Here is a 178,638-nt window from a genome sequence, read left to right on the forward strand (position 1 = left end):
ACGCTCACCACTGTCACATAATAAAGTCACAATAGATCCGGTTTCACCACGTTGTTTCATTTCTGCCGCTAATTGCAATACGCCATATAGGTTAGTACCCGTTGATGCGCCTGCTTTACGACCAATAATTTTTTCTAGCCAGTGTATAGTTGCGACACTCGCTGCATCAGGAATTTTACGCATTTCACTAATTACATTAGGAATAAAGCTTGGCTCTACTCGTGGTCGGCCAATACCTTCAATACGGCTACCACTGTCTAAGGTAATGTTGGCATCTCGTTCCATAAAGTAGTCATAGAACACCGAGTTTTCAGGATCAACGACACATAATTGAGTTGGATGCATTTGGTAACGAATATAACGACCAATAGTGGCTGATGTACCGCCTGTACCAGGGCTCATTACAATCCATGTCGGGATTGGAAAGCGCTCAAATTTCATTTGATTGAAAATGCTATTAGCGATGTTGTTATTACCACGCCAGTCAGTAGCACGCTCAGCATAGGTAAATTGATCCATGTAATGACCATTTAACTCTTTAGCTAAACGACGTGACTCATCATAAATAGCAGCAGATGAATCAACAAAGTGAGCTTTACCGCCGTAGAATTCAATTTGCTCAATTTTTTTACGCGCTGTCTTACGTGGTACGACAGCAATAAATGGTAGTCCAAGTAAACGTGCAAAGTAGGCTTCTGAGACCGCAGTACTACCTGATGATGACTCAATAACGGTAGTATCTTGGTTAATCCAGCCATTACACAAGGCATATAAAAATAATGAGCGAGCTAAACGATGTTTAAGACTTCCCGTTGGGTGAGTACTTTCATCTTTTAGATAAAGATCGATACCTTCAAGGCTAGGAATATCTAGTTTAATAAGGTGCGTATCGGCAGAACGTTGATAGTCTGCTTCAATAGCCTTTATTGCTTTACTGATCCAAGCGTTTTGTTCTGGTACGGTATTTACAGTCATATTCATAGTATTACCTCTTTGCTTTATTCGAATCCATCGAGCGTTTACTTAATCAACTCCATTGAAGCAACTTGGGTATATAGTAAACAATCCTGTTGGGAAAATCTTTGCTTTGTTTGCTTGTTATTGCGGGATATATAGAAAATATTGCTACTTTTGTGTTTTTTATTGAAATCGAATGCTAATTTATATGCAAAATATAGAACTTGATTTTAATTGTTTTTGTTTTGTATTCGCAAATGTTACCATTTTATTACTGAAAGTGAAGCTTGTTTATTGTTAATTTACTTAAATAAAGCGGCAGTGAGCGTCATTATGAGTGATTTTTTTTGCCTCTTAGTTGAATAAGGGGTATTTTTTAGTAAGTATTTACCCTTTTATCGTAATTGGTGGAATTAATGGCAGTTTTAGATAGTGTTGATAGAACGTTATTACGTTTGTTGCAAGATGATGCGACCATGCCGCTGGCTGAGCTTGCAGAAGCCGTAAATTTAACAACCACCCCATGTTGGAAACGACTAAAGCGGCTTGAAGAAGATGGTATTTTACGTCAACGAGTGGCGTTACTTGATCCGGTGAAGTTAGGAATAGCATTTACTGCTTTCGTGCAAATAAAAACCAGTAATCATTCACAAGATTGGTTTAATAATTTTGTATCGACTGTCACTGAGTTTCCAGAAGTGATGGAGTTTTATCGTATGGCAGGAGAATATGACTATATGATGAAAGTTCAAGTGGCTGATATGCAAGCTTTTGATAATCTTTATAAAAAACTAGTGGCTTCTGTTTCTGACCTAACCAATGTGACCTCTACTTTTGCAATGGAACCACTAAAATACACCACAGCACTACCTGTTTAAGTTATAGATAAAAAATAACCCCGAGTCATTATAGTCGTGGCTCGGGGTTATTTTTTGGTAGCTTATCGGGTATGAATTAGCGTTGGCGAATTAATCCTTCCTGAACGGCTGATGCGACTAAGTGACCTTGCTGATTATAGATTTCACCACGAACAATTCCGCGCGAACCACTGGCTGATGGGCTATCAATCACATACAGTAACCACTCATCAACCTTAAACGGACGATGGAACCACATTGAATGATCAATAGTCGCAACCTGCATATTAGGACTAAATAATGTTACTCCGTGTGGATGCAATGAGGTGGTTAAAAATCCCCAATCAGAAGCATAAGCCAACATATATTGGTGAATACTTAATTCATTCGGCATTGCGCCGTTAGTTTTGATCCACAAATATTGCTTTGGATCTTCAATGGTTGGTTTTAGGGGATTAATGACCGTTACAGGGCGTACTTCAATCGGGCGTTTGTGACCAAAGGTTTCAACAATCTTGGGTGGTAAATATTGTGCAACCGATTCAACTAATTCACTTTCAGAAGCTAAGCCTTCAGGACCGGCCACGTTTGGCATCGTGGATTGATGTTCAAATCCTTGTTCATCTGCTTGATAAGAAGCTGTTAAGTAAAAAATAGGGCGGCCATTTTGAATTGCTTTTACGCGACGAGTGCTAAAACTTCTACCATCGCGTAGGGTTTCTACATCATAAACAATCGGTTTTTCAGGGTTACCTGGTAAAAGAAAGTAGCTATGGAAAGAGTGCAGATGACGATCCGAATCTACCGTTTGCTGTGCCGCAGATAACGATTGACCAATAACTTGGCCGCCATATACCTGTGGCAAACCTAAATTTTCACTTTGGCCTCGAAAGAGTTCACGTTCAATTTGCTCTAATTGCAGCAGAGTGAGTAGTTCATCTAATTGTTTGCTCATGGTATATCCTGAAAAATAAAAACTAGAGGAATGGTAAGCTTATTTGAGGTTTGTGCCAATATGCCTACGAGTGCCCTTGCCAACGATAATAGCGTAGTGATACCCGTCCAGAGTCAGAGACATCGACCTTTTCTGCCCGTAATGCGGTGACTTGTCTTAATAGAGCATCTCCTTTTAACGATATACGTCCTTGACTATTAATTACCCGATGCCAAGGTATTGTTGAACCTTCAGGCAAGGTTGCCATTAAGCGTCCGACATGGCGTGCGTAACCGGGATAACCTGCAAATTTAGCAATGTCGCCATAGGTAGAAACCTGTCCAAATGGAATTTGGTAGACTTGGCTATAGATTTGATTGGAAAAGTCGTCCATATTTATAAGTAGCCGTTAAATAATATGCTTAGTAAATAATAACGGCTCTATATTTTTAAACAACAGGATAACGCAAGGAGGTGTTGCCATGTTGTATGCTGCTTCATTGGTTACCGTTACCTTAATCTTAACGGTATTAGGTGTAAGTGCTCTCGGTCCTACTGCGGGAGAGCTACCTATATTAGTACTTGCTATTCCTGCACTGTGGTTATTACCACAAAGTGGTGTCGCAGGTTGGCTACTGCTATGTGGTTTAGGCGCTTACGGTGCCATGCTACCTGATCAACCTCTCGCGCTATCAATCAGTTTATTCATGATGTTACCGATTCTGATGATTTGTACATCGGCAAAAGGGTGTTGGCAGCTTGGAGCCTTGATGGTTTCGATAGTGTTATCAATGAACGTTGGTCTGATGGCATTACAAGGCGAGGGTAAGCTTGAAGGTAGTATTAGTGCGACCTTGATCCAAATTGTGGCTATTGGCGTGATCTGGTATGCCGCTCGTTGTTGGCGTCCAATTGCTGGCAATACATGGTGGCCATTGTTTGCCGTGTTTCCGTTATGGATTGGCGGCATGGAATCAGCAGCACTGGTTGGTTTATGTGTTACGGGCTTAATTGCTGCCCTACAAAGCCTCGTTAAAATGAAACATCGAGATTGGATCCCCCGTTTAGCTTGTGTGTTACCTGCGATTGGATTTACGACTTTAGTGGTATTGCCACAGTTCAGTGTTGCTAACCCGATTTTAGTCTCATGGTTATTAGTGCTCGGTGGTGGATTATTGGGAGAGTCGTTACTTGATGATCCAGAAGAGGAAGATGAATAACTACTAATTAGTGAGCAATAGGTTGACTTTATTACTATTTTGTTTGTATTTGCATAAATAATCAGCAGTCAAACGAAAGGGCAGGATAACGGCTTGCATTGTTGGCGTGGTTAATAGATAATCTTCCTCGTTCTCGAAAGAGACAAAGAATCTATGGAGGCCCCCATTGGTCCTCCCGCAACACTAACCTGTGAACTCGGCCAGGCCCGGAAGGGAGCAACCGCAGCAGGCGTCGTGTGTGCCGGGATGTGGCTGGTGGGGGCTTCCACCCATCTAGCGTTTAGAAAACCTTATTTCCTATCAAATTGCTATCTCTTAATTTACTCTCTACAGTGTAGTTTAATATTACTGTTTTATCGTGTTTACTTTATATTTATCAATAATAGTTTCGTTATTATTAACATCATGATTTTAATAATATATCTTATGCGTATTAAAGTATTACTAGTGTGGTTAGGTAATGTATTTAAATAATCAAACGTTAATAAGTAAGATATAAAGGACTGATATATGGCACAGAATACTGAGTTAATGAATAAAGTGAATACTGTCTTGTTATTACATTCTGAATGCTTCACTCATTGGGAACGTGATTATTTAAGTAACCTTAATCAAACGCTTATTAATCATGGGCAATTATCAGAAAAGCAATTAGGATTGTTTGAGAAAATATTGGCGCGCAGGAAAGTTGCAAGTTCGTAAGCAGATATTTATGTCGCAGTGACGGTAAATGTTAAGTAAGAAATAATCCAATAACGATTTTATCAAAGCTTCTAATAGACTAAATTTATTAGAAGCTTTGCTAACATAGTCTAACGTTATTCGTTAACTATTTGCTGCGATTTTTTTAGTGATTTTTGCTAATTTCTTAGCCTTTTTCTCTTTTGTCGTTAAAGATGGTTTTTTATTACCTTTCTTAGTATCTAGCGACTTACTCATAACACGAACCTCTTTTTTTTTGAGATTGGTCATACTGGCCAACGACAGATTAAATAGCGATATTGATTTAATATTGCTTCTCTCTAATATGCGCTTACCACCTAAAAAATCAATGACATTTATGAAAACAAAAAACTTATTTTTATTCTTTTACAAAAAAATTATGATGGAATTATTCAATGACGAATTGTAATTTTATTGGAAGATAATCAAGTGATTGAAGATAATGTCGACATATTTACTAAATGTTTTCTTTATTTTAAATATTTCACGGTAAGTTTTATAAAAATATGTTACAATAGCGTGAAATCTTTTTATGTCTGAAATGAAGTAGATCTAATCTGTAAATATTATTTATTACTGTTGGTCTAATTTATACGGCGGTACAAGATACATTTAGATATAAGTTATTGAATATTAATATATAAGCCTCAATGATTTTCTCTCCAATATGAATCATATCTTACTGTAAACGTACGTTGTCTGATATCTAGTTGTTTTATTGTATTTATATTTAATTTCAACGAGTTAGTTATCTGTCAGCATAAACCATATTTAAAATTAATAAGGTAAACCATGACAAAACTTACAGCGAAAGAATCTAACACTAAACCTAAGAAAAAAAAGCCATTAACAGTGAATCAACGTACTGTCAGTATTCGCGAACGCATAGAGAATATTAAAGCGCAGCAAGCATGGGATAAGGAATGGGAGTATGATGAATAAAATTAACATTATCCTATTGTTACATGCTCTATAGTCAGGAATAAGTGCCGAAGAGTGAACTCACTAGCAGCGTGCACTTGAGCCAACTAAGTTGCTTTAGGGGCTCTCTAGTTTTTTTGTGCGTCATTTAATTATAATGAAATGTTAAGTATAAACTGTTGCTTACATTGCCAGATTGGTCTTACGCTTTAATTTCGTAAGTTAGTTTGTACTCTTTTCATTTACATTACACCGTCAAATAAGTTGAGACCTCAATTAAATTACCGTCGGGATCACGAAAATAGAGCGACGTGATTTTTCCTATTGCGCCAGTGCGTCCAACTGGACCTTCAATAATCTTTACCCCTTGTTGTTCAAGATGTTGCCTGACCTCATCCAAACTGGTATCAGTGATAAAACATAAATCAGCACTTCCAACTTGCACCGTATTTGCTTTAGGCTCAAATTCTTCGCCATGTTGGTGGAGATTAAATTTTTGATTGCCAAAGGTTAATGCTATTCGGTTATCACCAAAGGTAACTAATTGCATTCCAAGCACGGATTGATAAAATTGAGCACTAATATCGATGTTAGTAACCGTTAATACTAAATGATCAAGATGACTAATATTCATTGAGTTACTCCAGCTATTAATATTGCAATAAGAAAGCCAACCTAAAATAAGTTGGCAGTCTATTTATATTATTAGAATAAGCTCACCCTAAAAGCGAATGTTTTAAACGCGATTATTAGTGGCTAGCTAACAGTTTTTGATTGAGGTTTGGATCGTCATGGACAGCGAATTTATTAATCATATTGGCAGTTGCTTCATTCATGCCAATAAGTTCAGTGGTTGCGCCTTGTGATCTTAATTTAATAATAACTTTATCTAACGCTGTTATTGCGGTGAGATCCCAAAAATGCGCCAGTGTTAAATCAATTTTGACACACTCAGCAACATTATTAAGATCAAATAATGAAGAAAATTGATCAGCAGATGCAAAAAATAGTTGGCCACGAACCGTGTAAATTTGCTCATTTACAAGGGTTGATTTTACGACAACGCATTGGCTAACTTGATGCGCAAAGAATAATGCTGATAGTAATACGCCAATGAAAACACCAAGAGCCAAATTATGTGTTATTACAACCACAGCAACCGTTGCTAACATAACGATGTTACTTGAGAGTGGGTGATGTTTGATGTTTTTAATGGAGTCCCATGAAAAGGTACTAATTGATACCATTATCATCACTGCAACTAAAGCGGCCATAGGGATGAGTTTTAGAATATCACTTAAAAATAAAATCATTATTAATAAGGCAATACCCGAAAATAAGGTCGATAAACGGCTTCTTCCTCCTGATTTAATATTAATCATTGATTGTCCGATCATCGCACAGCCAGCCATACCCCCTAATAAACCAGTACCAATATTGGCGATCCCCTGTCCTTTACATTCTTGATTCTTATTACTTGTTGTTGAAGTTAAGTCATCAATAATAGTGGCAGTCATCATCGATTCAAGTAAACCTACAGCAGCGAGTGCTAAAGAATAAGGCAATATTATTTGTAAGGTCTGAAACGTAAGAGGAACATTGGGTAATAAAAAGATCGGTAGCATATCGGGTAATTGACCCATGTCACCAACGGTTCGCACATCTAATCCAAGTAATGCCGCTACGATAGTTAAACTGATAATACACACTAAAGGTGAAGGGATCAGTTTGCCAATAATCGGTATAAGTGGGAAGAGGTACACAATGGCTAAGCCACTGGCTGTTAATAGATAAACAGACCAAGTTGCATCAGTTAATTCTGGAAGTTGAGCCATAAAGATCAGTATTGCTAAAGCGTTAACAAATCCAGTAATAACAGGCTTGGAGACAAAACGCATTAAATTACCGAGTTTTAAATACCCAGCGATAATTTGTATTACACCAGTAAGGATAGTGACAGCCATTAAATATTGTAGGCCATGTTCTTTTACTAAGGTGACCATAAGTAAGGCCATTGCCCCTGTTGCTGCTGAAACCATGCCAGATCTCGCTCCAACAATAGCAATGATAACGGTCATAGAAAAAGAAGCATATAAACCAACTTTAGGATCGACTCCTGCGATAATAGAAAAGGCGATAGCTTCTGGTATGAGCGCTAATGCTACTACTATTCCTGCCAGAAGGTCTTTTTTTATATTATATAACCAGTTGTTTTTTATGTAATTTAGCATTTATTCTCTATATTTTAGACGTGTAAAAGTCACGGAAAAAGTCCGTAAACATTTAGATATGGGAAGTTTTAGCTATGATAGGCATAGCAGAGTGACAGCAAGAGAGCTGCATGTTTGGAATAATGAGCAGGCGCTCATTAGAGAGGTTAAGGCGGCGTAATCTTCAAGTTTTAACTACTTTTATTTGGGAGTATGAGTATAAAATCATACTGTGAGTTTTAGACGTTGATGATGCTAACATATAAATAAATAGATAACAAAATAGTTAGTAGTCTAAACGAAATGATTGTATTTATTTTTTAGCTTGCTTATTTGGTATGTTGTCATTATTTTTGTTGTTGTATAAGAATTATTTTTAGTCATTAGCTAAGCGAGTATTTGTTGCTTTTAGCTATTGGCTTACATCTACTTTGATGGATCTCTATAAATGAATACAACTATTCAAGCTATGTTTGGTCATCGCTCGATCCGTAAATTTACTGACGATACTATTTCTGACGAGCAATTAAATACGATTATTGCGGCAGGTATTGCGGCATCTAGTTCTAGTATGATCCAAGCCACATCGATTATTCGTATTACTGATCCTGAAAAACGAGCAGCATTAGCACACCTTGCAGGCGATCAACCCTATGTCGCTCAAGCTGCAGAGTTTTTGGTATTTTGCATTGATTATCAACGTCATTATTCTATTAGTTCTGAGATTAAACCTGAATATACTGAGTTAGCTTTAATTGGTGCGATTGATAGTGGCATTATGGCGCAGAACTGTTTATTAGCCGCTGAATCAATGGGGTTAGGTGGGGTTTATATTGGTGGGTTGCGTAATAATCCGCATGAGGTTGACGCATTACTCAAGCTACCGCCGTATAGCGCGATATTATTTGGAATGTGTTTGGGTGTACCAGCGCAAGATCCACAATCAAAACCACGTTTACCGATGGCGCTGATTTTACATGAGAATGAATATCAGCCTTTAAGTCAGCCATTGTTAGCTGAATATGATCAACAAACAGTGGAATATTATCAGCAGCGTTCAAGCCATAATAAACAGCAAGATTGGTCGAGTGCGGTGACGAAAACGTTGTCTAAAGAGTCTCGACCATTTATCGCGGAGTATTTTCATAGTAAAGGGCTAATGGAAAAATAAGCCTCGTTTATCATGCATGAAGTCGGTGACGATCAATAGAACAGGGTGGCTGATTTTTTATAATCGCCACCCTGTGTCGATGATGATTACATATAAATAAACTGACGATATAGCTTATCAAGCTGGGCTCTTATTTGTTGTATTTTAGCGTCATCGTTATTATCACAAGCGGTTAATAATCCTTTTTCAGTGGTGGTGATCTGCTGGCACAAATCAGCAATATTTTCACAAAATTCAGCAGAGTGTATACCGTCATCCGTGGTTGTTATAGCACTACGCTGCGATGATGTTGGCGTAATATGATGAGCTTGATTATAGATCTGTTGGCGTTCACGACGTTGCTGTGATTCATCGATCGCGTTTTTCATCGCTGGAGTTATTTTATCGGCATATAAAATCGCCTTACCATTGGCATTACGGGCTGCACGACCAATGATTTGAATTAAAGCTTGGGTAGAACGTAAGAATCCAGCATGATCGGCATCAAGGATAGCAACCAATGATGCTTCGGGAATATCCAACCCTTCGCGTAGTAAGTTAATGCCGATTAACACATCAAATTCACCTTGGCGTAAGGCGTCGATGATCTCTACCCGTTGTTGGGTTTTCACTTCTGCATGAATATAGCTGACCTTAATGCCTTGTTGCTGCATTAATTCGTATAAAGACTCCGCACTTTTTTTGGTTAGTGTGGTGACTAATACTCGCTCATTTTTTATTACTCGTTGTGCTATTTGCTCGAGTAAGTCATCAATTTGAGTGGCGAGTGGCCGCACTTCAACGATTGGATCAAGTAAACCTGTTGGGCGAATAATTTGTTCTACAATATGGTTTTTAGATTGGTTTAGCTCATATTCCCCCGGTGTTGCTGAGACAAAAATAGTTTGTGGTTTTAACTGCTCAAACTCCTTAAATGTCAGTGGACGATTATTTTTAGCCGAAGGCAATCGAAAACCATAATCAATTAAGGTTTCTTTGCGACTTTGATCACTTCGCTGCATTGCCGATATTTGTGGCACCATCACGTGAGATTCATCAATAAACAATAAGCCGTCTTTGGGTAAATAATCTAATAAGGTGATAGGTGGTAATGCGGCATCACGCTCATTGATATAACTGGCGTAATTTTCCAGCCCTGAACAGTAACCCAGTTGTTGCATCATTTCGATATCATGCATGGTGCGTTCATATAATCGTGCCGCTTCAATAATACGATTATCCTGATTAAGTTCAGCAACGCGTAGCGCTAAGTCTTGCTGAATCTTAACGCACGCCTTGGTGAGTTTTTCTTTTGAGGCAGCATATAAAGTTTTTGGGGAAACAAAGTAGTGTTCAATATCACCCAAAACGTTACCTGTTAATGGATCTAACCATTGTAGGGTTTCAACTTCATCATCAAATAATACCGCTCGCACAGCTTTTGATTCAGAATCCGCAGGGTAAATATCGAACACATCACCATGAACACGAAAAGTTGCGCGCTCAATAGTGCGCTCACAACGATTATATTGGAGCGCTGTTAATCGTTGGATAAAATCTTCACGGGTTATTTTTGCGCCGATAAAAAGCGGAATCTGAACGGCACGATATTGGTCGGGATCGCCTAAGCCATAAATAGCAGAAACAGAAGCGACCACAATTACATCTTTGCGTTCTATTAATGATTTGGTGGTGGATAACCGTAATCGCTCAAGTTGCTCATTAATTGCTGAGTCTTTACGAATAAAGCGATCACTACCAGGAATATAAACTTCAGGTTGGTAGTAATCATAATAAGAAACAAAGTATTCGACTGCATTTTCAGGAAAGAAGCGTTTCATTTCGCTATAAAGCTGTGCGGCGAGGGTTTTGTTATGTGCCAGAATTAAAGTTGGACGTTGTAAGCGGTGGATCATATTCGCCATGGTAAAGGTTTTTCCCGAACCTGTTACTCCTTTTAGCGTCTGATGAGTTACCCCTTGTTCAACACCATCAATAAGTTTAGCTAACGCTTCTGGTTGATCGCCTGATGGCGGGTAATTGGAATGTAGAATAAACACATTATGGGGCATAGTAAGTCGCCTATTTTAAATATTTGTTGTAAGTATATACTCCCAACATACGCTTATTTGAACGGGATCTCGAACTCAAAAATCGACCATATTGATTAAAAGACGTTAGATTCACTAATGTTAGCATTCTTTGTGGCTGGCTTTTGTTATTGGTCGATAATTGGAGTAGGTAATAAGTAAACCTGCGATCACAATAAATAACCCGCCGCCAAGGGTGTGATAGGTGGGTAATTCATCAAACAACCAATATCCAAAGATGCAAGAAAATACAATTTGAAAGTAAAAGAATGGCGCGACATGGGATGCTTCCGCGATATTCATGGCTTTAATTAAACACAGTTGCGACACAATCGTGACGATAGGGATAGTGATAAAGTAGGGTAATGCTTCCAGGGTTGGGGTTTTCCACATCTGGGGTTGGACTAAGAGTAACAAGCTTGAAATTGAGCCTAGAATAAAGAACGAGTTAATTAATACAGACAGTAGCGAGATTTTTGAATCAATGGTTTTAGTAATAAGATTATAACCGGAATTAGCTATCGCAATCAGTAATGGCAATAAATATATCCATTGTAAGCCACTAATATTAGTTGGATTAATTACAATTACCACACCAGCGAAACCTAATAATGTTGCAATGATTTTTATTGGTGTCAGCGTTTCTTTAAAAAATAATGTACCACCTAGCATATAGGCAATACTGCCCATTTGAACAATGATAATATACATTTCAAGTGGTATATATTTTAAAGCGATCACTGAGGTAATAGCACAAACTAAAAATAAACCAGCCCGTAAGATTAATTTACCATTAGTGGCAAAAATGGCGGTTTTGGTTTGCTTAGGCATGAAAATAAGCATGCATAAAAAAGGGATCGCAAACCTAAAAAACACCATTTGAATTGGATGATAGCCGTGTTGTATCAGATATTTATCAGCACTGTCTTTAAGAGTTAATGACAAGGTTGCGACGATAATTAACATCGCACCGAGCATATTATGGTTTTTTGTCTGCATGGTATTTTTATCGTTTTGTTAATTGGTAATCACTAAAAATTGGATAAATCCTCATTAGAATAAAGTGTCTATTTTTAATCTACCATGATTTTAAGCAAAATATTTTGTTGCCTGTAAAAGTAATAGCCAACCGATAAAGGTTGGCTATTAGAATGAAAGACGATCAGTTAAAGCAGGTTAAATATAATCGCTGAAATGGCAATTAAACCAATCACAGTCACAAAAATATTGCTTATTTTACCGCGGTACTTTTTTAGTGATTCAATATTTCTAATTGCATACATTGGCATGATAAACAAAATCATAGCAATTACCGGACCTGAAAAGGTTTCCATAATGCTGAGTACACTAGGGTTAATGACTGCGGCATACCATACTGATATAAATAATATTGCGATGGTAAGTTTGTTGGCGAGTTTAGGAGTGATATTGGTGTGTTTAGTGATAATGCCGTTTAGACTTTCACGACCACCGAGAAAGTGACCAAAAAAAGAGGAGGTGATGGCAATACACGCAATAAAAGGGCCTAGTGATTCAATAACGCTGCTATTCATCTCATTGGCAAGGTACGACAAAATTGAAATGTTTTGCACTTTTGCTTCAGCTAATTGAGCAGGAGAAAGACTCAGTACACAGGAAAATACAAACAACAATACGAAGGTGATAAGCATCATCGAAGTGTGTTTTAAAATGTAATCAACCTTAGTGCTAGCCTGAGCGCCATAATGACGTTTTTGGGCGACAGAAAAACTGGAAATAGCAGCAGTGTGACTAAATGCAAAAATAGTGGTTGGAATCGCAAGCCAAAGGGTTTTACCAAAATCGGAGGCGGTAGGTACTGTTGAAAAATCAGGCATTTGCCAGTGTGGGATCAGATAAATTGACAGTCCAAATAAAATAAACACTAACGGATAAACAATAATCTCAAACGCACGTAAAACCACTTTTTCATTAGTTAGCATAACGCCGATCATTAAGGTGACTAATACTCCTGAAAGTAATATTCGCGGTGGAGGGGACATCTGTAGCTGGTGGACTATAAAGCTTTCAACAGTATTGGTTAAGCCGACGCCATAAATCATCAAAATGGGGAAAATAGACAGAAAATATAATACTGAGATCATCAATCCAAATTTGTGGCCGAAGTGTTCTTCAACAACATCGGTAAATTCAGCTTGAGGTTGTTGAGAAGATAAAATAAACCGCGCTAATCCTCGATGAGCAAGAAATGTCATCGGGCCGGCTAATAACGCCATGATGATTAATGGCCATAAACCGCTGACGCCAATATTAATCGGTAAAAATAAGATCCCCGCCCCGACGGCGGTACCGAACAGGCTAATGATCCATGTTTTATCGTGTTTAGTTAGATTTTGCTTATTGTGATTAGAAAGTGTTTTTGCATTAGGGTAAGGCATATAACTGACCTTTATATTAGTATTTTATTATAGGTATGTTGGTACTGATGTTCACGTGAGCGTAGTTATCGGTGTGATGTTGAGATTAGAGAAATAAAAAAGCTTCTATTTTGCAATAGAAGCTTTATCGAGCAGTTATAAATCAGGCGAGAACGCTTTCTGCTGAGACATAAGGTAAATCAAGGGCTTGAGCTACGCTTTGACAGGTAATATGGCCGCGATAAACATTTAGGCCATTGAGTAGATGATGATTGTGTTGTAGCGCTTTTTGATAGCCATTATTTGCAAGTTCAACAATGTAAGGCAAAGTTGCGTTATTAAGTGCAACTGTTGAAGTACGTGCAACCGCACCTGGCATATTAGCAACGCAATAATGCACGACATCATCAACAATATAAGTAGGATCATCATGAGTAGTTGCATGTGATGTCGCAACACAACCGCCTTGGTCTATCGCAACATCAACAATGGCTGCACCAGGTTTCATTTTTTTGATCATTTCTGCAGTAACCAGTTTAGGTGCAGCAGCGCCGACGACAAGTACTCCGCCAATGACTAAATCAGCCTCTAAGACATGACGTTCAATGGCATCATTAGTTGAATAAACGGTTTTTAGTTTGCCATTAAATTGCACATCAAGTTGGCGTAAGACATCAATATTACGATCTAAAATCACTACATCGGCTTGTAACCCTAGTGCCATTTGAGCAGCGTTGTTACCAACAACCCCACCGCCAATGATGACTACTTTTGCGGGTTCGACCCCAGGAACGCCACCTAATAACATGCCGCGTCCACCACGTGATTTTTCAAGTGCAAATGCACCCGCTTGAATCGACATTCGCCCTGCAACTTCAGACATCGGTGCTAATAGAGGTAAGCGACCGTGTTTATCCGTTACCGTTTCATAAGCAATACAAATAGCTTTACTGCGAATAAGATCTTCTGTTTGTGCAGGATCTGGTGCGAGGTGTAGGTAAGTAAATAGGATTTGTCCTTCACGTAGCATAGCGCGTTCAATAGCTTGTGGCTCTTTGACTTTGACAATCATTTCAGCTTCAGCAAATACATCAGCTGCAGTTAATAATATTTGCGCACCAGCATCAATGTAGTCTTGATCACTAAAGCCTATTCCTGATCCCGCTTGGGTTTCGATATACACACGATGGCCATGAGAAACAACTTCTTTTACTGCCGCAGGTACCATGCCAACACGGTATTCATGGGTTTTAATTTCTTTAGGTACACCTAGGATCATAATATTAAACCTTCACTTTTGTGTTATTGGGATGTGCTTATTTGTTATTGGAATGTTTATAGGTTAGGTTATAATCGGTAGGATGTGTGACTGTTTTAATTGTTAAATTTAATTTTAATAGCTACTTTGTTTTGAAAATGTAGTGTTTTAGCCTGAATATGATCGATATCACAGTTTAAATTGTTGTTTTTTGTTCAGGTTTTATTGGTTGTAATAACGTCATTGATTGGGACTAAATAGTTGTAGAGTCAGACATGTATTATCCTTGATTAGAAGGAGTATAGTTTGAGACTTAAACGATGCTTGTGGCATTTTGAAAATAGGCAAATGCTTATAGATTACGCTAAAAAATCTATTTTAAAGATGGTAATTAATTTGGAAAGTACACGAAATTTTAGCTGTATTTAAGAGTGGTTAAACGATGAATAACAATAATAAAACGGTGGTTGCACAACAAGTCATTGAAGATATTTGTGAGTGGGCAATTATGCATGGTGTCGCTTTTCGCCAAGCGGATAATACTGCGAGACATTGCCCATTTAGCATTGCACCAATGACGATTGAACGTGAGGTTTATGACCATTTACGTCGAGTTGTTCCTGTACTGACTAAATTGATAACGAATGTCTCTGAAGATTATGATTTTTTACAAGCTTCATTAGCGGATATGGCAAAGGCCGATCCCTTTTTTGGACGTTTGATGTCATTGCATTATCAGATTCATGGTGATGTGAATCATCGCTATAACCCTGCTCGTCAGCCGCTATTATTGATGCGAACTGATTTTATGGATGATCGTCAATATGGTGCAAAAGTTATTGAGTTTAATGGTATTGCTGCAGGTATGGCACCGTTTGGTCAGCGTGCAACTGAATTGCATCACTTTATACAACACCAATGGCCCGAGATTTATCAGGCATGCTTAGAAGATACATCGGCAATTCCTGCTGATAATCAAGGCTTAGCTCAACTAGCACATGCTATTACAACGGCAGCTCACAGTATAAAAGCAGATTTTAATGATCAAGGCGCGGCTGTTTTTTTGATGGTGGTACAGAAAAATGAAGATAATGTTTATGATCAGCATCTTTTAGAAGCGGCATTACAACAGCAAGGGTTACGTACAGTAAGGCGTACTTTTGAACAATTAAGTGCTCAATTGTCAACAGGGGCTGGTCAGCGTTTAATGCTTGAAGGTGTCGGGGCGGTCGATGTTGTATACCTACGTGCTGGTTATCAATATTGTGATTATTGTGCGCCGGAGCTGAATGAAGCTGTTTGCTGTTACACCCTAAGTCAGATGCGCGTTTTTATTGAGCAGCATCATGTCGCTTTAAATGCCACTATCGGCCAACAACTCGCAACCAGTAAAACGATGCAAATGTTATTAACTATGATGCCAGCTCAAGATTATATCCGTTGGGGATTGACGCTTGCAGAAGCGGAGTTAGTAAAAAGTGTGTTAGCTGAAATGAAACCTATTACTGCGGCAACGATTGATTGGTTTAATACTCAGGCAACTAAAACGGAGTGGGTACTCAAAAATCAGGGTGAGGGTGGTGGTCATTGTGTGTTTGGCAATGATATTAGCGATACGCTAGCAAAATTGACCGTGGCTGAGTATGACGCATGGGCATTAATGCAACGTTTATATCCCCATGAACGTGAAGTGCCAACCATTGCCATTCGGGATGCGAAAATGACAGTCGTTGAGGATTTAGTCAGTGAAATAGGCTTGTTTAGTGCGTATTTTAATGGCAAGCCTGTGACTGAGTTAGGTGGTTATGCCGGATATTTAATACGTAGTAAGCCGGCAAGTGAAAATGAAGGTGGGATTCACAGCGGTAAAGGAATTTTGGACTCGTTAGTACTGATTGATTAACACTTTTGCCTGAAATATGTATAAATACAGGGATTAAAAATAAAATTGACGTAAAAACTATTGAGTTATTATCGCTAATGGGCATATTAGATGGCTATTAGCGACATTTAGCCCTTGGAGTGCACCACAGTGCTTAACCGAACCACCGTTATTTCTACATTTTTGCTTTCATTATCTTTAATTGCTCCCACTGCATTTGCTGGTACGACTCAGCACAATAGTTATCAAGCATTCCCTGATCAAAATGAAATAGTGACTAAAACTGATTTTGGTAATCAAACTTATGTTTTCCATTTCACTGATAATGGTCAAAATTTATCACGTATTGATTTTCTAGATCATATGGAAACTCAAGCAACAGCATGTCGAAATTGGTTATATGTACCAGCATTTAGTAATCTTAATGTTGCTGACGAAATCGTGTTACGCGTGAGTACTAATTATGATCCTACTACCCATAATTGTACTGCACATGCTTATGCAGGTAATAACGCAGGTAATATGGACAGGGTATTAACGTTCTTTCAAAAGAAAGAATATGTCGATATTGCGGGATTTAATTTATCAGCCCATGGTTTTACTGCAGCAGTCGAGAAACTATAACGCTTATTATGATAGGTTAATCAAGTTAGCTACTGATAATCTAATATCATGAGGTTTAGATTCATGCGCTGAAGGCTTTATCCATAGTTTTTTAAAATTACACCAGCCGATAGAATTAATATCAACACCTTGAATACTATCAGGAACAGTAAGGCGTAATTCCTCATGGTTGATAATGGCCATCAGGTGTTGATCATTTAACCATGTGAGCAATATGTTTAATTGGTATTGTTGCTGATTGTGCTCCGCTGCTGTGAGTTGATTTAGATACGATTGAAATTGTTGAAATTGCTTCAAACTTAGATGCTGTTCCCAAAATGGATATAATTTCAAAAAACTAATAAGCCCTGTTATACGATTAGGCTCATTACGAATACCACAAATCGCGATATCCTGACGATCAATATAATGGCCAAATTTCACTTCTTGTGATTGATTATTACAGGCCTGCTCTAATAGTGCGGCATAGTGGCGACTATCATTATTGTTCTCATGGCTAATATTTATTAGGGGAGGAAGATTGATAGTAATAGGTTGTTGATTAAATAATGTCATTAATTGCTGTTTAACTGTGGCTGTTTGAAGTTGAGGCTTATTTAATAGCAATACAAAGCAACCAACACTGTCGTTAGTTACTTGGTAGCAATTAGATTGATGGTTAAGAAAGAAAAAGTTTTCAGCACAGCGTTTGTTTTTAGCCCATTGATGGTGAATCCAAAATTCAATGTTTTCTACTAATGCATTGTCTTGATTATAGTTAGCAAAGCGTTTGAGTCGAACTAATTTATTGGAATTGACACCTAGCATAAAAGGACCTGAGCCAATGGCTTTAAAGTCAGTCTTGCTACTAAAAATTAAACGCTTCGGCATTATGGCTGTTTCTGGTCGACACAGTAACCATGCAAAATTTATATCAGGTTCTTTTAATTCAATGGTTACCATACCATTATGACAAGACTCAACACGTGCAATATTGCTATATAAACCTTGCCAATGAGAGCTGCGTTGTAATCCATGAAAATTGGCCACTACATCAGCGGCAGTTAAGCGCGATAGGTCATGAAATACTGTTTCAGCACGTAAATAAAAAGTCCATATGCGTTTATCATCACTGACTTCCCAACTATGGGCAAGATTACCATTTAGTCGACCATGATTATTGGCTAGCAGAGTTTGATAAATTTCACTTATAAGGTGTCGCTCAGTTCTTTCTGTTGCTTGATGTGGATGTAGCCATTCAATACTTCGGTGAAAAGGAACTAAAATGGTATCTTCTGTGGTGGTTACCGTTTGTGATAAATATTGCCATAATCCAGATGCAGTATCGCGACCATTAAAGCCGATGAGTTTATAAACAAGATCAATGTTATTGGTTGTCGTTGCTTTATCTACTTCTTGATAGCAAGCATCAATAGGCTCAATAAGGCAATTAATCTCACCACGATTTCCTCTTCCTGAGATTGGGTGCCATGTTAGCCAGCCCTTAGTTGTCATTTGTTTTAGTAGTGTACGGGTGTGACGTTCACTACAATTAAAATAGCTCGCAATATCAGTAATCGTTTTTTTTGACGTTCCTGGCCCCAGATTTTTAAATAAATTTTCATAGAGCTCTAGCTTGCGTTTATTAATCATTATTATTGATATTGAATCCGTTGTTATTTTGTGAATAAACTGTTTTAAGGATATCAGAGGAGGTGGGCTTGCTAAACTTATCTGTATCAAATACCTCATTGAGTCTTTGTAAGCGTTGTTCTGGCGTTATATAGAGTACACGAGCTAACAGAGTGGTGGGCTCACTTCCTGTTGCAGATGATATTAATTTTTTGATGTCATTATAAAAAGTCATAAGTTGTACCTTCTGAGTTGATAGATACAGAATATGACTTATATCAAAATCAAAAACGGAACAAAGATAGTGACTGTTCCGCTTTTATTATTATGAGCGTCTTATAGGCATATTTTTTTATAATATAACTAAGTGTTAGTTCCATTTTATAATAATGAAACCAAATGCGTAATTTTGTAATTGTGCTGAGGTTTGATGTTATGATGCGACACAGCCATTCCATTAAATCATAACATCAGGGGTTACCTTTGCTTGGTATTCTTATTACTCAATTCGTTGTTCTTTGGGCTGTTATTGATCCTATCGGTTCAGTGCCTGTTTATTTATCGCAGACACAGCATTTAACGGCGAAACAACAACGTAAAGTGGCATTAAAAGCGGTAGCGATAGCGACAGGAGTACTACTCTTTTTTCTTGTTGCTGGGCAATTATTGCTTGAAGCTATGCAGATCCCTTTACCTGCCTTTCAAGCTGCGGGTGGTTTAGTGTTATTGCTGTTTGCATTAACGATGATTTTTGGTGAAAGTAAGCCAGAACAAGAACAAAAGTTATCAGAAGAAGTGAGCCATTCTGATTTAGCTGAACTGGCGGTTTACCCACTGGCGATTCCGTCAATTGCTTCTCCTGGTGCGATGATGGCAATTGTCATGTTAACTGATAATCATCGTTATTCAGTGGTCGATCAGGTCATAACTGCTGGAGTGATGGTCATTGTATTAGCCGTAACGTTATTGTTACTGCTTAGTGCCAATACTATTCAAAAATGGATTGGTAATATTGGTGCCGCTATTATTAGTCGTGTGATGGGATTAATTTTAGCTGCTGTAGCAGTGAATAATTTATTACAGGGAATTAAGGACTTTTATATTTAACCGAAGGCTATTGTTTATTAAGTGATTATTTTGACGATCATTTTGTGACATGCCAGTATCATAATAGGTACTGGCATTCATGTATTATTATAATGCGCGTGAGTGTTGCTGATGAGTAAGGATAGCGTAAATGATGAAGCTAATAATAGATAGGCTAGCCATTATTAAATAGCCACTGCTTACACCGAATAGTTTAACGCTGATACCAGCCATCAAATAAGTAATTAACCACCAAAAATGGGTTAATGAAAAGTGGGCAGCAAAATAAGGCCCAGTATCTTCATTATTGGTATCACAAGCCTTAGTAATAATCAGCCCTGCTGAAGTTTGAATAAATGACATTCCAGCTCCCATAGCAAAACAGACACAGCTAAAACCTATCCAACCTGGGGTTAATGCTCCCATAAAAAAAGACCCACAAATAATGGTTAATCCCAACCAGTGAAAATGTTGTGGTGTATATTTATCAAGTAATTTAGGTAAACGTAAAGCAACAAGCATCGAACCTAAGCCAACCACCATTAGTGCCAATGCGGTTTGGGTTTGGTTACCTTGTAAAATGTCATGTACATAAACGACGGTGTTTACGAGCACCATTGCAGATGCACTGGCAGCGGCTAAATAAGCAAACCATAATGCCTTAAGCGTTGGTTTACCTAAGTAGTTGGTGATGCCTTGAGTTAAGCTGTTTAAGCTAATCTTTGTTGGTGGTGCAGGTGCACGTGCACGTTTAGGTAAACTACAGCATAAAATGAGTCCAGCAGAAATAATAAAGGTTGCAGCATCAAGAGTGAATAATAGTTTAAATTGAATAATCGTAAGCAGTAGTGCAACTAATATTGGGCTGATAATTTGTTCTAAATCATAAGCCATTCGACTTAGTGATAATGCAGTTGCGTATTGGTGTTTATTGGGTAGTACCGTGGGTAACGTTGATTGAAAAAGTGGTGAAAATCCAGCAGAACAGGCATTGATCGCGAACATTAAGCCATAAACTTGCCAAACCTGAGTCACAAACGGCAAGCATAGAAACATCAGTGCGCGAGCGATATCTAATATAATGAGTGTTTTTTGTTTCGGTAAGCGGTGGGCTATTGCTCCAAATACAGGAGCAAGGCCAATATAAGCCACCATTTTAATTGCAAAGGCGATACTTAGTACCATACCTGCACTGTCACCCGCTAAATTATAGGCAAGTAAGGCCAGGCAGACTGAGCTAACGCCGGTACCAATAAGAGAAATAATTTGTGCAGCAAGTAGGCGTAAATAATTTCGATTATGCCACATTGAGTCATTGTTCGTTATAGCCGTCATTTACCAAGTCCAATCAATTAAACCAAATCATATCCCGTTACTGAGCAGTGTTTGCTTATGATGTTAATTGCCACTGAGATGGCATAAAGAGTATTGGGAAGAGCAGTCAGTATATTTGTTTTACAGTTATCATTTAAATCGAACGTTTTTATAATTACTATTAGTGAGTTCGATAACTATTGTGTGACTGGAGTGAAGGTGAAAGAGATAAATTGGCGTGGGGTAGATTTAAATCTATTATTGACGTTTGATGCGTTATACCGTTTGGAAAGTGTGTCAGCGGCTTCTAAACATCTTCATCTTGGGCAGCCTGCAACGAGTTATAATTTGAAACGGTTGCGTGAGTTATTACAGGATCCACTGTTTGAACGTGTTGGCAATAAAATGCTACCTACAACGAGAGCTCAAGAAGTTGCACCTAAAGTGGCAATGATTCTCGCTATTTTCAGTCAAGATATCCTCCCGTCAGTCGTGTTTGAGCCGCAATGCTATGCAGGGAAATTTATTATTGGGGTTAGTGATTATGCGGAGCAAATATTTGGCCCTGATTTATTTGATACGTTGCAGCAACTTGCGCCACACTGCAAAGTTATTTTTAAACCTGTTGATAGTGAGAATTGTGTCGATTTATTAACTGCGCACAATACTGATGTGTGCATTGGGGTATTTAATGAGTTACCTGATCATGTGTTAACAACGTTTTTGTACCGCGAAAAACATTTGTGTACTTTTGATAATCGTGTAATGCAGACTCAAGTCCCGATTGATTTAGCAACGTATTTAAACACTCCTCAAATGATTGTGACTGCTAATGAATGTCTAACAACTCAAGTTGATAAAACCTTGGCGAATCTAGGTGTAAAACGCAATGTAGTATTAGGAACAACCCGTTTTTTAACGGTCAGACGAATGTTATTAGGCCGTAAAATGGTGGCGGTAATGGCGGAAATGGTTGGGCGTTCAGATCTGATTGATGACAACTTAACGTTATGTGTGCCTCCGATTGATATTCCTGATTTTGATATTGAAATGGTGACTTTAAAACGCGATAGTCACCATCCCCGTATTATTTGGTTATCCGAATTAATAAAGCACTTAATTCAAGCTAAAGTGAATACTTTACGAGATATTAATTAAATAAGAATGTTTAATTGCTTATTATATAAGTTTAATCTTTAATTAATTGCTGTGATTATTATTTACAGTTGCCAGTAAAACCATTTTTAATACGGTTTTGCTGCAGTTTGTGACCTGATTTAATAAGTTCGCTTTTGATATAAGCAAGCGTTTTTTTCGGGGTCTGGACTTGTAATTGTTTTGCGATAGCATTAACTTTTGATGTGTTACCTGATGCTGCATAATTTTCACCAAGCGCAAGCAGTGCCACTGAATTGCGCATGTTATGTTCATTTTTTGCTATATTTTCTAATGTATTAAGACCAGACATATCACAAACATCTAGTTTCTCAGATGCTTGGATTAAGTCTTCTCCTAAAACCATATTACCCGCGGCTTCTTTTATTGAGTTACACCCTGTAAGTACTGCACTTGATAATAGTAGTGTAATTAGAATCGACTTTTTCATCATAAATCCTTTAATTGTAGGTAATAATAAAATCTATAACGACACAATTAATATGACGTAATAAATAATATATATTTAAATTAGTTATTCACTGAATATCTGAATAGGAGGTAGATGCTAAAGATTATTTATATTACACGCAAATATATACAGGGTTATATTTTTATTGGCTGTAAATTATTATTTACATAAATGAGAATTATTATTGTTTGTGTTCGAATGTGAAATTATATTATATTGACGCAATATTCATGTTTACTTTTATGTTACATTTTAATTGTCGTTAAATATTATTTGGTTAAATCTTATCAGCTTCATTTTTATCTTCAAAAAAGTATTATTTAGCCTTTAAATGTAAAATATTTTATTGTAACGATGAAGGTTTTTAATTAATGCGTGGTTTGGTTGAAAAATGGCCGTCTTGTTGTTGGTTTTTTGTACTTAAAATAAGATGATATAAATTAACGCCCTTATAGATAGGGCATTATGTTGATGCTATGGCCGTTAATTCGCGTCGGTTAAGTTGAGTAAACTTTCTAACTCACACCAACATCCACCACACCCCGTCCCTGCTGTTGTTATACGACTTAAGGTAGACACATCTTGTACTTTTTTATTAGTAATAGTGTCAATAAGTTGTTGTTTGGTTATTTGTTTGCAAGCACAAACTATGTCTGTGTCGGTAAGATTATCTTCGCCATTGAGAAACTGATGTAATTTTAGTTCGTTACACTCATAGCCAATAATATTAGACGACGAGGTGAGATAGTGGCTATTACTATAAGGACGAATGAGCAGTGAACTAATACAACGATTATTTTCGATCACGATTGCTCGACGGCTATTGTGGGTGATAGCACGTAAGTGGTGTTGGGCTGGATGCATAAAATAAGTCATTAATATTTGCTCTAGGGCACTTGGCGTAAGGTTTGAGCTGAGACAATATTGATAACCCGCTTTAACCTTTTTACATACCCAATAGAGTGCTGTTGGTGATGGTAAGTCAGCTAATGTCACGGCTTCTGTCGTCGTTAAAATAGCATCAGTGGTGTAGGTGAGTGGTGTTAGTTGAACCGCTGTTGCTTTAAATTGCGGCTGGCCAGAAATAGGATCGCATTGTTCGTCGATGAGGGCGCAGACACTACCTGATGATGACGTTTGTTGGGTCCAATGAATGGCAATAAAAACCTGCCTAGGTTTAACTTCAGTACTAATACGTACGCGAAAAATAGCTTTGCTGTATTGACTCGTTACTGTGACTAATTGATTATTACTGAGCTTATAGTGGTCAGCATCTGTTGGATGGACAGATATCAGCGGTTCTTGAATATGGCCGGCAAGAGAAGCCGAAAGCCCTGTACGAGTCATCGTGTGCCATTGGTCTCGAATTCTGCCTGTATTAAGTAATAGCGGGTAGGCTGTTGAATGATGAGTGATGGGAGGGCGATAAGGCGTTGCAATAAAGCAAGCTTTACCATCTTGGGTAGGAAAAATGCCATCACTAAATAACCGCTGCTGGTTAATACCATCATCATTAATTGGCCATTGCTGCGGTAACAAATTATCGTAATCGTGGGCTGTTAGGTGGCTAAGTCCACTGAGATTAAGTAGCCGTGGCGTTTGGTGAGGGTGATTATTTGTTGCCGTTAAAGCGACGTGCTCTGCAAATATTTGTGCTTCATTGGTGTAATTAAAACTATCACCAAATCCCATTCTTTGAGCCACCTGAGTGATTATCCACCAATCAGGTTTAGCTTCACCTTGAGTCGGCAATAAGCGTCGCTGACGGGAAATATAGCGTTCAGAATTAGTGACGGTACCTGATTTTTCACTCCAACCTTGAGCTGGAAGCTTAATCGTAGCGTGACGCAAAGTATCATTATTGTTGACGCAATCAGAGACAATTACACAAGGACATTGGGCTAATGCTCGATTAATTTTATTGCTGTTAGGTAAAGTTGCTGCTGGATTAGTAGCGATGATCCATACCGCTTTTATTGTGCCATTTGCAATAGCATCAAACATATCAACGGCTTTAAGACCGGGCTTAGTGGCCAAGTTATTAGTTTGCCAAAAGTCACTCAATAGCTGCCAATGATCTTGGCGTTCAAAACTAAGGTGTGCCGCTAATGTTGTCGCTAAACCGCCGACTTCACGTCCCCCCATAGCGTTAGGCTGACCTGTGATTGAAAAAGGAGTTGCTCCCAGTTTACCTATTCGTCCCGTTGCTAAATGACAATTGATGATAGCATTGACTTTATCTGTGCCTGATATTGACTGATTAACCCCTTGAGAATATACCGTTACGGTTCGAGGGTGGTTGGCGAAGAGTTGATAGAAAGTGCGTAGTTTTTCTGTATTGATCCCCGTTAATTGACTGACGTTTTCATCGTTACTCAAGGTCGCTGCCGTTGTTAATGCTGCTTCAATGTTATTGGTGTGCGCATTGATATATTCTTGATCAATATAGTTATTGTTATTTAAATAATTTAATAAGCCATTAAATAGTGCTATATCGCTACCAGGAGTAATCGCAAGGTGTAAATCCGCAATGTCACAACTTGCAGTATGGCGAGGATCAATCACCACAATTTTAGTGTTGTGCTGTTGTTGTGCTAGTTTAAGTCGCTGAAAAAGAATGGGGTGGCACCAAGCAAGGTTAGATCCAGTTAAAATTACCACGTCTGCCGCTTCTAAATCATCATAACAGCCGGCGACACAATCTTCCCCAAACGCACGTTGATGTCCAGCCACTGCTGATGACATACATAAGCGCGAATTTGTATCAATATTAGCGGTGCCAATAAAGCCTTTAGCCAGTTTATTAACGACGTAATAGTCTTCTGTGAGTAATTGCCCTGAAACATAAAACGCAACGGCACTAGGACCATAGCGATTAATAATAGATTGTAGCTGGGTAACCGTCTCATCCAATGCTTCATTCCAGCTAACGGGTTTATTTAATATTTGTGGTATTAGCATGCGGTTATCATTAGTAAGTGTCTCTGTTAAAGTTAATGCTTTAGCGCATAACTTACCTTTATTAGCTGGATGTTGTTCGTCACCTTTTATGTCAAGTTGACCTTGGTTATTTATTCGTGATTTTATTCCACAGCCTACACCACAATAAGCACAGGTTGATTTTACCCATGAGCTTTTATTATTCATTGATGATGGCTCCTTTATTTATTTAGATAAAACAAATAGTGCAGTTAATTAAAGGCAATATATGTACCAATAGTTTTTAAGTTATTGTTTGTTGTCTTTTGTAAATATTTAACTTGTTGATTTTATTGTTTATTTAAATATTCGTGTCGGTGGTTGTATTATTATCGTTTTTGTCAGCTTTTAATTTTTAATCATTTTGGTGCAATGCATTGTTAATAATGCACCATAATGGTGTTTGTTATTTTTATAGTGTGTTTTGTTTTTAGTGAATAAGTTTATCTTTATTTTTTAATTCAGCGTGTTGGCAGTGTTATTTATTATTTGTCTCGTGGTGGCATTAAGCTTGCTGTATAGATAAATAAGCAAAATAAAATAGGCGAAGTGAGTAAGCTTTCGTTAAAAATAATAAGAGGTGAACTGTGAAGCCATTGAAGCCGCAACAATATTCGCTAGTTACTAATGACGCTAAGATTCAATGGTGTCAGGTGACACAATCGATTGATGATCAACGTCAACGGGGAATAGTTACCTTAGTGGGGGCAGGTCCTGGTGATCCGGAGCTATTAACACTAAAGGCATTAAAAACTCTCGAAAATGCGGATGTAGTGGTTTATGACCGTTTAGTGAGTGCTGCAGTTATGGCGCTTATTCCATCTCATAGTCAAACTATTTATGTGGGTAAAGCCAAAGGCCAACACAGCATAACCCAATTAGGGATCAATCAGTTATTGGTACGGTTAGCCCAACAAGGGAAGCAAGTGTGTCGTTTAAAAGGCGGAGATGTATTTGTGTTTGGTCGTGGTGGCGAGGAAATACAATATTTACGCCAACATAGTATCGAGGTTGACGTTGTACCAGGTATTACTGCTGCAGGGGGGTGTAGCGCGTATGCGGGGATTCCACTAACCCATCGCGGGGTATCTCAAGGCTGCACATTAGTTACTGTACACACTGAAAGAGATCTTGAGGTTCAATGGCAAGCTTTAGCCAAGCTTAACCATACATTAGTGTTTTATATGGGATTATCTAAAGTTGAACTTATCTGCCGCCAACTCGTAAATGCGGGGTTAGTCGCAGCGACACCTGCAGCGATAATCGAAAAAGGGTGTACTGATGAACAGCGAGTGATTAAGGCCACCTTAGCAACGTTAGCTGAGCAAGTTAATCGTCATCAGATTGGCTCACCTGCATTGATTATTATTGGTGAAGTGGTGAGTTTGAGTGACAGCTTAGCATGGCATCAGCCCAGAATGGATGCACTTATGTTGATGAATAAGCCTCAGAAGTTGGCATAGAGAAGGAGATCATCATGGATAGAAAACGGATTGTTATTGTTGGTAATGGCATGGTTGGCCATCATTTTATTGAGCAGGTATTGGCATCTGATGGTGCTGATGGCATAGATTTAGTCACGTTTTCAGAAGAAGATCGTTTAGCTTATGATCGCGTCCAGCTCAGTCATTATTTTAATGATAAAACAGCGGCAGACTTAGCCTTAGCACATGAGGCAGATTATCAACAAGCAGGAGTCAGTTATCATATTAACCAACAGGTGACGGCGATTGATCGTGAACATAAATATATTATCACTGAGCAAGGAAAAAAGATTACTTATGATCAGTTGATATTAGCCACCGGATCATACCCTTTTGTCCCCCCGATTGCCGGTAATGATGCTGAACATTGTCATGTGTATCGTACTATTAATGATTTAAAAGCGATTGCAGCATCAGGTAAACAAAGTCGAGTAGGAGTAGTGATTGGTGGTGGCTTACTTGGACTTGAAGCTGCAAATGCACTGCAAAATATGGCACTGGAAACTCATGTGGTTGAGTTTGCGCCACAGTTAATGGCAGTACAGCTGGATGAAGGTGGTGGGGCGTTATTACGTCAAAAAATAGAAGCATTAGGCGTTAATGTTCATACTAGTAAAGCAACTGAGAAAATTGTTACTGGTGATCAATGCCGTTATAAGCTTATTTTTGCTGATGGTACTGAGTTAGATACCGATATGGTGGTGTTTTCTGCGGGCATTCGTCCTCAAGATGCACTGGCTAAACAGGCAGGATTAACCATAGGTGAGCGCGGCGGGATAGTGATTAATGATCAATGTCAGACCAGTGATGCTGATATTTATGCTATTGGTGAGTGTGCGTTATGGAATAACCGTATTTTTGGTTTAGTTGCACCAGGTTATAAAATGGCACGCGTTGCTGCTTCGACTGTGTGTGGTATTGATGCTGCATTTACCGGTGCTGACATGAGTACCAAATTGAAATTATTAGGCGTCGATGTTGCGAGTATTGGTGAAGTACATAATATTGATGCTTCTCAGGTATTTACCTTGTCAAATGATATTGAGCAGAGTTATCAACGGATTATTGCCTCAGAACAAGGGGATAAATTACTAGGGGCAGTATTAGTGGGTAATGTTGAGCAGTATTCTCAGCTATTGCAATTGACATTGAATCAATCGCCGTTACCGACGCCACCGTCATTATTATTAATGCCAGAGGCGTTAGCAGCGACCACACAAATGACAGCTGTTGATGATGTGGTTGGCGATAAGGCACCAGTATGTTCATGCTTTGATGTTAATAAAGGTCAGATTTGTCAGGCGGTTGCTGATGGTTGTGTCGATATGGCTCAACTTAAAACCATGACTAAAGCGAGTACTGGGTGTGGTGGATGTGCCAGCTTCGCTAAACAAATACTGGAAACTGAGTTAGCGGCGTTAGGGCATCAAGTTAATCACCATTTATGTGAGCATTTTAGTTATAGTCGTCAGCAATTGGCCGATATCATTCGAGTTAAAAAGATCAAAACGTTTAGCGCCTTATTAACTGAATATGGCTCAGGGTTAGGCTGTGATATCTGTAAACCTGCTATCAGTTCAATTCTCGCCTCATTTTGGAATGATTATATTCTTGAACCACAACATGTCGGTCTGCAAGATACCAATGATATTTACCTTGGTAATATGCAAAAAGACGGTACTTATTCTGTTGTACCTCGTATTCCTGCTGGTGAAATTACCCCCGAAAAACTGATTATCTTAGGACAAGTTGCCCAACAATTTAAACTCTATACCAAAATAACCGGCGGACAACGGATTGATTTATTTGGAGCACAGTTACACCAATTACCTCAAATTTGGCGGTTACTTGTTGATGCAGGGTTTGAAACTGGACACGCTTATGGCAAATCGGTGCGAACAGTAAAATCGTGTGTAGGATCAACTTGGTGCCGTTATGGTATGGCCGATAGCATGGCGTTTGCGATTGATCTTGAAAATCGTTACAAAGGCTTACGATCCCCGCATAAGCTTAAGTTTGCCGTTTCTGGTTGTACTCGTGAATGTGCAGAAGCTCAATCAAAAGATATTGGCGTGATTGCCACTGAAAAAGGCTGGAATTTATATGTGGCTGGTAATGGCGGTATGCGTCCCCGTCATGGTGATCTATTTGCATCGGATCTCGATAACGACACTTTGATCAGTTATATCGATCGCATATTAATGTTTTATATCCGCACTGCCGATAGGCTGCAACGAACCTCAGTATGGCTAGAAAACCTTGAGGGTGGAATTGATTATTTACGCCAGGTCGTCATTGATGATGCGTTAGATATTAACGTTGAACTTGAGCAAGAAATGGCATCTAGTTTAAGTAATTACCAATGTGAATGGAAAACTACGCTTGAGTCACCGCAAGAGCTACGTCGGTTTCAGCATTTTATTAATAGTCGTCAACCTGATTTGGGCTTGGCTTATCATACTGTTCGTCAGCAGCGTACCCCCATGACTTGGCCTAAAAGCGGTGAGCCTATTACGATCGTTAATATTACTGAATAAGGATAAATGATGATTAATCAATGGATTACTGTATGTGATGAAAACGATTTATATCTTGATGCTGGGGTGTGTGCGTTAGTCAATGGTCACCAGATAGCACTCTTTTGGTGTGGTCATAATAATACTCTGTATGCGATTAATAATTATGACCCGGTTGGTAAAGCGAATGTGCTTTCAAGGGGTATTCTTGGCTCACTAAACGGCACAGTTGTCGTGGCTTCGCCGTTATATAAACAACATTTTTGCCTTGAAAGTGGTCAATGTTTAGAGCTCGCTGAAACCTTAGTACCTACATACCCAGTGCGACGTTATAACGGTAGTGTTCAGGTGCAATTGATCGTTTCTTTACTCGGTAAATAGGGAACAGTGATGTCAAATTATATTAAGTTTAATTTGTTCTCTTTTCGCGGCAAGATGAAAATACTCCATATAAGTTGGTTGGCATTTTTTATTACCTTTATGGTGTGGTTCAATTTCGCACCGCTGCTGCAAGCGGTAAAAACCTCTTTAGGATTAACCACAGAACAAATAAAAACCTTATTAATATTAAATGTAGCGTTAACTATTCCTGCGCGGGTTGTAGTTGGTATGCTCACAGATAGATATGGGCCTCGAATAGTGTATAGCTTGCTATTAGTACTATGCGCGATTCCTTGCTTTGTATTTGCGTTTTCAACCACCTTTATGCAAGCCGCTATAGCGCGTTTTGCACTTGGCTTTATTGGGGCTGGATTTGTTATCGGTATTCGATTGGTGTCGGAGTGGTTTCCACATCATGAATTAGGGACTGCGGAAGGTATTTATGGTGGTTGGGGTAATTTTGGCTCTGCGGCGGCGGCGTTTACATTACCAACATTAGCATTATGGTTTGGTGGTGATGAGGGTTGGCGTTATGCCATGGCTGTTACGGGTGGCTTAAGCGTTATATTTGGCGTGATATTTTATTTCACAGTAACAGATACTCCTAAAGGTGCAACGTATTATAAATCAAAACATATTGGTGCAATGGAGGTGACATCTCGAGGAGATTTATGGTTATTAATTATTATGAAAATCCCGATGTATGCCGCGATGGCGTTATTGGTGTGGAAGCTGTCATTACCTGCGATTGGTATGTTAAGGGCTGATATTAGCAATGGTATTTATATCGGCTTAGTTGGATTTTATTTATTTGATATTAAACAACTGTGGCAGGCTAATCGAAAGATATTAATTAAGCCAGTACCAACCATACACCGCTACTCTTTTCGACAAGTTGCGGTGCTGAATGTGTTGTATTTTACGACCTTTGGTTCTGAGTTAGCGGTGGTCTCCATGTTACCGTTATTTTTTGCAGATATATTTACTTTAACACCAGTTATGGCTGGAGTGGTTGCGTCTTCTTATGCGTTTATGAATTTGGTTTCTCGTCCTGGTGGTGGTTGGTTGTCAGATAGATTTGGCCGTAAATCAACCTTGCTTATTTTAACCGCTGGTTTGGCAATAGGCTATTTGATAATGGCAAATATTAGTGCCAGTTGGCCATTATGGGTCGCAGTAGCAGCAGCAATGATTTGTTCTTTTTTTGTTCAGTCCGGTGAAGGTGCTGTGTTTGCAGTAGTGCCATTGATTAAACGGCGTATGACAGGTCAAATCGCAGGGATGACAGGTGCTTATGGCAATGTTGGTGCTGTGTGTTATTTGACTATTTTATCATTGGTTGAATACAGTACCTTTTTTGTCATTATTGCGTTGACAGCCATATTAGGTTTTGTGGCGTTATTGGCATTGAAAGAGCCCTCGGGGAAAATGGCAGAGATTAATGATGATGGTAGTGTGACTTTAATTGATGTGGGTTAATGGTGCCGTTGAATAAGGAATAGTGCGATGGGATCAAATCTGGCAGTGTGTTGTGGCGGTTATTCTGATGCTGGAACAAAGCCGCAGAATCAGGATGCTTTCGCGGTGTTATCGCCTTCAAAAACGGTTGAGTTACAACATAAAGGGGTCGTCGCTTGTATTGCCGATGGGGTTAGTTGTAGTCATCGTAGTTATATTGCCAGTCAATTAAGTGTTACTCACTTTATTGAAGACTATTTAGCTACCGCGACCACACTATCAGTAAAAGATGCTGCTTCTTCAGTATTAAATACACTTAACTTATGGTTGTTTCATCATGATCAACAAGCAGGCTTACCACAAGATGCAGCTGTGACTTCATTTTCAGTGGTGATTATTAAATCTAATACTGCTCATATATTTCATATTGGAGATTGTCGCGTTTATTTATGGCGTGATAATGATTGTCGTTGTTTAACCCAAGATCATCGCCGTAATCATCATGATGGTCAACATTACCTTACTCGCGCACTTGGTATGGACTCACACTTGCAAGTGGATTATCAGGCAGTAGCATTAAATGTGAATGATAAAGTAGTAATGACCACTGACGGCGTTCATGATAGCTGTGATGTTCCACAATCTCTTGATAAGATGTTCCATTCTGCTAAAACACTTTCATCTACTCCAGCTACTTCATCGTTATTTACTCAACAACGGCGACGGTGTTTAGAGCAACAAGCACATCAGTTAGTGACGAATGCACAGCAACAAGGATCACAAGATAATGCCAGTTGTGTGATCTTAGATATTGTAGCATTACCGATGTTAGCCCTTGATGAAGTACTCGCCGAATATGTCAATAAAACCATTCCAGTGGCACTTAATGTGGGGCAACGGATTGATCAATTTGTTATTTGTCGAGTACTTGATGCTGGATGTCGAAGTCATATTTATTTAGCACAGTCAGATGACGATAACGGTTATTATGTGTTAAAAATGCCATCACCTAATATGGTTGATGACAGTGAATATCTACATTGTTTTGTGCGTGAAGGTTGGCTTGGGCAGCAATGCCAACATGTTGGTGTAATGAAAATATTTAACCATAATGCACAGTCAGTGTTTCTTTACCATGTGTGTGAGTTTGTTGAAGGTTTAACCCTGCGGCAATGGATGATAGATAACCCCCTGCCATCATTGACGACAGTAAGAGTGATTGTTGCTGAAATTGTGACAGTTATACGTACTTTGCAACGACAGGGTATTTATCACGCCGATATAAAACCCGATAACATTATGTTGCGTCCTGATTTAAGTGTGACCTTGATTGATTTTGGTAGCGCGTGGATCAATGGCTATCAAGAATTAGTTTCAACACTTACCGGTTATCATCCACATGGAGATTTAAATTATTTAGCGCCAGAATGTCATGCTGGTGGAAAACCATCATTGCTAAGTGAGCAATTTTCGTTAGGTATTGTTATCTATGAAATGCTTACTGGTTCATTACCATACCAACGCTTGACGCCACATTCTGTTGCACCTGTAGCAATGAAAATGGATTACACTGCGATAAGGCGCTACCGACAAGATTTACCGATATGGTTAGAGTCTACTCTTAAGAAAAGCTGTCATCCTTATGCCCAGTATCGCTATCAAGCACTCTCTGAGTTAGTGATGGCATTAAGTACCCCCGCCTCGTTATCCACCATGTTGCAGCAACCGTTAATTGAACGAAATCCGTTATTATTGTGGCAATGTATTAGCACAATATTATTGGTGATTGTGTTGCTACAAGGCTTTTGGTCATCATAAGTGTAAAGCAGCGTAAAGTTGAGTTGTGATGGTGTATTCAAAAAAATAGCTTTGCTAAACTACTATTCCTTTAAGGTATGTAGTGCTGGTTTATCCTAGCGCATGTTGTTGAATGTTCTAGGAAGTAGATCATGATAAAACGAACATTGGTTTCAATGCTGATTATTACCACGTTAGCATTTGTGGTTGTGGGCTGCGATAGCGATTCAAATGCTTCTCCCAATACGGCAAGTGCACCCGCGACGCAAGTTGAAACCCAAACCATCAAATCACGGACATTGATCAAGCAAGTTATGGGCTATGGGGTAGTTAATAGCGCTAATGTCGTGACCCTGAAAAGTTTACAAACTAATAAAATAACCGCAATTTTATTTAGTGATGGTCAAACTGTAGTGAAAGGACAACTGTTAGTTCAGTTAGATCCTCGAGTGGCTGCTGCTAAGGTAGCTCATGATCAGGCATTATTAGCGACGGCTAAATTAGCTTGGCAACGACAGGCGCAATTGAGCGCTAAAGGCGTTGTTTCCCGTAGCGCTTATGATGACAGTGAAAGTAGCTATAAGCAGGCATTAGCCTTGTTAACCCAAGATAAAACCTTGTTATCTGAATTAGCCATTAAAGCACCGTTTAATGGCGTGATTAGCCAAACGGATTATCATGTTGGTGATGTGGTGACGGTTGGTAATAGCATTGCTACCTTATATACCCCACACCAACTAACGGTTGAATATCAATTATCCGCACTACAACGACAAGACTATAAAATTGGTCAGCAGGTTGTTGTGAGTTCAGAACTGGTGCCATCAATTCAGGCTATAGGCACAGTGAGTTATATTGCACCGAATACCGCTACTGGGTTAGTGACGTTGAAAGCACAGTTACCGCCAGATACCCCATTTTCTCCAGGGCAAAACATTAAAGTTGTGCAACAAACACAATTATTACCTCATCAAGTAACGATTCCTACATCCGCTTTAATGACCAATATCCAAGGCGCACAAGCGTTCGTGGTCGTTAATAATAAAGCGCGTTTACGTGACGTTAAAGTCGGGGGGTATTACGATGGTTATGTACAAATTGCTTCTGGGTTAGTGGCAGGAGAACAATTAGTTGTTAATGGTCAAAACTATTTACGTACTGATCAAAAGGTCACAATTGTTAACCCTAAACAGCCTCAAGTAAAAGCGCAATCGCAAGCAGGTAAAGCATGAAGTTAACTGAACTTTGCGTACGCCGTCCGGTGCTATGTACCGTATTGTGGTTAATTCCAGTATTTATTGGATTGCTGTTTTGTCAAAAATTACCGTGGCGTTATACCCCTCAAATTAGCCAATCTAAAATTCAAGTATCAGTACATGATAGTGCGCTTGCTGCACAAAACATGATGACTGAAGTGTTGATTCCAATTCAAAATGCGATTGCTGGTACCGAAGGGATCAGCCACTTATCAGCGACTGCGCGTCAAGGTCGTGGCAGTATAATTATTGATATTGCTGCCAGTATTGATGAAAGTGAAATCGATACTTTGGTGAGTGAGATCCATAATGATATCGGTAATATAGAAAGTAAGTTACCCGATGATATTTCTCCGCGTGTTTCCAAATCAGATGATCAGGGTATGCCTGCAATGCTGATTAGTTTAACGCCAGGACCGCATCAAGCTGAATATGAATTTCATCAATATGGTATCGATACACTGTTACCTCAGTTAGAACAATTACCTGCCGCTGGGGCCGTCAGTGTTGCTCCTAGTTCTGGGCAATCCGTTTTAATCACTTTAAACCCAGATAAAGTGCAATATTACGGTTTGACGTTAAATAATGTCATTAATAAGATCGCTGATGTTGATAGTATCACTGCGCTAAGTGGTCAAACATCTGGTTCTCAAAGTCAATATCAATTGGTATCGACTGGGGCGATTTCAAATTTAAATGATATTAAAAATACTATTGTTGCGATGTATAACCAGCAACCCGTTCGGTTGTCACAGGTAGCAACGGTTGTCATTGGTACTCCAAGCAGTCAGCTTGAGATAAAGCCACTGGTTGATTTTTCAAACCAAAGTGCGATGTTGTTTGTGCTTAATCCCCAGTATACCGCGACCGCAAATCCATTAGTGTTATCGCAGCAAGTTCATCAGTTACTTAATTCAACAACCTTGCCAAGTGGTATGAAAGCCACGGTATTATTGGATAAATCGACTTTTATTATTACGTCACTCAATGACGTCTACTTTGCGATTGGTCTCGCGGTATTGTTAGTCGCTGGGGTTATCTGGCTATTTTTAGGTAATCTACGGATAGCGTTGATCCCGATTGTAACCATTCCAGTGTGTTTATCATGTTCGTTTATTATTCTCAAGCTGGCGGGGTTTAGTATTAACTCATTAACCTTATTGGCAATGTTATTGGCGGTAGGGTTAGTGGTTGATGATGCGATTGTGGTGGTTGAAAATGTTCATCGTCAGTTGCGGCATCATTCTTCAGTACGTAAAGCCACCGTTATTGCTTGTCGCCAAATTGGGTTTGCGATTATTGCTACTACGCTAACATTAGCAGCGGTTTATATTCCAGTAGGATTAGTTGATGGCATTACGGGACAGCTGTTTCAACAGTTTGCATTTACCTTAGCGGGTACGGTGGTTATTTCAGGAATCGTGGCATTAACGTTATCGCCAATGATGTGCAGTAAAATGATGAATCATCAACCGGCAGGTCGGTTTGAAGTGTGGATTAATGAGCAGTTAACTCGGCTGGCAATGGTTTATCAACGAGTGTTAGCTGCGACAATTGATTACCGCAAAACGACCTTAGTGGTGATGGTGGTTATTTTAGCCAGTAGCTATTGGCCATTTATGCAGACACCATCAGAAATGTTACCAGCTGAAGATTCGGGTCAAATATTTTTGTTTCAACCTTTAGTTGGCAGCAATGATGATGCGAGCGAACAAAAAATGATTGATAACATGAATCAACAATTACGCCAGATCCCTGATATTGCGCATGTGGCAATTTTAACCAGCAGTGACTTTATTCGTGGTTTTGTCACTTTAAAGCCTTGGGATCAACGCAAGTTATCGGCGTTAAAAATCAGTGAAATGATCAATGCTCGCTTAAAAGTGGGGGGCAATATGGTATTTACTGGCGTGATCCCTGCGATTGACACTGGCGGTGGTCGACGAGGCAATAGTAATGGTATTGACATAAATGTTAGTAGTAGTGCTGATGAGCAAACACTGGCAAAAGAAATGACAGAAGTTACTCATAAAATTCAGCAGTCGCCATTATTTGATCATGCAAGAAGTGCACTAAAATTCGATCAGAATCAATTTAGTATTAATATTAATCGTGTATTAGCGTCGCAATATGGTGTGTCGCTGCATAATATTCAGCAAGTGCTTAAGTTAGCAATGAGTGGTAAGTCATTCAGTAACGACATGAGTTACCAAGGTACAAATTATCCACTCCATTTGCAATTAGACTCAGCTTACACTTTAACGCCAGATGCGATAAAACAGCTTATGATCAGTAATAATAAAGGTATATTAGTGCCATTATCTGAACTTATTAGCATTAAAAATCAACTGGGTCCACGTTCTCTTGAGCAGTATGATCGTGCGACATCGGCTTCGTTATCAATTCGATTAGCCGATGGTGTCAGTATTGGACAGGGCATAAAGGCATTAAATCAATTGTTACCAAATGTATTACCCGCGAATGCGCGTTATAGCTATGTCGATAGCGCTAAGCAATATTTAGATGCTAACCAACAAATGTTATTCGTGTTTGTGGCGGCATTGGTATTTATTTATATGGTGTTGAGTGCGCAATTTGAGAGTGTGGTTGATGCATTAGTGGTAATGCTGTCATTACCAATTACGTTATCTGTAGCATTGTGGGCGTTATATTTTAGTGACTATAGTTTAAATGTGTATTCACAAATAGGGTTAGTCACGCTGATTGGTTTGATTTGTAAACATGGCATATTAATTACTGAATTTGCTAATGAATTACAGACGCAAGGCTTATCACCCCGTGAGGCTATTCTAGAAGCGACAAAAACCCGCTTAAGGCCAATATTAATGACATCACTGACCATGATTTTAGGAACCTTACCTTTACTATGTGAGGCTGGTCCTGGTGCAAATGCGATGGGATCGTTAGGGATAATTATTATTGCTGGAATGGCGTTAGGTATTGTTGATCCTTTATTTGTGGTGCCAAGTGTGTATTTGATGGTGCAAAAGTTAAAACGAACTAAAGCGCCGATTTCAACGCCAACCGTTTAAGTATACTTATACGCTAATGGTACTTGTTGCCATTAGCGTATTTTTATCGAGTTGCAATAAATTCAAAGCTGTATTGTTTAAGTGTGAAATAATTAATGGTGTACTCAAATAAACAACCGTCCGCTAATTCACCAGTAGATATTGCCTTAAGTAAGGGGGTTGTTGGCGTAACATTAAGCAGTTTAGCGAGTTCTCTATCAGGCATTTCTGGCATAATTGATTGATAACTATTAGCAATTTTGTAGCCTTTAGACTCAATATAGGCATATTTTGAAGCCATCATCACTTGCAAGGTAAGATCAGGAAAGAGGGCGACTGGCATATAAGTTCGCTCCATCATTTCAGGCTCCCCATCAATATTACGGATACGTACAATATGATAAACTCGTTCATTAGCTGTGAGCTTTAATTTTTCTGCAACAATCGAGTCTGGTTCTAATATTTCAAATGTAAGAACATCAGAAGATGGGGTTTTACCCTGTGCATTAAGTTCCTGATAAAAACCACGTAATGCAATTGCATTATGTGTTGCTTTACATGGATTTTTTACAAATGTTCCACGTCCCTTAATACGTGTTACTACCCCTTGTTCAACAAGTAGTGCTAATGTTTTACGCACAGTGACGCGGCTGACACCATAACTATGTTGTAATTCTAGTTCAGTTGGTAGCATATCCCCCTCAGTATAAATTTGAGATTGAATTTTCTCAAATAGATCATCAAATATGCGTAAATATATTGGTTTCAAAACGTATTCTCTCTAATCACAGTAGCCTTAGTATACCTAAATCTTGATATCTTCGTCCTAAAAGTTCTTTGAGATAGACATTATTGCCATTATTAAATGATACATATTGAATACATTTGACCGTGTGCGTGTTGTGTTCTATATGATGCCTGTGTTGATGCAGGTTTTTATTTGTTTGTATCTTTTAAATCAAAGTCTTGTTGTTTATTTTATGTTATTTTTGAGTGGGTTTCCTATTATTGAAGCCTATATTTATAGTGATGGCGATCATATAAATCACAATTGAAGTTTTAAATGTATCCTATATGTTTTATTGTGTTGGCTCTTTCTAATACATATATAGAACATTAAGGATGACGTATGGAACGTAAAAATCTTACAATCGTTGGTGGTGGCTCGACTTACACTTTAGGCATTTTGATGAGTTTGATTGAAGAAAAGGTTACTTTTCCGCTCAAGTCTATTCGTTTTTATGACATTGATAGTGAGCGTCAGCGGTTTAATGCCGAAGCGGCAAAAATACTGCTACAAGAGCTATACCCTGAAGTAGAAGAAGTGATTTATACCACCAATAAGGAAGTGGCTTTTACTGGAGCGGATGTGTTGTTTTTACAAATTCGAACTGGTGGTTTAGAGATGCGCGAAAAAGATGAACAAATTGCGCTTTCTCACGGCTGTGTTGGTCAAGAAACCTGTGGTGCTGGTGGTATGGCTTATGGACTACGTTCTATTGGCGATATGATTACATTGGTTAAAGATATTCGCCAGTACGCACCAGAAGCTTGGATTTTAAATTATACGAATCCAGCCGCTATTGTGGCAGAAGCAACAACCAGAGTGTTCCCTGATGATAAAAAGCTAATTAACATGTGTGATATGCCTTGTATTATCATGGAAAGTTATGCCGATATGCTAGGTTGTGAGTTATGGGATCTTGTACCTGAGTATTTTGGTCTTAACCACTATGGTTGGTTTACACGCATTTTACATCGTAATGGCGAAGATCTTACTCAAAAGATAAAAGACTGTATTATTAACCAAGGTTTTTCGGCAACGTCGAACTTTATTGCCAATGAGCCATCATGGCAAGAAACCTTTAAAAATATGCAAACCATGCTAAAAGATAACCCTGAATTCTTACCTAATACTTATTTGCAATATTACTTATATCCTCAGAAAATGGTGGCAAAAGAAGATATAAATAATACTCGTGCGCGTCAGGTTATTGATGGTAGAGAAAAAGAAATGTATACCATCTGTAAAGATATTATTGATAGCGGTACGGCTGCGAATGCAAATTTAGAATCAGATACACATGGCGTTTATATGATTCGTGTCGCTGAATCGGTAGTGTTCAATAAAGGTTATCGTTATCTTTCTATAGTAAAAAACAACGGTATTATTAGCAATCTGCAAGACGATGCTATGGTTGAGGTTCCAGCATCGTTGTATAGTGACGGTGTTAAACCTTATGCTATTGGAGAAATTCCAACTTTTCAAAAGGCAATGATTGAAAGCCAACTTGGATATGAGAAGCTTGTTGTCGATGCATGGTTTGAAGGTTCACGCCAAAAATTAATTAATGCTTTAACATTAAATCGTACTGTCATAAATGTACCTACAGCTATAAAGATTGTTGATGATGTTTTAGCGGCAAATAAAGCATATCTTCCTCAGTTTTTTAATGATAATAAATAACTAAATATAATTATTAATATAGTATAGCTGCAATAATATAGCTATTGTTGCAGTTATTTTTATATTTGTATTGAGGTAAATATGAAAATAAAAGTAATTAACAATGCCGATGATTTCGGTTATTCAAATGCTATTAATTACGGTATTATTGATGCGCATGTGCAAGGAATATTAAATTCAACAACTATAATGGCAAATATGCCAGGGTTCGAACATGCAATACAACTATACAAACAGTATTCGACACTCGCTATTGGTGTGCATTGTAATTTAACCTGTGGAAATCCTTTATCAAATAATAATAAATTAATCGATGAATCAACAGGTTGTTTTTTTGGTAGAAGCCGATATTACGAAACGGATATGGATATTGATCGCCAAGCAATTTATAACGAATTAACATTACAAATTGATCGAGTTTATGCTGCAGGAATTAGACCTACTCATTTAGACTCTCATCATCATATACATACCCATCCACAGATATTACCTATATTGGTTGAGTTAGCTGACAAATATCAGTTACCGCTTCGAAATGTTACTTGGCTTGAATCACAACAAGCAGGGAATATATTTAATTGTAATTATCAGCCGTCATTATGGTATAAAAATAAAGATATATTATCGACAAATAAAATACTTATTGATGCTTATTTAGATAAATGTGTGCCATTAGATAACTATGATGACCTTGATGATATTATCGTAAAACAAACTATAGATAGATTAGAAGAATGCCGAAATAAAAAAATAGAAGTGGTTGAAATAATGTGGCATCCCGCTTATTTAGATAAAAACATATGTCAGCATTCATCTGTTAATAAGCCGCGGATCTATGAGTTACAGGCATTATTAAGTGATAAGTTACGTGATTATTTTAAGATGAACTGTGTGTTGTGTGATTTCTCCGAATTAAACTAGATAATAAATAATACCTCTATTGATAATACCGTAATGGTGTTAACGCTAACTTCTTATTATAAATAAGGGACAATGATATGAGTCCTCTTGGATATTTCCAAAAGCTCGGTAATGCTATTATGTTTCCTATCGCAGTATTACCGATAGCTGGTATTTTATTGCGAATTGGTCAGCCAGATTTATTAGATATTGCATTTATCGCACAAGGTGGCCAAGCTGTTTTTACTAACTTAGCATTATTATTTGCGATGGGAGTCGCCGCTGGTTTTTCTAAAGATCATTCAGCGGCGGCTGCGATTGCTGCTGCTGTTGGTTATTTTATTATGATGGCAGCAATAAAAACATTGAATGTCGATATTGATCCTGGTGTTGCAGGTGGCATTGTTATTGGTGTTTGTGCTGGTCTGCTTTATAACCGTTTTCACGCAATTAAATTACCAGAGTTTCTTGGTTTCTTTGGTGGTAAACGTTTTGTTCCTATTATCACAGGGTTAGTGGCGCTGATTTTAGCTTATGTATTTAGTGTGATCTGGCCACCGATTCAAGGTGGAATTAACCATCTTGGAGAGTGGATCCTGACCAGCGGTGCACCTGGTGAGTTTGTTTACGGTGTTGCTAATCGTTTATTAATTCCGGTGGGTCTGCATCATATTCTGAATAGTATGGTTTGGTTTGTATTTGGTAGTTTCGATCCCGGTACTGGTAAAGTTGTGACCGGAGAAATTTCCCGTTTCTTTGCTGGTGATGCTTCAGCTGGACGTATTCTTAGCGGATTCTTCCCTGTGATGATGTTTGGCTTACCAAGTGCATGTTTAGCTTTTTATGTAACAGCAAAGAAAGAAAATAAAGCGATAGTCGGTGGAATGCTATTAAGTGTCGCATTAACTGCGTTCCTAACGGGTATTACTGAGCCTATTGAGTTTATGTTTATGTTTCTTGCTCCGGCATTGTATGTGATTCATGCAGTATTGATGGGGATCTCACTAGTTGTCGCTTCAATGTTGAATGTGCATATGGGCTTTAGTTTCTCAGCAGGATTAATTGACTATATTCTTAACTATAATGCACCTGCAGCGAAGAATGCATGGGAAATAATACCGCTCGGTTTTGCAATTGGCGCAGTGTATTTTGTGATCTTTGTTGCTGCTATTAAGATGTTTAATCTTAAAACACCGGGTCGTGAAGAGTTATGTCACCAAGCAGCTAAAGGTAAGCAAGATTATGATAGCCTTGCTGTTGATTATCTTGCAGCGCTTGGTGGGAAAGAGAACCTTACTGAGATCTCATCATGTATTACTCGATTACGGTTAGGTATCGTTGATCGTCAAATTATTGATGATGCGAAGTTAAAACAACTGGGTGCTAAAGGAGTCGTAAATGTAGGGCCTAAACATTTACAAGTTATCATTGGCTCACATGCTGAAGGCGTAGCAACCAAGATGAAAGCATTATGATCTTTACTGATATAACAACGTTTCTAACGTTGTAATTGAGCTAAAAATCCCCTTTAGTAGTATGTGATCTTTATTGCTACTAAAGGGATTTTCTATTTAATGTGTAATAAATAACTTTGTATGCCGTTTAAAAACATCTGTACTGCCAACATGAGTAGTATCATCCCCATTAAGCGCTCAATTGCTTTTAGACCTCGATCTCCAATCAAGCGTTCAAATACCTCACCAAACATTAAAATGATAGCTGATACGGCCCACGCTAATATTACAGCTAACGACCAATCTAACATTCTGCTGGTATCTTGATGAGCAAACAGGATCAAAGTGGCTAATAAAGAAGGACCCGCAAGAAGGGGGATAGCTAACGGTACAATAAAAGGTTCTTCTCCAGCAGCGGATTGTTTTTCTTGTTCTTGAGTAGGGAAAATCATTTTGAGTGAGATTAAAAAAAGAATAATCGAACCAGCAATAGAGATTGATTCGCGCTGTAATTTTAGGAAATTAAGGATGGATTCACCCGTAAATAAAAATAACAGCATAATGGCAAGCGCAATTAACAGTTCTCTAATTAGAATTACTCGCCGACGTTTTTTTTCTATATGACGCAGAAATGACGAAAAAACAGGTAGGTTACCCATTGGATCCATAATGAGAAACAACATGACTGCAGCTGAAAATATATCCATAAATGAGACTTTTAAATATGTATTTTGATAAAAGAAACACTATAGCATTATTGATATTATAGTTTGTTACTTTTGCTTATTATGCGTAACAAGTAGAATTTTTTTTCAACAAAAAATGATTTTAAAGCATTTTTTATCAACTAATACGATTAAATATGCATAATCATGTAACGAAGAAAACTGTTATTATACGTAAAATTAACTAAACTTGAGTTGATAGGCGAGGGGTCTTAAGGTTGATGTTCATCACCTTGTGGGTATTATTGGTGCGCTAGGTTAATTTGTATGGATACTAGCTATTTTGTGCTCAATAAAAAATAAACGTTGAGGGAAATTAACGTTTTTATATTGCTAGACAAATAGTTACAATTGGTTGATTGAAAATCAATCAAACGGTGCTTTATTTTTGTTGGTGAAAACGGCAGAATGAGCATACATTTGAGCTCTGTCGCCTATTTGAACTAATTTTTGATAAAATATATAGCAGTTTATCGAGTAGGTGGTAATGTCTCACCGCATTCCGAATTCTTAAAGTAAAAGGTTACAAATATGTCTGATGTACCAGAGTCTGTTGCAAACGTTGCCGCTGTAGCTCAGCCAGTTGCTGAATCTTCAGGTTCTATCTGGGGTTATGTTGCAGCAGGTAGTGTAGCGTTATTGGTGCTAGCGGGTATCTTCGCTTATCGTAAAATAAACCAACCAGCATTTGTTATTAAGCAGGTTCGTAAGAAAAACCTAAAAGAAATGAAAAAGCAGGGCACTGAAAACTCTGAGTTTATGGTTGATATGGATCGCTTACTAGATTCTATTCTGCGTTATACAACTGAAAATAAAAAGAAAGGTTCAGATGTAGTGACATTGCTTAAACCATTGAACGATAAAGAGCGTATTAAAACGCCACGTGATATGTATCAATCAATGATTTTCATTGCTAATGACATTAATGATGCGGCACTTGCTAAAGATTTGAAAAATAAATCAAAGCAAGTGAAATCAAGTTCAGCATTGATGGCAGGTTTGTTAAAGCGTGCAGGCATTAACTAATTTATTTTTAAGATAATACCGATACTTTGAAGGGCTGATTTATTCAGCCTTTTTTTATAATTGTTAATTATCATTATGCTGGTTGTGGTTGAAGTTTTTTTTCAAAATCATGACGAACAATATCGAGTGCAGACAATACTATTTTAGGATCAATAGCGTTATCTTCTAATATGCAAATTAGATCAACGGCTAATTTAATCTCAGCTGGCGCATTTTCTAATGGTGATACTGGGGAGTTACTCATTAATCAATCTCTGGTTAAGTGTTATTTAAGTGTAGCGTGTTAACTATATAGTATTGGTGTCAGTAAAATTAACCTTTTCTTTCTCGACGATTAATTTCTTCTTCTAGTTTTACTATCGCGGTTTGACAACGGCTTATACGTCCTTCTAATACAAGAACTTCTTTTTGTGATTGTTGTTGTTCAAACTGAGAACCACAGCGATTAAGTAATGTTTCTTTATCTCTTAACATAGATTTTAAACGTCGTTCCCAATCACGATGCTGATTAAGATCTTGGTAGATTTCATTAATAGATCGTCGTTTACTTACTGCCTGCTTAGGCTCATTTTTACGAATTTGCTGGGTGGCAAACTCTCGTTGAACGGCATGAATTTGAGCGATTAATTTTTCACAAACATGTTGTGTGCGTTCGGGCAATAATCGGCCAGCTTGTTGTTCTTTTTGTAATGCCGCTAATTCTTGTGCAATTTCTGTTACGCAAGGGGTTAATAACTTACTGCGATGACGAAATAATTGCTGATCAAATAATGGTCGTTGCGCTTCACCTCGTACACGGTCGGTTTCTGCAGCTTGGTGTTGTAACTGTTCAATGAGTGTTTGTAGTCGAGAAAGATCAATCATTGTAATACCTATAAATGGCGATTATTAAAACCAAGCTTGCCAAGCCAATTTAGCCGCAAGAATAAATACGACGGTAATAAAAACTGGACGAATAAACTTAGCGCCGAAATGAATCGCAGAATGTGCTCCGAGGTAGGCACCTATCATTAAACAGCCTCCCATAATTAAGCCTAATGCAATGTTGACATGGCCTAAAATAATAAAAGTCACCAATGAAGTAATATTGCTGGTGAAATTCATCGCTTTAGCAAGGCCACAAGCACGTAGCATATCTAATCGATATAATACTAAGCTTGATACCGTCCAAAAGGCGCCAGTTCCAGGACCGGCTAAACCATCGTAAAATCCTAAACAGGATCCTTGCAGCCACTGTTTACATTTAAATGTTTTAGTCACCGTAGGAAGTTGGGTTTGATCTGGATTTGGATGAGGATGCCATAAGCTATATATTGCAACGGCAAAAATAACTAGAGGTAGCGCTTTTTCTAACCAAGCACCACTGATGAGGTTAACGATAAGAGTGCCAATAATTGCCCCGAGAAAGGTTGCAACAAAAGATGCTCGCCAAAATAAAGGGTTAAATAATTGCTTTCTATAATAGGTCCATGCTGCCGTTGATGAGGCAAAACTGGCAGCCAACTTGTTGGTGCCAAGTGCAATATGCGGTGGCAGGCCAAGAGAAAGTAGGGCGGGGACGGTAAGCATACCACCACCGCCAGCTACAGCATCAATAAAGCCAGCTGCTAATGCAACAATGCCAAGTATTAGTAAGGTACTTAGCTCAATCATATCAATCATTTAAATGCTTTTTATTATGGTTAAGATGATTAGTTGTATTCAATAACGCGTTTAAATGGAGGCAAAGAATCGAGCAGTGCTTTTCCATAGCGTCGATTGATAATACGACGATCTAAAATGACCACTCTACCAGAGTCGAGTTCTTTTCGCAGCAAACGACCCACTGATTGAATCAGTTTTTTACTGGCTTCAGGTACTGAAATTTGTAAAAAAGGATTACCACCACGGCTTTCTATATATTCAGCGTGTGCTTCTTCGACGGGAGAAGTCGGCACGGCAAACGGAATTTTGGTAATAATCAAATTCTTTAGTAAATCACCTGGTAAATCAAGCCCTTCAGAAAAACTACCGGTACCAAATAAAATGCTTGGCAGACCGTTTTTACAATTTTCTTTATGTTTTTTTAGGGTTTCATTGCGTGATTCTTCACCTTGAACTAATAATTGCCATTTGTTTTTCTTGGCGAGTGGGCGCAGTGCATCAGCGACTTTATTCATCTGCCAATAAGAGGAAAAGAGCACTAAACTTGCTGTTTCTCCTTCAAGGTATTCGGGTAAGACTTCAATCAGCAAATCGGTAAATTGTTCAGCTTGAGGCTCAAGTTTTAATGCCGGAATGACTAAACGGGCATTATTTTGATAATCAAACGGTGATGCTAATGCGAGAAAGCGGGTACCTTCTGTTTCTGATATTCCAGCTTGGCGGCAGAAGAAGGTGAATTGATTTAATGCGCGTAATGTTGCTGAGACTAAAATCGCACCAGCTGCACGACTCCATAGTAATTGATCGAGTCGATAACCAACCTCTAATGGCGACACTTCAATAATGTAATCATTTTCACGTTCAGGGCTTTTTTCTATCCATCGCGCGAGTGGTGCCCCTTTTTTATGGTTTGGTTGTGCCATAAGTGACCAAACTTTTTCTAAGTTTTCAAGGCGTTGTAAATAAAAACCAGTTTCAGTAAGTGCTTGCTCACCTAAGCGAGGAATAATGATGTTTTCTTTAGTACGCTCTGCGATAAGATCTTGGATTTTACCTAATGATTGTAGCGCTTTCTTACTGGCTTCTTTACAACCTTTAGCTTCTTCTTCGAGCCATTGTGGTAATTCACCATGCTCAAAGCGATAGACGCCATCTTTGTTAAATTTGCTTGCGTCAATATTATTAGCAATTTGGTTTAAGGTCGGTACCAAGTGTTGAATACTGTCCTGAATCGCGTTCTGAAATCGATTGGCTTTTTGGTAATCAGCTAATTCAGCAAATTTAGATACAATTTGATTGAGCTTTTCAAGCCAAGTTGCCGCCCCTTTTAAACTTGCAGCTGCTGAGGAGAAATCACGCGCAACTTGTGGTAAATGGTGTGCTTCATCAATCACATAAATAGTTTGTTCAGGTTCCGGTAGAATAACACCGCCGCCTAACTCAATATCAGCCATTAGTAATGCATGGTTGGCAACAATCACATCTGCTTTATCGAGGTGCTCACGTGCTTTAGCAAATGGACAGCTACGATGTTTTGGCATTCCTGCATGACAACTGTGTTTATCTGCCATTATTTGTTGCCATACTTTATCAGGGATCGTTGTTGGCCAACTATCTCGATCACCATCCCATTTATTTTGCTCGGTCGCTTTTAGCATGCGCTTGAGTAAGTCGAGATCTGATTTTTTCGGCTTTTCTTCCCACATCCCCAGTTGTAATTCACTATCTGTTGAACAACTAGCTTCTAATTTATGGTTACAACAATAACGTTGACGACCTTTAGCGAGAATAAAACTAAATTCACGGGGAAAAATCTGGTTAAACAGGGGTAAGTCTTTGGTGATTAATTGTTCTTGCAGAGCAACTGTCGCGGTTGAGATCAATAGTTTTTTATTGTTGAACAACGCAAATGGAATTCCACCAATTAAATAAGCTAGCGATTTACCGATACCCGTCCCTGCTTCAGCCACCAGAATGCGATTTTTTTTGTGGTATTCACCCGCAAGTGTTTTAGCAATTTCTGCGACTAAATAATTTTGTGCGCGACGAGGAATAAAGTTATCGAGTTGATGGCCAAGGTTGGTGTAACACTGTTTGATATCGCTTTTTATGGTGTTGTGCAGCATGGTTGAAACTTCATTAGGACCGGGAAATGCATTATAGCATGAAGCGCTAAATGTGAGCGGTAACAAAATTTAAGCTATTTATGTTTTAAAGTGAGGGGTTGCTCACGATTTTTTATTTCAGTTACATTTGCTTTGTCGTTGCAATCTGTATGCAAAATAAAATTCCATAAATGAAACTGTTTGCTAGTTTTTTGTTCTGAGGTTTGTTATTTATTGAGTTTATTAGTTATGCAAAACACATTTATTTACAGCTATTACAGTAATGTTAATTGCATTTTTTTACTTATTTTATTGTGATTAATATCGACCTATTATTTCTTAAGTTATTGTTTTTGTGATGTGTTTTATGTTTTTTTATATTTAATTTAGATTATTTGACAGAAATATTGAACTTCTGTCAGGATGTGAGCCATAAAGTACTCCCCCAGAATATTTCACTGTATTGTTTTTAAAACAGTACATATATCAGGGGAATATAAAGGACAGGGAATCTCAGGATTGAGATTTACAACAATAAGAAAGGCAGTGGACATATCATGAAAAAAACTCTATTAGCTCTAGCAGTTCTAACTGCAGCTGGTTCTGCAAATGCTGGCATCAATCTTTATGACGCAAACGGCGTTAAAGTTGATTTGTCTGGTGCTGTTGAAGTGCAACTTTACGATAACTTTGAGAAGCACGGTGACTCAACTATCCGTCTAGATGATGGTGATTTAGCACTTAACGCAACAGTTGCTGTGTCTGAGAACCTAAACGTTGTTTCTGGTACTGCATTCAAATACGAAAGCCGTGAGCTACAGAACTACGAGCTATGGGCTGGTTTTTCTGGTGACTTCGGTACACTAACATTTGGTCGTCAACTTCTAATTACTGATGATTCAGGTATCGGTAAAGATTACGAGCTAGGCGCTGGTCAAATTGATTGGTCACAAACTGAAGGCGACCGTGTTGCTAAGTACGTTTACGATAACGGTACTTTCTACACTGGCGTTTCTCATGAAATGGATAATAACAACAGCACAACAATTACTGATGGTCGTGTTGGTTTCCGTACTGGCGGTTTAGATATCCGTGCATACGGTTATGACGGTAAGCGTATTGGTCTTAAAGGTCTAGTTGAAAACGGTCAAGATGCTAACGGTCAGCCAATCATTATTCCTGGTAAAGCTGGCGAAGATATCCGTGGCTACAACCTTGAAGCACAATATGCAATGGGTGCAATCAACCTAGCTGCATCTTTTGGTCAAATTGAGTACAAAGCTGCTGATACTAAAGTAACAGAGAAGAAGATTGATCTGTACGAAATCAACGGTTCATACACTATCGACAAAACAACAATGGCACTTGGCTATGTTCGTGGCGAAGATAAAATTGCTCACGGTAACGTAATCAACAACGTATACGCAAACGTAACACAGCAGCTGCATAGCAATGTACGTGCATATGTTGAAGTTGGTTATGCTGACGATAAGAAAGATTCTTTAGAAGATTTCGGTTACGTTGCTGGTCTAGAAGTTAAATTCTAATTAAGCCATAACGTATTGATTGATAAAGCCGCCTTCTTGGGCGGCTTTTTGCTAGGTTCATTTTTGCCGATAATCATTGCTATCACGCTAATGTATAGTGGTAGTGATAACAATGATCAGCCAATAAAATGTAGATATATTAAGGATCAATAATGAAAAAAAAATTATGGCTATTAGTGGCGCTGTTTTCAGCGACGACCCAAGCGGCAACCTTATCTGTAGCGGATAAGATTGAGTTATTAGCTATTGATGGTAAAGAAGTGCAAAGCCAAGGTTGGTCGACGGTCGATAGTGTTGAATTATCGGAAGGTAAACACCAAGTAGTGGTGCGTTTTGATGGTGAAGTTAAGCGTGGATCAAAATCAACGATTTATACAACTCGTCCTTATTTATTTGAGATTGATTTAGCGAAAACTGATGTTGAAATTACGTTGCCGCGTCTAACGACTGAATCACAAGCAAAAGCTTTTTTTGAACGAGGCGCTAAGTGGCAATTAGCTACCGAGGACGGTGCGGTACAACCATTAGTTGGTGTTGAACTACAAGGCGAAGGTTTTGCTGCTTACAGTGATATTGAAGCGCTCGTTGCTGCTTATAATAGTGATAATGGCATTGTTATTGAAAAAGGTAATGCGGTAGATTTACAACAGGTTGCCGTTAGTGTTGATAATAAAACGGGTAAAGTTGAAATTACGGGTGATGCTTTAACACAGCTAAAAATGTGGTACACCAAGGCTTCAAATAATGATAAAAAAGCATTTAAAATCTGGATGGCAGAAAAAGACTTTAATTAAGCAATTAGAGAGATTAATCATTCACTACTGATGTAACCAAGTTGTAGCTTTAACGTAAAAGGCAACCGAGGTTGCCTTTTATTGGTTGATATTTAAAGTATAGCCTTTAGCGATATTTAATCATGGTGATAACGACTATGCTCACGACATGCTTTACATCGAGGTTGAGCGGGATCTTGTTCAAGATCACTGTATTCAATCTCTTCTTCGCAGTCGGCACATAAACCATACATACCTAATTTAAATGAGCATACAGCAGCATCCACTTGTTCTAATCGTATTGCCATATCAAAAAGATTAGGAATAAAAGACGATTTAGCCATTACGATGAGATCATTAAGATCTGTATCATTAACTGCTGTAGTATTGTTATTTAAGTGATTGATTAACATTTCATTTTTTAATTTTTCTGCTAGGGATAGATATTCGGTCTCTAGCGGATACTGAAAATTTTTATAATTCATATCTGTAATAGCCATAGTGATGATATTCAATAGGAAAGCCAGCGAGATAATATGATTAGCTGTGCTTTGATTGAGTGTTGTTATACTGCGGCTAAATAAAAATCTAATGCAGTACCTCTAAGTGTTATTAGTCTAATCGAGATTTAGTATTCTGTTGTGATTTGAATCAATTCTTTAAACGAATTTAATAAATATTGGTTAATTTTTGCTGTGATATAGTAGTCATCAATGAATGGTGATAGATGTTAACAATTAAAGTTAATTGTTGTTACAATACGCGAGTTGCGCAATAGAAAAGGTATATAAGTTGTTAAATATATTGATTGAGGTGACAAACCTTGAATGAAGAAGTTGCGGTGAAAAGTCGAATGATACGCTATGTTTTAGTGGTTATTGGCTGGATTGCTGTTGCCTTGGGAGTGATGGGGATTTTTTTACCTTTATTACCAACAACGCCCTTTTTATTACTTGCCAGCGCATGCTTTATGAGAGGATCTCCTAAGCTAAATCAATGGCTGCATCAACATCCACAACTTGGGCCTATTTTAGTTAATTGGCATCAACATGGTGCAGTTACATCCGTTGTAAAGCGACGAGGGATGATAATGATTGTGCTAAGTTTTACCTTCTCAATTTTTATGGTGCCATTGTGGTGGCATAAAGCAATGTTGCTTACTGGTATGATGGTTTTATTATTCTGCTTTAATCGTTTGCCTGTGGTTGAACTCCGACCTGATTCTACGTCAGTTGCCGAACCAGACGAAAACCCATAAAATGCGTACTTATTACATAAAAATACAGCTGTTATTAACGGCTCTATTTTTATGCTTTCGTCTGCAATCTGCAGGCTCTAACTTAAGATTACTCTGTTTGCAGTAAGAGTAAGTACGGAAAGAATGATGAATCAAGAAACATTAAACCTAATTACTAACAGCATTAAATCAATTCAAGATTATCCTAAGCCTGGTATTCTTTTTCGTGATGTCACTAGCCTAATGGAAGTACCTGAAGCGTATCGTGCCACTATCGCTATTTTGGCTGAAAAATATCAAGATCAAGGTATCACTAAGATCATTGGTACTGAAGCGCGTGGTTTCTTGTTTGGTGCTCCGCTAGCATTAGCATTAGGGGTGGCATTTGTACCTGTTCGTAAGCCAGGTAAATTACCGCGTGAAGTGATCGCTGAAAGTTATGAGCTTGAGTATGGTAAAGATACATTAGAAATTCATAAAGATGCGATTGTTGCTGGTGATAAAGTATTACTGGTAGATGATTTACTGGCTACTGGTGGTACGATTGAAGCAACGACCAACTTAGTTCGCCGTTTAGGCGGTGATGTTCAGGATGCGGCATTTGTTATCAACTTACCGGATATTGGCGGTGAAGCGCGTCTACAAGGTCTGGGACTTAACGTTTATTCTATTTGTGATTTCCCTGGTCATTAATTAGTAATAACACCTTATTATCTTCTCAATTAAGGTGCTAGTTGGCTAATCATTGGGCGCTTACTCTAGCGCCCTCTCGCTCACTAACGGGCACTATGCTAGCATTGAGTTGAATTCAATGTTTTACATACCTCATTACTATTTCGTTTATTTTCTTTGTTTTATAATGATCAATATCGGTTACTATCATTATAGCTATGATAGCGAGAATAAAAGAAAGAGTGGTGAGTTTCGTTACACCAGATGCAGTCCAGATTGATTAAGGTTATTTATAAATGAGTTATCAGGTTCTGGCCCGAAAATGGCGTCCCTATCAGTTTGCAGATGTTGTTGGACAATCACATGTGTTAACTGCGTTAGGTAATGCCTTAGAACAAAATCGGCTTCACCATGCTTATCTTTTTAGTGGTACTCGTGGGGTAGGTAAAACGACTATTGCACGTATTTTTGCTAAAGGGCTAAATTGTGAGCAGGGCATCACGTCTACACCTTGTGGTAAATGTACAACTTGTCGTGAAATCGATGAAGGACGTTTTGTTGATCTGCTAGAAATTGATGCTGCGTCACGTACAAAAGTTGAAGATACGCGCGAATTATTAGATAACGTTCAATATAAGCCGGCACGTGGGCGCTTTAAAGTTTATCTTATCGATGAAGTACACATGCTTTCGCGTCACAGCTTTAATGCCTTGCTAAAAACATTAGAAGAACCGCCTGAATATGTAAAATTTATTTTGGCGACTACTGATCCTCAAAAACTGCCAGTAACAATTTTATCTCGTTGTTTACAATTTCATTTAAAGCACTTAGATCATCAGCAAATTCACGCTCAATTAGATAAAGTATTAACAGAAGAAAAAGTTGAGTATGAAACACGCGCTCTGGCGTTATTAGCTCGTGCTGCCGAAGGTAGTATGCGTGATGCATTAAGTTTGACTGATCAAGCGATTGCATTAGGTAATGGCCATGTCAGCGCTGAAACTGTTGCGGCAATGCTAGGTACGCTTGATACTGATCAAGCGCTATGTTTATTAGAAGCGGTTGCGACGGCTAATGCAAATACAGCAATGGCAAGTTTACAACAATTAGCGTCGATTGGTATTGAATGGGATAGTTTACTGCGTGAATTGTCAGCACAATTACACCGTGTTGCAATGTTTCAAGCATTACCCGCAAGCCTTGATGATAGCTTACCTGATGCCGAGCGAGTGAATTTACTTAGCCAACTGATGACACCACAAGATGTACAATTATGTTATCAGATTTGCTTACAAGGTCGCCAAGATCTGTCGTTTGCACCTGATGGCCGTACTGGTTTAGAAATGGTGCTATTAAGGATGCTTGCTTTCCGTCCTGTGAGTGGTGGCAGTATTACCCCACAGGCAATTGTAGTACCAAGTAGTCAACCGACATCGAACAATCAATCAACACCGTTAGCTGCGCCTATTAATGCACCTGCGAGTGGTGTTTCGCGAGTACAAGCGTTAAAAGCACAAATGCAAACGCCTTCAGTCGCTAATAATGTTCCGCCAACAGCAATGCCTGTTCCAGAACAGCAGCTGCCAGCACCGGTTGCTCCGATGTCAGCATCAGAGCCACAATCAATGGCGCCAGTGGCTTCGGTATCGAATCAGGCTATGGCTGATACAGCATCTGTTGCACCAACAATGCCAGTACCAACGCAACCACAGCCCGCCACTGCTCGACCATCGGCTGCATCAGGGTTATTAGCTGCTCGTAATCAGTTACGTAGCCAAACTAAACGTGGTCAAGAAGAGCAAACTGCAGCGGTATCGCCAAAAAAGGCTTTAACGGCGCCAGCTAAAAAAGTCGCAACCTCAGTGATGGATCGGATTGCAAATAAGCAAACGACTATGCCATCAATGAAAGCGAATGCGATGCCGGCGTCGACAGCTTCTGATCGGGTTGTAGAAGATGATGAGTATCGCTGGAAGCCAATGGCAAAGCCAGCAGCAGAGACTGTGCTTAAGCCTGAGTTGACACCGCGAGTATTGAAGCGCGCTTTAGAACATGAAAAAACGCCAGAGATGGCGAAATTACTTGTCAATGAAGCTGCAAATCAGGATAGTTGGTCACAGTTAGTCACCCAGCTTGATGTGCCAAAACTAATTCAGCAATTAGCATTGAATTCCGCTTTTGAACGTACAGATGATCATATTACATTGTACTTACGTTCAGCCCAGAAGCACCTGCAAGCAGAGCGAGCAACGATGCAATTGAATAGCGCCTTGAATGAGGTGCTACAAACACCAGTACAATTATCGATTGTTTTGGGTGAGCAGGGTCATACACCACTAGAATTACGCGAAAGTTTGTATCAACAGAAATTGCTACAAGCTCGAGAAAGCTTAGCGAACGATCCTAATGTTAATTTCATTTGTCAGCGTTTTGCTGCACAACTGGATGAAGAAAGTATTAGACCGGTTTAAAGATTTTTAACCAGACCAGATAGAGAGAGAAAAGATATGTTTGGTAAAGGCGGTATGGGCAACATGATGAAGCAAGCGCAGCAAATGCAAGAGCGCATGCAAAAGATGCAAGAAGAAGTCGCAAACATGGAAGTTACCGGTGAATCTGGTGCTGGCCTTGTTAAAGTGACTATCACTGGTAGCCATAGTGTACGTCGTGTTGAAATTGACGAAAGCCTAATGGAAGATGACAAAGACATGCTTGAAGATTTGATTGCTGCTGCATTTAATGATGCTGCGCGTCGTATCGAAGAAACACAAAAAGAGAAAATGGCAGGTGTTACCGGCGGTATGAATTTACCAGCTGGCTTTAAGCTGCCTTTCTAATCAATGCGAACCAGTCATTTACTGGAGCATTTGATGGAAGCCTTACGTTGTCTACCTGGGGTTGGTCCTAAGTCAGCACAGCGAATGGCTTTTAATTTGCTACAACGAAATCGTCAGGGTGGCTTACAGCTAGCTGATGCGTTAAATCAAGCCATGACAGAAATTGGTCATTGTCGAGACTGCCGTACGTTTACTGAAGACGATATTTGCGCGATTTGCGAAAACCCTCGTCGTAAAGAAAACGGTATTATTTGTGTGGTCGAAAGCCCTGCAGATATTGTAGCGGTAGAAGCGACGGGGCAATTTTCAGGACGTTATTTTGTTTTAATGGGCCATTTATCACCACTCGATGGTATTGGTCCAGCTGATATTGGGCTTGATACGCTAGAGTTTCGTTTGCAAAAAGAAGCAATTAATGAATTGATTTTAGCCACTAACCCAACAGTTGAGGGTGAGGCAACGGCTCATTATATTGCGGAACTTTGTCATGAATATGATGTGCCTGCGAGTCGAATTGCTCACGGTGTACCCGTTGGTGGTGAGTTAGAATTAGTTGATGGTACTACGCTATCTCATTCTCTTGCTGGACGGCAGCGATTATAACCATGGTTATTATTGCGATAAAAAAAACCGCGTTCTTTGAACGCGGTTTTTTATTATTTTTTATTTTGTAACTTGTTGTTTATTAAGTTTTTACTTTGTTGAAAATAAGACTTTTGAGCCATGAGTAAGGCTAGTCAGCAGTAAAGTATGTTCATTAATCACATCAATGCGGCGACTTTCTTGTGCATTCATTCTAAAGATATCTTTAATAATATTGAGTTGTTCGCTATCAAAGTCATGGTTTGAACCAGAAGTGATATCTTTAAATTCTAACGGCTCTGTCAGTAAATAGCCGCCACTAACATCCCAGCGACCTGATTCAGAAATATGAATCGTTAATGGTTGCGGTATATCACTATGTAGCTCAAGGATAGTGATTCGTGAATAGGTATGATTAGGTAAAAAGACCATATTACTGCTTTGTTTTACCTTACGTAGCTCTTGAAGAGAATCTTGTGGCAATGATTCTATCTGGCTAATAGTCGTACTTTGCCATTCACGTGACATCAGTAGCTGTTGTTGCTTGTAGTCTGTTGAGAAGTAGACCCACGAGCAAATCACCATCGAACTAATCAAAATTAGTAACGGCCAGTATTGACGTAGTAAACGTGTTACTGGGTTTGAAACGGTTAGCGACATAAGTTCGAGTTATCCTTATCACTAGTGAGTAAACGTACCGTTACGTTTTCTGCTGGCACCTTACTATTATGTAAGTAATTCAAATATAACTGGTTGTTTTGACCGCCAGTGACAATAATTTCAAATGGTTTTTGATTTGGACTATTGTGGTGTTGGATGTAATTACTGACACAGGTTTTTATCATGCTATGCCATTGTTTAATTTCAGGATTATTCTTTGGAGTATAAATTGTCACTCCATCAACATCAAATAAAGGACTAAATGCCGCAGATTTGGGCGGCATACTGATGTTAACAATAATTGGCAATATAAAAGCGATCATCAATGCGAGCCAACCTTTCCACGAGATCAGGGTTGATTTACTCTCTGTTTGTTCTTTAACTTGCTGATAATATGCCGCTGTCGAAAGGTTGAGATGCAAGTCGTTACGCGGTGTAGAGAGTATAGGTTCAAACTCTGGTGGCGTTGAAAGAATAGCTGGTTCATCGATAGTAGGTTCTAGCTGTGGTTTTTGACAGACATAGCCTTCTACGCTGGCGATCATTTGATAACCACGTTTAGGCACAGTTTTAACAAACTCAGGTGATTTTGTTGAGTCTTTTAATGCCTTGCGCAAGGTTGAAATTGCTTGCGTTAGACTTGAGTCATCGACTTCAAAACCTTGTTCGCGCCATACATAATCATGAATACGTTGGCGAGTAATAATTAGGCTAGGATCTTCAATGAGCAGACTTAACGCTCGACTTTCGTTACTTCCAAGTCGAGTTAATTCATTATTATCACATTTATCTATTAAGCTGTTATCATTTGGATCGAAAATAAAACGATTTCCAATCAAATACTTAGTTGCATTTGTTGTCATTGGTTTAGCCTTGCCAAGGGTTTTATATAAACAGTATTATTATATGTTTTCTCTGAATACTGTCTGAATCTAAAAATATAAAACCGTTACTCAAAAAATATAAAAATAAAAAACATGTTATTTTAGGTTGAAATCATACAGTTTGACCATATTTATCTTTAGATACTACCCATAAATTTTTTTGGAGTCGAAATGAGCGAGCAAACAGTTGATAATCAAAAGGAAACACGTGGTTTCCAATCAGAAGTAAAACAACTACTGCATCTAATGATTCATTCTCTTTACTCTAATAAAGAGATTTTTTTACGTGAATTGATTTCTAACGCATCAGATGCCGCTGATAAATTACGCTTTAAAGCATTATCAAAAACCGATTTATACGGTAACGATGCAGATTTATGTGTAAAGCTGTCTATTAACCCACAAGCCGGCACGTTAACCATTAGCGATAATGGTATTGGTATGACACGTGAACAAGCAATTGAACATTTAGGTACGATTGCTAAATCAGGCACTAAAGAATTCTTTGCACAGCTAAATGAAGATGAAACGAAAGACTCGCAACTGATTGGTCAGTTTGGTGTTGGTTTTTATTCGGCATTTATTGTAGCTGATAGTGTAACGGTGAATACACGTAGCGCTGATGTTGCAGCAGATGAAGGCGTGTGCTGGACATCAGCAGGTGAGGGCGATTACAGCATTGAGACCATCACTAAAGAAAATCGTGGTACTGATATTATTTTACATCTACGTGCCGATGAGCAAGAGTTCTTAGATGCGCATCGTTTACGTGAGATTGTTGGTAAGTATTCTGATCACATCGGTATTCCTGTCTTCATTCAAACAGAAGAAAAAGATGAAGAAGGCGCGGTTACTGGTACGAAATGGGATCAAATCAACAAAGCTCAAGCGCTATGGACGCGTAATAAGTCAGACATTAGCGACGAAGAGTATAAAGAGTTTTATAACCATGTTGCCCATGACTACGCTGAGCCATTAACATGGAGTCATAACCGTGTTGAAGGTAAGCAAGATTACACGAGCTTGTTATACATTCCATCTAAAGCGCCATGGGATTTAAATAACCGCGATGGTCAGCATGGACTTAAATTGTATGTACAACGTGTCTTCGTTATGGATGACGCACAACAGTTCATGCCAACATACTTACGTTTTGTTCGTGGCTTAATTGATTCTAATGATTTACCACTGAATGTTTCACGTGAAATTTTACAAGATAACAAAGTGACTCAAGCACTGCGTAAAGCATGTACTAAACGTGTATTACAAATGCTTGAGCGCATGGCTAAAAATGAGCCAGAACAATATCAATCATTCTGGAAAGAGTTTGGTCAGGTATTAAAAGAAGGCTTGGCTGAAGACTTTAGTAACCGTGACAAAATTGCAGCATTATTGCGTTTCTCTTCAACAGAAAATGATTCATTAGAGCAAACTGTATCTTTAGCTGATTATGTTGGCCGTATGAAAGATGGTCAGGATAAAATTTATTATCTAACTGCTGATAACTTTAATGCGGCTAAACACAGTCCTCACCTTGAGCAATTCCGTGCGAAAGGGTTAGAAGTCATTTTGATGTATGATCGTATTGATGAATACCTAATGGGGCACTTGCCTGAGTTTGAAGGTAAGAAATTCCAAGCGATCACTAAAGCAGATCTTGATCTGTCTTCATTTGATAATGCAGAAGAAAAAGAAAAGCAGAAAGAAACAGAAAAAGAATTCACCTCAGTGACTGAGCGCACTAAAGCATATCTTGGTGAGCGTGTTAAAGAAGTACGTCCAACGTTTAAGTTGCATGATACCCCTGCGGTAATGGTAACCGACGAGAACGAGATGGGGACTCAAATGGCTAAATTGCTTGCAGCAGCAGGCCATGAAGCGCCAGAAGTCCAATATATCTTTGAGTTAAACCCAGAGCACAGTCTCGTTAAGCAAATGGCTGATGAAGCTGATGAAGAAATTTTCGGTCGTTGGGTTGAACTACTGTTTGGTGAAGCGATGCTAGCTGAACGTGGCACGATGGATGATCCTTCACAGTTCTTAGCTGCCGTAAACAAATTGTTGGTTAAATAACCAATTAACCAATCAAAATCACAGACTATTCTGATAAATCATTCAATCGCGGCTTGGTCATAGTGCCAAGCTTGCGACTGAGCGCTAATCAGTGTATTTTCAAGTTTTTGCAAATTTCCACTCTATTTTAAAGGGGAACACAATGCGCATTATCCTTCTGGGCGCTCCAGGTGCAGGTAAAGGTACTCAAGCTCAATTCATCATGGAAAAATTTGGTATTCCTCAAATTTCTACTGGTGACATGTTACGTGCTGCAATCAAAGCTGGCACTGAACTAGGTAAGCAAGCAAAATCAGTGATCGATGCAGGTCAACTTGTATCTGACGATATCATCCTTGGTCTTGTTAAAGAGCGTATCACTGCAGAAGATTGTGCAAAAGGTTTCCTACTTGACGGTTTCCCTCGTACAATTCCTCAAGCTGATGGTCTTAAAGAAAATGGCGTTGTTGTTGACTACGTTATTGAATTTGATGTTGCTGATGATGTGATTGTTGAGCGTATGGCGGGTCGTCGTGCTCACCTTGCTTCTGGTCGTACTTACCACGCTGTTTACAATCCACCAAAGGTTGAAGGTAAAGATGACGTAACGGGTGAAGATCTTGTTATTCGTGAAGATGACAAAGAAGAAACAGTTCGTGCACGTCTAACGGTATACCATAACCAAACTGCACCTCTTATCGAGTATTATGGTAAAGAAGCTGCTGCTGGTAACACTAAGTACCTTAAGTTTGATGGTACTTTACCTGTTGCTGAAGTAAGTGCTCAACTTGAAAAAGCATTAGCATAAATAACGTTGTTAATTAGCTAATTATTCATCATAGCTAATGACGATGTAAATGAACGGGCTTACCGATTGGTAATGCTCGTTTTTTTTGGCTTTAATATTGGAACCGTATAAATAGCGTTGTTATATTGAGTGTTTTTAGTTACGAAAATGTATTCTCGTATGGCTGGAAATAATATAATGATCAGCAGCGAATGCAGATAAAAAGGGCAAATACCGATGACAATGAATAACAATTATGGGGTATTACTGGTTAACCTAGGTACACCTGATACTCCAACAACGGCTGGTGTAAAACAATTCTTAAAGGAATTTTTAAGTGATAAACGCGTGGTTGATATGACGCGCTGGTTATGGTGTCCTATTTTGAATGGAGTGATTTTACCTATTCGTTCACCTAAAGTGGCTAAACTTTATCAATCGGTATGGATGGATGATGGCTCACCATTAATGGTCTATTCGCGTCGTCAACAAGCAGTACTACAGCAAGCATTGCAAGTTCCAGTTGCATTAGGTATGACGTATGGCTCACCGAGTATTGAATCGGGATTAAATGAACTTAAACAGCAAGGCTGTAAACAAGTTATCGTTTTACCTTTATACCCGCAATATTCAGCCACAACGACAGCTGCTGTTTTTGATCGTATCGCTAAAGATTTAAAAACGATTCCAGAATTGCCAGAATTACGTTTTATTAATCATTATTATGATCACCCTGATTATATTTCGGCATTAGCTCAATCTGTTGAGACGTTATGGGCTGAAAAAGGTAAGCCGGATTATTTATTATGCTCGTACCACGGTATTCCTCAACGTTATGCTGATAATGGTGATCCGTATCCAGAACATTGTCATCAAACCACAGTATTATTAGCAAAATCTCTTGATATGCCACGTGAAAAAATGAGCATGAGTTACCAATCTATTTTTGGTCGTGAAGAATGGTTGAAGCCTTATACTGAAGCAACAATCAAATCACTTGCAGAAAAAGGTATTAAGCGATTGGATGTGATGTGTCCAGCTTTTTCAGTTGACTGTCTTGAGACATTAGAAGAAATTGCAGAGCAGTGTAAAGAGGTATTTATTGAAGCTGGTGGCAAAGAGTTTAATTTGATCCCATGCTTAAATGATAGCCCTGCTCATATTGTGATGATGGAGAGCTTGATTAAACAACATACACAAGGATGGTAATGTTGGTGTTGAAGGCGTAATTATTCCCTCACGATAACGTTTGCGTTATTATTTGTGGCTATTATTCGTAAAACCCATGATAGCTTTTGCTTTTATGTACCAAATTCTGTGATAGAATTCGCAAAATTTACAACTTGATAGCCCATTGACATGAAATTTCCAGGCCAACGAAAATCTAAGCATTATTTTCCCGTACATGCTCGCGATCCACTTCTAAGTCAAACTAAGATAGAGAAGCGTTTAACACGTACTCATGTTGTGGGTATCGATCAAACGTTGGTTGATATTGAAGCCTACGTTGATGATGAATTCCTGGAACGTTATGAGCTAAGTAAAGGCCATTCATTGGTTATTACTGATGAAAAAGCAGAAGCACTTTACCATGAGTTAAAAGAAAATAATCTTGTTACTCATGAGTTTGCTGGTGGCACTATTGGTAATACTTTACATAACTACTCAGTATTGGCAGATGATAAATCTGTATTATTGGGTGTGATGAGTAAAGATATTGAAATCGGTAGCTATGCTTACCGTTACCTTTGCAATACTTCAAGCCGTATGGATATGAACTATCTACAGCCAGTAAATGGTCCAATTGGCCGTTGTTTTGCGCTGATTTCTAAAGATGGTGAGCGTACCTTCGCAATTAATGAAGGTAACATGAACCAACTTAAGCCTGATAGTATCCCTGAATGCGTGTTTGAAAATGCATCAGCATTAGTGTTAACTGCTTATCTTGTGCGTTGTAAGCCTGGCGATCCTATGCCTGCGGCAACAATGAAGGCGATCGAGTATGCTAAAAAATATGATGTGCCCGTTGTTTTAACGCTGGGTACTAAATTCGTGATTCAAGATGATCCACAATGGTGGCGTGATTTCTTACGCGATCATGTGACTGTGGTGGCAATGAATGAAGACGAAGGTGAAGCATTAACCGGTGAGTCTGATCCATTAGTTGCAGCAGACAAAACCCTAGAATGGGTTGATCTTGTATTATGTACCGCTGGCCCTGTTGGTTTATATACTGCTGGCTACACTGAAGATTCAGCGAAACGTGAAACTGCGTTACCATTACTTCCGGGTGATATTGCTGAATTTAACCGCTACGAATTTAGTCGTCCAATGTTAAAAGCAACGTGTGAAAATCCAACCAAGGTTTATTCGCACATTGCACCTTACATGGGTGGCCCTGAGCGTATTAAAAATACTAACGGTGCAGGTGATGGTGCATTATCAGCATTATTGCATGATATGTCAGCTAACCGTTACCATAAAGAAAACGTGCCAAATTCAAGTAAGCACCAATATTCTTTCCTTACTTACTCATCATTCTCACAGGTTTGTTTGTATTCAAACCGTGTAAGTTATGAAGTATTAGCTCAATATTCTCCTCGTCTTTCTCGTGGCTTACCTGAGCGTGAAGATAGTTTAGAAGAAGCTTACTGGGAACGTTAATGACACCTTGTCGTTAACCATAAAAAAAACCGCCATTATTAGTGGCGGTTTTTTTATAACTTCAATTTATCTATTTTGTGTAAGCTTGGTTGTGAACGGCTGCAATAGCACGGCCTGATGGATCGGCTGCATTTTTAAAACTCTCATCCCACTCAATTGCTTTAGCACTGGAGCAAGCAATAGATGGACCACCCGGGACGCATTTCGCGGCACTTTCTAGTGGGAATAGTTCCTCAAAAATCTCACGGTAAACATAACCTTCTTTTGTCGTTGGCGTGTTGTATGGGAAACGGAATGCAGCCGTTGCTAACTGTTGATCAGTCACTTTTGCTTCAGCGACTTCTTTTAAGCTATCAATCCAGCTATAGCCAACACCATCAGAGAATTGTTCTTTTTGACGCCAAGCAACGGCTTCTGGAAGGTAATGCTCAAAACACTCACGAATAATGTGTTTTTCCATTTTACCGTTGCCACACATTTTATCTTCAGGGTTAATACGCATGGCTACATCTAAGAATTCTTTATCTAAGAAAGGTACTCGCGCTTCTATGCCCCATGCCGCCATTGATTTGTTAGCGCGCGCGCAATCAAACATGTTAAGTGCTAATAGTTTGCGTATTGTTTCTTCATGAAACTCTTTGGCGTTAGGTGCTTTGTGGAAGTATAAGTAACCGCCAAAAATTTCATCAGCACCTTCTCCTGATAACACCATTTTAATGCCCATTGCACGAATCTTACGTGACATTAAGTACATTGGCGTTGAAGCGCGAATCGTGGTCACATCGTAGGTTTCGATATGATAAATCACATCACGAATAGCATCTAAACCTTCTTGGACGGTATAAGTTAGTTCATGGTGAACAGTCCCAATGGCATCTGCAACAATTTTAGCTGCTTTTAGATCAGGAGCATCTTCAAGGCCAATTGCGAATGAGTGCAGTGTCGGCCACCATGCTTGTGATTGTTCATCATCTTCAATACGTTTTGCTGCAAACTTCTTAGTGATCGCTGAGATGACAGATGAATCAAGGCCACCAGAAAGTAAAACCCCATAAGGCACATCGGTCATTAACTGGCGTTTAACGGCACTTTCAAGTGCTTCGGTTAATGCCACTTTATCTGTTTTTGCGTGGCTAACGGCATCAAATTCCATCCAATCACGTTTGTAATAACGAACAGGCTCACCTTTTTTACTCCAAAGATAAGTACCGGGAGGAAATTCACTGATAGTTTTACAAACAGGTACCAATGCTTTCATTTCAGAAGCAACATAAAAGTTACCGTGTTCATCATAACCTTGATAGAGCGGAATGATACCAATGTGATCACGACCAATGAGATAAGCATCTTCTTGCTCATCATAAAGAATAAAAGCAAAGATACCGTTAAGGTAGTCGAGTAGCTCTGGGCCCTTTTCTTTGTAAAGCGCTAAAATAATTTCGCAATCAGATTCAGTTTGGAAAGGGTAGTCAGGTGCAAATTCAGCGCGTAGTTCCTTGTGATTATAAATCTCACCATTTACAGCCAATACATGACTTTTATCTGCGTTATATAGCGGTTGTTCACCACTATTAAGATCAACAATCGCTAAACGTTCATGCACTAAGATTGCATTGTCTGACGCATAAATACCAGACCAATCTGGGCCGCGATGGCGCATTTTTTTTGATAATTCAAGCGCTGTTGCACGAAGTGCTGAAGAGTCACTCTTGATGTCAAGGATACCGAATACTGAACACATAATAATACCGCTCCAATGTTATCTTTTTATTATCCATAATTAATGGAAATGTATCATGTAGCAGATAAGTTATCATTATGATAATTGATGTTGCTGCCACTTCTATTTCGCTGCTGTTTGTTAAAATTACGTATTCACTAACTAATTGCAATCATTTATTTTAATTCAATTTAAATAAAGCCTTCTTGGTGAATATTATCTATTTAAATTGCGTTTTAGTGAATAATATTTATTTTGTAACAGTTTTTTAATTAAAAAAATAAACAGTAGTGGTGCTACTGTTTATTTTTCACTGCGAAATATCTAACTTTTGAAGTGTAATTTAATCTGTTTTGAGAGGAGGTATTTGAGGTTGTAAGTGATCACACACGTCTCGTGCGAAGCCGCTACCAGCTTCATTATAAATATTGAAGGCAGCATCAATACCTTGTTGATGTAATTGGGTTTCATCATCACTGTATTTAGCGATTGCTGCGATTTGTCCCTGGAAGTGACGGCTTTTGAGTTGATCTAGAGCATAGATATTGGCGGGCCCATTCGGCATTGCTAATAAAATAAGCTCAATATGATGGTTATTGATAACGCGTTCCCAAAAATCTGGATCAGTTGCATCGCCGTGAATCACATTACGATGCTGATGGCGATGAAGTTCAACTGACTCACAGCGAGTTTCAACCCCAATAATTTGTTTGCCATAACGGTTTTCTAGCTCGTCATAGGCACCTGAACCAATACGACCCATACCTAAAATAAGAATGCTGGCATTGCCAAAATCAATCAGTTTATCGTTACTGTTAAGCCGATCTGGGTCGAACTCTTTTAAGCGTTTTGCTGCTTCTGTGTAGAGCTTATGGCTCATACTATTGAGTGGGGCTGCAAGTAAAAATGATAATGATACAGCTATCGCCATCGCGACGAGAAAGGTGCCTGGCAGCAATCCCATTTTATAAGCAACGCCACCAACAATTAGCCCAAATTCGCTGTAGTTAAATAACGTTAAGGTTGCTAGCATCGAAGTACGCACCCGATAGCGACATAAATGGAAAACAGCGTAATAAAGAATACCTTTAAGAGGTAATAGCAGCATTAATACCAGCGCCATCAGCATGCCATTTAAAGTCGGTGATTCTGCGAGGCCAATGTTTAAAAAGAAACACACTAATAGTAATTCTTTAAAGTTAAACAGTGACTTAGCCATTTCTGAAGCTTTTGGGTGGCCAGCCATCAGCATACCTAATAGCAATGCACCTAAATCAGGTTTCATGCCGACTATTTCAAATAAACCAGCCCCTGCGACAAGTGCTAGCATAACTGCATATAGTACTAATATTTCACCGTGACCTGCTTTATCAAGAATTTTATATAAAAGTGGGCGTAGCAAGGGCAGGGCAAATAAACCCAGTGCAGTTATATCTGGAACTTTACCACTGGAGATGGTGAGAAACAGCACTGCGAAAATATCCTGCATAACCAGAATACCTATCGCCACAGTGCCGTACTTAGCGTTTAACTCGCCTTTTTCTTGCAGTAGTTTGATAGCAAAAACAGTACTAGAAAACGATAAGGCAAAACCAATCAGTACTAGTTGATTGAATGCCATTTCAGCAAACATGGTTAATCCTAGTTGTTTAAGCACAACTAGAAATAGGGTAAATATCGCCGTTGATAATAAATTATGTAAGGTTGCACCGCCCCATACTTCTTTATTAAGCAGCGTTTTTATATCGAGTTTTAAACCAATGGTGAATAATAATAATGTCACCCCAAGATCAGCTAAAGTTGTTAACGCTGGCGTAGAATGAAAGCCAAAACTATTTAATATGAAACCAGCAACTAAAAATCCAACCAGAGGTGGTAATTTACAACGAAGGGCGATGAAACCGGCTAGAAATGCCGCGCTAATATACAGTAACTCCATACCTTGGACTACATCCTTGCAAGATAGTGTGGAAAAAATAATTATGACTATAATAACATTAGGGGGATTAATCAGTTGTGATTAATCCCCCCCTTTAATTTATGGTGATTTTATTAGCGTTTATGGCTAATTCAAGTGTGGTTAATGCTCAATCTTCAAGTAATCGTTGCAGTAACACACCATTAAGCATTGCCCGCTTGATCATTGAAAATGCACCGATGGTTGGTTGGTTATACAACTCTGATGCGACAATGGGTAAATCATTATTAAAAGCGGCTAAAGATTGGTTTTCAACACAACGACGTATAGCAGGTAATACAATTGCTTGAGCTTGAGTGATATTGCCCGCCAGAATGATCTTTTGAGGATTGAATAAATTAATTGTCATCGCTAATGCTTTACCAAGGTGATGGCCCACTTTGAGTAATACTTGAGTTGCAAGTTCATCACCCTTATTGGCAGCGTCACAAATAGCAAGCATTGTTAGTTCTTCAAGTGCTTGTAAGCTACTTGGATAACCTTGATTAAGAAGTTGTTGCACATGTTTAATCACTGCTGGATCAGATGCAACGGTTTCTAAGCAACCAAAATTACCACACTGGCACTTATCACCGAGTGGATCTATTTGGATATGACCAATTTCGCCGACATTGCGGTTTTGGCCAAGGAATACCTGTCCATTAACAATAATACCGGCACCCGTACCATTGTGCATACTGACTAGAATTGAATCTTTACAGTCACGGCTAGCACCAAAGAAATGCTCAGCAAGTGCCAGGCCTCGAATGTCATTGCCGACAAAGGTAATGATGCCAAAAGTGTCTTGAATAATATGAGCAAGCTCAAAATCATGCACTTTAATGTTTGGCATATAAGTAACGGTGCCATTTTCTGGGTTAACAAGCCCCGGAAGAATAATGCCCAATGCCACCAGTTCTTTCATTACATTCTGGTTATTATCAATAAATTCCTGAATATATTTGATAAGGCCTTCAGCTAATACATATTGATCAGAATATAAAAATGGATAAGCCGCACCGGTAATATGTTTACCACTGAGGTCATAAAGGGTTATTTCAATATAATTGCGGCCAATGCGTACTGCGATAGAATGAAAATCGACTGACTCTGTCGTTAGGGATATTGCTCTTCTTCCACCCGTTGATGCTTGTTGCGCGACTTCTTTTATGAGGCCGCGCTCCAATAATTGGCGGGTAATTTTAGTGACACTTGCAGGGGCTAGGTGGCTAATATCAGCAACCTGTATGCGAGATATAGGGCCTTGCAAGTCGATGAGTCGGTATACTGCAGCACTATTTAGCTGCTTGACCAGATCAACGTTACCAATTTGTCCGCCTGTCATAGTTTAGTTCTGCTCGTATTTACCGTTAACGATTGTCGCCTTAACGTTAAAGTCACGATCAAAAATAGCCAGGTTTGCGACCATACCATTTTTAATAGCACCCAATTTCTTATCGACACCAATGGCGCGAGCAGGATAAAGAGTAGCCATGCGAATCGCTTCGTCTAAGGCGATGCCTATGTGTTCGACACTATTTTGTACTGCTTCAATCATTGTCAGCGCCGAGCCACCAAGTGTGCCATTTTCGTCAACACACTTACCATCTCGGTAATATACTTTTTTCCCAGTAAAAAGGAAGCTATCGATGTTAGCACCTGCTGGAGCTGTGGCATCGCTCACTAAAACAAGGTGGCTTTGCTTCATTTTATGCGCCATGCGAATATTGGCATAGTCAACATGATGGCCGTCAGCAATAACACCCGTATATATTTCATTACTATCATAAATCGCACCTACAAGGCCTGGCTGACGATTTTCAATAGACGTCATGGCGTTGAATAAGTGCGTTGTGAAGGTTATTCCTGCATCAAACCCTTGGCGTGCTTGTGCATAGGTCGCATCGCTGTGTCCTGCTGATACAACAATGCCAGCATCTATCAATTGTTTAATATGCTCAACGCTATTCATTTCCGGCGCTAAGGTAACTTTAGTTATAACATCTGTGTTTTCACACAAGATATTAATCATCTCGTTAGTCGCTGGGCGAATGAAGTCAGGGCGGTGAATACCTTTTTTCAATACATTGATATAAGGGCCTTCGAAGTGAATGCCAAGTGATTGATGTTGGTATTGTTGTTGGTAAGTGCGTTGGGCTTGAATGGCTTGTTTCATGTCTTCATCAGCAGAAGTGATGAGCGTTGGCAGGAAACTGGTACAGCCAGATTTGAGGTTAGTGCGGTGCATGGTATCGATTGTTGCTGGCGTTATTTCATTATTAAACATCACGCCACCACAGCCATTGAGTTGTAAGTCAATAAAGCCAGGGGTTAGGTTTGCACCTTGTAAATCAATTGTTTCTATATCTTTTTTTACGTCGCTTTCAGGTATTATTGCGTGAATATTCACGCCATCAATAATGACGGCGTGGTTATTCAGCACATCGCTACCTGTGAATACTCGACAGTTTATTAGCGCGTACATGAATTATCCTTATATGGATTAGATGTGTGTAATGTTCTCTGCTTCTAACTCTTGGAAGTACTTAACTGTTTTCACTTTAAGTTCTTGTGTTGATGGTTCATCACAAACGATCATTGATTTAGGGTGAAGCTGAAGTGCAGAAACTGTCCATAGATGGTTAACACAACCTTCAACAGCGGCTTGTAGTGCTTGTGCTTTGTTATGGCCAGTGATCAGAATCATTACTTCTTCAGAATCTAATAGCGTACCAACACCAATCGTTAATGAGTACTTAGGTACTTGGTTGATATCGCCTTCAAAGAAACGAGAGTTCGCAATACGTGTTTCATGAGTAAGAGTCTTGATACGTGTGCGAGAAGCCAATGATGATGCAGGCTCGTTGAATGCGATATGGCCATCGTTACCCACGCCACCCATGAACAAATTAATGCGGCCATAGGTTTTGATTTTGTCTTCGTAACGTTGACATTCAGCTTGGTGGTCAGCGGTATTGCCATCAAGAAGGTTGATGTTTTCTTCTTGTATATCAACATGATTGAAGAAGTTGTTATACATGAAGTTACGGTATGACTCTGGATGATCAGCAGCCATGCCAACATACTCGTCCATGTTGAATGTCACTACGTTTTTAAAACTTACTTCACCAGCTTGGTATAGTTCAATCAGACGCTGGTATGTAGCAAGTGGTGTACCACCGGTAGGTAGACCTAGCACAAATGGACGTTCAGCTGTTGGTTGAAACTTGTTAATGCGATCTGCAATGTAGCGAGCAGACCATAGACCAACATCTTTAGCGTTATTAAGCGGGATTAGTCTCACGTTGACACCTCTTTGAAGATAGTTAAAACAGGAAAAATCTGAGCGGCATAGCGCCTTTGTTTCGAATGATAAAATAAGTTTTATGATCGAGCTAGCAAAATCACTCAGTTCTGACCTCGGTCGGTGATTGAGATCACAAATGATGATGTTTTAATTTGCGGAGCGAAATAAAATTCATAAACTGCAAAGGACAAAAAAGAGATGGCAAAAAAAAGCTATCACTATCGCATCTAAGAAAACCATAGGGGGAACTAAGGGTGAATATTCTTGGATATTTTCAAAAAGTAGGTAAAGCACTAATGGTGCCAGTTGCAGTACTTCCTGCAGCGGCAATTTTAATGGGTATTGGTTACTGGATTGACCCGACTGGCTGGGGTGCAAACTCTGCGTTAGCGGCATTCTTAATCAAAGCTGGCTCAGCAATTATCGACAACATGTCTGTGTTGTTTGCGATTGGTGTTGCTTACGGTATGTCTAAAGATAAAGATGGTGCAGCGGCACTTTCTGGTTTCGTAGGCTTCCTAGTTGTTACAACGTTACTTGCACCTGGTGCAGTAGCACAAATCCAAGGTATTGACGCAAGCGCTGTTCCTGCCGCGTTTTCAAAAATCAATAACCAATTCGTAGGTATCCTTGTAGGTATCGTATCAGCAGAAATTTACAATCGTTTCTCTCACGTAGAATTGCACAAAGCGTTAGCATTCTTCAGTGGTAAGCGTTTGATTCCAATTTTGACTTCTGTTGCTGGTATTATTATCGCAGGCGTACTGATGTATGTTTGGCCGTCAATTTACAACGGTCTAGTACATTTCGGTGAAAGTATTCAAGGTCTAGGCGCTGCCGGTGCTGGTATCTACGCATTCTTTAACCGTCTATTGATTCCTGTTGGTCTTCACCACGCACTGAACTCAGTATTCTGGTTTGATGTTGCAGGCATTAACGATATTCCTAACTTCTTGAGCGGTAAAGGTACACCTGGTGTTACTGGTATGTACCAGGCTGGTTTCTTCCCAATCATGATGTTCGGTCTACCAGGTGCAGCACTTGCTATGTACCACACAGCTAAAGCGAAGAACAAAGAGCGTGTTGCTTCACTTCTTCTAGCTGCTGGTTTTGCATCATTCTTCACAGGTGTTACTGAGCCTCTAGAATTTGCATTCATGTTCCTTGCTCCGCCACTATACGTTATCCACGCAGCATTAACGGGTATCTCTGTATACATCGCGGCTTCAATGCACTGGATTGCTGGTTTCGGTTTCTCAGCAGGTTTAGTTGACTTATTCTTATCAACACGTAACCCATTAGCTGTTCAATGGTACATGCTTGTTCTTCAAGGTGTTGTGTTCTTCGGTCTATACTACTTTATCTTCCGCACTGTTATTCTTAAGTTCAACCTTAAGACTCCAGGCCGTGAAGATGACGAAGAAGAGACTTCATCAGTACGTGGTTCAGCTGAAACGGGTGAATTAGCTAAGCAATACTTAAAAGCGCTTGGTGGTCACGGTAACCTAGAAAATATTGATGCTTGTATCACTCGTCTACGTCTAACTCTAAAAGACAGTAGCCTTGCAGATGAGAAGACATTAAAAGCACTAGGTGCAATGGGAGTGGTTAAATTAGGTGCAAATAACTTACAAGTTATCCTAGGCCCTCTAGCTGAAATCGTTGCTGGTGAGATGAAAAAAATCCCAGCTTCAGAAGACCTATCAGCAGTAAAGCTTCCATAATTACCTAAATTCTTAAGTAATTAAGCGATACACGAAATACCGCAACACTTTTAATTAGACCGGTCCTGATATTTTAGTTGTAAGATATCAAGACCGGCATTTTGAGTACCCAACTTTTGGGCTCTATATAGATTTTCCCTTCATTTAAAGGGATATCGGGAGAAAGGAATATTTCATGACTATTAAACTTACGGCGTTAGCATCTTTCATTGCACTAGCAGTAACTGGTTGTGCAACACCAGGAAATGATGATGAGAAGGTTGTTAAAAAATTAGCTAATAACCTTGATGTTACTTATGAAATTGTTACTCAACACGGTGCAGAAGAAGGCCTACAGTGTAAGACGCTAGGCGCAGAGTGGGCATCTTGTGATCTAATTAATTTGACGCTGGAAAATAATGGCCCAGCAGTTACAGGTAAAGACTGGAAAATTTATTTCAGCAGTATTCGCCAAATTCTTGAAGTTCAAAACGACCAATTCAAAGTTACACACGTAACTGGTGACCTTCATACGCTAGAGCCAACTGAAAAGTTTGATGGCTTTGCTGAAGGCGAGAAGGTTGTTATTCCTTACATCGGTGAATACTGGACGCTTTTCGAAAACGATTATATGCCACGCGCATACGTGACGTCGGGTGATGCCGCGCCACAAACGATTAAGAGTACTGATTCAGTTAATCCTTCAGATTACCTAGTACCGCTTAAGGGTGATCAATTTAAACGTGTTAAAGCCGATAATAATGTGCTTGCAACTGCTGAAACACGTTTTGAGAAGAACCAAGACATTAATGTGTTAGCTACAGAAGAAGTGGCAGCAACGATTGTTCCGACACCACTAAGCACTAAGCTAACAGGTAACACGGTTTCACTAGCAAACGGTATTAAAATCAGCAATTTCACTCTACCAGCCGATATGATGGCAGCAGTGAATGAGCGTCTTGACGTATTAGGTGTTAATACTAAGGGTCAATACCCTGTAAAAGTAAGCCTTCTACCTGGTTCGTTTGCTAAAGATCAACAAATTGCTGGCGCTTATAAGCTAGATGTAACTCCAACAGGCGCAACGGTTATTGGTTTTGATGACCAAGGTGCATTCTATGGTATGCAATCACTAATCTCTTTAATGAGCACTGGTGCGAAAAACAGCATTCCTACGCTAGAAGTAACGGATGCGCCACGTTTTGATTACCGTGGTGTGATGGTTGATGTGGGCCGTAACTTCCACTCAAAAGAAGTGATTCTACGTACGTTAGACCAAATGGCTGCGTACAAAATGAACAAATTCCACTTCCACCTATCAGATGATGAAGGCTGGCGTGTTGAGATCCCTGGTTTACCAGAGCTAACTGACATTGGTGGTAAGCGTTGTCACGATTTATCTGAGACTTCATGTCTATTACCACAACTGGGTTCAGGTCCTACATCTGATAACGATGGTTCTGGTTACTACAGCAAGCAAGATTACTTAGATATTCTAAAATACGCTAAAGCACGTGGTATTGAAGTTATTCCTGAAATCGATATGCCAGCGCACGCACGTGCTGCAGTAGTAGCAATGGAAGCGCGTTACAAGCGTCTAGCTGCTGAAGGTAAGATGGATGAAGCGAACGAGTACCGCTTGATGGATCCAAACGATACCTCAAACGTTACTACAGTACAGTTCTACGATAAGCGTAGTTTCATTAACCCATGTATGGATTCTTCTGCAAAGTTTGTTGATAAAGTAATTACTGAAATTCAAGCAATGCATAAAGAAGCGGGTATGCCGCTAAATACATGGCACTTCGGTGGTGATGAAGCGAAAAATATCAAGCTAAATGCTGGTTTCCAAGATATTAACGCGGCAGAGCAAACAGCTTGGACGGGTTCTATTGATCAATCTAAGCAAGATAAGCCATACCAGAAGTCACCAATGTGTCAGAAATTGATTGCTGAAGGTGTTGTAAGTGATTATGACCGTCTGCCAAGTTACTTTGCTGAGCGTGTAAGTGAAGTGGTTAATGGTAAAGGGATTGAAAACTTCCAAGCATGGCAAGATGGCTTGAAGTATTCAAAAGACTCAAAAGCGTTTGAGACTGATAACGTACGTGTAAACTTCTGGGACGTTCTATACTGGGGCGGCGGTGCGTCAGCTTATGAGTGGGCTGATAAAGGCTACGATGTGATCGTATCTAACCCTGATTATGTTTACATGGATATGCCATACGAAGTAGACCCATCAGAGCGTGGCTACTACTGGGCAACACGTGCAACTGATACACGTAAGATGTTTGGTTTTGCACCAGAGAACTTACCGCAAAATGCTGAAACATCACTAGACCGTGATGGTAATGGTTTTGCAAGTAAAGGTACTGTGAAGTCGAAAGGTTTCCACGGTCTATCTGCTCAGCTTTGGAGTGAGACTGTAGGTAATGACGAGCAGTATGAATACATGGTATTCCCGCGCGTTCTAGCTGCTGCTGAGCGTGCATGGCACAAGGGTGATTGGGAAAATGAATACCAAGTTGGTGTTGAATATTCTCAAGATTCAAACCTTGTAAACAAGAAAGCACTACATGACGAGTGGCAGCGTTTTGCTAACGTCTTAGGTCAACGTGAGCTGGCTAAACTAGATGCTGCAGGTATTCAATACCGTGTACCTGTACCAGGTGCTAAGATTGAAAATGGTAAACTTGCGATGAACGTAAGCATGCCAGGTCTTGCTCTACAGTACTCTACTGACGCAGGTAAAACATGGAACACTTATGATGCGAAAGCACAGCCAAGTGTGACTGGTAAAGTTGAGATCCGTGCCGTAAGTGGCGATGGCAAACGTTTCAGTCGTGTTACATCACTGTAACCAACTGATGCTGATGTAAGCCAGATCACCCAGTGATCTCTCTAATTGCCGACGATAGGATAACTATCGTCGGCTTTTTATTGCGCGTTATTTATTAAATCCACAACTATTGTCTGCTATAACAGTGTTTTTGATTTTTTGCATAGCGGCATTAAGGTATAGTGTGCAGTCATAGTTCATATTGATGAACTGTACATAATTCTCAATCCTGTAAGTACACGAGGTGTAATAGATGAGTGAATCTGAAGCTCGTCCAACTAACTTTATTCGCCAAATTATTGATGCGGATTTAGCAAGTGGCAAACATACAAGCATACATACCCGATTCCCGCCAGAGCCAAATGGTTACCTGCATATCGGCCATGCGAAATCTATTTGTTTGAACTTCGGTATTGCTCAGGACTATCAGGGTCAATGTAACTTACGTTTCGATGACACCAACCCTGAGAAAGAAGACATCGAATACGTTGAGTCTATTAAAAATGATGTTAACTGGTTAGGCTTTGAGTGGAGCGGTGAGATTTGTTATTCATCAAACTACTTTGATCAGCTTCACGGGTTTGCCATTGAATTAATTAATAAAGGCTTAGCGTATGTTGATGAGCTAAGTCCTGAGCAAATGCGCGAATATCGCGGTACGTTAACGCAAGCGGGTAAACATAGCCCTTACCGTGATCGTAGCGTAGAAGAAAACTTAGCCTTGTTTGAACAAATGAAGAATGGCGAAGTTGAAGAAGGCAAAATGTGTCTGCGTGCAAAAATCGACATGGCATCACCATTTATGGTTATGCGTGATCCGGTTATTTACCGTGTTCGTTTTGCACATCACCACCAAACAGGTGATAAGTGGTGCATTTACCCAATGTACGACTTTACGCATTGTATTTCTGATGCGCTAGAAGGTATTACGCACTCTATCTGTACGCTTGAATTCATGGATAACCGTCGTTTATACGATTGGGTTCTTGAAAATATTACTATTGATTGCATACCACACCAGTATGAATTCAGTCGTCTGAATCTTGAATATACCGTGATGTCTAAGCGTAAGCTAAACCAACTTGTAACTGATAAATTAGTTAACGGTTGGGATGATCCTCGTATGCCAACAATTTCTGGTTTACGTCGTCGTGGCTTTACACCTGGCTCTATGCGTGAATTCTGTAAGCGTATTGGTGTAACTAAACAAGATAACACCATTGAAATTAGCTCACTAGAATCTTGTATTCGTGATGATCTAAACGAAAATGCACCACGTGCAATGGCTGTTTTAGATCCAGTTAAAGTTGTGATTGAAAACTTTGATGGTGAGGCTGAAATTTTAACGGTTGCTAATCACCCGAACAAGCCAGAAATGGGTACGCGTGAAGTGCCATTTAGTCGTGAACTTTACATCGAACGTGAAGACTTCCGTGAAGAAGCGAACAAGAAGTACAAGCGTTTAGTATTAGGTAAAGAAGTACGTTTACGTGGTGCTTATGTGATTCAAGCTGAGCGTATTGAAAAAGATGCTGCGGGTAATATCACTACTATTTACTGTACTTACGATAAAGATACGCTAGGTAAAAACCCAGCAGATGGTCGTAAAGTAAAAGGTGTTATTCACTGGGTATCAGCACAAGCAGGTATTCCAGCAGAAATTCGTCTATACGATCGTCTTTTCACCGTACCAAACCCTGGTGCTGCAGAAGATTTTGTATCAGTGATTAACCCTGAGTCATTAACTATATTGAACGGTTTTGTTGAGCCAGCATTGGCTGCAGCAGAAGCGGAAAAAGCATACCAGTTTGAGCGTATGGGTTATTTCTGTGCTGACAACAAAGATTCAAGTGCTGACCATTTAGTATTTAACCGTACTGTTGGTTTACGTGATACTTGGGCAAAGATTGGTGACTAATTAGTCGTTAATTATTGCTAAAAAGCGCCTATTTCAGTAATGGATAGGCGCTTTTTTTATGCTTCTTATGGGTGAATTATTTACCTGTAGCAATGATTTTTTGAGTAATATCACCCGCTAGATCATTATTAACGATATTAAATTTGATCAGTTTTTGTGATTGTTGAATCGCTTTAACGTCATAGTTAAATTGGGTATAAGTATCTCCCCATTGGTAGCGAACGAATGTTTCACCTGACTGTAAATGGGTATTGACTGAGTATTCTGTTGCATAACCAGCCATTTTGCCATTAATCGGGCGGTTCGGTGCATCATGTGGAATACGGAACATGGTTGAGTCTAGTTTCAAAATACCATTAGTCACGCTGCTAGGTTCTTTTAGATGCTGAGAAAAATAAGTGGTATGGATAAAGCGATCTTCAGGGTTAGCGTTACCACCAGTACCGAGATTCGTTTGGCTCCATTGTTGATCTTGCTCTCCCCAGCCACGTTGTGAACGGTTTACATTAGCAAGATGTTGATCATATCCCGGTTGATTCGTCAGCACTGTATATTGTTTACCATGCCAAATTTGTGGTTTGCCATCACGCCATTCAACAATCGCACTGTCGCCACTTGAGTCTTGAAATGAGATATGCAGTGCAATCCGCACAGGAATACCTGCGATCAATTCTTCAATTGGGGCGCTATCTTTAATCGCCGTAACTAATTCATTGACGTTTTTGTACTGTGACAGTAGATGACGTAAGTAAGTTATAGCGCCTGCTTTTTGCTGTGGATCGGCTTTTCCTAGATCCATTCCTGCGTCATAAAGCACGTTGCCGCCTAATCCTTGTGAGTTAATGCCATCAACAACAATGCCATAGGCGGTAATACCAGTAACGGCATATTTAGCCTTAATATTATTAAGCTGGCTTAAATGGGTTGAGTATTCACTACCTTGGGGGAAGTTGACTAATGTTGGTTGGGTTGATTCAGACCAATCCATTGTACGAGCAACGAATGTGCCTTGGTCTTGGGTTTGCCATAAAACACGGGTACAAGCATTGGCAACAGAAGAAATAGAACTTAAAGATAAAGCAGTAACTAAAGCAACAGTTAATGAATGCAGTTTCATGACTTGTTCTCAATTATAATTAAATAACTGATATATAGGCAATTAATCATTTACTGTCACGTAGTCAATTGTAACGATATTTGAATCGTGATGCTGGTCTCTATTTGTTGAGCTATAAAAAAACCAGTGATATTGATCACTGGTTCTTAGATAGAAAATAACTAGTCATTGTTATTTTTCATCGTGCAACGTTTCATCAGCATTGCAATCGCCATCCATGCAGTGACCATAAAGGTATAAGCTATGGTTTGTTAGACGAACATTAAAGCGTGCCGCGATGTCTTTTTGGCGTTGCTCAATCATTTCATCTGAAAATTCAATTACTTTGCCACAATCAAGACAAACGAGATGATCATGATGATGTTGAGTGGCTAATTCGAATACTGATTTACCACCTTCAAAGTGGTGACGAGTTACAATGCCTGCATCATCAAATTGGTTAAGGACGCGGTAAACGGTCGCAAGGCCAATTTCTTCACCGATATCGATGAGCTTTTTATACAGGTCTTCAGCACTGATGTGTTGGCAATCAGGTTGTTGAAGCACTTCTAAAATCTTAAGACGAGGAAGTGTTACTTTAAGACCAGCTTGCTTGAGCGCGTGATTATTATCTGACATCCGATTTTCCTGTTGGCTAGCTGCAAAAATGTTGCAGTAGTCTTTCTCATTTAGATTCATTATATGTGACGCAACGATAACAATAAACCTTAAAAGGTTAGTTATCTAGCAGAAGTGTCACTTTTCTTTAGTTTGCAATATTGTGAAAATTATGTAATAAATTAACTCATCATACCAGTTTGTATGGAGTGTTGCCTTGTTTGATTACTATAAACCGAGTTTGGTTAAGCTAGCGTTAAACTTATGGCCTCCATTTTGGGGGGCTGGTATTAAAATTATGGTGATTAGCAATGATTTCCGTTATGTGCGGTTACGGTTGAAATTGCGCTGGTGGAATAAGAATGCTAATCGGACTCAGTATGGTGGCAGTATTTTTTCATTAACAGATCCTGTTTACTCACTGATGCTGATGGGCATTTTAGGTAAGCAATACTTTGTGTGGGATAAGCAAGCACAGATTGAGTTTATACGGCCAGGGAATGGTGATTTATTTGCTGAGTTTGTTATCTCAGAAGAGTGCATTGCAGAAATTATAGCCGCGACAGAGCGAGGTAATAAATATTTACCTCAGTTTAGCGTTAATGTCATTAACGCAAAGAATGAGGTTGTGGCACAAGTTAATCGTACACTATATGTTAGAAAAAAACCGCAGTATCGATCTGAGATGATATATCAACCAGGTGATATCAAGTTGGATCGTACTGACTAATTATCTTGAGATAATAAAAAACGCGCTATCAGAGCGCGTTTTTTATTGTGTATCGTAGCAGTACTTAGTCAGCAAGTTCAGCAAGACACATTTCATCAAAGATCTGATTGACCCATTGCTCAACACGAGGTGCTGTTAGCTCTGGTTGACGGTCTTCATCGATACATAAACCAACAAAGTTTGCATCATCAACTAATGCTTTAGATGCTTCAAACTCGTAGCCAGCTGTTGAAAAGTTACCAACAATTGTGCCGCCTTTGCTTTCAACGATGTCACGTACTGTGCCCATTGCATCACAGAAGTACTCTGCATAATCTTCTTGGTCGCCACAACCAAAAATTGCAACAAGTTTAGTTGAAAAGTCAACCTGCTCAAGCTCAGGGAAGAAGTCATCCCAATCACATTGTGGTTCACCATAATACCAAGTAGGAATACCTAGTAGTATCAGATCAAAGTTGTCGATATCTTCTTTGCTGCTTTTTGCGATATCTTTTACTTCAACTAGCTTGCTACCTAGTTGCTTCTGAATCATTTTAGCGACAGCTTCGGTGTTACCAGTGTCGCTACCAAAGAAGAGTCCAACGCTCGCCATAGTAGATATTACCCATATTAAATTGTTAACTGCTATTAGGCAGTTTACAGAAATCAGTATAAACGACGCAATGATAATTAATTTTTGATGGCGATTTAGTGTTTTTTTCGCCCAAATAATATCATTGGTTATTGTTGCCCTTTATCAACAGGGCATGATAGCTCTGAGTTAATAGCGTCAGCTTGCTTACAGGCTGTTTTAATCGCATTACTAATTAGAGAAGACTACCAAACTTGACGCACTATATCACAGTAGAGTGCCGGATTTAATAATTAGTCCTGAGGTCTACTATAGTTAACCACCGATTATGATGGTGTGCTATTTTAGTTTATTGCTCTAAAAATTGATTAATAATTCGATTTACTGTCTCTGGCTTCTCAGCATGGAGCCAATGACCAGTGTTAGCAACCACATGTGCTTTAGCGTTTGGAAATTGCGCCATAATCTCATTACGGTGTAGTGGTTCAATATAATCAGATAGTTGACCTTTAATAAATAATGTTTTGCCTGCAAATGGTAGAGCTGCTGGCTGCCAGCCCATAATGGTGGCGTAGTTAGCAATTAAGCCTTCGACATTAAATCGCCATTGGTAACCCGTGTCTGTTTTTGCTAATGATTTTAATAAAAACTGACGAACACCTGCATCTTCAACATATTTGGCTAAATATTGTTCAGCTTCACTACGCTTTGTTATTGGGTGACGGTTAACTTCACGTAAACCATTAAAAACATTTTGATGACGATGAGCGTGGTATGCTACTGGTGCCATGTCGATAACAATCAGGTGATTGATTCTCTGGGGCGCTAATGTCGATAATGTCATCGCAACTTTCCCTCCCATAGAGTGGCCAACAACATCAAATTGATTAATGGCTAAATGATCGAGGGTATCAAGAATATCTTGAGCAAGATCTGAATAGCTAAATTGATCGCTATGAGGGGATAAACCATGATTGCGAAGATCGATACTGATCACTTGGTAATGTTGTTTTAATTCTCGGGCTAAAAGACCAAGATTATCTGCGCTGCCGAACAAACCATGGATCAAAACGATCGTTTTACCCTTGCCTTCAGCACGAAAATGAAGATTCACTGGCTATTTTCTCTAATTAGGTGTGGTATTTACCATAGAGTATAACCTCGGATCAGGCTATAATCGTACCCAGAATTTTAAACGGAATGATAATGAATAATACCATGAAGACTATTGAGGTAGACGAAGAGCTATATCGTTATATCGCTAGCCAAACTCAACATATTGGTGAAAGCGCTTCTGATATTTTACGTCGCTTGCTTATGGTGCCAGAAGAACAATTGCAGCAAGCTGCTGTTGTGATGCCTGTTCGTCCTAAAGGCATTGTTGTGAGTCGAGATGCTGGTAATGAGCCAACCATGGATCGCGTTAAAGAAATGCGTACTGTGCTTATTTCAGATGAGTTCGCGGCGCAGGAGAAAGCAATTGGTCGTTTTATGATGATCTTATCTTCTCTTTACCGAATTGATTCCGATGGCTTTGCTGAAGCGGCAGCAATTAAAGGACGCACGCGTGTTTATTTTGCTCATGATGAAGAAACATTGCTCGCAAGCGGCAAAACAACTAAGCCAAAATCAATTCCCACAACACCATTTTGGGTGATCACTAATACTAATACTGACCGAAAGCGTCAAATGATTGACCAATTAATGACGAAGATGGGCTTTAGTTCTGATATTATTGATAAAGTTTGTGGTGAAATATAATCACTATTGAGTTTTTACAAGGATAAGACAATGGCAATCCATCCTCGTGCGGGTCAACGCGCTCAGCAAGAAGATATGCATAATATTCCAGCACTTGTTGCTAATTATTTTCTAATTGAGCCGAATATTACCGATCCGCTACAAAAAGTAGCATTTGGTACTTCTGGACATCGTGGTACTGCAGATAAAGGGACCTTTAACCAGCACCATATTTGGGCGATTGCTCAAGCGATTGCTGAAGTTCGTCTAGCTAATGGTTTAACTGGACCGCTATTTTTAGGTAAGGATACACATGCTTTATCTGAGCCTGCATTTACTTCAACATTAGAAGTATTGGTGGCAAATAACGTTAAAGTTGTGGTTCAAGAAGGGTTAGGCTACACGCCAACGCCAGGCATTTCTCATGCAATTCTTTGCCACAATAAAGCACATGCTGATAAAGCTGATGGTATTGTCATTACTCCATCCCATAATCCACCACAAGATGGCGGTATTAAATATAATCCTGTTCACGGTGGCCCTGCTGAAAGTGAATTAACGACCGCTATTGAACAGCGCGCTAATGATATCATTGCCAATGGTATGGTTGACGTAAAACGAGTGCCAATTGCTGACGCTTTTGCTTCTGAGCTTGTTGTTCAACAAGATCTAGTCGCGCCTTATGTTGCTGACTTAGTCAATGTTATTGATATTGAAGCGATTCAAAAAGCTAATTTAAAGCTAGGTGTTGATCCCCTTGGCGGTTCAGGTATTGAGTACTGGCGTCAGATTGCACAGCATTACGCACTAAACCTAACTTTAGTTGATGAATCTATTGATCCATCATTCCGTTTCATGTCATTAGACAAAGACGGTGTAGTGCGTATGGACTGTTCTTCACCTTACGCAATGGCAGGTTTACTTGCTTATAAAGATAATTACGATTTAGCTTTTGGTAATGACCCTGATTATGATCGTCACGGCATTGTAACGCCTGCTGGTTTGATGAATCCGAATCATTATCTTGCAGTGTGTATTGATTATTTATTCCGTCACCGTAGTGGTTGGAGTGAGCAAGTTGCAGTTGGTAAAACATTAGTATCAAGTGCTTTGATTGACCGTGTTGTTGCGGCATTAGGTCGTGAACTTGTTGAAGTGCCAGTTGGTTTTAAATGGTTCGTTGATGGTTTATATAACGGTACATTAGGCTTTGGTGGCGAAGAGAGTGCTGGTGCTTCTTTCTTACGTCAAGATGGCACACCTTGGTCAACGGATAAAGATGGTATTTTGTTATGCTTATTGGCTGCGGAAATCACTGCTGTAACGGGTAAAAATCCACAACAATATTATAATGAATTGGCAGATAAATTCGGTAGTTCTGAATATTCACGTCTACAAGCTGTTGCAAATAAAGAACAAAAAGCAGTGTTAAGTAAGTTATCACCGGAAATGGTTGCGGCTGAAACATTGGCTGGTGAACCTATTCTAGCTCGCCTAACACATGCGCCAGGTAATGGTGCAGCGATTGGTGGTTTGAAAGTAACAACTGAAAATGGTTGGTTTGCTGCTCGCCCATCGGGTACTGAAGATATCTACAAAATTTATTGTGAAAGCTTCAAAGGTAAAGAGCATTTAGCCCTTATCGAAAAAGAAGCACAAGATATCGTTAGCAAAGTATTCAGTGATGCTGGCTTATAATTCGATACTATAATTGACGCAAGATACTAAAAAACGCCCTAGTGATTTTCATTCTAATTGAAAGTGCATTAGGGCGTTTTTTTATAGCTGGTGATTATGACGTGGCCAATGATCTGGCACGATAAACCACACTTGATTAGCACTATCTACAGCTTGAATTGGCACTGTTACGTCTTTAATTTCGACTGTTGTTGTTAATTGAGAAAAAAGTGGTGGTGCAATCCATTGGCGTTTTTCTAGTATTTTTAGTGTTAATGTTGAAGCTTGTGAACAATAACACCAATGGCCTTTAAAACCGGTTGGATTAATAGTAATAGCCGAACCTGATTGTGTTTCTGGCCATGCATGAAATAAACGTCCCTGCATAATTAATCGGCGTTGAATCGGATAATGATAATTAAGCTGTTTAAAAGCAGGGTGATCGGTGAGTTGAAGTTGATGATCGAGCATTCGATTGATTTTTTTATCTAAATTATCATTGGCATTCGGACCTGGCCATTGATGTTGAAAGTTTAAATAGAACTTAATCGCCACTTCCCAATGTTCGATTTCATCACTGCAATGGTTATGCACTAAAAAATCAATTGCCCCGACTGTTTGTTGTTGCCATTGTAATTGGATTTCTTCACCAATAAGACTGTAATCAGGATGATGAATGATTAATTGCTGCCATAACCATTGATAATAAAAGCCTAAACGGGTGTTACCGTGATAACTTACATTGGTAGGAATAATCGCTCGTTTGGCAAATTGAAGTAGCCACTGGTTACTCATGCTGTAATTACATTCCGTTACAATATTAGGCATCATTAATAGCGCATGAAAATCAGCATTCGTTTGATGATAAACACCATGAACTTGTAACATATTGACACATCCCTCAAAGTAAACGTTTTCTTTTCTGTTTTCGATTAATCATTGACCGAGTTTTTGTAGTATTCTTTCATTTATTGGATTAAAGTACCAGTCAGGTTTATTGAGCAGGAGTTAACAATGTACACTCAGTTTTCAGTGGCGAATATTATTTCTCGTCGTGTCTATACGGTTTTATTAGGATTGGTGTGTTTACCTGTACTGCTTTTGATGCCTGTTAATAAACGTACACGATTAACAAGTTATATGTATCGTTGTTGGTCACAAACAAGCACGAAGCCACTATGGTTGTCACGCCTTGATCATGGTACTCAACGTCGTTAGTTGACGTAGCAAATTAAGTATGACAATTGTTGTTAAAAAAGCTGCCAATGGCAGCTTTTTTTGTACCTAGTATTATGCAATTGATTTTGTTGATTGAGATTGTCACTAAAGGCTGATATTTTTTGAACAAGAGGGTGTTGTTGAATCAATAACATGACGTTATTTTAAAAGGATAAGCGATGAATAACCTTAAATTAGAATCTTTGTTAAATGATTTTTTATCACCACAGTTGATTAAAGATTATTGTCCTAATGGGTTACAAGTAGAAGGTAAGGCAGAGATAACGAAAGTTATTACTGGTGTTACTGCTTGCCAAGCATTGATTGATCGTGCGGTTGCTGAAGGTGTTGATGCTATTTTAGTTCATCACGGTTTTTTCTGGAAAGGAGAGCCTGCTGAAATTAGAGGAATGAAATATCGTCGTATTAAGGCTTTGATTGAGAATGGTATTAACCTTTATGCTTATCATTTACCACTTGATGTTCACGCCCAAGTAGGTAATAACGTCCAGTTAGCACAACGTCTTGGGTTAGCAGTGATTGGAGGATTAGAGTTAGGTAATCCGCGTTCGATTGCGATTTATGGTGAACTCGACACACCATTAACTGGCGAAGAATTTGCAGCACGAATTGCAATGGCATTACAACGTGAGCCATTACATATTGGTGATAATGCGCCAGCCAAGATAAAAAAAGTCGGTTGGTGTACTGGTGGTGGCCAAGATTATATTGAACTTGCCGTTCAGCAAGGTTGCGATGCATTTATTTCAGGCGAAGTATCAGAACGTACAACCCATATTGCGCGTGAATTAGGCATTCATTATTTTGCTGCGGGGCATCATGCAACAGAGCGTTATGGCGTTAAAGCATTAGGTGAGTGGTTAGCACAGGAACATGGTATTGCAGTTGAGTTTATTGATATCGATAATCCTGTATAACAAACCACAACGATTTATTCATATTGTAAAAAAGGTTGAGCTTTAGTCTCAACCTTTTATATTTTGTTCGAACCTAGTTATTCACGTTCATGGAGTGGCTTAAACTCACGTTGTGAATAACCTGTATACAGTTGGCGTGGGCGGCCAATACGGTTGGTTGGATCACTGTGCATTTCGTTCCAATGCGCAATCCAGCCAATAACACGCGACATAGCAAAAATAACCGTAAACATTGATACTGGAATACCAATTGCTTTGAGAATAATACCTGAATAAAAATCAACATTCGGGTATAGCTTCTTACTGATAAAATATTCATCTGACAGTGCAATTCGCTCAAGCTCCATTGCAACATCAAGCAATGGATCATCAATCTTTAGCTCTTCAAGTACTTCGTGACAAGCTTCGCGCATCACTGTTGCACGAGGATCGTAGTTTTTATATACCCGATGACCAAAGCCCATTAATCGGAATGGGTCATCTTTATCTTTGGCACGTTCAATAAATTCTGGAATATTTTCTACACTACCAATTTCTTCAAGCATCTTAAGGCAAGCTTCATTAGCACCGCCATGCGCAGGCCCCCAAAGCGAAGCAATACCAGCTGCAATACAAGCAAATGGGTTAGCACCAGAAGAGCCAGCTAAACGTACAGTTGACGTTGATGCATTTTGCTCGTGATCGGCATGAAGAGTGAAAATTTTATCCATTGCACGTGAAACAACCGGGCTGACTTCATATTCTTCACATGGCGTTGCAAACATCATATGAAGGAAATTTTCAGCGTAGTCAAGGTCATTACGTGGATAGATAAAAGGTTGACCTGTAGTATATTTATGACACATCGCTGCCAAGGTTGGCATCTTCGATAGTAGTCTAAAAGCTGTTATTTCACGGTGAAGATCATTATTGATATCTAATGAATCATGGTAAAACGCTGATAGTGCACCGACCACGCCACACATAATAGCCATTGGGTGAGCATCACGACGAAAGCCATGGAAGAAACTCGCAATTTGCTCATGCACCATAGTATGACGTGTAACCGTAGTGCGAAATTGTTCATATTCAGCACGTGTAGGTACTTCACCATAAAGCAGAACATAACAAACTTCTAAGTAATCAGCATTATTCGCTAATTGATCGATAGGAAAACCACGATGTAACAGAATTCCTTTATCGCCATCAATATACGTGATTTGAGATTCACATGAGGCTGTCGCTAGAAAACCTGGATCAAATGTAAAAAAACCGTTTGCGCCTAGTTTTCGCACATCGATTACATCTTGGCCCTCTGAGCCCTCGATAATCGGCAGTTCGATAGGTGCTTTCCCTTCTATATGAAGAGTAGCTTTCTTATCTGCCATAACAATCTCCTTTGTTATTTGTAGAATCCTGAATCCGAAACGGATGTGTATTTGTTGTACCGCTGGATGAGTCAATTGTCAATTTTTGTATTCATCATTGTGCGCTTGTTAATAACTTTTCTGTATTTGTATTTTTTTTGTGAACTGGGTGTTTAATATGGTGTAACTAAGTTTGTTTTTGAATGTTACGCTATGTATAGTGGATTTGACATTTGGTTATGATATAGCTGACATGTTGTTAATAAACTGCGTAAGGAATGCGGTTGAAAGACAAAGCGATTATATTGCTCAATACTTTGCTTTTAATGATAGCGTAGCATTTTTTAGCTGTTTCTTGATGGCTCACTATAGAAACAATCAAAGAGTTTAATAAAAAATAAAATGCTTCAACGAAGCTGAGTGAGCAAAACGTGAAAGTAAAGAAATCCAGACCAGTCAACCTTGACCTACAAACAATGCGCTTTCCTTTAACAGCGATAGCGTCAATTCTACATCGAGTATCGGGCGTGATTACGTTCGTTGCGATCGCCATTTTGTTATGGTTTTTAAACTTGTCATTGTCCTCCCCTGAAGGTTTCGCTACTGCTGCCAGTATTACGGATAGTTGGTTGGTGAAATTTGTCTTGTGGGGAATATTAACAGCCCTGTTTTATCATATCGTATTAGGTCTTCGTCATTTACTGATGGATCTTGGGTATTTTGAAGAAATGGAAACGGGTCTTGCTAGTACAAAGGTGAGCTTTGTCATTGTGGCAATATTATCCGTATTTGCAGGAGTATTAGTATGGTAGCCAATGTCTCTTCTGTTGGGCGTAATGGTGTGCATGATTTTATTTTAATTCGTGCGACAGCCATTATTCTGACCTTATACACCGTTTATTTAGTTGGTTTTTTTGCTTTTGGTCCTGAAATAACCTTTGCATCATGGCAGGACTTTTTTAGTCAACTAACGACTAAAGTTTTCACTCTGTTAGCCTTAGGTTCCATTTTAATTCATGCGTGGATTGGTTTATGGCAAGTGCTTACTGATTATATTAAACCCGCAGCATTAAGAGCTTGTTTTCAGTTTGTTGTTGTCGCGGTTCTATTTATTTACCTATTTTCAGGTTTCTTCATTGTGTGGGGTGTGTAGTGGGCATTGCAGTTCGTGAATTTGATGCTGTTGTTATCGGCGCTGGTGGTGCAGGAATGCGTGCTGCACTACAAATATCAGAACAAGGCTTAAAATGTGCCTTGTTATCAAAAGTGTTTCCGACGCGTTCTCATACGGTGTCTGCACAAGGAGGGATCACTGTTGCCTTAGGTAATTCTCACCCTGATAACTGGCAATGGCATATGTATGATACTGTTAAAGGTTCTGATTATATTGGTGATCAGAATGCGATTGAGTACATGTGTGAAAATGGGCCTAAATCTGTGATTGAACTTGAAAAAATGGGACTACCATTTTCTCGCTTTGATGACGGCACTATTTATCAACGTCCATTTGGCGGTCAATCAAAAGAGTTTGGTGGTGAGCAAGCTGCACGTACTGCTGCTGCAGCAGACCGGACTGGGCATGCATTGTTGCATACTCTCTATCAGCAGAATATTAAACATCAAACCACTATTTTTTCTGAGTGGTATGCACTTGATTTAGTTAAAAACCAAGACGGCGTTATTTTAGGCTGTACTGCTTTGTGCATGGAAACTGGCGAAGTTTGTTATTTCAAATCGAAAGCAACTATTTTAGCAACGGGTGGCGCTGGTCGTATTTATGCATCGACTACTAATGCCCATATTAATACTGGTGATGGTGTTGGTATGGCATTACGAGCTGGTGTGCCAATGCAAGATATGGAAATGTGGCAATTTCATCCAACAGGTATTGCTGGCGCAGGGGTATTGGTCACCGAAGGTTGTCGTGGCGAAGGTGGTTACTTACTGAACAAAGATGGTGAGCGCTTTATGGAGCGTTATGCGCCAAATGCCAAAGATTTAGCCGGACGTGATGTGGTCGCTCGCTCAATGATGGTTGAAATTCGTGAAGGGCGAGGTTGTGATGGTCCATGGGGGCCACACTTGAAGTTAAAACTTGATCATTTAGGTAAAGACGTACTTGAATCGCGTTTACCGGGAATTTGTGAGCTTTCGCGCACGTTTGCTCATATCGATCCTGTTAAAGAGCCGATTCCGGTGATCCCTACGTGTCACTACATGATGGGCGGCGTACCGACTCAAGTATCAGGCCAAGCATTAAAACAAAATGCAGCAGGTATAGATGAAGAAGTTAAAGGTCTATTTGCTTGCGGTGAAATCGCCTCGGTATCTGTGCATGGCGCAAACCGCTTAGGGGGTAACTCGTTACTTGATTTGGTGGTGTTTGGTCGTGCAACAGGCTTACACCTTGGCGAAACCTTAGCGGCTCAAGTAGAAGCAACACCAGCAACTGAAGCCGATATTGAAGCTTCTCTTGCGCGTCTTAATCGTTGGAATAATACCCAAGAAGGTGAAGACCCCGTTCAAATTCGTAAAGATCTGCAAGCCTGCATGCAAAATAACTTCTCGGTATTTAGAGAGGGTGAGGCAATGGCAGCAGGACTTGAAGAGCTTAAAGCGATTCGTGAACGTTTACAGCATGCTCGACTCGATGACACTTCGACAGAGTTTAATACTCAGCGAATTGAATGTTTAGAATTAGATAACTTGATGGAAACGGCAATGGCAACGGCTATTGCTGCAAATTACCGCACAGAGAGCCGTGGAGCGCATGCTCGGTTTGATTTCCCTGAACGCGATGATGCTAATTGGTTATGTCATTCGATTTATAATCCTGAAACGGAAGCGATGACAAAACGTGCTGTCAATATGACACCGATTCATCGTGAAGCATTTCCGCCTAAAGCGCGTGTTTATTAACGGGAGACAACAGCGATGAAACTGAATTTTTCAATTTACCGTTATAACCCTGATGTTGATGATGCTCCGCACATGAAAGGCTACCAGCTTGATGTGCCTGATGGCTCAGATATGATGGTGTTAGATGCGCTAATTTTGCTTAAAGAACAAGATGCAAGTTTGTCTTTCCGTCGTTCTTGCCGTGAGGGGGTATGTGGCTCTGATGGTATTAACATGAACGGTAAAAATGGGTTAGCTTGTATTACACCGTTATCTGCGCTAATGAATAGCGATACCATAGTGATTCGTCCATTGCCTGGGTTGCCGGTGATTCGTGATTTGATCATTGATATGGAACAGTTTTATAGTAACTACGCTAAAGTAAAACCTTTTTTAATTGATGATGCGACGTTGCCGCCTGCAAGAGAAAATTTGCAAGCACCAGAAGATCGGGCTCAGTTAGATGGTTTATACGAATGTATTATGTGTGCCTGTTGTTCAACAGCATGCCCATCATTTTGGTGGAACCCAGATAAATTTATTGGCCCTGCTGGTTTATTGGCGGCTTACCGATGGTTAATTGATAGCCGTGATACAGCAACCGATGAACGATTGTCTGATCTTGACGATGCATTTAGTGTTTTTCGTTGCCATGGCATAATGAACTGTGTAAATGTTTGTCCTAAGGGATTAAATCCTACCAAAGCGATTGGACACATAAAATCTATGCTGCTTAAACGAGCAGTTTAAAAATATCGATATGTTAGTGAGTCGATGCAGTTTGCAGGCTCGCTAACGGGAATGCTCGGTATTAGACCGATGCCAATGGCGATAAATTAGTAGTTAAGGGAAAATAATGCAGAATAGCGTTATGAAGGCATGGCTTGAGTCTTCACATTTAGCTGGCGCCAACGCAACTTATATAGAAGATCTTTACGAGTTGTATCTTAGCGATCCAGAGTTAGTTGATACCCAATGGCGAGAGGTATTTGTCGATCTGCCGGTTGTTAATGACGTAGTTATTGAGCAACCCCATTCTCGTGTGCGTGATTACTTTCGACGTTTAGCAAAAGAAACCAATTTTTTAAGTGCCGTCGTTAACGATCCTGATGTTGATGCTAAGCAAGTAAAAGTATTACAGCTAATTAATGCTTACCGTTTTCGTGGTCATCAAAATGCTAATCTTGATCCTTTAGGATTATGGCAACGTGATCATGTTGCAGATCTCGATCCTGAATTCCATTCGCTAACCGCTGATGATTTCAATGAAACATTTAACGTTGGTTCATTTGCGATTGGCCAAGAAACCATGAAACTCAGTGAAATATACGCTGCACTTAAAAAGACCTATTGCGGGTCAATTGGTGCTGAATATATGCATATTACTGATACCGAAGAAAAGCGTTGGATTCAACAACGACTTGAATCGGTGATGGGCACTGGATCTTTTACTGCCGATGAACAACTGTGTTTTCTTGATGAATTAACAGCAGCAGAAGGTCTTGAGCGTTATTTAGGCGCAAAATTTCCTGGTGCTAAACGTTTCTCATTAGAAGGTGGCGATGCCATGATTCCAATGATGAAAGAGTTAATTCGTCATGCCGGCTCACAAGGCGTGCGCGAAGTTGTGGTGGGCATGGCTCACCGTGGCCGCTTAAATATGCTTGTTAATGTGTTAGGTAAAAAACCGCAAGATCTATTTGATGAATTTGCAGGTAAGCATGGTGAAAGCTGGGGTACTGGTGATGTGAAATATCATCAAGGCTTCTCGGCAGATTTTGCAACCCCTGGCGGTGATGTTCATCTAGCGTTAGCTTTTAACCCATCGCATCTTGAGATTGTAAACCCAGTAGTTGTCGGCTCAGTGCGAGCACGTCAAGATCGTTTAGGTGATGATACTGGCGATAAAGTATTGCCAATTACTATCCACGGCGACTCAGCAATTGCTGGTCAAGGCGTAGTTGCAGAAACATTTAATATGTCTCAAGCTCGTGGTTATAGTGTTGGTGGTACAGTACGTATTGTTATTAATAACCAAGTTGGTTTCACCACTTCAAATCCACAAGATACCCGCTCAACAGAATACTGTACTGATATTGCCAAGATGGTACAGGCACCTATTTTCCACGTAAATGCAGACGATCCAGAAGCCGTTGCGTTTGTAACTCGACTTGCCTTTGATTACCGCCATGAGTTTAAGCGTGATGTAGTGATTGATTTAGTCTGTTATCGCCGTCATGGTCACAATGAAGCTGATGAGCCCAACGCAACTCAACCGTTGATGTATCAAAAAATCATCAAACATCCGACGCCACGTAAGTTATATGCTGATTATTTAACTGAAATTGGTGCGTTTGGTTTAGATGTCGCGACGGGTTTAGTCAATCAATACCGTGATGCATTAGACCGTGGTGAGTGTGTCGTCAAAGAGTGGCGACCAATGAAATTGCACTCTGTCGATTGGGCACCATATTTAGGCCATGATTGGACTGTTGAGTGGGATAGTAAAATTGATGAACAACGTTTGCAGGAGTTAGGCAGTCGTTTATGTCAATATCCAGCAAGTCATCAATTACAGAGCCGAGTTCAAAAAATTTATAATGATCGCTTAGCTATGATCAATGGTGAGAAAGCCTTTGATTGGGGCATGGCTGAAAACTTGGCTTATGCGACATTGGTTGATGATGGTCATCGTATCCGTATTACTGGCCAAGATTCAGGTCGCGGTACGTTTTTCCATCGCCACGCGGTATTACATAATCAAGAAGATGCCAGTACTTATATTCCGTTAACTCATATTCATAATGGTCAAGGCCCGTTTGAAGTGATTGACTCGGTATTATCAGAAGAGGCAGTGCTTGCTTTTGAATATGGTTATGCAACCGCAGAACCGAGTGGTTTAACTATTTGGGAAGCGCAGTTCGGTGATTTTGCCAATGGTGCCCAAGTAGTCGTTGATCAATTCATTAGTTCTGGTGAACAAAAATGGGGTCGAATGTGTGGTTTAACCATGCTACTGCCACATGGATATGAAGGACAGGGGCCTGAACACTCATCAGCACGTCTTGAACGTTATCTACAACTATGTGCTGAGCAAAATATGCAAGTGGTTGTACCTTCAACTCCGGCGCAAGTTTATCATATGATTCGTCGTCAAGTTGTACGGCCAATGCGTCGCCCATTGATAGTTATGTCACCTAAGTCGTTGTTACGCCATCCATTATGTACATCAACACTTGATGAATTAGCTAATGGCACCTTCTTAGCAGCAATTGGTGAAGTTGATGAACTTCCAGCCCAACAAGTGCAGCGAGTCGTATTTTGTTCCGGTAAAGTGTATTACGACTTGTTAGAACAACGTCGTAAAAATGACCAAACTGATGTCGCGATTGTGCGTATTGAACAGTTGTATCCTTTCCCGAAAGAGGACGTTGAAGCGGCAATTGCTGATTATCAACATGTTACTGATTTCGTTTGGTGTCAGGAAGAGCCTCAAAATCAGGGAGCATGGTATTCTAGCCAGCATAATTTCTATTCTGCGTTACCAGCAGGAGCGCTTTTACGTTATGCCGGGCGACCAGCATCAGCATCACCTGCTGTAGGCTATATGTCTGTACACTTGAAACAACAAAAAGCGTTAGTTGAAGACGCATTAACTATTGAATCTCAAGACCATTCTAATAATTAGAACGAGAACAAAAGGACAATACCGATATGACAATCGAAATTCTGGTTCCTGACCTTCCGGAATCTGTTGCCGACGCAACTGTAGCCACGTGGCACAAACAACCAGGTGATGCTGTTACTCGTGATGAGGTCTTGGTTGATATTGAAACGGATAAAGTGGTACTTGAAGTACCAGCACCTGAAGACGGTGTATTAGAGGCTATCTTTGAAATTGAAGGAACCACAGTATTAACTAAGCAGTTGATTGGTAAAATCAAAGTTAACGCGGTTGCTGGTGAGCCAACATTAGATGTACTTGCTGATGCTGAATCATCGCCTAATAAACGCAATACTGCATCGCTAAATGAAGAAAATAGCGAAGCCTTAAGTCCTGCCGTTCGACGTTTATTAAGCGAGCATGGCGTGACAGCAGATAAAGTTAAAGGTACCGGTGTCGGTGGCCGAATTACCCGTGAAGATGTTGATGCTTATTTGAAAAATATTGCCGCAGCATCAACGGTAACTCAGAGTACTAAATCTGAAATTGAACCAGTATTGCCTTTAGCGCATCGTAGTGAAAAGCGAGTGCCGATGACACGATTACGTAAACGTGTTGCTGAGCGCTTGTTAGAAGCCAAGAATAGTACCGCCATGTTAACAACATTTAATGAAGTTAATATGAAGCCGATTATGGATTTGCGTAAACAGTATAAAGATGTGTTTGAGCAACGCCATGGTATTCGTCTTGGTTTTATGTCGTTTTATGTTAAAGCTGTTGTTGAGGCACTAAAGCGTTATCCAGAAGTGAATGCCTCGATTGATGGTGATGATATTGTTTATCATAACTTTTTTGATATTAGCATTGCAGTATCAACGCCACGCGGTTTAGTTACTCCTGTGTTGCGAGATTGTGATAAGTTAAGCTTGGCTGAAATTGAAAAAGGTATTCGTGATTTAGCGATTAAAGGCCGCGATGGTAAATTAACCGTTGATGATCTTATTGGTGGTAATTTTACTATTACTAACGGTGGTGTCTTTGGTTCGTTAATGTCGACGCCGATTATTAACCCACCACAAGCAGCAATCCTAGGTATGCACAAGATCCAAGACCGTCCAATGGCGGTTAATGGTCAAGTTGAGATTTTGCCAATGATGTATCTTGCACTTTCTTATGATCATCGCTTAGTTGATGGTCGTGAGTCAGTGGGTTATTTAGTAACAATTAAAGAGTTACTTGAAGATCCAACACGTTTATTACTGGACGTATAAGTATTAAATAGTTAACCGAGTAAGTGCTCATTATTCGGTTAACTATCTTCCTAGCAATAGGAAACAGTAAGTATGCGCAATGATGAAGAGATATCAAAGAATATCTCAAATGGATTTAATGCGTCCCAAAGGGATAAAAACGGATAGAACATTATGAATTTGCACGAGTATCAAGCAAAACAACTATTCGCTGAATATGGTTTACCTGTACCGGAAGGTTATGCTTGTGATACCCCACAAGAAGCAGCAGAAGCTGCAGGTAAAATTGGCGGTGAAAAATGGGTTGTAAAATGTCAAGTTCACGCTGGCGGTAGAGGAAAAGCTGGTGGTGTTGAATTACATGATAATAAAGAAGGGATCAAACAATTTGCTCAACATTGGTTAGGTAAAAACTTAGTGACTTACCAAACGGATGCAGCTGGTCAACCGGTTACAAAAGTGTTGGTAGAAGCGGCTTCAAGTATTGCCAATGAATTATATCTTGGTGCAGTTGTTGATCGTAGTTCGCAGCGTATTGTTTTCATGGCATCGACAGAAGGTGGTGTTGAAATCGAAAAAGTGGCTCAAGAAACGCCACATTTAATTCATAAAGCTGCCATCGATCCTTTAGTTGGACCACAACCTTATCAAGGGCGTGAATTAGCCTTTAAACTTGGCCTACAAGGTGATCAAGTAAAACAATTCACAAAAATATTTTTAGGGCTTGGCAATATGTTTGCTGAGTGTGATTTAGCATTGCTTGAAGTTAATCCATTAATTATTACTAATGAAGGCACGTTACTGTGTTTGGACGGTAAAATTAATATTGATGCTAATGCATTATACCGCCAACCTAAATTACGCCAAATGCATGATCCATCACAAGAAGACGAGCGTGAAGCCCATGCTGCCCAATGGGAACTCAATTACGTTGCACTTGACGGTAATATTGGTTGCATGGTCAATGGCGCAGGTTTAGCGATGGGAACCATGGATATTGTTAATCTTCATGGTGGTCAACCTGCCAACTTCCTTGATGTCGGTGGCGGCGCCACTAAAGAGCGTGTAACTGAAGCCTTTAAAATTATTCTTTCAGATAGCAATGTTAAAGCTGTTTTGGTGAATATTTTTGGTGGGATTGTTCGCTGTGATCTTATTGCTGAAGGTATCATTGGCGCTATTGCTGAAGTCGGTGTGAAAGTGCCTGTTGTCGTCCGCCTTGAAGGTAATAATGCTGAAGTAGGTGCTGCAAAATTGGCTGATAGTGGCCTCAATATTATTGCTGCTACTTCGCTTACAGAAGCTGCTGAAAAAGTCGTTGCTGCCGCGGAGGGTAAATAATGTCAATACTGATTAATAAAAATACTAAAGTAATTTGCCAGGGTTTTACTGGCGGTCAAGGTACGTTTCATTCAGAGCAAGCCCTTGATTATGGCACGCAATTAGTCGGTGGTGTTTCGCCGGGTAAGGGTGGGACTACACATTTAGGTTTACCAGTATTTAATACTGTGCGTGATGCAGTTGAAGCAACGGGTGCAACCGCTACCGTAATTTATGTGCCAGCACCTTTCTGCAAAGATGCTATTTTAGAAGCTATTGATGCTGGCATTGAACTGATAGTGACGATTACCGAAGGCATTCCAACGTTGGATATGCTAGATGTAAAAGTGCGTTTAGAGGCTACAGGCGTACGAATGATTGGCCCTAACTGTCCCGGTATTATTACGCCTGATGAGTGTAAAATTGGTATTATGCCAGGCCATATTCATAAAGCGGGTAAAGTTGGGATTGTATCGCGCTCTGGCACACTAACTTATGAAGCGGTAAAGCAAACAACAGATGAAGGCTTTGGTCAATCAACCTGTGTTGGCATTGGTGGTGATCCTATTCCAGGCTCAAATTTCATTGATATTCTTGAAATGTTTGAAAATGATCCTGCAACAGAAGCCATTGTAATGATTGGTGAAATTGGTGGTACTGCAGAAGAAGAAGCTGCTGCATATATTAAAACCAATGTCACTAAACCTGTGGTGTCATACATTGCGGGTGTCACGGCGCCCCCAGGTAAACGTATGGGGCATGCTGGTGCGATTATCTCTGGCGGCACAGGAACTGCAGATGAAAAATTTGCGGCTCTTGAAGCAGCAGGCGTTAAAACTGTTCAAAGTTTAGCTGACATTGGTAAAGCATTACGCGAAGTAACAGGTTGGTAAATTTAATCAGCCTTTAGTTGTTAAAATATAACGATAAAAAAACCGCTTACCTTATATGGAAGCGGTTTTTTTATTGACGATGAATTTTGTTAGCGCTGAGTTGGCTTAAATTGACTTAGCATAAACAGTGCTGCAGCGGATACGACTACTGAAGGGCCAGCAGGAGTATCATAATGCCATGACATTGCTAATCCGAGCACCACTGAAATAGAACCAATTATTGATGCAATTACTGCCATTGATTCTGGACTACGAGCAAAACGACGTGCTGTTGCTGCAGGAATAATCAGTAGTGAAGTGATTATTAATGCTCCCACAAACTTCATTGCAACGGCAATTACCATTCCAACCATTAGCATTAGTAATAATCGCATTAAATCAACGTTAACACCTTCGACTTGTGCCATTTCTTCGCTGATTGTCATTGACAGTAGTGGGCGCCATAAGTAGATAAGCAGCGCTAATACTATGGCACCGCCGCCATAAATCCACATTAGATCATTAGTGGTTACAGCGAGTAAATCACCAAATAAATATGCCATTAAATCGATACGAACATTATCTAAAAAGCTCACTGCGACTAAGCCAAGTGATAATGCACTATGGGCTAATATTCCTAGTAATGTATCTGTTGCGACATAACGTTGCTTTTGTAGTGTCACTAGAATAACCGCTAACACTAAACAACAAATCACTAACGCAAGATTTAAATTAATATTAAATAAAAAGCCTAAGGCAATACCCAGTAATGACGCGTGTGACAGCGTATCACCAAAATAAGCCATTTTTCGCCAGACAACAAACGAACCTAAAGGACCGGCTAAAAGGGCTATCCCAATACCAGCAATTAATGCGGGAAGTAGAAACTCAATCATTATTTATTACTATCCTGATGATTATTGCAGCATGTTGATGGTGTCATTGAATCATCGTGTTGGTGGTTATGTTGATGTTGATATAACGCCAATTGGTCACTGGCTTGACGACCAAATAACGCAATATATTTAGGATGATTAGTGACACTAAATGGGCTGCCAGAACAACAGATATGATGTTGTAAACAAATTACTTTATCCGTTTTTGCCATTACAAGATGAAGATCGTGCGAAACCATCAAAATAGCACAATTAAGTAAATCACGTAATTGTTGAATTAAGCGATAAAGCTCTAATTGTCCTGTAACATCAACGCCTTGTACTGGTTCATCTAAGACTAATAAATCGGGTTTTTGTAACAATGCACGCGCTAATAACACTCGTTGCATTTCACCACCCGATAAACGATGCATATCACTATCAATTAAGTGTTCACCATTAACCATTGCTAATGCTTCACGGCGTTGCTCAATAGAATAACGCCCAGCTAAACGCATAAACCGATCGACAGAAAGTGGCAGAGTCTCATTTAGGTGTAGTTTTTGTGGTACGTAACCAATGCGAATTCCTTTTTGGCGCACAACTTTACCTAAGGTTGGCTTTTGTAATCCAGTGATTACTTTAACAAGAGTTGATTTTCCCGCGCCATTAGGGCCAATGAGCGTTGTGATTTCACCACGCTCTAATTTGAGTGCAACATTATCTAGAACGTTGCGTCCAGAGAAGGCTACGGTTAATGATTGTAATTCGACTAATGTTGTCATAAAGCGTGCTTAAAATAAGAAGTTGCAAAAATGTGATGTTATATTATAACATCGCTATATTACTTGTGTTACTGTTAATACGCGCTGATTATAACCAATTGAGAAAAATTTCTTTGCTGATAATCAACAATTTTTGCTGTTCTACATTTTATGGAAAAAATCATGCACCGTTTAACTTCTCTATTTTGTGCTACTGCTCTTGTTGCTTCTGGATCTGCTATTGCTGCTGATACCTTTAACGTTGTCACAACAGTAAAGCCACTGAACTTAATTGTGAGTGAATTAACTCAAGGCGCTGCAACCAGTGAATTTGTTATTCCTGTTGGTTCATCGCCACACGATTATGCGCTACGTCCTTCTGATGTAAGAAAACTGAAGCAAGCAGATCTTGTGGTATGGGTCGGTCCTGAGTTGGAGTCATTCTTAACCAAAACCATGGCCTCAAAACCTGAAAATATCGCATTAAGTAAACAACAAGGCATTAACTTTCGATACTATGCTGAAGATACACAAGAACATAGTGGCCATGAGGATGACCATGATCATGACCATGAAGGACATCATCATAATCATCATGGCATCGACCCTCATTTATGGTTAGGTCCAGAGCAAGCGGTTCAAGCTGCAAATGTCATAACTAAGGCATTGATCAAGTATGATCCGTTGCATAAAAATACATATACCGCTAATCTTTCTACATTCACAACAGATGTTCAGCAAGCGGTTATTGAGCTTAATAAGCAATTAAAACCTTTAAATAATAAAGGTTATTATGTTTTCCATGATGGCTATGGCTATTTTGAACAACAATTTAAGCTAGATAATCTTGGCCATTTTACGGTTGAGCCGGATCGTCGTCCGGGTGCAAAAACACTGTTATCTATTCGTCAGGCATTAACGAATAATGAGGCATACTGTGTTTTTAGTGAACCTCAGTTTTCGCCTGCTGTTGTGAAATCAGTGACCAAAGGAACGAATGTAAAAATAGGGACTCTTGACCCAATGGCAACTGATATCGTTGAGGGCAAGGGAGGATATGTCCGTTTTCTTAATGAACTTGGACAACGATTTAGTAAGTGTCTTAATTAATCATGAAATATTATATCGCTGCGGTAACATCATTAAAGATGTTACCGCTGCAGCATAAAATTGCGTTATTCTCGACAACAATTTTGATGGTGGCTGCTATTGCATGGCAGCCATCTAAACCTGCAATACCTTTCCCGATATTAAAAAAACCGCCACCTATTGCTGTGCCTATTAATATTACTCCGGCTGAAATATCAGAACCCGATAGTGAACCAATGGGCGCGTCTCTAGATCAAAATGATCCTCAATTTCAAGCGCCAAAAGATGAAATTGAGCAGCAATTAGTACAAGCACATGCTGAAACCGAATCTAAACATCGAGTGTTATCAGGGGAAACCTTGGGGGTCATATTCTCTCAATATGGCTTACCGATATCAGAAATGTATCGTCTAATTGATGCTAATAAATCAGTACAACAGCTACGCGTTGGGCAAACATTAGAATGGGAAGTCGATGCTGATGGTAAGTTGACATCGCTGAGTATTATTCGTAGTAAGAAAGTGACAGATACTTATACGCTTGGTAAAAAAGGCTATAGCTATAAAGAAGTGGTGCAGAAAGGTGATATTAAGCCTGTGGTATTAACTGGGCGAGTATCCGGTAGTTTCTATAATTCAGCACGAGATGCTGGGTTAACGCCGACGCAAATTGGTAATGTGGTTAAAGCACTACAATGGAAGATGAATCTTGGCCGTGATGCCCGTAAAGGTGACTCGTTTGGTGTGGTGCTAGATCGTGAATTTATTGATGGCAAAGCTGTGGGTAAAGGTAAAATGAACGCCTTTTACTATAAAAGCCAACGCCGTGGGCATTCAATTTTTATTGCTCGTGGTGCCGATGACCAATTTTACGATCAAGATGCGCGTAGTTTGAATCGTGGTTTTAAACGGATACCATTACTCAAATCATACCGGATTAGTTCTTCATTTAATCCTAATCGTTTGCATCCGATCACTAAGCGTCGATCCCCACATAATGGGACCGATTTTGCGGTACCAATAGGCACTACTATTTTGGCAGCTGGTGATGGTGTCGTGGTTAAATCACGTTACCATCCGTTAGCGGGTAATTACATTGTTATCAAACATGGGCGGGAATATATGACTCGCTACTTGCATCTAAGTAAACGTCAAGTCAAAGTTGGTGATAAAGTTAAAATGGGTCAGCGAATTGCAAAAAGTGGTAATACTGGACGTTCAACAGGCCCACATTTACATTTTGAGTTGATCAAAAATGGACGTCCTGTTAATGCAATGAAAGTTCCCCTACCGCAAGCAGAGCCGTTGCGAGGTAGCACTCGAACACAATTTATGCGTAGTGTTAAAGCGTATAAAAAACAATTAAGCACTCAGATGCCGAGTTAAAACCAATATAAAGAGTTGTTCTTAAAGCGTATCGAAAGGTACGCTTTTTTTTATGTGTGTAAAAATAATGACAAAAGAGTAATAATGCAGGTTTATTGGTTATTTATATCGAAAAGTCGCAATTAATAAGTGATAACTATTATTTTAAATCAGTCATGGAATAATTGATTTAAGACAAGACTAATTTCGTATCAAAGTGTAAACTTCGCTACATCGTAATGAAAATAATTCTTATTAAGGTAGCCGTTTAACTATGAAGCTGTCAGATATGTCGTGTGGCCACAGCGGTACAGTAATTAATATGTCTGCGTTACCAGCGGTAACGCGTAAAAAATTAATGGTTATGGGGTTATTACCACATACAGAAATTACTGTGGTTCGCTTAGCCCCATTAGGAGACCCACTTCAGGTTCGGGTACGTGGTGTTGATATTGCGCTCCGTAAAAAAATTGCTGAAGATATAGAAGTTGAGGTTAAATAATGCAATATGACATTCTTACCGTTGGTAATCCAAATAGCGGTAAAACGACACTGTTTAATGGATTAACAGGTTCAAAACAGCAGGTGGGTAACTGGGCTGGTGTTACTGTTGAAAAAAAGACCGGTCGTTATCAGCATAATGGTGATGATTTTTCTCTGACTGATCTTCCTGGTATTTATAATCTTGATAGTGCTAATGATGCTAATAGTCTTGATGAAGCGATTGCGTCACGCGCGATTTTAACGACCCCTGCAGACGTTATTATTAATGTTGTTGATGCATCATCGCTTGAACGTAGTTTATACATGACGTTACAGCTGCGTGAATTAGGTCGACCAATGGTGGTTGTGCTTAATAAGATGGATGTATTGAAGCGTCAGCAACAAGTTATCGATCTTAAAGCTTTAGAAAAAGCTTTAGGTTGTCCTGTGGTTGCATTGTCTGCTAATAATATGGAACGTATTGGCGAGTTTAAATCGAAGCTACATAAAATGCTGATTCAAGGTATTGTCGTTTCAGACTTTTCACTTGATTATGGCAATGATTTTGAAGCAGCGGTTGAGCTATTAAAGCCTTTATTTATCCATGATGAAAAGCTCAACCCTCGCGCACAATCGATTCGTGTATTAGAAAATGATACTTTAGTTATTCACACTTTATCAGAAGAGTATAAGCAACAGGCTTGTGCTATTCGTAGTCAAATGCTGGAATTAGTTGATCCGGATATTCAAGTTGCTGATGTGCGTTATACGTTTTTACATCAATTATGTCAGAAAGTTCGTCGTCAAGAAGGCCGATTAAGTCATAATCTAACTGATAAAATTGACCGCGTATTATTACACCGTGCTATTGGTATCCCATTTTTCTTCTTCGTAATGTACGTTATGTTCATGTTTGCAATTAACGTGGGCAGTGCATTTATCGACTTTTTTGATATTAGTTTCGGTGCAGTGTTAGTTGATGGCGGTCATTATTTATTAGATAACCACTTGCCGGTATGGCTAGTGACTATTATTGCAAATGGTGTCGGTGGTGGTATTCAAACCGTCGCAACCTTTATCCCTGTGATTGCGTGTCTATATCTGTTCCTTGCCGTTTTGGAAAGTTCAGGTTATATGGCTCGTGCTGCTTTTGTGCTTGATAAAGTGATGCAAAAAGTAGGTTTACCCGGTAAAGCGTTTGTGCCACTTGTGCTTGGTTTTGGTTGTAATGTACCCGCTATCATGGCGACGCGTACTTTAGAACAAGAGCGTGAGCGTAAACTTGCCGCAGCAATGGCACCGTTTATGTCATGTGGTGCTCGTCTACCGGTATATGCATTATTTGCCGCTGCTTTCTTCCCTGATAATGGTCAGAACGTTGTTTTCACACTCTATATTTTGGGTATAGTCGCCGCAGTAATGACGGGACTGATTTTGCGTAATACGCTTTACCCAGGAGCAAGTGATAGCTTTATCATGGAAATGCCAAACTATGAATTACCAACAATACGTAATGTGGTGATTAAAACATGGCAGAAGTTAAAGCGCTTTGTGTTTGGCGCCGGTAAAACGATTGTTGTTGTAGTAACAATTTTAAGTTTCTTCAATTCACTCGGTACTGATGGTTCATTTGGTAATGAAGATACTTCAAAATCAGTGTTATCACATGCCGCACAAGTGGTTACTCCAGTATTAGAACCGATTGGGGTTAAAGCTGATAACTGGCCAGCAACTGTGGGTATTATTACCGGTATTTTTGCTAAAGAAGCAGTAGTAGGTACATTAAATAGTTTATATGCGCCTGCACTTGATGGTAAGAGTGAAGAATATGATCTTATTGGCAGCCTAAAAGAAGCCGTTGCTTCTATTGGGGATAATTTATCCGCGCTAAGCTTCAGTGATCCTTTGGGTATTGAAGTAGGCGATCTTGAGAACAAAACTGCTGTTGCTGAAGAGCAAGGTGTTGATCAATCTGTGTTCGGTAATATTCAGTCACGATTTGTGAGTGGCGCTGCGGCAATGTCTTACTTAATCTTCATTCTGCTTTATACGCCATGTGCTGCGGCAATGGGTGCGTATGTACGTGAGTTTGGTAAGAAGTTTGCAGGCTTTATTGCGGGTTGGACAATGTTACTGGCTTATACTTTTGCATCATTGTTCTACCAAATTGCAGATTTTGCTCTACATCCAGCCAGTAGTTCGTTCTGGATAGCATTTTTCATTGTGATTAATGTCGGGATCTACTTGTTGATGAAACGGCAAGGTAAAAAGCAGTCGCATCTAGAAGGATTATTGCTTGAATGATCTTACAACAATTAAAACAGTATATTGCACAGCATGGTCGTGTGAGCCGTAAGCAGTTGGCTCTTCATTTTGGAATGTCAGAAGATGGCGTTGATGCAATGCTAGCGGTCTGGGTACGAAAAGGTGCGATAGGCAAAGAATTGGTCGGTTGTGATAGTAGCCAATGCTGTCAAACCGCTAAAGATGTGTGGTATCGATGTTTAGCGGCTAATGAGTTGTCAGTAACCGTTATGCGTTAAATATTAATAGTGATCACTAATAAGCAGCCTACGGGCTGCTTTTTTTATACCCATTGTTATATCAACCAAGATAACAGCGTTATAGCGACAGATTGATTAACAATAGTAAACGTAACGGTGAGAGCTACGCTTATTAACGTTGTGATTAAGCGTTGATAGCGGTAAAGCCTGCAATATTACTCAGTTCTTGACGTAGTTCTTCAGCAAGTGCTTGTTGTACGTCATCATTACGCTGAATACCTTTGGTATTGCCCCAAATTGGCCCTGGCCATGCGATGTCATGGCTAAAGCGTGCGATATGATGAATGTGAAGCTGAGGCACAAGGTTGCCAAGTGCACCAATATTAATTTTCTCTGCTTGATAATCTTGTTCTAACAAGGCTGCAACAGCGGATGATTCACGTATTAGCTGTTGTTGATCTTGTTCTGATAAATGGTGGATCTCACGTAGTGATTCATAACGAGGTACTAAAATAAGCCATGGGCCAAGGGCTTCTTTTACCAGTAATACTTGTGATAAAGGTAAATCGCCAAGTACCGTTGTATCTGCCATTAATCGAGGATGAAGAATGAAACTCATGTAATTATTCCTTAACAGTACATTCTAGCTCACAAGCTTGAGCAATATTTATTATAGTAAGCTTAATTTAGCGTAATTGGTATTATCCTTTAGGGTATGCATAATCGTCGCTTAATTAATAATGATTATCCTATAAAAACGTGGTTAAAGTGTATTAATGGGGGCTTAAATGGTAGCTGAGTATCAATTTATTCTTGATTACTGGTTTGGTGAACTAAACGGCGAAGTGACCCGTGAAAATAAAAATGCACTATGGTTTTTAGGGGGAGCTGATGTTGATGCTGAAATTACTTCTAAGTTTCAACGCTGGGTAAGTATGGCGGGTAATGGGGAACTTAATCATTGGAGTGATACTGCCCATGGCCGTCTTGCTTTGATTATTTTATTGGATCAATTTCCACGTAATATTTATCGCGGATTAAATGCTGCTTTTCGTTATGATCTATTAGCTCTTGCTATTTGTAAGCGTGGCTTAGCTCTTAATCAAGATGCTGAACTTGCAGCAATTGAACGAGTATTCTTTTATTTGCCCTTAGAGCATTCAGAAGACTTAGAAGATCAAGAAGAAAGTGTATTTCGATTTGATTTACTCCGTAAAAATGTACAACTTGAGAACATTACGGTGTTTGATAGCTTTTATGATTTTGCTAATAGTCATTTTCAGGTGATAAGAGAATTTGGGCGATTTCCACATCGAAATGCAGTGAAAGGACGGTTATCTACTAAGAAAGAGTTAACGTGGTTGCATGATGGTGGACTCCGTTTCGGTCAATAATCAATTATGTTTGTGCCATTAAAAAAGCCTTCACGAATGAAGGCTTTTTGCTATCTAGCGATTATAACAAGCAGCTATCACAATAAATCGTAATTACATACGCTCTAGTGTTTCGATGCCTAGCAAATCTAAACCTTTCTTGATTGTGTTAGCGGTTAGTAGTGCTAACTTCAAGCGGCTTTGCTTAACTGCTTCTTCAGCGTTAAGAATAGGGCATGCTTCGTAGAAGCTAGAGAACAGACCTGCAAGTTCAAACAGGTAAGTACACATTAGGTGTGGCTGACCCTCACGCGCTACAGACTGAACAGCTTCTTCAAATTGAAGTAACTTAGACAATAGTGCTTGTTCTTTTTCGTCATTGATTACGATAGGGAACGTTAGATCTTTCAGTTCAACATTTGCACGTTTGAAGATAGACGCTACACGTGTATATGCGTATTGCATGTACGGTGCAGTGTTACCTTCGAATGCAAGCATGTTGTCCCAGTCGAAGATGTAGTCTGTTGTACGGTGCTTAGAAAGATCTGAGTACTTAACCGCAGCCATTGCAACAGTTTGTGCAATGTTTGCTTTTTCTTCAGTGCTTAGCTCAGGGTTCTTTTCTTCGATTAGCTTGTTAGCACGTTCAACAGCTTCATCAAGCAGATCTGCAAGACGCACAGTACCGCCAGCACGAGTCTTAAATGGACGGCCATCTTTACCTAGCATCATACCGAATGCGTGGTGCTCTAGAGAAACTTCTTCTGGAACATAACCTGCTTTACGAACGATAGACCAAGCCATCATTAGGTGCTGGTGCTGACGTGAGTCAATGAAGTAAAGTACACGATCTGCGTGTAATTGCTCATAACGGTATTTTGCACAAGCAATATCAGTTGTGGTGTATAGGTAGCCACCATCACGCTTTTGGATGATAACACCCATAGGCTCGCCATCTTTATTCTTGTATTCGTCAAGGAAAACAACGGTTGCGCCATCACTTTCAACGGCTAGACCTTTTTGTTTTAGATCTGCAACAACAGGTGCAAGCATGTCGTTGTACATTGACTCACCCATAACGTTATCATCAGTCAATGATACGCTTAGACGATCGTAGTTACGCTGGTTTTGCTTCAGTGTGATAGCAACAAGTTGGCGCCATTTCTCAAGACAGTACTCATCACCACTTTGAAGACGAACAACGAAGTTACGTGCTGTTACGCCAAACTCTTCATCTTCATCGTAAAGCACTTTTGATTCACGGTAGAATCCTTCAAGGTCGCTGATGTTCATCGAAACATCGCTGCCTTGTTGCTCTTTACGCTGCATGTTAGCGATAAGCATACCAAATTGGGTACCCCAATCACCAAGGTGGTTAGCACGAATAACATTGTGACCTAAAAATTCTAGGGTACGTACAACAGCATCACCGATGATAGTTGAACGTAAGTGACCTACGTGCATTTCTTTTGCTACGTTAGGTGCTGAATAGTCAACAACAATCGTTTGTGCTTCGTCAGTGTTAACCGCTAGACGCTCGCTTGCTAGTGCTTCTTCACCACGAGCTGCTAACCATGCTTTATCAAGGAAGATATTGATAAAACCAGGACCTGCAATTTCAACTTTCTCTGCAATACCATCTAGTTCTAGGCAGTCGATAACTTTTTGAGCGAATTCACGTGGATTCATACCCAATTTTTTAGCTACGCCCATTACACCGTTTGCTTGGTAATCACCAAATTGTGCTTTTGCTGACTGACGAACTGCTGCTGGACTACCGGCAGGTGCGCCTGCAGCTTCTAATGCTTGTGATACTTTATCATTAATAAGTGCTTGAATATTCACTCGCTGTTCCTTAATCGTTTGTAACGCCAATCATATGTATGTGGCAAAAACGTCTGCGTATAGCAAGATATGCCGCCAAAAATACTCACGGAGCTAAAGTGTTTTTTGCTTAACTAAAAAGCGGCCAAAGCTACGTGAGTATTTTTTGATGGTAGTGTTAATTTTGTTTAAACACCAATATCTTGAATAAGCAGCGTGCGTTACCCTAATAATACCCACATAGTTAGGTACTTTGGCAACTGGAAAAAGAGATTGTTAGCAATTTTTTTTAAAGTTTTTCAAATAGGCTAAAATAAAGCCAAAATTCAACAGTGATACGGGCTACCTCGTGGTAGTTTAGTTATTGGCAATGCGAAAAGTGTGAGTAATTATGCGGTTGTTTATTAAATGTTACGTGGTTGGAGAGACGAAATGCAAAATTTGAAACAATTAGGCTTACATCCGGAGCAAATGTTAGCTGATTTACCCGCTTTTATGGATCGCATTATTCGTTTAGCTGATGAGGTCGGAATTTCACTCTCATCGTACGTAGCAGATCATATTGCATTAAGGGTGAATTCACAGGATATTGCACTGGAACTTCATCAGGCATGGTTAGCTTATGGCACTGAATGGTCACAGACGATTATTAATGGTCGTCCTATTGTGGTGATTGGCTTTGATAAACCACTTCGAGTCGGTGACTGGACGATTGAAGCGTTAGAGCTACCTTACCCAAGCGATAAGATTTATCCACAGCAAGGATGGGAGCACGTGGAATTTGTTATTCCGGGTAATGCGATGTCGCTTGAGCAATTAAAACAGTCTATTGATATTACCTTTCCGGCATTAAATTGGCAGCAGTTAGCAAGTAAGGGAATTAAGGTTAAAGCCAGTTCTCCTGCTGGCGAGCATGAACGTTTACCTAATCCTACTTATGCATTTAAAAAAGATAATCTATGTATTAAGTTACATTCACATTCTTTAGCTGCGGTTATTGAGAGTGAGCAAGAGTAACGTATTTGGTTTCTGCACATTAAGCACAAAAAATGCCACAGCTAAATGAAGCTGTGGCATCTATCAAAGCATTTATTCTTTAAAGAATCACAGTACGATTGCCGTGAACAAACACGCGATCATCTACCACTAATCCAAGCGCTTTACTTAATACGGATTTTTCAACATCACGGCCAGATTTTGCCATTTCTTCGGCGCTAAAGGTATGATCGACTGGAATCACGTTTTGAGTAATAATTTGACCTTCATCAAGATCATTGGTGACAAAGTGAGCGGTAGCGCCAATGATTTTAACACCCCGTTCAAAGGCTTGTTGGTAAGGCTTGGCACCAATAAATGCCGGTAGGAAGCTGTGATGTATATTAATGATTTTATGTGGGAATTGGGCGACAAAATTAGGCGTAAGAATACGCATATATTTTGCTAATACTACATAGTTAGGGGAATATTGTTGTATTGCTGTGAGTAATTGTGTTTCATGCTGCTCGCGAGTTAGCCCTTCATGACATACATGGTGGAACGGCACATTGAACTTTTCAGTTAAATCTTGCAGCTTATCGTAGTTACCGACCACTGCTGCAATTTCAATATCTAGTGAGCCGTCAAATGTTTTTACCAAAATATCCCCTAAGCAATGGGCTTCTTTGGTAACCATAATGACCACTTTTTTACGCTCAGAACTGATTAAGCGACGTTTGCTACCAGAAGGTAAAGCACGGTCGAGATCTGCTAATAACGTTTCATCATTAAAATACCCTTCGAGATCGGTACGCATGAAGAAGTGATTTTTAGCGTTATCAACATACTCTTTATTATTAATAATATTGAGCTGATGTTTATGACAGATATTGGTAATTTTTGCGATAAGGCCCATATTATCAGGGCATTCCGTTAATAATGTTTTCTTTTCCATATGTGTTCCTGATGGCGGCAACGCTGTGCACAGCCTAAAAATCATAATTTATCACTATGACGCTTATACTATGTTGGGGTCAAATAGTTTATTGGATGTGCTGTTTCATCTATACGAAATAGCACTTTAGATGGCTAGTCGTGACGTAATAAAATAGGCATAATAGAACGATTGATACTGTATAAATAACCAATAGTGCGAAGTGAATGATAGCTAAGTTTTTTGCCGCTGGTGGTGCGTTAGATAAAGCCATTCCCGGATTTCAAGCTCGACAATCTCAAATTGATATGGCAAAAGCTGTTGCTGATGCGATTAAGCAGCAATCACAATTAGTGGTTGAGGCTGGTACTGGTACGGGTAAAACATTTGCTTACCTTGTACCTGCATTAGTGAGTGGTAAGAAAACGATTATTAGCACCGGTTCAAAAAACCTACAAGAACAGTTATTTCATCGTGACTTACCATTAATGGCAAGTGCGTTAGGTTTTACTGGTCGAGTCGCATTATTGAAAGGGCGCTCAAACTATCTATGTGTTGATCGTCTTAGCCGTCAAATCACTGAAAGTCATGGTGATCATTCTGATCCAATCATGCTGAGTCTATTAATTAAAACCCGCCAGTGGTCTTCGGCATCTAAAACGGGTGATCTTGGTGAATGTGAAGATATCGCAGAAGATAGCCCAGTTATACCAATGATCACTTCAACCAATGATAATTGTCTCGGACGAGAATGCCCGTCTTTTGATGATTGCTTTGTGGTTAGAGCGCGTCGTAAAGCAATGGAAGCTGATGTAGTCGTAGTTAACCATCATTTATTTCTGGCTGACTTAGCAATGAAAGATAATGGTTTTGGTGAATTGATCCCTGAAGCTGATGTGTTTATTTTCGATGAGGCTCATCAGATGCCAGATATTGCCAGCCAATATTTCGGTCAAAATTTGTCTAGTCGTCAGTTAATTGAATTGGCTAAAGATATCGAAATTGGTTATCGCACCGAAGCCAAAGATATGCGTCAACTGCAAAAAGCCGCTGCTCGTTTACAACAAGCTGCATTTGAAATGCGGATTATTTTAGGTGATCCCGGTTTTCGTGGTAATTGGCGCGAAGCATCGCAAACACCCGCCGTACAACGTGAGTTAGTGCGTTTGAATGATGCGCTTGATTTAATCTATGATGTGCTTAAATTAGCCTTAGGGCGCAGTCAATTATTAGATGCCGCTTTTGAGCGAGCAACGTTGTTGAAAGCACGCTTAAAACGAGTGGTTGATACCAGTATTATTGGTTATTCATATTGGTACGAATGTACACCACGACAATTTAGTTTGAATATTACGCCATTATCAGTGGCTGATAAGTTCAGTGAGCGCATGGCTGAGCAGAAAGGGGCGTGGGTATTCACCTCGGCAACACTTGCTGTTGATGATGATTTTAGCCACTTTAGTCAGCGTTTAGGATTACAACCTAAGCAACAATTCTCTCTTGAAAGCCCATTTGATTACGCCACCCAAGCATTGTTGTGCGTTCCACGGCATTTGCCTGAGCCTAACAGTTATGGTTTAGCAGATAAGTTAGTTGAAATGCTAACACCCATTATTGAAGCTAATGATGGTCGCTGTTTCTTTCTTTGTACTTCTCATCAAATGGTGCGTGATCTTGCCGAAGGCTTTCGAGCACGATTAGATTTGCCAGTATTAGCACAAGGTGAAACCAGTAAGCAAAAGTTATTGGCTGAATATTTAGAGCGGGGCAATGCATTATTGGTGGCAACGGGAGCATTTTGGGAAGGTATTGATGTTAGAGGCCAAGCCCTTAGCTGTGTTATCATAGATAAATTACCGTTTACAGCGCCAGATGACCCGCTATTAAAAGCACGAATCGAAGACTGTCGCTTGCGAGGTGGTGATCCATTTGCAGAGGTACAAGTACCCGATGCGGTGATCACTTTAAAGCAAGGTGTTGGTCGATTAATTCGTGATACGCAAGATAAAGGGGTATTAGTGATTTGCGATAATCGTTTAGTCACTCGTGCTTATGGCGCTGTATTCTTAAGAAGTTTACCGCCAATTCCGCGCACACGTAGTGTCGCAGGGGTTAGCGAATTTTTGTCGAACTTAACCGATACTCAGGTATTAGGAAGTGACGATACCTAACATTCAGAGGCTTGAATGAGCACCAAAATTCTGGCAGTAGATACTGCAACTGAAAACTGTTCTGTCGCGCTAATGATCGGCGATGATGTTATTTCTCGTTGTGAATATGCGCCTCGTGAGCATACCACGAAAATTTTACCGATGATTGATGCGGTACTGGCTGAGGCTGGTATTAAATTAAAGCAGCTCGATGCACTTGCTTATGGACGTGGTCCGGGTAGCTTCACAGGGGTGCGTATTGGTATTGGTATTGCGCAAGGTTTAGCCTTTGGGGCTAACTTACCAATGATTGGTGTGTCTACTTTGGCTGCAATGGCACAAGGTTCATTCCGTTTACACCAAGCAGAGCATGTGTTAACGGCGATTGATGCACGTATGGGTGAGCTTTACTGGGGACAATACCAACGTAAAACCGATGGTGATTGGCTATTAGTGGGTAATGAGCAAGTGATTGCACCTGATGTATTATTAGCAAATGTACAGGCTGATGCTGATACATGGCTAACAGCAGGTACAGGATGGGAAGCTTATCCTGAACTGCTAAATCAACTGCCACTAAAAGCGCAGTTAGGCAGTGTGTTATATCCGGATTCACAAGATATGGTGCATTTAGCAAAATACGCTTTTGGGCGTGGTGAAATCGTCACTGCAGAAGCCGCTAGTCCCGTTTATTTACGTGATACGGTGACATGGAAAAAATTGCCGGGTCGTGAGTGATCTAGCACTATAAATTTGTGTGATATGAAGAGTGGCAGTATATAGACTGTCACTCTTGTGTATTTATTATCTGTAATGATGTGTTCGTCTTCTATAACCTCTGCCACCATAGTTATATTTCGCGCAATATCCCCCTCACACCGATAGCATCAACTATTATCACTTCTATTTTATTTTGAACGAGTTCCTGTCTCTGTACTCTTAACGATACCAAATAAAGTATTGTTCGTTATTAATTATCATACAATTAATTTGCGCTTTAAGAATCTATGTTTGGGCGTGAATAGCATTAATAATATTGAAGATAACAGTGTTAGGTAATCAGTAGCGATAGGACGAAAGTAGTGATATATGTTATTTTTTGTTGAGTTATTAAACAAATATGTGGAGGTTTTAGATGTTTGGTAAGCTATTTCTTGGGGTGATATTAGTGTTTATGGTAGGCTGCGCCAGCTTACCTGCAACTTTGGTTACGAAATCGAAAAACCCGATTACAGATTTAACGGTTATTCTGCAACACCCACAGGCGAATAAAGGTAAAGAAGTTCGTCTTGGTGGTGTTATTGCTTCGATTCGTAATGAACAGCAGCAAACCCGTATTGAAATGGTAGCGATGCCATTAACTGCGGACGGTCGCCCAGTACTACATGCACAATCTCAAGGACGGTTTATTGCGTATATTCATGGCTTTTTAGAGCCACTTGAATACGCTAAAGGACGCCTATTGACTGTTGCTGGACAATTTTCTGGTGATGAGCAAGGAAAGATAGGTAATTACCCTTATACTTTTCCTGTAGTGCAAGTATCTGGTCAGCAATTGTGGCAAGTACAGCAACAGATACAATTAGATGATCCTTTTTGGACTCATCAACCTTGTTACTCATTTAATTGTGATCCATGGGGCAATGATTTGATGATGCCTAATTTTGGTATTAACGGCCGTATTGTTGAGCGAGTAGTGCCATAATCGTGATGAACGAAATAACCTTTACGCTAGCGGAATATAATCTTGCTGGCTGCAGTAATGTCGATATAGCCACGGCACTGGTAACCTCAAAGCCGATGCTGATATTACTGCATGGTTGGCAAGATAACGCAGCTACTTTTGCTTCGTTATGGCCACGGCTAATACAAGATTACGATGTTGTTGCATTCGATTGGCCTGGACATGGTAAATCTGATCATAAAAGTGCTGATAATTATTATCATTTTTTTGATTATATTGATGATTTGCACCAAGTTATCGTTCAGCTAAAGCGTGAAAAAGTACATATAATTGGGCATTCACTAGGTGCTATTGTTGCTGGTTGTTATGCCGCAATATTTCCTGAAAATGTCGATAAAATTGTACTAATTGAAGGATTATCACCGTTAACAGAGCCGCCTCACATGATTGTGGAGCGGTTACGGATGGGTATTGTTAGTCGCCAACGTTATCGTCATCAACATCTGCGTTTAAAACAGCGTTCGATGGCAACATTTACTGACGCATTAACGCTTCGTGCTTCTGTTAATCGGCTACCAGTATCGTTATTGGAAGCGGTGGTGCAAAGAGCAACGATTGAGCGTGATGGACGTTGGTATTGGCGTCATGATCCCCGTCTCCGTTGTGATTCGCTATATCGAATGGCGCAGCAACACGCACAGACATTGTTGAATAGTATTCAAGCTCCTGTGTTATCCATTATTGGTGATAATGGTTATGTTGACCTTCGCAAAACAGAGGCCAGTGACTGGGGGATTAATAATTTTACTCAAGTGATGGTGTCAGGGGGACATCATTGCCATTTACAAAGTTCGAACGATGTCTACCGCCATATTCGAACATTTATCCCCACTTAATTCGATTAATTATTATGTTTTATGCTTGGCATCAAAAGTTGAAGTCATGGTGTAACTATCAGATTTTAATCAAAAGTTAAATATGCTGTAATGACGATGTAAATATTCGCTTTGTTTATACCATTACGGTTTTGTTAGTTTAATAGGCACACACAGCAGTCTAATTATAAAGGAGAGTGCACGTGGATAAGGTTTGGCTTAGCCGCTATCCGGACGATGTACCGGCAGAAATTAACCCTGATGAATATTCATCTTTAGTCGACATGTTTGAGCAATCTGTACGTAAATTCGCAGATCAAACGGCATTTATCAACATGGGACAGGTTATGACCTTCCGTAAGTTGGAAGAGCGTAGCCGTGCATTTGCTGCATACTTACAAAATGAGCTTAAACTTCAAAAAGGTGATCGTGTTGCTATTATGATGCCAAACTTGCTGCAATATCCAATCGCATTGTTTGGTATTTTGCGTGCAGGTTGTGTCGTCGTAAATGTTAACCCACTTTATACACCACGAGAATTAGAGCACCAACTTAATGATTCAGGTGCAAAAGCGATTGTTATCGTATCTAATTTTGCCCATACATTAGAAGCGATAGTTAAAAATACCAGTGTTAAACACGTTATTTTAACTAGCCTTGGCGACCAATTATCACGCCCGAAGGGAACTTTAGTTAACTTTGTGGTGAAGTATATTAAGAAAATGGTGCCGTCATATCACTTGCCTCACGCAACATCGCTGCGTATTGCTTTACGCAAAGGGCGAAGAATGCAATATGTTAAGCCATTTATTACTGGTGATGACATGGCATTCCTACAATATACCGGTGGTACAACTGGCATAGCCAAGGGAGCGATTCTAACTCACTATAATATGGTGTCTAACGTCATGCAGGCAAAAGGGGCTTATGGTCCTGCATTGACTGAAGGGCGTGAGTTAATCGTTACGGCGCTGCCGCTATATCATGTGTTTGCACTGACTGTTAACTGTTTATTGTTGATGGAAAGAGGGGGGCAAAATTTATTGATCACCAATCCTCGTGATATTCCGACCTTTATTAAAGAATTACAGCGTTATCCTTTTTCAGCCATTACTGGCGTTAATACCTTATTTAATGCATTAGTTAATAATGAAGATTTTCACGAATTAGATTTTAGTCATTTACACTTCTCTGTCGGTGGCGGCATGTCAGTTCAACGAGCTGTTGCTGAAAAGTGGCAAAAAATCACTGGTAACTATTTACTAGAAGGTTATGGTTTAACTGAGTGTTCTCCTTTGGTTGCTGCTTATCCTTATAATTTAAATTATTATAATGGATCTATTGGCTTACCTGTTCCTTCAACAGATATTCGTATGATTGACGATGACGGTAATGTTTTAGGATTGGATCAAGTCGGTGAGCTGCAAGTCCGTGGTCCTCAGGTAATGAAAGGCTATTGGCAGCGTCCTGAGGCAACCAAAGAAGTATTAACTGATGATGGTTGGCTATCAACGGGTGATATCGTTAAATTTGATGATGATGGTTTCTTACATATTGTTGATCGTAAGAAAGACATGATTTTAGTGTCAGGTTTTAATGTATACCCGAATGAAATTGAAGGTGTAGTTGCACTGCACGATAAAGTGCTTGAAGTCGCTGCTATCGGTCAAGCTCATGAAGTGTCAGGTGAAGTGGTTAAGCTTTGTGTGGTGAAACGTGATCAAAGTTTGACACGAGATGAGATTATTGCCCATTGCCGTCAGCATTTAACCGGTTATAAAATCCCTAAAATTGTTGAATTTGTGGACGCGTTACCTAAGACGAATGTGGGTAAAATTCTTCGTCGAGTATTACGTGAAGAGTCAGATCAAAAAGCCCAACAAGCCACAAAATAATATTTTTACTGACATAAAATGACGTTAATTTGATAAAATAGTAGTAACGGATTGTACTCGTACATATCTAATGCCGGCTTTGATGCCGGCATTTTACTATAAAATATTTAATAGGCTCTACAACGGGGTCGTTCTGTAATCAAAAAGGTCCATTGTGAATTTCGAGATTGTTACAACAACCGAACAACTTCGCCAGCGGTGTGAGTCAGCATGTCAGCATGCTGCTGTTATGCTTGATACTGAATTTGTACGTACGCGAACGCTTTACCCTCGTTTAGGTCTGATTCAAATGTTCGATGGTGAATATCTATCACTTATTGATCCGCTTGAAGTGCAAGATATGACACCGCTATGGGACTTACTACGCAATCAAGCGGTAATTAAAGTCCTTCATGCTTGCGGTGAAGATCTTGAGGTGTTCCAGCATCATGCTGGTTGTTTGCCGACACCTATGCTTGATACCCAAATTATGGCGGCTTTTCTTGGCCACGGTATTTCAACGGGTTTTGGCGCGTTAGTTAAAGAATATGTTGGTGTTGAACTTGATAAAGGCGAAGCACGTACTAATTGGCTGGCTCGACCGCTTACCGACAAGCAACTTGATTATGCTGCTGCTGATGTGCATTACCTTAAACCATTATATGAAACGCTATTAGAGAAAGTTGAAGCAGCCGGTTATATGGAAGCGTTACACCAAGAATGTAATGCGATTATGCTGCGTCGAACTAAAGTACTTGATCCGAATAAAGCGTATCTTGATATCAAAAATGCATGGCAGTTAAATACAAAACAGCTAGCGGTGTTACAGCAAGCTGCTGCTTGGCGAGTACGTGAAGCAAGAAAGCGTGATATTGCACTTAATTTTATTGTTAAAGAATTACATTTGTGGAAACTTGCACGGTTAGAAATAAAGTCACGTTCAACGCTTGAAAAAGAAGGTTTTGAACCGATGGAGATTCAGCGACATGGTAACCGTTTATTGAAAATGGTACATGACTGTGATGCAATTAATTGTGCAGATTACCCACCAAAAATTGAGCGGTTGGTTGACTTTGCCGGCTATAAACAGATGGTGAAGCGTTTAAAAGACGTGGTAGCAGATGTTGAGTTAGCAACAGGGTTAGCGCCTGAATTTTTAGCCTCTAAAAAGCAGATTCACCAATTACTATCGTGGGCTTGGAAGCATCAGCGTGCTGATGAAAAACGTCCAGAAATGCTTAAAAATTGGCGTCAAGGTTTATTTGAAACACGAGTATTATCCATACTTGATGAAAAATAAACGTGGCAATATATAAGATAATAAAAAGCCCCGCTAAGTGATACTTAGCGGGGCTTTTTTATTTTTCTTCGTCAGGTAACGTGACGTTGAGTTCTAGTACCGATAATTCATCACCGTTATGGTCTAGATTTACTGAAACATGTTCAGGGTTAATTTGAACATATTTACTAATAACTGCTAAAATATCGCGCTTTAATTGTGGTAAGTAGGCTGGAGATGCTTGCCCAGCACTACGTCTTTCAGCAACAATAATTTGTAGCCGTTCTTTTGCTACATTTGCAGTTTTCGCTCTACGTGGGCGAAAAAACTCGAGCAGTGCCATGGTCAATTAGCCTCCAAATAGACGTTTTAGGAAGCCTTTCTTTTCTTCTTCTAAGAAACGGAAAGGACGTTCTTCACCAAGTAAACGTGCAACTGTGTCTTCATAGGCTAGTCCTGCATCAGAACCTTTATCAAAGATAACAGGTTCACCTTTGTTGGATGCATTCAATACTGCTTGGCTTTCAGGAATAACACCGAGTAGTGGAATGTGAAGGATCTCTTCAACATCTTGTACACTTAGCATTTCACCCTGATTAACGCGAGTAGGATTGTAACGTGTAAGTAAAAGGTGCTGTTTAACAGGCTCGCGGCCTTTTTCTGCACGACGAGACTTCGAATCTAGAATACCTAGAATACGATCTGAGTCACGAACTGAAGATACTTCAGGGTTCGTAGTTACAATCGCTTCATCTGCAAAATACAGTGCCATTAGGGCACCCGTTTCAATACCAGCTGGTGAGTCACAGATAATAAAATCAAAACCCATTTTTGCTAGTTCTTTAAATACTTTCTCAACACCATTGCGAGATAATGCATCTTTATCGCGAGTTTGTGATGCTGGAAGCACAAATAAATTATCAACACGCTTATCTTTAATTAGCGCCTGACTTAGATTTGCTTCGCCATTAATAACATTAACAAAGTCATAAACGACACGGCGTTCACAACCCATAATGAGATCGAGGTTACGCAGGCCGATATCAAAATCGATGACTGCAGTTTTTTTACCGCTCAGTGCTAGACCAGATGCAATAGCAGCACTTGATGTTGTTTTACCAACGCCGCCTTTACCTGAGGTAACAACGATAATTCGTGCCATTTACTCAATTCCTTCTTAAAACTTTTTATAAAGCTAGGTGTTCTATACTGAGATTACTGTCTTCAAGAGATATGACAACACCTTTGCCCCAAAACTCTTCCTGAATGTTATCACTCAGCCAGTAGTTTCCCGCAACAGAAATTAGTTCAGATTGTAAGTTTTGACAGAAAATTGTCGCACTTTGCTCACCGCTTGCACCCGCAATTGCGCGACCACGTAGCGTGCCATAAATATGGATACAACCATCAGAAAGAATTTCTGCACCAGCACTGACATTACTGAGAATAACCAGATCACGATTACGAGCATAAATTTGTTGTCCGGAGCGAACCGGAGTACGAATAATTAACGTTGGTTCTTTATCGGTACTTGCTGGGGTATCTAATGTTTCAGCTAAAAATTCAGATGGCTCATCTTTAACAGGTCTTGCAGCATTCATAATAGCAAAACCAGCGGCTTTTGCCTGTGTTTGCTGTGTTTTATTTTTGCAACCACCGATACCGACAGGAATCATTCCTGCATCAATAATGCCAGCTTTTAGTTGTTCAAAGTTAATATCAGCATCAACTTGTGATATATCAATAACAACAGGGGCTGAAGCAAAAAAATTTGGTGCGAGTTCAACTTTGTCTTTTAGCTGATTAGTTACTTTACTAATGTCATTATCAACTAAATGAAGTGCAGAGAGCGTGAACGAGCTCCCTTTTAGTTCAGCTATCTTGGTCATAGGTATATTATGGCTAAGATTTTAAATTAACCATTTAGTTCATTATCACAAAGGTACTAGCATGGTATATTCACTAGCCGTTAGGGGCAAGCTATCCTTGCGTTGACGTTTGTTTTTCAGACAAACTTCTCACACTATTTACTTAAAACTGAGTCAATAGTGAATGATTGCTTGTAATAGTACTCTGAAATGTATGGCGCATAAATGAAATAGGCTAATTATATGTTGTGTTCGATCTACAAAAGTTTAAAAAAAGACAATACTTATTTATACATTAATAAAAAAGATGATTTTGCGGATGTACCTGCACAATTAATGTCGACATTTGGTAAACCTCAATTTGTGATGGTGATCAAACTTGAGGGAAGAACATTAGCGCTGGCTGATGTAGAGAAAGTCAAAGAAGCATTAGCGACTGTCGGTTTTTATTTACAAGTACCGCCACCAGTGACTAATTTATTGGATCAATATAAGGCAGATAAAGCTGCTAAATAATAAAATAAGGCTATTATGCATAAGCGTTTGATATCGATTTTTGTTGCCATAGGAATGGGATTGTCCTCTTCTGCATTTGCCAGTGAAGAAGGATTCGATGCCTACGTAGATAAATTAAAAGTTGAAGCACGTGGTAATGGTATTTCAGAGCCAATAATTGATGCTGCATTTGACGGCATTAAATATACAGCCCGTGCAGTCAAAGCTGATAATAATCAGCCAGAGAAGAAACTGTCGCTAGAGCAATATATTACTCGTGCAGTTCCTGATTGGAAAGTAAAGCAGGCCAATCGTCTTTACCAACAAAATAAAGTGGCACTAGAACGGATTGGTAAACAATATGGTGTACAGCCACGGTTTATTGTCGCTTTATGGGGTATTGAAAGTAATTTTGGTAAAATCCAAGGTAATTATCATGTTGTTGAAGCCTTAGCGACATTGGCCTACGATGGCCGTCGTGAAGCATTATTTCGAAAGCAAGTAATGGCTGCATTAGAAATTTTGCAAGATGGTAATATTTCTATAGCTGATATGAAAGGTTCTTGGGCTGGGGCAATGGGTCAGTGTCAATTCATGCCAACGTCTTACCTTACGTATGCTGTTGATGGTAATGGTGACGGTAAAGCCGATATTTGGAATACTAAAGCCGATGTTTTTGCTTCTGCCGCTAATTATTTAAAACTATCTGGATGGGATAGTGAATATACTTGGGGACGTCCAGTTAAATTATCAAAGGTCTTAGCTGATAGCTACGAAGGTACTGAAACTGAAAAAGGAAAAACATTAGCTCAATGGCAACAATTAGGCGTGATGAGTAATAGTCGCGGCACTTTGCCGAAAGCTGATATTCAAGCATGGTTGATTCAGCCTGATGGTGGTGAAGGTAAGTCGTATCTGATATATGAAAATTATAGAACATTACTAAAGTGGAATCGTTCGCATTATTTTGCTTTAGCAGTAAGTGCATTAGCTGATCGTATTCAATAAATTAATTACCATTAGACTTAATATACGAGTTTAAGTAATAACTAAAAAGTCAGGCATTAATGTCTGGCTTTTTTGTTGGTGTTATATTAATGGGCTAAATAAGAATGTTGTTTTATTCTTATTCGGGATATTTGTACGTGAAATAGTAATCATATAATTATTTGCAGATATAAAAAAAGCCTAAATAGTTTAGGCTTTTTATTTATTCTTTATATATTAGATCTCGAATTCTTCAAGAGCTTGACCATCATCTAGCGCTTTCTTTAGAGCGCTAGGTGTACGGCCTTGGCCTGTCCATGTTTTTTCATCGCCATTCTCATCGATGAATTTATATTTAGCCGGACGACTTGCACGCTTTGCTTTTGGTGCTTTAGCTAAACTTGCTAGTAATTCTTCAGGGTCAATACCGTCAGCTAAAAGCATTTCACGATATTGAGCTAGCTTTTCATTACGTTCATTTTCTTTTGCTTGTTCTTCAGCTTCAGCTTCAGAACGTTCAGTAACAACTGTTGTTAGTTTATCCAACGCTTCTTCAAGTTGTTCTAGTGTATATTCACGAGAAAGTGCGCGTAGGCTACGAAGATTTAAAAGCGCTTTCATTGCATCAGACATTTTATATTTCCTGTTATTTTTAATTAACTATAAATAATAATAGCAGCGTTAAAACATATTTTGCAATAGTAATACTTTTATACATTCAGTGTAAAACATTTTAATCACTTCTTTAATTTAAAAAGTATTTATATTTAGTATATGAGACTATTTATAAAATGTATCTTCATTAATAGTATAAATACAAGCGGAATAGTTTTAGTTATTGTTACAGCGTTTTATATGTTAAATGATAATAAAATTTAAAATGTTATGCTACTTCATTATTATTGGAGGGTTATGGTTACATTTGGTCTGTTTATGATTTTTGTTGTTAATTTTTTGAATTTCCGATGTTGCAATATTTCGCTATTTACGTAGAATGATTTATTCCTTAACGATAAGGGTAGAGGTGCATTGTTTATCAGTAACTAATACGAGGGTGATACCGATGACTATTAGCGAAAGGAGCCGATGCCGAAGTGAGATATAACTATCAAATATTCTTACTGGGGTTGCATTGAAGAAGTGCAACACTGCCATAGTAGATAAATACATAACTATGGAGTGCTACTGTGGAGGCTGGAAAGGCTAACCTTCTTTCCTTATACTCAAATTAATATGCCATTGCGCTTATATCAAGCAGTAGATCTTCTAACCAAAATTGGTTGTCTTAGAGATCATAAACTTTGATAGATTATTCCCATTCCTTAACATCCATTATTCCGCCGTTAGTTGCACTTGGCTTGGCGATTTTAACCCGTAGAGTATTATTGTCTTTAGGTACTGGTGTTGTACTTGGAGCATTATTTCTTAACGATTTTTCTTTCGCAAATACAGGGTCTTACCTTGCTACATCAATCAAAGGGCTGTTTATTTCTGATGGTGGTATTAATACTTGGAATATGAGTATTGTACTATTTTTAATATTGCTGGGAATGACGACAGCCTTATTGACACTTTCAGGTGGTACACGTGCTTTTGCTGAGTGGGCACAAACTAAAATTAAGACTAAACGTGGGGCAAAACTTCTCGCTGCTTTTTTAGGCGTATTCATTTTTGTCGACGACTATTTTAATAGCCTTGCCGTTGGTTCTATCGCTCGCCCTGTTACTGATCGCTTTCAGGTTTCACGTTCAAAATTAGCCTATATTCTTGATTCTACTGCTGCACCTATGTGTGTATTAATGCCTGCATCAAGTTGGGGGGCATATATAATTACCTTGATTGGTGGCATCTTAGTCACTCATGGCGTTACAGAATATACGCCATTAAGTGCTTTTATGACGTTAGCGCCAATGAACTTTTATGCTATTTTTGCGTTAGCAATGGTCTTTGTCGTGTCGTGGTTCCAATGGGATATTGGGCCGATGAGAAAGCATGAGCTTGCCGCGAGTCATGGTCGTGGTACTGATGCTGGTGGTGACGTTGACGAGCAAGCTAAAGATTTAACCGAAGAACTCGATATAAAAGAGAGCCAGAATGGTCGCGTTGGCGATTTAGTATGGCCAATTGTTATTCTTATTATAGCGACGTTCTTTTTTATGGTATTTACTGGCTATCAGGTACTAGCAGCAGAAGGTAAACCGTTTGCACTATTAGGCGCCTTTGAAAATACCAATGTCGGTCAAGCATTATGCTTAGGTGGGGCCTTTGGTTTAGTTGCGGCAATCATACCGGTGTTTCGTCAGCGAATTCCAGTCTCAGATATTGGTAACACATTATGGATTGGCGCAAAATCAATGTTTGGTGCGATATTAATTCTACTATTCGCATGGAGTATTGGTAGTGTTATTGGTGATATGAAAACGGGGCAATATTTATCGACCCTTGTGCAAGGAAATATTAATCCAGCATTGTTGCCAATGATTTTATTTTTACTCTCAGGGATTATGGCTTTTTCTACCGGTACCTCATGGGGTACTTTCGGTATTATGTTACCAATAGCGGGTGATCTTGCTGGCGCGACGGAAATTAGTTTAATGCTCCCAATGCTGGCGAGTGTTTTAGCGGGTTCAGTTTTTGGTGATCACTGTTCTCCAATTTCGGATACTACAATATTGTCTTCTACCGGAGCGCGTTGCCATCATATTGATCACGTAGCGACTCAACTACCTTATGCATTATCTGTTGCTATTATTTCTGCGATTGGATTTTTAGCTTTAGGTATTACTGACTCATTGGCGCTCGCATTTTTAGCGGCGACAACTGCGTTTACCTTAATGTGTTTTTTCTTAGCTTGGTTGTCACGTCAACCTAAGAAAGTTAATGCATAAAACTAAATGTTATTAAAATAACCCAATGGGTTTAAATTGAACCAGTTGATGATGTCAGCTGGTTTTTTTTATAACAACAATAACAGTTGTTGATATAGATACTTTTCATTGGCGATGATTTTATGTAGCATCGGCGCGATTTTTTAAACGTAATCAATATTACTAGGAAAGCCTAATGGCCCAGATGTATTTCTATTACTCAGCAATGAATGCTGGGAAATCGACCACATTATTACAATCGTCATTTAACTATCGTGAACGAGGCATGACGCCAATTATTTTCACTGCTGCAATTGATGATCGTTTTGGTAAAGGTAAAGTTAGCTCTCGAATTGGTTTGCAGGAAGATGCCGAATTATTTAATTCTACAGATGATCTTTATCAGAAATTAATTCAGCTTTCAGGCGCAGGTAAAATTGATTGTGTATTAATTGATGAAAGCCAGTTCCTAACTAAAGAGCAAGTTTATCAATTGACTGAAGTCGTCGATAAATTAGATATTCCTGTTTTATGTTATGGCTTACGGACAGATTTTCTTGGCGAGTTATTTGAAGGTAGTCGCTATTTATTATCATGGGCTGATAAATTAGTTGAGCTAAAAACAATTTGTCATTGTGGCCGTAAAGCGAATATGGTTATTCGTCAAGATGCTGCTGGTAATGCGATTGCTGGCGGTAACCAAGTTGAAATTGGTGGCAATGATCGTTATGTGTCAGTGTGTCGTGCCCATTATAAAGAAGCGTTGGGTCTGTAATACAGATTGACATAAATAAAAAGGAAGCCGAGCTTCCTTTTTTTATGAGTGATGATAATACTCGGTGTATTTATTGTTGATGACGTTGTTTGAGTTTATTAATAACATCTTCAAGTGCGAGGTCTTGATCTTGTAATAATACTAATAAGTGATATATAAGATCTGCTGATTCACAGACTAATTCCGCTTTATCACCCGAGGTTGCTGCAAGCGCAACTTCAACGCCTTCTTCACCTACTTTCTGCGATATACGCTTGGTGCCACGAGCATAGAGACTGGCAGTATAAGAAGAGTCGGGATCTGCACCTTTACGATCAGCCAGTACTTGCTCAAGTTGATGAAGGAATACTAAACTAGGTTGAGCGTTAGTATTATTATCGTTATCAAAACAGCTGGTGGTGTTTAAATGACAGGTTGGGCCAACTGGATCGACTTGTATTAATAATGTGTCTTGATCACAATCGAGCTTAATACTTTTAAGCTGTAACACGTTGCCGGATGTTTCCCCTTTGGTCCACAATCGATTTTTAGTACGAGACCAAAAAGTTACTTGCTCTGTGGCTAGAGTTTTGGTGAGGGCTTCATCATTCATATAACCAAGCATTAAGACTTGGCCACTGTTGTTATCTTGAATAATAGCAGGGATCAATCCGGCTACTTTTTCCCAATCAATAGTCGTTATTAAACTCATAGTCGAATCTCCACCTGTTGTTGTTTAAGATATTGCTTTAACTCACCAATATTAATAATTTGTTTGTGAAAGACGGACGCTGCCAGTGCACCATCAGCATTGGTAAGTTGAAAGGCATCACGAAAATGGAACATTTCACCTGCGCCACCAGAAGCAATTAATGGTACCTGACACACATTACGTACCATATTCAATTGGTCTAAATCATAACCGTTACGAACGCCATCTTGGTTCATCATATTCAATACGATTTCGCCAGCACCACGTCGTTGTACTTCTTGTACCCAGTCACAGGTTTGCCATTGGGTTGCTTGAGTGCGGTGCTCATCACCCGTAAATTGATAAACTTGGTATTGACCTGTTGCGGCATCAAAATAAGAATCGATACCTACCACGATGCATTGCACGCCAAATTTATCGGCAAGTTCGGTAATCAACGCTGGATTTGCAAGAGCAGGGGAGTTAATGGATACTTTATCCGCACCAAATTGTAGAATTTGACTGGCATCTGCTACTGATTTAATTCCGCCAGCGACACAAAATGGAATATCAATCACTTCAGCAACTCGTGATACCCAACTTTTATCAACCACTCGACCATCGCTTGAGGCGGTAATATCATAAAACACCAGTTCGTCAGCGCCTTCTTCAGCGTAGCGTTTAGCCAGTGGAACAATATCGCCAATGATTTCATGGTTACGAAATTGAACCCCTTTCACCACTTGACCATCACGAACATCTAAACAAGGAATTATACGTTTAGCTAACATTGGCTCTCCTTAACTATTCCAACAAGTGAACGCTTGTTCAGCGGTAAACTTGCCGTCCAATAATGCACGACCGACGATCACACCCGCAACTCCAGAACCTTTAAGGGCAGCAATATCCTCAAGTGAACCGATGCCACCGGATGATTGAAATTGTACTTGTGGGTATTGGTGGCATAAATCGATATACAGTTCAACATTTGAACCCGCTAACGTACCATCTCGAGAAATATCAGTGCATAGCACATGTCGTAAACCGACTTTAAGATAGTCATCAAGTAAGGTTTCGATACTGATACCTGAATCTTCTTGCCAACCAGAAACCGCGACAGCACGTTTACCATTGACATCAATGTTAATATCAAGTGCTAAGACAATATGTTCAGCGCCATATTTTTCAATCCAACCCTTGACCATTTCTGGTTGTTTAACCGCCGTTGATCCAATCACAACCCGCTGTGCGCCGGCGTTAAGTAAATCGCTAACGTCTTGCTCGCAGCGTACACCACCCCCAATTTGAACATTGGCTGGTGTGCTAGTAAGTAATTGACTAATTAGGGTTAATTGGCGTGCTTGAGTATCTTTAGCGCCAGTTAAATCAACCAGGTGAAGCCAGTTAGCACCAGCCTGGTGATATAACGCAAATTGCTCTGCAGGGTTAACTTTATATTCAGTTACTTGTCCGTAGTCGCCTTGAAATAAACGAACGACTTGGCCCTCAATTAAATCTAATGCAGGAATAATCATTACAGATCCTTTGTTATGGTTATAGTTCAAGGAAATTTTTTATCAGTTGCGCCCCTGCTTTACTGGAGCGCTCTGGATGAAATTGAACCCCATAATAATTGCCACTTTGTACTGCTGCAGTAAATGCTTGACCATATGTTGTCGTTGCAATGGTTTGCCCACCGTCGCTATCACGGTGATCAAATACAGGCATGGCATAGCTATGAACGAAGTAAAAATAACTGCCAACGGGAATATTTTTAAATAGCGGATGGTTGGGTTGCGGTGTAATCGTATTCCATCCCATATGAGGTAAAGGTAACTCTGGAGCGCTAATTTTCTTAACGACGGCATCACATAATCCCAAACAAGGGACAAGATCGGTGCCATTCTGGCCATGCTCTTGTGATTGTTTACCTAATAACTGCATCCCTAAGCAAATGCCAAGTAACGGTTTAGTGACTTGTTTAACGAGCGCAATCAAATTACGTTGCTCAAGATTATGCATTGCTTCGCTAGCAGTACCAACGCCGGGTAAAAATAGCTTATCAGCCGCTAATACCACTTGTGGATCTTTGCTTATTTCTACTTGATAGCCCAAGCGTTCAATGGCAAATCTCACCGAAGATACATTGGCACAGCCAGTATCAATAATAACGACTCGTTGCTCAGTGTTTGCGATTGATGGTGCTGTCATTACAACACTCCTTTGCTACTTGGAAGATCATTACCCTCAACCTTGATTGCTTGGCGTAACGTGCGGCCAAAGGCTTTAAATAAACTCTCGACAATATGGTGATCATTATTGCCTGTTGATGACAGATGCAGTGTGCAGGCAAGGGTATCAGTTAACGAACGGAAGAAGTGTGGCACCATTTCTGTCGAAAGATCACCAACTTGATCACGACTAAATGTCGCATCAAACTTAAGGTATGGGCGACCAGATAGATCTAAAGCACATTGAGCTAAACATTCGTCCATCGGTAAACTAAATCCAAATCGGCCAATACCACGCTTATCGCCGAGGGCTTGGCGTAATGCTTCACCTAATGCGAGTGCTGCATCTTCAACACTGTGGTGATCATCAATGTGTAAATCCCCATCGACTATTAATGTCATTTGGAATCCGCCGTGAGTGGCTATTTGATCTAACATATGATCAAAGAATCCCAATCCCGTTGAGATAGTATTGCCACCCGTTTGATCGAGATTCACTTTGACGCGGATATCCGTTTCTTTGGTGGTACGAACCACTTCTGCGATCCGTGGTTTTGTGGTGAGATCTGTCACGATCTGTTGCCAATTCATAGTTTGAGGGTGATATTGAATGCCACGGATCGCCATATTTTCTGCCAATTGAAGATCTGTTTGACGATCGCCGATCACCGCAGAGGTCGCAAAATCAACTCGGCCTTGCTGTAAGTAGTCTTTGACTAGCCCCAGTTTTGGTTTACGGCAGCTACATTGCTGGTGGTCAAAGTGGGGGCAGATCAAGACATCACTAAAATGAACCCCTTGTGAGCTGAAAATATCCATCATCATTGTATGGGGGGCATCAAAATCTGCTTGGGGATAACTGTCCGTACCAAGACCATCTTGGTTAGTTACCATTACTAAGTGATAACCCGCATTTTGCAGAGCAAGTAATGCTGGAATAACATTCGGTTCAAATTGCAGTTTGTCTAATCGATCAACTTGAAAGTCAACAGGAGGCTCAACAATTAAGGTGCCATCACGGTCAATAAATAGAATTTTCTCTTTGCTCACAATTAATGTCCTTATTAATTATTATTGTAATTGGCTGCGAATAAATGCGAGGGTTTTTTCACATTCATCACGATTACCAACACTGATACGAATACAATTTTCAATTGGTGAACGACGTAAAATAATGCCGTTATCCCATAAGGCATTGAACAGCTTATCGGCATCAGCAAATTTAACTAAAAGGTAGTTACCATAACTATCAAATACCGTTACACCGGCTAACATACTAAGCCCAGCTTGCAGGTAAGCGCGGTTAGCGCACAAATCTAATACTTGAAATTTAGTACGTGCACGCCCAGCGACTGATAAGGCTTGCACTGCAATTTCAGTTACAGGTACGGGGACAGGGTAAGGTGCGATCACCTTGAGTAGTATTTCTATAATATCGCTATTAGCTAAAGTAAAACCGCAGCGTAGACCTGCAAGTGCAAAAGCTTTGGAGAGCGTGCGTAAAATAATCAGCTGTGGGTATGTTGCTAATAAATCTTTGACGCTATCTTGGAGACTAAAATCAATATAAGCCTCATCAATAACCACTAATGCCTTATCTGTTGTCATTTCTAATAAGGCAATAATATCTTTACGGGCAAGTAAATTACCGGTGGGGTTATTGGGACTGCAAGCAAAAATAACTTTAACTGTTTCAAGGTTGGTGGCTATAGCACTAAGATCAAGTTGCCACTCAGGTGTGAGTGGCACTACTTTGGCATTAACGGCATTCGTTTCTGCACTAATGGCATACATACCATAAGTGGGAGGGCAATATAGAATGCTATCGCAGTTTGGCTCACAGAAGGCCTTAATGATAAGTTCAATACCTTCGTCGGCGCCGCGTGAGGTTAAAACTTGCTGTGGTTCAACCCCTGCATAATCAGCATAAGCGTTGATTAATTCCGGTGGCTGGCACTCGCTGTAACGATTTAATCTCGCAAGATTAATATTGTATTCATTGGCGAACGGTGACTCATTAGCATTGAGCCAAATATCACCTTTACCGCCTAAACGACGTGCTGACTGGTAAGGGGTTAATTCACGTACGTTTTTACGGGCTAGTTGGGTGATGGCCATGATTAATTCTCTTGTTGTGTGGTTAATTTATTAACCCGAATAGTGACTGCATGTTTGTGGGCGTCAAGACCTTCAGCTTCTGCAATTGTGGTCACTGTTTTTGCAATGCCGAGTAAACCATCGGCTGATAACTCTTGTACTGTCATTCGCTTGCTGAAATCGGCTAAACCAAGACTTGAATAAGTACGAGTGTATCCATAAGTAGGCAGCACGTGGTTGGTGCCTGATGCATAATCACCGACAGATTCTGGTGACCATTGACCTAAGAAAATAGAGCCTGCATTGTCCAGTAATGACACTAATTCTCGTGGCTCGCAGGTTTGTACAATTAAGTGCTCTGGGCCGTATTGATTAGAAATTGCAACACACTGGAGTATGGTTTCAGTCACAATTAATAAGCTTGAAGCTAAGGCTTGTTGGGCAATGTTCGCCCGTGAAAGTTGAGTTAATTGACGTTCAATAGCAGCAGCAGTACGGTCAGCAATATTTTGGCTTGGCGTAACTAATATTACTTGCGAGTCTGGTCCGTGTTCTGCTTGGCTTAATAAGTCAGCAGCAATAAACTCAGGATCCGCTGTGTCATCAGCAATCACTAATACTTCAGATGGGCCTGCTGGCATATCAATCGCCGCGCCTCTAAAATCATTACTGACTTGGCGTTTGGCTTCAGTAACAAAAGCATTTCCAGGACCAAAAATCTTATCAACCGAGGCGATAGTTTCGGTGCCATATGCCATCGCAGCAATCGCTTGTGAACCGCCAACGTTGTAAATATTATTAATACCACACAGTTTTGCGACATATAAAATTTCATCGGCAATTGGCGGTGGTGAACATAAAGTGATTTGACGACAACCTGCTATTTGCGCCGGAACACCTAACATTAGAACGGTAGATGGCAATGGCGCACTACCGCCAGGGATATATAATCCAACAGAGCTTACTGGACGGGTGACTTGCTCACAAATAACACCAGCTTGTGTTTCCACTCTTAGCGGAGGCAGCTGTTGAGCAAGGTGGAAAGTCGTGATATTACGGTGTGCCTGCTCTAAAGCCGCTTTCATCTCGTCGTTTAAACGGGCGCAAGCTGCATTCACTTCAGACGATGAAACGTTAAGTGTTGCGGGACGTAAACCATCAAATTTTTCAGTTAATGCCAATAGCGCTTGATCGCCTTGCTGACGGACTTGATTTATTACATCACTAACAATGGTCGTGATATTCGCGCCATTGCTAACCGCTGGACGCGCCAGAAGCTGTTGCTGCTGGTCTTTAGTGAGAGATTGCCATACTACTGTTTTCATATCTTACTCCATCATTTTTTCAATGGGTAAAACGAGAATAGAGCTGGCACCTAACTCTTTGAGCTGTTCCATGGTTTCCCAAAATAGATTTTCTGAACTGACAAGGTGAATGGCAACGCGGCTATTATCGCCAGCCAGTGGTAATACGGTAGGGTCTTCAGCACCTGGCAATAAACGTTTAATTTGATCAAGGCGATTTGTTGGAGCGTGTAGCATGATGTATTTAGATTCTTTAGCTTGAATAACACCTTGCATACGGGTCAGAAGGCGTTCTATTAACGCTTGTTTGTCATCACTAATAGTTTCAGTTGATTGAATCAATACTGCTTTAGAGCGCAGAATAACTTCCGCTTCTTTGAGGCCGTTGGCTTCTAAGGTTGCGCCTGTTGAAACGAGATCACAAATAGCATCAGCTAAACCTGCACGTGGCGCAACTTCGACGGAACCATTGAGCATACAGGTGGTAAATTTAACACCGATATCATCCATGTAACGCTTAACTAATTGCGGGTAAGTGGTGGCGATACGTTTGCCATTAAGATCTTGGGGACCGTTGTAATCTGCATCTTTATCAATCGCAATTGATAGGCGACAACCACCAAAATCCAGTCGACGTAATGTAATATAATCACATGCTTCGTTACGGGCTGCACGTTCAAGACCGACTTCTTCAAGTTCATTTTCACCAATAACGCCTAAATCAACCACACCATCCATGATCAGACCTGGAATATCATCATCACGTACTAATAACAGATCGATTGGCATATTTTCAGCGTGAACAACCAGTCGTTCCCCCATCATATTGAATTTAACACCACAGCGTTTTAATAAGTCTTGGCATTCTTTGCTAAGACGGCCTTTTTTCTGAATCGCAATGCGTAATCGTTGGGTTTGCATAGTTATATTCCTTGTCTAAATTCATTCATATAATCAAAATTTCGAATTGAAAATTAGGTATTAAAAAACCCTCGAAAGAAGTTTCTTCCGAGGGTCTGAATGTGATATTCCGTTATGACCACTGGAAGAAAAAATGCGTCTTCCAGGGTGAGGCGTATCCTCCCGAAAGACTAGTCAGGATGATGATGGTGATGAAATGTAATCATTTGGATACGCATAAATATTTACTCTATTAAGATCAACGCTATTCGTTGTTGTCCTTCACACTATCGAAGCTGATTGTTTTTTGCAACAATAATTTTAGCTGAAAGTTAAATTAAATGTTAAATAATAGTGTTAATGCTTTAAGGGGATATATATTGGATAAAACCAAACTAAACACATGAACTTTAATGGGTTATTTGTTTTTTTGAATGAGATTGATTTTTTGTGATGTAAGGAAATATGAGTTGTTTCGACGTCGCTTATCAATGATGTAACAATTTTATCGCCAATAAACGAGAACCACATGGTTCTCATTTATTGATTAAATGCAGTAATGAGTTTGTTCAACCACAGCATTTTTTATATTTTTTTCCGCTACCACACAAGCAAGGATCATTACGACCTATGGTTTTATTGCTGGTGACGGGAGCTGGAGGTGCAGGTTGCTCACTTGGTGGTGGTTGTGGGTATTCACCATCAATATAAAACCAATATAACTCACCATTTATTTGCTGCTGTACAAATCGAGATCGCTCTTGTAGGACGTATTCTTCCCCTGCTTCTTTATAGCCAGCTTTAAACTCGACGTAGCCCTGTCCGTCAGCAGCGATTTCACTGCTGATAACTTCGAGCCCAAGCCATTTTAGAGCGATAGATTCTGCAATGGCGGCACGGTGTTGTTCAGCTTCGCAGCTAGAGTGATAAGTCTGCACCACAAAATCAACTAAACCTAATACATGAGCACTGTAGCGTGCACGCATCAGTTGCTCGGGATGGGTTGCTAATGCATGATTAAGATGAATAGGCTTACAGCATTCAGTAAGGGGTTTATGGCTGCCACAAGGACATTCATCATTATGTTTTGACATGTTTTTAGCCGATCTTAGTAAAGGAATTAGCCTTAGTTTACGTTTTTATCATCTTGATTGGCAATCGGTGTTTATATTTGGCGCAATATATTGATTGGGTGATTAAAAAAATGGAAACTGATAACACATAGGTACATAATATCGGCCACTGGAATAAAATCAGTGACGTGCACAATTGTGTGCCTCGAATAACCTTCTCGCATTTGTAGTAGTTATGTCCATATTTACCTTGATACAAGCGGGATTGCTTGTTGGTGGCGGTATTTTTAGCTTTATGCTGTTTATAGCATGGCAGAAAAACCGTAAGCAGGAAGCAGAGACACGTATTATCCCTATTGCCATTGTTGGTGGTTTTGCCCATTTTTGCGATACTTTAGGCATTGGTAGTTTTGCCATTATGACTGCGGGTTATAAGCAGTTTAAGTTAATTGATGATCAGCAGTTACCCGGAACCCTTAATTGTCAGTCAGTGATGCCAACTGTTTTTCAGGCATTTATCTTTATGACAGCGGTTTCGGTTGATTCGGTAACGTTATTAAGCCTCGTTGTTGCTGCTTGTGTTGGTGCAACTATTGGGGCGCGGTTAGTCTCAAGTTGGGATCGACAACATATTCGTATCGTAATGAGTGTCGCATTATTAATTGTGGCGAGTTTAATGCTTGCTGGACAATTAAAGTTGTTTCCACTTGGAGGTAGCAGCCTAGGTTTAAGCGGTTGGAAGTTAGTCATCGGTATTATTGGTAACTTTATTTTTGGCGCTTTAATGACGGTAGGTATTGGCTTATATGCGCCATGTATGGTGATGATTTACTTGCTGGGGATGAATCCATTAGCGGCTTTTCCGGTCATGATGTGCTCATGTGCGTTTTTAAGTTTCTTCTCATCGGCAAGTTTTATTCGCCACAATCGATTTAATAGTCGTGCGACAGTGACTGTGGCGTTGGTAGGACCGATAATGGTGATGGTTGCAGCTTATTTAGTGAAATCATTAGATATGCATGTGCTCGCGTGGCTAGTGTGTGCCGTGGTATTTTACACTTCTGTGACCATGTATCGTTCATGGGCTGCGGATAGAAAAATTATGCCAAGTGCGATAATGAAACCACAATAAGTCTAACGTTCGTAACGTCTACTTATGAAAGCAAAAGGTACGCATGTCGTACCTTTTGCTTTTTTTGTGGTTTAGATATGAATGATCAGTTTGAGCTTGGGGCATTGAAGTTACGGGTTTCTAGTTGATAACTATTGATGTCATATACGAGTACTGAACCGTGATCATACCAATCACCAAGCACAATACGCTGTGCTGGTAGACCATCAATATTAAGATTATGAATATCAGGTCGGTGAGTGTGACCGTGAATCATCTGGGTTACATTAGCATCACGCATTATGCGTATGACTTCTGCCTCAGTGACATCCATAATTGATTGGCTTTTAGCTTGATTATTTTTACCACTACTCTGACGAAATTTATCACCGACTTTAATACGGTACGATAATGGTAATCGTGCAAATAACCATTGAATAACAGGGTTATGGACTTTTTTACGGTAGCGTTGGTAGGCCTGATCTTCGATGCAGAGTGTATCACCATGTAAAATTAACGTTGGTGTACCATAAAGATCAACCACAGTATGTTCGGGTAATACTATTATTCCCGTTTCGCGGCTAAATCGTTTACCAATTAAAAAGTCACGATTACCATGAATAAAGTAACAAGGTGTGCCAGCATCTGTCAGCGTTTTGAAGGCTTGTTTGACTTGCTGTAAGAAAGGGGAGTCTTCATCATCGCCAATCCACATTTCGAATAAATCCCCTAATACATACAAGGCGTCGATAGCGTGGGTTTCTTGTGCCATAAAGCGTAAGAAACAAGCGGTAATGTCTGGACGTTCAGCACTTAAGTGCAAATCTGAAATAAATAATGTGGTCATAAGTGATTAGTAAAGGGCGGTAACTGACCGCCCTTTGCGAAGTATTAGTCTTCGATTGTTACGTTTTCGATGATAACGTCTTCAACAGGCACGTCATCGTGGTAACCGTTACGGCCTGTTTTCACTGCTTTGATTTTATTTACTACGTCCATGCCTTCAACAACAGCAGCAAATACACAGTAGCCCCAGCCACTCATGTTCTCGCCAGTGAAGTCTAGGAAGTTGTTATCTTTTACGTTAATGAAGAACTGTGAGCTAGCAGAATGTGGTGCGTTTGTACGCGCCATTGCTAATGTGCCTGTTTTGTTGCTTAGGCCATTGTTTGCTTCATTGTTGATTGTTGCGCGTGTTTCTTTCTCTTCCATACCAGGAAGCATGCCGCCGCCTTGAACCATGAAACCATCAATAACACGGTGGAAAATAGTACCGTTATAGAAACCGTCACGGCAGTACTGTAAGAAGTTAGCACAAGTTATCGGTGCTTTATCTTCGAAAAGGTTAATTTTGATATCACCAAAATTTGTGTGAAGGGTAATCATGATTTTTTCCTTAAATGGAGTGTTTTCTTTAAGCGTGAATATTAACTTACCTTAGCCTTGTCAGACAAACATTACCCGCTTAATCTGCACTAATTGCTAAAATAGCATCCATCCAAGGATTTTCCTTGCGATCAAATGCTATAAAAGGTGTAATTACCGACAAATTCGAAATTAATGAGTAATGCTGAGACATGTTAAAGATCTATAATTCGCTCACTCGACAAAAAGAAGTATTTACACCCATCCATCCTGGCAAAGTCGGTATGTACGTCTGTGGCGTTACGATCTACGATTTATGTCATATTGGACATGGTCGTACATTTGTCTCTTTTGATGTGGTGTCGCGTTATTTGCGTTACTCAGGCTACGATCTTACTTTCGTGCGTAACATTACCGATATCGACGATAAAATCATTAAACGTGCTGCTGAAAATGGTGAAAGCTGTGAATCATTAACTGAGCGTTTAATTGGTGAAATGCACGCTGACTTTGATGCTTTAGGTATGAAACGTCCAGATGTTGAACCACGTGCTACACAATTTATTGCTGAGATTATTGCACTTTGTGAGCGTCTAATTGAGCGTGGTTTTGCATATGTTGCCTCTAATGGCGATGTGATGTTTGAAGTGAGCAAGTATGACGATTATGGTCGTCTTTCTAAGCAAGATCTTGATCAACTTCAAGCAGGCGCGCGCGTTGATATCGATATGGCAAAACGCAGCCCATTAGATTTTGTGTTATGGAAAATGTCAAAGCCAGGCGAACCTACATGGGAATCACCATGGGGACCTGGTCGTCCGGGTTGGCACATTGAATGTTCAGCGATGAACTCATCTATTCTTGGCGATCACTTTGATATTCATGGTGGCGGCTCAGATTTACAATTCCCTCACCACGAAAATGAAATTGCGCAATCATGCTGTGCTCACGATGGTCAATATGTGAATACATGGATGCACAGTGGCATGGTAATGGTTGACCGTGAAAAGATGTCTAAGTCATTGGGTAACTTCTTCACCATTCGTGATGTGTTAAACCACTACGATCCTGAAACGGTACGTTACTTCCTAATGTCTGGTCATTACCGTAGCCAGCTAAACTATAGCGAAGATAACCTTAAGCAAGCTCGTTCAGCGCTTGAGCGTTTATATACTTCATTACGTGGTTTGGATACGACAGTAGAAGCTGCTGGCGGTGAAGAGTTTGTTGCTCGTTTTAAAGAAGCAATGGATGATGACTTTAATACTCCTGAAGCGTACTCAGCATTGTTTGATATGGCACGCGAAATTAATCGCCTTAAAACGGATGATGTAGTTGCAGCTTCTGTATTAGGCGCTCGTATGCGTGAATTGGCTGATATTTTAGGTTTATTATCTCAAGAGCCTGAAGTTTTCTTGCAAGGTGGCGCTGGTGAAGATGATGTTGCTGAAATTGAAGCGTTAATTCAACAACGTTTGGATGCACGAGCAGCGAAAGATTGGGCTGCGGCTGATGATGCACGTGATAAGTTATTAGCAATGGGTATTATTTTAGAAGATGGCGCACAAGGTACAACGTGGCGCCGTAAGTAATATTTATTAGCCTACAGTCATTACTATAAAACCGAGGCTTTTAGTCTCGGTTTTTTTATATCCTCATTTTATCTATTATTCTTAGATTTTTACGTACTGCAGTTATTTGCTGGGCTTATCATCAAATTTAATATTATTAGTGAAAGAGGTTTCTTCGGTGAATATTTAATGACTTTATTCTACTTTGGAATCAACGTCACTATTCGAGAATAAAAAGCATTGTTTTACGTATTATTATTGTCATATACGTATTCGATCGCAATATTGTCATTAATTATTTGTATCATTGTTTCGAATGAAATTATTAATGTTCGATATTGAACAATATGTAGTTGAAGGAATAATGATGAAGAAAGTGATTTTAGCGACGTTGATCGGTTGTGCGGTATTATCAACAAGTGCTATTGCCCAACCTAATACCGATAAAATTGTTATTGCCCATCGTGGTGCGTCAGGTTATTTACCAGAGCATACTCTGCCAGCTAAAGCACTTGCGTATGGTATGAAGCCGGATTATATCGAGCAAGATGTGGTGATGACTAAAGATGATAAGCTGGTAGTACTTCATGATCATTATCTTGATAGAGTAACCAATGTTGCGGCACTGTTTCCAGATCGATCTCGTAAGGATGGTCGCTACTATGCGATTGATTTTACGCTCGCTGAAATTAAGCAATTGAGTGTGACGGAAGGCTTTAATATTAAAGACGGTAAGCAAGTCCAAGGTTTCTCTGAACGTTTCCCTATTTGGAAGTCTCATTTTACAGTGCCAACGTTCCAAGAAGAAATCGAAATGATCCAAGGGTTAAATAAAACCTTAGGCTATGATATTGGCCTATATCCAGAAATTAAGGCGCCGTGGTTTCATCGTCATGAAGGTAAAGATATAAGTAAAGCGGTATTAACTGTGTTAAAGCAATATGGTTATATAGATAAAAACAGTAATGTTTATCTGCAAACTTTTGATTTTAATGAATTGAAACGTATTAATGATCAATTAATGCCAGCCATGGGCATGGATCTAAATTTAGTGCAGTTAATGGCAGAAACTGACTGGAACGAGACCATGGTGTACGATAAATCAGGTAAAGCACATCCGTATGATTATGATTGGATGTTTAAGCCTGAAGGGATGAAAACGTTGTCTCAGTATGCTGATGGTATTGGGCCATGGAAACCAATGATAGTGAAAGACAGCTCAAAATTGGGTCACATTGAACTCACCGATATGGTTAAAAATGCTCACGCTAATGGTATGGTTGTGCATCCTTATACTTTCCGTGCCGATAAAGATCGTATTCCAACCTACGTCAAAGATTATAATGGCATGCTCGAGGTATTTTATAATCAGGCTGATGTTGATGGTGTATTTACTGATTTTCCTGATAAAGCAGTTAGCTTTTTGCAACAACAAACTCAACACCATTAAATAACTACCTACTAATTAAATAGTTATTTTCTCGTTATTCGTAGCCCGTTCCATTTATTGGTACGGGCTTTTTTATAGCGTTATAACGTCTCAGGCAATTGCGTGCCGCACTTTTTGCAATATTCAGCATCCATTTCATGGCCGCTGGTGGCGCAATTCGGACAGCGAATAAGCCCGCGATGTGTTTTCATTTCTTGATTTAATTCTGCAGTAATAATACCTGTTGGTACTGCAAGAATTGAGTAACCCAATAGCATAGTTAATGATGCAAGTGCCTTACCCATGACGGTATGTGGCACAATATCGCCATAACCCACAGTGGTGATAGTAACGATTGCCCAGTAAATACTTTTTGGAATGCTGGTAAAGCCATTATTTGGTCCTTCAATAATGAACATCAATGAGCCAAATACCGTAACGAGTATTAATACTGAACTAAAAAATACAAATATTTTGCGTTGAGCATGGCGCAGTGAGCGTAACAAAATATTTGAATCTTTAAGAAAACGCGCTAATTTTAGAACGCGGAAAATACGTAGGACGCGAATTAGGCGAATAATTAATAAATAATTTGAGCCTGGAATTAAAAACGCAATATAGGCTGGAAGAATAGCGATTAAATCGATAACGCCATAGAAGCTGCGAGCATAAGCTAATGGGCGAGGAGAGCAATATAAACGTAAAATGTATTCAATGGTAAATAGGATGGTGAATCCCCATTCAGCACCTACGAGTAGATGAGAGTATTGCGACTCAATGCTAGCAACGGATGAGATAATTAATATTATTTCAGAGCTTACAATGGCAATAATTAAGGCAATATCAAACAATTGTCCAAAGCGAGTAGATGTACCGAAAATAACTTGATATAGACGTTGTCTCAAGGTTAGTTTTGTCATAATTCAAATAGTATTTATTAACAAGTAAAACGCAACGTAGTATATAGAGGCTGCGCAGTGCCATTAACTGGCTTGGATAACTTCAAGTATATCAAAACCTCGCATCGACTTAAGCTTTTATTGAGTGCTAAAAAAGCCCCAACGTTATGTTGAGGCTTAGTATTCTCATCGAGATAAACCGTGTGATTAACTCAAACCCGGTAACATCACTCGTAGACCGTTAATAATAAATTCAATTCCAAGTGCAGCAAGAATCAAACCCATGATACGAGTAATGACGTTAATTCCTGTCTGGCCTAAAAAGCGTACTATGTAAGGCGCTGAACGAAATAATAACCAACAGCAAAAAGCAAATACTGCAATAGTAATCGCAATTCCTATGGTTGAGGTAATGCCAGGATAGCGAGATCCATACACTATGGTTGAGCTAATCGCGCCAGGACCTGCCATTAATGGCATTGCTAATGGTACGACACCGACTTGTTCACGACTGATTGATTCTGACTTCTCTTCTTTATTCTGTTTTACCTCGCCTATTTTACCGCTCATCATTGAAAAAGCGATGCTGAGAAGGAGTAAACCACCGGCAACACGGAAAGAGTCAATTGAAATACTGAATAGGTCCAGTAAATGCTGCCCAGCTATTAATGCGATAATCAAAATAATAACAACGGCAACATTGGTTGTTAATGCGGTCTTATTTCGTTCCTCTGGACTCATAGATCCCGTAAGAGAAACAAAAACAGGCATGATGCCAACAGGGTTTACCGTTGCAATAAGCCCCACGAAAAAATGTAAAAATATAGCTATATCAAAAGCCTGCATGGTTATGCCTGTTCGGTGACCTTAATTTCTTATGGTGTGGTAAGAAGTAAAATAGCCATTTAAATCTTTTATATTGGTAATAAAAATTAAACCATGAAAGGAGTAATTAACCGTCAATATGTATTACCTAAGTGAGTGATCTATAAGGCGTATGTACAAAAACTATCGTTGTTACAATATTTTAATCTAAGCTAGCTATTTCAGCCACTAATAAAAGCTAATTTGTGCAACTTAAGACGTGGATAATTTTTATATTAGATTGATTATGTAAAGTGAATTTTTGTGTATTAGGATTAATGGGCAAATGACGTGCTAGGTAATATGCAACAAATATTGAGCGGTTAGCGTGATAAATCGTGATTTCTGTCACAACTGGATGTGATAGGGGCTAGTAAATGTATTTTTATTACGTAATATTTCGGCTTGTGAAATAAATGATTTTGGTACATATTAAACAAATCAACTGTGAGGTTCATTAAATTGCATATAAAAGCATGAAAAATGCACTACTTTTTGCCATTTAGTGATTATTTCAGCATTTTGAGGGTGTAGTGATCTAAATCAATTTCTTTTACAGTGTGAAAAATTATAATCAAATTTGAAAGCAATTTACTAAGTATGTGTATTGCAATAAATGTTAATGCGTTTTAACGCTTTAATGTGAAAGGATTCCAGCATGTTCTTACTAAATGATTTTTAATTTTAAAGCTAGGAGTTATGTATGCCTGTAACAAATATGGCTGAACTAGATGCAATGGTTGCACGTGTTAAAGCGGCTCAAAAAGAATTCGCTACTTTTTCTCAAGAGAAAGTAGATGCAATTTTCCGTGCAGCATCTCTTGCTGCAAACAACGCACGTATTCCTTTAGCACAGCAAGCAGTTGCTGAATCTGGTATGGGTATTGTTGAAGACAAGGTTATCAAAAACCACTTCGCTTCTGAATTTATCTACAACAAATACAAAGATGAAAAGACTTGCGGTATCTTAGAAGAGAACGAAGAGTTCGGCACTATGACTATTGCTGAGCCTGTAGGTATCATTTGTGGTATCGTTCCAACAACGAACCCAACATCTACCGCTATCTTTAAATCACTTATTTCTCTTAAAACACGTAACGCGATTATTTTCTCGCCACACCCGCGTGCTAAAAATTCAACCAATGCAGCCGCTAAACTTGTATTAGATGCAGCTGTTGCCGCTGGTGCACCAAAAGATATCATTGGCTGGATTGACCAACCTTCAGTAGAGCTTTCAAATGCACTAATGAAGCATGATGATATTAATCTTATCCTTGCAACTGGTGGTCCAGGCATGGTTAAAGCTGCTTACTCTTCTGGTAAGCCTGCTATCGGTGTTGGTGCGGGTAACGTACCAGTTGTTATTGATGAAACTGCTGATATTAAACGTGCAGTTGCATCAGTACTTATGTCTAAGACATTTGATAACGGTGTTGTTTGTGCTTCTGAGCAAGCAGTTATCGTTATGGATGAAGTATATGACGAAGTGAAAGCACGTTTTGCGTCTCACAACGGTTATGTTCTGTCTAAAGATGAAGCAAATAAAGTTCGTAAAATCTTGTTGATTAACGGCAACCTAAACGCAGATATCGTTGGTCAGCCAGCAACTAAAATTGCTGAGATGGCAGGCGTTAAAGTTCCAGCTAATACTAAGATCCTTATTGGTGAAGGTGAGCAAGTTTCTTACGATGATGAATTCGCACACGAGAAACTATCTCCTACATTAGGTATGTTCCGCGCGTCTTCATTTGAAAACGCAGTTGACCAAGCAGTAACTATGGTTGAAATCGGTGGTATTGGTCATACATCTGGCCTGTACACTAACCAAGATACTAACGCTGACCGTATTAAATACTTCGGCGACAAAATGAAAACTGCCCGTATTCTTGTAAACATCCCGACAACACACGGTGGTATCGGTGACCTTTACAACTTTAACGTTGCACCTTCGCTAACTCTAGGTTGTGGTTCATGGGGTGGTAACTCTATCTCTGAGAACGTAGGTCCTAAACACCTTATCAACAAGAAGACAGTAGCGAAGCGAGCTGAAAATATGTTGTGGCATAAACTACCTAAATCAATCTACTTCCGTCGTGGTAGTCTTCCAATCGCACTTAGCGATCTAGAAGGTAAAAAACGTGCGTTCTTAGTAACTGACCGTTTCCTATTCAATAACGGTTACGCAGATGAAATCGTATCTTTGCTTAAAGCGCAAGGTATCGAAGTTCAGACATTCTTTGATGTAGAAGCGGATCCAACACTTTCTGTTGTTGAGAAAGGTGCTGAAGCAATGAAGAGCTTCCAACCAGACGTGATTATTGCACTTGGTGGTGGTTCTCCGATGGATGCTGCGAAGATCATGTGGGTTATGTACGAGCACCCAGAAACGCATTTCGAAGAACTAGCAATGCGCTTTATGGATATTCGTAAGCGTATTTACAAGTTCCCTAAAATGGGTAAAAAAGCTGAGCTAGTATGTATCACAACGACATCTGGTACAGGTTCTGAAGTAACACCGTTTGCGGTTGTAACTGACGATAAAACAGGTGCTAAATACCCACTAGCAGATTACGAACTAACACCTCACATGGCTATCGTTGATGCGAACCTTGTGATGAATATGCCTAAGTCGCTAACAGCGTTTGGTGGTTACGATGCAGTAACTCACGCATTAGAAGCTTATGTATCAGTTCTTGCTAACGAATACTCAGATGGCCAAGCGCTTCAAGCACTAAGAATGCTAAAAGAGTACTTACCATCAAGCTATGCAAATGGTGCTAATGATCCAATTGCACGTGAGAAAGTACACAATGCGGCAACTATCGCTGGTATCGCGTTTGCTAACGCATTCCTAGGTGTTTGTCACTCAATGGCACATAAACTAGGTGCAGAGTTCCACGTACCACACGGCCTTGCTAACGCATTGTTGATTTCTAACGTTGTGCGTTACAACGCAAATGATAACCCAACCAAGCAAACTGCATTCTCACAGTATGCAAGCCCACAAGCGCGTCGTCGTTATGCTGAAGTTGCTGACCACTTGGGTCTATCTCATGCAGGTGACCGTACTGCACAGAAGATTGAGCGTCTATTAACTTGGTTAGACGAATTGAAAGTGAATCTTCAGATTCCAATGTCAATTCAAGAAGCTGGTGTTGCTGAAGCAGATTTCCTAGCGAAAGTTGATGAGTTAGCGGTAGAAGCGTTTGATGACCAGTGTACTGGTGCAAACCCACGTTACCCTCTAATCTCTGAGCTTAAAGAAGTATTACTAGCTTCTTACTACGGTAAACCTTTCATTGAAGGTGAAGCGTTTGAAGGCACTACAGTAATCAAGAAATCAGAGCCAGTAGTAATTGCTGCTAAAGGTAAAAAAGCGAAAGCTTAATCCTCTTTACTGATTAAAAAATAATAAAGCCCGTCTAGCAATAGACGGGCTTTTTGTTTGGGGTTATTTACAGATCGATAAATGATTAACCTCTTAACCTCTTAACCTCTTAACCTCTTAACCTCTTAACCTTGAAACCTAAAAAAGGCCGAGTAGTTATACTCAGCCTATTGGTTAGATTTATTGTTTAGTACTGATGAGATTAGACGCCAATTTCAGACTCAAGCATTCGGCCATTAAATGAATCGTTACGGACAATATATTCAACATTACGTGCAATTTCATCCTGCATCGGCACGTTAACAATCGTATGCTGCTCATGGTGTTTGTCTTGTAAATTAATGGGCACAATACCACCGACTCGAATATTTAAACTCGCAAGTTCATTAGCCCAATTTTGAGTTAAGCCGCTAACAACCGTTTTACTCGTTGTTGGTGTATGTGGGTGGTGGTTTTCATGGCTCAATGCTAAATTAATAATGACACTTTGGTGGGGTTGATGCTGCATAAATTCAGCAGCAACTTTGCCGAAAATAAAAAAGCTGGCGGCACTTTTTTGCATAATAAGATTAAAATCAGTGATTGATGTCGGTGATAATAAATGTGGTATTTCAGTTCCAGTCCAAGTATTTAATAAAATATTAATGGCTCCAAACCGTTCAGTGACTTGTTGGAATAAGGATTGAATACTGGTTTCATCATAACATTGCATGTAGAAAGCGGCTGAAGCATCATTAATTTTACGGCAAGATTGTAAGGTTTTTTTTAACTCAACTTCATTATTATCGACGAGTGCTAAGGTTGCTCCTAATGATGCGAAATGAAGTGCCACCGCTTTACCAATAGGGTTACCAGCATCGGTAATGATAGCGACTGATTGTCCGATATGCATAGATTCCTAGCCTTAATGTTTGAATGGTTCAATTTAAGCCTTATTGGTATCAATATGGGAGTGGTTATCTCTAAGGCAATTACTAGTATTAATATTAGCCAATAAGGCCGCAAACTAATAATAATAAAGAAGAAATTATGAGCAATGTCACGAACAAATACCGCTGTTATTTCTGCATCATAAATGGCATATTTTATCTTTGACCAACCGCAAATATTGCTTTAAGCAGCCCAACTCATTTCACTTAGGCGTTTAGATTTAATCAGTGCTAAGTAAAGATCTTGTGGTGTTGCTTGAAGAGGTTTGGGGTCGACTGGTGGTAACTTACGGCGTTCATGGATCGATAAGTTATGAAATAAATCTTCAGGTAAGCCTTTAGTTTGTTGTGGTGGGTAGCAAAGGGCGGTGGGTTGTAATTCTGCCAGTAAACGGGTGCTAGTTAAACTGGCTTGGTGAAAAGCTTGAGCCTGTTCTGCTGAGCGCTGATAACATGATGCTGTTGAGGTTAGTGGCTGCGAAGCTGGAATTTCAAAATAAGCCCGTAATTGTTGCGATGATTGTGTTTCAGTCGGTGTTGTATCTACAGGAATATTCTCATGCAGATCAGAAGATAATAGTGCCAGCATTAGAGAGAAATCAGCACGACGGCCACTTTCAACCGCATGGTTGAGGTTAGTACCGAGTTGGATTTCATTAATGAGCTGTATATTATCAAGTGATTGAGTTTGCATGTAACCAATAGACATCTATGTAAGATAAGGTACTTAAGTTATCGACCATAGCATAGGTAACTTTAATGATTTATTTCAAATAATAAAAAGCCCTGAACATGTCAGGGCTTGTATTTTGGGCAACGTAATTATAGGTTAAAACTCAGACTTAGCGCCAAACTGATGCGCACAATAAGCAACCCGTTCTTCTGGTGTTGGTGTATGTGCTGTAACACCCATTGCTTCAATATGGCGTAAGCGAGGTAATAAACCAGTACCGTTAGCTATTTGAATCGCTAACCCTGGGCGAGCATTAAGTTCTAATACCATTGGACCTTTGGTTTTATCCAATACCATGTCTGTACCCATATAGCCCAAACCTGTCATTTCCCACGCACTTGACGCCAGTACTAACAGTTTGTTCCACTCAGGTACTTTGAGCTCACTTAATAGACGATCGGTATCAGGGTGGCGCTCGATCGGTTGGTTAAATTGAACCGCTCGAATGGCTTTACCTGACGCAATGTCGATACCAACACCAACAGCTCCTTGGTGCAAGTTCGCTTTACCATCAGAAGCCGATGTTGAACAACGCATCATTGCCATAACAGGGTAACCCTTAAATACGATAACACGTACATCGGGCACACCTTCATAACTGAAACCATCAAACACATTATCAAACTGAATTAGGTTTTCGACCATGGCAACATCATTTTTACCCCCTAGCGAGAATAATCCCGCCAGAGTATTGGTAATGTGGCGTTCAACATCTTGTTGATTGATTTCTGCACCTGATGGTTTGACATAGATTCCATCTTTGTGCTTAACAATCACCAAAATACCTTTACCACCTGAACCTTGTGCGGGTTTTATTACAAATCCCGGCCAGTCCTTAACCATATGATGAATATGTTTAACGGTAGCTTGGCTATCAATAACGCCAATCAAATCGGGTACAGTTGCTCCTGCTTGTTGGGCAATAAACTTCGTTTTTAGTTTATCGTCCACAAGAGGATAACGGCTACGATCATTATAACGTCCAATGTAGCTATGGTTACGTTTATTCATGCCCATGATGCCACGTTCACGCAGTTTTTGTGGTGAAGTAAACTGTGAAAATAATGACATAGTTTAGTCCTCAGCGAGCGGCTTAAAGCGACGTAATTCACTTAGGCGATAACCGGTGTAGTTACCTAATATTAAGATCGCTGCTAGAATCAGGAACTGTACACCAATAAAGTTAAACGTTAGGTGACGTACGATTGGTGTCGTCATTGCAAGGTAAATTAACACTGAGGTTAACAGTGAACCACCACCTTGAATAAACACTTCTTTTGCACCTTCCTCTTCCCATAGAATCGACATCCGCTCGATAGTCCATGACAAAATGATCATTGGGAAGAAGGTAATTGTTAGGCCTTCAATCAGACCAATCTTAAACGCCACTACAGTGAATATCGAAATAATCAATATAACGGTTATTATGACCGCGGATATTCGGGCAACTAAGAGCAGGTTGAGTTTCGATAGATAACTTCGAATAATCAAACCTGTACCGACTATTAGTAAGAAACCAACAATACCTGTGAGTAATTGGGTTTGGACAAACGCTACTGCGATCAATACTGGCATGAAAGTACCAGAGGTTTTTAAACCGATGATCACACGTAAGAACACCACAATTAGCGCACCAATAGGGACCAGCATGATGGTTTTAAACATCGCCTGTTCTTCAAGTGGTAAGCTATGGATTGAGAAGTTCAGTAGATCTTCTGCTTTAATCTTTTCTTGGGTTGCACGTTGTGGCGTGATGTCTTGCGCAATAATAGAGAAACTGATGTTTGAGTTACGACCACCAACAACATCAAGTAGGGCATTACCTTGTTGATTCCAAATCATCACATTTTCTGGTTTGCCTTGCTCACCAGTAGTCAGATTAAACAGCTGCCAATTTTTATGTTGTTTATCCCACACTTCAACCATAGGTGAAACACTTTGACGGCGACGGCCATCTTCAAGCGTTAACCCACTGACAATACGAGAGTGAATATTTTCAAGTGAAAGTAAGCTTGTCACTACGTCTGCTGGTGACATTGTATCAAGCAGTACTGCAGCATTTTGATTCTGCTTATCATGTAATTCACGAATTAACTCACGTGCTAATGTGACATCATCTGCTGATAAGTTACGAGCTTGAGTTAATAATGCTGTTGCCGCTGTTTGTTGTGGGTTACTTAAACTGACTTCAGCAACGTTACCTTTTGGTGGTATCGGCTTATATTCAGCTTGGTCATCAACCAGTAATTGGGTTTTGTAATACAACACTTGTTTACCAATTGCGGTACGAGTAGCCCAATCGGCCTGACGACCATCTTTAGTATTGTGGATCACAACAGAGTAATTAGGGGGGGATGAAGTACTTTCATCGATAAGAGTAAAGCCCTGTTGCGTGCCTGGAGCTGACATTTTTACTTGTACAGGATCGCCAATAGCATCAAATTGTACTCGTGCTTCAACTTCCCATACTGCCCGCTCTTTGCCAGGGGTCCATGGTACGCCATAAACATCGTGGCGGTACATGCTTAATCCTATACCTGAAATAATTAGCAGTGATATAAGAATATAAAAGGGTATTCTAGACGTCATGACATCCTCATCATTTATTTGTTAACTTGGACTGGTTTGGGCTCAGTCTTTCCCTGAACAAATTGTTTACCTACATCAACCAGCGCAATATCTTTAAAGAATTCACGTCCAAGTAAAATAGGGAAATCCATTTTCGTTCTGTCTGCGAGAGTAAATTGCGCTTTTTCGTGTAGATTACCTAAGGTGATCCAAGCTTCGATAACAGGTCGGCGAACCGCTTCTTCAGATGTTGACTGACGAATACGTACCCAGCGGAAAATAGGCGCTTCAATAGTTTCTGGTTTTGCTTTGCTATTCGCTGCAATTTCTTCAGGTGTGTCCATTGCAGAGTCATGACTTAAATTAAAACGAACCCATTCTTTACCATCACGCTCAAATGTTTGTACATCAATCGCATTGAGTGATGATGTAGTCGCACCGGTATCAACACGCGCTTTAAAATGGCTCTTAACTGAGTCAATCCATACCCACTCTTCTTGACCTAAAATGGCTTTACCATTCGCGGTTTTAGAGTCAGTTACAGGTTGCTCAATAGGAACACGAACAATTTGCTTTTCAACAATTACTTTAGGCTGAGTTAGACTCTTATGCTTAAGAAATTTTATATCTTTTGAGATAGATGCTAATTTTCTTTCAAGTTGGCCTATATATTGTTGCTGATTTGCAACGTGCGTAGAAACATTATTGATTTTAGTGTCAATGTGAGTTTCAACATTATTGATAGCTGCTAAAGTTTGTTGGTGATTTTTCTCTAGCGTTGCATTTGAGGTACATCCTGAAAGTATCGCTAGTGCAATTACTGATACGCTAAGACGAAGCATCATATCTCCTATGTGCGTCTGTTTTATATAATAACAACATTAGTTTACATCAAAAAAGGGATGCGCACAGCATCCCTTTGTCAGTCGTTAGTCAGGATTCCTACCCACTAAGATTGCCCGTCTTGGGGCTGGATATCCTTCTATAGTTTTTGAACTATTTTCTTGGTCTAAATATTCTGGGAGGGAATTGTTTGTCATCCAGTCTGTTGATCTTTGTTCATCTGTAGTAGTGATATTCTCATCAACAATACGAACGTCAACAAAGCCACATTTCTCCATCCACACTTTTAATGCTTTAGCGGAAGGGAAAAAATAGACATTGTGCATTTGTGCATAACGATGGGTGGGTACCAACACGGTATTTTCATCGCCATCAATGACTAATGTTTCTAAAATAACTTCACCACCGGCACGCAATTGATTTTTTAATTGCAGGATATGATCTAATGGTGAACGGCGGTGATATAGCACTCCCATACTGAATACAGTATCAAAAGCTTTTAACTCAGGTAGCTGCTCAATGCCTAGAGGAAGTAAGTATGCGCGTTCGTCTTGCCCCATTAAACGCTTAATAGCTTCAAACTGAATTAAGAATAGACTCGATGGATCAATACCGACAGTTAACTTGGCACCTTCGCCAAGCATGCGCCACATGTGGTAGCCATTACCACAACCCACATCTAATACACTACGACCTTTTAGTGGTGTAATGTGAGGTAGAACGCGATCCCATTTCCAATCAGAGCGCCATTCAGTATCGATATGAATATCGTGCATAGTGAATGGGCCTTTACGCCAAGGATGAAGTAAACGTAATAGACTTTCTAAACGTTTTTTTTCACCATCGGCAATCGGTACTTCATTACGAACACTGACTTCATTTTTGAGATCAATAATATCTGGCTTGTCGGTAGGGAATTTTTGTAGTGCACGTACCCAACGAGCCATGTCGCCATGTTCTTGCTGTTCCCAATCACTTAATTGTTGTGGCAGCGTATTTAACCATGGACGCAACGTTTCATGTTGAGCGAGAAGCTGATAAAAAGCAGAAAAACTAAACATATTGGAACTGTAAACCTTATTTAATCGCAAACATTGAGCCAAAGTTGAAGCATTGGAACCACACTTCAGAGCTAGAAAAACCAATATCATTGAAACGTTGTTTGTGGGTTTCAATGCTGTCTGGACGCATCACATTTTCAATTGCGCTACGTTTTTGACTGATTTCTAATTCGCTATAACCATTTGCTCGTTTAAAGTCGTGATGAAGATCGATCAGCAGTTCATTGGCTCGTTCATCATCAAAAATGTATTTTTCAGAGAGAATTAATATTCCCCCCGGACGTAAACCGGCATAAATTTTTTCTAATAATGTTTGACGGTCTGCGGGAGCAAGAAATTGGAGCGTAAAATTGAGCACAACTACTGATGCATCATGGATATCGACATGACGAATATCGGCTTCAATCACTTGTACAGGAGTTTCAGAACGGTAAGCATTAACCAATAAGCGGCAGCGTTCAACCATAGCTGCTGAATTATCAATGGCGATAATTTCACAGCCTTCTTGATGAATATGACGACGCATCGATAAAGTGGCAGCGCCAAGTGAACAGCCAAGATCAAACACTTTTGAGTGTGGTTTGGCAAAACGTTCAGCGAGCATACCAATAGCAGAGATGATATTGCTATAACCCGGCACCGAGCGTTGAATCATATCTGGAAAAACTTCAGCAACACGTTCATCAAACGTAAAGTCACCTAGCTTTGCAATTGGCGTAGCAAAAATATTGTCGTGGCTTGCCATTCTCACGAACCTCATCATATATAAAGAATAGGGATCCTACAGATACAGTGATGGTGTCTTGCAGTAAAGAGCAACCATCAGGTGATCCATCACCTTTGAAAGGTCGCGTATTGTAGAGAAAATAGCATCATTTGTCTTTAATAATTGTTGAAATGCACTGTTAGTTAGGATTGATACTTCATCGTGCTTGATAAGTAAAATGAATGTTGAGTCATGACTATGTTGTGATTCAATCATTCGTTATTGAGTTGGTGTGCTTGTTTTAATAACCAAGATTTAAATGCTATTTGAGCTGGGGTTTGTTTTTTGATATCTAATCGAGTAAGCCAATATCCGCCTTTATTAAGGTAAATATCGAAGGGTTGCACTATTTGTCCTTGTGCTATTTTTTCTTGGAACATAAACGGTGATGCTAGTGCAATACCATGCCCATTTATTGCTGCTTCCATCATCAGCGCGGTTGAATCAAAAGTAATACTTGCAGTGTGTGAGCAATGGGCCATTTCTTGCGCTTGATTAAACCATAAACTCCATTCGTTAATATCGTAAGAGCGCAATAATGTGTGTTGTAAGATATCTTGTGGCGTATGTAAGTATGAGGCAATTGTTTTATTGCAAAGAGCACTAAAGGGGGTATCAAATAAATGCTCAGCAATGGTACAGTGCCAATTACCGCGTCCAAAACGAATGGTGTAATCGAGTCCTTCGGCAAATGTATCTGCAATATTATTATTCGTTGAAATTCTAAGTTCAATATGTGGATGTGATTGATAGAAATCACGTAGTTTTGGTAATAACCAATTGATCGCAAATGTGCCGACGACACCAATATTAATGAGTTCTCGATCGGTGCCTAGTTTTAAATTATCAAGATTGAGGCTAAGGTCAGAAAATACTTTTTCAACGACGGGAAATAATCGAACGCCCTCCATGGTTAGACTTATTCCTCTTGGCATACGGTTGAATAGTGTGATGCCTAATTTCGATTCTAATCCTTTAACTTGCTGGCTCACTGCTGTTTGGGTTACGCACAATTCCTGAGCGGCTTTGGTAAAGTTTTGGTGTTTTGCGGCTGCAAAAAAAGCCCGTAGTGAATTGAGCGGAAGTTGATTTAAGTTCATGGGGTTCTTATTCGCCAATTAAAGTTGGGTATTTTATCGTGCTACATATTATTTACGAATATTAATCTGGCGACGGTATCATTATTTTAGCCCAAGAAAATCTTTGGTCTCTGGTTAGAAATGGTATGTTGTGAGTGTTTGGATGACCTCTTAAAATCCTTTACTCATCTTTTTATGGACAAGAACAGTGAAAAAATATTTGGTATGTAGCTTGTTGGCATTGTTTTCTTATACGGCATCAGCAACCGATCTTGAACAGTATTTACGTCATACAGAACAACAGATTCAAGGACAAATTGGGGTAGCGATTATTGATACTCAACAGCATAGTCAGTGGAACTTTAATGGCTCGAGTCATTTTCCTATGATGAGTGCCTTTAAAACGTTGGCTTGCGCTAATGTTTTATATGACGTGCAACAACATAAGCTAAGTTTGACCAATAAAATCAAGGTAACCAAAGCTGGTCTTATTAATTGGAATCCCATTACCCAAAATTTTGTTGGTGGTCAAATGTCACTGCAAAGTGTTTGTGGGGCTGCAATGTTTATGAGCGATAACTATGCAGCTAATTTAGTATTAGAACAGATTGGTGGGCCACAAGGGTTGACCGAATTTTTGCGAACGATTGGTGATAAAAAAACGCGACTTGATCATTTTGAACCTAAGTTAAACTATGTTGAAAAAGGGGCGCTAAACGATACGACCACGCCAATTGCGATGATGGATACCATTAAAAAATTATTAACAGGGAATGTGTTAGATAGTGAAAATAAAGCCCAATTACAATTATGGATGACCAATAATATGGTATCTGATGGTTTGGCACGGGCAGTGCTACCGGCGGGATGGAAAATCGCTGATCGTAGTGGTGGTGGTGTCAATGGCTCACGAACTCTGACGGCAATGGTGTGGAATGAACATCAACAACCATTGTTTATCGGAATATTTATTGCTAATTCAAAGCTTAAAACATTACCGGAACTAAACCGAGTGGTAGCGAGTATCAGTGCAAAAATTTTCAATAAATATAATATTGTTGAGTCACACTGATAGCTCGCGTTAGTCTATGATTATAGAAGTTTAATTTGCTGATCCTGTTGTTGATGTAATGGTAATTCAACATCAGGAAGAGCAATGATTGATGCCATTTGGTGTTGTAAGTTTTTATATAAACGTACCGCCGATTCTGGCGCATGGTTATTATCGGGTGAATGAATAAATAAATACGGTTGCTTACCTTCGGCTATCCACAGCGGTAGCCGTTGCAACCAATTTTTAAAGAATGGATCATTGCAGTTGTCATTCGGATGACCAATGAAACGGATCACAGGGTTATTGGCTGTGGCGATAGCATGCACCGGAATCTGCGGTTTTTTACGATGGGCATCAATAACCGCTGGTGTAATTGGAGCGGCAGAAAAGACAGGCCGACTATCCATAATAATACGGTTGCTGCGGTATTTGATTAATAATCGATTTAGGGCTTGTTCTTCTGGGCCTTTAGCAAAAAAAGCCGGATGTCTAACTTCAACCCCAGTTGTTAGATGAGCTGGAAATTTGGTTAAAAATTGTGCCAGTATAGGCAAAGCGTCAGGACCAAATTGAGCCGGTAACTGAATTTTCCAAATCCCTGTTTTCGGCTCTAATACTTGCATCGTACTTAAAAAATCTGCCACAGCTTGATCACAGTGCCGTAATTGCTGCTGATGAGTGATGGTTTGTGGCAGCTTAAAAGTAAAACGAAAATGGTCAGGAGTTGCATCATGCCACTTTTGTACAGTTGTCATACTTGGTGTGGCATAAAATGTAGTATTCCCTTCTACCGTATTAAATACCTCAGCATAACGCGCTAATCGATCGCCACTTTTACAGCCTTTATCATAAAGACTATTGATCCAGTGATTATGCGACCACTGGGTGAGCCCTAATCGAAGTGGTGGCATCTTAGCTGTAGTTAATGACATGCAAAGCCTCATGGTGATAACCGTTAATTCATGATTACTTTATCGTATTTGTATTTAAAATGCTTAAATTGCCGCAATTAGGAATAATTTCAGTAATGATCTGTTTTGATTGGTTGCTGATAGTACGAATAAACGTGCGGTTAACTTCGCAAACTGAGGCTGTTTGGGTATAATAGCTCGTTATTTTTGCCTCTTGGCCGGCTTGCTATCCAATTTTATGCGTAAATTAGACAGCAAGCGGTCGGGATTGAACCAGTTGTGCTTGGTTAACAGTGAACTGTAACCTGAGCACAAACATGCTAAGTAAATATATAGATTGGGAATTTCTTATGCGCACCCATTATTGTGGACACCTAAATAAGTCCCTTGCAGGACAAACAGTAGATTTATGCGGTTGGGTAAACCGTCGCCGTGATTTGGGCGGTCTTATCTTTATTGATATGCGTGATCGCGAAGGTGTAGTTCAGGTTGTTATTGATCCTGATATGACAGAGATCTTCACACTAGCAAACCAATTACGTAACGAGTTTTGTATTCGTCTAACGGGTGAAGTGCGTGAGCGTCCTGAAAGCCAATGCAATAAAGACATGGCAACGGGTGAAGTTGAAATTTATGCAACTGGCCTTGAAATTATTAACCGTTCAGAAGCGTTACCACTTGATTTCAACCAAAAGAACTCAGAAGAACAACGCCTAAAATACCGTTATTTAGATCTTCGTCGTCCAGAAATGAGCGATCGCATTAAGCTACGTGCTAAAGCATCAAGCTTTGTACGTCGTTTCCTTGACGATAATGCATTCCTTGATATCGAAACACCAGTACTAACAAAAGCAACACCAGAAGGTGCGCGTGACTACTTAGTACCAAGTCGTGTACATAAAGGTAAATTCTACGCATTACCACAATCACCACAGCTATTTAAGCAGCTGCTAATGATGTCTGGTTTTGATCGTTACTACCAAATCGTTAAATGTTTCCGTGATGAAGATTTACGTGCTGATCGTCAGCCTGAATTTACTCAAATCGATATCGAAACATCATTCATGTCAGCTGATCAAGTACGTGCGACAACTGAAAAAATGATCACAGAAATGTGGAAAGAGCTACTAAATGTAGATCTTGGCGCATTCCCTGTAATGTCATTTGAAGAAGCTGCCCGTCGTTTTGGTTCTGATAAGCCAGATCTACGTAACCCACTAGAGTTAGTAGATGTTGCAGATATTCTTAAAGATGTTGAATTCCAAGTATTCTCAGCACCAGCAAATGATCCTAAAGGTCGCGTTGCTGTAATCCGCGTACCAGGCGGTGCATCTCTAAGCCGTAAACAAATCGATGAGTACACTAAGTTTGTCGGTATTTATGGTGCTAAAGGCCTAGCGTGGATGAAAGTTAATGATCGCGCAGCTGGTTTTGACGGTGTTCAATCTCCAGTGGCTAAGTTCTTAAACGAAGAAGTTGTTGAGAACTTACTTGAGCGCACTCAAGCTGAATCTGGCGATATCATTTTATTTGGTGCTGATAGCAAGCGTGTTGTTACAGAAGCGATGGGTGCACTTCGTCTTAAATTAGGTGAAGATCTAGCGTTAACTGATAAGTCTGCATGGAAACCACTTTGGGTTGTTGATTTCCCAATGTTTGAAGAAAATGAAGATGGTTCATTGTCTGCAATGCACCACCCATTCACTTCACCATTAAACCTAACGCCAGAAGAATTAGCGGCTAATCCTGCTGATGCATTATCGAATGCGTACGATATGGTTATCAATGGTTACGAAGTTGGTGGCGGTTCAGTTCGTATTCACAACTCAGCAATGCAATCGACAGTGTTTGATATTCTAGGTATCTCTACTGAAGAGCAACGTCTGAAGTTTGGTTTCTTACTAGACGCACTGCAGTTTGGTACACCACCACACGCAGGCCTTGCATTTGGTCTTGACCGTTTGGTAATGCTTCTTTGTGGTACTGATAACATCCGTGATGTTATTGCGTTCCCTAAAACAACAGCAGCGGCATGTCTATTAACAGATGCGCCAAGCCTAGCAAACCCAGCGTCACTAGAAGAGCTTTCTATTGCGGTTAACATTGCTAAGAAAAAAGAACAAGATCAAGAGTAATCTTATCCTGTTAACTGTCATTTAGCCTAAACAGGATAAATTTTCAGTCTTTAATGAGCCAATCACCTAATACAGGGATTGGCTTTTTTTATAGCTATTAAGATGATTTAGCATCGCTTTGGTAAAAGTCTTTTGTTCGCTTTCATGATTTATTTAGTTTATGTTTTTTAGAGGACTAAAAATAATGACAGTAGGAGAGCGAGATGGCTGGTCACAGTAAATTTGCCAATATTAAGCACCGTAAAGCGGCACAAGACGCTAAACGCGGTAAGATTTTTACTAAATTAATTCGTGAAATTACGGTTGCTGCCAAAGAAGGAGGAGCTGAAGCTGAAAATAACCCTCGTCTACGTGCAGCAATAGATAAAGCATTATCAAATAATATGACCCGTGACACCATTAATCGAGCGGCAAGTCGTGGTGCTGGTGGAGAGGGTGATGAAGGGGTCGAAACGGTTATTTATGAAGGCTATGGACCGGCAGGGACTGCGGTGATGGTAGAGTGCATGACTGATAACCGTAATCGTACTGTTTCTGGTGTTCGTCATGCTTTTTCTAAAGCGGGTGGTAATTTAGGTACTGATGGTAGTGTTAGTTATCTTTTTGAAAAGAAAGGTGTTATTTCATACGCGACAGGGATAGATGAAGATGCGGTAATGGAAGTGGCATTAGAATCGGGCGCTGATGACATTGAAACCAATGATGATGGCTCAATTGATGTTTATACCACACCAGCTGATTTTGGCGCTGTGAAAGATGCGTTAGATAATGCAGGGTTTGCTGCTGAGAATGCTGAAGTAACATTAGTGCCGTCAACCAAAGCTGAGCTGGATATAACAACTGCCCCTAAGCTACTACGTTTAATTGATGCATTAGAAGATCTGGATGATGTTCAAGAAGTTTATCATAATGGTGATATGTCTGATGAAGTAGCAGCAGCACTCGAATAAGTGTTTGCTTCGGAATATAAATGTCAATTATTTTAGGTATTGACCCAGGGTCAAGGATCACGGGTTATGGTGTTATTCGTCAAGTAGGACGGAAACTTGAATATTTAGGCAGTGGATGTATTCGTACATCATGCCCTGATATTCCTGGTCGATTAAAACAGATTTATGCAGGGGTTTCTGAGGTTATTACTCAATTTCAACCCGACTGTTTTGCGATTGAGGAAGTGTTTATGGGGAAAAATGCTAGCTCTGCGATTAAGCTTGGACAAGCACGTGGTTGTGCCATTGTAGCGGCTGTTAATGCCGATTTGCCCGTGAGTGAATATGCCGCGCGGTTAATTAAGCAAGCTGTAGTGGGTAACGGTGGTGCAGATAAAGTTCAAGTGCAACATATGGTGTGTTCAGTGCTAAAGCTTGAAGGTAAACCACAAGCCGATGCTGCCGATGCTTTAGCGATTGCTATATGTCATGCTCATACTCATAAAACCTTAATTGCAATGGCAGGAAAAGCGACCAGTGCTCGTCGTGGTCGTTACCGCTAACTGCTCGATGATAGTAATTATGGTTATATAAAAGCAGCTATGGCTGCTTTTTTTATGGGTGGAATTTTATTACATGACCGATAGTGGATATTCTGTGGCTGTTTGATCGCGATTACAGATAAAGGGCTGGATATTGATCCAGTAGTTTACTATTCTAGTGCCAATTTACTTTCTATTATAGAGATGATGTTGTGATTGGCCGACTACGCGGAATTGTGATTGAAAAACAGCCACCAGAAGTACTACTTGAAGTGGGCGGTATTGGCTATGAAGTATCTATGCCAATGAGCTGTTTCTATGAGTTACCTGAGTTAGGTCAAGAAGCTATTATTTTTACTCACTTTGTGGTGCGTGAAGATGCACAATTATTGTATGGCTTTAATAAAAAAAGTGAGCGTGAATTGTTCCGTGAGGTCATTAAAGCTAATGGCGTCGGGCCAAAATTAGGCTTAGCTATTTTATCTGCAATGACAGCAAGCCAATTTGTACGTAGCGTAGAATTAGAAGATGTTACTACATTGGTTAAAATCCCCGGAGTTGGTAAGAAAACAGCAGAACGACTAGTGGTTGAGATGAAAGATCGTCTTAAAGGTTGGGGTGAAGGTGATTTATTTACTGCGGCACTAGATACTGCAGCTTCTAATGCGGCAATTCAACATCCAGCGACTCAAGCTCGAGCAGAAGATGAAGCGGTTAGTGCTTTAGTGGCTTTAGGATACAAACCACAAGTAGCTGCTAAAGTTGTATCACAAGTTACTCAACCTGACATGACCAGCGAAGCGATTATTCGTGATGCACTGCGTTCAATGGTGTAATAGCACATCCTATAATAGGTATTTATTATGATTGAAGCCGATAGACTGGTTTCTAGTAATTTCGAGACACCTCGCGAAGATGATATTATTGATCGTGCTATTCGTCCGAAGTTACTGAATGATTATCAAGGGCAAGATCACGTCCGTGATCAAATGGAAATCTTTATTCAAGCTGCGAGATTGCGAAATGAAGCTTTAGATCATCTGTTGATCTTTGGTCCTCCTGGTTTAGGTAAAACTACTTTAGCCAATATTGTTGCTAATGAAATGGGAGTGAGTATTCGTACTACTTCAGGGCCTGTGCTTGAAAAAGCGGGAGACTTAGCAGCGCTATTGACCAACCTAGAAGAGAATGATGTATTATTTATTGATGAAATACATCGTTTAAGTCCGCAGGTTGAAGAGATTCTTTACCCAGCAATGGAAGATTACCAATTAGATATTATGATTGGTGAAGGACCTGCTGCGCGTTCGATTAAAATTGATTTACCACCTTTCACCTTAATTGGTGCAACAACACGTGCAGGGTCATTAACTTCACCGTTGCGAGATCGTTTTGGTATTACTCAGCGGTTAGAGTATTACAAAGTTGATGATCTTAAAGATATCGTCTCTCGTAGTGCTAGTTATTTAGGTTTATCACTCGAAGAGGGTGGTGCAATGGAAATGGCAATGCGTGCACGTGGAACACCTCGTATTGCAAACCGATTATTACGTCGAGTGCGTGACTATGCCGAAGTAAAAAGTAATGGCCATATTTGTCCTGATATCGCGAATAAAGCGCTCGATATGCTTGATGTAGATAGCAGTGGTTTTGATTATATGGACCGTAAATTATTGATGGCTATTATTGATAAATTTATGGGAGGGCCGGTCGGATTAGATAACCTAGCTGCAGCGATTGGTGAAGAAAAAGATACAATTGAAGATGTACTTGAACCTTATTTAATTCAGCAGGGTTTTTTACAGCGAACGCCACGTGGAAGAATTGCAACTCACCGTGCTTATTTACATTTCGGTTTGGATATCCCCCAGACTAAATAATCTTGCGGTAGGTTAAAATAATGTAAAAGTGGGGCATTATAGACCTCACTTTTTTTTGCTAATATTTTGAGTTGCGTAAAAGGTCACATATTAGCATCACAAATAACTTATATATTAATTAACAATTAATGATTTTATTTAACATGTATTGTGTGGATTTGAACTTTCTAAATATAACTAATGGCTATTTTTGTGGTTACAATATTTCATTAATAGAGTCTAAAGGGTAATTATTATCGTTTACAAAGAGGATAGCGCTAATTTTGTTACCACCACCTCGTAAAAACCCCTCCTAAATTAAAATCTATTTTATTAAAAATGAATATTGACTTATATCGATTCCACAAGTGGTGTGTTTTTATCTATTGATGGGTTGTGTAATATAAACGGCAGTGATGACTCTTTTTATGTTTGCTTTTGTGTTTATATATCAATGCTTTAATTGTTTTTTAAAACGTTTTACTTATAAGCATCTGTGTTTATAACGTATTGTTTGGTAGTAACTTTTATTTTTTGCATTAATGATGACGAATTGACTGAATACCATCATCATATGACACGATAAGAATGAATTATGTAACAATATGTCACTTAGTCGCTAAATATTAAGATGTAACTCTTGTAAACTCGGCTCGATAAACAAAAATGAACTCAACGTTGACTTGCATCAATGATTTGAAGTTCGTTGCTTTGATGAGGTTTTTCCTTGATGGATATCAAGGAAACACTATTAATAAATGCTTTGAAGATCAATGCTGATATCTGTAATATTAGTATTGACTTTATTAGCTGTAGAATAACAGTAAAACAATATTTTTGGTACAAAACTGCAACAATAGAATGGACGCCATTATCAACATGATAAATGCGATCAGGAAGATCACTAATATTGCAGTTTGTTATCTACGATTGGCTAAGCCCAATAATCGGTACACTGTGTAGTACTGCACCAGTCAGCTGGTGAAAAAAGGAGTTATCAATGTTAACTGATGTCGTCGAACTATCGCGGTTACAGTTTGCTTTAACAGCAATGTATCACTTTTTGTTCGTTCCATTGACTCTAGGTATGGCTTTCTTGCTAGCCATTATGGAGTCGGTTTATGTAATGACCGGCAAGCAAATCTACAAGGACATGACAAAGTTCTGGGGTAAGCTTTTTGCTATTAACTTTGCTTTAGGTGTAGCAACTGGTCTATCCATGGAATTCCAGTTTGGTACAAACTGGGCTTACTATTCTCACTATGTTGGTGATATTTTCGGTGCTCCATTAGCCATCGAAGCACTGATGGCGTTTTTCCTCGAATCCACTTTAGTCGGTATGTTCTTTTTTGGCTGGGACCGTCTATCAAAACGTCAACACCTTACAGTGACATGGTTAGTAGCGTTAGGTTCTAACTTCTCAGCATTGTGGATTCTGATTGCCAACGGTTGGATGCAAAACCCAGTCGGCGCAGATTTCAACTTTGAAACCATGCGTATGGAAATGGTGAGCTTTGCGGACGTTGTGTTTAACCCTGTTGCTCAGGTTAAATTCGTTCACACCGTTGCATCAGGTTACGTATGTGGTGCGATGTTTATCCTTGGCGTAAGTTCATACTATATGCTTAAAGGACGTGATATTGCCTTTGCTCGTCGTTCATTCGCAATCGCTGCGGCATTTGGTCTTGCATCAATTGTTTCAGTAATGATCCTGGGTGACGAATCTGGTTATGAATTAGGTGACGTTCAGAAAACTAAGCTAGCAGCGATTGAAGCTGAATGGCATACCGAACCTGCTCCTGCGGCATTTACGGCGTTTGGTTTCCCTAACCAAGAAACGATGGAAACAGATTACGCGATTAAGATCCCGTATCTAATGGGTATTATTGCTACTCGTTCACTTGATACTCAAGTAACAGGTATTCGTGATCTGAAGAAACAACATGAAGTGCGAATTCATAACGGTATGGTTGCTTACGGATTGCTTGAAAAATTACGAGCAGGCGAAAGAACACCAGCTAACATTGCTGCATTTGATGAAGTAAAAGGCGACTTAGGTTATGGCTTATTATTGAAGCCTTATACTAAGAACGTTGTTGATGCGACACCAGAACAAATTCAACAAGCCGTTGATGACTCCATTCCTCGCGTATGGCCGTTATTCTTTAGCTTCCGTATCATGGTTGGTGCTGGTTTCTTAATGTTTGCCATTATTGGTGCTGCATTTGTGCAATCATGCCGTCATAAAATCACAGGCAATAAGTGGGTACTTAAAGCAGCATTGTTTGGTATTCCATTACCTTGGATTGCGATTGAAGCTGGTTGGTTTGTAGCTGAATATGGTCGTCAGCCATGGGCTGTTGGTGAAATATTACCAGTACATATGGCTGCATCCAATCTTGAGCCATCGCAATTATGGTTCTCGTTAGCCGCGATTATCGGACTTTATACCTTGTTCTTGATTGCCGAAGTGTACTTAATGCTTAAGTTTGCACGTTTAGGTCCAAGTAGCTTGAAGACAGGTCGTTATCACTTTGAACAAAAAGATACGGCGCAAGATGTGGTTTCACGTCAGGTTGAAGTGTAAGCAGGGAGAGACAGAATAATGTTTGATTATGAAAGCTTGCGAGTCATCTGGTGGGTATTAATTGGTGTATTATGCATCGGTTTTGCTATCACTGATGGTTTTGATATGGGCGTAGGTATGCTGTCACCAATTATTGGTAAGACAGATAACGAACGTCGTGTAATGATTAACTCAATTGCACCTCACTGGGATGGTAACCAAGTTTGGTTGATCACCGCCGGTGGTGCATTATTTGCAGCATGGCCATTAGTTTACGCAACCGTATTCTCTGGTTTTTATGTAGCAATGATCTTGACCTTAGCTTCATTGTGGTTACGTCCGTTAGGTTTCGATTACCGTTCTAAGCTGACTGATCCAAAATGGCGTAGCTTGTGGGATAAAGCTATCTTTGTTGGTAGTTTTGTACCGCCAGTCATTTTTGGTGTTGCTTTTGGTAACCTTATGCAAGGTGTACCATTTGAAGTAAACGAATTTATGATTACAACCTATAAAGGATCATTCTTTGGGTTATTAAATCCGTTCGCATTACTTTGTGGTGTTGTGAGTCTACTGATGATCATCACTCAAGGCGCAACGTTCCTACAATTGAAAACAACCGATGCGATTCATGCTCGTGCACGTAATGTTGCAGCAATCTCTGCAGTATTAATGGCGGTCGTGTTTATTATTGCTGGCTTTGTTTCTCAAGGTATTAACGGTTATGTGATTACATCGCAAGTCTTACCAAATGCAGCGTCAGATCCATTAACTAAAGAAGTTGTTCGTCAGGTAGGCGCGTTGTTTATTAACTACCATAACTACCCTGTATTATGGATTGCACCAATACTTGCAGTAGCAATGCCATTACTAACAGCGTTATGTTCACGTGCTAACCGTGCTGGTTTTGCGTTCTTGTTCTCAAGCCTAACTGTTGTTGGTGTGGTATTAACGTTTGGTTTTGCGACATTCCCATTCATTATGCCATCAAGCTTAGATCCACATGTAAGTTTGACTATTTGGGATTCAACATCATCTGAATACACATTACAGATTATGACAGTGGTAGCATTTGTTATGGTACCTGTAATCTTGGCGTACACCTCATGGTGTTACTACAAAATGTTTGGTCGTCTTGATACTAAATATATCGAAGACAACAAGACGTCACTGTACTAAGGAGTAGACGAACTATGTGGTATTTCGCTTGGATTCTAGGTGTTCTACTGGCTTGTTCTTTCGGTATTGTCAATGCATTATGGCTTGAAACGACTGAAAATATGGATAAAGACAGTGAGTAATATAGATCGTGCGGTTAAGCTAATTCATGCACCACTGAATGTGTTACCGCTTAAATTATTAGCGATAGTAATGGCGTTGACTGTTACTGGGTTACTAATGTGGGAGCCTCGACAATTTGCCGAAGATATTGGTGGATTTAGTGCGGGGTTAGCACCTCTGATGATTTGGGCAACCTGTAGTGCCATGGTATTTGGTATGGGGTTCGTTCCTCGTCGGTGGTATTTTCAGGTGTTTTTTACACCTTATATCGCACTGCCTATATTATTGTATATTCTCGGATTACGTTTTTTATAGCGTTTAATCTGTAGTACTAAAAAGCCTGTTTCCGCAATGGAACAGGCTTTTTTTATATGAGTAAATTGTAACCATGATTAACAATTCGTTTTTAATGCATGATAACTGAACAGAATTGTGATTTGATTGTCAGAACCTACTGACAAATTTCATTTTTCAGTTAAATGCTCCCATCTATTAGCTCCACGGTAACTATCTGTGGGTGAGTTAGGGTATAGTAGTATTAAGCAAGATTGTTAGCACCGTGTAGGCATGACGGTTATGGATACCAAATGAAAGAACAAGATATTTTTAAATGGCCAATTACCATTTATTATGAAGATACCGATGTGGGTGGGGTGGTATACCATGCCAATTACTTGAAGTTTTTTGAGCGAGCAAGGACAGAACTACTGCGTTATATTGGCTTAAGTCAGCAACAATTATTCGCTGATAATATGAGCTTTGTGGTACGCAGTATGAATATTGATTTTATTCGCGGTGCAAAACTAGATGACCAGCTTGTTGTTAATACAACTATTCAAAATGTACGTCGTGCATCAATAGAATTTAATCAAGAGCTTGTTAATGACGATAATGTGGTCTTTTGCCGTGCAATTGTAAAAATTGCCTGTATTAATCCAACCATCATGAAACCAATAGCGTTACCTGCACAATTAAAGCCGGAGATCAATTAAGTGAATTCAGAATTAACCATTTTAGACCTTTTTTTACAAGCAAGTTTGTTGGTAAAACTGGTTATGCTTATTTTGCTTGGAATGTCTATTGCTTCTTGGGCAATGATCATTAAACGCTCACAAGTTTTAAACAGCGCTGAACGTAACGCCGCTCAATTTGAAGATCGTTTTTGGTCTGGTATCGACCTTTCGCAGCTTTATCAAGAAATTCAAGATCGCAAAGAAGAGCTGTCAGGATCTGAGCGAATTTTTTACTCTGGCTTTAAAGAATTTGCACGTTTGCATCGTAGTAATGGTCGAGTACCTGAAGCGGTAATGGAAGGTACTGGGCGTGCAATGCGAGTGTCATTATCTAAAGAAGTCGATGAGTTAGAAACGAATTTACCGTTTCTTGCTACCGTAGGTTCAATCAGTCCTTATATCGGCCTTTTTGGTACTGTATGGGGCATCATGACCGCATTTATTGCACTTGGTGCGGTAAAACAAGCAACATTGGCCATGGTTGCTCCTGGTATTGCTGAAGCATTAGTAGCAACAGCAATGGGACTTTTTGCTGCGATTCCTGCGGTAATGTTTTATAACCGCCTTACTAATAAAGTGACTAAACTTGAACATACTTATGTAACCTTTATGGAAGAATTTTCAAGCATATTACATCGTCAGGCATTTGCTGCGAATCAGGAGTAATAAGCAATGGCTTATCAACCGAAGAAACGCAAAATGACGGCAGAAATTAATGTCGTCCCTTACATTGATGTTATGTTGGTTTTATTAATTATCTTTATGGTGACAGCGCCGTTTGTTAGCCAAGGGGTAGATGTTGATCTACCTAAAACCCAAACTGCTGAAACAGTTGCGCAATTAAATAAAGATAATAATACTCCGCCAATCATTGTTGAAGTCGATAAAGATGGCAATTTAGGGGTTAGCATTGATAATGCTGATATGGCGCACGGGCTGAGTCTTGATGAGCTAATTGCGCGCGTAAAAGCTGAACTTGCGAGTAATCCAAAAACCTTAGTGATGGTTGGTGGTGATGGACGCACACCTTACGCTAATATTGTCGAAACCTTAGATGCGCTAAGCCATGCTGGGGTAGGATCTGTAGGCTTGATGACTGATCCGTTAGATAAACCCGGAAATTAAGGCATGAAGAAGAGTAATTATTCTAAGTCTGTCGTTATATCGGTGGCCATTCACGCGTTATTAATTGTACTGCTATTATGGGGAGCTGATTTTACCTTTGATAATAAACAGCCTGTAGGTAATACAATCCAAGCGACCATGGTTGATCCTGCAATGTTGAATCAACAAGCTCAGCAGATTCGGCAACAACGTCAAGCGGCCAAAGAGGCTGAGCAGGCACGCCAAGATCGTTTAGAACAACAAACAGCAGCCCTTGAAACCCAGCGTAAAGCAGAAGCTGAACGAATACGGCAACTAAAAGCCGATAAGTTGGCGGCTGAAAAACAAACGCGTGAGGCTGAAAAACAAACGCGTGAGGCCGAAAAACAACAACAATTACAGCAGCAACAAGCATTAGAAGCTAAAGCGAAGGCAGAGGCTAAAGCGAAGGTAGAGGCTCAAGCGAAGGCAGATGCTAAAGCAAAGGCAGATGCTAAAGCAAAGGCAGATGCTCAAGCAAAGGCAGAGGCTAAAGCAAAGGCAGAGGCTAAAGCAAAGGCAGAGGCTAAAGCAAAGGCAGAGGCTAAAGCGAAGGTAGAGGCTCAAGCGAAGGCAGAGGCTCAAGCGAAGGCAGAGGCTAAAGCAAAGGCAGAGGCTAAAGCAAAGGCAGAGGCAGAGGCTAAAGCAAAGGCAGAGGCTAAAGCAAAGGCAGAGGCTAAAGCAAAGGCAGAGGCTAAAGCAAAGGCAGAGGCAGAGGCTAAAGCAAAGGCAGAAGCTCAAGCGAAACAAGATGCAGCATTAAATGATATGTTTTCTGGGCTAGAAGCTGAGAATGCACAACGTGGTGGTGCTCGAGGTAAGCATATTGCTGATGAAGTAGCCCGTTATGGTGCTATTTATAAGCAAATGATTCAACAAAATTTATTGGTTGATCAAAGCTTTAAAGGTCAAGAATGTAAGCTAACGTTACGTTTGTCTGCTAATGGTTTAGTGTTAAATGTTTCTCAGTTAGCTGGGAATGATACTCTTTGTCGAGCAGCTAAATCAGCCGTACTGCAAGTGAGTGAGTTTCCAATGCCAGATAATCCTGATGTCGTTAAGCAATTACGGGTTATTAATCTGACTGTTAGTCCATAGAAGTTGTTGAATATTTACTTTATTTTTTGCCACAACAATAGTTGTGGCTTTCGTAACGATAAGGAGCGATTGATGAAACGTTGGATGATAGGTGTTTTTTTTGCCTTACTAAGCGTTAGCCAATGTGCACATGCTGCACTTGATTTAGTCATCACTGATGGTGTTGATTCCGCCCGTCCAATAGGGATAGTACCTTTTGAATGGCAAGGCCAAAATAAATTACCTACCGATATTTCAGCTGTCATTGCTTCTGACTTACAGCGAAGTGGTAAATTTAGCCCACTAGCAAATAATAAGTTACCACAACACCCTTATAACGAAAGCCAAATTAATTACAGTGCGTGGACTAAATTAGGGGTAGATGCGGTTGTAACGGGCAGTATTACTCAAGACGCAGATGGTAATTATGTTATTGATTACCAACTGGTTGATGTCGTTAAAGGCAAACTAAATAGTGATTCGCAAGGTGCTGCGAGTGATTACTTACTTTTAAATAATCGTGCGGTAGTAAAGCCTGATCGAATGCGTCAATATGCGCATCGAATTTCAGATATGATTTATCAAAAACTCACCGGTGAGCGTGGTGCTTTTTTAACCCGTATTGCTTATGTAGATGATAATCAAGGGGCAGAATTTCCATACCAATTACGTGTTGCTGATTATGACGGCTATAACGAACGTGTAGTTTTAAAATCAAAGCAGCCGTTAATGTCGCCAGCTTGGTCTCCTGATGGTAGTAAGTTAGCTTATGTCAGCTTTGAAAATGGCAAAGCTGAAATTTTTATACTGAATATTTATAAAGGTACTCGTGAACTTATTGCTAATTATCCACGTCATAATGGTTCACCGCAGTTTTCACCTGATGGTACAAAATTAGCGATGGTGTTATCAAAGACGGGTAGCTTACAGATTTATATTAAAGATCTACGGACGAAAGAATTACGTCAAATCACTCATGGTCGAGCTAATAATACTGAAGAAGTTTGGACGCCAGATGGTAAATCAATGTATTTCACTTCAGATCGTGGTGGCCGCCCACAAATTTATCATCTTGATTTAGCTACTGGTGATACTCAACGTGTAACATGGCAGGGTAGTCAAAACATGGGGGCTCAAATCACCCCTGATGGCCGTTTCTTAGTGATGGTTAATCGTTCAGATAGCGGTTATAACATCGCTAAACAAGACTTAAAAAGTGGTGCAGTGCAGATTTTAACAAAAGCAAACTTAGCTGAATCACCAAGTATTGCACCTAACGGTAGCATGATTATTTATAGCTCAGCACAAAATAATAGTTATGAATTGTCTTTGGTATCTATTGATGGTCGATTCCAGGCGCGTTTACCGTCGACAAGTAAACGTGTACGAGCTCCTGCTTGGGGTCCATTCCTATAATAGGATTATAGAACAATAACATACCCAAATAATGGGTATTACTGAATGATAAAGGATGAAAAATAGATGCAACTTAACCGAATTTTAAAAGGCCTAGCGATTGCGTTACCAATGATGACATTGGCAGCATGTAGTTCAACAGACAGTGCTGGTAGTTCAGCTGCGTCTCAAAACCAAAATGGTGGTATAGGTGGCGGTGGTGCTGGTCAAACAACTATCTCGACACCAGTCGATCAAAATGGTGCAATGACTGAACAACAATTGCATGAACAACAAATGCAAAAGTTGCGTCAAGAAGAACAAACAGTGTTCTTTAAATTTGATAATGCTGAAATCCAACCGGAATATCAAAAAATGTTGGAGGCACATGCAGAATATTTACGTAATAACCCAAATGTTAAGGTAATTGTTCAAGGTCATGCTGATGAGCGTGGTACCCCTGAATATAACATTGCACTTGGTGAGCGTCGTGCAACTGCTGTATCTCAATATTTACAGGCTTTAGGTGTACCGGCGAATCAAATGTCGATTGTTAGTTACGGTGAAGAAAAGCCATTATTGTTTGGACATACTGACGCTGATTATGCGAAAAATCGTCGTGCAGTGATCGTATACTAATTAAGATTTAGGTTAATAATTATGAACAGTAACAAAATAATGCGTCAATTTGCATTAGTGTTGCTGGTTGGTGCGGCGACCCAGGCGGTCGCCGCTCCTGCTTCAGCAGCTAATTTACAAACTTTAGAACGTATGCTTGAAGCGCAAGGGCAATCGCAATTACAGGTTCAACGTCAGTTAGATCAAATGTCTGCTGATCTTGATAATATTCGTGGCAAAGTAGAGCGTAATAGCTACGATATTAAGCAGATGAAAGAGCGTCAACGACAATTGTACAATGATGTCGATCAGTTAAGTCGTCAGCCTGTAAAAGCAGCACCAGCGGCTAAAGAGACAACTAATACACCGACAGAAGCATATTCTAAAAATATGGGTGAGAATGATGCTTATCAGAATGCGGTGAATTTGATCTTAAAAAAGAAAGACTATCAAGGAGCAACCCAAGCCTTTCAGTCTTTCTTAACTTCTTATCCTGATTCTGTATATAAGCCAAATGCGAGTTACTGGTTAGGACAGCTCTATTTTGCTCAAAATGACTTATCGCAAGCAGCAAAGAATTTTGGAGTAGTCGCAAGCATTAAAGACTCAAGTAAGCGTGCGGATGCATTATTAAAGCTAGGTGTTATCGCTGAACGTGGTAACGACACAGTAAAAGCTATGTCTTATTATACTCAAGTCGTAAAAGGGTATCCTAATTCAACTAGCGCTAAGCAAGCTCAATCTGCATTAACTAATTTATCAAAACACTAAATTTATCGTTATTGATAGATTTAAAGCCTACAGAGATGTGGGCTTTTTTTTTAATGTTTTTTTGGTATGATCACCTAGATAAATGAGTAGTTTTACTACTTATCTTAAGGTTAATACTATGGATAGTTGGAGTTCTTGTGTTAGATAAAAAAAAGATAGCGTTATATTCATTAATTTCTATTTCAGGCTGGATTTTTGCGGCTTATCTGATGTTTATGCATCTACATAATGATCGTACATTAATTAACGATAAGATAACTGAGAATGCGTACAACATTGTTTCTCAGTCCTTACAAGACAAGAAAACAGACCAAGAAATTGTTGCGCAAATGCAGTTATGGTTTGCCGATGGCTGGACAGCACAGACAGGATCAGTGACTACAATTTGTGATAATGATCGCAGTAAGTTTAAGAAGATTTTATCTGATTCTTCAATCACTACTATTTGCCGTTTACATATCTAGTTTTAGGGTGATTATGATGAATAAGTCAATATCAGCGTTATTAGTCTTATTGGCGCTATCTGGTTGGATAACAGGTGGAATATTTTCATATTATTCCAAAGTTAATGATGATTACGTAACAAAAATGGCAGGAGAGAATGCGTTTAATATTATCGAGCAATCGTTAAAAAATAATCACACAGAAGCCGATATACTTGCACAGATCCAGAAATGGAAAAAGGATGGTTGGACAGCTCAAACTGGCTCAATTATAACGTTGTGTAACCTTGATCCCCAAAAGCTAGTTGATTGGGTAGGTAAAAATAATATAACGAAGATATGCCATCAAGAAGAATAGGTTAGCATATGGACATACCAACATTCATATTGGTTGTTCTGTTTTGTTGTGTAGCAGTTGTCTCTTATCTTTATTTATTGCAGGTTTTTTTAGCAAAAGAGCAGCTGCTACAATTTGATGAAAGCACTAAAACGGTGTATTTCAGTGGACAGAAAGTGATTTCTGTTCGAGGTGGGAGCGGTAACTATCGTTTCATTAAGTATATTTTTGATAACGTTGGTAGGCCTATCTCTGTGGCTGAACTCGAAAAAAAAGTGTTTTTTGGTCAGAATGTAAACTTAGTAAAAGTACTGAGTAATACACATTTACCCAAAGAAATTATCACTATTTTTTTTAGTGTTTCTAAAGACAGTCTAACCTTCAAAAATAAAGCCTTTCTCAAATGAGAAAGGCTTCCGGCTTAAGTTATAATTATATGCCGTAAGGGCTAGTTTGATGACAGTTATAGACATTCATCAATGTCTCACCTCTTCTACAGGTAGTTAAATCTTTGCTTTAAAAGCGATAAAGCATTATTTAATAGACTAAGGTTTAAAACTGTGATCAATGTCACTATTGTTTTTTCTGAGATGTTCTCAGAGGATTCTCAGAATAAAGTGACGTAAAATTCACTTTTATATAGACGCTCAAGGTATATTTTGTCCTTTTTGGGTGTATCTGCTTGTTAGTGAGTGTTTATTTGTTGAAGGTGAAATTTCGAAATTCACAGGTATAATAACTAAACATGTAAGGAATGCTGACGAGCAAATGAATAATGAATATTGCATTTGATCCATCGGAAATGGTCTATCCGTTTCCCCCTAAACCTGCTGTCTTATCGGATAATGAAAAGCAGGTTTATATTAAAAAAATTAAGCAGCTGCTACAGGACAATAATGCTGTACTGATTGCTCACTATTATACTGATCCCGAAATTCAGGCCCTAGCTGAAATAACCGGTGGTTTTGTTGGTGACTCGCTTGAAATGGCACGTTTTGGTAATCAACACTCAGCAACAACCCTGATTGTTTGTGGGGTAAGATTTATGGGTGAATCGGCAAAAATATTAACGCCTGAAAAAACGGTATTAATGCCGACGTTAGATGCTGAGTGTTCACTCGATCTTGGCTGTCCTGTTGATGCATTTACAACATTCTGTGATGAACACCCCGATCATACGGTAGTCGTTTATGCTAATACTTCTGCTGCAGTGAAAGCACGTGCTGATTGGGTTGTTACATCGAGCATCGCTTTAGAAATTATTGATCATTTAGACAGTGAAGGCCGTAAAATCATTTGGGGGCCAGATCGTCATCTTGGCGGCTATATTCAAAAACAGACTGGCGCCGAGATGTTGTTGTGGCAGGGGGAATGTATTGTACATGATGAGTTTTCAGCGCAAGCACTAAAGCAGATGAAACATCTTCATCCAGATGCTGCTATTTTAGTACACCCAGAGTCACCGGCAAGTGTCGTCGCATTGGCTGATGCTGTTGGATCTACTAGCCAGTTAATCAAAGCTGCAACAACATTGCCTCAAACTAAATTAATCGTGGCAACCGATAAAGGCATTTTCTTTAAGATGCAACAAATGGTGCCAAATAAAGAATTAATTGAAGCTCCAACTGCGGGAGCTGGCGCAACTTGTCGTAGTTGTGCACATTGTCCGTGGATGGCTATGAATGGATTAAAAGCTATTTATACAGCTTTAGCTGAAGGTGGCCAACAGCATGAAATTTTTGTGGATGAAGCTGTTCGTTTAAAATCGCTCATTCCTCTTAATCGAATGCTTGATTTTGCTGCTGAGTTACAGTTAAAAGTTAAAGGTAATGCGTAAGTAGTCACTTACTTAATGTAAAAGAAAAGGCGATTCGATCTATTACTATTACTAGTAAAAGCATCGATTCGCCTTTTTATTATCGTATTAGATGACAGACTATTGGGCCGCTACGAGTTGTGCACCACGTTGAGTTAGACCGCATAGCATGACAGGAATAGCGTTGAATATTTCTTCAAATTGCGCGAGAGCATCAGCATTTTGTTCTTTTAGTGCCTCTAATGCGGTTTCTGGATCAAATAACAAACTAAAAGACAGTAATACACCACCAAGTAGCGCGTTATCTTCACTATCTGGTGGCATAATAGTTTCCCAATCATCACGTGCTAATTGCCATCCTTGAAGCATACCCTCACAGAAGTTGCTGGTTGCTTCAGTTACAATTTGGCTATCGTCTAATGCACAGCCATCAGGCCATTGCCAACTACTTTCAAATAATGCAGCACGTGCTTCGTTCCAGATCTCGATGATTGCTTTTGCGTAAGTTTCTAAGTCATCATGATTTTCAAAAGGTGATGTTTCTTCGCCACCCCACATAAATGCTAGCCATTCAGTTGGATCTATAAGGTGCGGTGCCGCTGCCATTGCTGTTACAAAGCCGCGAGTTTGTGATTCAGATAGCAATTGCTCTGCTAGTTGAGAGTTTTGCAGGATAGTACTTAGTTGTGAAGGCATAAAACAATCTCAGTTTAATAATGATTAACTGTTCAGGTGCATTAACTATACATGCATAGCTGAACTTTATACCAGTATTGTAACAGTCTCTTGATAACAACCTAGCAATGGTCGAATATATTTGTCCATCTTGCAGTATAAAAAATGCACGAAATACTTTTGCTGAGATTAAATTGCTTATTTTTGATTTTAATTAAAACACGGTGACTTCACAAATAACATAATCTTCAATTACTAAGCAGATTGATATTGGTAAAACAGATCAACGAGTGATGTTATTTACTTATAGTTAAGGTTGAGTGATGTATAGCGAACAATTAATGATGTTATTAGCAGTATTTGAACGCGCTGCATTGATGTTGATGACATTATTTTTATTAACGCGTACGCAATTGTTTCAATCAATCGTAAAGAAAACCCATCGACGGCCTGTTGAAACAGCAATGATTTCGTCTTTGTTTATTTTATTTGCCGTATTTAGCACTTATACCGGCTTAAATGTAGACGGCTCATTAGTGAATGTGCGTATTATCGCAGTGTTATCAGGGGGCATTATTTTTGGGCCGTGGATTGGTATTCCTGCAGGTATTATTGCCGGTATTCACCGTTATTTAATCGATGTTGATGGTCCTACATCTGTTGCATGTTTGATTACGAGTATTTTTGCTGGATTATTAGCAACATGGATCCACTGTAAATGCGCTAAAAAGAATTATGCCTTACTTGGTATTCTTGCTGGAATGTGTTGTGAAATGTTGACAATGGTACTAATTGTGGTGCTATCTCATAACAAAGTTCAGGCTTATAATATTGTTTCTCATATTAGTTTACCGATGATTGTGGGTACATTATCGATTGGGCTAATTATTAAATTAGTACAAGATCTTGATGAAGAAAAGGATCTTATCGCTGCTCAACAAGCGAAGTTGGCGCTTGATATTGCTAATAAAACCTTGCCTTATTTTCGAATTAATACTCGCCATGCTTTACAAAAAGTATGCAGTATCATTCGGTTTTATACGGGGGCAGATGCGGTTGCAATAACCAATACTCAAGATGTACGTGCTTATGTTGGCCGTGGAGAAGAACAATTTCTAGATGCCCACCATAAAATTAGTCAAATGACGCGCCAAGCAGTAGAAAGTGGCGAGCAAATCATTAGTAATAACCTCAATGTACATAACTTTCATTCATTGCTTATTATTCCCTTATGGGAAAATGGTGAGGTTAGTGGCACGCTTAAAATATTTTATTGCCAGCCCGATCGTATTCGAATGTCGTTGCGTGAAATGGCAATTGGATTATCACAAATAATATCAACCCAAATGGAAGTCTCACGGATTGAGCAACTAAAGCAAATGGCTTCAAAAGCCGAATTTTCAGCATTACAAAGCAAAATAAACCCTCATTTTTTATTTAATGCACTCAATGCCATCTCTACCCTAATTCGAATTCGTCCCGATGATGCTCGGCTGTTGATTGCTAATTTAGCGGATTTTTTACGATACAATTTAGAACGAGATGTAGAGCTAATTGATATTCAGGAAGAAATTCAGCAAGTACGGGATTATGTCGCTATTGAGCAAGCCCGTTTTGGCCCAAAACTTGAGGTGGTGTTTGATATTGATGATGTACATCCGCGCGTGCCGTGTTTGTTGATTCAGCCTCTGGTAGAAAATGCTATTTTGCATGGTATTCAACCATCACGAGTGGCTGGTAAGGTACTGATTTCGGTTAAAAAAAGTGTTGGCAATGTGGTTATTACTATCACAGATACTGGGGTTGGTATTGATCAACAAACTATTGATAAATTATATCAAGGTAAAATAGACTCACATCGCATCGGACTAAATAATGTTCATCAACGGCTATTATTATTATTTGGCGATGGTTTGCATATTCGTCGCCTTGAGCAAGGTACGACCATGAAATTTTATGTAAAAGAACAGGATTAGTACCATGAAACTAAACGCCCTGATCGTCGAAGATGAATATTTAGCACGTGAAGAATTAACTTATCTAATCGAAAAACATAGTATAATTAATATTGTTGCCGCTTTTGATGATGGTTTAGATGCCTTTAAATTCTTGCAATCTAACAAGGTTGATATTGTTTTTTTAGATATTAATATCCCGTCAATTGATGGTATGTTGTTAGCGCGTAATATTGCTCAATTTTTACATAAACCTCAAATCGTATTTACTACTGCTTATAAAGAATATGCGGTTGATGCCTTTGAATTAGAAGCGGTTGATTACTTATTAAAGCCACTTAATGAGCAACGAGTTATGGGACTATTAACTAAATTACACACTCGTGCCCAAGATAAAGAACCTCAACAACCACCAACGAATATACGTAGTCAAACTATCAACTTAATGCATAATAATCGTATTCATGTTACTGCTATTAGTGACATTTGTTGTGCTATTGCGCATGAAAAAGTTACTCATGTTTATACATCCGAAGGGTGTTTTATTGCGCCGGTTACGATTAGTGAATTAATGCTTCGCTTGCCCGCGAGTGACTTTTTTCGCTGTCACCGTTCTTATTGTATAAATATTAATGACGTTAAAGAGATTATTCCGTGGGTTAATAGTACTTATATGATAAAACTTGCTGATGTTGAGCAGCATATTCCTGTTAGTCGCAGTAATTTAAAAGCCTTCCGTGTCTTAATGCAGTTGTAAATAACAGTATATTGTTAGCGGTTATAATGCATTTCATGCCGCTATATTGCATTTTATTCCTCATAAGTTACCACTGATTTTATTGTTTTATCATCCTCTTGTTATATGTGGTTATTGTCGTATTTTGGTGACCAGCACCAAGGTATGACACAAGGTTACCTTGAATATTTTCATCGTAAGAGGGCATTGCCATGACCAACCAACTTACCCATCGTAGTCGTTATTTCACGTTACTGGGCACTATCATTACTCAGTTTGCTTTAGGCTCTGTTTATACCTGGAGTTTATTTAATGCTCAGCTTGCTGGTAAGTTATCTGAACCCGTAAGTCGTGTTGCTTTTTCTTTTGGGATCATGAGCTTAGCTTTAGCTGTCGCTTCATCAATGGCGGGGAAAATGCAGGAGCGATTTGGGGTGCGTAATGTAACTCTTGGCGCTGGCGTCTTATTTGGAGTGAGTCTTTTGCTTACTGCGCACGCTTCAAATATATGGCTACTTTATATCTTTGCTGGCTTTTTGATCGGTTTTGCTGATGGTACCGGTTATTTAATGACATTATCTAATTGCGTTAAATTTTTCCCCGAGCGTAAAGGTTTAATTTCTGCCTGTGCTATAGGTGCTTATGGATTAGGTAGCTTAGGTTTTAAATTCATTAATATGTATTTCCTTGAACATAATGGCTTAGAGAGCACGTTTGATTACTGGGGCATTATTGCAATGGTCATGGTTATTATCGGTGGCTTAATGATGAAAGATGCCCCTAAACTGCAAGTATCTGCCACAGAATCAGCTGCTGATGTGCGTGATTTTAGTCTTGCACAATCAATGAAATGTCCGCAGTTTTGGATGTTAGCATTAGTCTTTTTAACTGTTTGTATGAGCGGTTTATATGTTATTGGTGTTGCTAAAGATATCGGTCAAGGTTATGTACACTTATCGTTAGACGTTGCTGCTGCGGGTGTGGCTATTATTGCTGTGGCTAACTTAGGCGGGCGTTTAGTACTAGGGGTGCTATCAGATAAAATTGCTCGTACCAAGGTTATCGCAATTGCATTGATTGTGTGTTTAGTTGGCGTGTGTGCATTGCTATTTGCTCATCAAAGTATGATGAGTTTTTATGTTGCTGTCGGCTGTATTGCCTTTAGTTTTGGTGGCACAATTACCGTATTCCCATCATTAGTCAGTGACTTCTTTGGTTTAAATAATCTTACCAAAAATTATGGCATCATTTATTTAGGCTTTGGTATTGGTAGTTTTATTGGTTCAATTGTTGCCTCTATCTTTGGTGGCTTTATCGCAACGTTTTACTTGATGTTTGCACTACTGATTATTTCACTAGTGATTGCATTAACGATTAAGTTACCTAAGTTGCCGAGTCAAAATATCGCATAGAATATTATAAATCACCTTAATAATATAAGCCCAAACCCGTTATGGTTTGGGCTTTTTTATACCAATAAAATACCACTATCGGCCGTATAGGGATGATTATTACATTATGGTAATAATCAATTGTGAACTAATGGGCTAGTGTCAATTGTGAAAATAATTAAAAATACCTTATAGATTTTTAAATAATATGAAAAATAATTAATAGAATAAGGTGTTATATTTATGGATAAGATTATTATTAGCCCAAGTAAATATGTTCAAGGTGAGAATACGATTGCAGCGATAGCAGCTTACGTAAAGCCATACGGCAACAATCCAATGGTTATTGCTGATGATTTTGTTACGGAGTTAGTCGGTGAAACAGCGGCTCATAGTTTTATTGATGCTGATATGCAGTTTTCAATGGAATTATTTGGTGGTGAATGTTCACGACAAGAAATCGATCGGTTACAAGTTAAAATTGATGATGATCGCAATGATGTCATTATTGGCATTGGTGGTGGGAAGACATTAGATACAGCAAAAGCGATTGGTTTTTATAAAAAAATCCCAGTTGTTGTTGTTCCTACTATAGCCTCTACAGATGCTCCAACAAGTGCATTGGCTGTCCTTTATACCCCTACTGGACAATTTGATCAGTATTTAATGATTCCAACTAACCCAACGATGGTTATTATGGACACGACCATAATTGCAAAGGCACCGGTACGATTATTAGTTGCAGGAATGGGGGATGCTTTATCAACTTATTTTGAAGCTCGTGCAAATGCAGCATCGGGTAAAGCAACAATGGCTGGCGGTGCACCGACATTATCAGCACAAGCATTGGCTAAATTATGCTATGAGACCTTATTAGCTGATGGTTTGAAAGCCAAAATCTCAGCAGAGAATAATTTACCATCTAAAGCCTTGATGAATATTATTGAAGCAAATACTTATTTAAGTGGTATTGGTTTTGAGAGTAGTGGTTTGGCGGCGGCACACGCTATTCATAATGGTTTGACTCAACTGGAAGAAGCTCATCATCTATTTCATGGCGAAAAAGTAGCTTTTGGTACATTAGTTCAATTAGCATTAGAAAATACACCATTAGAAGAAATTAATACGGTTATTAATTTCTGTCATCAAGTAGGTTTACCTACTAACTTATTTGATTTGGGTGTGAAAGATATTGACCTTAATAAGTTGATGGACGTTGCTATTGCATCTTGTGCTGAAGGTGAGACGATTCATAATATGCCATTTATAGTGACGCCTGAAGCTGTAGTTTCGGCGATACTTACTGCACACACATTAGGTTTAAAAAAATAATATTATGCTTCTACTTATGCTTCTACTTATGCTTATTTAATAAGTAGGAGCGTTATTTTATACGCAATGCTAATTTAAAAATATAATTGCATTTGTATTCATTAATTTTTTATATATGTAAATTCAATGATTTTACATACATAAAATAATTAAAGTTTGGTGTAATATATCAATGAATATTAAAAATAGAATTATAAAAGAAAGTATTGCTGAGTTTATAGGTACTGCGTTATTAGTTTTTTTTGGGGTTGGTAGCGTTGCAGCATTAAAACTTACTGGAGCTACATTTAGCCATTGGGAAATTAGTATTATATGGGGGTTAGGGGTTGCTATAGCTATTTATTGTACAGCTGGAATATCAGGAGCACATTTAAATCCGGCTATTACTATAGCACTTGCGACATTTAATAAATTTGATAAAAAGAAAATACTACCTTATATATCGGCACAGTTAGGTGGCGCTTTTTTTGCTGCTGCTATTATTTATGGTATTTACGGTAGCTTGCTAAATAATTATGAAATAACTCACCATATTATACGTAGTGGCTTATCTGGTCTTGATACTGCATCTATTTTTTCAACTTATGCTCAACCATTATTATCAACGCAGTGGGCTTTTATTATTGAATTGATTATTACAGCAATATTGATGTTTTCTATTTTAGCAATAACGGATGATAGTAATGGTATTGCTAATGGGGCAATGTCGCCATTGTTGATTGGATTAGTTGTGGCAATTATTGGCGGATCTGTCGGGCCATTAACAGGGTTTGCGATGAACCCCGCAAGAGACTTCGGACCTAAACTATTTACATTTTTTGCGGGGTGGGATTGGGTAACTTTTACAGGAGGTAGAGATATTCCTTATTTCCTCGTGCCATTAGTGGCACCAATTATTGGTGCTTTATGCGGAGCATGGCTATATTCACATATTGCGACGCCTTATTTATCAGAGATAAAAACAGTATAAATAGGGAAGTATATTTGTAATATATATCTAGTGGGTATATTTGTAACCAGATAATATGTAAAGATATTTTATCAAAATCACAACTAGATAAAATGACTGTTAATAGAAGATATTGCAGATAATAAATCGGAACTGAATTTAAAAATAGTACCTTATTTCGCAATAAAACTGTTCTAATGCGCACATAAACTGCATGGTGTTATTTGAATGGTTTTAAGTAACGTTTGCCATGTTAATATTGGTTGATTTTGCTAGGGTAAGGGAAGTGAATGTCTGTTATTAAAGTGCCATTTAAGGTGAGAAATGCTGCTGCAGATATATTTGCAATGGTGGTATTTAGCTTTATTACAGGGATGATGATTGAAGTTTTTATTTCAGGCATGTCTTTTGAACAGTCATTAGCATCACGTACGTTATCCATACCGATTAATATTGCGATTGCATGGCCTTACGGTATGTTTCGTGATTATGTTATTGGTTGTGGTAGTAAACTTTCTCCAACGCGATGGATGAAAGGAATGTCTGATATGGTGGCATATGTGGTATTCCAGTCACCTATTTACGCTTGTATCCTATTTGCCGTTGGTGCTAATAAAGAGCAAGTGATTGCAGCGGTAATGAGTAACATTTTAGTCTCAGGTGCGTTAGGAGTGGTTTATGGCCAGTTTCTTGAGTTATGCCGTAGAATGTTCCGTGTTACTGCAGCGGCGCAACCAATAATTTAAGCACTATTAGTATTATTGATATCAATTAAAAGCATCCTTGGTGATGCTTTTGTTGTTTTTAAAATATGATAAACAATGATTTTGGTATAAGAACAGCACGAATTGCAGCATAAGCCAGCAAATAGAAAAAAGTCACATAAAAAGCCTTGACCCTGATCCCATAAATCATTACATTACACGCCGTCGACAAGCAAAGCGTTGTTGGCAACAATGTGGTGAGGTGTCCGAGTGGCTGAAGGAGCACGCCTGGAAAGTGTGTATACGGCAACGTATCGAGGGTTCGAATCCCTCCCTCACCGCCATATCTCTTTTAAGAGATATAAAATTGGAGAGATGGCTGAGTGGTTGAAAGCACCGGTCTTGAAAACCGGCATACGTTTATAGCGTATCTAGGGTTCAAATCCCTATCTCTCCGCCACATTCAAAAAAGCCGCTAATGAAAATTAGCGGCTTTTTTACATCTGAATAAATTGGTTTCCGTTATTCTCTACTACGAATACCAATCCTTAATCGTCATCATTTCCTATCGTGAAGTACGAGCGCTGATAGGGAATCGATTATTAGCGCGTTATTGCTGTTTTTATTGGTATTTAATAGTGCGATGAGTAAATTGTAGTTAGGGTTCAAATCCACTAATCCTCAAAGCTGCTCCGCGACATTCAAAAAAGCCGCTAATGAAAATTAGCGGCTTTTTTATATCTGAATAAATTGGTTTCCGTTATTCTCTACTACGAATACCAATCCTTAACCGTCATCATTTCCTATCGTGAAGTACGAGCGCTGATAGGGAATCGATTATTAGCGCGTTATTGCTGTTTTTATTGGTATTTAATAGTGCGATGAGTAAATTGTAGTTAGGGTTCAAATCCACTAATCCTCAAAGCTG

161 protein-coding genes, 2 tRNA genes, 1 other RNA gene, 1 riboswitch and 1 other annotated feature (1 of these 166 running past the window's edge) are annotated in these 178,638 nt (G+C 39.5%); of the genes, 98 read left to right on the forward strand and 66 right to left on the reverse strand.

Annotated features, from left to right (window positions below; translation table 11 throughout):
• Positions 1–981, reverse strand: the 5' portion of a protein-coding gene (locus tag C0W29_RS05040; RefSeq protein WP_045044289.1) for a PLP-dependent cysteine synthase family protein. The gene continues 111 nt to the left of window position 1, outside the view; the window shows 981 of its 1,092 coding nt (coding positions 1–981); its start codon is at positions 979–981; its stop codon lies off the left edge, out of view.
• Between the two features lie 392 nt (positions 982–1,373).
• Between C0W29_RS05040 and C0W29_RS05045 the strand changes: the two genes are divergently transcribed.
• Positions 1,374–1,835, forward strand: a complete 462-nt coding sequence (locus C0W29_RS05045) for an Lrp/AsnC family transcriptional regulator (protein ID WP_045041730.1) — start codon at positions 1,374–1,376, stop codon at positions 1,833–1,835.
• A gap of 76 nt (positions 1,836–1,911) precedes the next feature.
• Here C0W29_RS05045 and tesB read toward each other — a convergent pair whose 3' ends face one another.
• Together tesB and C0W29_RS05055 are read right to left on the reverse strand one after the other, a co-directional pair.
• A complete protein-coding gene (gene tesB / locus C0W29_RS05050; protein WP_045044290.1) occupies positions 1,912–2,769 on the reverse strand; it encodes an acyl-CoA thioesterase II in 858 nt (285 codons plus the stop codon).
• Positions 2,770–2,833: 64 nt separating this feature from the next.
• Positions 2,834–3,142, reverse strand: a complete 309-nt coding sequence (locus tag C0W29_RS05055; protein WP_045044291.1) for an MGMT family protein — start codon at positions 3,140–3,142, stop codon at positions 2,834–2,836.
• 88 nt (positions 3,143–3,230) lie between these two features.
• On the opposite strand from C0W29_RS05055, the gene C0W29_RS05060 reads away from it, so the two are divergent.
• From C0W29_RS05060 to C0W29_RS21735, 4 genes are all read left to right on the forward strand, one after another.
• A complete protein-coding gene (locus C0W29_RS05060) occupies positions 3,231–3,968 on the forward strand; it encodes a VP0952 family biofilm-associated protein (RefSeq protein ID WP_045044292.1) in 738 nt (245 codons plus the stop codon).
• A 164-nt stretch (positions 3,969–4,132) separates the two neighbouring features.
• Positions 4,133–4,229: signal recognition particle sRNA small type (ffs, locus tag C0W29_RS05065), an RNA gene on the forward strand.
• Between the two features lie 249 nt (positions 4,230–4,478).
• Positions 4,479–4,670 carry a hypothetical protein gene (locus C0W29_RS05070; RefSeq protein WP_045041726.1) on the forward strand — a complete coding sequence of 64 codons (192 nt, stop codon included), beginning with the start codon at positions 4,479–4,481 and terminating at the stop codon, positions 4,668–4,670.
• Between the two features lie 813 nt (positions 4,671–5,483).
• Positions 5,484–5,633, forward strand: a complete 150-nt coding sequence (locus C0W29_RS21735) for a hypothetical protein (protein ID WP_166418985.1) — start codon at positions 5,484–5,486, stop codon at positions 5,631–5,633.
• A 226-nt stretch (positions 5,634–5,859) separates the two neighbouring features.
• Here the strand turns inward: C0W29_RS21735 and C0W29_RS05075 are convergent, their stop codons facing one another.
• Positions 5,860–6,246, reverse strand: a complete 387-nt coding sequence (locus tag C0W29_RS05075) for a VOC family protein (protein ID WP_045044294.1) — start codon at positions 6,244–6,246, stop codon at positions 5,860–5,862.
• A 115-nt stretch (positions 6,247–6,361) separates the two neighbouring features.
• A complete protein-coding gene (locus tag C0W29_RS05080; protein WP_107174084.1) occupies positions 6,362–7,843 on the reverse strand; it encodes a SulP family inorganic anion transporter in 1,482 nt (493 codons plus the stop codon).
• Between the two features lie 427 nt (positions 7,844–8,270).
• Here C0W29_RS05080 and nfsA point away from each other — a divergent pair, with 427 nt between their 5' ends.
• A complete protein-coding gene (gene nfsA / locus C0W29_RS05085; protein ID WP_045044295.1) occupies positions 8,271–8,993 on the forward strand; it encodes an oxygen-insensitive NADPH nitroreductase in 723 nt (240 codons plus the stop codon).
• 86 nt (positions 8,994–9,079) lie between these two features.
• Here the strand turns inward: nfsA and uvrB are convergent, their stop codons facing one another.
• The 4 genes from uvrB to ald form a co-directional block, all read right to left on the reverse strand.
• Positions 9,080–11,044 carry an excinuclease ABC subunit UvrB gene (gene uvrB, locus C0W29_RS05090; protein WP_045044296.1) on the reverse strand — a complete coding sequence of 655 codons (1,965 nt, stop codon included), beginning with the start codon at positions 11,042–11,044 and terminating at the stop codon, positions 9,080–9,082.
• 120 nt (positions 11,045–11,164) lie between these two features.
• Positions 11,165–12,061: a DMT family transporter gene (locus C0W29_RS05095; protein ID WP_045041723.1), complete on the reverse strand. Its 897-nt coding sequence runs from the start codon at positions 12,059–12,061 to the stop codon at positions 11,165–11,167.
• Positions 12,062–12,228: 167 nt separating this feature from the next.
• Complete coding sequence (locus tag C0W29_RS05100; RefSeq protein ID WP_045044297.1) at positions 12,229–13,479, reverse strand: SLC5/6 family protein; 1,251 nt, start codon at positions 13,477–13,479, stop codon at positions 12,229–12,231.
• Positions 13,480–13,621: 142 nt separating this feature from the next.
• On the reverse strand, positions 13,622–14,737 hold the full coding sequence (gene ald, locus C0W29_RS05105; protein WP_045041721.1) for an alanine dehydrogenase: 1,116 nt from the start codon (positions 14,735–14,737) through the stop codon (positions 13,622–13,624).
• A 421-nt stretch (positions 14,738–15,158) separates the two neighbouring features.
• Between ald and C0W29_RS05110 the strand changes: the two genes are divergently transcribed.
• The gene (locus C0W29_RS05110; RefSeq protein ID WP_045044298.1) at positions 15,159–16,619 is read left to right on the forward strand and encodes a glutathione synthase; all 1,461 of its coding nucleotides are present in this window, start codon (positions 15,159–15,161) and stop codon (positions 16,617–16,619) included.
• Positions 16,620–16,748: 129 nt separating this feature from the next.
• The gene (locus C0W29_RS05115; protein WP_045041720.1) at positions 16,749–17,222 is read left to right on the forward strand and encodes a hypothetical protein; all 474 of its coding nucleotides are present in this window, start codon (positions 16,749–16,751) and stop codon (positions 17,220–17,222) included.
• Between the two features lie 6 nt (positions 17,223–17,228).
• Here the strand turns inward: C0W29_RS05115 and C0W29_RS05120 are convergent, their stop codons facing one another.
• Positions 17,229–18,854, reverse strand: coding sequence for an SgrR family transcriptional regulator (locus C0W29_RS05120; protein ID WP_235869000.1), 1,626 nt, complete (start codon positions 18,852–18,854; stop codon positions 17,229–17,231).
• The gene (locus C0W29_RS05125) at positions 18,847–19,068 is read right to left on the reverse strand and encodes a hypothetical protein (RefSeq protein WP_045041719.1); all 222 of its coding nucleotides are present in this window, start codon (positions 19,066–19,068) and stop codon (positions 18,847–18,849) included. The genes C0W29_RS05120 and C0W29_RS05125 overlap by 8 nt, the downstream gene beginning before the upstream one ends.
• A gap of 248 nt (positions 19,069–19,316) precedes the next feature.
• Between C0W29_RS05125 and C0W29_RS05130 the strand changes: the two genes are divergently transcribed.
• Complete coding sequence (locus tag C0W29_RS05130) at positions 19,317–19,940, forward strand: MarC family protein (RefSeq protein WP_036795565.1); 624 nt, start codon at positions 19,317–19,319, stop codon at positions 19,938–19,940.
• An 87-nt stretch (positions 19,941–20,027) separates the two neighbouring features.
• Here the strand turns inward: C0W29_RS05130 and C0W29_RS05135 are convergent, their stop codons facing one another.
• Entirely contained in the window at positions 20,028–21,254 is a 1,227-nt protein-coding gene (locus C0W29_RS05135) for an MFS transporter (RefSeq protein WP_045044299.1), read from the reverse strand.
• Positions 21,255–21,452: 198 nt separating this feature from the next.
• Here C0W29_RS05135 and C0W29_RS05140 point away from each other — a divergent pair, with 198 nt between their 5' ends.
• Positions 21,453–22,391: a LysR substrate-binding domain-containing protein gene (locus tag C0W29_RS05140; RefSeq protein ID WP_052671537.1), complete on the forward strand. Its 939-nt coding sequence runs from the start codon at positions 21,453–21,455 to the stop codon at positions 22,389–22,391.
• A 58-nt stretch (positions 22,392–22,449) separates the two neighbouring features.
• On the opposite strand, the gene C0W29_RS05145 is transcribed toward C0W29_RS05140, so the two are convergent.
• Both C0W29_RS05145 and C0W29_RS05150 read right to left on the reverse strand, forming a co-directional pair.
• Positions 22,450–22,839: a hypothetical protein gene (locus tag C0W29_RS05145; RefSeq protein WP_045041716.1), complete on the reverse strand. Its 390-nt coding sequence runs from the start codon at positions 22,837–22,839 to the stop codon at positions 22,450–22,452.
• A gap of 504 nt (positions 22,840–23,343) precedes the next feature.
• The gene (locus tag C0W29_RS05150) at positions 23,344–26,007 is read right to left on the reverse strand and encodes a nitrate reductase (RefSeq protein WP_045044300.1); all 2,664 of its coding nucleotides are present in this window, start codon (positions 26,005–26,007) and stop codon (positions 23,344–23,346) included.
• 470 nt (positions 26,008–26,477) lie between these two features.
• Between C0W29_RS05150 and cobA the strand changes: the two genes are divergently transcribed.
• The 7 genes from cobA (at position 26,478) to C0W29_RS05185 (ending at position 37,784) form a co-directional block, all read left to right on the forward strand.
• Positions 26,478–27,302, forward strand: a complete 825-nt coding sequence (gene cobA, locus C0W29_RS05155; protein ID WP_373455690.1) for a uroporphyrinogen-III C-methyltransferase — start codon at positions 26,478–26,480, stop codon at positions 27,300–27,302.
• Between the two features lie 14 nt (positions 27,303–27,316).
• Positions 27,317–29,860 carry a nitrite reductase large subunit NirB gene (gene nirB / locus C0W29_RS05160; protein ID WP_045044301.1) on the forward strand — a complete coding sequence of 848 codons (2,544 nt, stop codon included), beginning with the start codon at positions 27,317–27,319 and terminating at the stop codon, positions 29,858–29,860.
• Between the two features lie 12 nt (positions 29,861–29,872).
• Positions 29,873–30,220 carry a nitrite reductase small subunit NirD gene (gene nirD / locus C0W29_RS05165; RefSeq protein ID WP_036796448.1) on the forward strand — a complete coding sequence of 116 codons (348 nt, stop codon included), beginning with the start codon at positions 29,873–29,875 and terminating at the stop codon, positions 30,218–30,220.
• Positions 30,221–30,229: 9 nt separating this feature from the next.
• Complete coding sequence (locus C0W29_RS05170; protein ID WP_107174085.1) at positions 30,230–31,699, forward strand: NarK family nitrate/nitrite MFS transporter; 1,470 nt, start codon at positions 30,230–30,232, stop codon at positions 31,697–31,699.
• 27 nt (positions 31,700–31,726) lie between these two features.
• On the forward strand, positions 31,727–33,496 hold the full coding sequence (locus C0W29_RS05175) for a bifunctional protein-serine/threonine kinase/phosphatase (RefSeq protein ID WP_052671538.1): 1,770 nt from the start codon (positions 31,727–31,729) through the stop codon (positions 33,494–33,496).
• 131 nt (positions 33,497–33,627) lie between these two features.
• Positions 33,628–34,707, forward strand: a complete 1,080-nt coding sequence (locus C0W29_RS05180) for an efflux RND transporter periplasmic adaptor subunit (protein WP_045044303.1) — start codon at positions 33,628–33,630, stop codon at positions 34,705–34,707.
• A complete protein-coding gene (locus C0W29_RS05185; RefSeq protein WP_045044304.1) occupies positions 34,704–37,784 on the forward strand; it encodes an efflux RND transporter permease subunit in 3,081 nt (1,026 codons plus the stop codon). The genes C0W29_RS05180 and C0W29_RS05185 overlap by 4 nt, the downstream gene beginning before the upstream one ends.
• A 43-nt stretch (positions 37,785–37,827) precedes the next feature.
• Here the strand turns inward: C0W29_RS05185 and C0W29_RS05190 are convergent, their stop codons facing one another.
• Entirely contained in the window at positions 37,828–38,532 is a 705-nt protein-coding gene (locus C0W29_RS05190; RefSeq protein WP_045041710.1) for a GntR family transcriptional regulator, read from the reverse strand.
• A 360-nt stretch (positions 38,533–38,892) separates the two neighbouring features.
• Here C0W29_RS05190 and C0W29_RS05200 point away from each other — a divergent pair, with 360 nt between their 5' ends.
• The 3 genes from C0W29_RS05200 (at position 38,893) to nagE (C0W29_RS05210) (ending at position 42,605) form a co-directional block, all read left to right on the forward strand.
• Complete coding sequence (locus C0W29_RS05200) at positions 38,893–40,230, forward strand: family 4 glycosyl hydrolase (protein ID WP_045041708.1); 1,338 nt, start codon at positions 38,893–38,895, stop codon at positions 40,228–40,230.
• Positions 40,231–40,311: 81 nt separating this feature from the next.
• Positions 40,312–41,151, forward strand: a complete 840-nt coding sequence (locus C0W29_RS05205; RefSeq protein ID WP_045041707.1) for a carbohydrate deacetylase — start codon at positions 40,312–40,314, stop codon at positions 41,149–41,151.
• A 77-nt stretch (positions 41,152–41,228) separates the two neighbouring features.
• The gene (nagE, locus tag C0W29_RS05210; protein WP_045041706.1) at positions 41,229–42,605 is read left to right on the forward strand and encodes an N-acetylglucosamine-specific PTS transporter subunit IIBC; all 1,377 of its coding nucleotides are present in this window, start codon (positions 41,229–41,231) and stop codon (positions 42,603–42,605) included.
• Between the two features lie 92 nt (positions 42,606–42,697).
• Here the strand turns inward: nagE (C0W29_RS05210) and C0W29_RS05215 are convergent, their stop codons facing one another.
• The gene (locus C0W29_RS05215) at positions 42,698–43,291 is read right to left on the reverse strand and encodes a YhgN family NAAT transporter (RefSeq protein WP_045044306.1); all 594 of its coding nucleotides are present in this window, start codon (positions 43,289–43,291) and stop codon (positions 42,698–42,700) included.
• Between the two features lie 549 nt (positions 43,292–43,840).
• On the opposite strand from C0W29_RS05215, the gene C0W29_RS05220 reads away from it, so the two are divergent.
• Entirely contained in the window at positions 43,841–44,335 is a 495-nt protein-coding gene (locus tag C0W29_RS05220; protein WP_036795548.1) for a hypothetical protein, read from the forward strand.
• A gap of 73 nt (positions 44,336–44,408) precedes the next feature.
• On the opposite strand, the gene rsmS is transcribed toward C0W29_RS05220, so the two are convergent.
• The 4 genes from rsmS to dinG all read right to left on the reverse strand — a co-directional run bounded on the left by rsmS (position 44,409) and on the right by dinG (position 48,105).
• A complete protein-coding gene (gene rsmS / locus C0W29_RS05225; protein WP_080888846.1) occupies positions 44,409–44,579 on the reverse strand; it encodes a pleiotropic regulatory protein RsmS in 171 nt (56 codons plus the stop codon).
• Positions 44,580–44,647: 68 nt separating this feature from the next.
• A complete protein-coding gene (locus C0W29_RS05230; RefSeq protein ID WP_045044307.1) occupies positions 44,648–45,199 on the reverse strand; it encodes a primosomal replication protein in 552 nt (183 codons plus the stop codon).
• 24 nt (positions 45,200–45,223) lie between these two features.
• A complete protein-coding gene (locus C0W29_RS05235) occupies positions 45,224–45,997 on the reverse strand; it encodes a TSUP family transporter (RefSeq protein ID WP_045044308.1) in 774 nt (257 codons plus the stop codon).
• A gap of 29 nt (positions 45,998–46,026) precedes the next feature.
• Positions 46,027–48,105 (reverse strand): ATP-dependent DNA helicase DinG, encoded by a 2,079-nt coding sequence (gene dinG / locus C0W29_RS05240; protein WP_036795543.1) that lies wholly within the window; start codon positions 48,103–48,105, stop codon positions 46,027–46,029.
• Between the two features lie 536 nt (positions 48,106–48,641).
• Between dinG and C0W29_RS05245 the strand changes: the two genes are divergently transcribed.
• Positions 48,642–49,631, forward strand: a complete 990-nt coding sequence (locus tag C0W29_RS05245) for a porin (RefSeq protein WP_045041703.1) — start codon at positions 48,642–48,644, stop codon at positions 49,629–49,631.
• A 152-nt stretch (positions 49,632–49,783) separates the two neighbouring features.
• Complete coding sequence (locus C0W29_RS05250; RefSeq protein WP_045044309.1) at positions 49,784–50,425, forward strand: YccT family protein; 642 nt, start codon at positions 49,784–49,786, stop codon at positions 50,423–50,425.
• A 116-nt stretch (positions 50,426–50,541) separates the two neighbouring features.
• Here C0W29_RS05250 and C0W29_RS05255 read toward each other — a convergent pair whose 3' ends face one another.
• The gene (locus tag C0W29_RS05255; protein ID WP_036796446.1) at positions 50,542–50,889 is read right to left on the reverse strand and encodes a dksA-type zinc finger protein; all 348 of its coding nucleotides are present in this window, start codon (positions 50,887–50,889) and stop codon (positions 50,542–50,544) included.
• Positions 50,890–51,257: 368 nt separating this feature from the next.
• Here C0W29_RS05255 and C0W29_RS05260 point away from each other — a divergent pair, with 368 nt between their 5' ends.
• The 5 genes from C0W29_RS05260 (at position 51,258) to recR (ending at position 55,753) form a co-directional block, all read left to right on the forward strand.
• Positions 51,258–51,662 carry a YbaN family protein gene (locus tag C0W29_RS05260; protein ID WP_045041756.1) on the forward strand — a complete coding sequence of 135 codons (405 nt, stop codon included), beginning with the start codon at positions 51,258–51,260 and terminating at the stop codon, positions 51,660–51,662.
• A gap of 126 nt (positions 51,663–51,788) precedes the next feature.
• The gene (apt, locus tag C0W29_RS05265) at positions 51,789–52,334 is read left to right on the forward strand and encodes an adenine phosphoribosyltransferase (RefSeq protein WP_036795539.1); all 546 of its coding nucleotides are present in this window, start codon (positions 51,789–51,791) and stop codon (positions 52,332–52,334) included.
• A 275-nt stretch (positions 52,335–52,609) separates the two neighbouring features.
• On the forward strand, positions 52,610–54,784 hold the full coding sequence (gene dnaX, locus C0W29_RS05270; protein ID WP_045044310.1) for a DNA polymerase III subunit gamma/tau: 2,175 nt from the start codon (positions 52,610–52,612) through the stop codon (positions 54,782–54,784).
• A 36-nt stretch (positions 54,785–54,820) separates the two neighbouring features.
• On the forward strand, positions 54,821–55,150 hold the full coding sequence (locus tag C0W29_RS05275) for a YbaB/EbfC family nucleoid-associated protein (protein WP_045041700.1): 330 nt from the start codon (positions 54,821–54,823) through the stop codon (positions 55,148–55,150).
• 3 nt (positions 55,151–55,153) lie between these two features.
• Positions 55,154–55,753, forward strand: a complete 600-nt coding sequence (recR, locus tag C0W29_RS05280) for a recombination mediator RecR (protein ID WP_036795534.1) — start codon at positions 55,154–55,156, stop codon at positions 55,751–55,753.
• A gap of 90 nt (positions 55,754–55,843) precedes the next feature.
• Here recR and C0W29_RS05285 read toward each other — a convergent pair whose 3' ends face one another.
• Positions 55,844–56,392 carry a regulatory protein ToxS gene (locus C0W29_RS05285; protein ID WP_036795532.1) on the reverse strand — a complete coding sequence of 183 codons (549 nt, stop codon included), beginning with the start codon at positions 56,390–56,392 and terminating at the stop codon, positions 55,844–55,846.
• Positions 56,383–57,255, reverse strand: coding sequence for a winged helix-turn-helix domain-containing protein (locus C0W29_RS05290; protein WP_045041699.1), 873 nt, complete (start codon positions 57,253–57,255; stop codon positions 56,383–56,385). The genes C0W29_RS05285 and C0W29_RS05290 overlap by 10 nt, the downstream gene beginning before the upstream one ends.
• Before the next feature lie 192 nt (positions 57,256–57,447).
• Between C0W29_RS05290 and htpG the strand changes: the two genes are divergently transcribed.
• From htpG to C0W29_RS05310, 4 genes are all read left to right on the forward strand, one after another.
• Entirely contained in the window at positions 57,448–59,349 is a 1,902-nt protein-coding gene (htpG, locus tag C0W29_RS05295) for a molecular chaperone HtpG (protein WP_036795530.1), read from the forward strand.
• A gap of 142 nt (positions 59,350–59,491) precedes the next feature.
• Entirely contained in the window at positions 59,492–60,136 is a 645-nt protein-coding gene (gene adk, locus C0W29_RS05300; protein ID WP_036795529.1) for an adenylate kinase, read from the forward strand.
• 216 nt (positions 60,137–60,352) lie between these two features.
• The gene (gene hemH / locus C0W29_RS05305) at positions 60,353–61,324 is read left to right on the forward strand and encodes a ferrochelatase (protein ID WP_045041697.1); all 972 of its coding nucleotides are present in this window, start codon (positions 60,353–60,355) and stop codon (positions 61,322–61,324) included.
• Positions 61,325–61,474: 150 nt separating this feature from the next.
• On the forward strand, positions 61,475–62,779 hold the full coding sequence (locus C0W29_RS05310; RefSeq protein WP_036795526.1) for an inosine/guanosine kinase: 1,305 nt from the start codon (positions 61,475–61,477) through the stop codon (positions 62,777–62,779).
• A gap of 70 nt (positions 62,780–62,849) precedes the next feature.
• On the opposite strand, the gene asnB is transcribed toward C0W29_RS05310, so the two are convergent.
• From asnB to nagB, 5 genes are all read right to left on the reverse strand, one after another.
• Entirely contained in the window at positions 62,850–64,520 is a 1,671-nt protein-coding gene (gene asnB / locus C0W29_RS05315) for an asparagine synthase B (protein ID WP_045044311.1), read from the reverse strand.
• Positions 64,521–64,842: 322 nt separating this feature from the next.
• Positions 64,843–66,438, reverse strand: a complete 1,596-nt coding sequence (locus tag C0W29_RS05320) for a cation:proton antiporter family protein (protein WP_045044312.1) — start codon at positions 66,436–66,438, stop codon at positions 64,843–64,845.
• Between the two features lie 148 nt (positions 66,439–66,586).
• On the reverse strand, positions 66,587–67,801 hold the full coding sequence (gene nagC, locus C0W29_RS05325) for a DNA-binding transcriptional regulator NagC (protein WP_045044313.1): 1,215 nt from the start codon (positions 67,799–67,801) through the stop codon (positions 66,587–66,589).
• 3 nt (positions 67,802–67,804) lie between these two features.
• Positions 67,805–68,941, reverse strand: a complete 1,137-nt coding sequence (gene nagA, locus C0W29_RS05330; RefSeq protein WP_045044314.1) for an N-acetylglucosamine-6-phosphate deacetylase — start codon at positions 68,939–68,941, stop codon at positions 67,805–67,807.
• An 18-nt stretch (positions 68,942–68,959) separates the two neighbouring features.
• Entirely contained in the window at positions 68,960–69,760 is an 801-nt protein-coding gene (gene nagB, locus C0W29_RS05335) for a glucosamine-6-phosphate deaminase (protein ID WP_036795521.1), read from the reverse strand.
• 257 nt (positions 69,761–70,017) lie between these two features.
• Here nagB and nagE (C0W29_RS05340) point away from each other — a divergent pair, with 257 nt between their 5' ends.
• The 3 genes from nagE (C0W29_RS05340) to glnS all read left to right on the forward strand — a co-directional run bounded on the left by nagE (C0W29_RS05340) (position 70,018) and on the right by glnS (position 76,223).
• Positions 70,018–71,487, forward strand: a complete 1,470-nt coding sequence (gene nagE / locus C0W29_RS05340) for an N-acetylglucosamine-specific PTS transporter subunit IIBC (protein ID WP_065190356.1) — start codon at positions 70,018–70,020, stop codon at positions 71,485–71,487.
• A gap of 175 nt (positions 71,488–71,662) precedes the next feature.
• Positions 71,663–74,326, forward strand: a complete 2,664-nt coding sequence (locus C0W29_RS05345) for a beta-N-acetylhexosaminidase (RefSeq protein WP_045044316.1) — start codon at positions 71,663–71,665, stop codon at positions 74,324–74,326.
• Positions 74,327–74,558: 232 nt separating this feature from the next.
• Positions 74,559–76,223 (forward strand): glutamine--tRNA ligase, encoded by a 1,665-nt coding sequence (gene glnS / locus C0W29_RS05350; RefSeq protein ID WP_045044317.1) that lies wholly within the window; start codon positions 74,559–74,561, stop codon positions 76,221–76,223.
• 76 nt (positions 76,224–76,299) lie between these two features.
• Here the strand turns inward: glnS and C0W29_RS05355 are convergent, their stop codons facing one another.
• Both C0W29_RS05355 and fur read right to left on the reverse strand, forming a co-directional pair.
• The gene (locus C0W29_RS05355) at positions 76,300–77,340 is read right to left on the reverse strand and encodes a linear amide C-N hydrolase (RefSeq protein ID WP_045041690.1); all 1,041 of its coding nucleotides are present in this window, start codon (positions 77,338–77,340) and stop codon (positions 76,300–76,302) included.
• 171 nt (positions 77,341–77,511) lie between these two features.
• Positions 77,512–77,958, reverse strand: coding sequence for a ferric iron uptake transcriptional regulator (gene fur / locus C0W29_RS05360; protein WP_036795513.1), 447 nt, complete (start codon positions 77,956–77,958; stop codon positions 77,512–77,514).
• Positions 77,959–78,154: 196 nt separating this feature from the next.
• Here fur and C0W29_RS05365 point away from each other — a divergent pair, with 196 nt between their 5' ends.
• A complete protein-coding gene (locus C0W29_RS05365; protein ID WP_045041689.1) occupies positions 78,155–78,667 on the forward strand; it encodes a DUF4442 domain-containing protein in 513 nt (170 codons plus the stop codon).
• A gap of 64 nt (positions 78,668–78,731) precedes the next feature.
• Here the strand turns inward: C0W29_RS05365 and fldA are convergent, their stop codons facing one another.
• Entirely contained in the window at positions 78,732–79,259 is a 528-nt protein-coding gene (gene fldA / locus C0W29_RS05370) for a flavodoxin FldA (protein WP_045072059.1), read from the reverse strand.
• Between the two features lie 328 nt (positions 79,260–79,587).
• Positions 79,588–80,352, reverse strand: coding sequence for an alpha/beta fold hydrolase (locus C0W29_RS05375; protein ID WP_045041688.1), 765 nt, complete (start codon positions 80,350–80,352; stop codon positions 79,588–79,590).
• 104 nt (positions 80,353–80,456) lie between these two features.
• On the opposite strand from C0W29_RS05375, the gene seqA reads away from it, so the two are divergent.
• Both seqA and pgm read left to right on the forward strand, forming a co-directional pair.
• A complete protein-coding gene (gene seqA, locus C0W29_RS05380; protein ID WP_036796444.1) occupies positions 80,457–80,999 on the forward strand; it encodes a replication initiation negative regulator SeqA in 543 nt (180 codons plus the stop codon).
• A 30-nt stretch (positions 81,000–81,029) separates the two neighbouring features.
• Entirely contained in the window at positions 81,030–82,676 is a 1,647-nt protein-coding gene (gene pgm, locus C0W29_RS05385; RefSeq protein ID WP_045041687.1) for a phosphoglucomutase (alpha-D-glucose-1,6-bisphosphate-dependent), read from the forward strand.
• Positions 82,677–82,757: 81 nt separating this feature from the next.
• Here pgm and C0W29_RS05390 read toward each other — a convergent pair whose 3' ends face one another.
• The gene (locus C0W29_RS05390) at positions 82,758–83,543 is read right to left on the reverse strand and encodes a DUF1853 family protein (protein ID WP_045044318.1); all 786 of its coding nucleotides are present in this window, start codon (positions 83,541–83,543) and stop codon (positions 82,758–82,760) included.
• Positions 83,544–83,669: 126 nt separating this feature from the next.
• On the opposite strand from C0W29_RS05390, the gene C0W29_RS05395 reads away from it, so the two are divergent.
• Together C0W29_RS05395 and C0W29_RS05400 are read left to right on the forward strand one after the other, a co-directional pair.
• Complete coding sequence (locus tag C0W29_RS05395; RefSeq protein WP_036795507.1) at positions 83,670–83,873, forward strand: DUF2517 family protein; 204 nt, start codon at positions 83,670–83,672, stop codon at positions 83,871–83,873.
• A 179-nt stretch (positions 83,874–84,052) separates the two neighbouring features.
• Positions 84,053–84,811, forward strand: coding sequence for a Nif3-like dinuclear metal center hexameric protein (locus tag C0W29_RS05400; RefSeq protein ID WP_045044319.1), 759 nt, complete (start codon positions 84,053–84,055; stop codon positions 84,809–84,811).
• A gap of 77 nt (positions 84,812–84,888) precedes the next feature.
• Here the strand turns inward: C0W29_RS05400 and C0W29_RS05405 are convergent, their stop codons facing one another.
• Entirely contained in the window at positions 84,889–86,178 is a 1,290-nt protein-coding gene (locus tag C0W29_RS05405; protein ID WP_045041684.1) for a citrate synthase, read from the reverse strand.
• 410 nt (positions 86,179–86,588) lie between these two features.
• Here C0W29_RS05405 and sdhC point away from each other — a divergent pair, with 410 nt between their 5' ends.
• The 8 genes from sdhC (at position 86,589) to sucD (ending at position 96,182) form a co-directional block, all read left to right on the forward strand.
• Positions 86,589–86,969: a succinate dehydrogenase cytochrome b556 subunit gene (sdhC, locus tag C0W29_RS05410; protein WP_036795504.1), complete on the forward strand. Its 381-nt coding sequence runs from the start codon at positions 86,589–86,591 to the stop codon at positions 86,967–86,969.
• Positions 86,963–87,310: a succinate dehydrogenase, hydrophobic membrane anchor protein gene (gene sdhD / locus C0W29_RS05415; protein WP_036795503.1), complete on the forward strand. Its 348-nt coding sequence runs from the start codon at positions 86,963–86,965 to the stop codon at positions 87,308–87,310. The genes sdhC and sdhD overlap by 7 nt, the downstream gene beginning before the upstream one ends.
• Entirely contained in the window at positions 87,310–89,076 is a 1,767-nt protein-coding gene (gene sdhA / locus C0W29_RS05420) for a succinate dehydrogenase flavoprotein subunit (RefSeq protein ID WP_045044320.1), read from the forward strand. Before sdhD ends, sdhA begins: the two co-directional genes overlap by 1 nt.
• A 15-nt stretch (positions 89,077–89,091) precedes the next feature.
• Positions 89,092–89,805: a succinate dehydrogenase iron-sulfur subunit gene (locus tag C0W29_RS05425; RefSeq protein WP_045041682.1), complete on the forward strand. Its 714-nt coding sequence runs from the start codon at positions 89,092–89,094 to the stop codon at positions 89,803–89,805.
• Positions 89,806–89,911: 106 nt separating this feature from the next.
• On the forward strand, positions 89,912–92,743 hold the full coding sequence (gene sucA / locus C0W29_RS05430; protein WP_045044321.1) for a 2-oxoglutarate dehydrogenase E1 component: 2,832 nt from the start codon (positions 89,912–89,914) through the stop codon (positions 92,741–92,743).
• Between the two features lie 26 nt (positions 92,744–92,769).
• On the forward strand, positions 92,770–93,990 hold the full coding sequence (gene odhB / locus C0W29_RS05435; protein WP_045041680.1) for a 2-oxoglutarate dehydrogenase complex dihydrolipoyllysine-residue succinyltransferase: 1,221 nt from the start codon (positions 92,770–92,772) through the stop codon (positions 93,988–93,990).
• 153 nt (positions 93,991–94,143) lie between these two features.
• A complete protein-coding gene (gene sucC / locus C0W29_RS05440) occupies positions 94,144–95,310 on the forward strand; it encodes an ADP-forming succinate--CoA ligase subunit beta (protein ID WP_045041679.1) in 1,167 nt (388 codons plus the stop codon).
• Positions 95,310–96,182, forward strand: coding sequence for a succinate--CoA ligase subunit alpha (gene sucD, locus C0W29_RS05445; RefSeq protein WP_045044322.1), 873 nt, complete (start codon positions 95,310–95,312; stop codon positions 96,180–96,182). The genes sucC and sucD overlap by 1 nt, the downstream gene beginning before the upstream one ends.
• A gap of 89 nt (positions 96,183–96,271) precedes the next feature.
• Here sucD and znuB read toward each other — a convergent pair whose 3' ends face one another.
• On the reverse strand, positions 96,272–97,057 hold the full coding sequence (gene znuB / locus C0W29_RS05450) for a zinc ABC transporter permease subunit ZnuB (protein WP_036795495.1): 786 nt from the start codon (positions 97,055–97,057) through the stop codon (positions 96,272–96,274).
• The gene (gene znuC / locus C0W29_RS05455; protein WP_045041677.1) at positions 97,057–97,821 is read right to left on the reverse strand and encodes a zinc ABC transporter ATP-binding protein ZnuC; all 765 of its coding nucleotides are present in this window, start codon (positions 97,819–97,821) and stop codon (positions 97,057–97,059) included. Before znuC ends, znuB begins: the two co-directional genes overlap by 1 nt.
• Before the next feature lie 162 nt (positions 97,822–97,983).
• Here znuC and znuA point away from each other — a divergent pair, with 162 nt between their 5' ends.
• The 5 genes from znuA to C0W29_RS05480 all read left to right on the forward strand — a co-directional run bounded on the left by znuA (position 97,984) and on the right by C0W29_RS05480 (position 103,279).
• The gene (gene znuA, locus C0W29_RS05460) at positions 97,984–98,910 is read left to right on the forward strand and encodes a zinc ABC transporter substrate-binding protein ZnuA (RefSeq protein ID WP_052671539.1); all 927 of its coding nucleotides are present in this window, start codon (positions 97,984–97,986) and stop codon (positions 98,908–98,910) included.
• Positions 98,911–98,912: 2 nt separating this feature from the next.
• On the forward strand, positions 98,913–100,274 hold the full coding sequence (gene mepM / locus C0W29_RS05465) for a murein DD-endopeptidase MepM (RefSeq protein WP_045044324.1): 1,362 nt from the start codon (positions 98,913–98,915) through the stop codon (positions 100,272–100,274).
• Positions 100,275–100,527: 253 nt separating this feature from the next.
• Complete coding sequence (locus tag C0W29_RS05470) at positions 100,528–100,755, forward strand: FeoA family protein (protein ID WP_036795487.1); 228 nt, start codon at positions 100,528–100,530, stop codon at positions 100,753–100,755.
• The gene (gene feoB, locus C0W29_RS05475) at positions 100,755–103,040 is read left to right on the forward strand and encodes a Fe(2+) transporter permease subunit FeoB (RefSeq protein WP_045044325.1); all 2,286 of its coding nucleotides are present in this window, start codon (positions 100,755–100,757) and stop codon (positions 103,038–103,040) included. The genes C0W29_RS05470 and feoB overlap by 1 nt, the downstream gene beginning before the upstream one ends.
• Positions 103,037–103,279: a FeoC-like transcriptional regulator gene (locus tag C0W29_RS05480; protein ID WP_036795484.1), complete on the forward strand. Its 243-nt coding sequence runs from the start codon at positions 103,037–103,039 to the stop codon at positions 103,277–103,279. Before feoB ends, C0W29_RS05480 begins: the two co-directional genes overlap by 4 nt.
• Positions 103,280–103,424: 145 nt before the next feature.
• Here the strand turns inward: C0W29_RS05480 and C0W29_RS05485 are convergent, their stop codons facing one another.
• Positions 103,425–103,859 (reverse strand): HIT domain-containing protein, encoded by a 435-nt coding sequence (locus C0W29_RS05485; RefSeq protein WP_045041673.1) that lies wholly within the window; start codon positions 103,857–103,859, stop codon positions 103,425–103,427.
• Between the two features lie 169 nt (positions 103,860–104,028).
• Here C0W29_RS05485 and C0W29_RS05490 point away from each other — a divergent pair, with 169 nt between their 5' ends.
• On the forward strand, positions 104,029–104,634 hold the full coding sequence (locus C0W29_RS05490; RefSeq protein ID WP_045041672.1) for a DUF924 family protein: 606 nt from the start codon (positions 104,029–104,031) through the stop codon (positions 104,632–104,634).
• A 93-nt stretch (positions 104,635–104,727) separates the two neighbouring features.
• Here the strand turns inward: C0W29_RS05490 and argS are convergent, their stop codons facing one another.
• Positions 104,728–106,458, reverse strand: coding sequence for an arginine--tRNA ligase (gene argS, locus C0W29_RS05495; RefSeq protein ID WP_036795478.1), 1,731 nt, complete (start codon positions 106,456–106,458; stop codon positions 104,728–104,730).
• A 411-nt stretch (positions 106,459–106,869) separates the two neighbouring features.
• On the opposite strand from argS, the gene C0W29_RS05500 reads away from it, so the two are divergent.
• A complete protein-coding gene (locus C0W29_RS05500) occupies positions 106,870–107,454 on the forward strand; it encodes a VOC family protein (RefSeq protein WP_045041671.1) in 585 nt (194 codons plus the stop codon).
• Between the two features lie 79 nt (positions 107,455–107,533).
• Here C0W29_RS05500 and purU read toward each other — a convergent pair whose 3' ends face one another.
• Complete coding sequence (gene purU, locus C0W29_RS05505) at positions 107,534–108,367, reverse strand: formyltetrahydrofolate deformylase (RefSeq protein ID WP_045041670.1); 834 nt, start codon at positions 108,365–108,367, stop codon at positions 107,534–107,536.
• A 206-nt stretch (positions 108,368–108,573) separates the two neighbouring features.
• Here purU and C0W29_RS05510 point away from each other — a divergent pair, with 206 nt between their 5' ends.
• The 6 genes from C0W29_RS05510 to rnd all read left to right on the forward strand — a co-directional run bounded on the left by C0W29_RS05510 (position 108,574) and on the right by rnd (position 116,229).
• Entirely contained in the window at positions 108,574–110,517 is a 1,944-nt protein-coding gene (locus C0W29_RS05510) for an ATP-dependent DNA helicase (protein WP_045041669.1), read from the forward strand.
• A 15-nt stretch (positions 110,518–110,532) separates the two neighbouring features.
• Positions 110,533–111,234, forward strand: coding sequence for a tRNA (adenosine(37)-N6)-threonylcarbamoyltransferase complex dimerization subunit type 1 TsaB (tsaB, locus tag C0W29_RS05515; protein WP_045041668.1), 702 nt, complete (start codon positions 110,533–110,535; stop codon positions 111,232–111,234).
• Positions 111,235–111,631: 397 nt separating this feature from the next.
• Complete coding sequence (locus C0W29_RS05520; RefSeq protein WP_036795473.1) at positions 111,632–112,201, forward strand: Slp family lipoprotein; 570 nt, start codon at positions 111,632–111,634, stop codon at positions 112,199–112,201.
• A gap of 5 nt (positions 112,202–112,206) precedes the next feature.
• Positions 112,207–113,076: an alpha/beta fold hydrolase gene (locus tag C0W29_RS05525; protein WP_045041755.1), complete on the forward strand. Its 870-nt coding sequence runs from the start codon at positions 112,207–112,209 to the stop codon at positions 113,074–113,076.
• A 182-nt stretch (positions 113,077–113,258) separates the two neighbouring features.
• Entirely contained in the window at positions 113,259–114,950 is a 1,692-nt protein-coding gene (gene fadD / locus C0W29_RS05530) for a long-chain-fatty-acid--CoA ligase FadD (RefSeq protein WP_045041667.1), read from the forward strand.
• 154 nt (positions 114,951–115,104) lie between these two features.
• Positions 115,105–116,229, forward strand: coding sequence for a ribonuclease D (rnd, locus tag C0W29_RS05535; protein WP_036795469.1), 1,125 nt, complete (start codon positions 115,105–115,107; stop codon positions 116,227–116,229).
• Between the two features lie 58 nt (positions 116,230–116,287).
• On the opposite strand, the gene minE is transcribed toward rnd, so the two are convergent.
• The 3 genes from minE to minC are packed head-to-tail and all read right to left on the reverse strand — an operon-like array spanning position 116,288 to position 118,097.
• On the reverse strand, positions 116,288–116,551 hold the full coding sequence (minE, locus tag C0W29_RS05540; protein ID WP_036795468.1) for a cell division topological specificity factor MinE: 264 nt from the start codon (positions 116,549–116,551) through the stop codon (positions 116,288–116,290).
• Positions 116,552–116,557: 6 nt separating this feature from the next.
• Positions 116,558–117,370: a septum site-determining protein MinD gene (gene minD, locus C0W29_RS05545; RefSeq protein ID WP_036795467.1), complete on the reverse strand. Its 813-nt coding sequence runs from the start codon at positions 117,368–117,370 to the stop codon at positions 116,558–116,560.
• A gap of 25 nt (positions 117,371–117,395) precedes the next feature.
• Complete coding sequence (minC, locus tag C0W29_RS05550; protein ID WP_036795466.1) at positions 117,396–118,097, reverse strand: septum site-determining protein MinC; 702 nt, start codon at positions 118,095–118,097, stop codon at positions 117,396–117,398.
• A 222-nt stretch (positions 118,098–118,319) separates the two neighbouring features.
• Here minC and C0W29_RS05555 point away from each other — a divergent pair, with 222 nt between their 5' ends.
• Both C0W29_RS05555 and C0W29_RS05560 read left to right on the forward strand, forming a co-directional pair.
• Positions 118,320–118,592 carry a YcgL domain-containing protein gene (locus C0W29_RS05555; protein WP_036795464.1) on the forward strand — a complete coding sequence of 91 codons (273 nt, stop codon included), beginning with the start codon at positions 118,320–118,322 and terminating at the stop codon, positions 118,590–118,592.
• Between the two features lie 15 nt (positions 118,593–118,607).
• Positions 118,608–119,579, forward strand: a complete 972-nt coding sequence (locus C0W29_RS05560) for a lytic murein transglycosylase (RefSeq protein WP_045044326.1) — start codon at positions 118,608–118,610, stop codon at positions 119,577–119,579.
• A gap of 216 nt (positions 119,580–119,795) precedes the next feature.
• Here the strand turns inward: C0W29_RS05560 and C0W29_RS05565 are convergent, their stop codons facing one another.
• The gene (locus C0W29_RS05565) at positions 119,796–120,191 is read right to left on the reverse strand and encodes an H-NS family histone-like protein (protein ID WP_036795461.1); all 396 of its coding nucleotides are present in this window, start codon (positions 120,189–120,191) and stop codon (positions 119,796–119,798) included.
• Between the two features lie 378 nt (positions 120,192–120,569).
• Positions 120,570–120,751: riboswitch (Lysine riboswitch) on the forward strand.
• Between the two features lie 108 nt (positions 120,752–120,859).
• Between C0W29_RS05565 and C0W29_RS05570 the strand changes: the two genes are divergently transcribed.
• Both C0W29_RS05570 and C0W29_RS05575 read left to right on the forward strand, forming a co-directional pair.
• Positions 120,860–122,446 carry a Na+/H+ antiporter NhaC family protein gene (locus tag C0W29_RS05570; RefSeq protein ID WP_045044327.1) on the forward strand — a complete coding sequence of 529 codons (1,587 nt, stop codon included), beginning with the start codon at positions 120,860–120,862 and terminating at the stop codon, positions 122,444–122,446.
• A 175-nt stretch (positions 122,447–122,621) separates the two neighbouring features.
• Positions 122,622–123,200 (forward strand): thymidine kinase, encoded by a 579-nt coding sequence (locus C0W29_RS05575; protein WP_036795458.1) that lies wholly within the window; start codon positions 122,622–122,624, stop codon positions 123,198–123,200.
• Positions 123,201–123,270: 70 nt separating this feature from the next.
• Here the strand turns inward: C0W29_RS05575 and hisIE are convergent, their stop codons facing one another.
• The 9 genes from hisIE to C0W29_RS05620 form a co-directional block, all read right to left on the reverse strand.
• Positions 123,271–123,891, reverse strand: coding sequence for a bifunctional phosphoribosyl-AMP cyclohydrolase/phosphoribosyl-ATP diphosphatase HisIE (hisIE, locus tag C0W29_RS05580; protein WP_036795456.1), 621 nt, complete (start codon positions 123,889–123,891; stop codon positions 123,271–123,273).
• Positions 123,888–124,661, reverse strand: a complete 774-nt coding sequence (gene hisF / locus C0W29_RS05585) for an imidazole glycerol phosphate synthase subunit HisF (protein WP_045041663.1) — start codon at positions 124,659–124,661, stop codon at positions 123,888–123,890. Before hisF ends, hisIE begins: the two co-directional genes overlap by 4 nt.
• Positions 124,662–124,670: 9 nt before the next feature.
• A complete protein-coding gene (gene hisA, locus C0W29_RS05590) occupies positions 124,671–125,405 on the reverse strand; it encodes a 1-(5-phosphoribosyl)-5-[(5-phosphoribosylamino)methylideneamino]imidazole-4-carboxamide isomerase (protein WP_045044328.1) in 735 nt (244 codons plus the stop codon).
• Positions 125,406–125,424: 19 nt separating this feature from the next.
• Positions 125,425–126,081, reverse strand: a complete 657-nt coding sequence (gene hisH, locus C0W29_RS05595; protein ID WP_045041661.1) for an imidazole glycerol phosphate synthase subunit HisH — start codon at positions 126,079–126,081, stop codon at positions 125,425–125,427.
• The gene (gene hisB, locus C0W29_RS05600; protein ID WP_080895311.1) at positions 126,081–127,151 is read right to left on the reverse strand and encodes a bifunctional histidinol-phosphatase/imidazoleglycerol-phosphate dehydratase HisB; all 1,071 of its coding nucleotides are present in this window, start codon (positions 127,149–127,151) and stop codon (positions 126,081–126,083) included. The genes hisH and hisB overlap by 1 nt, the downstream gene beginning before the upstream one ends.
• A 21-nt stretch (positions 127,152–127,172) precedes the next feature.
• Positions 127,173–128,213, reverse strand: coding sequence for a histidinol-phosphate transaminase (hisC, locus tag C0W29_RS05605; RefSeq protein ID WP_045044576.1), 1,041 nt, complete (start codon positions 128,211–128,213; stop codon positions 127,173–127,175).
• A gap of 8 nt (positions 128,214–128,221) precedes the next feature.
• On the reverse strand, positions 128,222–129,523 hold the full coding sequence (hisD, locus tag C0W29_RS05610; RefSeq protein ID WP_045044330.1) for a histidinol dehydrogenase: 1,302 nt from the start codon (positions 129,521–129,523) through the stop codon (positions 128,222–128,224).
• 3 nt (positions 129,524–129,526) lie between these two features.
• Positions 129,527–130,423 (reverse strand): ATP phosphoribosyltransferase, encoded by an 897-nt coding sequence (gene hisG, locus C0W29_RS05615; RefSeq protein ID WP_045044331.1) that lies wholly within the window; start codon positions 130,421–130,423, stop codon positions 129,527–129,529.
• Between the two features lie 59 nt (positions 130,424–130,482).
• Positions 130,483–130,618 (reverse strand) — a sequence feature (His leader region).
• 353 nt (positions 130,619–130,971) lie between these two features.
• Positions 130,972–131,496: a YchJ family metal-binding protein gene (locus C0W29_RS05620; protein WP_045041657.1), complete on the reverse strand. Its 525-nt coding sequence runs from the start codon at positions 131,494–131,496 to the stop codon at positions 130,972–130,974.
• A gap of 214 nt (positions 131,497–131,710) precedes the next feature.
• Here C0W29_RS05620 and C0W29_RS05625 point away from each other — a divergent pair, with 214 nt between their 5' ends.
• Positions 131,711–132,607, forward strand: a complete 897-nt coding sequence (locus tag C0W29_RS05625) for a sulfite exporter TauE/SafE family protein (protein ID WP_045041656.1) — start codon at positions 131,711–131,713, stop codon at positions 132,605–132,607.
• An 85-nt stretch (positions 132,608–132,692) separates the two neighbouring features.
• Here the strand turns inward: C0W29_RS05625 and lpxH are convergent, their stop codons facing one another.
• Together lpxH and C0W29_RS05635 are read right to left on the reverse strand one after the other, a co-directional pair.
• The gene (lpxH, locus tag C0W29_RS05630; protein WP_045041655.1) at positions 132,693–133,433 is read right to left on the reverse strand and encodes a UDP-2,3-diacylglucosamine diphosphatase; all 741 of its coding nucleotides are present in this window, start codon (positions 133,431–133,433) and stop codon (positions 132,693–132,695) included.
• A gap of 44 nt (positions 133,434–133,477) precedes the next feature.
• Complete coding sequence (locus C0W29_RS05635; protein ID WP_045044332.1) at positions 133,478–133,972, reverse strand: peptidylprolyl isomerase; 495 nt, start codon at positions 133,970–133,972, stop codon at positions 133,478–133,480.
• A 191-nt stretch (positions 133,973–134,163) separates the two neighbouring features.
• Here C0W29_RS05635 and cysS point away from each other — a divergent pair, with 191 nt between their 5' ends.
• Both cysS and glpQ read left to right on the forward strand, forming a co-directional pair.
• Entirely contained in the window at positions 134,164–135,543 is a 1,380-nt protein-coding gene (gene cysS, locus C0W29_RS05640) for a cysteine--tRNA ligase (protein ID WP_036795441.1), read from the forward strand.
• A 346-nt stretch (positions 135,544–135,889) separates the two neighbouring features.
• Entirely contained in the window at positions 135,890–136,972 is a 1,083-nt protein-coding gene (gene glpQ / locus C0W29_RS05645; RefSeq protein ID WP_045044577.1) for a glycerophosphodiester phosphodiesterase, read from the forward strand.
• An 80-nt stretch (positions 136,973–137,052) separates the two neighbouring features.
• Here glpQ and C0W29_RS05650 read toward each other — a convergent pair whose 3' ends face one another.
• Entirely contained in the window at positions 137,053–137,871 is an 819-nt protein-coding gene (locus tag C0W29_RS05650; RefSeq protein ID WP_036795439.1) for an ion transporter, read from the reverse strand.
• 186 nt (positions 137,872–138,057) lie between these two features.
• On the reverse strand, positions 138,058–138,696 hold the full coding sequence (locus C0W29_RS05655; RefSeq protein WP_045041653.1) for a YchE family NAAT transporter: 639 nt from the start codon (positions 138,694–138,696) through the stop codon (positions 138,058–138,060).
• Between the two features lie 721 nt (positions 138,697–139,417).
• Here C0W29_RS05655 and adhE point away from each other — a divergent pair.
• The gene (adhE, locus tag C0W29_RS05660) at positions 139,418–142,102 is read left to right on the forward strand and encodes a bifunctional acetaldehyde-CoA/alcohol dehydrogenase (protein ID WP_036795437.1); all 2,685 of its coding nucleotides are present in this window, start codon (positions 139,418–139,420) and stop codon (positions 142,100–142,102) included.
• A 202-nt stretch (positions 142,103–142,304) separates the two neighbouring features.
• Here adhE and C0W29_RS05665 read toward each other — a convergent pair whose 3' ends face one another.
• The 8 genes from C0W29_RS05665 to C0W29_RS05700 form a co-directional block, all read right to left on the reverse strand.
• Positions 142,305–142,994 (reverse strand): SDR family oxidoreductase, encoded by a 690-nt coding sequence (locus C0W29_RS05665; protein WP_045041652.1) that lies wholly within the window; start codon positions 142,992–142,994, stop codon positions 142,305–142,307.
• Positions 142,995–143,215: 221 nt separating this feature from the next.
• The gene (locus tag C0W29_RS05670; RefSeq protein WP_045044578.1) at positions 143,216–143,725 is read right to left on the reverse strand and encodes a VC2046/SO_2500 family protein; all 510 of its coding nucleotides are present in this window, start codon (positions 143,723–143,725) and stop codon (positions 143,216–143,218) included.
• A gap of 135 nt (positions 143,726–143,860) precedes the next feature.
• Positions 143,861–144,835, reverse strand: a complete 975-nt coding sequence (locus C0W29_RS05675; RefSeq protein WP_036795433.1) for an alpha-L-glutamate ligase-like protein — start codon at positions 144,833–144,835, stop codon at positions 143,861–143,863.
• 3 nt (positions 144,836–144,838) lie between these two features.
• The gene (locus tag C0W29_RS05680; RefSeq protein WP_036795431.1) at positions 144,839–146,353 is read right to left on the reverse strand and encodes an inactive transglutaminase family protein; all 1,515 of its coding nucleotides are present in this window, start codon (positions 146,351–146,353) and stop codon (positions 144,839–144,841) included.
• 14 nt (positions 146,354–146,367) lie between these two features.
• The gene (locus tag C0W29_RS05685) at positions 146,368–147,174 is read right to left on the reverse strand and encodes an ATP-dependent zinc protease family protein (RefSeq protein ID WP_036795429.1); all 807 of its coding nucleotides are present in this window, start codon (positions 147,172–147,174) and stop codon (positions 146,368–146,370) included.
• 87 nt (positions 147,175–147,261) lie between these two features.
• Positions 147,262–148,236 (reverse strand): tRNA 5-methoxyuridine(34)/uridine 5-oxyacetic acid(34) synthase CmoB, encoded by a 975-nt coding sequence (cmoB, locus tag C0W29_RS05690; RefSeq protein WP_045044333.1) that lies wholly within the window; start codon positions 148,234–148,236, stop codon positions 147,262–147,264.
• Between the two features lie 16 nt (positions 148,237–148,252).
• A complete protein-coding gene (gene cmoA, locus C0W29_RS05695) occupies positions 148,253–148,981 on the reverse strand; it encodes a carboxy-S-adenosyl-L-methionine synthase CmoA (protein WP_036795427.1) in 729 nt (242 codons plus the stop codon).
• Between the two features lie 233 nt (positions 148,982–149,214).
• The gene (locus tag C0W29_RS05700) at positions 149,215–150,102 is read right to left on the reverse strand and encodes a LysR family transcriptional regulator (protein WP_045044334.1); all 888 of its coding nucleotides are present in this window, start codon (positions 150,100–150,102) and stop codon (positions 149,215–149,217) included.
• 187 nt (positions 150,103–150,289) lie between these two features.
• Between C0W29_RS05700 and bla the strand changes: the two genes are divergently transcribed.
• The gene (gene bla, locus C0W29_RS05705; RefSeq protein ID WP_045041649.1) at positions 150,290–151,153 is read left to right on the forward strand and encodes a class A beta-lactamase; all 864 of its coding nucleotides are present in this window, start codon (positions 150,290–150,292) and stop codon (positions 151,151–151,153) included.
• A gap of 20 nt (positions 151,154–151,173) precedes the next feature.
• Here the strand turns inward: bla and C0W29_RS05710 are convergent, their stop codons facing one another.
• Positions 151,174–152,067, reverse strand: a complete 894-nt coding sequence (locus tag C0W29_RS05710) for a DUF72 domain-containing protein (RefSeq protein WP_045041648.1) — start codon at positions 152,065–152,067, stop codon at positions 151,174–151,176.
• A gap of 329 nt (positions 152,068–152,396) precedes the next feature.
• On the opposite strand from C0W29_RS05710, the gene aspS reads away from it, so the two are divergent.
• The 20 genes from aspS (at position 152,397) to nadA (ending at position 169,989) form a co-directional block, all read left to right on the forward strand.
• A complete protein-coding gene (gene aspS, locus C0W29_RS05715; RefSeq protein WP_045041647.1) occupies positions 152,397–154,181 on the forward strand; it encodes an aspartate--tRNA ligase in 1,785 nt (594 codons plus the stop codon).
• A 203-nt stretch (positions 154,182–154,384) separates the two neighbouring features.
• Positions 154,385–155,131 (forward strand): YebC/PmpR family DNA-binding transcriptional regulator, encoded by a 747-nt coding sequence (locus C0W29_RS05720; protein ID WP_045041646.1) that lies wholly within the window; start codon positions 154,385–154,387, stop codon positions 155,129–155,131.
• Between the two features lie 20 nt (positions 155,132–155,151).
• Complete coding sequence (gene ruvC / locus C0W29_RS05725; protein WP_036795417.1) at positions 155,152–155,673, forward strand: crossover junction endodeoxyribonuclease RuvC; 522 nt, start codon at positions 155,152–155,154, stop codon at positions 155,671–155,673.
• 191 nt (positions 155,674–155,864) lie between these two features.
• The gene (gene ruvA / locus C0W29_RS05730; protein WP_036795415.1) at positions 155,865–156,488 is read left to right on the forward strand and encodes a Holliday junction branch migration protein RuvA; all 624 of its coding nucleotides are present in this window, start codon (positions 155,865–155,867) and stop codon (positions 156,486–156,488) included.
• Positions 156,489–156,515: 27 nt separating this feature from the next.
• Positions 156,516–157,532: a Holliday junction branch migration DNA helicase RuvB gene (gene ruvB, locus C0W29_RS05735; RefSeq protein ID WP_036795413.1), complete on the forward strand. Its 1,017-nt coding sequence runs from the start codon at positions 156,516–156,518 to the stop codon at positions 157,530–157,532.
• Positions 157,533–158,511: 979 nt separating this feature from the next.
• Positions 158,512–160,098 (forward strand): cytochrome ubiquinol oxidase subunit I, encoded by a 1,587-nt coding sequence (gene cydA, locus C0W29_RS05740; RefSeq protein ID WP_045041645.1) that lies wholly within the window; start codon positions 158,512–158,514, stop codon positions 160,096–160,098.
• Positions 160,099–160,116: 18 nt separating this feature from the next.
• On the forward strand, positions 160,117–161,253 hold the full coding sequence (cydB, locus tag C0W29_RS05745; protein WP_045041644.1) for a cytochrome d ubiquinol oxidase subunit II: 1,137 nt from the start codon (positions 160,117–160,119) through the stop codon (positions 161,251–161,253).
• A gap of 14 nt (positions 161,254–161,267) precedes the next feature.
• Entirely contained in the window at positions 161,268–161,375 is a 108-nt protein-coding gene (gene cydX / locus C0W29_RS05750) for a cytochrome bd-I oxidase subunit CydX (RefSeq protein WP_036795409.1), read from the forward strand.
• Positions 161,368–161,670, forward strand: coding sequence for a cyd operon protein YbgE (ybgE, locus tag C0W29_RS05755; protein ID WP_235869002.1), 303 nt, complete (start codon positions 161,368–161,370; stop codon positions 161,668–161,670). Before cydX ends, ybgE begins: the two co-directional genes overlap by 8 nt.
• Positions 161,671–161,942: 272 nt before the next feature.
• Positions 161,943–162,347, forward strand: a complete 405-nt coding sequence (gene ybgC / locus C0W29_RS05760) for a tol-pal system-associated acyl-CoA thioesterase (RefSeq protein WP_045041643.1) — start codon at positions 161,943–161,945, stop codon at positions 162,345–162,347.
• Positions 162,348–163,034, forward strand: coding sequence for a protein TolQ (tolQ, locus tag C0W29_RS05765; protein ID WP_036795405.1), 687 nt, complete (start codon positions 162,348–162,350; stop codon positions 163,032–163,034).
• A 6-nt stretch (positions 163,035–163,040) separates the two neighbouring features.
• Positions 163,041–163,493: a protein TolR gene (gene tolR / locus C0W29_RS05770; protein ID WP_036795404.1), complete on the forward strand. Its 453-nt coding sequence runs from the start codon at positions 163,041–163,043 to the stop codon at positions 163,491–163,493.
• A gap of 3 nt (positions 163,494–163,496) precedes the next feature.
• Positions 163,497–164,609, forward strand: a complete 1,113-nt coding sequence (gene tolA / locus C0W29_RS05775) for a cell envelope integrity protein TolA (RefSeq protein WP_107174088.1) — start codon at positions 163,497–163,499, stop codon at positions 164,607–164,609.
• Between the two features lie 72 nt (positions 164,610–164,681).
• On the forward strand, positions 164,682–166,004 hold the full coding sequence (gene tolB, locus C0W29_RS05780) for a Tol-Pal system beta propeller repeat protein TolB (RefSeq protein WP_045044336.1): 1,323 nt from the start codon (positions 164,682–164,684) through the stop codon (positions 166,002–166,004).
• A 66-nt stretch (positions 166,005–166,070) separates the two neighbouring features.
• On the forward strand, positions 166,071–166,622 hold the full coding sequence (pal, locus tag C0W29_RS05785) for a peptidoglycan-associated lipoprotein Pal (protein WP_036795399.1): 552 nt from the start codon (positions 166,071–166,073) through the stop codon (positions 166,620–166,622).
• A gap of 21 nt (positions 166,623–166,643) precedes the next feature.
• Positions 166,644–167,372 (forward strand): tol-pal system protein YbgF, encoded by a 729-nt coding sequence (gene ybgF, locus C0W29_RS05790; RefSeq protein ID WP_045044337.1) that lies wholly within the window; start codon positions 166,644–166,646, stop codon positions 167,370–167,372.
• Between the two features lie 137 nt (positions 167,373–167,509).
• Positions 167,510–167,836 carry a hypothetical protein gene (locus C0W29_RS05795; protein WP_045041638.1) on the forward strand — a complete coding sequence of 109 codons (327 nt, stop codon included), beginning with the start codon at positions 167,510–167,512 and terminating at the stop codon, positions 167,834–167,836.
• A gap of 16 nt (positions 167,837–167,852) precedes the next feature.
• Entirely contained in the window at positions 167,853–168,173 is a 321-nt protein-coding gene (locus C0W29_RS05800) for a hypothetical protein (RefSeq protein WP_045044338.1), read from the forward strand.
• Positions 168,174–168,181: 8 nt separating this feature from the next.
• Positions 168,182–168,559 (forward strand): hypothetical protein, encoded by a 378-nt coding sequence (locus tag C0W29_RS05805; protein WP_107174089.1) that lies wholly within the window; start codon positions 168,182–168,184, stop codon positions 168,557–168,559.
• Positions 168,560–168,927: 368 nt separating this feature from the next.
• A complete protein-coding gene (gene nadA, locus C0W29_RS05810; RefSeq protein WP_045041635.1) occupies positions 168,928–169,989 on the forward strand; it encodes a quinolinate synthase NadA in 1,062 nt (353 codons plus the stop codon).
• 99 nt (positions 169,990–170,088) lie between these two features.
• Here the strand turns inward: nadA and C0W29_RS05815 are convergent, their stop codons facing one another.
• A complete protein-coding gene (locus C0W29_RS05815; RefSeq protein WP_036795390.1) occupies positions 170,089–170,664 on the reverse strand; it encodes a UPF0149 family protein in 576 nt (191 codons plus the stop codon).
• Between the two features lie 302 nt (positions 170,665–170,966).
• Here C0W29_RS05815 and C0W29_RS05820 point away from each other — a divergent pair, with 302 nt between their 5' ends.
• The 8 genes from C0W29_RS05820 (at position 170,967) to C0W29_RS05855 (ending at position 178,170) form a co-directional block, all read left to right on the forward strand.
• On the forward strand, positions 170,967–172,619 hold the full coding sequence (locus C0W29_RS05820; RefSeq protein ID WP_045044339.1) for a LytS/YhcK type 5TM receptor domain-containing protein: 1,653 nt from the start codon (positions 170,967–170,969) through the stop codon (positions 172,617–172,619).
• A gap of 4 nt (positions 172,620–172,623) precedes the next feature.
• Positions 172,624–173,355 carry a LytR/AlgR family response regulator transcription factor gene (locus tag C0W29_RS05825; RefSeq protein ID WP_107174090.1) on the forward strand — a complete coding sequence of 244 codons (732 nt, stop codon included), beginning with the start codon at positions 172,624–172,626 and terminating at the stop codon, positions 173,353–173,355.
• Between the two features lie 191 nt (positions 173,356–173,546).
• Positions 173,547–174,746 (forward strand): OFA family MFS transporter, encoded by a 1,200-nt coding sequence (locus C0W29_RS05830; RefSeq protein ID WP_036795387.1) that lies wholly within the window; start codon positions 173,547–173,549, stop codon positions 174,744–174,746.
• 222 nt (positions 174,747–174,968) lie between these two features.
• Positions 174,969–176,057 carry a glycerol dehydrogenase gene (locus C0W29_RS05835; protein WP_045044340.1) on the forward strand — a complete coding sequence of 363 codons (1,089 nt, stop codon included), beginning with the start codon at positions 174,969–174,971 and terminating at the stop codon, positions 176,055–176,057.
• Between the two features lie 166 nt (positions 176,058–176,223).
• A complete protein-coding gene (locus tag C0W29_RS05840) occupies positions 176,224–177,027 on the forward strand; it encodes an MIP/aquaporin family protein (protein ID WP_045044341.1) in 804 nt (267 codons plus the stop codon).
• Between the two features lie 269 nt (positions 177,028–177,296).
• On the forward strand, positions 177,297–177,752 hold the full coding sequence (locus C0W29_RS05845) for an L-alanine exporter AlaE (protein WP_045041630.1): 456 nt from the start codon (positions 177,297–177,299) through the stop codon (positions 177,750–177,752).
• Positions 177,753–177,966: 214 nt separating this feature from the next.
• A tRNA-Ser gene (locus tag C0W29_RS05850) sits at positions 177,967–178,054 on the forward strand.
• 25 nt (positions 178,055–178,079) lie between these two features.
• Positions 178,080–178,170 (forward strand) — tRNA-Ser (locus C0W29_RS05855).
• The last annotated feature ends 468 nt before the right edge of the window (positions 178,171–178,638 follow it).

Origin of the sequence: Photobacterium kishitanii (assembly GCF_003026355.1) — a bacterium.
Classification (GTDB): Bacteria; Pseudomonadota; Gammaproteobacteria; order Enterobacterales; family Vibrionaceae; genus Photobacterium; species Photobacterium kishitanii.

What these genes read in the sequence shown, in the direction of transcription:
- C0W29_RS05045 (WP_045041730.1), top strand. Translation starts at nt 1,374, where the DNA reads ATGGCAGTTTTAGATAGTGTTGATAGAACGTTATTACGTTTGTTGCAA.
- tesB (WP_045044290.1), bottom strand. Translation starts at nt 2,769, where the DNA reads ATGAGCAAACAATTAGATGAACTACTCACTCTGCTGCAATTAGAGCAA.
- C0W29_RS05055 (WP_045044291.1), bottom strand. Translation starts at nt 3,142, where the DNA reads ATGGACGACTTTTCCAATCAAATCTATAGCCAAGTCTACCAAATTCCA.
- C0W29_RS05060 (WP_045044292.1), top strand. Translation starts at nt 3,231, where the DNA reads ATGTTGTATGCTGCTTCATTGGTTACCGTTACCTTAATCTTAACGGTA.
- C0W29_RS05070 (WP_045041726.1), top strand. Translation starts at nt 4,479, where the DNA reads ATGGCACAGAATACTGAGTTAATGAATAAAGTGAATACTGTCTTGTTA.
- C0W29_RS21735 (WP_166418985.1), top strand. Translation starts at nt 5,484, where the DNA reads ATGACAAAACTTACAGCGAAAGAATCTAACACTAAACCTAAGAAAAAA.
- C0W29_RS05075 (WP_045044294.1), bottom strand. Translation starts at nt 6,246, where the DNA reads ATGAATATTAGTCATCTTGATCATTTAGTATTAACGGTTACTAACATC.
- C0W29_RS05080 (WP_107174084.1), bottom strand. Translation starts at nt 7,843, where the DNA reads ATGCTAAATTACATAAAAAACAACTGGTTATATAATATAAAAAAAGAC.
- nfsA (WP_045044295.1), top strand. Translation starts at nt 8,271, where the DNA reads ATGAATACAACTATTCAAGCTATGTTTGGTCATCGCTCGATCCGTAAA.
- uvrB (WP_045044296.1), bottom strand. Translation starts at nt 11,044, where the DNA reads ATGCCCCATAATGTGTTTATTCTACATTCCAATTACCCGCCATCAGGC.
- C0W29_RS05095 (WP_045041723.1), bottom strand. Translation starts at nt 12,061, where the DNA reads ATGCAGACAAAAAACCATAATATGCTCGGTGCGATGTTAATTATCGTC.
- C0W29_RS05100 (WP_045044297.1), bottom strand. Translation starts at nt 13,479, where the DNA reads ATGCCTTACCCTAATGCAAAAACACTTTCTAATCACAATAAGCAAAAT.
- ald (WP_045041721.1), bottom strand. Translation starts at nt 14,737, where the DNA reads ATGATCCTAGGTGTACCTAAAGAAATTAAAACCCATGAATACCGTGTT.
- C0W29_RS05110 (WP_045044298.1), top strand. Translation starts at nt 15,159, where the DNA reads ATGAATAACAATAATAAAACGGTGGTTGCACAACAAGTCATTGAAGAT.
- C0W29_RS05120 (WP_235869000.1), bottom strand. Translation starts at nt 18,854, where the DNA reads ATGATTAATAAACGCAAGCTAGAGCTCTATGAAAATTTATTTAAAAAT.
- C0W29_RS05125 (WP_045041719.1), bottom strand. Translation starts at nt 19,068, where the DNA reads ATGACTTTTTATAATGACATCAAAAAATTAATATCATCTGCAACAGGA.
- C0W29_RS05135 (WP_045044299.1), bottom strand. Translation starts at nt 21,254, where the DNA reads ATGACGGCTATAACGAACAATGACTCAATGTGGCATAATCGAAATTAT.
- C0W29_RS05145 (WP_045041716.1), bottom strand. Translation starts at nt 22,839, where the DNA reads ATGAAAAAGTCGATTCTAATTACACTACTATTATCAAGTGCAGTACTT.
- C0W29_RS05150 (WP_045044300.1), bottom strand. Translation starts at nt 26,007, where the DNA reads ATGAATAATAAAAGCTCATGGGTAAAATCAACCTGTGCTTATTGTGGT.
- nirB (WP_045044301.1), top strand. Translation starts at nt 27,317, where the DNA reads ATGGATAGAAAACGGATTGTTATTGTTGGTAATGGCATGGTTGGCCAT.
- C0W29_RS05170 (WP_107174085.1), top strand. Translation starts at nt 30,230, where the DNA reads ATGTCAAATTATATTAAGTTTAATTTGTTCTCTTTTCGCGGCAAGATG.
- C0W29_RS05175 (WP_052671538.1), top strand. Translation starts at nt 31,727, where the DNA reads ATGGGATCAAATCTGGCAGTGTGTTGTGGCGGTTATTCTGATGCTGGA.
- C0W29_RS05180 (WP_045044303.1), top strand. Translation starts at nt 33,628, where the DNA reads ATGATAAAACGAACATTGGTTTCAATGCTGATTATTACCACGTTAGCA.
- C0W29_RS05185 (WP_045044304.1), top strand. Translation starts at nt 34,704, where the DNA reads ATGAAGTTAACTGAACTTTGCGTACGCCGTCCGGTGCTATGTACCGTA.
- C0W29_RS05200 (WP_045041708.1), top strand. Translation starts at nt 38,893, where the DNA reads ATGGAACGTAAAAATCTTACAATCGTTGGTGGTGGCTCGACTTACACT.
- C0W29_RS05205 (WP_045041707.1), top strand. Translation starts at nt 40,312, where the DNA reads ATGAAAATAAAAGTAATTAACAATGCCGATGATTTCGGTTATTCAAAT.
- nagE (WP_045041706.1), top strand. Translation starts at nt 41,229, where the DNA reads ATGAGTCCTCTTGGATATTTCCAAAAGCTCGGTAATGCTATTATGTTT.
- C0W29_RS05215 (WP_045044306.1), bottom strand. Translation starts at nt 43,291, where the DNA reads ATGGATATATTTTCAGCTGCAGTCATGTTGTTTCTCATTATGGATCCA.
- C0W29_RS05220 (WP_036795548.1), top strand. Translation starts at nt 43,841, where the DNA reads ATGTCTGATGTACCAGAGTCTGTTGCAAACGTTGCCGCTGTAGCTCAG.
- rsmS (WP_080888846.1), bottom strand. Translation starts at nt 44,579, where the DNA reads ATGAGTAACTCCCCAGTATCACCATTAGAAAATGCGCCAGCTGAGATT.
- C0W29_RS05230 (WP_045044307.1), bottom strand. Translation starts at nt 45,199, where the DNA reads ATGATTGATCTTTCTCGACTACAAACACTCATTGAACAGTTACAACAC.
- C0W29_RS05235 (WP_045044308.1), bottom strand. Translation starts at nt 45,997, where the DNA reads ATGATTGATATGATTGAGCTAAGTACCTTACTAATACTTGGCATTGTT.
- dinG (WP_036795543.1), bottom strand. Translation starts at nt 48,105, where the DNA reads ATGCTGCACAACACCATAAAAAGCGATATCAAACAGTGTTACACCAAC.
- C0W29_RS05245 (WP_045041703.1), top strand. Translation starts at nt 48,642, where the DNA reads ATGAAAAAAACTCTATTAGCTCTAGCAGTTCTAACTGCAGCTGGTTCT.
- C0W29_RS05250 (WP_045044309.1), top strand. Translation starts at nt 49,784, where the DNA reads ATGAAAAAAAAATTATGGCTATTAGTGGCGCTGTTTTCAGCGACGACC.
- C0W29_RS05255 (WP_036796446.1), bottom strand. Translation starts at nt 50,889, where the DNA reads ATGAATTATAAAAATTTTCAGTATCCGCTAGAGACCGAATATCTATCC.
- C0W29_RS05260 (WP_045041756.1), top strand. Translation starts at nt 51,258, where the DNA reads ATGATACGCTATGTTTTAGTGGTTATTGGCTGGATTGCTGTTGCCTTG.
- apt (WP_036795539.1), top strand. Translation starts at nt 51,789, where the DNA reads ATGAATCAAGAAACATTAAACCTAATTACTAACAGCATTAAATCAATT.
- dnaX (WP_045044310.1), top strand. Translation starts at nt 52,610, where the DNA reads ATGAGTTATCAGGTTCTGGCCCGAAAATGGCGTCCCTATCAGTTTGCA.
- C0W29_RS05275 (WP_045041700.1), top strand. Translation starts at nt 54,821, where the DNA reads ATGTTTGGTAAAGGCGGTATGGGCAACATGATGAAGCAAGCGCAGCAA.
- recR (WP_036795534.1), top strand. Translation starts at nt 55,154, where the DNA reads ATGCGAACCAGTCATTTACTGGAGCATTTGATGGAAGCCTTACGTTGT.
- C0W29_RS05285 (WP_036795532.1), bottom strand. Translation starts at nt 56,392, where the DNA reads ATGTCGCTAACCGTTTCAAACCCAGTAACACGTTTACTACGTCAATAC.
- C0W29_RS05290 (WP_045041699.1), bottom strand. Translation starts at nt 57,255, where the DNA reads ATGACAACAAATGCAACTAAGTATTTGATTGGAAATCGTTTTATTTTC.
- htpG (WP_036795530.1), top strand. Translation starts at nt 57,448, where the DNA reads ATGAGCGAGCAAACAGTTGATAATCAAAAGGAAACACGTGGTTTCCAA.
- adk (WP_036795529.1), top strand. Translation starts at nt 59,492, where the DNA reads ATGCGCATTATCCTTCTGGGCGCTCCAGGTGCAGGTAAAGGTACTCAA.
- hemH (WP_045041697.1), top strand. Translation starts at nt 60,353, where the DNA reads ATGACAATGAATAACAATTATGGGGTATTACTGGTTAACCTAGGTACA.
- C0W29_RS05310 (WP_036795526.1), top strand. Translation starts at nt 61,475, where the DNA reads ATGAAATTTCCAGGCCAACGAAAATCTAAGCATTATTTTCCCGTACAT.
- asnB (WP_045044311.1), bottom strand. Translation starts at nt 64,520, where the DNA reads ATGTGTTCAGTATTCGGTATCCTTGACATCAAGAGTGACTCTTCAGCA.
- C0W29_RS05320 (WP_045044312.1), bottom strand. Translation starts at nt 66,438, where the DNA reads ATGGAGTTACTGTATATTAGCGCGGCATTTCTAGCCGGTTTCATCGCC.
- nagC (WP_045044313.1), bottom strand. Translation starts at nt 67,801, where the DNA reads ATGACAGGCGGACAAATTGGTAACGTTGATCTGGTCAAGCAGCTAAAT.
- nagA (WP_045044314.1), bottom strand. Translation starts at nt 68,941, where the DNA reads ATGTACGCGCTAATAAACTGTCGAGTATTCACAGGTAGCGATGTGCTG.
- C0W29_RS05345 (WP_045044316.1), top strand. Translation starts at nt 71,663, where the DNA reads ATGACTATTAAACTTACGGCGTTAGCATCTTTCATTGCACTAGCAGTA.
- glnS (WP_045044317.1), top strand. Translation starts at nt 74,559, where the DNA reads ATGAGTGAATCTGAAGCTCGTCCAACTAACTTTATTCGCCAAATTATT.
- C0W29_RS05355 (WP_045041690.1), bottom strand. Translation starts at nt 77,340, where the DNA reads ATGAAACTGCATTCATTAACTGTTGCTTTAGTTACTGCTTTATCTTTA.
- fur (WP_036795513.1), bottom strand. Translation starts at nt 77,958, where the DNA reads ATGTCAGATAATAATCACGCGCTCAAGCAAGCTGGTCTTAAAGTAACA.
- fldA (WP_045072059.1), bottom strand. Translation starts at nt 79,259, where the DNA reads ATGGCGAGCGTTGGACTCTTCTTTGGTAGCGACACTGGTAACACCGAA.
- seqA (WP_036796444.1), top strand. Translation starts at nt 80,457, where the DNA reads ATGAAGACTATTGAGGTAGACGAAGAGCTATATCGTTATATCGCTAGC.
- pgm (WP_045041687.1), top strand. Translation starts at nt 81,030, where the DNA reads ATGGCAATCCATCCTCGTGCGGGTCAACGCGCTCAGCAAGAAGATATG.
- C0W29_RS05390 (WP_045044318.1), bottom strand. Translation starts at nt 83,543, where the DNA reads ATGTTACAAGTTCATGGTGTTTATCATCAAACGAATGCTGATTTTCAT.
- C0W29_RS05395 (WP_036795507.1), top strand. Translation starts at nt 83,670, where the DNA reads ATGTACACTCAGTTTTCAGTGGCGAATATTATTTCTCGTCGTGTCTAT.
- C0W29_RS05400 (WP_045044319.1), top strand. Translation starts at nt 84,053, where the DNA reads ATGAATAACCTTAAATTAGAATCTTTGTTAAATGATTTTTTATCACCA.
- C0W29_RS05405 (WP_045041684.1), bottom strand. Translation starts at nt 86,178, where the DNA reads ATGGCAGATAAGAAAGCTACTCTTCATATAGAAGGGAAAGCACCTATC.
- sdhD (WP_036795503.1), top strand. Translation starts at nt 86,963, where the DNA reads ATGGTAGCCAATGTCTCTTCTGTTGGGCGTAATGGTGTGCATGATTTT.
- C0W29_RS05425 (WP_045041682.1), top strand. Translation starts at nt 89,092, where the DNA reads ATGAAACTGAATTTTTCAATTTACCGTTATAACCCTGATGTTGATGAT.
- sucA (WP_045044321.1), top strand. Translation starts at nt 89,912, where the DNA reads ATGCAGAATAGCGTTATGAAGGCATGGCTTGAGTCTTCACATTTAGCT.
- odhB (WP_045041680.1), top strand. Translation starts at nt 92,770, where the DNA reads ATGACAATCGAAATTCTGGTTCCTGACCTTCCGGAATCTGTTGCCGAC.
- sucC (WP_045041679.1), top strand. Translation starts at nt 94,144, where the DNA reads ATGAATTTGCACGAGTATCAAGCAAAACAACTATTCGCTGAATATGGT.
- sucD (WP_045044322.1), top strand. Translation starts at nt 95,310, where the DNA reads ATGTCAATACTGATTAATAAAAATACTAAAGTAATTTGCCAGGGTTTT.
- znuB (WP_036795495.1), bottom strand. Translation starts at nt 97,057, where the DNA reads ATGATTGAGTTTCTACTTCCCGCATTAATTGCTGGTATTGGGATAGCC.
- znuC (WP_045041677.1), bottom strand. Translation starts at nt 97,821, where the DNA reads ATGACAACATTAGTCGAATTACAATCATTAACCGTAGCCTTCTCTGGA.
- znuA (WP_052671539.1), top strand. Translation starts at nt 97,984, where the DNA reads ATGCACCGTTTAACTTCTCTATTTTGTGCTACTGCTCTTGTTGCTTCT.
- mepM (WP_045044324.1), top strand. Translation starts at nt 98,913, where the DNA reads ATGAAATATTATATCGCTGCGGTAACATCATTAAAGATGTTACCGCTG.
- C0W29_RS05470 (WP_036795487.1), top strand. Translation starts at nt 100,528, where the DNA reads ATGAAGCTGTCAGATATGTCGTGTGGCCACAGCGGTACAGTAATTAAT.
- feoB (WP_045044325.1), top strand. Translation starts at nt 100,755, where the DNA reads ATGCAATATGACATTCTTACCGTTGGTAATCCAAATAGCGGTAAAACG.
- C0W29_RS05480 (WP_036795484.1), top strand. Translation starts at nt 103,037, where the DNA reads ATGATCTTACAACAATTAAAACAGTATATTGCACAGCATGGTCGTGTG.
- C0W29_RS05485 (WP_045041673.1), bottom strand. Translation starts at nt 103,859, where the DNA reads ATGAGTTTCATTCTTCATCCTCGATTAATGGCAGATACAACGGTACTT.
- C0W29_RS05490 (WP_045041672.1), top strand. Translation starts at nt 104,029, where the DNA reads ATGGTAGCTGAGTATCAATTTATTCTTGATTACTGGTTTGGTGAACTA.
- C0W29_RS05500 (WP_045041671.1), top strand. Translation starts at nt 106,870, where the DNA reads ATGCAAAATTTGAAACAATTAGGCTTACATCCGGAGCAAATGTTAGCT.
- purU (WP_045041670.1), bottom strand. Translation starts at nt 108,367, where the DNA reads ATGGAAAAGAAAACATTATTAACGGAATGCCCTGATAATATGGGCCTT.
- C0W29_RS05510 (WP_045041669.1), top strand. Translation starts at nt 108,574, where the DNA reads ATGATAGCTAAGTTTTTTGCCGCTGGTGGTGCGTTAGATAAAGCCATT.
- tsaB (WP_045041668.1), top strand. Translation starts at nt 110,533, where the DNA reads ATGAGCACCAAAATTCTGGCAGTAGATACTGCAACTGAAAACTGTTCT.
- C0W29_RS05520 (WP_036795473.1), top strand. Translation starts at nt 111,632, where the DNA reads ATGTTTGGTAAGCTATTTCTTGGGGTGATATTAGTGTTTATGGTAGGC.
- C0W29_RS05525 (WP_045041755.1), top strand. Translation starts at nt 112,207, where the DNA reads ATGAACGAAATAACCTTTACGCTAGCGGAATATAATCTTGCTGGCTGC.
- minE (WP_036795468.1), bottom strand. Translation starts at nt 116,551, where the DNA reads ATGGCACTGCTCGAGTTTTTTCGCCCACGTAGAGCGAAAACTGCAAAT.
- minD (WP_036795467.1), bottom strand. Translation starts at nt 117,370, where the DNA reads ATGGCACGAATTATCGTTGTTACCTCAGGTAAAGGCGGCGTTGGTAAA.
- minC (WP_036795466.1), bottom strand. Translation starts at nt 118,097, where the DNA reads ATGACCAAGATAGCTGAACTAAAAGGGAGCTCGTTCACGCTCTCTGCA.
- C0W29_RS05555 (WP_036795464.1), top strand. Translation starts at nt 118,320, where the DNA reads ATGTTGTGTTCGATCTACAAAAGTTTAAAAAAAGACAATACTTATTTA.
- C0W29_RS05560 (WP_045044326.1), top strand. Translation starts at nt 118,608, where the DNA reads ATGCATAAGCGTTTGATATCGATTTTTGTTGCCATAGGAATGGGATTG.
- C0W29_RS05565 (WP_036795461.1), bottom strand. Translation starts at nt 120,191, where the DNA reads ATGTCTGATGCAATGAAAGCGCTTTTAAATCTTCGTAGCCTACGCGCA.
- C0W29_RS05575 (WP_036795458.1), top strand. Translation starts at nt 122,622, where the DNA reads ATGGCCCAGATGTATTTCTATTACTCAGCAATGAATGCTGGGAAATCG.
- hisIE (WP_036795456.1), bottom strand. Translation starts at nt 123,891, where the DNA reads ATGAGTTTAATAACGACTATTGATTGGGAAAAAGTAGCCGGATTGATC.
- hisF (WP_045041663.1), bottom strand. Translation starts at nt 124,661, where the DNA reads ATGTTAGCTAAACGTATAATTCCTTGTTTAGATGTTCGTGATGGTCAA.
- hisA (WP_045044328.1), bottom strand. Translation starts at nt 125,405, where the DNA reads ATGATTATTCCTGCATTAGATTTAATTGAGGGCCAAGTCGTTCGTTTA.
- hisH (WP_045041661.1), bottom strand. Translation starts at nt 126,081, where the DNA reads ATGACAGCACCATCAATCGCAAACACTGAGCAACGAGTCGTTATTATT.
- hisD (WP_045044330.1), bottom strand. Translation starts at nt 129,523, where the DNA reads ATGAAAACAGTAGTATGGCAATCTCTCACTAAAGACCAGCAGCAACAG.
- hisG (WP_045044331.1), bottom strand. Translation starts at nt 130,423, where the DNA reads ATGCAAACCCAACGATTACGCATTGCGATTCAGAAAAAAGGCCGTCTT.
- C0W29_RS05620 (WP_045041657.1), bottom strand. Translation starts at nt 131,496, where the DNA reads ATGTCAAAACATAATGATGAATGTCCTTGTGGCAGCCATAAACCCCTT.
- C0W29_RS05625 (WP_045041656.1), top strand. Translation starts at nt 131,711, where the DNA reads ATGTCCATATTTACCTTGATACAAGCGGGATTGCTTGTTGGTGGCGGT.
- lpxH (WP_045041655.1), bottom strand. Translation starts at nt 133,433, where the DNA reads ATGACCACATTATTTATTTCAGATTTGCACTTAAGTGCTGAACGTCCA.
- C0W29_RS05635 (WP_045044332.1), bottom strand. Translation starts at nt 133,972, where the DNA reads ATGATTACCCTTCACACAAATTTTGGTGATATCAAAATTAACCTTTTC.
- cysS (WP_036795441.1), top strand. Translation starts at nt 134,164, where the DNA reads ATGTTAAAGATCTATAATTCGCTCACTCGACAAAAAGAAGTATTTACA.
- glpQ (WP_045044577.1), top strand. Translation starts at nt 135,890, where the DNA reads ATGAAGAAAGTGATTTTAGCGACGTTGATCGGTTGTGCGGTATTATCA.
- C0W29_RS05650 (WP_036795439.1), bottom strand. Translation starts at nt 137,871, where the DNA reads ATGACAAAACTAACCTTGAGACAACGTCTATATCAAGTTATTTTCGGT.
- C0W29_RS05655 (WP_045041653.1), bottom strand. Translation starts at nt 138,696, where the DNA reads ATGCAGGCTTTTGATATAGCTATATTTTTACATTTTTTCGTGGGGCTT.
- adhE (WP_036795437.1), top strand. Translation starts at nt 139,418, where the DNA reads ATGCCTGTAACAAATATGGCTGAACTAGATGCAATGGTTGCACGTGTT.
- C0W29_RS05665 (WP_045041652.1), bottom strand. Translation starts at nt 142,994, where the DNA reads ATGCATATCGGACAATCAGTCGCTATCATTACCGATGCTGGTAACCCT.
- C0W29_RS05670 (WP_045044578.1), bottom strand. Translation starts at nt 143,725, where the DNA reads ATGCAAACTCAATCACTTGATAATATACAGCTCATTAATGAAATCCAA.
- C0W29_RS05675 (WP_036795433.1), bottom strand. Translation starts at nt 144,835, where the DNA reads ATGTCATTATTTTCACAGTTTACTTCACCACAAAAACTGCGTGAACGT.
- C0W29_RS05680 (WP_036795431.1), bottom strand. Translation starts at nt 146,353, where the DNA reads ATGACGTCTAGAATACCCTTTTATATTCTTATATCACTGCTAATTATT.
- C0W29_RS05685 (WP_036795429.1), bottom strand. Translation starts at nt 147,174, where the DNA reads ATGCTTCGTCTTAGCGTATCAGTAATTGCACTAGCGATACTTTCAGGA.
- cmoB (WP_045044333.1), bottom strand. Translation starts at nt 148,236, where the DNA reads ATGTTTAGTTTTTCTGCTTTTTATCAGCTTCTCGCTCAACATGAAACG.
- cmoA (WP_036795427.1), bottom strand. Translation starts at nt 148,981, where the DNA reads ATGGCAAGCCACGACAATATTTTTGCTACGCCAATTGCAAAGCTAGGT.
- C0W29_RS05700 (WP_045044334.1), bottom strand. Translation starts at nt 150,102, where the DNA reads ATGAACTTAAATCAACTTCCGCTCAATTCACTACGGGCTTTTTTTGCA.
- C0W29_RS05710 (WP_045041648.1), bottom strand. Translation starts at nt 152,067, where the DNA reads ATGTCATTAACTACAGCTAAGATGCCACCACTTCGATTAGGGCTCACC.
- aspS (WP_045041647.1), top strand. Translation starts at nt 152,397, where the DNA reads ATGCGCACCCATTATTGTGGACACCTAAATAAGTCCCTTGCAGGACAA.
- C0W29_RS05720 (WP_045041646.1), top strand. Translation starts at nt 154,385, where the DNA reads ATGGCTGGTCACAGTAAATTTGCCAATATTAAGCACCGTAAAGCGGCA.
- ruvC (WP_036795417.1), top strand. Translation starts at nt 155,152, where the DNA reads ATGTCAATTATTTTAGGTATTGACCCAGGGTCAAGGATCACGGGTTAT.
- ruvB (WP_036795413.1), top strand. Translation starts at nt 156,516, where the DNA reads ATGATTGAAGCCGATAGACTGGTTTCTAGTAATTTCGAGACACCTCGC.
- cydA (WP_045041645.1), top strand. Translation starts at nt 158,512, where the DNA reads ATGTTAACTGATGTCGTCGAACTATCGCGGTTACAGTTTGCTTTAACA.
- cydB (WP_045041644.1), top strand. Translation starts at nt 160,117, where the DNA reads ATGTTTGATTATGAAAGCTTGCGAGTCATCTGGTGGGTATTAATTGGT.
- cydX (WP_036795409.1), top strand. Translation starts at nt 161,268, where the DNA reads ATGTGGTATTTCGCTTGGATTCTAGGTGTTCTACTGGCTTGTTCTTTC.
- ybgC (WP_045041643.1), top strand. Translation starts at nt 161,943, where the DNA reads ATGAAAGAACAAGATATTTTTAAATGGCCAATTACCATTTATTATGAA.
- tolR (WP_036795404.1), top strand. Translation starts at nt 163,041, where the DNA reads ATGGCTTATCAACCGAAGAAACGCAAAATGACGGCAGAAATTAATGTC.
- tolA (WP_107174088.1), top strand. Translation starts at nt 163,497, where the DNA reads ATGAAGAAGAGTAATTATTCTAAGTCTGTCGTTATATCGGTGGCCATT.
- tolB (WP_045044336.1), top strand. Translation starts at nt 164,682, where the DNA reads ATGAAACGTTGGATGATAGGTGTTTTTTTTGCCTTACTAAGCGTTAGC.
- pal (WP_036795399.1), top strand. Translation starts at nt 166,071, where the DNA reads ATGCAACTTAACCGAATTTTAAAAGGCCTAGCGATTGCGTTACCAATG.
- ybgF (WP_045044337.1), top strand. Translation starts at nt 166,644, where the DNA reads ATGAACAGTAACAAAATAATGCGTCAATTTGCATTAGTGTTGCTGGTT.
- C0W29_RS05800 (WP_045044338.1), top strand. Translation starts at nt 167,853, where the DNA reads ATGAATAAGTCAATATCAGCGTTATTAGTCTTATTGGCGCTATCTGGT.
- C0W29_RS05805 (WP_107174089.1), top strand. Translation starts at nt 168,182, where the DNA reads ATGGACATACCAACATTCATATTGGTTGTTCTGTTTTGTTGTGTAGCA.
- nadA (WP_045041635.1), top strand. Translation starts at nt 168,928, where the DNA reads ATGAATATTGCATTTGATCCATCGGAAATGGTCTATCCGTTTCCCCCT.
- C0W29_RS05815 (WP_036795390.1), bottom strand. Translation starts at nt 170,664, where the DNA reads ATGCCTTCACAACTAAGTACTATCCTGCAAAACTCTCAACTAGCAGAG.
- C0W29_RS05820 (WP_045044339.1), top strand. Translation starts at nt 170,967, where the DNA reads ATGTATAGCGAACAATTAATGATGTTATTAGCAGTATTTGAACGCGCT.
- C0W29_RS05825 (WP_107174090.1), top strand. Translation starts at nt 172,624, where the DNA reads ATGAAACTAAACGCCCTGATCGTCGAAGATGAATATTTAGCACGTGAA.
- C0W29_RS05830 (WP_036795387.1), top strand. Translation starts at nt 173,547, where the DNA reads ATGACCAACCAACTTACCCATCGTAGTCGTTATTTCACGTTACTGGGC.
- C0W29_RS05835 (WP_045044340.1), top strand. Translation starts at nt 174,969, where the DNA reads ATGGATAAGATTATTATTAGCCCAAGTAAATATGTTCAAGGTGAGAAT.
- C0W29_RS05845 (WP_045041630.1), top strand. Translation starts at nt 177,297, where the DNA reads ATGTCTGTTATTAAAGTGCCATTTAAGGTGAGAAATGCTGCTGCAGAT.